Below are 230,686 nucleotides of genomic sequence, written 5' to 3' on the forward strand. Positions count from 1 at the left end.
TATATAAATATATATAATTTTTATTTATTGTTTGATTTATGTATAATAACTTCGACAAAGGGGGATTAGAAATGTCAAAAATAAAAAATAATGCTTTAGGAGTTATTCTATGTCTAGCTATTGCAATGCCAGCATACTATCTCGGTAAACAACTGCCATTGATTGGCGGTCCCGTATTTGCCATTTTAATGGGAATGATCATTACATTCTTAGTTAAAGATAAAAGCAAAGTTCAAAGTGGGATCACATATACTTCTAAAAAAATCTTACAATACGCCGTTATATTATTAGGATTTGGTATGAATTTAAGCGATATTGTAAAAACAGGAAGTTCATCTTTACCAATAATTATCTCAACGATTGCAACTTCTCTAGTCGTAGCCTATGTACTATGCAAAGTATTAAAAATGCCATCAAAGATTTCAACACTGATCGGGGTTGGTTCATCAATTTGTGGTGGTTCTGCAATCGCTGCAACCGCACCAGTTATCGAAGCTGACGATGAAGAAATCGCTCAAGCTATATCAGTAATCTTTTTATTCAATATTCTTGCCGCCTTAATTTTCCCAACTTTGGGCGGTATGCTAGGATTATCAAATGATGGTTTTGGACTTTTTGCTGGAAGTGCAGTCAATGATACATCCTCTGTTACCGCCACTGCAACTGCATGGGATGGTATTCATGGAAGTAATACCCTAGATCAAGCAACGATTGTTAAATTAACAAGAACACTAGCAATTATTCCAATTACCTTAGTATTAGCTTTTAAACGTACTCGCGATGCTGAAAAAAGTGAAAGTACTTTTAATCTCAAGAAAATTTTTCCTTTCTTTATCTTATTCTTTATCCTAGCTTCTGTTATTACAACAGTCTTCAACCTGCCTGGTAATATTACCGCACCAATTAAAGATCTTAGCAAATTTTTTATTGTTATGGCAATGGCAGCTATCGGATTAAATACAAATATTGTTAAACTTGTAAAAAGCGGTGCCAAACCAATTTTCATGGGATTTTGCTGTTGGGTGGCTATTACTGTGGTTTGTTTATCAATGCAAGCACTATTAGGTTTATTTTAAAATGACGAATATTCGTCATTTTTTATTTTTAAAACGCCAAGTTATTTACCTTTATCCATCTAGACAAGCAATATATGCGATTAATTTCAAACGCTCTGGATCAATTACTTCATTTCCATATGCTTCATAAAATAAATCACCATATTTATCATTACCTAGATTATAAGCAAGTGACCATCTTCCCCAAAACAAATCATAATGGCGATCACCTACTCCCGCACGTCCCATATCCAAAAAACCGCAAAAACGATAATCTTGGTCTAAAAAAATATTTGGCAAACAATAATCACCATGAATAACTGTATCTTCAACTAAAATATCCTTTTTAGCATTAATATAACTAAACACCTCGTCAAGTTCTAAGCAGCCAATACCTTGTGTCATTTGCTCATCTAAGTTGGCTTGTTGATAATTTAAAAATACACGTTTTAATATTTCTTCATTATGATTTATAGATATAGCTTCAGTAAATTTTGTATCATGGAACTTTCTTAACAGCTTTCCCAAAGTTACTGCTAATATCTCTGGATTAGAAATTAGTTTTGGGGCACAGCTGCACATACCTGACATTCTCTTAGTTAATAAATAATCTCGCTCACTACTGCTATATTCTAGCGCCGCTTGACTGTAATTATACTTACTAAAATATATTAATGCCCGATACTCTGCCTCTAATTCATGTTTTTTTCCAATTTTTAAATAATAATCTTGATAGCAGTAGGTTTTGGCACCAGATCTCCCACTTGTATCTAAAAATAGTTCGGGAGATTTTCTAAATAACTCTAGCAAACTCTTAATATCCATATAAAGATCACCTGCCTCTTTTAAAAATCATCTTTTTTTATTATTATATCAAGGTTATTAATTGTTTCAATTAATAAAAATAGAGTAACGTCATTAGTTGAATCCCTCTACTCATAACGTTAACTCTAAAATCTATTATTACGCTTTTATTTACTTTTAATGTCATCAATGATGATTCCATCTTCAATTGTAATGATGCGGTCTGCCTGATAATTCACTAATAAAAGCAGTTTTTTTATTTTTAATATCAAGCAATTCTAAAACCTCATCAATATTGTATTCCTTTGTCAAAGGTGAAATTCAAGAACAATTAGTACTTTATTCACAACTTATTCACATTTCTTAATAAAGCTATAACCTTTTTTATAATAATCATTTTTCTTATAAAATTCATGTGCTCGACGACGTTCAAGTCCGCTATTGACTGTGATGGCACTTACCTGTTTGCTCAGGGCGTATTGTTCACTATATGCAATTAAAGAACTTCCAATTTTTTGCCCTTGATATCTATGTTCTACTGCCAACGCAATAATTCTCATAATTTTCCCTTCAATTTCTAACCCCCAACCTAACATCAATCCAATTATCCCTACTACTCTGTAATCGATAATTGCAACATAAATTTGATAGTTTGTATCTTGAAGCATTTGATCAAGTCGCCAACAAAATTTATTAAATTCCAAGTTTTGGTATCCTAATTCATATTTAACTAATTGATACACGTCCTGATAATCAACTTCCTCTATTTTACGTATTAACATTTAATAATCTCCCTTCTTCCTACAGTTTAAACCCCCTTAAAATTTTAAGCAAACAAAAAGGCCACATGTTATTTACAATGTGACTTTTCTAACCATCGGTATGCCTCAATGATCCAACAATGAGGAAATAATAATAGATCGTGGTCAAACTGATATTTTATATACTGATAACAAGCTGCTTCTAAAGAATCATTTAATGCCATTTCAATATTCTTTTTAAACGGTGGTTCCCCAGGCTGATCCCAAGCTAGTTTATCAGCAATAAAAATAATCATATCTAATTTACTAGGATTAGATCTTAGTGTTGTATGTGATTCGATTGCCTTTAAAATTGATAAATTCCTAATTTGAAAATACTCATAAGCTATTAAAGCAGATATTTTTTGATGCAATAAAAATGGATATATCTTTTCTGCACTATCTAATTGCCATTGTAATTCATTAGCAATTTTCATCATATCTTGGGGAGTAATAACAGCACTAATATCATGTAATAAAGCTGCTAAAATACAGGCTCTAATATCTTCTTGATATTGCAAAGCTAATTTTTCTGCTGCCATAGCCACTCCAAGAACATGCTGATATGTTCTCTCCTTATTATTAAGCAAATAAAAATCTTTTATTTGTTCTTCAATAGTTTGATTCCTTAGTGGAGTTTGAATGTAATTTAAATCCATCATAGTTACCTTTCCATTTAATAGCCAATATTAATTAACAAGTTATATCTTCTAAAACTGTTTTTAATTGCCTTACTCCATTTGATTGAGACGTTATAATAGCTTGTAAAATTGTTTTTAATTCAGAACAAATTGGATATTCCAAAGTTGTTTTCGCCATTGCAATAGCACCTTCATGATGTGGAATCATTTCATTAATAAAATTTACATCAATGTCATTACTGCATGATGGCTCAGCCATTTTTGTGAACATAGTTCCTACGATAATATCAAGCCTATTTTGATAATCATACAACTGTTCTTGAGAATTTGTCTGATTTTGACAATCACATAAAATTCTCCGCATATTCTCAATACTTCTTGTTTGTTCTTTTATAATGTTAAAAGCAATATTTTGTAAAGCTTCATTCTTAGTGTATTTTAATAAATTACATGACATTAAAATTGCCGCACGATGATGCGGGATCATTTGAACCATAAAATTATAAGATATGCTGCACGACAATTCAACACTAGTCATTTTATTAATCATTTGATTTAAAATACAGTGATACTCATCTAAATAGGATTGAAGTTTTTGTTCATAACAATACAAATTTTCCATCTGCTCATCTCCTATTTATTTATATGCATCATGAGCATCAAATGTTCCTTTTATATAAAACAAAAAAAGCCCCAAACCATTGGTTTAGAGCCATTTTTAATCAATGGCGTCCACGAAGGGATTCGAACCCCTGACCGCACGCTTAGAAGGCGTGTGCTCTATCCAGCTGAGCTACGTAGACCTCTCTCTCTTGACTGCTCATATATAATAGCATATCTAAAAGAGATGTGCAAGCATTTTTTAACAAAATATTTGTTTAAATTTAACTTCTATTTTTCCCTGGTCAACTAGAATAATACAATAAGATTTTCCACTCCCACGACGAGGCAAAGTGGTTGAACCAGGATTAATTAAATAAAAACCCGTCACCTCATCACATTGAGGAACATGGGTATGTCCTGATAATAATACATCACAACCATGTCTCAGCAAATCATCTACCATCGCTTCTTCACGTTTATAATATCCATAACGATGCCCATGAGTAACTAAAAATCTTACTCCTTCAACTTCAAAAACAACTTCATCATCAAAAGGAGCCATCCAATCGTTGTTTCCACGAACACATATCCAGCCTTTTAACTGCTCTTCACGTGCTTCACTATCACCACAATGAACATAGTAATCGCCATCAGGTTCTAAACGTTGTACTTCATCGATCATCTTATGATAACCATGGCTATCGGACATTACTACTACTTTCTTCATATTTATCACCTGACATTATTATACACAATTAAGGTTCAAAGTTAAATTACATTTTAATTCGGTTGTCTACTTCACCATTTACATCTTGAACTGGGTCTATCTCTTGATTATCTACAAATAATGAAACTTTTTTAACATTTTCTAAATGACTAGCTGATTTAACGATTCGATTATACAAAGTATTATCAATCGATTCATTATCATTTAAAATATTAGCAGCTAAATGAATTGATAGTGTTCCATCTTGTAACGAACATTGATCAACTAATGATAATGGTTTATCATAATCCATTTCATTTAACATGATTGATACTTTTGTATCAATATCATTTTCATTTGTTTCAATTCGTTTAGTTACAGGAACATAATATTCTTTGTTATTGATAGTCTCTGTATTATAAACAACAACTGGTGTTGTTTTATAAATATAATTAGTGCTTGCTTCAAAATTATTGATACCCAACTGATTTGTAATACAGCTTGCTGGTACTGTACTATTCGGTAAAGTACTAATATCATTACCATCAATTTTTAAATTTACTTTTTCAATATCTCCGTTACAAAAAACATAAGAAAACATTTCAAAAATGTCAAGTGCTTCCTGATTACTGTTAACATACAAATTATCACTTAAATCAAAGGTTAATGATTTATCATTAATTGCCATGGCATTCACTTGCAGGTTCGAATCTAAGATAGGATGTAAACCTAAATACTCGTAATCATTAGATTTCATTACCTCAATCATATTACGATATTTTGTATCATCTTCAACTTCAGCACCAAAATCTACTTCAATTGGAACTAATGTGTTTTTATCGTCTCTAAATACAACTGTTTGATAATTTGCTGTCATCGTAGCAGTATTCTTTTTTTCATTCCTATTATTATCTTGTTTAATACAGAAAAAGCATACCATCAAACAAGCACAAATGATAATACCATTACGTAGTTTTCTTTTCATCCAATCACCTCAATATAATAATATGAAGTGATCCTCTTAAAAGACCAAATAAATATTATATATTTCTTATTTAATAAAAATACTTTCATCAAAAAAATTAGTCGGATTATAAAATCACGACTAACTATTTTATAATAATATGTTCAACAACCAAATCTGTATAATCAAAAAAACCTGTTGATGATTTTAAAAATTCATCAACTCTACCTGTTGTATAAATCTTAATAAATTTATTTTTATTAAGATTTAATAGATTATTTTTAATTAAAACATCTCGAACATTTTTACAAACAGCATCACTGCTGGAAATATATTCAATATCTGGTAAAATATCTTTTATTTGATTCTCTAAAATGGGATAGTGCGTACAACCTAAAATAATTGATTTAATCTTTCCTGCATAAGAATCCAAATACTCATGCAATACATCATAAATATCTTTTTTATCCATTCCAGCCTCCACTAAAGGAACTAACTTAGGTGTTGGCAACGTAAACACCTCAATTCCAGTCTGATAACAATCAATCGTATCTGGATACTTATGAGAATTAATCGTCGCTGCTGTTGCTATAACAAGAGTATTATCGACTCCGCGACTGATAAAATCTTCCACTGTTGCATCAATCACTCCAATGATCAAGACTTCCTTATAAACAGCTTGCAGTTCATTTAAGACCGTAGCACTAGTAGTATTACATGCCAAGACAATCAATTTGACATTTTCTTTAATAAAATACTCAACTATTTCACTTGCATAACTAAATAGTTGTTCTCGTGTTTTTTCACCATAAGGGCAATGATAATTATCACCAATATAAATAATATTTTCATTAGGCAGCAGGGTCCTGATAGAATTCAAGACCGTTAGACCGCCTACACCGGAATCAAATACCCCAATCGCTCTTTCCATAGTTACTCCTCGTTTGCGTTATATTCTTCTAAAGCTAAATTTTGAACATGTAATTTAGAAGCAATTTCTTTACCTACATACCTAAATGTTGTAGAGCTATATTCATGATTTGTCACATCAACTTTATCACTTGGATACCGCAGTATAAAACCATATTCATGGCAATGATTGATCAACCACTTATATATGTCAGTTTGATCAAAATCAGCAATACTTATTTCCCTTTTTTGAAGATTTATAGTGGTCCCAAGCTGATATTCGTTATAGCCCGGTAAGATCCCGCTACTACCTAAAGATGCCACATCATAGCTGATATAAGCCGCTGTTAAAACCATATCATTATATCCCTCATCATTAAGTGCCCGATACATCTCCATTAAACTATTATTTGCATCTTCTTGAAGATACATAGAATATTTGACTCGAGGTATTCCTCGTATCTCAACCTGATTTTTCGGTTCATAACCACCTATATATGTCTCGTTATTGACAACCAAAGCTAAATCACTTGGGTTATAAATTCGTTTGGCATTAGGCTGCAAATCATGATTAAAGAGCGATGCTAATGAACCCTTAGTAAAATTATTACTCAGCAATTTAACATTATCATATAATTTTTTACCTTCTAAACCATCAAACTCTTTCATAATTGATAAATAAGTATTAGTATCTGCAATGTATGTATAATCACCCTCATCATAAAGTGACCGTAACAATTGGTAATAATCAATATTATCGAAAGAAAAACCTTCTTGATTAATATAAGCATTGACTAAATCATTTTTTATTAGTGTATTGCATCTTGATAGTGCATTACTAGCAAAAGAAACTTCCAATTTACTTGCCAGCTGATTACCAACATTGATCAAATCACTATAGTTTGAATATTTATTTGTTCTATTTAACGCATTATAAAATTCATAATACTGTAATTTAAACTCCGGAAATTCTATATATTTAATAAACTGATCGACTGCAATCGCATTTTCCACTAAGTAATCTTGTTCTTCATCATCTAAATACATCTCTATTAAAGCGCGATTATCATTATTAATTCCATTAACCCGATAAAAGCGATCATACTTGCGGTTTATTGAAATAAAAGCAATCGTAAAACAAAGTGTTACAATTAAATATAAATGCCATCTTTTCAATTTCATAATATCACCTTGTTCCATTATATACCAACTAGTATTAAAAAACCATAATAAAAGGAACTAGATTATAGTTCTAATTCCTTAAATTTAATCAATTCAAAAACTGCTTGAATCCTTGAATCGACACCTAATTTTTGAATCACATTAGAAATATGATTACGAACTGTTTTTTCACTAATTCCTAACGTTTTAGCAATATCTCTCGTTGACTGATTCTTAATTAAAAGATTAAAAATTTCCTTTTCTCTAGGAGTCAGGATTATATTCATCTTTACGTTCACCTCATACTCTAATATATGAGAAAACTACTTTTCGGTGTCTGCTTTTAATACATTAAATAGATTTAATGCTACCTCATGTGGTAAAACACGTTCTAACTGTTCCAGTTGTGCTTCTTTTAGTTGTTTTACACTGCCAAACTCTTTAAGTAACATTTTTCTTCGCTTTGGTCCAATTCCTTCTACACTATCTAAAATAGATTGAAATAAAGATTTAGAACGAACATTTTTATGGAAACTGATTGCATAGCGATGAACTTCATCCTGCATTCTTGTCAGTAAGAAAAATAACTCACTTTTTCGATTTATTTCTACCACTTCACCACTACTATCTAACAAGACTGAAGTTGAATGTCTATCATCCTTTGCCAGACCACAGACCATAATATTAAGATTTAACGCATCAATGACTTCTTTTGCCACTTTAATTTGCCCTTTACCACCATCGACGATAATTAAATCCGGCTTTTCCAGCCCTTCCATTAAAACACGATAATAACGCCGATAAATTACCTCTTTCATACTGGCATAATCATCCGGTCCTTCAACTGTCTTGATCTTAAATTTACGATAATCTTTTTTTGATGGTGTTCCATCTTTAAAACAAACCATCCCTGCAACCGCATAAGCCCCCTGGATATTTGAGTTGTCAAATAATTCAATTCTTCGAGGCAATTGAATATTTAATATTTCTCCCAGCTGCTTGATTGCTCCAATTGTAGAAGCTTCATTTTTTTGAATCAATAAAAACTTCTTTTCTAGTTGTTCTTTAGCATTTTCATTTGCCATTGCTACTAAATTTGCTTTATTTCCTTTTTGGGGTTTGATAATTTTACAATTTACAATTTCTTTTAATAATTCAATATCTAGTTCTTGGGGCACCAGCAACTCTTTAGGCTCAGTATTTTCTTGATAAAACTGTACTAAAAATGAGATAATTTGTTCTTGATAGTCATCCTGTGCAGGAACTAGATTTAAATCACGAGCTAATAACTTTCCATTTCGCATAAAGAATAACTGCAAGCATAAATATCCTTTGTCACTATAATAACCTACAATATCACGATCAACTAAATCATTAAATTGCACATGTTGCTTACTTGTCACATGCTGAATATGAGTGATTAAATCACGGCATTCTTTAGCCAATTCATAATTTTGTACCTCACTGGCACTCATCATTTTATTTTGTAAATCATTAATGATTTCTTTCGTATCCCCTTGAATAAACTTCGTAATACTTGATGTCATTTCCTTATAAACTTCATCACTGACCTCTTGAATACATGGTGCAACACATTGATTCAAGGAATAATATAAACATGGTTTTTTAGGAATATGATTACATTTTCTCAATGGATAGAGCCGATTTAACAATTTAAATGTTTCACGAGCCGCTGTACCATCAGGAAACGGACCAAAATGTTTATGTTTTTTATCTTGAGCATTGCGAACAATTTTTAAACGTGGATGCTTTTCTTTAGTCAATTGTATATATGGATAATATTTATTGTCCATAAAAGAGATATTGTATTTAGGACTATAGTCTTTGATTAAATTTATCTCTAATAATAATGCCTCTTTTTCTGAATCCGTAACAATATAATCAAAATCAACAATTTCTTGAACTAACTTTGTTGTTTTATAATTATGTGCTCCAACAAAATATGAAGAAACACGATTTTTTAATTTTTTCGCTTTACCAACATATATAACTGTATTATCTTTATCTTTCATTAAATAACAGCCTGGCTGTAACGGTAAAAGCGAAAGTTTATCTTTAATCATCTGACGATTCATTATTCAAAATATACAAGGGTTGCCCCAAGTCCTCCTTCATTAGGCCCACCATCCCGGTAGCTAACAATATTCTTGTTTTTATCTAACATTTTACGAACTCCATTTCGTAATACTCCGGTTCCCATTCCATGAATAATCCGAACCATTGTATAATTATTAACAATTGCATCATCTAAAAATTTGTCAACGATTGCCATTGCTTCTTCATAACGTTTACCTATAATATTCAACTCATAGCTTTGATTTGTTGTTTTTCGCAAAGATTTTAGATTTGATTTAACTTTTTTAGGCTTCACTTTCTTAGAAATAAAGCTAACTTCCTCGGGCTTTGCATTTAATTTTAATCCACTCATATTAATAGTTAAAATTCCCTTTTTATTAATTGAAAGAATTTCCCCCTGACGATTAGCTGATAATACTTTGACTACGTCACCAACTTGATATTCATGGACTTCTTCATTAATAACTTTTTTTGGTTCATGTTTTAATAAATCAAGATTTCTCTTAGCATCAATGACAACATGTTGTTTTAAAACAGCTTGTTGTTTTAAATCTTCTACCACTAAATCAATTTCCTGCTTCGATTCCTCAAGTAGTTTATTAGCTTCCGCTTTTGCCTTTTCCATCATTTCATCTTTATGTTTTTCAAAACTGCTAATTAAGCGTTCATATTTATTCATCTTAACTTCTGTTTCGTTTGTTAAAGCTTCTAAACGATCTTTTTCAATTTGAACCTGAGCTAGTTCATTTTGCAGTTTTTCTAATAATTTATCTGTATCTGTCAGACTTTCTTCTTTGATTTGATAAGCCATATCAACAATTTCTTGATTAAGACCTAATCGCGATGAAATTTCGATCGCATAAGAATTCCCAACACTGCCCTCAATCAAGCGATAAGTTGGCTGCATCAGTTCTTGATCAAATTCTACTGCTGCTACTAAAATATAATCTTCATTTTTAGCAAATTCTTTTAAGCCTGAATAATGGGTTGAAGCTACAATCAAGGGATTGATTTGATGTAAATATCTTAAGATTGCTTCAGCAATACTTTGTCCTTCACGCGGATCTGTTCCAGAACCAATTTCATCTAGTAAAACTAATGATTTTTCAGTTACTTCATTTGTTATTTCAACTAATCTTTTCATATGGCTAGAAAAAGTTGACAATGATTGTTCAATTGATTGTTCATCACCGAGATCAACACAAATTTGATCAAACATTGGAACCGTTGCTTTAGTACAAGGCAAAGCCATAGCACACAGTGCCATCACACTTAATAACCCAGCCGTTTTTAAAACAACTGTTTTCCCTCCTGTATTCGATCCACTAATCAATAACATTCTCTTTGGTGCATTTAACACTATATCATTAGCTACAACATCATGTGGCTCAATTAAAGGATGTCTCGCTCTAATCAAGCTAAAATGCTGGTAGTCTTCAGCCACTTCTGGAACTATTCCATCTATTTTGACTCCATAAGCAGCCTTTGCGAAAATAACATCAATATCAATCATTAGTTCTTGGTCTTCATGTAGAACATCATAATGGTCTTTTACATTATTCGAAAGTACGGTTAAGATTCGATTTACTTCACGTCGTTCATCATCTTTAGCATGAACTAGCTGATTATTCATTTGAACAATTATATCAGGTTCAATAAACATTGTTTGTCCGCTTGATGAAACTGCATGGACAATTCCTTTAATTAAATTTTTATTGCCGGCTTTGACAGGCAAAACCAGATGATTATTTCTTGAAGAAATAGCTTCTTGACTTAAATAATCTTTATTAGCAACTTTTACTTGATCAATTTTTGTTCTAATATTAGATTCAATTGATAAAATTTGGCGTCTAATTCGTCTTAATTCCGAACTAGCACCATCTAAAACATTTCCACTACTATCAATACAGCGATTAATATCAGCTAATAATTGTTTAGGTAAAACTAGCGCATTGCATAATTGCAACAGCTCATTGTCTACCAATTCTTTTTCGCTCAAATAGCTTTGTACTTCTTTGACATTATTCAACAAATAAACAATTTGGACAAAATCTTCACCGAATAAAGTACCATCTTTTGTTGTTTTTAATAATAACGGTTCAATATCAATAAAATGACCGATTGGCATTTTCCCGTATTTAAAAATCAGTTTCATTGCTTGATCTAAATATTTTTGTTCCAGCTTCAAATCATCAGTATCTTTTAACGGCATTAACTCAGCTATCCTTGTTTTCCCTAATGAACTAACACAATAAGTACTGATTTTATTTTTAATTTGATTAAATTCTAATGTATCATATATATTTTTCATTCTATTCACTCACTATTATCTTATTTAAAATTTTTGTTTGATCAAATTTAGCTGAATCTAATTTTGATAATACATCAACAACCTCATTATATTGATCTTGATTTAACGAAATAGGCTCATTAACCCGATCGATTTCATCATAATATTTTATTAACGCTGATTCAAGGTCTTCCTGATTAATTAAACCATGTTTATAAGCACTGTTCAATGAAGCAGCAAGCGCAGCAACGTTTCGGGCATCAAAACTATCATAATTTATCCCATCATTAATAATATTAGTAAAAACATCAAACCCGTCTGATAATGCTTTCATTTCTTCAGTAACTGAAGGTACAAGCTCTAAAATTTTGCTTGCTACAACTGTTTTCTCAACATTCTCTTTTCCTCCTGGAATAATTGGTGTAATTACAAAAATTAAAGCTAAATAAATAATGATCGTTCCTTCAATTAAGCTAACTAACGCTCCTAAAAGATGATCAAGATGCTCAAAAATACTAATTGTATAGATTATATTTTTTAATATTGGTTTAATAAATTTACCAATAATTAATAAAATAACTTTTAAAGCAATAAATAAAATAATAAATATAATAAATCGATTTATTGTCTTACCAACAATTTCCCCAATCCCTTCAACTTTATATATTTGATATATTGCTGAAAGCGGTGAAGAAGCATATAGTGCTGCAAGCAACGATACTACTGTTGCCATCAAATCATATACTCGATATACAAAACCTTTAAAATAGCCAAAAATCAACATTAGCAATAGAATAAAAACAATAACTGTGTCGATTGCCATGGAATTTAGTGCAAAATTCATTAAAACACCTCAATTTCTTTTAATATACATTGTATCAAAACAAATTTGTACTGTCAAAAAGATTAGAAATATGATATACTAATTTAGTAGGACTAGGAGGACAAGTAATGAACATGAATGTAGTTAGAAATAATAGTTCAAAAAGAATCAACATTATTAATATGCATGCTTACGATAAACTTGTAGCTTTTAGCGACTCTAGTATGGCCGACAGTAGCAGTGCCTTAAACGACGCTAGTAAATATACTAATATTAGTCATATTGGATGTGACGAGACTGGATCTGGAGATTTCTTTGGACCATTATGCGTTGTTGCCTGTTATGTAGATGAGCGCGATTTTGACTGGTTAGTCAGTATCGGTGTTCGCGACCCTAAAGACATGGACAACAAAGAACTTGTTCGGGTTGCTAAAGAGATTAAAGATCGTCTTATATATAGCTTATTAATCCTTGATAACTCTCATTATAATGCAATGGCCAAAGCTGGAAATAACCTAGCTAATATTAAGGCAAAACTTTATAACCAAGCTGTTACTAATGTAATGCAAAAAGTAAGTATGCCAATTAAAAACAAACTAGTCAATCAGTTTGTTTCTCCCAAAACGTATTATAACTATTTAAAAAGTGAAGTGATCGTTGTTAAAGATCTAACCTTTGTCCAAAAAGGCGAAGAAAAATATTTAGCAATTATATGTTCAATGATTTTATCAAAATATGCATATTTACAATATTTTAGTAACATGTCACGAAGTCTTAAAATGAAGTTACCGCGCGGGAATAGTAATAGCGTTGATGCCATTGCTATTGAAGTAGCTAACAAATATGGCGCTAAGATGCTTAATAAAGTTACCAAAACAAACATGACTAACTTTAAACGCATTAAAGATTTGATCTAGGATAACATGGTTATCCTTTTTTATTATTCATTTTTTTAAAATAAATATACAAAAAGGTTGTCAAAACGACAACCTTATTTAACTTCAATCACAAAAGGCTCAACTTTAGTATATTTTACACCTGCTGCATCTAACATCCTTTTAGCCGCACGATCGCTGTCAGTCCCTTTATATTTATCATCTTCATAAACAATTTCACTAATACCACTTTGAATAATCGCCTTTACACACTCGTGACAAGGAAATAATGAAACATAAATACGACAACCTTTTAATTGTCCTGTACTATTTAAAATTGCATTTAATTCAGCATGAACGACATAAGGATATTTGGTCTCATACAAATCACCTTCACGCACTTCCCATGGAAATTCATTATCTTCACATCCCCATGGTAAACCATTATACCCCACCCCAACAATTTTATTTGCTTCATTTACAATACAAGCACCTACTTGGGTATTTGGATCCTTTGAACGAAAAGCTGATAATTTAGCAACTCCCATAAAATATTGGGTCCAATTAATTACTTTACTCATCTTTCAATTCCTCCTGTAACTCATCTAATTTAGCTTGGAAATAATCAGGTAATGGGCTTTCAAATTCCATATATTTTTGTGTGGTTGGATGAATAAAACCAAGTTTTTTTGCATGTAAAAACTGTCCGTGACTAAAATCATCCTTACGATACCCATATTTAGGATCTCCATAAACCGGATAGCCAATATAACTCATATGTACTCTAATTTGATGTGTCCTCCCTGTTTCTAATCGACACTCAATCAAACTCATAGCATTATAGCGCTTTAATACTGTAAAATTAGTAACTGCTTCTTTACTGTTTGTCCGTGTCACTGCCATACTTTGACGATCTTTAGGATTACGCCCAATTGGAGCATCGACTTTCCCATGTTCATGAGGAATAAGTCCATGCACTAATGCTACATATCGACGAACAACAGTATGATCCTTTAATTGTTTTGATAGTAAACGATGTGCATTATCATTTTTAGCGACCATCAAGAGACCACTTGTTTCCTTATCAATTCGATGAACGATTCCCGGCCGGTTAACACCATTGATTCCTGAAAGATCTTTACAATGAAATAATAATGCATTTACCAATGTTCCGTGCATTATTCCAGCCGATGGATGAACGATCATTCCTGTTGGCTTATCAACTACAATTACATCCTCATCTTCATAAACAATTTTTAAAGAAATATCTTCCGGTTCGATATCCAAATCCACATTATCTAAAATTGTGATTTCAATTTCATCATTTAATTTTGTTTTATAACTTGCTTTTTCCTTTTTTTGATTAACCAGCACTAATCCCTGATTGATCATATCTTGGATCTGCGTCCGTGATAACTCCTGTAACTGCATCGCAATAACTTTATCAAGCCGTAAATTATTATCCTCTTCAATTATTAAATTAATTTTTTCCATGAATGTACTCCTCAAAAACAATCTCAACAATTATCAATGCTACTCCAATCACAACTGCCATATCTGCAATATTAAAAATTGGGAAATTATAATTGAAAATAATTACATCGATAAAATCTCGGACATATCCTAAAAAGATTCGATCAACTAAGTTTCCAATCATTCCTCCAAAAGTCAACACTAGACCAAAACGTGTCAACACTTCCTCACTTTTTGTCTTTCTAAAAAATACGATCATCACAACTGCTGCAATAATAGCAACAACAATAAATAACCCTAATTTACCAGCAAACATCCCCCAGGCAACTCCAGTGTTATGAGCATAGGTAAAATAAAAGAAATTATTTATGATTTCATGAGACTGTCCTAATAACATTGATGATGATACTAAATGTTTTGTAAACAAGTCACCACCAACTACTAATATCAATGTAACTAAATATAATATTTTATTTTTTTTTGTTAAATTCATTATTTTTATCACCCACCGACATTATACAATAATCTAAAACTAACCACAAGAAAAAGCACCACTGCTCATTTAGTAAAAAATTAATAAACTTCTCAGCTTAAAATTACTGTTTCATTGATGATAGCAGTTTTAGCAATATTAACGACTTTGATTAAGTTTTTAAAACGTGTATTCCTGAAACTTAATAGGCCACTTACTACTCTTGATAATGATTAATGTGATTGGTGCCAAAGCTACTTGTAAATCTTCTTATATATATTTATCATTGACATTTCTTTTCATTATTAACATTTTAGTAATTTCTAAAGTTTGAATTATATTTTTAATAATGTTACTTGAGCTGTTTCAATTCTAAATTCAGGTTGCATCTTACTACAATTATCAATACTGGTTTCAATTACTTTTAGCACTTCAATGAAATAATTATTCATCTAGCTTTCTTTTACTATTTCTATTGGCGCAGTCAATTCAATATGATTACCTTCAGAATCAATTATTTCTACAACCCAATTAGTGCCTATTGGAGTTAATGGAAAACATAATTTATAAGAGCTGATTTTTGCTTTTAAAACTTCTTTATTAAGAAACTCAATACTAGGTAAACAATTACTGCCAAATATATGTTCTTCATTCATTTTTTTATAAGCAAATAAACCAAGACGGAAACCATTAATATCAAAAATACTATATATTTCATCTTTTTTTGTCACTCTTTGTTCAAAAAACTGTTCATAAAAACTAACTGCCCTATCCATATCATTGACACATAAATACATTGATTCAATCCTACAATTCACCATTTCATTTCTCCTCCCTTTAAAATAATGATCATTATTTTAAACTTTTACTGCTCCTAATCCCCTTGTTATATCACTCTAATTCTACCACTGTAAATACTAGATGTCACTTTATAAAAAAAGAACAAATTAAATTTGTCCTTTACAATAAAATATAAATGATGACTGCCAAAAAATGAAAAGCAGAGCCAATCATTACAAATATATGGAACAATTCGTGAAAACCAAATGTTTTAAACCAATTTGGCTTCTTCACAATATAGACGATTGCCCCAATTGTATAACTAATGCCACCACAGGCAATTAATCCCAAGCAACCAAGCGGAACCTTACTAAATGCGGGTAAATCAAAAATCAGTGCCCATCCCATTAATAAATAAAAAATAGTAGAAATAAATCTCGGTGCATTCATCCAAAATAATTTAATGATAATACCAACACAAGCAATTGCCCATATTACTGCCAAAAAATAAATACTATGCGGATACTCTAAATATGACAAACAAATAGGAGTATACGTACCAGCAATCAGTACATAAATCATCGAATGATCTAGTTTTCGTAAAATCAGCTTAATTTTATTATCTTCATTCGCGTTATAATAGTGATAAAGACAACTGGCACTATACAAGGCAATTGACGATAGTCCAAAAACAATAATTCCAATTATAGTTAAGTGATCTGACCCTTCAATAATAGCAATAATCATCATCATAACTAGTGTTGCCAATGATAAAACAGCACCAATAAAATGCGTTTCACTACTAACTGGATCCATCGCTTTTTTAAAAAATCTCATATCTCAGCCTCCTTAAGTAGTTTTGATAACTATATTATGTATTTATAATATCATTATTGTAAGATATGTCAACCATATCTTGAAACATTAACTCAAATATTATAAAATATCCATGAGGTGATTTTATGAATCAATTAGAATTATCAGAAATAATTGATAAAGTTGTAAATAAAAGCGATTTAACCACAAAAGATATTCCATCATTAGATCTATATATGGATCAGATTATGACTTTGTTTGATGACCATCTTCAAGACAATAAACGCTTTGTTGATGATAAATTACTTACCAAAACAATGATCAACAATTATTCTAAAGCCGGAGTAATTAAACCAGTAAAAGGAAAGAAATATACAAAAGAGCAAATCATTGGAATGCTTCTTGTTTATAACTTGAAAAACACGATTACTATTCAAGAGATAAAACAAGTTTTGGCTCCTGTTTATGCTAATGATGAATCGTTAGAAAATATTTATGATCAATTTATTGAAATAAAAAAGTTTCAAAGCGATCAATTAAAACCATTAGTATTGAAAACAGTTGAAAATTTTAATTTAGATATTGATAATGATAACCAAAGGTTGATTAGCATCATGGCTTTATCATCATTGTCTAATCAATTAACAAATATCGTTCAAGGGATCATTGATAACTATTATATTGAAAGTGAGTAACAAGGGGTTTTAGTTGACTAGACCTCTTGTTTTTCTTATAATTAACGTAATTTATTTAAGGAGAGACTACACATGAAAATTATTGATTTATTACACCGGCGACCAACTTTGTCGTTTGAAATCTTTCCCCCTAAAAATCACGATGGGGATATAAGCTCAATCTATCAAACAATTGATGAATTAGCAAAACTTAAACCTGACTTTATTTCAGTTACATATGGGGCTGGGGGGTCAACAACTGAAAACACGGTAGAAATTGCATCTAAAATCAAAAACGAATATAGTATTGAAGCAGTTGCACATTTAAGTTGTATTGATGCGACACCAGAACAGTTAATTCGCGTTCTAGATTCATTAAAAGCTAACAATATTGAAAATGTCTTAGCTTTACGTGGAGATTATCCAAGAGGATACGATCCGATGAAGGCTCCGCACTATTATAAATATGCTAGTGAATTAAATGATTTTATTAGTAAAAATTATCCTGATACTTTTTGTTTAAGTGGTGCATGTTATCCCGAGGTACACCAAGAAGCAGCGTCATTGGAAGAAGATTTAATCGCTTTAAAGAAAAAGGTTGATGCTGGAGCAGAATATTTAATTACACAAATTTTCTTTGATAACAACTATTATTATCGTTTGGTTAGAGAAGCTCGAATTAGAGGAATCAATGTTCCGATTATTGCAGGAATAATGCCTGCAACAAATTCAAAGTCGTTATTAAATATTGCTAAATTAAGTGGTTGTAATATTCCTTATAATTTATCAGCCTCAATTGAGCGTTTCAAAAGCAATCCTCAAGCAATGAAAGAAGTTGGGATGAACTATGCGACAAATCAAATTATTGATTTGATCACTAATGGAGTAGATGGAATTCATCTTTATACAATGAATAAACCGGAGACTGTACATGAAATTTTAAAACGAACTAGTAATATTTTAGCTGAGTTTAAAAATGATTAAAGAAAATGCTTTAAAATATTTGGGCTATTTAGATAATCAAGTAGATTCTAATACTGAAATTCTTTTAAATGAATGTCTTAAAGAATTAGAACAAGTAACACCCAAATTCATGTATCAAAGATACACCTTAACTCATCATCCCTTAACTATAAAAGAATTAAACTTAACGATTAACTATCCCGATTTAATTGATTTATTTGACAGTTGCGATAGAATCGTTATAATTGCCTGTACTTTGGGGTTACAGCTAGATCAACAGTTACGTTATTATTCAAAAATAAATTTAACGAAAATGACTGTGATGGATGCCTTAGCTAGTAGTTATATTGAAATTAAATGTGATGAATATGAAGCAAAGCAAAATTTTGGTAAACGGACCTTCCGTTTTTGTCCGGGATATGGTAATGTTCCACTCGAATTAAACAAAAATCTTGCTAACGCATTAAATTGCAGCAAACATATTGGTTTGACTGTTCAAGAAAGTAATCTGCTGCTACCGCAAAAATCAATGATCGGACTAATTGGTCTTGGAGATGAAAAATTGACTAAACATTGCTTTTCATGTGTTAATAAAGAAAATTGTATGTATCGGAAAAGAGGACAAAGATGTTACAAGAAAGATTAAAAAATGATATTTTGGTTTTTGATGGTGCGATGGGGACGCAACTTCAAGATGCTGGACTTAAAGCTGGTGATATTCCAGAATGTTTAAATATTACTGACCCCAAACTAATTCAAACAATTCACTTAAATTATTTAAATGCTGGTGCTGATTTTATTACGACTAATACTTTTGGGGCAAATCCTCTAAAAATGGCAGAGGCTCCATATTCTTATGAAGAAATAATCAATGCTGCAATTGATAATGCGACTATTGCTCGTAAGACAGCTGACCGTCAAAACGATAGTTATATTGTTTTAGATATTGGTCCCATTGGTCAGCTTCTTGAACCAATGGGTACTCTAACTTTTGATGAGGCATATGAAATTATTAAAAAACAAGTTATTATCGCTAAAGATAAAGTTGATGCTGTATTATTAGAAACAATGACTGATATTTATGAAGTAAAAGCTGGAATTTTAGCTGTTAAAGAAAATAGTGATCTTCCTGTATTTGTTACCATGACATATGAAAATAATCTGCGAACACTTTCCGGCTGTGATCCTTTAACTATGGTCAATGTCTTAGAAGGGTTAAATGTTGATGTTTTAGGCGTAAATTGTTCATTAGGACCAATTGAATTAACCCCCATCATTGACCAAATCTTAGCCGCAGCTACAATCCCTGTACTGCTCCAGCCAAATGCTGGCCTTCCTTGCCTTGTTGAAGGTAAAACCTGTTACAATATGGATAAAGAAACGTTTGTTCAAGAAAGCTTAAAACACGTAAAAAATGGGGTAGCAATTATCGGTGGATGTTGTGGTACAACACCCGACTTTATCGCTTCACTAAAAAATAATTTACCTGTTCGTAAGAAAATTACCCCAAAACGAGCCACTCGGGTTTCTAGCGGAACGAAAACTGTTGAATTTGGGCATCATGTTGTAGTTTGTGGGGAACGACTAAACCCTACCGGTAAAAAGAAATTAAAATTAGCATTAAAAGAAGAACGATATGATGAATTAGTTGTAGAAGCAATCAAACAAGATCAAGCTGGAGCCCATGTTCTTGACGTTAATGTTGGTCTTCCCGGTATTAATGAAGTTGCGACTATGAAACATGTGATCAAGTTACTTCAAGAGGTAATTTCTTTACCACTACAAATTGATAGTTCTGTTCCTGGAGCAATTGAACAAGCTTGCCGTTATTATAATGGTAAACCCTTGATTAATTCTGTAAATGGTAAAGATGAAACGATGGATGCAATTTTCCCAATCGTAAAAAAATACGGCGGGGTTGTCATTGGATTGACGTTAGATGAAAATGGTATTCCTCCTCTTGCTAAAGACCGCTATAAGATTGCTAAAAAAATAATAAATAAGGCAGCTTCTTATGGTATTACCAAAGAAAATATTATTATTGATTGTTTAGTTTTAACTGTTTCTGCTCAGCAAAAAGAAGTTATGGAAACGGTCAAAGCAGTTGCAATGGTCAAAGAATTAGGTGTTCATACTGTTTTAGGAGTAAGTAATGTCTCTTTTGGACTGCCAAATCGTCCTTTATTAAACAAAACTTTCTTAGCTATGGCTATGTCAGCTGGTCTAGATCTCCCAATCATTAATCCAATGGATCAAGAATTAATGGCTACAATCGATGCTTTTAACGTATTATACAACTATGATCATGATGCTGCAGTATATATTGAACGTCGTGCCAATCAAGAAACCATAACAAAAAAGGACACTTCAACATTTACTTTAAATGATATTGTTCTTCATGGTTTAAAAGATGAAGTTACTAATGCTACAAAAGAATTATTGAAAACAACACCTGGTTTAGAAATAATTAATAATATTCTCATTCCTGCTTTAGATACCGTTGGTAAACAGTATGAAAAAAATATAATCTTTTTACCTCAATTGATTCAATCTGCTGAAACATCAAAAATTGCTTTCGGGATAATTAAAGATACTTTTAAAGATACTGCTGCTACAAAAGGACCAATCATTATGGCAACAGTTCATGGAGATATTCATGATATTGGAAAAAATATTGTTAAAGTAGTATTGGAGAGCTATGGCTATAAGGTAATCGATTTAGGTAAAGATGTTCCACCAGAAACTGTTGTTGAAGCTTTCCATAAGCATCATCCTAAGGCAATCGGTTTAAGTGCATTAATGACTACCACCGTAGTTTCAATGGCAAAAACTATCGAACTATTAAAACAAATCGATAATATATGCCCTATTTTTGTAGGTGGTGCTGTTCTTACTGCTGATTATGCTAAAGAAATTAATGCTGATTATTATTCTAAAGATGCTATGGAAGCAGTAGAACTACTTAATAAGATAATAAAATAATCCATCTTAAGATGGATTATTTTTTCGTCTATCAAAAAATTTTACAAGTTCACAAATCACAGTAGTTGATAAACAAAGTCCTACACAAATTCCCCATTGAACAATGTTTAATGGTTGCAATTTAAAAATCGCACTTAATTCAGGAATTGCTAAAATAATCACTTGTAACAATAACCCTGCTGCTAATGCTCCCCATAAATAAGGATTATTAAATAGTGTTCGATTTAAAATCGAAGCACTACTTTTAACATTAAAAGAATGCACTAACTGACAACCACATAAAGTAATAAAAGCCATTGTCATCCCAACTGTATGATCTTGGTTATTGCCTATTGCATAAGCAATCAACGTTAGCGTTCCGATCATTAATCCTTGCCAAGCAATAGTAAAACCTAAACCATGCGAGAAAAATCCTTCATCTTTTTGGCGTGGTTTACGATGCATTACTGTTGGTTCAGTCGGTTCCATTCCTAATGCAAATGCTGGTAAACTATCAGTAATTAGATTCACCCATAACAAATGGATCGGTAACAATGGCACCCCAAAATTATGTGGTGTTAACAATGAGATCAACGAAGCTCCAAAAATTGTCAATACTTCACCTATATTACTTGATAATAAGAATTGAACATCTTTTTTGATATTATCAAAAATACCGCGACCTTCACGAATTGATGTAATAATTGTCGCAAAATTATCATCTGTCAAAATCATGCTTGCAGCACCTTTTGCAACATCAGTTCCAGTTATTCCCATCGCGCAACCAATATCCGCTGCTTTCAAAGCTGGTGAATCATTAACTCCATCACCGGTCATAGCTACTACTTTACCTTTGGATTTCCAAGCATTAACAATTCGTACTTTATGTTCTGGTGCAACTCGTGCATAAACAGAATACTCTTCAATATGCTCAGCTAGTTCTTGATCTGACATTTTTGCCAACTCACTTCCCATGATTGCTTTTTGACCAGATTCTAAAATTCCAAGACTTCGAGCAATTGCACTTGCGGTAATAACATGGTCACCGGTAATCATAATCGTTCTGACCCCAGCTGATTTAGCTTCTGCCACTGCCTGTTTAGCTTCTTCACGTGGGGGATCAATCATTCCAACCATCCCAATAAAAGTTAAATTATTTTCAATCATTTCACTGGTGAATTCTTGTGGTTCTTCATCCCAATATCTAATTCCTAAAGCTAAAACCCTCAGTGCTTCATTTGACATTGTTTCATTAACTACGCTAACCTCATCAATGTCTAAATTATTGCATCGCGCAAAAATAACATCAGGTCCCCCTTTAGTAATCGAAATAATCTTATCTTCATGTTTAACAAAAACTGTCATCATTTTACGCTCAGAATCAAAGGCCAGCTCATTAAATCGAGGATATAATTCGGCTAAACCATCTTTGGTAAATCCTTTTTCTAAACTAGCTTTAACAAGAGCAGTTTCCGTAGGATCACCAACTGCAACTTCCTTTCCTGCAACAGTAGAAATACTACCATCACTACACAAAGTAAAATAATTCAATAATTGATTAGTCTCTTCACTACAAGTTTCTAATAATTCAATTTTGCGATTATAAAGATATGTTTTTACAACTGTCATTTTATTTTGAGTCAAAGTCCCCGTCTTATCTGAGCATACTATTGAGGTACTACCTAATGTTTCAACTGCTGGTAAACTTTTAACAATTGCATTCTTTTTAACCATTCGCTGAACACTCAAGGCAAGAACTACAGTAACAACAGTTGCCAACCCTTCAGGAATTGCTGCAACTGCCAATGCAATTGATGTTTTAAAAGCCTCAAGAATTGAGAGACCTTCCAACAGTTCCATTCCAAAAACAACGATACAAATAATAATACAAATAACTCCTATTGTTCTTCCAATTTGATCCAATTGATCTTGAAGCGGTGTATTTTCACGCTTAGTCTGCTGAATCATCGTTGCAATCTTTCCAACTTCATTTTCTTCACCAGTCGTGGTAACAATTGCGATTCCCCGTCCATATGTAACATTACAAGAAGCATAAACCATATTATTTCGTTCTGCTAACGGGATCTCTTCTTTATCAAGAATCGAGCTGATTTTTTCGACAGGAACACTTTCACCAGTTAGTGCACTCTCATCAACTTTAAGGTTAAAACATTCCACTAATCGCCCATCACTTGCAATACAGTCACCCGCTTCAAGCACTAACAGATCCCCTGGTACGACTTGACTGGCATTGATCGTAATAATATTACCCTCACGAATAACCTTAGCTTTAGGACTCGCCATTTTTTGCAAAGCCTCTAGTGCTCTTTCTGCATTATTTTCCTGAACTAAGCCTAAAATCGCATTAACTACTACCACAAAAACAATGATTGCACTATCGATCCATTCAGTTGGTTCAACAATAATGCTGACAACTGCAGCAATAATTAAAATAATCGTTAACGCATCTTTGAACTGCAAAAAGAATCGAACTATAATAGATTGTTTTTTAGTCTGTTCTAATTCATTTGGACCATATTTTGCCAAATTCTCTGTGACTTGCTGTTCAGTTAAGCCACTTTTTAAATCAGTTGAAAATTCCTGGGCTAACTCTTTAATCTCACGATTGTAATACATAAATATCTCTCCTTTTTCTAAAACATTATGCAAAAAACGAGACTATATCGTATTTGCATACAATAAAAGTCTCGTTGTTTAATTACGATACGGATATAAAATAATATCGAGTTGACGGCATCGTAAACCTAATGGCTAACTACTCCCTTTTATATATACTTATTTTATCATTAAGCGTTTTAAAAAGCAACTAATACAATAATTCTTGATCATCAATATTATTCCCAATTTTCCATATTTAATCCTAATTAATGCATATTTCTGCCTCTCCAGCAATCATTAGAACGACTATTACCATTATTAATAACAATAATATTTATTTTTCGACGTTTTTTATATACTTCTAATTTTTCCATATTTGCAATTGCACTTAACCGTTTATGACCATCTTGACAATAAAATTTCCCTTGTTCTAAACTTACTTTTACCGGAAATGACAGTCCAATTCGAACAATCGAATCATACATTCCTTGAGTATACTCCTTTGTTTGAAAAAAAACCTCTGTTATATCTACCTGCTGGATCCTCATCAAATATTCTCCTCATTTAAACTAAAATCACGATAAGTTAAGTCCTCACGCTCCTTAAATCCTTGACTCTGCCAAAAATCATTACCTAGCTGATTGTCCGCAAAAACAACTAAAGCAGTCTTATTAATTCCCTCAGCTTTAACCGCTGACAAACATTCTTTTACTAGCTGCGTCGCAATTCCCTGACCACGATAATCACTTCGCACAGTTGTATGATAAATATAAGCACGGCGCCCATCATTACCAGCAAGGATCACCCCAACAATTTTATTACCATCACTCGCAATAAAGTTTGTTGTCGGATTGCGTTCAAGAAATTTAGCAATTCCACTACGACTATCATCAAGATTTCTCATTCCCATTCCTTTGGTATTCATCCAAAGCTCATACACATCGTCGTAATCTTTAATTGTCATTACTCGTACCACTATCATTACATTTTCTTCTCCCAAAATCCTTTGATTTTTAATTGAAAATTATTACTAAAATATTCTAGTTTATGAATGTCTTCTTCACTCATAGTTATTTTTAAAGCAGCCAAAGCACTATCAATATGCTTAACTTTCGTTACCCCAATAATTGGAACAGTATTTTTTGCCAGAGCATAAGCAATAGCAATTTCAGCAACACCGACATTATATTTTAATCCAATATTTTTCATTTCTAGAATCAATGGTTCAATCTGTTTTAAACGTTGCTTACTAAAAGCCCTGGCACGTCTTGTCCGTTTAGGAAAGGGATGATTATAATTGTAATATCCAGTTAATGCCCCTTGTTCTAAAACCATGTAAGCAAAAAAAGTAATTCCTTGTTCTTCACAATATTTCATAATCCCATTTTCTTCACTGTTACGATATAATAAACTAAAATGATTTTGAATTGCCGCTAATTTAAGACCTGCATTCTTTAAAATTAGCTCTACTTCTTTGATTTGTTTCAAATTATGATTTGAGATTCCACAATATCGAATTTTATTAGCCTTCATTAATGGAATAATTTCTTTAGCCCATTTAGTTACATTGGCAGGTCGATGAATCCAATAAATATCAGTATCTTCTCTTTTCAATCGACTCAGACTAGAATTAAGTGTCCAAGACATTGATTTACGCGGCAGCCAAGATGTCGGCATAAACTTAGTTGAAATAAGAATATCTTCACCGTTAGATAGATCCCCAATTATTTTTTCAGATGACCCTAAACTATAAACAGGCGCTGTATCAAAAAGCGTTAGCCCATTTTTTACTGCATAATGATATATGGGCTTTAATTCTTCAATTCCATGACTAACACCAAAAATAAATTTACTCCCAAATGGTCCTTTTCCCCAAGCCCAAGTGCCAATAGCAATTGGAGGAATAGTCAAATCTTGCATTTCTATCTGTTTCATTTTAACCTCCTTATGAGATAAAGGACGCTTAAAGCGTCCCCTGTTTAGTTATATATTTCATCACTTCTTCTTGATCACTAAAATGATGTTTCCCTGTTTTAGTAATCTGATAATCCTCATGTCCTTTTCCAAGAATCATTAAAATATCATTATGCTTTAATTGTTGCATCCCTTTAATAATTGCCTTTTGGCGATCAACTTCTATTTCAAAATTACTTCCAGAAAGTCCATTAGTAATATCATCTAAGATCATTTGAGGATCTTCACTGCGCGGATTATCACTTGTAAAAATTACATAATCACTATGTTCTAACGCCGCTTTTCCCATAATTGGACGTTTAGTTGCATCACGATCACCACCACAACCAATAATGGTAATAATACGACCATTTTTAAACTCTTCAGCACTTTTTAATACATTGATCACCGCATCGGGAGTATGAGCATAATCAACAAAAATACTATTTGTTCCATATTTAAGCAATTCCATTCTTCCTGCTGGTGCCTTTAATTTATCGTTTAAAGCAAGTATATCTTCGATTTTTACACCTAACTTGTTTACTAATAATAGAGCAATTAAATAATTATAAATATTATATCGCCCCACCATATTTAATCTAGCTTGATATTCATGATTTAAATATTCAAATTTAAATATTGTTCCTAAATGTGAAAAGCTCATTTCTAAAATTTTAACATCACTATCATGTTGACCAATAATGATATTATTGTTTGATTCTAAAACAAAATGCTGGTAATGTTCATCATCACCATTAATAATAGCAATCTTATCATTTCTAGTCTTAGTAAATAGAATCCTTTTAGCATTAGCATAATTTTCTAATGTTTTATGATAGTCCAGATGATCTTGAGTTAAATTTGTAAAAGCCACCTCATCAAATTCTAAACCATGAATCCGATCTTTATCAAGGGCATGAGAACTTACTTCCATGACAAAATACTCTACACCATTTTCCTTAGCTTCTAATAACATATTATAAAGCACATCGACATCAGGAGTAGTATTTACCATCGGCTTTTTCACATCACCATAATAAAATCCGATTGTTCCCATATAAGCAACATTCTTTTTCAACATTTTTAAAATCTGATAGGTCATTAAACAGGTTGTCGTTTTACCGTTAGTTCCTGTTAATCCAATTAATTTTATATCTTTAATCAATGGATAATAATTTTCATATAAATATGTTTTTAAATATTCACGAGTGCTTTCTACGATTATTGTTTCAACCTTGTAACTTCCATGTTCTGCAATAATTTTTGTCGCACCGTTGGCAATTGCTTGTTCAATATAATCATGTCCATCACGCGCTACGTTTGGGATGGCAATAAATGTATCACCTGGTTTAACTGCTCGTGAATCTGTTTTTAAAGCTACTTCCACTTTACTTCACCTCATTTAGTTCTATTATAGTATAAATAAGTCTTTGAAAAAAGAAAAAGGATAGAAAATTTACTTATTTTCTATCCTTATAACTACTTAGTCAATATATCCAACGCATTATTTATATAACTTTAGCGATTTCTAAGATATTTAATAAATTGAATAACTGGTAAATTTGCTAAAGCAAGACCATATACTATCATTAATTGTTCAATATTTAATGTTTGAACTTTAAACATTGATTGTAAAAGCGGCATTGTTAAAACAAGTGTAATTAAAATAAAGCCGACTAAAAATGCACCTTGCAAATATTTATTATTAAAAAATGATTTTTTAAATAATACTGGTGATTTAGATTTACAGTTATAACCATGGACTAGTCTTGAAAGACATAATGTTCCAAATGCCATTGTACTAGCAAGTAATGCACTTTCTTGATAACCGATCATAAATCCAACCATCGTCATTACAGCAATAACAAAACCTTCAATTCCAACACTTGCTAAAAATGGTTTTGTTAAAATAGATTCATTCATTGGCCGTGGTTTTTCTTTCATAACACCTGCATTATGAGGTTCTAGCCCTAGTGCAATCGCTGGCAAACTATCAGTCAATAAGTTAATAAATAACAAGTGTACTGGAGCAAACGGTACTGGCAGAGCCATTATCGAAGCATACAAAACTGCTAATATTCCACCAAAGTTACCTGATAATAAAAACTGAATTGCATCTTTGATATTAGCATAAACATTTCGCCCATTTTCAACCGCTTTAATGATTGTTGCAAAATTATCGTCAGTTAAGACCATTGCAGCTGCATCTTTAGAAACTTCACTTCCGGTAATTCCCATTGCCACTCCAATATCTGCTTGCTTTAAAGCTGGTGCATCGTTAACACCATCACCTGTCATCGCTACAATATTACCCTTTTCTTGCCAAGCACGAACGATCCTTATTTTATGTTCCGGTGAAACTCGCGCATAAACTCGCTTATCTTCAACATATGTTTTTAGTTCTTCATCACTTAAACCATCAATTTCACTACCTTCAACAGCTTGTGAAATATCTGTTAAGATTCCAATTCTTTTCGCAATCGCAGCTGCAGTAATCTTGTGATCTCCGGTAATCATAATTGGAGTGATTCCCGCTTGGAGACATTCTGTTACTGCTGGTGCACTTTCAACTCGTGGGGGATCCATCATCGAAATCAGACCTAAGAAAATCAAATCATTTTCATCATCATAATCTAAACTTTTTTCAGCAGTTAATTTTTTATAAGTTATCGCTAGAACACGTAATCCATTTTGTGAGAATTCCATATTCATCGCTAAAATATCTTCTCTATCTTGTGCCGTTATTGGTACGATTTGATTATTTTTACGAATATATTTAATCCGTTCGATCAAAACATCAACTGCCCCTTTTGTAATCATCGTGTACCCATCTTTTAATAAATGAAGGGTTGACATCATTTTTCGATCACTGTCAAAAGGAATTTCACTTAAACGTGGATATACTGCCCGAACACGACTTGCTGGTACTCCTAAATGAGCGCTTAAATTAATTAATGCCGTTTCTGTTGGATCTCCGATTTCTTGACCATCAACATTTGATGAATCATTACATAAGATACTTAAACGCATCAAATCTTTATGCAAAGGAATACTTGGATCAATCTCACTAGCATCAATTCGTTTTCCTTCAATATAGTAATCTTCAACAGTCATCTTGTTTTGGGTCAATGTTCCAGTTTTATCAGAGCAGATAATAGAAACACTGCCCAATCCCTCAACTGCTTGTAATTTACGAATAATTGCTCCTTCTCGAGCCATCTTTTGAGTTCCAAAAGATAAAACGATTGTTACAATTGAACTTAATGCCTCAGGAATTGCAGCAACAGCTAGTGCGACAGCAAACATAAAGGCATCTCCAACATTACCACCTTGAAGGATATTAATACCAAATAACAATGCACAGAAAACCATTATTATAATTGATAGTTTTTTTCCAAAATTATCCAGATTAACTTGAAGTGGTGTCTTCTTTTCAGAAGTAGATTTCAATAATTGTGCAATTTTTCCTACTTCAGTTTCCATTCCAATTCCTGTTACTAAAAAATTACCACGTCCATAGGTAACAAAACTCCCGGAATAAACCATATTTGTGCGATCACCTAAAGCAACTTCTCCAGTGATTAGATCAGAGCTTTTTTCAACGGCAACACTTTCACCAGTCAAAGCACTTTCATCCACCTTCATACTAGCATTTTCTAAAATACGTCCATCTGCAGGAATAAAATCACCGGCTTCTAAATAAACCTCATCACCGATCGTTACTTCTTTACTGGGAATTTCAATAACTTTTCCATCTCGTAAGACTTTAGCACTTGGTGAAGATAATTCTTTTAAACTATTTAATGATTGTTCTGCTTTGACTGTTTGAACAGTTCCCAAAATAGCATTAATCGTAATAACGATTAAAATAACCAGCGTACTTTCGATATCACCTAATACTCCAGAAATAATAGCTGCAAAAATTAGAATAATTACTAAAAAATCTTTAAATTGTTCTAAGAAAATTACAGGTATACTCTTTCCTTTAGTTTCAATTAACTCATTTAAACCATACTTTTCTTGGTTAGCTTTAACTTGTTCATTAGTTAGTGGCTTTAATGAACCATTTACTCTTTTGCGGACCTCCGTCTTGGCCTCATTGTAGTATTCTTTCATTCATTTTCTCCTTTTCTCAACACAATAAAAGCGAGCCCTTTATTGCATACTTAAAATGCAATAAAAGTCTCGCTATTTCATTACGTTCCGGATGATTTAAAACCATCGTATTGACGAAATCGTAAACACATTGTGTTAGCTACTCCCTTTTATTAACCATAATATTATCCTCTACTCATTCGAAAGTCAATCTTTTTGTCGATATAAAACAATCTTTAACGAATTCTTAACAATTTTAAGATTATAAGTTCCAGACGGATATGTTTCACCATCAATATTGACCTGCTGTCTTGTTTTTAATGTTAAATAAGGTAATTTTTGATGATAATAGAGCTTCCCTTGTTCAAGTTTGCCCGCTAATAGTAATGTTAAATAATAAGGTATGTATCGTTTGTGAAGACTTGAAACAAGATTAATATCAATCATTCCGTCATCAATTTGAGCTTCTTTACCGATTTTAAAACCACCTCCAAAATATTTTCCATTACAAAAAGCCCCGACGATTAAATTCCCTTCATAAAATTTTTTACCATCTTGGAATAAAGCGGTTGGAAACAAACAATACTGAGTTATTCGCCGAACTAATACACTGGCATATTGCAAAGAACGAGGAAGATATTTTATTTGACTATATTTATGAACATTATTTGCAATATCGCTATCAAAAGCACAGCATAAAACATTAATACAATAAATATCATTAGCTTTAATCAAATCAATTTCTGATGCCGCTAACGATAATGATTTCTTTAATAACTTTTCTGGATCATTTTCATCAGCAATCGTACGGACAAAATCATTTCCTGTTCCTGTTGGAATAACTACCAGTTCATTATCACTCCCCACAAGTCCCTGAACTATTTCATGAATCATTCCATCACCACCTACTGCGTAAATTCGGTAATTGCATCCACTATAACTTTTAGCTAAGAGAGTTGCATGGCGTGGATAATGTGTATATTTAATCTCATAACGATATCCCTGCATCACTTTAACGATCATCGCTTCAATATTCTTATTATTTTGATCAGGTTTAATAATAAATATATGTTTCATTCTCTCACCTACTTTAGTATATTCTAACAAATTTTGATAAAAAACGTCATAACTATTATCATCTTTTTTTAAATGTGATAACATATGCTAAAGGAGATTGCTATGAAGAAAATATTACTCATCACTGTTGTGACATCACTAATTGGAGTAACCGGCTGTTCTAATAAAACAATTGCTGAAGATAAAGCTAAAAAAATCGCATTGAATGACGCTGAAGTCAGTGAAGCAAATATTACTTTTACGATTCAAGGTAAAGATCAAAATGGATATCACTATTTGTTTGAAGATGATAATTACACTTATGAATATGAAATTGATATTCATGATGGAACAATTGAGAATAAAGAAATCTTAGTTAAAGAATTTTCTCCTCTCAATGATTATGATAAGATCATCAGTAGTGATGAAGCTAAAACAATTAGCTTAAATTATTTTAATTTCACTGAATCAGATATTAGTAACTTAAACATTGAGTTAGATAATGACAGTAGCAATATCTACTATAACATCAGTTTTACTAAAGATAAGCATCACTACTCCATCAATATTGAAGCTGTAAATGGGATTCCCACTAATGCTAAAACAACAAAAAGCTCTTAGATTTACTAAAGAGCTTTTTTATTCATATCATCATGATACATCCGATAACTAGCCAAACCATCCTGCTTAGCTTTGTATAAAGCAATATCGGCCTTCTTATAAAGATTATTGAATGTCGTACCATACAAAGGGATCATCACAAACCCAATCGATAATGGAGCCATAATTTGGTACTCCTCAATCAAATATGGTATTTTCATTTGTCTTGTGACATCTTCTAATTTCATTCGGATTGATATTTCATCGATATTGCGACATAGAATCATAAATTCATCGCCTCCGAGTCGACACAAGATATCATCATTTCTAAACATCTCTTTTAATCGTTTAGCAGTTTTAGTAATTATTTTATCACCAATAGCATGACCGTAATTATCATTAATTTCTTTAAAATCATTCATATCCAGCATCAATAATGCTCCGCACGTCATTTCGTTACTAAGCAAAATCTGATTGATTTCATTAATAGCTTTAGACCGATTATATAATCCTGTCAAACCATCATGTTCTGCTTTATTTTTCAAAGCCAATTCTTGCCGTTTTTGTTTATCAATATCAATGACATATAAATAGCAAAAAATATCTTTATTTTCCTGCAGATCAAAAATATGATAAGTTGCCTCCATCCAATAATACTCACCATCAACATATCGTTTATACACCACAGAATTAGTTGTAGTACCTTGTTGATAGCGAGTGAGAATTGCCTCTAATCCTAAGACTTCTTTAACTTTATCCTGATATTCTTTTTGAATAATCTTTTCAGTTATGCTATTGATATAGCTGCTATAACTGCTGTTTATAAAACTTAAATCATCCTCCTGTATATTAGTATTAATAATTCGATTTTGACTTAAATTAATTGACAACTCATAAAAAGATTTTTCTTGTAATGCTTCTAATGTTTTAGCATTTTCTAAATATTTTTGAAATGATGATTTCTCAAGAGTAACATCTTTAAAATAACCTACTAATTTCAAAGGACGGTCACCGTAATCATAAATAGTTTCTCCGACTACTTTGATCCAAATAATTTTACTATTAAGCGTAAGCGGTAATTCATAACTAAATTTATTCTGTACTGTTTGAGCAATCAGCTGTTCCCTTATTTTTTCTTTAGTTTGTTCATTCATTACTTCAATATTATTGATTTTATTTAAATAATTATCAATAATAATATCTTCATTCCTTGGAAGATCTAATATTTGATAAATAAAACTATCTCTCTCTAAATTCATTAAAATCAGCTGCTTTGTTTGATAATCATACTGCCAAATATTTAGATTTGCCATTTTTATAACGCGATCAAGAATTTGTGATGACAGCCAAATCTCCTCTTCTTTTTGTTTCATTGATGTTACATCATTTAATACACACAAATATGTTCGATAACCATTTTCAGTATTTAAATATTTTGTTTTGGAATCCATCCACAATGTTGTTTGTTCCAATTCAAATCGATAAATCGCATTGTAATCTTCTTTATTATCTACCGCTTTGATATAGTCATCTTTAATTGCTGCATAATCATTTTTATTGATCAATCCGCAGTTTCCACCTTTTTTCATTGCTTCGATACATGATTGTTTTGTATATCCATATTTTTCTAAAATACCGATTGAAATCATATTTATTTCTGGATTTTCAAAATTTGGAGGAGCATCTCTCAAACGAATTAAAAAGACTACGGTCATAGTATTATCAATAACTAACTGATTATTTTTTCGTGCATTTACTACCTCGGTAATATTAATAAAGTCACCATAAAAATATGGTCTTCCAGCCTTGTCTTCATAATAACTTGCAATCATTTGAATATAAGCAATACTCCCATTTTTATGTTGAACACGATAGATAACATCTAATGGTCTTTTTTCCCTATAGGCTGCCTCAAATGCTTCATTAACGTAATCAATATCACGTTTATCAATTAAATCATAGCTCCGCTTTGTCAGCTGACAATATTCTTCTTTACAATAACCTAACGATGTTGATAAATTACTGCTAAAAAATTCAATATGATTAGGTGTCATCATAAAAATATCTCCAGGCGAATTATTTACTACTGCCTCCAGATGATTTTTTAGTTCTACACGTTCGGTTATATTAATAACGATTCCACGCCAAATCAGGTTTCCTTGATGAGCAACAAGTTCTAATTGATTAGTTACCCACATATATCCTGTACTACTATTAATTCGATACATCAAATTAATCGATGTACTCTTACCTGTTAATTTATCAGTAATCTTATGACGATCATCAGGATGAATCAATTGTACTAATTGATTGTTATAGCTAGTAATAATTTCCACTTGGCTAAAACCAACAATATTTAAAAAACTTTCACTAAGATAGTCAAATTCTAATTGGCTGTTGTTTTTACAATGAAAATATCCACCTAACGTACATTCATTTAAAAATGAAAGTTGTTGTTTTTGTTTTATTAACTGTTGATTAATTTTTTCTAACTCGATTTTTGATGACATTGTTTCATTAATATCTACAATCGCGCAGATATAAGCTAATAGTCCGTCTTTAGCTTTAACGATTCGCCCTTTTTCTTGAACCCAAAGCCAAGTCTGATCTTTTTTCATAATTCGATATCGAACGGTATATTCAAATCCTTCATCTTCTTCTAATCCAATGGCTGCATATACTGTTTGATGATCTTCAGGATGAATAATGTTAATAATTTGCCCTTTACAAAAAAGATTAAACTCTTCCATTGTAGTAAGGTTAAGTAGACTCAACATTTCCCGATTAATAAAATAAATCGGCAATTCCTTGGTACGATAACATCCTAAAATTCCCGCAGGAACTACTTTTGAAAACATCGAAACTGCTGTTTGACTATCTTGATAATTTAAATAATCTTCTACAGCCGTATCTTCAGGAAAACCTAACAATTGATTGATTGTTTGTTTTGATGCTTTAAGCTCTTGTTCTTGCAAATTATTTTTTGTAACATCGTTCATAGCACCATAAAAAATCAGACTTTTATCTTGTTTTCGTAAGAAAAAAACTCTTAAACTTATCCATGAAACTTTTCCTTTTAATGAATAATAACGAATCGTAGCTTCACTACCACTTATTGGGTTTTGATAAGCTTGATCAAATAAACTAATAAATTCATTTTGATCATCCGGATGTACAAATTCAATTATTCTATCTCGAATATTTTCAAAATCCGCTGGATTAATTTTAGTAATATGATAAAAAATATCATTTACTTTAATTATCGATATTTTATCCTCTGAAACTTGATAAAAAGCAATCCCGCCTAAAATATTATTTAACATTGCTTCACTTGATATATCATTAATAAAAATATCTTGTAATCTAACTTGATCAACCTGCTTTAACATTATCCCTCGATAATCAACAAGGTCAGAATTACTGATAATAGCTTCAAATTCCTGAACTGATAAAGGAGGATAAAAATAATATCCTTGACCATAGATACAGCCTAATTCATTCAACAAATCAATTTGCTGTTTTGTCTCCACACCTTCTGCGATTACTCGTAAACCCATCAATTTAGCCATTTTTACAATTGCCTCTAAAATTCCAATCCCACGCCCAATACTGTCTTCACGTAATTCGAGAAATTTCATATCAATTTTTAAAATATCAACATTTACATCTTTAAGCATATTCAATGAAGAATAACCACTTCCAAAATCATCCATTAGTACAGTAAATCCAGCTAGTCTAAAATCATCTACCACTTTTGAAATAATTTCATAATCACTCGCATATGAGCTCTCAGTAATCTCAATTTCAATTAAATTTACAGGTAGTTTATATTCAGCTACGAGTTCTTTAAATGTTTTTACTACATCAATTGCATAAATATCTGTTCTAGAAACATTAACGGATACTGGTACACCTTGATTTCCTTGATCAAGCCAATTACTCAACAAACGGCAAGTTTCTTGCCAGACAAATAAATCCAAATTTACAATAAATCCATTTTTTTCTAAAATAAAAACAAAATCCCCTGGTGAAATTATTCCCTTGGTTGGATGATTCCATCGCACTAATGCTTCAACACCTACAATTTTTCCATTCAACATATTACATTTTGGTTGGAAATATACCATAAATTCATGGTTATAAAGGGCTTGTTGGGTATCCATTAAAATACTTTGGCTATATTCAAAATCTTGTCTTATATTGCTGTCATAGTAAGCAATTTGTTTTGTATAATTTTCTTTTATTGAACTTAAAGCGATTAAAGCCCGATCATACATTGCTGCAACGTATTCACCATCAATTACAATATAAATTCCAAATTTTGGAAAGAAACCTGGATTAACAGTTACTACTTTTATATGGGCGATTAAATCAGTCAATAATTTATCAATCAATGGTCGTTCATTTGGCATAATGACAACAAAATCATCACCACCAAAATATCCTGCTACTGTTTTAAATTCATTTTGTATCTTTTGTAATTCTAGGCCAATTTGCCCTAATATTTTATTTCCCATTTGACGACCATACCAGTCATTAAATAATTTAAAATGCTCAATATCTATCGCAATCAAACAATAGTTATCATTACCTCCTTCTTCTAATAAAAATCTTGCCGCTTTCAAAAAACTATGCTCATTTAATAAACCGGTTGTTTGATCATATTCCTTATAGTTTGTACTTTCAACATTTATCGGAGTTAATCCCCCATCTTGAAAAAGGCACATGTAAACAGTATCACTAAATTGTCCTTTACTTATTGCAATCAAAATACCATTGATCCAACTGTATTCACCATTATTTAAAAGTCTCCTAAACCTTCCCATAACTGGCTTAAAATCCCCATGATTATTTTTCATTTTATTAAATAACTGCAAAAAATCATTTTGATCATGTGGATGAATAATTTTCTGAGCGATTTCTCTGATTCGCTTACTAAAACTACCTGATAATGCTGGAATAATATATTTATCTTTACGATAAAATAAAATATTATAAGTATCTCTTGTAAGATTAATTTCTACTAATTCATCATATAATGCTGATTCTAATACAGGACTTACAGAATTAATATTTACTCTTTCAAGTGTATAAATATAGCTGGCTTGATCATTGATTATAAAGTCCTCTTTGATAACTTTAAAATCTGTCTTTTGAATTGTATGATAAGATACTTTATTTATCTCATTTATTACAGCATCCCCTAGTTTTGTTTTATAACCAATTTTTTCTTCATTAAATAAATTTTGATAAAAATCATTCATGTAGACTAGTTTATTATGACAATCAATGATACATACTGCTTTAGCACTAAGACTTACCATACATAATTACACCTACTTTCTCTTTATAACATTTAGGATATTTTACCATATTCTAAGTAATTAGTAGAGAAATTCTGTTAAATTCATCATCATTAGTTAATAATTCAACTGGTGATAAAATATGTTTTATCTATTTAATCTTTTTTTAGGTTTTATTTTTGTTTATCTTGATTTCAATAATATAGATAGCTGCTTGATTAAATATCTAACTATTTTTAATAATTTTCTTTACCTACTCGTTAAATCTGTAAATAAAACAGCTCTTCTAGCAAGTCTATTCACCTGCATTGCTGACTACTTTTTACTTTTCACTAATAATCAGCTTGCTGGAGTACTATGCTTTATCATTGTTCAAAGCAACTACATGAAGCTTTTAGATCAATATACTTTTTTTCCTTTTGTCACAATACTCTTATGGCCTGTTAATCCTCTTATTGCTTTAGCGTCAAATTATGCATTACTAAGTTTACACAATCTTTATTACAGTTTTAAATCACGATATCAATCAAAACATCAATATTATTTATTTATAGCAATTTTTCTTTTATTATGTTGTGATTTTTTTGTTGCACTTACTAATATCAATCTACCGGTCCCTGCTGTATTTAGAATTTTGATTTGGATTTTATACTTACCTAGTCAGTTATTCTTCAGTGCTAGTCAAATTATTTCAGAAAAATAGTTTTTTAATATTTATTTTTTAGAGTAATGATGATATAATCATCAAGTACTGTCCTCATAGTGAAATGGATATCACGTAACCCTCCGGAGGTTAAGTTGTAGGTTCGATTCCTACTGAGGATGCCATGAAGTCTATAAACCGCTTTCTAGAGCGGTTTTTATTTTATCCAAAATAATAAATATATTTTCAAATCTAGAAAAAAGACCCATTCAATAAATATCATACTATAACATAAAATTAAACAGACAAATATGATTTTGATAAGGAGAATATTATGAGAAGAAAAGATAGAGAGATTACAGATTTTAATGAAATCATTAACATTATTAAAAAATGTGATGTTTGTAGAATTGCCTTAAATGATAAAGATTTTCCCTATATTGTTCCACTCAACTTTGGATTGGATATCCAGGGAAAAGAAGTATATTTATATTTTCATTGTGCCATGGAAGGAAAAAAATTAGACTTGATTGCGAAAGATAACCGTGTAACATTTGAAATGGATTGTGATCACAATTTTATTCTTTATGAAGAAAGAATGAGCTGCACAATGGGATATGAAAGTGTTATTGGTCATGGTGTTATTGAAACTGTTCCCGACGAGAATAAATATGAATCATTAAAGATTCTAATGCGACAATATCATGCCGAAGATTTTAAATTTAATACCGATATGATGAGGGTTACAACTGTATTAAAAATGACAGTAATAGACATGGTTGGAAAAAGAAGAAATAATATACATTAAAATAATAGAAAAATATAGAATTCAAAAAGTATAAGTTAAAATAGTAAACTTATACTCTTTTACTTTGCTTGATAATAAATTTTCACCTATAAAAAAACTGAAAAGTTGTAGCATAGCTACAATCCTTCAGCTTTTAAAATACCATAAAATATATTAAAACAATAATTCCTAAAATGATTCGATACCAGCCAAATGCTTTGAAATCATGTTTTTTAATATAGCTCATTAAAAATTTGATCGTTAACATACTGACCACAAAAGCTACTAGCATTCCAATCACTAATAATAACAATTCTGCTGTTGTAAAAGCAAAACCAAATTTAACTAATTTCAATAAACTGGCTCCAAACATTACTGGAATTGCTAAAAAGAAAGTGAATTCTGCTGCAACAGTTCGACTAACTCCAATCAATAAAGCCCCAACGATCGTTGCTCCTGAGCGTGATGTACCAGGAAATACCGCAGCAATCAATTGAAAGATTCCAATGATCAAGGCTGTATTATAAGTAATTTCACTTAATGAATTGATTTTTGTTTCTTTACCTTTGTTGTAATTTTCAATGAAAATAAACAGAACCCCAAAAACAATCAATGCAATTGCAACTGTCAAAGGATTGTAAAACAACTCATTTAATTGATCATCAAACAAAAGACCTACTACAGCTGCTGGAAGGCATGCAAAAATAATTTTAAACCACATTGAAAAAGTATCCTTCTTTATTCTCCATCTATTTTTATAATCAAAAGGTATCAACTTTTTCCAATAAAGTACAACTACTGCCAAAATTGCTCCTAGCTGAATTACAACTAGAAACATTTCTAAAAAATCAGCACTAACATTTAATTTAATAAATTCATCAACTAGAATCATATGTCCAGTACTACTAATTGGTAGCCATTCAGTAATACCTTCAACAATTCCTAAAATAATAACTTTAATTAATTCAATAATTTCCATACTCTCCTCCACCAATTATACTAGTGCATTATAGCACTATCTTAACTAAATTACATTAAATATATTCTTAAGATTTTATTAATATGATAGAATATACGCAGAGGAAAAATGAAATGAAAAGAAATGTAAACATAATTGTCGTATTTAATCAAAATAAATCAAAAGTATTAATGTGTAAAAGAAAAAAAGCTCCTTTTAAAGGACTCTATAATTTTGTCGGAGGAAAAATCGAGCCAAATGAAGATCATCTTCAGGCAGCATATCGTGAATTAGCCGAGGAAACTAATATATCTAAAACAGATATTGAACTGATCCATTTTATGGATTTTACCTATTACCTTGATGATACTCTTCTAGAAACATATATTGGTACCCTTTCAACCAATGTTGATATTCACGGTGAAGAAAATCAGTTAGCCTGGATCAAGCTAACTGATGATTTTAAAGATCTTAATCGTTTTGCAGGAAATGGTAATATTTACCATATTCTCAAAGAAATATCACTAATGATGCCGTTCTAATGTATATCCTCGGCCACTAACTTCATCAACCGTTGCTACTACCATAAATGCAACAGGATCAATTAATTTAATCTGTTCTTTGATTTTGGTTAATTTAACCGGTGGAATAATTGTTAATAAGGTTTTAGTGTCAGTCTCATTAAAACCTTTTTGACTATATAAAGAAGTTACCCCAGCATCCGCTTCTTCAATAATCATTTTTTTGATCATTTCATGGCAGTCGCTAATTACTACTAATTGAACCATCTTAGAACCTTTTGTTAAAGTTTTATTCAACATAAATGATGTTACAAAAACAAGAACAATACTGTATAAGATTTTAGTTGGATTACTGAAGGTTGCTTGCATACATAAGATAATAAAATCAAATACGTTAACCATAATGAATACTGGAATTCCTAATTTTCTATTCAAGATAATCGCAATAATATCCATACCTCCAGATGATGCATCTGAACGGATCATTAATCCTACCCCAATTCCAACTAAGCAGCCTGCTAAAACGACTGCTAATAAAGTATCTTGACAATAATTATGGAAAATTGCATTGGTATTGAAAAATTCTAGCAAAACAGGAAAAGCAAATGTTGATATAAGTGTAGATAAAGCAAATTTTTTACCAATAAAAAATAATCCTAATAAAAATAATAAAACATTAATGATTCCTACGATAAGTGAAATATTTATCCCAGTATAATGATTAGTAACGATTCCTAGACCAGTTACTCCTCCAGAAATTAATTGATTTTCTAAAACCAGAGTACTTACCGCAAAAGCTACAAAAACATTTCCTAATATAATAGTTCCGATTCTTAATAATTTTCCTTTCATATTATCACCTCGGGGTATAAGATAGCATAATTATTTACCAAAGAATGTAACATATGCTACAATTAAGAAAAAAGGTGGAAAAAATATGAAAATAGCAGAAAATCTCTTTAATTACTTTAAAAATACAGGTACATTGATCAAATATCAGCCCAACGATATTATCTATATGCAAGAAGATTCAAGCAACAATCTTTATTTGATTTTAAAAGGACGTGTTCGTGTTTATTTAATTTCAAAAGACGGACAAGAAATCACTTTAGATATCATCGATAAAGGAAGAATCTTTGGCGAATCTTCATTTTTATTAAACACTTCAAGACCAGTTTGTGTTAGTGCTATTGATGAAGTTGAATTGATCTCTTGTAATCTTGAAAATTTGTATCCTGCCATTTTAGAATCAAAAGAACTAACTATAGCAATCATGCAGCTCTTATCTTCAACTAATGATCATCTTACTAACCAAGTAAAAAAAGCATATTTTTATAACCGCCATGAAAAAATTGCTGCTTTTTTATTAGAACAAAAGAAAAAGACTATCTCATACACACATGAAGAAATAGCCTCTTTAACAGGACTTAATCGCGTTACTGTTACTAAAATTCTCAATGATTTTTATCAAAAGGGCTGGATCGACCTAGCCTATCGTAAAATCATTATTGTTGACCATGATGAGTTAAGCAATTATCTAGATAAATAATCATATTTAAGCAATTGGCAATTTTCCGTTTGATAATAAAAAATATCATCGTTGCTCATCTCATTAAAATACGTATTAATTGCCCGACAAACAGCACCATGACACACTAATAAAACATTACTTTTGGTTGCCTGTTCTTTGATTTCACCAAGAAATTCATAGACCCGCTTGCATAATTCAATAAACGATTCACCATTAGGATACCGTATTGCTAAATTATGTTTATTAGCAATAAAACCAGGATCATCACGATGTACCCCCTCATAGATACCAAAATTAATTTCACTGATTCTCGGTTCAATAATCACTTCTAAACCTTCTACATTAGCATAGTCAGCAGTATCAATAGCACGTTGTAACGGTGATACATATAAAAAATCATATTTAATTGATTTTAATTGTCGACCCAATTCTTTGGCTTGTTCAATTCCATCTGTTGTCAAAGCGGCTGGACTAATTCCGCAAACTAAATTATTAACATTATAATTTGTCTGTCCGTGTCTCGTTACATAAAGACTCATTTCATTCACCTGCTTTACTTTTATCACTGTACTCACAATGATTTTTTCTTAACTAACGGTTATTCTACTACAAATAAGTCTCTTTATTCAACTAATTATAGTATATTCTTTTGATAAAACAAAAGAAAAGACAAGGCCCTTGCTTCCTTGTCTAAATCGCTAAAAAGTTTTTATTTTTTAAAAATCTACTTCGCTGTCATAATAGCAAGCTTTTAACAACTCAACCATTTCTTCTTGAGTTGGAATTCTTGGATTAGAACCTGTACAAGCATCTTCAATTGCTAGTGCTGCAATATTATCAACTCGTGCCAAGAATACATCTTCGCTAACAAAACCAGTATCTGCCGGTAATCCATCAGCTCCATAATGATTGATTGAATGTGGAATATTTAATTCATCATTCATTTTGCGTAAGTATGCAATTAATAAAGCTACTTTTTCATCATCACTATTTCCACCTAAATGCATATAATCAGCAATTACACCATAACGTTTTTTAGCTGTTTCATCTTTTGCATTAAAGGCAATAACTTTTGGCAAGTACATTGCATTTGCTGCCCCGTGAATAATGTGACCACCTTGATCAACAAAAGCTGCACCAGTTTTATGTGCCATTGAATGCACGATTCCTAATAGCGCATTAGAGAATGCTTGTCCTGCTAAACATTGGGCATCATGCATATCGTCACGAGCACCCATATCCCCATTGTATGATTTAACTAAATTAGCTTGAATCATTTCAATGGCATGAATCGCTAATGGATCAGTGTAATTACAATTCGCAGTTGAAACATATGCCTCAATCGCATGCGTCATCGCATCCATACCGGTATGCGCAACTAGCTTAAGTGGCATTGTTTCAGCTAAATCAGGATCAACAATTGCTACATCTGGTGTAATTTCAAAATCAGCAATTGGATATTTAATTCCTTTTTCATAATCTGTAATGATTGAGAATGCTGTTACTTCTGTAGCAGTTCCACTAGTTGATGGAATTGCACAAAAATGTGCTTTTTTTCTTAGTTTAGGAATACCAAAAACTTTACACATTTCTTCAAATGTAATTTCCGGATATTCATACTTAATCCACATTGCTTTAGCAGCATCGATTGGTGAACCACCACCCATAGCTACGATCCAATCAGGTTGGAACTCTTCCATGACTGCAGCACCTTTCATCACTGTTTCCACAGATGGATCAGGTTCAATCCCTTCAAATAGTTTTACTTGCATTCCAGCTTCTTCTAAATAAGCGATAGCACGATCAAGAAAACCATTTCTTTTCATACTTCCGCCACCGACACAAATAATCGCTTTTTTTCCTTCTAAAGATTTTAAAGCTTCTAACGAACCTTTTCCGTGATACAAATCTCTAGGTAATGTAAATCTTTGCATCAGACCACCTCCATAAATAAATTATAGCGCTTACATATTTAGTTATGAAGAGACAAAAAAGGAATAGCCCTATCCCTTTTTATGTATACCTAGATATTAATTTCTTTAATACTACACTTGATTGCTCTAATAAAGCCCTCATCTTCTTTCGACAAACGATATCCTTTTCTCGTAATCAACAGATCTTGATAACTCATTTTATTTTCTTGACACTCCTTAGTAACTAAATTAAAACGTCTTAAAACTTCTTGAGGAATCGGTGACACCCACATAAAAGTATGAGGTAGATGATTTAATAACTCAAATTGACTAGCCCGTTCATATACCGAAATTTCTTTTTTACTATGACGTGTTTCATCATTACGATTGGTTGCTACGATCGGTAATGATGGTAAAGCTGTATCCCCATGTGTAATTTCTATTTGGGTTTCTAGATCAGATAGATAAATAATCTCTTTAAATGATAACGGATTTTCATTTGAAAATAATAATTGATAATTAAATTGATATAGTTTTTCAAAATTTAGTTCCTTTGTTTCTAATAAATGGAGAAAATAACTCTCTTCATCAATAGGAAAGCGAATTATTCCAATATTTGCTTCTCCTTCATAAACATCCTTGATTGTATCAAAAGAATTCGTTTCGCGATAATTAACCTTAATATTTTTATCATGAAAATTAATCATCGATAAATAATTAGTAAACGCATTAGCGACATAACTAGCCCGCGGTACACATATATCTAAATGAACAGACTTATCATCATATCCTTGATACATGGCTTCCATCTCTTCTACCTGCATAATGATACTTTTAGCTCGTTCAATAAATTCAGCACCTTTTTTTGTTGGAATAACTCCTTTTGAAGTTCGTTCAAAAATAATTATCTGCATATTTTCTTCCAGATCTTTAATTGTTTTACTTAAATGCGGCTGATTCATATATAAATTGCTGGCAGCTTTACTAATTGAGCCGGCTTTTGCAACTTCAATCACGTATTTTAAATGTAATAGATTCATCCCAATATCTCCTTAGTGATTATTTTAACATAGAAAAGATAAATTGTGTTTATATTCTAGCATATTTATCAAATATATATTTTTTTATCTATCGCTATAACTTACAAATATATGGTACTTTTGACTTAATTGTATTTAAAGCGCTTTCAACTTATGTTATAATTAAATCAAATGATAAAAAAGAAAGAGGTGTAAAAATGAAAAAGTTGAAACAAGAATATTTGGATAAAATTGACGAAATCGTTGCTAAGCACAAAGATGAAAAAGGTCCAATGAAACTTATGCTTCACGAGATTCAAAACGAATTAGGCTATATTCCTTTTGAAGCAATGGAAAAAATTTCTGAAACAATTGGTGTTCCAGTATCTAAAGTATACGGTGTAGTCACTTTCTATTCTCAATTTACAACTGAACCTAAAGGTAAACATGTTATCGCCGTATGTTTAGGAACAGCTTGTTATGTCAATGGTTCCCAAACTATTCTAGACTTACTTTGTGAAATGACGGGATGCGAAGTAAATTCTACTAGTCCTGATGGACTATTTTCAATTGATGCAACACGCTGCGTTGGTGCCTGTGGTCTTGCGCCAGTTGTCAGTGTTGACGGAATTGTTTTTGGATGTACTAAACAATTAGAAGATTTAAAAATGCTTGTCTTAGATTATTTGAAAGAAGAAGCCCCATGTTAGTTAAAGAGATTGTCGATATACTAAAAGCGAAGGAAATATATATTGATGATCAAGCAATCTATCAAAAAGACTATAAAAAGGGCTTCTCTTCTGATTTAATGTCAGATGCTCTAGCATTATTGAAAAACGAAACCGAAGAAGTATTATTTATTACTGGTCTAGCCAACGTACAATCTTTAAGGACAGCAGAAGTTTTAGATATTGATACAATTTTATTTGTTAGAGGAAAGCCACTAGACATGACAATTGTTGATATGGCTAAAAATCTTCATATTAATCTCTTCCAAACTGATGAAACAATGTTTGAAGCTTGCGGCAAGCTATACGAGGCAGGAATGCGACGATGATTAAAACTTATCAAGTAGAAAAAGATAATTATCAAGATGCCGGGAAAGCATCAAGTGATATCAAAAGGACTCTAAAAGCCCTAGGAATTGACCGAAAAATTCTAAAAGCAGTAGCGATTGCTTGCTATGAAGCTGAGATCAATATTGCAATTCATTCCGATGGAGGAACAGTTACTTTTGAAATTGATGATGACGGTATTGTTCATTTAGCTTTTGATGACATTGGTCCTGGGATTGAAGATTTAAACCTTGCTCAAACACCCGGTTATTCAACGGCCTCACCCAAAGCACGGGAATTAGGTTTTGGTGCCGGAATGGGTCTTTACAACATGAAAAGTGTGGCTTCTACCTTTGAAATTACTTCTTCAAATGAGGGAACCCACATCAAGATGACATTTTAATGAAGCAAGTTATTAGTTATTTAGGCAGTGGTTGTAAAAACTGCATTAAATGTGTTAAATCATGTCCTATGGATGCCATTTCAATTGTCAATGAACAAGTAATTATCGATGAAGATAAGTGTATTAATTGCGACATTTGTATTCAGGCATGTGACCAGAAAGTATTAAGAATTAAAAATATCGATCTTGAAAGCACCTTAAAAAAACATGATTACAATATTGCATTGATTCCTACTGCAATCTTATCTGATTTAAAAACATATGATGAGATAAAAAATATTGCTCATGCAATCAAGGAGTTTGGATTTGATGAAGTAGTTCAATATAGTGATATTGAAGGACTTTTATATAAACAGGGTTTAAAAGATAGTAAAAATGGTGAAGAAGTAATGTTAACATCATTTTGCCCGACAATTAATAAACTGATTATTAATGATTACCCTACTTTGATCGATCATTTACTACCATATGATTATCCTGTTGAGATTGCTGCTAAAAAATTACGGCAAAAATACGCACAGAAAGATATTGCTATCTATTCTTTATGTGAGTGTGTTGGAAAATTAACACTTGCTAAACAACCTTTTGGTAATGAAGATTCAAATATCGATTATGCCTTAAGTGTTTCACAAATGTTTCCACGGATAAATCAATTTAAAAATGATTCACAAGAAGAACTTGAAATCAATGAATATGGAGTAAAAAGTATTGTTGGTGATCTTTATGGAGATAAAAGACTTTCAGCAATCAGTGTTGAAGGATTATCACAAATTAGAAAAGCCTTGGATTTAATTGAATTTGATCAACTAAAACATGTAGATTTAATGGCATTATTTGCTTGTTTCCAAGGATGTATCGGCGGCTATTATTTATGGTCTAATCCTTTTGAAGGCTGCTTTAATATTGAAAGCATGATCGATGATTGTAATGGTAATTTAGCTTCGTTAGATAAAAAAGATTATATCAAAGCACATGAAATAACAAGTGGTAATGAAAAGAATTTCAAAGAACGCTTAGCTTGGTTTAATAAAGTAAATGCTATTTTAGAAACTTTACCTCAATATGATTGTGGCAGCTGTGGATTCGCAAATTGTCGCGGTCTAGCTTCACGAATTGCTAGTGGTGAGGTTGATGATTCATTATGTCGAGTAAAAAGAAGGTGATGGTATGAATATCAAAGAAATACTTCAACTAGAAATCAAACAAATAAACAAAGCACCTTTGACTAATATTGTTGAAAATGTATATATTGGAGATTTGTTAAGTTTTGTTATGGCAAATGGTAAGGAAGGTGCTTTATGGTTGACTGTCCAAAAACATTTAAATGTTGTAGCAGTAGCTGAATTAAATGATTTTGCTGGAATTATCTTTGTCCAAAATAGTTTTCCGGATGGAGATACCATCGCTAAAGCTGACGAATTAGAAATTCCGTTATTTATTAGTCAGCTTGATGCTTATCATCTTTGTAAACAATTAATTTCTTTAGGTCTTTAAAATGTATTACGATCTGCATATTCATTCAGCTCTCTCTCCTTGTGGCGATGATACTATGACAATCAATAACATTTTTAATATGTCTTATATTAAAGGTCTGGAATTAATTGCAATTACTGATCATAATTCTTTAAAACAACAAAACTACTTAGAAGAAATCATCAATCATGAAATCTTAAAAGGCAAGATTGATTATATCCATGGTGTTGAATTACAGAGTAAAGAAGAGATTCATATTCTCGCCTACTTTTTAAAAGACACCGATTTAAAACCGATTCAAGCATGGATCGACAGTTATTTAATAAAAGTTCCAAATAATCCCGATTATTATGGCAATCAATATATCTTTAATGTCAATGATGAAATTATCGATCATGAAGACAATTTATTGATCAGTTCCCTTGATCTAGATATATATCAAATCATTGAGACAATCCATTCTTTTAATGGAATAGCTGTTTTAGCTCATGTATTAGCTAAAAAATTTGGAATCTATGAGATATATCAAGGAATTCCCGATGATTTAGCTTATGATGGTATTGAAGTTGGTAATTTAAGGGAATTAAAAGAACTAAAAAAAAGATGCCCTTCTGTGCGTTGTGAACATGTCTTTTATAACAGCGATGCTCATAATTTAGAAGCTATCAATGAACCAGTCAATCAAATTAATAAAGATGATTTTTATCAACTGTGGAGGAAAATATAATGCAGGAAATCGCAATGAATATTCTCGATATTGCTTATAACTCAATAAAAGCTCAGGCTAATTTGATCAAGATCATTATTCACGATAGCAGTAAATTAAATATTATTAATATCCAAATTATTGATAATGGCATTGGGATGGACAAAACAACTGTAAAAAATGTTATTGATCCATTCTATACAACAAGAACCACTAGAAAAGTCGGTCTTGGAGTCCCAATGTTTAAGGAAAACATTGAAGCTACTGGAGGAACCTTTAAAATCGAATCCGAAGTTGGAAAAGGTACTCATGTAACTGGTGAATTTATTAAAAATCATTTGGATACGCCACCAATGGGAAATATTGTTGAAACAATTATTACTTTGATTCAAGCTGATGAAAAAATTAATTATTTATTTAAATATACAAGTGATAAATTAGAATTTATTTTAGACACTCAAGAAATTAAAAAAATTCTTGAGGGTGTTCCAATTAATCAACCAGAGATAATTGTCTGGTTAAAAGAATATATAAAGGAGGGATTGCAACTATGAAATCCTTAGAAGATTTAAAAAAACTTCGTGATGCTGCTCAAAGCAACATGTCAATGCGAACAGATGAACAACAAAAATATCGGGTTGTCGTAGGAATGGCAACTTGCGGGATTGCAGCAGGAGCGCGTCCTGTTTTAAACACTTTAGTAGAAACTGTTGCCCAAGAAAAATTACCTGCAACAGTATTACAAACTGGATGTATTGGAATGTGCACTCTAGAACCAATCGTAGAAGTGTTTGATCGCGATGACAATAAAACAACATATGTATTAGTAAACCCTGCTAAAGCTAAAGAAATTGCTGAAAAACACTTAAAACATGATGAAATAATCGACGAGTATACTGTCGGACATTATAAGAAATAGGAGGTTGTAAGATGCCAACAAAAAGAACCCAAGTGTTAGTTTGTGCTGGAACTGGTTGTACAATCGGTAATTCAGGTGAGCTAATCACGGAATTCGAAAAAGAAATCAAAGCTCTTGGGCTTGAAAAAGAAGTTGAAGTTTTAAGAACTGGTTGTTTAGGATTATGTGGAGTTGGTCCAAATATTTCTATCTATCCAGATAATATCATTTATAAAACTGTTCAGGTTTCTGATGTTAAAGAAATCGTTATGGAACACTTCTATAAAGGTCGTCCAGTTCATCGTTTAATGTTAAATGAATCTGATGAAGAAACAAAAGAGATTCATGATATAAATGATACTAAATTCTATAATAAACAAAAAAGAATCGCCCTTCATAATTGTGGTGTAATTGACCCAGAAAACATTAATGAATATATCGGGAAAGATGGCTACTTTGCCTTAGCTAAAGTAGTTAGCGAAATGACTCCACAAGAAGTCGTAGATGTAATTAAAGCTAGTGGATTACGCGGCCGTGGAGGTGGTGGATTCCCTGCTGGAGTTAAATGGCAATTTGCTTTAAATGAACCCGGTAAAGAAAAATATGTTATTTGTAACGCTGATGAAGGTGATCCTGGAGCATTTATGGATCGTTCAATTCTTGAGGGAAATCCCCACAGTGTTATTGAAGCAATGGCTATTGCCGCTTATGCAATTGGTGCTAACCATGGATATATTTATATTCGAGCTGAATATCCTATTGCCGTAGAACGTTTAAATACAGCTTTAGAGCAAGCACGTGAGCTAGGACTAATCGGTAAAAATATTTTTGAGAGTGGTTTTGATTTTGATTTAGAACTACGTTTAGGAGCTGGAGCCTTCGTTTGTGGTGAAGAAACAGCTTTGATTCAATCAATTGAAGGTGAACGGGGAATGCCTAATCCGAAACCACCATTTCCTGCCCATAAAGGGGTCTGGGGAAAACCAACTATTATTAACAACGTTGAAACATATGCCAATATTGCTCAAATTATTCAACATGGTGCTGAATGGTTTAGGAGCATTGGTACTGAAACATCACCTGGTACAAAAGTATTTGCCCTTGGAGGAAAAATTGTTAATACTGGATTAGTTGAAGTTCCAATGGGAACTACTTTACGTGAAGTAATTTATGAAATTGGTGGTGGCTGCCCAAATCACAAACGCTTTAAAGCAGTTCAAACAGGTGGTCCATCAGGTGGCTGTTTGACTGAAGAACAACTAGATACACCAATTGGTTTTGATGAATTAGTAAAACTTGGCTCAATGATGGGATCAGGTGGAATGATCGTTCTCGACGAAGACAACTGTATGGTCGATGTAGCCCGCTTCTATATGGATTTTATTGTTGATGAATCATGTGGTAAATGCACTCCTTGCCGTGTAGGAACCAAACGAATGCTAGAATTGCTTGAACAAATTTGTGACGGTAAAGGAACAATGGAAACTTTAGATGAACTTGAATTACTAGCTTCAACAATTCAAGATACTGCTCTATGCGGCTTAGGTCAAACTGCTCCTAACCCTGTACTTTCTACGATCCATCAATTTAGAGACGAATATATTGCACATATCGTTGATAAAAAATGTCCTGCTGGGGTATGTAAAGAATTATTACAATATGAAATCGATGAAGATAAATGTCGTAAGTGTGGTCTTTGTGCTAAACAATGTCCAGTTGGAGCAATCAGTGGTGAACTTGGAAAAGTTCCATATGTTATCGATCAAGAAAAATGTATTAAATGTGGTCAATGTATTAAAGCATGCCACTTTAATGTAATTGAAAGAAAGTAGGTGTAAGGAATGTCGAAAATAAAAATGACTATCAACAACCGTGAGGTAGAGGCATATGAAGGCCAAACAGTCTTGGAAGCAGCCAAAAATAACGGAATCCATATCCCTACTTTATGTTATTTAAAAGATGTTACAGGAACAGGTGCTTGCCGTGTTTGCCAAGTTGAAATCGAAGGTGCAAAAACATTATGCGCTGCCTGTGTTTATCCTGTTAGAGAAGGACTAGTAGTTAAAACTAATTCTCAACGAGCTTTAGATGCAAGACGTCGAGTCGTAGAATTAATTGTTTCTAACCACTCTAAAGATTGTCTATCTTGTATCCGTAATACAAACTGCGAATTACAACGACTTTGTCAAGAATTAGGAGTCCGCGAAGATGCTTTTGCTGGCGAAAAAACAGCTCCTACCTTTGATGAAGTTTCGCCTGGAATCGTTCGTAATACTTCAAAGTGTGTCCTTTGCGGCCGCTGCGTTGAAACATGTGCTAAAACCCAAGGTTTAGGAATCCTAGGCTTTATGAATCGTGGTTTCAAAACTAAAGTTGGTCCAGTTTATGATAAGAGTATGAATGATGTCAACTGTATGCAATGTGGACAATGTATCAATGTTTGTCCAGTTGGAGCGTTACAAGAAAAAGAAGAAGTCCATAATGTTATTGCGGCTTTAAATGACGACAGTAAACATGTTGTAGTGCAAACTGCACCAGCAGTTAGAGCCAGTTTAGGCGAAGAATTTGGAATGCCAATAGGAACTAGAGTAACTGGTAAAATGGTCCATGCCTTAAAATTAATGGGCTTTGATAGAGTATATGACACAAATTTTGGTGCAGATTTGACCATAATGGAAGAAGGATACGAGTTTATCCATCGTATCAGCAATGATGGAGTTTTACCAATGATTACATCTTGTAGTCCTGGATGGGTAAACTATATTGAACACGAATATCCTGAATTATTAGATCATTTATCAAGTTGTAAATCACCACATATGATGCTAGGTTCAATGATTAAATCTTATTATGCAAAAGAAAATAACCTTGATCCAAAAGATATCTATGTTGTTTCTATTATGCCTTGTGTTGCTAAAAAAGGTGAAAAAGAACGTGAAGAAAACTTAACTGATGGTTTAAAAGATGTTGATGCGGTATTAACAACTAGAGAGTTAGGTAAATTAATTAAAATGTTTGGGATTAATTTCCGTGATTTAAAAGACGAAGATTTTGATCAAGACATGTTCGGTGAATACACAGGTGCCGGAGTTATCTTTGGTGCCAGTGGTGGTGTAATGGAAGCTGCCTTAAGAACTGTAACTGATGTTTTAACAAAAGAAGACTTAACTAATTTAGACTATCATGCAGTTCGTGGTGAAGAAGGAGTCAAAGAAGCTAGTTTAAAAATTGGTGATATGACAGTAAATGTTGCAGTTGCCCATAGTATGGTTCTAGCTAAACCTTTACTCGAAGAAATTAAAAACGGTACATCTAAATATCATTTCATTGAAATCATGGGATGTCCTGGCGGATGTGTTAACGGTGGTGGTCAATCATATGTTAATGCTTTAACTCGTAATAGCGGTTTTGACTGGAAACAAGCTCGTGCTAAAGCGTTGTATGATGAAGACTTAGCATTACCTGTTAGAAAATCCCATAAGAATTCACAAATTCAAAAATTATATGCTGATTTCTTAGGTGAACCAAACAGCGAAAAAGCACATCATTTATTACACACACATTATACAAGAAAAGAACGGTTTAAATAATTATCGTTAGGGGGGAATATATGAAGAAAATAATTAAATATTTATTATGTTTAATGATGATATTCACGATGATTGGGTGTTCAAATACAGAAACTAAAGATAAATCCAATACAGTTAAAATACTATGTCCTGCGGGAGCTCCGTCACTTGCCTTTGTCAGTGAGTATGAAAATATCAGTAAAAAAGGAAAAATAGATTTTGTTGATGGTAGCGATCAGCTTGTTGCTGAATTATCAAAAAATAGCAGTGATTACGATATTATTGTTGCCCCAATTAATTTAGGTGCTAAATTGATTGCTAGCGAACAAACCGATTATCGTATTCAAGGGGTTATTACCTGGGGTAATTTATACTATATTGGAACTAGTAACGAAGCATTAAATCAGACTGGCGAACTGGGTTTATTCGGTGAAGGTGCAGTTCCTCAAAAAATCGTTGATACTGTAAAAATTAATACTTCATTGACTCCTAAGTACTATCAATCAGCAACATTAGTACAACAACAATTATTATCGGGCAACATTCAAGTTGGAATGTTAGCTGAACCACTTGCAAGTGCAACGATTGCTAAAGCTAAACAAGCAGGAATTGAACTTTCAATTATTGCTGATTTACAAAAAGAATACGGTAAAGATGGTTATCCTCAAGCCGCTATCTTTGTTAAAGAAAATAACAACTATGATGAACTATTTGAAGCAATCGATCAGTTCACTAATAATGATTACAATGGATTAAAAGACTATCTAGAAAAAATTGGTATCGAGACATTGAGTTTGCCAAGTGTTGAAATTACAGTTAAATCTATCGATCGTCAAAATGTCCATTATAAAAAAGCTAGTGAATGTTCTGAGCAAATTAAAGACTTCTTAAAATTATTTAACATTGATTATAATAAAAATATGTTAAGTTCATGAGACGTAAAATAATTACTTTAATATTAATTATTGGTTTATGGCAAGGTTTTGCTTTATCAATTGATAAAGCAGTAATCTTGCCTTTACCACTTGTAGTCTTTAACCAAATGTTCAACCTAGCAACTAGTCAATCCTTCTATATCGCAATTGGAGCAACTTTATCACGTGTTGCTTTAAGTTTCTTTTTAGCTTTAATAGTTGGGACCATCTTAGGCGTTTTTAGTGGCTTGTTTAAAAGTGTTAATGAATACTTAGCTCCAATTTTCTCATTCTTACAAACTATCCCTCAAATTGCCTATATTTTAATTTTATTGGTATGGTTTAAAAGTCTGACTGCATTGATCATCATTGTTTTATTGATGATTTTGCCAGTATTTTATAATAATGCTGTTAACGGTATTAAAAACATAAGTAACGATTTAAATGATGTTACGATTCTCTATCACCATCCATTTAAATTTAATCTAATTCATGTTTATCTCCCTTTAATCAAAGGGTATATCGTCTCAGCCGTTGAAACAGCTCTACCACAAAGTTTAAAGGTCGGTGTGATGGCTGAAATTTTTGTTTCCTCAAATCAAGGAATTGGTAAACAGTTGTATTTTGCTAGAGCACAAATTGATATGGTCAGTATTTTTGCCTGGACCATCTGGATGGTTATTATTATTATGTTAATTACATATTTTACTAATAAAATAATTAATAAAGATAAAAAGTAAAGAAGTCAAGCGATTTGCCATAACTAGCGCTAATCACACTTCTTTACTTTTTATCATCTACAATTATCTGATCTTTTCCACAACGTTTTCCTTTATATAAACGATCATCAGCACACTTTATCATAGTATTTAAATGCTTTGCTTTCATCGTATCTGAAATTCCAAAAGTCATCGTTATCTTAATAACATTACCCTCATAAATGAAAGAGTGCTGCCTTAAGAGATTATTAAAACGTTCAATTACATAAGTAAGTTCTTCTTTATTTGTATTAAAACATAAGAAAACAAACTCTTCACCACCCCAACGACATATATCAATATCATCAGGTATCTTATCTTTCATCAAATTTGCTAAACTATGTAATACATAATCACCACATAAATGACCATAAGTATCGTTAATAATCTTATAATCATCAATGTCGCCTATTACAATATTACAATCTAAATTAGGAGATGAATTTAAACTATCAAATAGATAATGACGTGTTCTAAGTCCTGTTAACTGATCATTATCAGCTATTTCTTGTAAATTTTCATTTAATTTATCTATTGCTTTTGAAGAAACATCAGAAATAAAAACACTGTATATCATAACAATAAAACAACAAACTGCATTAAATATTGAAAGAGTTAAAATAATATTTTTATCGGAAATTATATATATTGGAGCATCTTGGGTTGAACTGATTATTCTAATAATAATATAAATAAACACTTCAATAATTGCACATAAATAAGCCCATCTTGAATTTTTAAATGGCCAAAAATATACTAGCGATACCATTGCTAATAAGTACAAGGGAAAACCACTTTCCCATCCAAGTGTAAAAACTGTAATTCCAACAAATGTGATAACCTCAAGATGTACCGATAATACTGCAGTTCGATAATAGCCTTTATTTATTATTACCAGCATGATTCCATAAAAAATAACACTAAACAGATTGTAAACTACTAAAAAATTAAAGTTTAATAAATAGAAAATACATAAATAGATTAGATGCATAATTAATGCTAAAGCTACAATTTGTAAATACACACTTCGTACATAGTTACTATGAGCAGCTTTCCCCTTTTCATTCATCTAATCACCTTCGTTCATCTCTATTATAGTAAATTTATACCATTTTTCATATATAAACTTAAAATAAAAAGGAACCTAATAATTTGGGTTCACTTCATATCTCTCATAGACGATATTCCTTTTTATTTTGTAGCTATTCTATAAGAACAGTTTAATGATTTCTTAAATATTTTTCTTTAATATATTCAATTGTTTCATCTAAATTAGAATTCGCCAAGCGTTCAAGCATATCTCTCAAGATTCTATCTGTATTTTCATTAATCACATAATAGTGATGCGTCTTATTATAATAATCAAGTGGTGCTTTAAAATTAAACTGAGTTCCTTGATAAACCATCGTTGCAGCAACACGGTCGCAAAACATTTCAACAACATAATTAATTGGCATTTCAATGGCGATAATTCCTTTGCTAGTAAAATCGATCCAATATTCCCAATGATGTTTATTACGTCCTTTGTGATGCAGCCAGGCACTGCTATAACCAATAGTATCACGTTCATTACTATTTGGTGATTTATAGCCCAAATAATATTTAGCACCTGTTACTAATTCAGTCCAAGAATATTTAGATAAATCATGTTTTAACCCTTGTTTATACAAACCAAATCTGAAACATAATTTCATTACATAAAATTTATGTTTTGTAATTGTTTTAAAATGCTTAAACAGTTTCATTTAATTCACTTTCTGCCTTTGAAATATCGTCACTAGTATCTTCACGATATCGTGTAGCAAATATATCCTCTTGTTCATCCACTTCAACAATGTCAGCTAGATCTGGTAATTCTTCAAGTGTTGTTAAACCAAAAGTATCCATGAACTCATCAGTTACACCATACAAAATAGGCATTCCCGGAGTATCCTCTCGCCCAACCTCTTTGATCAAGGCTTTAGCTACGAGCTTACGAATCATTGCATCGCATCCAACTCCACGAATATCTTCAACTCCAGCCCGTGTAATGGGCTGATTATAAGCAATAATTGCTAATGTCTCTAAAGCAGCATTCGATAAACTAGCACTGCTTTGTTCGACCATCTTTTGATAATAAATAAAGTAATCAGCATTAGTAGCTAATTTATAACGTCCGCCAAAATTAACTAGAACAATCCCCTTTAAAGCTTTATTCCCATAAATTTCTGTAAATTGATCCATTAATAGCGTTGCTTCTTTTTTACTTATTTCTAATACTCCGGCTACTTGTTTAATATCAACACCATCATCACCAGCTAGATACAACATACCCTCAATAATATCTAAATAATTATTTTGTTCCATTAAACTTTCCCCTCTACATATATTTCTTCAAATAACCCATCTTGAATAATCTCTACTTCTTTATCTTTAGCTAAAACTAATATTGAAATAAAAGTTACAATAAAATAGAAACGGTCATGACGGTCAAATAATTCCTCAAATTTAACTTTCTTATTTACTCTTGTTTTAAAATAATTTCGTATTTGAGCTGTTCTTTCATCAATTGAAATATCTTTTTTAGCAATATGTGTATCCAGTGGTTTCATCATTGCTTTTCGCTGAAACATTTTTTGCATTGCTTTCATTAAATCATAAACTTCTAATCCTTCAGGAATCATTGAACTAGTATCCACAACATACTCGTCCATTGACTCTGCCGGTTTAATAATAACTGTTTGACGCTGTTCATATTTATCACGAATTTCATCTAAAACATCTTTATAACGCTTATACTCGATTAGTCGTTTGATCAAAGCTTCACGAGGGTCTTCTTGATATTCATCATTAATTGTCACCTTTTCTTTAGGAATCAGCATCTTACTTTTCATTTCAATCAAATCTGCCGCCATCACTAAATACTCTGACATGATTTCTAATTTAGAAGGATCCATAGCATGAATATATTGCAAATATTGATCTGCAATCAAAGACAATTCTAATTTTTCTAAGTCCATTTCTTTTTCCTTGATCAAATGTAGTAATAAATCTAATGGACCTTGAAAATCTTCAATTATTACTTGATATTCCACTATCGATACCTCCTTCACTTCGATTACGCATTTGTTATTATAACATATATATTATTGCTTTAGAAGTATTCTTTTAGGACCGTAACAAACAAAAAACTATAGCGTTTAAATCACGTTATAGTCTATTATGAGCCTCTTTTCGTCTTGGGCTTACGAATAATAAAATTAAGCATTTCTTTGCCATCAAAAGGATATAGAGGATATAAATAAGATACCCCAAATGGTTTTAAAGATACTAAATAACCAATTAAGATCACATGATAAATGACAAAACCGATCCATCCTAAAAAACCAACAAAAATAATTAAAAATATTTTTAAATATTTATTAGTAAGCGATAGCTCATAGTTAGGGGTTGCAAAACCACCGACATCACCAATTGCACAGAATAATAAAATTTCTTCACTAAAAATTCCTAAATCAATTGCAAACTGTCCTAATAATACAGCGGCAATCATCCCCATCGCATTTGACAAAGAGGTAGGAGTATGAATCGTAGCAATCCGTAACAACTCAATCGCTAATTCAACAAGCAAGACTTGTCCTAAAAAGACTAGATCAATAGTCCCCTTACTTGTCAATAGTAGCCATAAAGGTACTAAATAAATAGAAATTAATACTGCACTACAACGAATTAATCGTATAAAAGTCCCAATGATTGGTGTTTGACGATGCTCCTCAACATGCTCCAATATTTCAAATAATGTGGTCGGCAGCATCATTACTGAAGACGATGTATCGCAAATAATAGCAATATGACCATGAAGGATATGCGTAGCTACTACATCCGGGCGTTCACTATATCGAACAAGTGGAAATGGATTATATCCTTGATCTAAGATCATCTCTTCAACGGCACGATCAGACATGACCAAATCTTCATTTTTAATTTCTTTTATACGTTGTAATACTGTTTCCAGCATAGTTTGATCAACTGTGCTATCTAAATAACATAAACAAACATCTAAGGGATTATTTTTCCCAATCGTCTGTTTATTCATAACTAGATCAATCGTACGAATTCGTCGGCGAATCAAACCCGCACAAGTCAGCATCGATTCATTAAAACCATCTTTAGAGCCTCTGACGCTTTTTTCTGTCTCGGGTTCTTCTACAGAACGACTAGGAAAGTGACGAGTATCTAAAACATAAGTTTTATTGCGATAACTAATCATTGCACAACCAGTTAACATTGAATACATGGCCTTTTGATAATCCGGTTCGTCTTTAACATCACCATTATTTAAGCAATCTTTTAATGTTTCACCACGATGGTTGGTAATCCCTTCAACTAAATAAGCAATTAGATCATCAGAGCAAAGACTAGAAACATAATTAATTGTAACTTTTTCATTTTCAAAATCAAGCGTTCGGGTATTTAAATCAAATGATGGATTGTTATTGATCATGATTTTGGCTTAGTACAAATTGCAACTAAAAAAGCAAATAAAATAGCACTACTAATACCCGCTGCGGTTAAATCAAAAATACCCATCGCTAATCCAAAAACGCCAAATTCTTTAGTTGCTGCAAGCGCTCCATGCATCAACGAATGACCAAAACTTGTGATTGGCAATAATGCTCCTGCATGAAATATTTCAACTAGTTTATCATAGATATGAAACAAATCTAAAAAAGCACCAATAACAACAAATAGACTCGTAATATGTCCAGGAGTTAATTTTGAATATTCATAAATCAACTGTGCAATTACACAGACAAAGCCACAAAAAATAAATGCTAATAGATAATTCATTATTCAACAACCTCCAAACTAAAGGCATGGGCAATACAAGGTATACTTTGTTTTTGATTAGTCATAACCGGTGACAATAATGCCCCTGTTGTAATCACTAAAACCCGCTTGTACTTATGTTTTAACATTTTCTGATAGATGTACCCAAATGCTACTAAAGCACTGCACGAAGGCCCACTCCCACCTTGATTAACATCTTGATCACTATCATATAATAGACAGCCGCAATCATCATACTCATTATAGGTAACACTATTTTCATTCATTAATTCCTTCATAATCGATTTCCCATAAGTTGATAAATCACCAGTAAGAATCAAATCATAATCAGTTCCTTGCCGGTTTAAATCTTTTAGATGATTAACTAATGTATCAAAGGCTGCTGGTGCCATTGCTCTTCCCATGTCATTAGGATCACTTTGGTTCATATCAATAACACGACCAATAGTTAATGCTTCTATTCTAACAGCGCTAGGATTATTATCAAGAATTACACTGACTGCACCTGTAGCTGTCGTTGTCATTGTTTCTTTACGTTGGACACCATATTCAATTGGATAACGAAATTGTCTTTCAGCAGTTGCATTATGGCTGCAAACAAAACAATTTGCATTATGAATACAATGATTTTCAATTAACATTGAGGCTGTATTAATAACTAGCCCCATTGTTGCACAAGCACCATACATCGCCATAAATGGTCTTTGAAAATCTTTAGCAGTGTAATTACTGGCAGTGACTTGATTATTTAAATCTCCACCTAAAAAGACATTAATGTCATCTTTTTTCAACTTTCCTTTTTTTAAAGCATGACTAATCGCATCTTGAAGCATTGCCATTTCTGCTAATTCATAAGATTTATGTCCAAAATGAAAATCAGGGTAGTGTCTATCAAAATATTGACCTAACGGTCCATTAAATTCGTCAATCCCGCACGTTGTTCCTGTTGCTCTAACATAAACATTATTCAACTGCATTGAACTACCAGATAAGACTGATGACATAACGAATACCTCCTAACACAAACGAAGCAACAATCCCAAAAGTAATGACTGTTCCTCCTAATTTAAACATATTAGCTCCTATACCTGTTACTAAACCTTCGCTTTTAGCTTCTAAGGCACTAGAAGTCATACTATTAGCAAATCCAGTAATTGGGATAAAAGTTCCAGCTCCTGCCTTTTTTCCAATTCGATCATATATTCCCAATCCTGTCAAAATAGCAGCAGCCAAAACAATCGTAATAATCATCATTGGTGTTGCTTCTTTTTCACTCACATCAAAAATATACATGTAAAACTCTAAAATGCCTTGACCGACAGCACCGATAATGCCACCATAAATAAATGCACTTAAACAATGCTTCCCCACTTGTTTTTGGGGTTTTAAATCTTCAGCAATTTCATTATACTGTGATGTATTCATATTATTCACCTCACAATATTTTTTCCATATTAAAAAAAATTAAACAAAAAAGAGTCAAAACTGACTCTTATAGGCGTTTTAACACTCTTAAAACACTATATCCTAAAATGATATCTACTGGAATCATGATACATTCTTTAATGACTCGGATAAATAACGATAATGTAAATGGAATTCCATACATAACTTGTAACCAATAAGGCGTTAACATAAATGTAATTACCATTTCAACTAATACTACCGAAATCAACCACAGATTAAACAAATGATATTCCTGATCATTTAATTTCTTTTTATAATAACGCATAACAGTAAACAAGACACTTATCATCACAATACAAACCACACTAATTATTATTTTAAAATTAAGTGTAATGTCTACAACATTCTTAGAAATAACTACTTGATCTAAACTAAATACATAAAAGCAAGCCCCTATTCCTAAAAAAATTAAAATTACTTGGATTGCCTTTTCTAAATAATTCATATAATTTTCTTTAATCGTGGCAACTACAATGGATGGAATCAAACATTGTAATACCGCACTCAAAGTAAATCCTAAAAAAGGAAATCCCGTTGGTGTCACAATTAATCCAACTAAATCAACAGCAAGACCAATTATATAACAATATCCTGGTGCAAGTATTATCCCTGCTAAAAGCATTGGGATTACTTCAATTGAGATTTTTAGACTCTCAAAACCAAACAAAGGTATCATAATCGATAACCTTTTTAAAATAGCGGCTAAAACAATAAATAAAGCTGCTAATGTGAGTGATTTAGTATCACTCTTAATTGGAAATTTCCAAAATACAAAAATTCCAATTAAAACTAAAATAATTCCGCAAATAATTTGAATCATAACTTGATTGCTACTTATTTACAATCTTTCCTGCTTCAACCTCATTTCTAGTCCACAGGCGTTAATTCCGATCACTGACCGTACATGCGATTGCTACTAAAAAGTAGACTCCCCCTTTTTCTAAATTATATACAAGATTGTATACAATGGAAATAATACTACAAATTAGCAGACACTTCAACATATTTAATTATTCATCAACAAAGCCTAAGTACTCCTTTTTACAAATTACAAGCATATCATCACGTTTTATCCGTGTTTTACCATCAGGGATAATCATTTTATTATCACGTTTAATTAAGACTACTAAAAACTTATTACGAGGATTGATCATCGCTAGAGTACAATCGATCCAATGATGATGCTCTTCAATGTATTCCTCATCTAAATAAATATCATTTCCTTCGTAACCTGGTGCACACATAATCAATAGATCACCTTTTAAAACCCTTGTTGTCCCTTTAGGTAAGATCATCTGATTATCGCGAATAATTGTAGCAACTAACATATTAGTCGGCATTACAATATCAATTAATGTTTGATTTATCCATGGATGATCATCACTCAAATAAACTCGAATTAATTCAAATGAGCTATCATCACTATAATCATTAAATGTTTTCATTGTATCATTTTGATCATCTTCCACTTTGAGCCATTTTGCTACTAAAGGCAATAGACTCCCTTGAAATGTTATTGAAAGTAAAGCAACGAAAAAGACAATATGAAAAATGTCATTATTCGTATATGCAGGTGATACCACTGTCATGATTGCAAAAACAATCGAAGCCGCACCTCTTAAACCACACCAGGAAATAAACAATTGTTGTTTAAACGGTACTCTAAACGGCGTTAAACAGATAAATACCGTTAACGGACGCGCAACAAAAGTTAAAAATAGTGTAATTAGGATAGCAGAGCCTATTATATCGGGAATTTGTGACGGGAAAGACAATAAACCTAGTAAGAAAAACAACAAGATCTGCATCATATGAGAAATACTGTCAAAAAAATGAACTAGTGAAACTTTCTTTTTTAAACGACTATTTCCTAATATTATTCCAAATAGATAAACACTTAAAAAACCATTTCCATTCAGTGCTACTGGTAATGCATATGCTAACAATGCTAGAGCAGCTACAAAAATCGATTTTAAGCCAACTTCATTTAATTGAATCTTATCTAAATAATTTTTTGCTAAAAGACCAATTACTACACCACTAATAATCCCGAATATTATCTGACTAAAAATAAGCATATAAATATTAGTTTTCCCGCTTGATAAAAGGGTCAAAATAATAATTGTCAGCATATATGCTGTAGGATCATTACTTCCACTTTCCATTTCAAGCAATGGAGCAATACCTGCTTTTAGATTTAAACGCTTCATTCTTAAAATACTAAATACTGAAGCCGCATCAGTTGAAGCCGTTACTGCTCCAATCAGCATCCCTTCAATTAAACTAGTGTGCAATACCCAATAACAAAATAAACCAACAAAGCCACAAGTTAAAATAACGCCAAGTGTCGACATTATCGTTGCTCTAATAAGTACCGGTTTAGCACTATTAAAATTCAAACAAAAACCACCATAAAACATAATATAAATTAATGCAAATGTACAAATTTGCTCACTTATAATAAAATCATCAAAGCTGATTTTAAACAAGCCATCACTTCCAAATACCATTCCCAACAAAATAAAAATCAATAAAGTTGGTACTCCAAATTTAGATGAAAGCCTTGTTGCAAGAATACACACAATTACTACTACTGCAATCAATAATAAAAATAACGTCATGTCATTCCTCCTATCTTTGTATTATTATATCATATCTAATTAAAAATAATAAATAAAACTCATTATGAAATTTTTTTAGCAAAAAAAGAATCAGTATTACCTGATTCTAACTTCTATCAATTATATATTCCCTTACCTTAGAGATGAAATATAACGATCCCGTTACAAATACTGTCCCCTCATGAGTAAAAGCCTTATCAATCGCTGTTTTAAAATTTGGCTCAATTTTAACATCAAAGCCATTTGCTAATGTCTTAGCATCACTAGCTCGAACATGTTCAAATTCACAAATAGTTATATCTTTAGTTAATTCTAACAATTTTTCAATCATATGTTTATAATCTTTATCCCGTAAAGCACTAAAGATTATTTTTATATTGTCATATTTTTTAGCACATTCATAGAAAGCATCAATTCCTTCTTTATTATGAGCACCATCTATAATAATCAAAGGTTCAATATTAATTATTTCAAATCTACCAGCCCAGCGAGCATTATACATTCCCTGAAGTAAATCATCATCACTAAAATCAACAAATTGATGTTCTTTTAAATATATCAGTGCTTCTAGTGCTAAAGCACTATTATTAATCTGATATAAAGCCGGTGTATCAAGAATAATATCATAATCACGATAATGATAACTAACATTATTCCCATCAATAATTTTAGTTATTGGTTTTAAAGTTATAAGCTCACTATGATGTTTTAAACAAACATCTCTAAATACAGCCAAACATTCTTCCTTTGTTTCCCCGGTTAAGTAATCAATTCCTTCTTTAACAATTCCAGCTTTATTTAAAGCAATACTTTGATAATCATGACCTAAATAATCAACGTGATCTAAACCAATATTAGTATTGATTGCTAATTTAGGCATAATGATATTCGTTGCATCCAATAAACCGCCTAATCCTACTTCAAATAACGCAAAATCGACATTCTGCTCAATAAAATACATAATTGCAATAAATACTTCAATTTCAAACATTGAGATTTCATATTTTAACCATAGTTCCACATATCGATTTGCATATCTAACCATTGTTTCTTCATCAATGAACTGGTCATTGATACGAATAATATCTAATCTTGAGTATAGTGCTGGTGAGGTAAATGTTGCAATCCTATATCCCGCCTGTTTTAAAACTTCTTTAATATAATTAGTAGTTGAACCCTTTCCATTTGTCCCACCAATATGAACACAGTCAAGAAATAACTGAGGATTTCCTATATCTTCCATATAATGTTTAAAATTATTAAGGCTGTATACCCGATCTTTTTGACTATTTATAAAATTAACTACCTCATCATAAGTATTAAAACGTTTATTGACTACCCTTTGTTTAAGCATTGGATAATATAATATACCATTTTTCTTAGTTAGATCACCGACCATTTTAAAACCTAAGTTTAAATAAAATCCTTTAGCCCCAATTCCAGAATTAACTTCAAGATCAGCTAAAGCCAAATTATCAATCAACTCAAATAATTTTGTTCCAATCCCATTTCCCTGATAATCATTATCAACAAATAATAAACTTAGATGTTTTCCCTGAGTAAGTGTAATAATCCCAATTATTTTTTTATTCTCTAAACATATATAAGTCAAATTTTGTTTATTACGATAAAATGTATCACAATTTACTTGATTAAAACTATTAATTCCCTCTTGATCAAAGTCTTTATAAATATCTTTTTTAGCTACTCGTGCAACTAATTCAATTGCTTCTTTTATTTCATTTTCTTTTAATATTCTATATTCCATATTCTCCACCTTAGAACATTATAGAATAAAAGAAGTGGCTAAGCCACTTCTTTTTTTAGAATTTTTCAAATTGATCAATATTTAAAACAAATACGGTTGCCCCACCAACTAAAACATCAACCATAATTGGTGTAAAGAATTCTCCCATCTCTGTTGGAGGAACAGTAGGTTCTTTTTCTACCCGTTTCTTTGAATGTGCTTTGATAATAGAAATACAGTCTTCTACTTTATCATCATTAGTTCCAACAAAAAATGTTGTATTTCCTTTTTTCAAAAATCCCCCAGTAGTAGATAATTTAGTTACGAAGTATCCGCCTTCAGTAAGAGCTCCTTGAACCGATGAGCTGTCATCTGAATTAACAATTGCGATTATAAGTTTCATATTAACTCCTCCTTATACTTCTTATACATATATTATACTACGATTTTTCAAAAGATAGTACAAATATAATAATTAAAGTATTTCATTATGTTGAATAGGTAAGAAGATAGATTCATATTCATTTAAAACATAAGAATCTGTCATCATTGATAAATAGTCAGCAACTATTAATGCTGGATCATTTTTACTATATGCCGGAGCCATCTTATTAACAAATGCTTTTATTTTACAATCATGATTATTAGGATCAGTTAATTCATCATAATAAACATGATATAACTGATTAATCATTCGGACTAATTTTGTATTTTCTTTTACTAGCACCGGATGTTGATGAACCCGATTGGATAAAAAATTCAATAAAGTTTTCAAAGCACTAAACACTTCATTAGAAAAGCGAAGATATGGCTTTCCATAACTATGAATAACAATATCTCCAATCAATCGATTTATCATTGATTTATTATCAAAACCTAAAATATCAGTTACCTCTTTAGGAAGATCAGACTGTTTAATGATTCCTACTTTAATTGCGTCTTCAATATCTTTACCAATATATGAGATAACATCTGACACCCGAACAACACAGCCTTCTAATGTCATTGGACGAATAATTAAGCTAGTATTCTTTTGGTGCCAACAATCTTCATATTCCTGCCAAAATTGCGCAATAGTTTTATCATAATCCGGCATATATTTTTTCGATAACATTTCACCGTTATGACACAGAATCGCATCTAACACTTGTAAAGAGACATTATAACCGATTCCATCGCGTTCAATAAAAAGAATATTCCGTACACTATTAGCATTATGGGCAAAATATCCAAATCCCTTTATCTGCAGAATTTTATCAAGAGCTTTTTCTCCAACATGTCCATATGGTGCATGGCCTAGATCATGTCCTAAAGCCGCCGCTTCAATCAAATCTTGATTTAAAGCAAGACCACGACCAATCTGACGAGCAATCCGACTCACCCATTGGACATGAATAGAACGCTTTGAAATATGAGCATTATTAAAAAAAGATAATGCTTGAGTTTTATCAACATATCGCTGATATGATTTACAATATAAAATTCGATCAATGTCTTCTTCAAACGGCCATCGGATATCAAATTCTTCACGATTTCTAATCGTCTGTTTTACTTTTATACAATCACGATTTTTAGTGGCATAGATAGAAAGCTGATCATCGGCCTCTTTAGTCATTCGTAATGCATTTTTTATGACTATTTCTTCTTTTTTCATTGGAACACCTCTCTATATTCTACACGATTTTTTCTTATTTATGCTACTTTCGCCAAAGTGATGGTGAAAACAAAAGCAGCATTGGGAAAAGTTCTAAACGTCCTGCCAGCATGTCGAAAGTTAAAACTATTTTAGAAACATCTGGCAACGAACCAAAATTACTTACTGGTCCAACAACATCTAAACCAGGACCGATATTATTTAAACAAGAAGCAATAGCTGAAAAAGCACTTTTAAAATCAAGATTAAGAAATGTTAAAATCAATAACGATAGAGCAAATATCGTAATATATACGACTAAATATGCATGAATCGTTCTGATTACATTATCTTCAACCGGTTGATTTTCAAATTCAACTGCACGAACGCTATGGGGATGTAATAATTTATGCAGTTCATTTCTTGCATTTTTAAAATAAATTACAATTCTTGATACCTTGATTCCACCACCAGTTGAGCCTGAACAAGCACCAACAAACATCAATGATAATAATATTACTTGTGAAAATACTGGCCATTGCCCATAGTCAGCAGTTACAAATCCTGTCGTCGTTATGATTGACCCAACCTGGAAACTTGAATAACGGAATGCAGATAAGATTGAATCATATAATGGTAAAATATTAATCGTAATTAAAGCTATTGCAGCAACAATTATAATCAAATACCAGCGCAATTCTTCGCTTTTTAATACTTCCTTGATTCGCCCTAAAATGAAGAAATAAATCAAGTTAAAATTAATTCCAAATAAGATCATAAAAACAGTTATCACACCATCAATATAAGCACTATCATAAGCAGCGATACTTGCGTTTTTAATTCCAAACCCTCCTGTACCAGCGGTTCCAAAAGCATTCAAAATGCAATCAAATAACGGCATTCCGCCAAATAGTAAAAGAATTATTTCAATAACCGTCATAATTGCATAAATCACATATAAGATTCGTGCAGTTAATCGTACTTTAGAAACCAATTTTCCAACCACCGGTCCAGGAACCTCAGCTCGTAAAATATGTAATGAACGTCCTGAAGCAATCGGGATAAATGCGATTACAAACACAAGAATCCCCATTCCTCCAACCCAATGTGTAAAGCTTCGCCAAAATAAACTTGTATGGCTTAATGCCTCCACATTGGATAAAATCGAAGATCCGGTTGTTGTAAAACCCGATACAGTTTCAAACACCGCATCTACATATGAAGGTATCTCACCAGTTAAACAAAACGGAATGGCCCCTAATAATGATATCAATAACCAGCTCAATGCTACGATAGCAAAACCCTCACGAGCATAAATATTCTTTTTACGAGGAGCTTTTCTTGAAATTAGAATTCCTAAAGCCAGCATTATTATGCCAAGTATCGCATAATAAACCCCCTCTGTTTCTTGATAAATCAACGAGACAATTACTGGCATGAACATTAATAAACCGGTAATTGTTAATAACTTACCGATTGTAAAAACAATCATTTTTTTATTCATCCTGCTTATCTCCTTATAATATCATTTAGACTTTTCATTGTCTCACCACGAGAAATAATGACTAAATGATCCCCTAATTCAATCGTCGTATCCCCCTTAGGTACAATTGTTTCATTTTCTCGGGAAATAGCAGCAACTAACACATGATTCTTTAAATTCAAATCATTTAACGTCATTCCTAAAAAAGTTATTTTAGGTGTAGCGATAAATTCACTAGCTTCCACTTCACCATCTACAATCTTATATAAAGTTTTAACACTTGAATCATCATCTTTATTCATTTTTGCTCGAACATAACGAATTATTTGACCAGCAATAATTTTCTTTGGAGCTACGATACTATCAACCTTTAGACTATCCGCAAGACCTGTAAAACTCATCCGAGTAACTTTAGCAATAGTCTTTTTATGATAAATATTTTTAGCATACAAAGATAAAATTAAATTTTCTTCATCTAACCCTGTCAATGCTAAAAAAGCATCTGTTGTCTCTAAACCTTCTTCTAATAATACCTCTTCATCACTTCCATCTGCATTAATAACAGTAACAAACGGTAATTTTTTAGCAAGCACACGACAATGTTCAATATCCTTTTCAATGATTTTTACTTTTATTCCTTGAACCCCTAACTGTTTAGCTAAATAATAAGCAATCTTTCCTCCACCAACAATTAAAACATTTTTTATCCTATTTGTAACAATGCCAATATCTAAACAAAATCTTGATAAGTCTCGATGTGATCCTGTAATAAATAAATGATCACCTGGTTTAATAATATAATTACCATCTGGTATAATTACTTCTTCATTGTGACTTACAGCACATACTAAAATATTAGTCTTAGTAATACTATGTAATTGACTTAGCGGAATATCACGTAAATAACTATCTTCTTCTACATAAAATTCTGCCAATTCAACTTTTCCACGAGCAAAGGTATCAACCTTTACCGCCGAAGGAAATGATAATGATCTTCTAATCTCATTTGCTGCTTCTAATTCAGGATTAATAATCATTGAAAAACCTAACTGATTACGCATAAAATCACGTTGTTTAGAATAATCGGGATTTCTTACTCGAGCAATTGTATGGCGAGTCCCCATTTGTTTTGCCATTAATCCAGCTAAGATATTTAATTCATCCGATGCAGTAACACAAATAATCAAATTTGCTGTAGTTGCCCCTGCCTCCATCAAGATATCATAAGAACCACCATTACCTACAACTCCAATGACATCATATAAGTTTACTACATCTTCTATTTTTTGTGCATCCTGGTCAATCACAATAATATCATGATCCTCGTTGGACATATGCTTAATTAAAGTTTTTCCAACCTTACCAGCACCCAAAATTATAACATTCATAAAGAATAGCCTCCCTTGATAATAACCAAATTGTAGTCCATTTTCCTATATTTCTCAATAGGAATTCGGCAAATACATAAGAAGTTTACCAAATTGAAACATTTTTACAAGGACTTAATAAGTTCTTATAAGATTAACAATTTTTATATCATTTAATTTTAAAATAGATTTCTCATTTTCATTAACTATGATTCATTAGTATAAATTTAAATAACTTAGCCTATATTAGCCTTCGTAAACCATTTATAACAAAATAAAAAAGGACTAAATAAACTAAATCCTATAGATGACACTCCTCTTTATTTTGTGTCTTTTCTATAGGATTTAGTTTAAAAAGTGTCCTTATTTAGTCATATAATCGAATCTTTCCAGTTCTTTAGTCTTACCAATTACCAAGAAATGATCCCCATTTTGGATCACATATTCTGGAGCAACATCTAGAGAAAGATGATCTTCATCACCATGTTTGATTCCAATAATATTCATATTATAAACACGACGAATATTTAAATCAATAAAATTCTTTCCTACCCAATCAAGTGGTGCTTTAATTTCAACTACTGAATAATCTTCATCAAGTTCAACTAAGTCAACAATACTTTTTCTCAATAAACTCTTAGCTACTTTAAGTCCCATATCTTTTTCAGCACGAATAACTTTATTAGCCCCTACCTTTTCAAGAATTTTCATAAATTGTTTATTTTTAGCCTTGGCAATAACATATGGAACACCCAATTCTTTTAAATTCATAGTTGCTAAAACAGCTTCTTCCAAATGTGTTCCGATTGCAACAATAGCAACATCAATATCCTCAATACCGATAGCTCGCAGCTCTTCTTGATCAGTAACATTCGCTACAACTGCTTTCGTTACTTCATCAGCTACCCGCTCAACACATGATTCATCTTGATCAACAGCAATAACCTCACAGCCATATTCTGCCAATGTTGTTGCGACTGTTGAACCGAAAATTCCTAATCCTAATACTGCATATTGTTTACTATTCATCTTTATACCCTCTTTTTATCCTAATAAGATATTCCCATCAGGATACCTTACCTCTTTTTTACTTGCTTGCATATATGATTTTCTTGCAAAAGAAATCATCATTGTAATTGGTCCGATTCGACCAATATACATCAACATAATTATTACAATTTTACCGAAAACACTTAAATACGGTGTTAGTGAAGCACTTAATCCTACCGTTGCTCCTGCAGAAACAACCTCAAAACAAATATCAATAAATGGTGCCTGTTCGGTAATACTCAAAGCAAATATACTTAAAAATACAATTGCTAATGCCATAGAAATAATCGCAAATGAACGCACAATTAAACGTTTAGGAATTCTTCTTGAAAAAGCTGTTACTTCTTTGCGTCCATGATAAATATTGTATACTTCTAATACACCTATTGCAAACGTTACTGTTTTGATTCCTCCAGCAGTACCTGCAGGTGAACCACCAATAAACATCAATACACACATCATCAACTTCGTTGAAGGATGTAAACTTGCCATGTCAACTGAAGCAAACCCAGCCGTTCTAAGAGTTGCTGATTGAAAAAAAGAAATCTGTATTTGATCAAATAGAGGTAGTCCTCCAATTGTTTTGATATTATTAAATTCACACAAATAAAATAAAACAGCTCCTGCTAATAACAATACTACTGTTGCAATAATAACCAGTTTTGTATGTAATGAAAAACTTTTAAATAAATGTTTTTTACTAAATTTCGACCGTTTTCCATACTCTTTTTTTATACAATGAGCAACATCAAACCAAACAACAAATCCAAGACCACCCATTATAATCAAACCTGGAATAACCAAATTGATAATCAGATTATTTTGATATCCAATCAATGAGTTAGCTCCTAGCACATCAAATCCAGCATTACAAAATGCTGAAATCGAGTGAAAGATTGAATAATAAATTCCTTTCACGATTCCAAAATCAGGAATAAATACAAATGCTAGAATGATTGCACCTAACCCTTCAACAATAAATGTATATTTAATTACATTTTTTACAAACTTAGGCAGATCATTTAACGATGGCTGATTTAAAGCTTCTTGTAAAACCAACTTATTTGTAAGAGATATTTTCTTTTTGACCATTATTAATAATAAATTTAAAAAAGTCAAAAAACCTAACCCACCAATTTGAATTAAAATAATAATAACGATTTGTCCTAATATATTGAACTGTTCACTTGTTACTACAGGTACTAATCCTGTTACACAAGTTGCTGAAGTAGCAATAAATAAATTATTTAAATATGCTGTCGGTGTTGTATTATTACAAATTGGCAGCATTAACAAAACTGAACCAATTAAGATAACTGCTAAAAAGCTAATGGCAATCTGTCTTGTTGGTCGCATAGGATGGTGCTCATGATGCATCTTTAAAGTCGAGACCTTCATTTTTTATCCTCCTAAAAGAACAAGTGGTCAATTAATATTTTTGCGCCCATCACAATTAATATTAATCCACCGGCTAATTCTGCTTTACTCTTATATTTTTCACCAAATACATTACCAACTTTGACCCCAATTACACAAATAATAAAGGTAATAATTCCAATCATGCTTACTGAAAGCAATAATGACACATTAAAGAACGCAAAAGTAATGCCAACAGCTAGGGCATCTATGCTGGTAGCAATTGACAACATGATCAAATCCCCTAATCTCAAACTATCATCTTGACATTCATCATCATCACTTGATAATGCTTCTTTAATCATATTCGCCCCGATTAAAGCTAATAAGATAAAAGCAATCCAGTGATCAATAGCTGCAATCTTATTGGCAAATGTTGTTCCTAAAACATAACCTAATGCCGGCATTAAAGCTTGAAACACCCCGAAAAAAGCAGCAATGATAATAGCTTTTTTATAGTTCATTCTTCGCATTGCTAAACCTTTACAGATTGAAACTGCAAAAGCATCCATTGCTAAGCCCACTCCAATGAGGGCTATTTCTATTATTGACATTCCTTATCTATTCCCCTTTTAAAATAAATTCACTACATTTTAAACCATCTATTGCACTAGACATAATTCCACCAGCATACCCAGCGCCTTCACCAATCGGCATGATTCCCTTAATATTACTTTGAAAATTTTCATCACGATATAAGCGTACTGGTGCTGAACTTCTAGATTCAACTCCTGAAAGCATTGCTTTTTCTGTAAACCCTGTAAATTTATGATTCATTAATTGTAATCCTTCTTTTAAAGCAAGATTGACCTCATTACTAAATATTTGACTTAATTTAGCATATCTCACATTTGGTTGAACACTGCAGCTTACTTCTTCCATTTTTAAATCCAGAGTATCATTTAAATAATCTTCAACCCTCATGACTGGCACACTATAATCTTTACCACCTAATTCAAAAGCTTTTTGTTCTAATTCTCGTTGATAGGTAATACCAGCTAATGGATGCGAACTAGCAAAATCTTCAGGTCCCACAGTAACCAGAACTGCACTATTAGCATTTGCTTCATCACGAGCTTGATTACTCATTCCATTAACAACGATTCCACCAGCCTCACTACTTGAGTTTATAACTTTACCTCCCGGACACATACAAAAAGTATATACTCCACGACCATTACTAGTTTTGACCGCTAATTTATAATCAGCAGCTTTTAAACTTGGATGATTCGCATATTTACCATATTGATGCTCATTTATGAATGACTGCAAGTGTTCAATTCGAAGTCCTACCGCAAATGATTTTTGCTCCATTTTTATTCCTTTTTGATATAGCATTTCATAAGTGTCTCGAGCACTATGACCAATTGCTAGAACTAATTTATCTAATTCCATCGTAGTTTTAATATTATTTTTTTCAACAACAATGTTTACTAGCTGATCATCTGCTAAATTAACATCAACTAATTTTGTCTCAAATAACACTTCACCACCATTAGCAATAATCGTCTCACGCATACTTTTAACAACCTTAATTAAATAATCAGTCCCTACATGTGGCTTATTTACATATAAAATATCACTTTCAGCACCATGCTTAACAAAGGTTTCAAGAATAAATTTTTTTCGTTTATCCTTAACCCCAGTTGTTAATTTGCCATCACTAAAAGTTCCTGCTCCCCCTTCCCCAAATTGAACATTACTATCAGGACTTAATTTCCCTGTTTTAAAAAAGTTATCGATATCTTCTTTCCTCTGTTCAACCGCATTGCCACGTTCAATCAATGTTACCTTTTGATGAGCCCGCGCCAAATTATAAGCGCAAAAAAGTCCAGCGGGACCACTGCCTACTACTACAATATGCTCGTCAGTTGATTTTAAAACCGGATAGTCATAAGCAACTACTTTTGATAAGTTTAATTTAGGATATTTTTTTATCATTAAATCTTCATTCTCGACAGTAAAATTAAAACTACAAACAAAGTGAACTTTGTTTTTTCTTCTTGCATCAACAGCCTGTTTAACTAGTTTAACGTCAAATATTTTATTTTTAGAAATATTTAATTGTTGTGAGATTATTTTTCGATAATCTGCCAGTTCCAAAGGAACTTTTACATTATTTATTAATAACATTTTTTTACCTGCTTATTCATTATTGTTTTAGCGATATGATGGCCTGAAGCAAAAGCAAAATGTAAATTATATCCGCCACAATCACCATCAACATCTAAAAGCTCCCCAGCCAAATATATTCCAGGGTATTTAATCACTTCCAAATTTTCATCTATTTCATCCAAACTAACCCCACCACTCATAACTTGAGCTTTACTGTAATCATATGTATCGATAATTTTAAAGCGGATATCTTTTAAATTATCAATATCTTTTAATATTTTAGCTAATTTATCATTGAAGATTCCTTCTAAATAATAATGACCAAATCTATCATGCCGCTCTTTTAAAAATCGTTCTAATTCTTGGCTAGTATATTCCTCCATTAGATCTAAACTAATCTCTTTATTTCCGCAATAACGTGATAATAATCGTGATAACTGCATAATACATATTCCTGATAACCCATTATCACTAAATAACACTTCACCATTTTGACTTTCAATTAATTTTCCATCTACTAATAAACTCGCTTTACATTTAGTTCGAACGCCTTTTAAGCTTCGGTAGGCTGGTTTGGTTTTTATTTGAACTAGACTAGGATACAACTTTGTCACCTTTAAATCAAGCAATTTAACCAAATCATAACTATTTTTGCCTGATAATAAAGAAGCAGGTGAGCCTGTTGCAATAACAATATTATTACAAAAGTATTCACCTTTATTAGTTTTAACTATATACCCATCCTTTTTAACGATAATATTTTTAGCCTGACACTCTTCAATTAAAGCAACTTGATCAAAATTATTCATTAAAGCATTTTTTACGGTTAAACTTTGATTAGAACGCGGATAAAGAAGTGTTCCCACCTGTCGAGTCATTACTCCAATTTGGTTAAAATATTTTCTTGCATCAAAGGCATGAATAATCCTCTTAATCTTGGATTCATCAGTATTGTAAAAATACATATCTAAATTAGTATTAGATAAATTACAGCGACCATTACCACTAGCTAAAATTTTTCGTCCTGCCTTATTTGATTGTTCAAGAATAATTACATTATGATTACTTTTAGCTAGTTCATGACCACAAATCAGTCCACTAGCTCCAGCTCCAATAATTACTGTTGTTTCCATACATTGCTCCTTTTAATGCCTAGATTATAGCATACTCGCTATTTATTTAAAACTAATCTTAATGTTTTTAGCAGAGTTCTTTTGAATTAGAAAAGGATGAACTACTATTTTATTCCATGAAACCTTTTTGATTATTTTAAAACAACTGCTTTTTATCTATTAAACTCTGCTTTTTCCTCATAAAATCAGAATATTTATCTCATTTAAAACGCCCCTTGATAATATTAATCGATAAGTGTATAATTTAAAAGAATTTATCACTTTAAGGAGGAGTTATTTATGGGTAGAGCACATGAGGTGCGCAAAGTTGCAATGGCAAAAACAGCAGCAAAAAAAGCTAAATTGTACTCACGTTATGGTAAAGAGATTTACTTAGCTGCAAAAGCAGGTGGACCTGAACCAGATGGTAACTTAGCATTACGTCGTTTAATTGAAAAAGCTAAAAAAGAACAAGTACCCGCTGATGTTATTAAAAGAGCAATTGATAAAGTAAAAAGTGGTGTTACTGAAAATTATGAAGAAAAAGTATTTGAAGGGTATGCTAATGGTGGAGCTACTTTAATCGTTAAATGTCTAACTGATAATATTAATCGTACTATTTCATCAGTACGTCCTGCTTTTACAAAGTCAAAAGCAAAATTAGGAAATGAAGGATCTGTTTCATATTTATATGACGTTATCAGCGTCGTTGCTTTTAAAGGACTAGATGAAGAAACTGTTTTAGATGCTTTAGTCATGGCTGAAGTTGATGCTCAAGATATTGTTAGTGAAGAAGATGGAACTATCAAAATTATTGGTGAACCAACTGATTTATATAAAATCAAAGAGGCAATTGAAGGTATTAAATCTGATATTGAATTTGAAATAGATGAAATTCAGACTTTACCACAAGACACTGTTGAACTTGAAGGTGAAGATATGGAATTATTTGAACGTTTAATGAATAATCTTAATGATTGTGATGATGTTGATCAAATTTATCATAATGTTGCAAATTACGACGAGGGAGAATAATTCTCCCTTTTTTTACAAGGAGGTATTTTATGCAAGTAACTTATATTTATAACAGTGGGTTTTTAGTTGAATTGGATAAGCATATTTTACTATTCGATTATTATCAAGGAACAATTCCCCCGCTTAATCAAAATAAACCATTATATGTCTTTGTCTCTCATTTTCATCATGACCACTACAATCCTGCAATTTATCAAATCAACCATCCTAAAATCACTTATATTATCGACCGAAAAATCAATAATACTGGAATTAAAGTTCGCCCTAGCGAAATATATGAAATTGATGATTTGTATATTCAAACCCTATTATCAACAGATGCAGGTGTAGCTTTTGTTGTAAAGGTTGAAAATAAACAAATTTATCATGCTGGTGATTTACACTGGTGGCACTGGATTGGTGAACCTGAGGCTGACAACAAATATCAAGCTGGAACTTTTAAAAAAGAAATTAGTAAAATTAAAGATATTCATTTTGATTTAATGATGATTCCTCTAGACCCTCGTCTTGAAGAAAGTAGCTGGTGGGGTATGGAGCATATTTTAAAAAATATTAAAACAAAATATGTTTTGCCAATGCATTTTACTGATAATCCTAAAATGATGCTTAAATATCTCAATCACGAACCTTTGAAACAGTATAATAATATTTTAAAGATAAATAATGAAGGGGAAATATTTATTATTGGTGATAACAATGATGATTAGACCTTATTTACATAATGCTAAATACTATGAAACCGATCAAATGGGAATTATTCATCACTCTAACTATATTCGCTGGTTTGAAGAAGCAAGAATCGATTATATGAACCAAATTGGTTTAACATATAAAAAAATGGAAGAAGAAGGTATCATTTCTCCTGTTTTATCAATTAATTGTAATTATCAAAAAATGATGTATTTTGATGACCTTGCTATAATTGAAGTTAAAATAACTAAATATACTGGTGTCCGCTTCGCCTGTGAATATAAGATATATAATCAAAAACATACACTTTGTACTACTGGCAACTCTAATCATTGTTTTACTGATCGGAGTGGACGACCAATTAATTTAAAAAAAATCAAACCAGATTTTGATCGACTTTTTAAAAAAATTATTGAATAACAAAAAATATATCCTTAATGGATATATTTTTTATTAGCTCGCTAATACTAGTATATATTGATTTATGACATAGGGATAATTATAGAACAAATCATTTCAGTATTAACACCCAAATTGCTAATTCCCAGAAACATCTCAATATTTCATTTCCCATAATATCTTCTATATTACCTATCTATAATAACTCTTTAAACAAGATTAAGCAAATAAATATACAAAAAAATACAGTCTATTTTTTAGGAATAATTTCAATCCAATAATCATCAGGATCATTAATAAAATATAATCCCATTGCCTTATTTTCAAAACATATACATCCCATTTCCTTATGTAACTGATAAGCTTGATCAAAATCATCTACTTCAAAACAAATATGACTTTCATTTTCACCTAATTCATAAGCTTGCGGATGATCCCTTAACCAAGTTAACTCAATTTGAAAATTACTTAAACCATCACCAAGATAAGTTAAAATAAAACTACCATCATTAGCTTCTTTAGTTCTTTCGACTTTTAAACCTAAAGCCTTTTGGTAAAAAGCAACACTTTTATTGATATCTGTAATATTAATATTACAATGTATACACTTAAATTTCATCTTTCTCTCCTAATAATTAATAAACCGTTTTATAATCATTATCTTCAATATCTAATTTACCAAAGTATTTTTCAAAATCAACACCAACAAAGTTAGATAGATCCTTCATCTCTAATACTGTCTTGACATCAACGTCAATTCCATTTTCCATGCGATCTTTTGTAGCCTCAACTTCTTTTTCACCATGAGTATATATACGCGGTTGTCCTTCAGCTTTTGGAGCATCCCTTAATTCTTGCAGGAACGTTGAAAAATGTGTCTCAATATCTTCTGGGTTTCCAAATATTTTAGGATCAATAGCAATAAATCCATGACATGTTCCCCCAATGCCATTTGTATGTGTATGATTCGAAGTCAGTCCTTGTGATAAAATAGAACAGAAAATCTCACAGAACATTCCATAACCATATCCTTTATGGCTTCCTAATTGTTCCGTTGAACCACCTAAAGGCATAATCCCACCACCGATTTTATTAGCAATGTTGTCTAAAACATCTGGTGCATCTATAGAAGGATTACCATCTTTATCTAGTGCCCATCCATTTGGTAATTCTTTTTCAGCTTTTCGATACATTTCTAACTTACCACGAGTAACTACTGTAGTAGAAGCATCAAAAAAGAATGGATATGGTTTAGCTGGCATTGCTAAAGCAATAGGATTAGATCCTAGCATTGCTTTACGGGCAAAAGTAGGAACCATAATAGCTTCTGAGTTAGTAAATGACATCCCCATTAATCCCTCGTCACAAGCCATTTTTGCATAATAACCAGCAATTCCATAATGATTAGAATTTCTTACCGTTACAATTGCCATCCCTACTGTTTTAGCTTTTTCAATACATTTTTCCATTGCAAATTTACTAATCAATTGGCCCATTCCAGCATGACCATCAATCACTGCCGAAACAGGGGTTTCAAAAACAATCTCAGGTTTTGCATCAACCTTAATCATGCCTTTTTCAATCCCTTTGTGATACCGTGAAAGCCGCTGCATACCATGTGACTCAATTCCATATACGTCTGACAATAATAATACATCTGTGATTGTTTTGCTTTCATCACTTGTAAAACCGAATTTTTCAAATGCTTCATTACAAAAAGCATTTAATGTTTCAAATTTAAATTTCAAATGTGCCATAATTTACCTCACTTAATCGTTATCGTCAACATTCTATCACAAAGTTCCCATTTAGTCATTATTTCCGCCAATGATTTATTACATTATTGTTCAAAAAAAGTAGATCACTGATCTACTTCATATAGGCGGTATTTATCAAAATATATTAATAAGATATTCATAATAACTTCAATTGGCCAATAAACAAGAATAAAGACACTTAATCCAACCAATAAATCAAATTGCAGTACTGAAACCATATATACTGCTGGAAGTATTGCAACAATGATAGGAATGAACCCCATTCCCGAAGGAAACTGGATTTGCATCAACGTTCCACACTCAGGACATCTTTGTCTTGCTTTATAGGCAAAAGAAGCTGCTTTAAATTCATGATTACAGTTCGAACAATACATTATAATGTACAGATCATAACTGTCATTGTACCATCATATTCTACGGCATCTTGATCAGCACAAACTACAAAGTTATCGCCCATTTTTACACTATTCCCATTAATAACACCATTACCTTTAATAACAGTGACTAATTGGAATGGTTTATCATTAACAATCGTATTTTTACCAGTCATTTCGTATTTATTAACTGTAAAAAATTCACTTGATACCAACTTCGTCCTCGTTCCATTTTCAATTGCTGTTTCAACCATACTATCCGCCGCAAGTGGAACATATGGAACTGTTGCAACATCAATCGATTGTTGTACATGCAATTGACGTTCATTTCCTTGAGCATCTTTACGATGATAATCATAAACACGATATGTAATATCTGAAGATTGTTGTGCTTCATAAATTAATGAACCACTGCAAATAGCATGAATCGTACCTGAAGGAATATAGAAGAAGTCTCCTTCTTTGATATCAAATTTATTTAACAGATTGTCGTAGTCATCATTTTCAATCGCTTTTACTAACTCTTCTTTAGTCTTAGCATGGTGTCCCATTACCATTTTTGTTCCTTCATCGGTATTTAGAACATACCAGCATTCTGTTTTACCTAAAGAATTTTCATGAGCTTTAGCGTATTCATCATTTGGATGAACTTGAACAGATAAATCGTTACAAGCATCAATAATTTTTACCAATAATGGAAATTGGTCACCTTCAATATTAGCAAATAACTCTCGATGTTCATCCCATAAACTAGATAATGTCTTTCCAGCAAATTCTCCATCACTAATAGTGCAATCTCCATTTTTGTGAGCTGAGATTGCCCAACACTCACCAGTATTGTCACTAGGAATATCATAGCCATAAACATCTCTTAATTTATGACCTCCCCAAATCATTTCTTTAAAAACTGGATTAATTTTTAATACGTGTCCCATTTTTTTACCTTCTTTCTATGTATTTTAAAAATTCATCAATATTATCATCATTGAATACTATTATGCCATGTTTTTCTAGTAGTTGGCAAGTAATACCATCACCATTTATAATGGTATGACTAAACGTCCCATCATATATATAGTTTTTTCCACAACTAGGACTTTTTGCCTTTAACAAAACTACATCAACATCATGTTCTTGTAATATTTCTAAACTCTTTTGTGCTCCTAATCGATATTCCTTAGTCCAATCAACACCATTAATATCAACTACTTTTCCATCTCTTATCTCACAAGGAGAACGAGGAATACTCAATCCCCCTAACACTTCAGGACAAATCATTATTGCTTCATTTCGCATAACCATCTCTTTGACTAATTTAATTAATTTATCATCACCACTATAAGTGCATTTGCATCCTGCTAGACAACTACTTACACCAATCATTTATAGCCTCTTTAATTTCATTGGCATGATCAACAACAAGATCTGCACCATTTTCAAGCAGCTCCTGACGTCCTCTAAATCCCCATGATACGCCTATTGATCTAACCTTCGTATTTTTTGCAGTTAAAATATCAACGTCACTATCGCCTATATAGACGACTTCGTTTTTACGCACATCAAAAAGATTAATAACTAGATTTGTTAAACAGGGATCCGGCTTTTTAGGATGTCTAATACTACTACCGAAAATATATTTAAAACATCCTGGAAATAAAGTCTTAACAATTTTAACTGCATGGTCTTGCGGTTTATTAGTCACAACAGCCAAATTATATCCTTGATCAGCCAAAGTATTAATTAATTTTGTGATTCCAGGATATGGTTTGGTATTTTCTAAACAAATTTCACCATAAATTTCATCAAAACGTTTCTTTACAGCTGTAATATCCCCCTGATGATCAGCAGGTAAAGCCCGCTCAAGCAATTTTAATACACCATTTCCAACAAAATAACGATATTCATCAAGGGTATGCGTAGGATATCCTTTTTCTGTTAAAATAACATTAACAGTATTTGCAAGATCAACTAAAGAATCTATCAATGTACCATCTAAGTCAAATATAATTGTATTTATCATCTTATCACTCCATTATTTACGACAGTATTATAACACATATTTTACTTGTATGCGCACTTTGTTGTGGTATAATTTAGAATTGAGGAGTGAAAGGATGAAAGAAAAAAGTAGTGTATTTATGACATTAGGTACAGCTGTTGGATTAACGATCGCAGTTATTATTTTTGTTATTGGCTTTGTTAATAAAGAAACAAGTTCATGGAGCGCACTCTGGTTTATCGTATTTGCATTTATTGGACGTGTAATTGGATATGGCTTAGATCGAATTGTCGATAAAAACAATCAAAAAAAGCATGGTTAATATTTAAGGATTCGCTTAAGAATCCTTTTTTCGTTCTACCATAGCCATTTTTAATGTGATCGTTTTTAATTTTTCTTTATAACTTGCTTCTGCAGCATTAAATGCATCTAAAATCATCGCCTGCTTTTGATCCATGATTTCTTTTAATTCATTAACAAAAACACGTTCTACTAGTCCCGTTGCTTTTGCAAACGGCTCTTTACCCTCGATAGCCTCAAAAATATCCAGCAAAGTAATCTTATCAGGTTTCCGGCTTAAGCATACACCACCTTTTTTCCCTGCTTCAGATGTAATCAGCCCAGCTACAACTAATTGCCTAATAATTTTTTTTAAATAAGAATCAGAAACACCTAAACTATCAGAGATATTATAACTTTTTAAAGGTTTTTCATCATTGCTATGGGCGATAATTATTAATAAACAAATTGCTTGTTCGACACTATTTTTTACTTTCATTACTTCATTTCCCCTTTACTATATATTGTAACATTATTCGAGATTAATAATCTAGAAAATATTTTTTATAAATTGATTGACAAACTTATAGTAGATGATTAAAATATGCTTTATTAATAGATAAACTTTATCCATGGATAGATTATATCTATTAATATATTAAATTTCAAGATAAAACTATAATTTAATGGAAAGGAGAAAAAATGATAAAAAAAGAGTGGTCAGCATTTCGTAAAAATTGGTGGCTGAAAATAGTGGCCGTAGCCATCATTGCAATTCCAAGTATTTATGCGGGGGTATTCTTAGGGTCAATATGGGATCCGTATGGAAATACTAAAGAAATTCCCGTAGCGGTAGTTAATGAGGATAAAAAGGTTGAATATAATGATTCCACTTTAAATGTCGGTAAAGAGTTAGCAAAAAGTCTTCAAAACAATGATTCAATGGATTTTAAACTGGTTGACAGTAAAACTGCTGATCAAGGATTAAAAGACGGTGATTATTATATGGTAATTACTATTCCTAGTAATTTTTCTAAAAATGCAACGACATTATTAGATGCCCAACCACAAAAAATGATTTTAAACTATACTACTAATCCTGGCAGCAGTTACATTGCTTCTAAAATGGATGATTCAGCAATTGCTAAAATCAAAGCTGAAGTTTCTTCAACCGTAACTAAGACTTATGCTGAAACTATTTTCAATCAATTGGGAACAGTTGGAAGCGGCATGAGTGAGGCAGCTAATGGTTCTAATCAAATTAATGATGGGGCTAATCAGTTAATTAGTGGTAATAAAACTATTTCGGATAATCTTCAAGTATTAGCAACTAGTTCAATCACTTTTAAAGATGGGGCTTCTACCCTTACAAACGGGTTACAAGATTATACCGATGGTGTAGTAACTGTAAATAATGGTGTATATTCATTAAAGGATGGTATCAATTCTCTAAACAACGCTACTCCTGCATTATCAAGTGGAATAAATCAACTTGATAATGGAGCCACAGAACTTCAAACTGGAATAAGTCAATATACTGGCGGTGTTACTAGCGCTTATCAAGGTTCTCAAGCTTTAGTTAGCAATAATTCTACCTTAAGTAATGGTGTAGATACTCTCGCAGCCGGGGCAAGTCAATTAAAAGCTGGTAACCAGCAAATCAGTGATGGCTTAACACAAATGGCTTCACAAGTAAAAACATCTAGTATTTCTTTATCAAATTATACTACCTTAATCAATACACTTCAAAATAGTGGTAATGCAGACTATAAAAAGCTAGCACAAACAATTTTGGATACAGGTCTAAGTAAAGAAGAAGTTGAACAATACGGATTAACAAAGTTTGGTGTAACTGATGCTTTGCCTTCTTCATATCAATTGGTTCAGCAGATGAGTTCTAGTCTTAGTACGATGAATACAGCCTTAAATGGTGATACAACTACCCCAGGTCTAGCAACTGCTAGTAGAACTATACAAGCTGGTTTAAATAATCTTGATGCTTCAATTAGTGGTGGTGAATATACTAACACTGATGGTAGTAAAACTACTATTCCCACAGAGAAAAGTTTAAAAACTGGAATTAAAAGCTATCTTGCTGGAACAAGTCAAATCAATAGTGGCTTAGCTCAATTAAATGACAATTCAAGTTCTTTAGTAGATGGTGCCAATAAATTAAAAACTGGTACTTCTCAATTAGCTAGCCAAACACCAACTCTAACTAACGGTATCGGTGCCCTTGATCAAGGAGCAAAACAATTAGCTGATGGTACTAGTACTTTAGTAAGCAATAATCCAACTTTGCTCAGCGGTGCTGATCAGTTAGCTGATGGAGCTAATCAAATCAGTGACGGCGCTGGACAATTAGCAGCTGGATCAACTACTCTTGGAACTGGGTTAACCACCTTACAAGACGGCGCAAATACTTTAGCTACTTCACTTCATGATGGTGCAGAGCAGGTAAATAGTATTAACAGTAACGACAGCACATTTGATATGCTTGCTAGTCCTGTAGATACTTCTCATAAGGAAATTTCAACAGTTGAAAACAATGGTCATGGAATGGCTCCATATATGATGAGTGTAGGTTTATATGTAGCTTGTATGGCATTTACGTTGATGTATCCATTATTCAATGATGTTGAAAAAGCAGAAAGCGGCTTTAAATATTGGTTATCTAAAGCTTCAGTCTGGTTTACAGTATCTACAATTGCTTCAATTGTAATGATTGCATCATTGATGTTCTTCTGTGATTTTGCTCCGCAACAGTTACTAATGACTTTTATCTTTGCTGTAATTGTAGGAGCGGCTTCAATGGCATTAGTGACCTTGTTAAGTATTGTGTGTGGTAAAATTGGTGAATTTGTACTCTTAGTCTTCATGGTTATTAATTTGGGTGGTTCGGCCGGTACTTATCCACTAGAAACATCAAGTGCAATTTTTAAAGCAATTCATCCTTTTATGCCATTCACATATAGCGTTGATGGCTTCAGAAAAGTTATTAGTATGTCAAATGTTTCATTGAATACAGAAATAATTGTATTTGTAGGAATTATTATTATTTGCAGTTTATTAACCATTCTGGTTTATAATCATCGAATTAAAAAACCAACTCCATTAATTCCTCAAGCATTTGAAAATGTTAATGAATAAATAAAATCAATTTAGACAGTGTAGGATTCTATACTGTCTTTTGCTTTTAAAATACACTTTTTATCCCATTAAAATGACTTTTAATACCTTTGATTTTATAAACACATATTGGAACATAAAAACAGTACAATTTCTTGTACTGTTTTTATGTTCCACTCAAGTAAATGCATAAAAATTTAATTTCTCATCTTTTTTTCATTCTTAAAATCAGTATATAAATAATTACTAAAATAATCGCAAGACCATATGGAAACATAAAATCTTTAACTACTCCAAGGATGTAACTAAAAGTATCTTTTTCAATTTCTTTAGTAGTAGCATACTCTTCTTGATATAATAATTTGTCTTGATAATATACTTTTAAATCACCAACTTTTTCTCCCTTTTTAACAGGTGCTTCTAATTTTTTAAATGAGTATTTATATTCTAAATCATCTTTATTAAAATCATTTGGTAAAAAGGCACTAACGTCATTTAAATTTGTAATAGCTATTTTTTGTTCGTCCTTTGCTAAAGTTACATCTAACGTTCTTACTTTAGCACCCTTAGTTAAAATATTTTGTAATGAATAATGTTGCCCCACATAATTCATTATATCTAAAGTATCACTTACTGCAGCATGAGTTTTAACATCATTATTAACACTATGACCTACAATGGTAATAATTTCATTATCATTAACCCGATTTAAACTTGATAGACAACTCTTAGCCTCGTTTGTATACCCACTTTTACAACCAAGAATATCATCAACATTTATTTTTGCTCGTTTAGCATTATACATCGATTTATTAACCCATTGATGTAATCCATTTGAAGACGTTTTATAACGTTGAGCATATATATTTTTAAAATCTTCATTTTGAATTGCATATTGAACAATTAATGCCATATCATGAACTGTAGTATAATGATTTTCATCATGAATCCCGGTCGTATTTACAAAATGAGTATCTTTTAAATTTAATTTTTGTGCTAATTCATTCATTTTATCAACAAATGCCTCTTGACTTCCACATAAATTATTTGCTAGAGCTCTAGTTGCATCCGCCCCACTTGGTAAAATAGCGCCATATAATAAATCTTCATATGTAACTGTCTCTCCAACTTCAAAATTAGCTGAGGAAGCTCCAGTTTCCCATACAGTATCAATATCACTTTGTGTAATTACTGTTGTTTTCTTCATATCATCCATTAATTCTAAAGCAAGAATAACGGTCATTACCTTGGTCATACTCGCAGGATACATCCGTTCATCCATGTTCTTATTATATAAAACCAAACCACTTTTTGCATCAATTGCAACTGCATAATCACAAGTAAGCCCAATATCTTCACTATTTTCTAAAGCTCTTATCGGTGTTAGTGTTGCTATTAAGCATATTCCAACTAATAAAAACGATAATATTTTTTTACACATTCAATTCTTCCTCCCTGACATTACTTCGTTTTAAAAATGATAGTTTCGTTTCAGAAACAATAATTGCAACAAAAATGATAACAAATCCTGCAATAACTTTTAACGTAAGTACTTCTCCATATAATAGAACTGAAAATATTACACCAAATACAGACTCAAGACTTAATAAAATCGCTGCATTACACTCACTCACAAGATTTTGACCAATATTTTGACATAGTAATGTTAGCGCAGTAGCAAAAAAAACTAGATAGCCAATCTGCAAGATCACACTACTGTCAATTTGTTTTATCACTGTAATATCTTCAAATAATAATGAACCAAACAAAGCTAAGATCGCAGTCATTCCAAATTGTAGTGTGGTTAATTTAATAGGATGCATCTCTTGTGAATACTTTTTTATCGCCAAGATATGTAAGGCATAAAAAAATCCTCCACAAATAGTTAAAAGATCACCAGTATTCATTGTCAAATCACCATCTAAAGAAACTAAAGCAACTCCTGATACACAGAGTAAAGCTGCAACAAAGTTATAATTATCAGGTCGTTTATGATAGAATAACCAAACTAAAAAAGGTACAATTGCACAATAAATAGCAGTTAAAAATGCATTTTTCCCTGGGGTTGTCATTGTCAGACCTAATGTCTGTATCAAATAAGCCAAAAATAAACAGGTTCCTGTAATCGCACCCCCTTTTAAATCACGAATACAAGTATCTTTAATATATTTATAAAACATTATGATCATTACTAATGTTGCCAATGTAAACCGAACAAATAACAGGACATTAGGAGTTAAGAAATCCACTGCACTTTTCATAACAATAAATGAACTCCCCCAAATCAAGGCTGCTAATAACAACAAAAATGACCCTTTAAATTTATCACTTTTCATTTGAACCCTCCATACATACTTGTTTATTTTAACACTTTCGACCTATTTCAACAATATTTATTTAATAAAACCCCATTAAACAGCTACTTTTTCTATTTTAGTAATAACTATTGCAATAAAAAAAGTAATCTAAATCGAACAGTCATCCTTGGCTATCCAAGATCAGAGATGCAGTCCAATTTATATGATTACTTTTAGCTATACTTATTTAAACTTAGAGATTTTATCTATCCATTGATTACAGCATGACAACGAGGGCACAATTCGCCTTCCATTTCATCTTCATCAAAATAGTTCCAACATCGTGGACATTGATGACCTTCGAACTTTTCAACTTTGATATAAGCGCTATCAAATTCTTCTAACGAAGAATCTTTCACTAACTCAACTTTAGCAACAATAAATAATTGTTTTAAGTCAGCAAGCATTGAAGCCATTTCCTTAAATTCATCTTTTAATGAAATCGTCACTTTTGCTTCCATATTTGATTTTATAATTTTTTCATTTCTCAATCCTTCTAAAGCTTTCATGACATCTTTACGAAGCTCTAGGAAACGATCAAAATGAGCTTTTAATTGATCACTGTTAGGCATATTGATCATTTCAACATTAGGTTCTAAGAAAATTGAATCAGCCTTATTATCATCACAATGGAAATGATCATGTAATTCTTCAGCAGTAAATACTAGAACTGGTGAAATCAATTTCATCATTGCTTTAGCATGATAATATAAAACTGTTTGGACTTGTCTTCTACGAAGACTATCGGCTTTTTCAATATAAAGAATATCTTTAGTAAAGTCCATATAGAATGAGCTTAATAAATTAGTAAAATAATTTAAAATTAATTGATTTGCTTCAGCAAAATCATAATTATCATAAGCTTTATGATATCCTTTAATCAAGTCATTTAATTGAGCTAGCATATATTTATCAACATCAGCCAAAGCTTCAACTGCAACTAGATCAGCTTGTTTAAAATCATTTAAGTTTCCTAATACGAAACGCATTGTATTTCTAATTTTACGATAATTTTCAGAAATTTGTTTCATAATATCATTACTGATTCTTACATCTTGCTGGTAAGCTACTGAAGTTGCCCATAATCTTACAATATCAGCTCCATATTGGTTAACTAATTTAATTGGATCAACAGTATTACCTAATGATTTAGACATTTTATTGCCTTTGCCATCTAAAACAAATCCATGTGATAAAACTGTTTTGTATGGTGCACAACCATGAGCTGCTGTTCCAACAATCAGTGAAGAGTTAAACCAGCCACGGTATTGATCACTACCTTCAAAATATAAATCAACTGGATAACGATATCCCCGTTCAATCATACATCCAGTATGGCTGGAACCTGAGTCAAACCATACATCCATAATATCTTTTTCTTTTTTAAAGATACCATTTGGTGAATGTTCATTTATATATCCTTCTGGTAATAAATCTTTTTCATCACGTTCAAACCAAACATTTGAACCATATTTTCTAAATAAATTAGAAATATGTTTAAAAACTTCTTCTTCCATAATCGGTGTTCCATCTTCACAATAAATGATTGGAATCGGTACTCCCCAAGATCTTTGACGAGAAATACACCAGTCACCACGATCTTTAATCATATTATAAATACGAATATGTCCCCACTCATTTAACCAGTTAACTTTATCAATCTCACTTAATAATTTCTCTCTGATTTTATCAACTGAACAGAACCATTGATCAGTCGCTCTAAAAATAATTGGTTTTTTAGTACGCCAATCATGTGGATAACTATGTGTAATAAATTCAAGCTTTAATAAAACTCCTAATTCATCTAGTTTCATTGTAACTGTTTTATTTGCATCATCTACATATTGACCTTCTAGCCATTCACCACAGTCTTTCATCATACATCCATGTTCATCAACGTTACAATATGCTGGTAAACCATATTTTTGTCCGACGAAAAAGTCATCTGCTCCGAATCCTGGTGCTGTATGAACGCAACCAGTCCCCGCCTCAGCAGTAACATGATCACCTAAGATCACTAATGATTCACGATCATATAAAGGATGTTGACAAGTGATTAATTCTAACTCACTACCTTTAAAGTTTTTGATTACTTTATACTCAGTAATTTCAAATTTTTCCATTAATGAATCAACTAATTCATTTAGAACGATTAATTTTCCTTTAGTTGTTTCAATCAGTGCATAATCGTAACGCTCATTTAAACAAATTGCCAGGTTTGCAGGAATAGTCCAAGGTGTAGTTGTCCAAATAACAAAGCTAGTATCAGTATCTAAGATTCCTTTACCGTCTTTAACAGCAAATTTAACAAAAATAGTCGGACTCTTAATATCATGATATTCAATCTCAGCCTCTGCTAAAGCTGATTCACTTGATGGTGACCAATAGACAGGTTTTAACCCTTTAAAAATTAATCCATCCATTGCCATTTTTGCAAATACATCAATTTGATTAGCTTCAAACTCGGGCATTAAAGTCAAATATGGATGTTTATAATCAGCAAATGTCCCCATTCTGATTAATTGTTCCATTTGTTTATTTACTTGCTCATGAGCATATTCATCACATTTTTCTCTAAAAGCCGCTGTAGACATTTCTTTACGATTTACCCCTAATTTTTGAATCGCATTTTCAATTGGTAATCCATGCGTATCCCAACCAGGAATATATGGCGTATAGCGTCCCTCCATATTATTGTAACGACAGATAACATCTTTGATTACCTTATTTAACATATGTCCCATATGCATATTACCATTGGCATATGGTGGACCATCATGAAAAACAAAATCTTCTTTCCCTTTGTTTTGCTCAATTACTCTTTCGTACATGTTCTCTTTTTGCCAGCGTTCAACATACTTAGGTTCTTTTTTAGGAAGATTCCCACGCATTTCGAACTCAGTTTTTGGCATTAATAGTGTGTCCTTATAGTTCATTTCTTTTCCTCCAAATAAATTAAAAAACGTCCTTTCAAAATAAAAGGACGAATAATTCGCGGTACCACCTTAATTCGTATTTTCCAATACGCACTCAAACATCTTAACGCGATTAACGGCAACCCCTACTAATTTCAAGGTGCTACTCCAGAGTGATCCATTATAATAATAGTTACTGATTTTCACCATCCATCAGCTCTCTACAAACATCTTACTATAAACTGTCTCTTTCATCGTATTTAGTTATCTTCATCTTCTTCGTTAATAAGATTAAAGACTTCCGAATTATCGATTGAATCCAAAATATCTTGGGACATTTTTTGAACCGATGAACGGAATTTAATTGCCTGATCTTTAAAATCATTCATCTCACTAGATAAACTACGAACATAGTCCAATGATTCTTTTAAGATCATATTGGCATTGCGTTTAGCCTTATCAATCAATTCACTTGCTTCTTTTAAGGCTAGACGAGCAATTTCTTCATTAGTTTTTTCGGTAATATTGACACGATGCTGCAATAGCGAGTTTTGTTCTTTAACATGATCTAATTCATCTGTTAAACTAGCAACTTGCTGCTTTAGTGATGCTAACTCAGCTTGATAATCATCTATTTTACTATCAACTTGTTGAACACTATAGCCCCTAAATTGCTTTTTAAATTCACTCATCGTCTCACTCCCCTACTTATAAAAATACCCTTCAACGACATAATTATCCTGTTTAGTTCGTCGTTTAGTATCGACAAATTTAACTCTTCCATGACGTCTTAACGATATTATATCACTATTATTACACAAATAATTTATTTCTTCAACTTCTTTATGATTAACTTTTACAAAACCTGATTGAATATAACTGACAGCCTTGCTTCGAGGCACTCCATATAAAGTTGAAACAACTTTATCTAAACGAAATGAGGAGACAATAAAAGTTTTACTTATATATTGATGTTTAATTGTAATAATCTCTTCACTCTCTAAAATTTTAACTTTACTACGTTTAATTTTAATTAAGTTATTTTTTACATACTCATAGATTTTTGCATCCATGGCAACATAAAAATTATCCTCATACTCATAAATATCCCCAAATAATTCGCGTTTAACCCCTAAAGACATTAATGCTCCTAAAATATCTCGATGATTCAATGTACCAAATGGTTTTGCATAACTTATTTTAGCTAAAACTATTTCAAAATCTTCTTTTTCAATTTGATAAAATGATGGTGCAATAATCAAACGTTTCATTTCACTATCAACCATTCCACCATCTTCAATAACAATCAAATCATTTTGATTCCCTACAATGCTATAAACAATTGATTGATGATATGGATTTAAAAATTTAGTTAAAACAAGTCTTTGTTTATATAGAGCTTGATCTTTAAACTCTAATACCTTTTTAACAAAAACTTCTTCACCTTTAAAATGCTCTATCATAATTAAAAAGTATTAGCTAAGCTAATACTTATCTATTATTCTTCAGATTCATCTTCATCTAAATCAATTGTCCCAGAAACACCAATGTTTTTAGGAGTACATAAGAATATTCTAGGTCCAATTCTTTGGATGTCTCCTTCAATTGCAAAGATAACTCCGCTTAAAAAATCTACAACTCGTTTAGATTGTTCTTTTTGTAAACGATGCAAGTTAACAACAGCAGCTTTCTTTTGCTTTAAATGATTTGCAATATCTTGAGTTTCTGCAAATGCCCGTGGTTCAAATAAAATTAATTGGCTATCTTTATTTGCATTTAAAGCTTTGATTGCATCACTTGTTTTAGAAAACTTTGCTTGCTCAAATAAGCTTGTTTTAGGTTCTGTATCAATCTCTACATCTTCATATTCTTCAACTTCGTCACCGTCTTCGTCAAAAAACCATTTTTTTACTTTTTGTCCGTATCCCATGAAGTGGTCCTCCTTAATTTATTACTAGTATATTATAGCACAATAAATCCGTCCATAAAAGGATAATTACTCAACAAACTGCTGGTTATTTAAAAGATTTTATTAAAATAGTCAAATGCTTAAACATTTGACTATTATGGCTCAATCGATACAAGAATCACATCGCCACCAATGCTCACTACACATTCAATTGGAATAACAATACATGGTGCTTCTTTAAAAAAACATAATAGTTTAAAAAAGCTATATTTCTCTACTACAATTGCCTGTATACATTTACCGCACCAGTCAATTTCAATATCGCTGATAAAACCAATTTTGCAGCCATCAACGACATTGATCACGTCTTTAGACTGCAGTTTTACAAATCTCATCGAATCACCATTAATATATATGCTTATTTTAGATAATTATGTAAATTATCTAAAGCTTTTCTTTCGATTCTTGACACTTGAGCTTGGGAAATAAATAATTCCTTTGCAATCTCACTTTGGGACAACCCCTCAAAATATCTTTGTTTAATCACACGATGCTCTTTTTGATTTAATGATTTTAAAGCATCATATAAATCTATTGTTTCATTTGTTCTTGATACAACTGTTTTATCATCTGTAATCGAATCAATCATCTTTAAATTATTACCATCATCATTTTTAACTTCTTCTTGTAATGAAGAAACACTGTTTGTTGATAACAGCGCTTCAATAACAGCACTTGGCTCAACTTCCAGTTCATTAGCTAATTCATTTATCGTTGGTTCACGATTTAATTTTGTTATATAGCTATCTTTAACCTTTAAAACCTTATACGCTAAATCTCGAATTGAGCGAGAAATCTTGATTTGATGGTTATCACGAAGATAACGTTTCATCTCACCAATTATTAGAGGAACTGCATATGTTGAAAATTTCAAACCAAAACTAGTGTTAAAATTTTCAATTGCTTTAATCAGCCCAATCATTCCAACTTGAAATAAGTCATCCATGCTATCTTCACGACCATAAAAACGTCTTGCCATTGATAAAACTAACTTAGTATTATCGTTAACTAATCTGTCTTTTATCGCCTCGTTTTTAGTAGCTTGGTATTCGTCTATCAATTTATAAGTTTCATCGGTTGTAAGTCTTTTTTTCGGTTCTTGATAACCATTTATAATAACTTGATAATTACTCATATTTGCCTTCTTTCAACTCTATTTTTAGCAAATATGACAAATTTATACTTATTTTATTTCATTATAATTTAATTTATTACGTAATTTTTTGATTATTTTCTTTTCTAATCGTGAAATATATGACTGTGAAATTCCCATCATTTTAGCAACATCCTTTTGCGTCAACTCATCATAATTCATTAAACCATAACGAAACATCAAAATTTCCTTTTCACGTTTGGATAAATCCTTAAAAGCCTCATAAAACATTGCTTTTTGATCACTTTGTTCCAATTCATTTTTAACAATATCACTATCTGTTCCAATAATATCCGATAACAACAATTCATTTCCATCATAATCAATATTTAATGGTTCATCTAAAGATATCTCGTGACGCAATTTATTATTTTTTCTTAGAAACATCAAAATTTCATTTTCTATACACCGTGATGCATAAGTAGCTAACTTAATATTTTTATCAGGTTTAAAAGTATTGATTGCTTTAACTAAACCAATCGTTCCGATACTAATCAAATCTTCTATTCCACCATTTTGCGTCGTATCATAGCGTTTTGCAACATATACAACTAGCCTTAAATTATGCTCAATCAACAAATCTCGAGCATCATTATCACCAGCTCCCAACTTTTCTAAAGCTTCCTTTTCTTCAATACCTTTTAATGGTGGTGGTAAGATATCATGCCGTCCAATATAATAAAGATATTTAGTTTTATTTAATATTTTTAAAATAAATTTTATCATTATAAAATTCCTCCCATAAGTGATTTATTTAATAAACAATCATATTGTATCCCGGCAATCACCCCGACATAGATATCTTGTAATCTCTGATTATTAATTATAACCTGATCAACTTTGATTATTTCAATAATATCTTCACGTAAATCATTTAATTCTAAAACATCGATTACTTCATACTCATCAATAATTTTTTGATTAATTATGATTAAAGGAAAACCCTCATAGTAAACTTCATTACCACTATCAAGAAATCCTTTAATTGTATAACTATGTTGCTGGTAATCCAATTTCATTACATATAAATAGTCATCAATTCTTATTTTTCTTTTTAAATAAACAATAAACATAATCTGCATCAATACAACGAGCAAGCTAACAATAAATAAACCAATGCTACTAACATTTACTGGTGAAATTAAGATTCCATTATAAATAAATGCTTCTGGAATTATTGAACTAGCGAATAATAATAATGAAAAATAAACAAAAATAAAAATTGGATAATACAGAAATATTTGGCGTTGATATAGACATAAAAAAACAACTGCCCAGATCAATATAATTAACCAACTATAACTATCTAAGTATAATAGTAAAATTACTCCACTTAAGTAAAAGCTATGTTTAATAACCATTAGATACGACATTTCCTTACTAATTAAAATCGCCATCATTTCCAAAGCAACCAAAATAATTAAATAGTTTGTTAGATACGTCAGTTCAATATATACCTCCATCTTTTCACCCCTAACTATCATAGCGCTTATCTAAGCAAAAAAATGTCAAGAAAAGAAAAAAGGATCTTGCGATCCTAATATTTTAATTTGATTCTTTAATTGCTTTTAAAACAGCATTTCTAAAGCCATTTTCTTCTAAAGTTTCGACCCCTTTGATAGTGATCCCCCCAGGCGAACAAACTTGATCTTTTAAAATACCTGGATGTAACTGTGTTTCTTTTTGCATCATTCCAGCACCGATTAAAGTCTGACTAGCTAGTCTATAAGCAACATCTCTTGGTAAGCCTAAGCGTACCCCACCATCTGCCATTGCTTCAATAAACATATAAACAAACGCTGGTCCACAACCACTAATACTTCCTCCGGCTTTCATTTGATAACTTGGTAAAATTACTACTTCTCCAATGCTTGAAAACATCTCAACAGCATAATTTAGTTCATCTGCAGTTAGCGTATTTTCTTGTTCAAATAAAGTCATTCCATTCATTACCAAAGCTGGTGTATTGGGCATGATCGTCAAATGTCGTGTTGAATCCAATAACAATTCATTATACATTTCATTATCGTAACCAGCAACAATTGAAATAATTGCCTTATTATCTAATTCGTCTGTAATTTTAGCGACTACATCTTCAACAACATTTGGTTTAACTGCAATTATCACTATGTCAGCCATAGCAACTAATTCTTTTTCACTAGTACAAACATTTATTGAAAAATCAGTATGCATCTTTGTTAGTTTATCATTATCTATATCGAATGCATAAACATTTTCACCTTCAACAAAACCACTTTTAATAATCCCGCCAGCAATAGCACCGGCCATGTTTCCCATACCAATAAATCCTATTTTTTTCATCTAAATTATCCCCCTTTGCAAAATAAGCTAACCTTAGTTAGCTTATTAATTAAACTCTTCTATTTTTTATAAATGCTGGTGGAAAATCACCGTCATCATCGTCTTCTTCATCTTCAAAACGCGCTGATAAAGGTACAACATCTTCAACACTGCGTGTTTTTAAAACGTTTGGACGTGGTTCAAAATCATCATCGTTTTCCTCTTCAAAACCTGTTGCAATAACAGTGACGATAATATCATCATCTAAATTTTCATTGATTGCAATTCCTAAATATGTATTAATATCATCACCAACTTCTTGAGAAATCGTCTCAAGAGCAATATTTGCATCAAATAATGAAATATTTGGTCCACCAGTTACATTAATAATTGCATCTTTAGCACCCGCTACAGACACTTCTAATAATGGCGAAGAAATAGCACGTTTTGCAGCCTCTTTCGCTTTATCATCACCAGAAGACATCCCAATTCCAATTAAAGCATTACCGCGATTTTTCATAACCGCAGAAACATCAGCAAAGTCAAGATTAATAAAAGCAGGAATAGCAATTAAGTCAGTAATTGTTTGAACCCCTTGACGTAAAACATTATCAGCTTCTCTGAATGCTTCTTGCATTGGACGTCCACCGATCAATTGTAATAAACGATCGTTAGAAACGGTAATAATTGAATCGACGTTAGCACGTAATTCTTCAATCCCTGAGATTGCTTGTTTTTTTCTTTTCATTCCTTCAAAAGTAAATGGTTTTGTAATAACCCCAACTGTTAAAGCACCTAATTCACGAGCAATTTTAGCAAATACGGGAGCAGCCCCAGTACCTGTTCCACCACCCATACCAGCAGCGATAAAAACCATATCTGCACCTTCTAGCACTTGACGAATTTCTGCTTCTGATTCAAGAGCTGCTTTTTTTCCAATTTCAGGTTCTCCACCAGCTCCTAGACCTTTTGTTAAATCTCTACCTAATTCAATTTTATTAGTAACAGGAGAACGTTTTAATACTTGCAAATCAGTATTTGCAACATAAAATTCTACTCCAGCTACACCCTCTTCTACCATGCGGTTTACGGCATTATTACCACCACCACCAACACCAATTACTTTAATTCGTGCTACTTGTTCAAATCCTAATTCTTCACTCATGACAATATATCCTCTCTTTTTATATTAATCTTCACTAAAAAATGAATCTAATAGTTTTGACATTTTACTTCCTTGTTTTGAAGGCGCTGACTTTGTCAACCCTTTAAATCTAATTGCCATTGTATTTGTCACATCCGGCAATACTAATGAAGGTGTATAATCACCAACAACCTGTTTTCTTTCCATTAAGTAATAAACCATCCCAATTGCAGCTACTAATGACATATCACGAGTTCCAATCGTATCAGGACGATAGATTCGAACGGGACATTCTAAAACCTCTGTAGCAATAGTATCCAGCATTTCCAGCTCTCCACCACCACCAACGATTAAAGTTTCATATTTACTAATATCATCAATAACTGAAATCTTTTCTTTAATCTTATTCATTACTTCATAAGCTGTTTCATTTAATAAATCAGCCAAGTCCTGTTGTGTATAATCACGTTTTTGTTCATCAACAAAGGTTGTATGAATAATATCATTCTGACCTTGTGTTACATCTAATGAACCATATTTAATTTTATAAGCTTCTGCCTGATTCATTGATATCTGCATATTTTGGGCAATTTTACGAGTAAAATCATACCCTCCTACTTGGCAAACTGTCAAGTATTGTAAATATCCATCTTTATAAAATGAAACTGTCGAAGTCTTATAACCCATATCTATCAATAAAGCACCTTCTTGAAGATATACTGCATCAAAAGCCTCTTTTGCGCATGCAAACGCATTGATAGTAATATCAAGTACTTCCACACCGCATTTTTCAACTACCGAAATATATGGGTAAAGCAACTCTTTACTAGTAGTAATGACTAAAGAATCAACGATCAAATTTCTTGAAAGTTCCCCTAAAGGCGCCTCAACGGTTGCTCCTTTATCACTATGATAGCGAACTGGAATAATTGATACTACTTCTTCATCCTTAGAACGTTTAAATTTTGATGACAAACGCAATACTCTAACTATATCATCAGTAGATACTTTAGACCCAGCATCTGATAAACTAATGCTGCTGTCACTTTGATATAATTTAGCTTTTATGGTTGGAATTGTTAAAGCGACGCTCGTAATCTTAGATTCTAGAAAAGCCTCTGCTTCATCAATCAGTTTTCGTATATCTCTAATTAAGATACGATCATCTTCTATAATTCCCTTTTTCACTCCGTGACTAGGAATCGTTTTGACAAACAGTACATTGACATTAATGTTATTTACTTCAGCAACAAGAAACTTTAAGGTTGCACTACCGATGTCTAAAACAGCGTAAATATCTTTCATCACGTATCCCCTTTTCTTAGTATATATACAATATTAGCATAAAAACAGTTATTTTTAAACTCCTTTAAGCAATCCCGTAGAAAAAATTAATTATGAACATAAACATACTTCCCGACAAAATCATAATACTTATAATCTGGGAATTCTTCCATCTTTAAAGCATAATTATCGCCCTTTAATTGTACTGCCATATCATCATATCGCAAGTATAGAATTTTACCATCATCCATGATAAATTCACAACGTTTATCGTCAAGATTTTCAGGCGCATAATTAATATCTGAAATTTGATTAACTACTTGAGCGGGAATTTTTGCAAATTCCTTTGCAAAAGCTGCAAAGCGATCATAATCAAAACCATTTAATTTTGGACACCGTTGTACATATGTAGTTAATACTCCAGCCTCATCTTTAGTTACACGGCCAGTTTCATCAACAACATACAATATATTATCAATCGTACATTGACCAATCGGGTCAGCTTCAACTACTTTTATTTTAACATGACCAAATAAATCTTTTGTAACCTTGGCATCCTTAATTAGCGATGTTTTTTTAATGGCATTTTCAGCTGCATCCATACTTTTAAAGAAAGTATAATCCTGATGCAGTTTTATTTTTGAAGCGGTAATTATTTCTTCACTACTCACACGATTATTACCACTAACAGTTATTGTCTGTAAACGACTATAATCACTGACAAAAAAAGCAATAATCAATCCTATAACTAAAATTACAAAAATGACACGTCGACGCCTTTTTCGCTTCTTTGCCTTTTGTTTCTTTAAATAAGCAAGAACTTGATCGCGATCATAATCGTTATATATATTCTGTTGTTGCTTTCTTTTTGCCATACACTACTCCCAATTAATCAATCCAACCTCACGTCTTAACTTAACTCCAAATTTTTCATTTACTTTCTCTTGTACTAACATAATCAAATCATAAATATCTTTAGCACTGGCATAGCCATTATTTACAATAAAATTAGAATGTTTTGGCGAAACTTGAGCTCCTCCAATTTCATAGCCTCTTAAGCCACATTCATCAATATACTGCCAAGCTGGTTTATCTTGCGGATTTCTAAATACACTTCCGGCACTTGGCATATTCCAAGGTTGTGAAGACATTCTTCGTTCCTTACGTTTATCTAAAACAGCTTTAATCTCATCAGGACTTTTAGCAGTCAATTCAAACGTTACTTCCAAAACAATCAATTTTCGATTATCTTGACAAATTGAATGACGATAAGAAAAGTCCATCTGTTCATTATTAAAAGTAACAACTTCATGCTTTTCATTTAATAATGTGACCGTCTTTACTACACTTGCCAGGTCATACTTATATGCTCCAGCATTCATATATATTCCACCACCAATTGAGCCAGGAATCCCGCCCATAAATTCAAAACCGCTTAATCCAATTTTAGCAGCTTGATATGATAATGAAATCATTGGTACACCAGCTTGAGCAATCATCGTCGAACCATTGACCTTAATCTCATTAAAACATTCGTTGAGAGAAATAATTAAGCCCTCATATTCACGATCAGAGAATAATAAATTTGAACCCCGACCGATTACTAAATATTTAACCCGATGCTTACCACAATATTTAATTGTTTTAATCAGACTATCAACATCTTTAACTTTTAAATAAATACGCGCTGGTCCTCCGACTTTATAAGTGGTATGTTTATACATCGGCTCATCTTCAATCATCTCACCAACATCTAATTTTTCTAAATCTTCTTTAACTTGAGAAAATTTCATTCTATACTCCTACATTTCTTTAATTAATTTATAAATATCTCTACATGCATTTGGTTTACCAAGAGCCTTGGCACTTTTTTGCATACTCTCTTGAACAATTTTATTCTCTAAAATATAATCCACTTTTTCCACAAAATCTTTACTATTAAGATTTTCCTCTAAAATCATCATTGCTGCATTACGATCAGCTAATTCTCGAGCATTATACTCCTGATGATTAGCGGCAACATAAGGACTTGGAATTAAAATTGCTGGGATCCCTACCGCTGTAATTTCTGCCAGCGTAGAAGCACCAGCACGAGAAACAACCAAGGTTGTATTCTTTAATACTGATGGCATATCATCAATATACGGTACTAATTTAATATTCTTATTTAACTTTCCTAATTTTGTTTTCATCTCTTCAAAATAAGGCTTCCCAGTTACATAAAGCACTTGATAATTCTTTTGTTCAAAAGTCTTTAATGATTTTAACATCATTTCGTTAACAGATTTTGAACCCAATGATCCCATTACAATAGTCACTAAAGGAAGATTTTTATTTAGATGATATTTTTTAAAAATATCATCTGGTTTGATTGAGGCAATTACACTAGCACGTGGATTCCCTAATTTATAAGTTTTATCTTTGGGAAAATTCTCATATGCTTTATCATAACAACATACGATTTTATCAACATTTTTAATTAAAATTTTATTTGTTAAACCAATAATTGAATTTTGTTCATGAATCATTGTTTTATATCCTAAGCGATTAGCAGCTTCAACAACACTAGCACTAGGATAACCACCAAAACCAATGACAATATCCGGTTTGAATTTTTTAACTATTTTTTTCGCTGTAAAAATTGATTTAACAAAAATAGCAGCAGCAATCCCCTTTTTAATAGGATTTCCAACTAACCCGCGAACATTTAAACCAATATATTCATAGCCTTGTTGAGGTACTACTTCTGATTCAATACGATCCTTAGTTCCTACAAAAAGAAACTCACTATCTGGTTCTACTTCTTTTATATATTCAACTAAAGCTAAGGCAGGGTATAAGTGTCCACCTGTGCCCCCAGCTCCAACTATTACTTTCATCATCTCACCTCTAGACACTAGTATAACATTAATATGTTGATTTTGAAATATTTAATACAATTCCAATTGCAATAAGCGTAATCGTCAATGACGATCCTCCGTAAGACATTAACGGCAAAGTTACTCCCGTTACTGGAAATAAACCGACAACTACTCCAAGATTGATCAAAGTTTGAATTCCAATCATTGAAATAATTCCAATCATTAAAAAGCTGCCAAATAAATCTTTTACTTTAGTTGCTTGATTAAAGACAGTTACAAACATATAACCGTACATTCCAACTAATAAAACGCCCCCAATCAATCCAAATTCTTCTAAAAATATAGCAAAAATAAAATCTGTTTGTGGTTCCGGTAAATAAAAATGTTTTTGCACACTATTATTAAAGCCTACTCCTAAAATCCCCCCTGGTGCAATCGCATAAAGTGACTGAATAATTTGGAAACCACTTCCTAAGGGATCGGCAAAAGGGTTTAAAAAAGCTACGATACGTGCTAAACGATATGGAGCCGAAATAATCATAATAACGATTCCAATTACCCCTAAGATCCCTAACATAACAAAATATTTAAATGGAAATGGACTAACGATCAACATCACTACAATTGAACAAGCCATTACAACACCACTACCAAAATCAGGCTGAAGCATAATTAAACCAAACCCAAGTCCCAAAATCAATAACAACTTCAAACTAGCTTTTAGTTTCTTTAATTCATGATAATGATTGTTAATATAGTTTGCACTATAAATAATTATCGCAATTTTAAACAGCTCAGATGGCTGCAACGAAATAATACCTAAATTAAACCATGAGCGCGACCCCCCGCGAACTGCTCCAATCCCCGGAATCAAAACTAAAATCATCAAGATAAAAGACCCAATCAAAAGTTTATTTGCATTTTTTTGATAAATATGATAATCAATCTTTGAAAACACAAACATAGCAATTATACCAATAACAGCAAAAATTCCTTGTCGTTTAATGTAATATAAAGAATCATTAAATTTATATCCGGCCCAAATATTCGAGGCACTATATACCATCATCAACCCAATTATCACAATTATTAAAACTGTAACGACCACTCTTCTACGTTTCATATACTTACCTCCATTTTAAGTATATGAAAAAATATTTTAAGAAATGAAAAAAAGCTTATCATTCCTGATAAACTTTTTATTTAATCATAACCTTGATATTCCTTTTTAAATCATTTAACTGCTTATCATACGTTGCTTCTTTAGCTAATACCTTTGCTCTTTCAAAATAATCAATTCCTCCAAATCCTCTAAAATATACAATGGTATAACCATAATTACTCATTAATACTTCCAAATCTCCAACTTGTCGAGATTCATCAAAAACCCAATTTGCAATTTCAATAGTACTATCCCCTTTAGATATATTGTCATAATCTCCCTGATTGTTCTTATCATCTGCATATTTACTATTATATTCATGAAACTTATCAATCGATCTGTCAGTATTATTCATAAAATCTTGTAGCAAATTGTCTGCAAATTCTTTACATGTATTCATTTTTTCGGTTGTCAAATTATCAGTATCTGTTTCTCTAGCATCTAAATAAACTGTTGAAATACTAGCTTGTCGATAAACAGGCTGTTCTCTAGCCACCAGCATAACTACATCAATACTAGAATCCCCTTCAACTACTTTAACACTATTAATTGGTAATGCCTGATCAAATAATACGGATTGCAAATATTCAGGTAAATCTGATTTTCTTAAATCTTGACGTAGACTCAAATCATTATTTTGATAATAAATTTTTTTATCATCACTACTATAATCAACTGCCATCTGTTTAAAATCTGCCTCACTACGAATCTTTTGGGCAAACTCATCTGCTTTTGCTTTATCATCCTTAGCAAAAGCAAAATAGCGAATATTGATCGTATCAATATCATTTTTATTAGCTAGATAATATTGCTCCACCTCTTCATCAGTTGGTTCTTTTAATAAAACTGCTGCATATCGTGAGGCCAGATTAGATTCCTCATAATAACTGATTAAATTATCCTTTATTGCCTCTAAACCAAAGGTTGAATGGAGATAATCTTCAAAATCAATCTTATTTTCTTTACAATAACTTTCTAGTTCACCAAATGTTGAGCGAGCTTTCTTTTTATCATCAGCATTTATTTGATAACCAGCAGTTTTAGCACCTCTTACCAATGCCTCTACTTCTAAAATATCTTTCTTTGCCTGATCAGCAAAATAATATTCCCATGATTTGTCTGTATAACCAGTAACCGTACAATCTTGATTTTTTAAATCATTTATATCCTTTTCAATATTAAAATCAACTATACTTGCATAATCATCACTAAAAGCACTGTAATATTGGTTTAAATATTTAGTCAAAGCGCGACCATAGAAAAACTCAAATTTTGCTTTTGGCACCTCTTTATCATCTAGTTTCATTGTATGGCCAACTTTCAGATTTCCTAAATAATTATTTTCTGGTTCTTTGGAACAACCTATTATCAAAGCTGCCAGTACTAGCAAAATCATTAATTTTTTAAGTATTTTCATATGCTCACCTCAATTAATTATAGAGGTATGCTGAACCATACCTCTATATCATCTTTATCATTTTATTTTACTGCTTTTCTTTTTTTAGTTGTTACATATGCAGTTAATCCTGCCACTAGAGCAACGGCCCCAGCCAGCATTGTTGTGTTTAAATTAATTTCATCACCAGTTTTTACTGAAGTAGTAGGTTTATCAGGTGTTGGTGTAGGGGTAACTGTTGTTGTATCTGTAGTTGGACGGTCTGGATTATATGTTTGAACACGCTCATCATCAATAATTCCTGACCAGTTTAAACCATAGGCTACATCATAAGTATTTCCTTGTGTATCTTTATAACATACTAGATCACCAGCAACATCTTCTTTATTCGCTTCTACAGTATCCATATTTGCAGGAAATTGTAATGGTAATAATCCTTTTGGTTCAGATTTACCATTAATAATATCAAACACAGCACTATCACTTACAGAGAAGCCACATACGATTGCATCTACTTTGTCTTCAAATTCACTAACGATAACAGGACCATTAGCATTTAAAGCAACAACTACAGGAATATCTTTATTGACTGCTTTAGCTGCTTCTACAGCTTCTAAACAAGCTGTTAAATCGTATTCATTAGCAATTTTACTAGTTGCTCCATAATAAGATCTATTTTGTTGGGTACCATCACTATTTAAATCTCCAGCAATTGACACTTTTCTTACGTTTTCGCCATCAGCAGTATATGGGCGGTATTGCAATGATAATGGATAAAATTTTTGTTTACCATCTTCAACGATCATACCTGATTGATTAAATAAGCTTCCGTTATTTGGAGAACGCATTCCAACAATTACTTTATCAACATTTGATAAATCAGGTCGTACTACTTTATCATCAACTATTTCATCAGTTAAAACTGTTCCATAGATAGATTTAGCTGTCTCAATATTCATTGAATCTGACCAAGATGCAGGTGTATCACCAAAAACTCCTTTTTGTTCTGCAGTATATGTTTTAGGAATATAAACAGTCATATCTTTAGGATCTTTTGCTTGATCTTTAGCCGCTTTAATTGTGTTATCTTTATTCTTTAACATAACCACTGACTCTAACTGAGCTTGATATCCAGCGTCTTTTTTATCTTTACTTCCAGCTTCAGCTAATGATTCATCTAAATTCAAATAAGTATTTTCAAATAATCCTGGTTCCATTGTTAATTTCAATAAACGTTTAGCTGAAGTTGCAAAGCGAGTATTAGCAGCTTCTTCGCCATCACGATCAACCATTTGCTGCCATGACCAAACGATTGGCTTATTGTCATTATTACCACCAAACATGTCACCACCAGCATCTAAGATTGCTAAATGCCTTTCGTTATCAGTAGCATTTTCCATTCCCCAAGCCATTCCTAGACCACCTAGTGCTAATTGTTCAGGGGGCGTGCTAGTAACACCCCAGTCAGTACAAACTACACCGTCAAAGCCTAAATCATCTCTTAAAATACTCATTTTAGACTTACTATAAGCTGAACCAACTCTTTCGCCACCTAAAGCACTACCGTCAGCATTGATTCCAATTGAATAAGATGTCATCACTGCAGTTGCCGCTCCAGTTTTCCCTTTCAATTTTAAGCCACCTTGAGCAAAAGGAGTTAAATGTTCTTCAAAATTACCACCTGGATAAACTGCATATTTACCTGCACGGGTATGTGATTCACGACCACCTTCACCGGCTCCATCACCAGGGAAGTGTTTGATCATACAGTTAATTGAATCTTTTCCCCATCCTTGATCTTCTCCATTAACATATGTTGATTGTGAACCGTCTACATAAGCTTGAGCCATATCTGTAGATAGTTTAGTATTTTCACCAAAAGTTCCACCAACTCTTAACCAGCGTGGTTCTGTCGCTAAATCTATTTGAGGTCCTAAAGCTGTTACAATTCCTAATGCACGATATTCAGCTGAAGATGCCTTTGCAAAATTATACATATGTTCAGTATCAAAAGTTGCTGCCAATCCAATATTAGAAGGCCATTTAGAAATATCTGTAGCCCCACTAGAAACATTATCAGAATATAAATCTCCTGACCCTGCTGTTGAACGAGGATCAGAACTAAAATCAACAGGAACATTGAAATCAGATATTTCTACATACTCTTGCATCGCATTGACCCAACGTACTGAATCTTCCACATCATTTCCTGCTGCATCAGTAATATTTCTAACATAACTATTTGTTAAATAATCTTTTTGTGAATCTGTTAATCCTGCAGCACTATTTCCTTCATGGCTACTAAATAACATTAATCCAGCAATCTTTGCGATCCCATCTTCACCTTCAGCAACCAATGCATCAGCAAGATCTTGTGCTCTTGTTTCAGCATCAAGATACCATCTTTCATAATCATCGATTTCTCCATTTAAGTTCATATCTTTGAAAGCATATTCCTTACCATCGATATTTTCGCTTAACAACGCCGTTTTACCAGCTTCTTTAGCTTTTTCATCAAAAGCTTTTGAATAAGTCAAAGTTGGAGCTGCTTCACCTTTATAATCAGGATTAGTTACTACCATAATATCAATATCGTAGTCACTAAATTGAGCGTTTTCTCCGCTTCCTTCTGTTTTCGCAGCCTGATATTTTGCTTCCACAACAGAATATTTTGATAATTCTACTGCATTTAATGCAATCGGTGTTGCACTTCCGATAATACAGCCGGCAGCTGATAAAGCAGCCAATGTTTTTGTAAGTTTTTTCTTCTTACTCATCTTCGATTTTCCTCCTCGTTTAAATTCCCTATGCTTCTAGTATAAACGAGAAGTCGATGAAAGCGTTTACTTAATCATCGACAAAACACAAATAAAGTTTAACCTTTTTTGTTTTCGTGAAAAAAAGTATTTTTTCTTAGACCAAATTTATAAAAAAAATAAATCTATTTATAAAATTCTTAAATTATTTAATATCTATAAAAATAATAAGTAATCATTTTATAAATTAAATCAGCAATTGCTAAACGAATAAAATATTCATTAAATGAAAAAGGTATTGTTAGTGTTGTAACATTATCATAATTTTGAACTGACTTTTGACCAATAAAAATAACTTTACAATTAGTTTGCATAATTCTTTCTAATCCATATACCGGTTCAATAGTTTCCTTTTCAATAAACCCATCAAATGAATGAACTCCGTTAGTAATAATTATTAAACTTTCTTGATCAATCAAAGCTAACTGTTCCTCAAAATCCTTTTTATTTAAAGATTTAGGAAAAATCAATTCCTTATGATATAACCCCAATAATTCTTGAAAATCATAAAACAGCGGTAATTCTCGAGGTTCTCCAAAGACAAAGATATTATTTGCTTCATTAATTTGTTTAGCGAATATTTTTATTTTTTGAAATGTAACAATTTTTTGTACTTCACTAAAATATTCATCGTTTAGTCGAACATACTCATTTAAATTATCTTTTGAAAACATTAAGTTTGCATTCATCTTTAAGCGATCCAAGCGAATCTTTTCATCGAGACATTCTTCTTGAAAATCACTGCAAAAGACTTTCCAAGAATCATATCCTAAATAACGGCAAAATTTTAAAACAGATGTTTTTGAAATCAAGGTATCTTCAACAACTTTGCTAATTGATAATCGATTGATCGTATCACAATTAGCTAATAAATATTTTGCTAACGAATAATGAATATTTTCATTTTGATTGTAATTGATTAATTGATGTAATTTAATTAAGATTGATCCCACTATTATTTCCCTCGACAATACTTTAAATTATACTCAATATAAATTAAATCTAAGATCAATATCGTATAATAATCAAAATCAACAAAACTATTTTTATTAGTCGTTGGAATGTAGAGATAATGATTGATGTATTGAAGTGAGCTATACCGATTACTGCAGCTAATAACTGCTTTCTTGCCAGCATTATTACAAATTAAATTAAACTTGGACTTACATTCACCAACATATCTTCCAGAAGCAGTTAAAATAATCGCTAGATCGTCCTCATTCATTGGCTCTAAATAATCACTTTCACTTTGAAAATCACTATAAACTGTTTTACCAATACTGATCATATTTATTTGGAAATCAACTGCCAATGATAATGGATATACTGCCCCAAATAAATAAATTCTACTACTTTGATTAATTATTTCAACTAGTGCATTGATCTCTTTTTTTAAATTATTTTTAAATTCTAAACTATCATTTTTAGCAATATAACATAAATGATCATAGATACTTTCTATATCAATATTACTAAAACGACTTTCAATTTGCTGTTCTTTAACTTTTTTTGTTTTAACTAAAAAGCTTTGAAAATTATTCCAAGAATGAAAACCAAAATATTCACAAAATCTCGTTACACTAGCTCTCGAAACATAACATTCATCCATAATATCTTTAAGCGTAATATTTTGGCAATAACTATAATTTTTAATAATATACCGGGCTATTTCGTAAATCACATCTTTTTTTACACATGAATTGATATAGACTATCAATCTGCTGAGTAATGTATTCATGCCTTCCTCCTTTATAAAATAATATTTATCTATAAACAGGTAGCACTGAAACGACATTAAGATAACTTACGATTACCCATAAGCTTGCAATTTTTAATGTTACCATGCATATACATATAATTTTATTATATAATGGGAAATTTTCAAATAGAAAGTTTTTCATAAATTAAAAAAGACACTTTCGACAATAAAATAAACCTTTAAGCTATATTCCTTAAAGGTTCACTTTACAAAGCATCTTCTATAATTTATTAACAATATTTTTAAATACTCGACCACGTTCTTCATATCCAGAAAATTCATCAAAACTGCTGGTTGATGGCGAAAGTAAAATAATATCGCCAGCTTTTGCTTTCTCGATTGCCAGCAAAGTCGCTGCTTCTAAATTCTCAACAGAACTACTGTTTGCAACATGCATATCATTTTTAAATCGCTCTCCAGCAGCACCAAATGTCACCAGATGACTGATTTTATTACCATAAGTAGCCATTTCGGTTAAATCTAACCCTTTATCAAAACCACCCATCAATAAAATTACTGGTTGTTCAAAAGCTTTTAAAGCAATGATCGTAGCGTCAGTATTAGTTGCTTTTGAATCATTATAGATTTTAACTCCATTAATTTCTCTAACAAACTCAATTCGATGTTCAACACCAATAAATGAGGCAATTTCTCGATTGATGACTGTTACTGGTACATCACATTTTTTAGCAATGCAGATAGCTGTCATAATATTTTGAATGTTATGGCGTCCTACAACTTTAATATCCGCTAAGTTAATAATTAATTCATCTCGATAATAGATTGCCTGTTCTTTGATCATACAGTCAGCTTCATGTATCAATGACATTGTGACTTGATTACATGGAACTGGATATTTTTCCAAATACTCCATTACTGTTTTATCATCAAGATTAACCACAAAATAATCATCAAGATCAGTATTCTTATAAATATTTGTTTTAGAAGCATAATACTCATCCAATGAGGCCATATAATCTAAATGATCGGGTGTTAAATTGATGATCGTTGAGACATAAGGCTTAAATCGTTCAATATCTAATAACTGAAAGTTACTCATTTCAATTACTACATAATGATTTTCTTCATTAAGAAGATCATTATCTAAAACAACATCACATAGTGGTGTTCCCACATTACCTGCTAAATGAACATGTTGATATTGTCCCTTTAATATTTTATCAATTAAAGTAACTGTTGTTGTTTTACCATTAGTACCAGTTACTCCAATATAATGTTGTTTTTTAGCAACTTGAAAAGCTAATTCAATTTCCGTATATACAGGAATCTTTCTTTCCTTAAGTCTTAAAATAAATGGCTTATGATAATTAATTCCAGGGTTCTTAATTACAAAGTCAAAATCACATTCAAATAATTCAGTTGGGTGTGACCCTGTTACCATTTCAATTCCCATATCAAGATATTGTTGATATTCTGGAATATCCTTAATTTCTTTAGCTTCATTAACCGTAATCGTTGCATTTAATTTATGAAGCAATCTAATCGCAGCCTTACCACTTTTAGCAAGTCCAATCACTAATACCTTTTTTCCAGTAAACATATTCTATAGCACCCCAATTACAATTGATAAGATTCCACAGATGAAACCAATGAACCAGAATGAAATAGTTACTTGTTGTTCACTCCAGCCCAACATTTCAAAGTGATGATGGATCGGTGCCATCTTAAATACTCGTTTTCCTCGAGTTTTAAATGAGACTACTTGAATAATAACCGATAAAGTTTCCATTAAAAAGACTCCACCAACTAAAATAAGTAATAACTCTTGTTTTGTAAGTATCGCTAAAATAGCCAAGAAACCACCTAGACCAAGCGAACCTACATCACCCATAAATATCTTAGCAGGATGATAATTAAACATCATGAAACCAAGTAAAGCCCCTACCATTGCAGTTGCATAACTTGCAAGAGTATAATCTTTTGTCATGATAGAAAAGATTATAAATGGTGCAATCGCAACCATTGAAAGACCAGTTGCTAATCCATCTAAACCATCAGATAAATTTACACCGTTACTTTCCCCTGCAAACATTACTAAGATTAATGCTGGATATAAATAACCCATATCAATATTAATATCTAATAATGGAATTGTAATTACTGATGTAAAATCAGGAATAAAGTTCATTGCAAAGAAATAACAAATAATTGCTAACGCGATCTGAGCTAATAATTTAGCTAGTGGCGGTAATCCCTTATTACTATGTTTAACAATGATCAAAGCATCATCCACAAATCCAATTGCACTATATCCAACTAAAACAATTGTTGCTAAAATCAGCTCCGGATCAAGTAAATTATTAAAATTAACAATAAAAGCACCAAGAATTGCGGCAATCACAAAAACGATTCCACCCATTGTTGGTGTACCATTTTTTGACTTATGTGATTCAAGTCCTTCTTCACGTTCAACTTGACCAAATTTCATCTTATGTAGGAATGGAATTACTTTAGGCATTGCTAGAACAACAAGAATAAAGCCAATTCCAAAAGCAATTATTAGTTTTAAGAAGTTTTCCATCTATATGTCCCCTTTTTTATAAAATTCGTCTTTACTATATCATATTATCGTTTAATAGGCAAAATAAAAGGGACAAGAGTCCCAATTATTAAATTGTTTTACCCACTAATTCCTAGATCCTTCATTAATTCAAGGGCCCGTTTAATAACTGCGTCCTCATCTTCTCCATCAGCAATAATTTCAATTTTTGCTTTTGTTGGAATACCCAGAGATAGAACCCCCATCAATGATTTCATGTTGACAGTTTTAGATGCGTAGACTAACTTAATATCACTGTTGAACATCTTCATAGTATCAACTAGTTCGGTTGCTGGAGTCGCATAAAGACCAACTGGATCAGTTACGGTAACGTCGATTCTTTTTACCATATTGCTTACCTCCTTAATTACTTATATTATAACATTGTTACCTAGTTATTGCATCTAATATAATTATCTTTTTTCAATTTGAATTACGTATGGAGCAGATAACTTATTCATCATTTTAAACAACGCTACATTATAACTTATATGATCTAAACTGGCGACATATTCCTCAATTAACAAACTTTCTTTTTTTCCCTCATCATGACCAATGTAAACAACTAAAAACAATTCTCCTTTTCGATTCAAATATTCAACTGCTTTTTTTATTGCTTGCAAAGAACTGTCCGCCATAGTTGTAATTTGATGATCTCCATTGGGGAGATAACCGAGATTAAAAATTCCTACATCAAAGTTTTTTACATAGCAATCAAAATTTTCATGAGAAGCTAAAATCAAATTTACATTATCAGTATCTTCTATCAACTTCTTTGTATTATTTAAAGCTTCCTGCTGAATATCAAAACTATAAACTTGTTTAGCCACTTTACTTAAAAATAAAGTATCATGACCATTCCCCATTGTAAAATCAATTGCAATTTGGTAGTCTTTTCTCTTAATTCGATTATGCACATATTCAATCATCGTTTCCATATTTTCCTATACTCCTGTTACATTTTGTGTAATCTATTACAATCGTTTTTATTTTAACACATTTAGCTAAAAAAATTTGTACCAACCTATTTTTTTGGTTATAATGAGACTGTAAAAATAAGGAGGATTAAATTATATGGCTTTAAGTAAAGATTTTTTATGGGGTGGCGCTTTAGCTGCTCATCAATTTGAAGGTGGGGTTTTAAATACCTCAAAAGGATATAGTGTTGCTGATGTGATGACTGCCGGAGCACATGGTGTTCCTCGCCGTATTACTGATCAAATCATGGAAAATGAATATTATCCAAACCATGTTGGAATTGACTTCTATTCTCATTACAAGGAAGATATTGCTTTATTTGCGGAAATGGGATTTAAATGCTTTAGAACATCTATCGCATGGACTCGTATTTTCCCTAATGGTGATGAAACAGAACCCAATGAAGAAGGATTACAATTCTATGATGATGTTTTTGATGAATTATTAAAATATGGAATTGAGCCAGTTATCACATTATCTCATTTTGAGATGCCTTATCATTTAGCAAAAGAATATGGTGGTTTTATGAATCGTAAAACTATTGATTTCTTTGTTAAATTTGCTGAAGTATGTTTTAAAAGATATAAAGATAAAGTTAAATATTGGATGACTTTTAATGAAATTAATAATCAAATGAATTTTAAAAATGATATTTTTGGCTGGACTAATAGTGGTGCTCATTTTGGAGATTATGATAATCCTGAAGAAGCAATGTATATTTGCGGTCATCATACTTTATTAGCAAGTGCATTAGCAGTAAAAATTGGTAAACAAATCAATCCTAACTTTTTGATTGGAAATATGATTGCAATGGTTCCAATTTATCCATTTTCATGTCGTCCTGCTGATATGGTATTATCAAATCAGATGATGCATGATCGCTGGTTCTTCTGTGACGTTCAATGTCGCGGTCATTACCCTGCATATGCTTTAAAAATGTTTGAACGCAAAGGCTTTAATATTAACATTACAGAAGAAGATAAGAAAATTCTTGCTGAAGGAACTGTAGATTATATAGGATTTAGTTATTATATGACTAATACTGTAGATTCAACTGCACATCAAGATGTTTCTAAAGCAACTGATGGTTCAAGTGAGCATTCTGTTAAAAATCCATTTATTAAAGAATCTGACTGGGGCTGGGCAATTGATCCAGAAGGATTAAGATATGCATTGAATATTTTTTATGAAAGATATGAAAAACCATTATTTATCGTCGAAAATGGTTTTGGTGCCATTGACGTTAAAGAAGCTGATGGTTCTTGCCATGATGACTATCGCATCAACTATTTAAAAGCTCATATTAAAGAAATGAAAAAAGCTGTTGAACTTGACGGGATTGATTTAATTGGTTATACCCCTTGGGGATGTATTGACTGTGTTTCATTTACTACTGGTGAAATGAAAAAACGTTATGGTTTTATCTATGTTGATCGTGATAATGAAGGTAATGGTACTTTAGAAAGAAGTAAAAAAGATTCTTTCGAATGGTATAAAAAAGTAATTGCTTCAAATGGAGAAAATCTAGACTAAAAACAATAAGATAAAAGTTACTTTTCTAATATAGTAATCATGTTTATAATATCTTAAGCTGAATTGCTCATTACAGAACATTATTTCTGCAACAAAGTATATTATGGCATGTTTTAACACTTATTAATAAGAAAATATTTTTATTCTTTTAAAATTGATACCGGACTGTTGTAATAACAGTCTTTTTCTACGTCTATTGCTCCTCTTAATCAAAACATCCTGTTACTAGCAAACTGTTTTTCTAATCTAAAAAGGCGACTTCTAAAGATTTAAATGTCGTTCCTTCTACTTATCGATGTATCTATTAGTCCACCTTTCTTTTTTTAAACCATACATAATCCCAATCAAATCAGCTAAAAACCAGCCAATTGGAATTGCCCACCAAATCGCCAAAGTTCCAAATAATGGTGCTAAAAGATATGCTAAAACAACACGTGTCCCTAGCGAAATAACAGTTAAAACTACAGAAATTCCTGGTTTACCAACCCCACGATAATAACCATACAATAAAAATAAACATCCAATTCCTAAATAACAAGCACCTTCAATTCTTAGATACTGAGCCCCTTGATAGATAATTTCAGACTTTGAAGATTCTATGAAGATCAGCATTAGCTTATCAGCAAAGATAAAGACTAAGGCAGAAATAAAAATACAAAAGATAGAAGCCATTACAACTGCTACTTTAAATCCTTTATGTATTCGTTCTTCTAATCCTGCTCCTTTATTTTGAGCAATATAGGTTGAAAAAGCATTACCAAAATCTTGAACTGGCATATAAGCAAATGAATCAATCTTTACAGCAGCAGCAAAAGCTGACATCGTTACTAAACCAAAACTATTTACTAACCCTTGAATCATTAAAATCCCAAAATTCATTACTGATTGCTGGATACAAGTTAATAATGAGTACGCTTTGATTTTCTCAAATATTTCACGTTCAAAATGCCAATGTTTTCGTTGCGGTAACAATTCTTTTTGACTTAGAAAGACATAAAGCATGATACCAATAGCACTAAAAGCTTGGGCAATCAATGTCGCAACAGCAGCTCCAGCTACCCCCATTGCAACTTCTGCCACTAAATAAATATCTAATCCAATATTTATAATTGATGCTAATGCTAGAAAGATCAATGGGATTTTAGAATTTCCCAAAGCTCTTAATAGCGAGGAAAAATAATTGTAAATAAAAGTAAAAACTAGACCTAGAAAAATTATAAACAAATATTGATGGGTATCCGTAAAAATATCCCTAGGAATATTCATAAAATTTAAAATTAGATCAATTGCTAAAAGACAAACTATTTCTAATCCAATTGAAAAAATGCCGATTCCTACAAAAGAGACAAAAAAAGATGTTTTCATTTTATCTAATTGTTTAGCCCCATAGAACATCGAAAATAAAATTCCACTCCCCATGCAAAGACCTAAGATAATGGAAGTTAAAAAAGTCATAATCGTAAAAGATGAGCCAACTGCTGCCAGAGCATCAGTTCCGATATAATGTCCAACAATAAAAGTATCAGCTACATTATAAAGCTGCTGTAAAAGATTTCCTAAGATCATTGGAATTGAAAATTTAATTAATGCCCTGGTAATATTTCCTTCTGTTAATTTCCCTATCATAAAATCACCCCATTACTTACATAATAAATATATCATCCAATAAAGTCAATTAAAGAAAATTATGTAAGATATTTATCATTCTTATCATTATTTCCGTTATCTTTATTGATTTCGTAGTATAATATATTTATAAATAAGGAGGTCGATATAGATGACATTTAATAAAGATTTTTTATGGGGTGGTGCAATTGCAGCACATCAAGCTGAAGGAGCTTGGCAAGAAGGTGGAAAAGGAATTAGTTGCTCTGATGTCGAAACAGCAGGGAATAATGTAACTGGTGCGCCAAGACGCTTAACTGATGGCGTCATCGAAGGAGAAGATTATCCAAATCATGTTGGGGTGGATTTCTACCATCGCTATAAGGAAGATATTGCTTTATTCGCTGAAATGGGATTCAAAGCATTTAGAACTTCTATTGCCTGGACACGAATTTTTCCTCGGGGTGATGAAGAAACACCTAACGAAGAGGGTTTACAATTTTATGATGATTTATTTGATGAATGTCATAAATATGGAATTGAGCCAATTATAACATTATCGCACTTCGAAATGCCTTGGACGCTTGCAAAAGAGTACGGTGGTTTTAGAAATCGTGAAGCAATCGACATGTTCGTTAAATTTGCCAAAGTATGCTTTGAAAGATACCAGCATAAAGTTAAATACTGGATGACTTTTAATGAAATCAATAATCAAGCTGATGTTTCTCAGCACAACTTAATCCAAGAAGGAGCTGTACTTTTAAAAAAAGATGATGATGCAGAATATTTAATGTATTTATCTGCTCACCATGAATTAGTCGCTTCTGCTTTAGCTGTTAAAGCCGCTCATGAGATCAATCCTGATTTACAAGTTGGATGTATGATTGGGATGAATGCTGTTTACCCTGCATCACCTAATCCAACTGATGTAATGAACGCTTTAGGAGCAATGCATCAAAAATACTGGTATGTTGAAGTCCATGCCCGTGGTCACTACCCAAATCATATATTGAAAAAATTCGAAAGAAAAGGTTATGATTTTATTACTGAAGAAGATAAAAAGATTTTATCTCAAGGTAAAGTGGACTATATTGGATTCTCATATTACATGAGTTTTGCTTCAAAATATCAAGGACGTAATGAAAAAACATATGATTATTTCAGTGAGGACTTTGTTCGAAATACTCATCTAAAAGCTTCAGACTGGGGTTGGCAAATCGATCCACTAGGATTACGCTGGTGCCTAAACTGGTTCCATGACCGTTTTGAGTTACCAATGATGATTGTTGAAAATGGTTTTGGTGCTTATGACAAAGTAGAAGCAGACGGAACAATCGATGATCAGTATCGTATCGACTATTTAGCAGCACATATCGAAGCTATGAGGGATGCAGTTGACTATGATGGAGTAGAATTATTAGGTTATACAATGTGGTCACCGATCGACATTGTCTCTGCTTCTACTGGTGAATATGATAAACGCTATGGATTTATCTATGTGAATTACAATAATAATCATGAAGGAGATTTTTCAAGATGTAAGAAAAAATCTTTTGACTGGTATAAGAAAGTCATTGCCACAAATGGTGAAGATTTAAGTGAATAAATGTAAAACGGTATGGACAGTCATACCGTTTTATTATGCAACTATTTTTAACATTCAAGGCAACTTTGATTGATAGACAATAATTGATTTTAACGTATAATCCTAAATATAGGAGGTATGAAAAATATGCTTAGTACGAATCTCGTTTGGCTTAGAAAACATTATCAATATACTCAAGAAGAAATTGCACAGCAAGTTGGTGTATCACGTCAATCTGTAGCAAAATGGGAAAGCGGTGAATCATTGCCTGATATTGACAGCTGTATGGCATTGGCAAAAATATACAATGTAACAATTGATAATTTAATCAATCATGATGAAGATGATGCTGGAATCGTAATTCCTCCCAAAGGAAAACATTTTTTTGGAGCAGTTACTGTTGGTGAACGTGGACAAATCGTAATTCCTCAAGAAGCACGTCGAATCTTTAAAATTTCCGCTGGTGATAAAATTTTGATCCTTGGTGATGAAGAACGTGGTCTAGCTATTGTCCATCAGCGTGATGTTATTAACTTTGTTAGTGAATTAGGAGTACCCAAAAATGAAAAGGACTGATTATCATGGAAATGATTGAAATTAAAAATTTAACAAAAAAATATAATGATAAACTTGCTGTTGATAATTTAAATCTATCAATCAAACAAGGAAAATTACTAGCTCTATTGGGAGTAAATGGAGCCGGTAAAACTACTACACTCAAAATGTTATCGGGTTTGATTCAACCAACAAGCGGTGATGCTAGAATCAATAACTATAGCATTGTTAATGAAAGCCTCTTTGTTAAAGAGCTTATCGCCGTTTCACCCCAAGAAACTGCAATCGCACCGAATTTAACCGTTAGAGAAAATTTGGAATTAATGGCGGAAATCCATGGTTTTAAAAAAACTTTAATCAATAACAAAGTCATCGAAATGATTACCGCTTTTAATTTGAAAGATGTTGCTGCTAAAAAAAGTAAAAAACTATCGGGTGGTTATCAACGGCGCTTAAGTATTGCTATGGCCCTAATTAGTGAGCCACAAATTTTATTTTTAGATGAGCCAACACTAGGACTTGATATTTTAGCCAGAGAACAATTATGGCGCACAATAAAAGCACTAAAAGGTAAGATTACTATCATTTTAACTACCCATTATCTCGAAGAAGCCGAAGCTTTATCAGATTATGTTTGTATTATGAAAGATGGTAAAATCAAAGCCCTGGGAACCACAAATGAACTAATTAAATTCGCCAAGACAACCAGCTTTGAAGATGCCTTTATAAAACTTGCAACAGGAGGAACTGAAAATGAGAACATGGGCCTTTGCTAAAAGAACCACAAAAGAAATTTTACGTGACCCTATTAATATTATTTTTGGTTTAGGTTTTCCAATCGTTATCTTGTTACTATTGACAACAATCCAAAAAAATATTCCAGCCACTCCTTTTTCACTAAAACAATTAACACCAGGAATTGCAGTATTTGGCTTGTCCTTCTTATCATTATTTTCAGCTACATTGATCTCTCGTGATCGAATGTCATCATTATTAGCACGATTATTTACTACTCCTATGACAGCTAAAGATTATATTTTGGGATATACTTTACCATTAATACCAATGGCCTTGATACAGACTTTACTTTGCTATCTAGCAGCATTTTATCTAGGTTTAAAAATAACACCTGATGTCATTATTGCCATCTTATGTACAATCCCCATTTCAATTATTTTTATTACAATCGGCTTATTTTGTGGCACTATTTTTAATGATAGACAAGTCGGAGGAATCTGTGGTGCCTTATTAACTAATCTTACCGCGTGGCTAAGTGGGACATGGTTTAGTTTAGATTTAATTGGAGGCTTGTTTAAAGATATTGCGTATTGTTTTCCTTTTGTCCATGCTGTAGATATGGCACGAGATGGCTTAAATGCGAATTATCACGCAATGCCTAATAATTTATTCTGGGTTTTAAGCTACGCTGGACTCCTCTTAATTGCAGCTGTTTCATTATTTAAATATAAAATGAAACATAATTAAAAAACTCTTTTTGAGTTTTTTGCTTTCTATTAATATATTATAACGATTTTATTTCTTTCCAAAAACTAATTAATTTCGTCAAAGAATAACTCGCATTAGCTGGTGAACTTGATGGTAACTTAGTAACAGGAAGATCAATAATTTCATCGAAATAGCGATGATACAATCTATCTGCTAAGTTCCCATTTGTATAAATATGCGTAATTTGACTTTGATCAATGATTTTCTTTAGATCATTGACTTCAACATTTGTAATACTACTATCACTCGAACCTTTGATTTCACAACTAGCAATTACATCCCACACAGCTATATGTTGATTTATTAAAAATTCTTTCTTTTCAATAATAGTCTCTGGTAATTCAGTATTATAAATATTTGCAAGAATTTTCCAAAAACGATTCTGCGGATGATGATAAAAAAAGTTGGCCTCCCGCGATTTTACTGATGGAAAAGAACCTAAAATTAATATTTTAGAACTTTTATTATATACAGGTTCAATTAAATGATATTCTCTCATAATTCCCTCCCTTTAAATCAATAATAACATTGTTCCTGCAACGATCAAAATCAATCCCGCCACAGCCTTTTTTGACAAAGACTCTTTTAAAACAAAATACGAAAAGATAATTGTGACGATGATACTCAGTTTATCGATTGGAACCACAATACTAGCCTCCCCTAATTGCAACGCTTTATAATAACAGATCCATGATAAACCTGTTGTAATTCCAGAAGAAAATAAAAAAAGCCAATTCTTTTTTGTAATTTCTTTAATTGTATGATAACTTCGCTGATAAAAAACAATCCCCCAAGCCATAATCAATACTACCGCTGTACGAATAAAAGTTCCCAGATTACTATCAATATTAAGCATTGCAATCTTAGCAATTATAGCCGTCAAAGAAGCAAATAAAGCTGAAGCCAAGGCAAATAATAGCCAATGGTTATTTGTCACTTTATTTACAACCTGCTTTTTTTCAATCATCATATAAGTTCCTAAAGACATAATTATCATAGAAATTATTTTAAGCATAGTAATTTTTTCGTCAAAGAAAATAAATGCTAACAGCATCGTTAAAATTGTACTACTTTTATCAATTGGTGTAACTTTGTTAACATCTCCTAATTGTAGTGCCTTAAAATAACATAACCATGATAATCCAGTTGCAATTCCAGAAAAACATAAAACCAATACTGTATTACTATCAATATATTTTAATTGTTCCTGGGTTCCAGCAAATAAGACCATTATCCATGAAAAAATTAAAACAATTATTGTCCTTAATGCTGTTGCTAAAGAAGAATCAACATTCTTCAAACCAATTTTTGCAAGAACTGCAGTAACCCCAGCAAATAAAGCTGATAGACAAGCTAATCCAATCCACACCCTAAGTTTCCCCCTATACTTATTATATTTATATTTTACCGCAATTAACAAAAAAGAAAAGTGAAACAAACTGTTTCACTCATATTATTCAATTCGTAACATTCGGTATCCAACTCCAACATGGGTCTGAATATATTTAGGATGCGTAGGATCTAATTCTATTTTTTTACGAAGCGTAGCCATAAATACTCTTAATGAGGCAACATCACTCTCTAAAGTACTCCCCCAAATTTCTTTAGTAATATATGTATGTGTTAATACTTTGCCAACATTTCTTGAGAGAAGGCACAGCAACTTATATTCAATCGGTGTTAAATGCAGTTCTTGCTGATCTAAATATGCACATCCGCCAGCGTAATCAATTTTTAGATCACCATTAACAAAATCACTACTTTCTATATTTTGACTTTGATTATAATTAAGCCGTCTTAAAATAACACGTAATCTTGCTAAAAGTTCCTCAACTGAAAAAGGTTTGGTCAAATAATCATCAGCCCCAGCATCAAGAGCCTCAATTTTATCACGATCTTCACTTCGAGCACTAATAACGATTATTGGCATATTTGTCCAAGTACGTACTTTTTTTATAATTTCAACCCCATCTAAATCAGGCAGCCCAAGATCCAACAGCATTATATCCGGTTTTTGTGAAGCAGTTTCAATAATTGCTTGTTTTCCCGTTTGTGAAGTATGATATTTATAATCATGAGTTTCTAAAGTTGTAGCAATCAAATTTCTAACTGCGTTATCATCTTCTACAACTAATACAAATGGCTTATTCATGTATTTCAACCTCCTTAATCGGCAATGTAAAACTAAAAATCGTTCCGTGAGGAATATTGTCCTTAACTGCAATATTACCACCATGCGCTACAATAATAGCTTTACACAAAGCTAACCCTAAACCAAGTCCGCGACGTCCGTCAATAACCTCATGCTTTACAGTATAAAACATTTCAAAAAGTTTTTCTTTGTCCTTATCACTGATTCCTGCTCCATCATCAGCAATTTGAATTTCTACAAAATCTTTATGCTTAAAGGTTTCAATACTAATCATTGAACCTTTTGGTGTATATTTAATTGCATTGTCAACAATATTTATAATTACTTGAATTATTAAGCCAGCATCTATTTTTGCTAAAATAAATTCATCATTAGCCTTTACCTCAATACGGTGTTCATCCTTTTTATGACTAATATGATTCAATGCCTCATTTATAACTTCCTCAATAAGTTCTGTTTCTAAATGCAGATTCATTTTGCCATCTTCAATTCTTGTAACTGAAAGAAGATTTTCAACCAGATTAATCAACCATAATGAATCATCGTAGATTACTTCGTATAACTGCATTTTTTTATTTTCATCTAAGCTGCCGCTATTATTTATCAGTACACTTGCATTACCAGAAATACTAGTTAATGGTGTTCGTAAATCATGCGAAATTGAACGTAATAAATTTGCACGCAACCGCTCATTTTTAGCTTCAATTGCAGCTTCTTCTTTCTTTTGGTTAAAAAACTCTTTTTCTAGAGCTAAAGCACATTCACCAACGATTGATAGTACTAAATTATTTTCAAAAGCATCAAGAATAACATCTTCTAAAATTATTACTACTACACCATAAATATCATTAGTACTAGCAAGCGGTAAATAGTAATTCTTAGCTTGATATGTTTTATTATTCTGGTAGACCCAGTGAACATTAGTTTCAATCTCATCACAATCATGAACAGTCATATTATTATGATGAAAGACTTCATGTAAAATCGTATCATTTTCAGTAATTTGATAAATCATCACTGATTTATTTAATAATTTAACAATTTGTTTAGCTGCCGTTTCTTTAATTCCTGCAATACTTTTTTCTTTTTGCAAAAGACGATTTGTCTCTAATAGAACTTTTGTACGATATGCATGTTGAGCAGACTGTTTTGCCTGCTGTTTTATCCTTATTGCTAAAGTACTCGTAATAAAAGCGGCTATCAGCATAATTGCAAAGGTTACAGGATAACCAGAACCATAGGCTGCTAAAGTAAAACGTGGATTAGTAAACATAAAGTTAAAAATTAAAACACTTAAAATCGATGATACAAGACTATAAATACGGTTAGATGTAGTTATAGCAGTAATTAAAACACTTAAAATATAAACTGTAATTGTATTTGCTTCACTAAAACCTAAATGATGGAATAATATCCCTATCAGGGTTGCTATCAACAGAATAAATATTGAAATAGCTAAATCTTTACCCTTAACAACAAAATTAAAATCTCTTTGCTTTGATTTATCTTTCCCCGTATTTTGATGATAGACAATATTAATATCCAAATCTTTTAGTAAATTTAATAATTTCTTATCTAGCCTTGAACTAAATAAATGTTTCCTGTCCTTTTGACTATGTCCAAAAAACACTTTAGTTACTTTAGCATTTTTGCAAAATTCATTAATTTGATAAGCAATATCTAAACCAAAAGCTGTTTCGATATTAGCACCTAACTTTCTAGCCAAATTAGTATTATATTGGAGTCTTTCGCGATCATCCTTACTAATTTTTGAATTATCTGGTGTTTCAACATATAAAGCAGTAAAAATTGCTTTATTTTCATGTGCTACAGCAGCAGCCATTTTAATCACATCAGGATTAGAAGTAGATGAAGAAAGACATAGTAGAATATGTTCTTGTTGATTAATCATAATATAACCTCACTCGGCTTATATTATAACACAATTTTGCTAACGCGTAATTTCTTTAATTGATTTTGCAGTGCCCATAACAATCAATGTTTCATCAGCGGCAAATACATGATTTGTTGGTGGCAAAGGAAAAATTCTCCCATTCTTTTTAGTAGCTAAGATACTAACATGGTATCTCGTCCTAACTGCCTTTTCGATAATTGTTTTATTCAACCAGCTCTCTGGAATCTTAATTTCATAAATCGCAATATCAGGTGTTAATTCTAAATAATCAAAAACATTTTTTGCTCCATATTTAATTGCTATTTTTTCAGCAATTTCCCGTTCTGCATAAACAACATGATCAGCTCCATTGCGAAGTAATAATTTACGGTGAACATCACGACTCGCTCTGGCAATTATATATTCAGCCCCAAAATCTTTTAATAGTACAGTGATTTCTAAAGCCGTTTGAAAATTATCGCCAACTGCAACTACACAAATATCAAAATTATTAACTCCTAAAGATTTAATAAAATCTTCATTAGTCGCATCACCGATTTGAATTTCATTAACAATATTAACCGCCCAATCAGCTCTTGTTTCATCTTTTTCAATTGCTAAAACAGCATTTCCTTCTTCAATAAATTTTCTTGACAAATGACGTCCAAAACGTCCTAAGCCGATTACTAATACAGATTTCATAGTTCCTCCATCATCCTATTTGAATTTTTTCAGCTGGTGCTTTTGCTAATGGCGTCACCCTATTCGAAGCAAAAGCAAGCAGGAACGTAATTGAACCAACTCGTCCAAAGAGCATTAATAAGGCCAATAGACACTGTGAAATAACGCCAAGTTGTGAAGTTATTCCAATCGTCAATCCAACAGTTGCTATAGCTGAAACACATTCAAATAATACCGTTATATAAGAAATATTTTCAAGCTGACATATAATCAATGAAACAATCAAAGTCAACACTAAATATGCCATTAAAACACAACTTGCCATTTTTACTATTTCATCACTAATTCGCCGTTTAAAAACTTCAACACCTTTCTTTTGTTTAAACATACTTATAATGTTAACTAGCATTACTGCAATAGTTGTTGTTTTGATTCCCCCAGCAGTTGAACCTGAAGAACCACCTACAAACATTAATATAATTATGATTAATTGTGTTGTTTCTCTAATCTTCGATAAATCAACTGTATTAAATCCTGCTGTACGAGCAGTTACAGATTGAAATAACGAACTTAAAATAGTTGCATTCCCCTGCTCACAAAAATAAATAAATAGTGCTCCTCCGAATATTAAAATTATTGTGGTTGTAATAACTATTTTAGTATGTAATCGCATTTTAGAAAAATGTCCACGATTATCAATAATATCTTTCCAAACCAAAAAACCTAGACCCCCAATAATGATTAAGAGCATAATAATCATATTCAGATACCAATTATCTTGAAAAGAAACTAGCGAACTATATGGTTCAAAATTACCCATTAAATCAAATCCTGCATTACAAAACGCTGAAATACTATGAAAAATTGAGAACCACAAACCTTTAACCAATCCTAATTTTGGACAAAAAATAAATGAAAGAAAAAAAGCCCCTAACGCTTCAATAAAAAAAGTCGCCAAGATAATAAATTTTGTCATTTTTACAATTCCCCCAACATGTGGAGAAGAAATTGAATTCTGCATGATTGAACGACTAATAATTCCTATCTTCTTTTTAGCTAATGTTAAAGCATAAATACAAAAAGTCATAAAACCAATACCACCAATTTGAATCAATAAAATAATTATAAACTGGCCAAACCAGCTCCAATGACTATATGTATCTACCCGAATCAAGCCTGTCACACAAGTTGCTGAAGTGGCAGTAAAAAAAGAAGTCATTATTGAAACTTCCTGGTTTTCTTTCAACGAGATTGGGAGACTCAAGAGAATCGTCCCCATTAAAATAATAATACAAAAACCATAGAAAATAATCTTCATTGGCGTAAGACCATGCAATAATTTCTCAGTTAGTTTTTCTTTGATAGGACATCGCTCCCTTTACCTATACTTTATCTTATAAGTTCACTATACTAAACTATTCATAAATATAAAATAAAGATTTCCTCAATAGTATTAAGATTGTATAAAGATAGAAATTATCTTTATACAATCTTAATCTTATTAGTGAATATCTTACGTCATTTTTATACTATTTTTGGTATTTTATCTATAGAGGTGGTAGTATGGAAACAGTTGGACTATTAATTTTAATGATTATTATTTTAGGCGGGGCTATTTATTAACCGGTTCGTTAGACACCTTATTAGATCATTTGACTATTAAAGACAATCATTCAAATAAACCCTTATCAAAATAATACTTTTTTAAGTTAATTTAAACTAAATTTAACAGCAATCCGATAGATTGCTGTTTTTTAGTTTTATTTTATACTATAAATCAAATTCATTTTTTTAAACGAACTATTATTAACAGTCTAAACTAATTAAAATTTCAATAATTTAATCCCTTCTAATTATCCTTTTATAATTCCTTAATCAGTGTCTGGATGTAATTAAATAATGGTTGATGCGCACGATCACCATGTTCTTTAATTAAATTAACAATTGCACTGCCAACAATTACACCATCAGCAATATTTCCAAAATGCTTCACTTGTGCTGGACTATTAATGCCGAATCCTACCGCTACTGGTGTATCAGTAACCGTTTTAATTGATTCAACAATTCCTTCAATATCTGTAACAATATTGCTTCGCATACCTGTAACTCCCATTGAAGAAACTAAATAAATAAAACCTTTTGCCTGGGCTGCTATTTCAAGTGTTCGCTCTTTTGATGTTGGAGCAATCATAGAGATTAAATCAACATCATATTTATAACAAATATCACTAACTTCCTTACTTTCTTCATACGGGCAATCAGGAATGATGATCCCATCAACTCCGGTTTCTTGACATTTTTTAAAAAATTCATCATATCCATAGTGGAAAACTGGATTTAAATAAGTCATCAAACAAAGCGGAATATTCGAATGTTTACGAACCTCAGCTACAATTTCAAAAACCTGATCGGTTGTCATTCCTTTCGATAATGCTCGTATATTAGCTTCCTGAATCACCGGTCCTTCAGCAATTGGATCACTAAAAGGAATTCCAATTTCAATCAATGATGCTCCTGCTTTTTCCATTTCTAAGATATATTCAACTGTCATTTTTTGATAAGGATCTCCAGCAGTTAAAAATCCAATAAAAGCTTTTTTATTATTAAAGGCTTCACTAATTCTACTCATGAATATCCACCCCCTGATATCTAGCAATTGCAGCTACATCTTTATCACCACGGCCGGATAAACAAATAATAACAATATCTTCTTTATCCATTGATGGTACAATTTTACGAGCATGTGCTACAGCATGAGCACTCTCAATTGCACAAATAATCCCCTCTGTACGAGCTAAGTATTCAAAAGCAGCCACTGCTTCATCATCACTAACTGGTACATACTGAGCTCGACCAATATCATGTAGATTAGCATGTTCAGGCCCTATTCCAGGATAATCTAGACCTGCTGAAATTGAATAAACAGGAGCGATTTGTCCATATTCATCTTGACAAAAATATGATTTCATTCCATGGAAAACCCCTAATGATCCAGTATTGATCGTAGCTGCAGTTAAAGCAGTATCAACTCCTTTACCAGCAGCCTCACAGCCAATCAACTGAACTTCCTGATCATTAATAAAATTATAGAACATCCCCATTGCATTACTTCCACCACCAACACAAGCCATAACAGCTGTTGGTAACTTTCCTTCATCTTCTAAGATTTGTTCACGTGCTTCCTTAGAAATAATACTTTGAAAATCCCGAACAATCATCGGAAATGGATGTGGTCCCATTACTGAGCCTAATACATATAAAGTATCATCAACTCTTTTTGTCCACTCACGCATTGTTTCATTAACAGCATCTTTTAATGTCATTGTTCCACTTGTTACACTATGAACTGTTGCACCCAACAACTCCATTCGATACACATTTAGAGCCTGACGATCAGTATCTTCTTTGCCCATAAAAATTTCGCACTCTAAACCTAGTAAAGCGGCAGCCGTAGCTGTTGCAACTCCATGCTGACCAGCCCCAGTTTCAGCAATAACACGAGTTTTCCCCATCTTTTTTGCCATCAAAACTTGACCTAAAACATTATTGATTTTATGAGATCCCGTATGATTTAAATCTTCACGTTTTAAATATACTTTCGCACCACCTAAATCTTCTGTCATTTTTTTAGCATAATATAACAACGATGGGCGCCCTGCGTATTCTTTCAATAATTTTTCTAACTCTCGATTAAACTCAGGATCATTTTTATAAAATTCATATGCTTTTTCAACATTATGGATTTCATTCATTAATGTTTCTGGAATATATTGACCCCCATGTATTCCATATCTACCTGTTTCCATTTTTTGTTCTCCTTACTATTTCTATAATTTTATTACGATCTTTGATTCCGTTAGTTTCTACCCCACTACTAACATCTATTCCATAATCAGCTTTACTCATTGCCTCATCTAAATTATCTAAATCAATTCCTCCCGCTAGAAAAAATGGTTTATCTAAATCTTTGATTAGTGACCAGTCAAATGACTTACCGCTACCGCTTATTTTACTATCCAGTAAATAATAATCGCATTCATAATCCAGGTTATTAAGATCATCCTTTTCAATCACCTTGATGGCTTTAATAATCGGCATCTGCACTGACTGTTTTAACTGCTTAATATAAGCATTATCCTCATGACCGTGAAGTTGAATAAGATCAATGATCCCCATTTTAACAATAGCAGTAATTTCACTAATTTGTTCGTCAACAAATACCCCAACAGCCTTTATATTTGAATCAAGTTTATTTTTTAATTTTTCTGCTTGATGAATATCTACTTGCCTTTTACTTTTAGCAAAGACAAATCCAACATAATCAGGTTTTGCCTCATTTACATAATCTATATCTTCTACTTGAAATAAGCCACAAATTTTAATTTGCATTATCCGGTTTACGTAATCCTTGTAAGATTTCAAAAGTCTTACGTTTATCATGAGATCGCATTAAAGTTTCTCCAACTAATACAGCATCAACATTATTTTCTTCTAACGTTTTTATATCATCATATGTCTTAATCCCACTTTCAGAAACAAAAATAATATTTTCTGGTACCATCGAACGTAATTCAATACTGTTATTTAGATCAACTTCAAAATTTCTCAAATCACGGTTATTAACACCAATGATCTTAGCACCAACACGCAATGCCTTCTTTACCTGCATTGAACTATGGGCTTCAACCAAAGCACTCATCCCTAAACGCTCTGCTAAATTCAAACAGCGCATTAGCGTTATTTCATCAAGAATACTGCAAATTAGTAATACGGCATCTGCACCTAATAGTTTAGCTTCATAAATCATATATTCATCTACAACAAAATCTTTTCTAAGTACTGGTATTTTGACTATTTTAGCAATTTCAGCTAAAAAGTCATCATCACCTTTAAAAAAGTCGGGCTCTGTAACTACTGAAATTGCAGCTGCACCAATATCTTCATATTCCTTTGCAATACTTTTATAATCAAAATTTGGAGCAATCACTCCTTTTGACGGTGAAGCCCGTTTAATCTCCATAATATAAGAAATTCCAGCTCTTCTTAAAGCTCGTTCAAAAGGATAATCTTTATTAATTGGCTTATCAAAAGCCAATTTAGCTAATTTTTCAATGGAATTACGTTTTTTGTTTTCTGCTACTCTTTCCAAAGTTCTTTCTACAATATCATCAATAATCATTTTAAAACTCCTTCTACATGTTAGTTTTGTTAATGAACTCCTCTAGTTTAGCTAATGCTTTACCATCATCAATCAATCTAGCAGCTAATTCGATTCCTTCCTGCATTGTTTTTGTACGACCGGCAATATAAATAGCAGCTCCCGCATTCAACAACACAGCATCACGTTTAGGTCCTTTGACACCACTTAAAATATCCCTTGTAATTTTAGCATTATCTTTAGGGGTACCACCTACTAATTCTTCTTTGCAGCAGCGTGTTAATCCAAACTGTTCTGGAGTTATTGTATAACGAGTATAAGTACCATCTTTAACTTCGCATACACTTGTTGGGGCTGATAATGATATTTCATCTAAACTATCTTGTCCATATACTACCATGGCACGTTTAACTCCTAAATTAGTTAACACTTCTGCCAATGGTTCGACTAATGCCTCTTCATATACACCCATTACCTGCATATTAGCACCTGCCGGATTAGTCAAAGGCCCTAAAATATTAAACACTGTCCTAATTCCTAATTCCCGTCTTACTGGAGCCACATATTTCATTGCAATATGATAATTTTGAGCAAACAAGAAGCAAATATTAATGTCATTTAATATTGTAGCACTTTTTTCAGGAGTTACATCAATTTTTACTCCCAAAGCTTCTAAAACATCAGCAGCACCACATTTAGAGCTAGCTGCCCGGTTCCCATGTTTAGCCACTTTTACACCACTTGCTGCAATAACAAGAGAAGATGTCGTAGAAATATTAAATGAGTTTGAACCATCTCCACCAGTACCAACAATCTCCAAAACATCTTTATCATTTAGTAGTTTGATACAGTGTTCTCGCATTCCTGCCGCACTACCAGTGATCTCGTCAATTGTCTCTCCTTTTAAACTTAAGGCTGTCAAATAACTGCTCATTTGAACATCACTGGCTTCACCATTCATAATTTCATTCATACAGCTACGTGCCTCACCGGCAGTTAGATCAACCTTCTTCGATAATTTTAAAATCGCTTCTTTAATCATTTTCTTTTACCCCCAAAAAGTTTTCTATCATTTTTTTACCATCATCAGTTAAAATTGATTCAGGATGAAATTGTAACCCATATACTGGATAATCAATATGCTTAACTGCCATTACTTCACCATCTTCACTCAGTGCAATGGCTTTCAAGACCTTAGCTAAAGTTTCCCGTTTAACCGCCAACGAATGATAACGTGCGACTTTAGTTTGCTGTTTCAACCCTTGAAAAATTAAATCATCAGTCATTTTGATAATCGAACTTTTGCCATGCATCAATTCTTTAGCATAAGTAATTGTACTACCAAAGGCTTCACAAATTGCTTGATGCCCTAAACATACGCCTAAGATAGGTTTTTTATTATAAAAATATTTAATTATTTCCTCAATATTTCCCGCCTCACTAGGTTTTCCAGGTCCTGGCGATATTACGATCGTATTAGGATCTATTTTTTCAATTTCATCAACAGTCATCTCATCATTACGAATTACTTTAATATTTGGATCAATTGAACCAATCAACTGATAAAGGTTATAAGCAAAACTATCATAATTATCAACTAGTAAAATCATCAGTCAATTCCTCCATTTGCTGTATTTAGGGCGCTAATTACAGCTTGTGCCTTATTCAAACATTCTTGATATTCAATTTCTGGAACACTATCATAAACAATCCCCGCACCACTACGGACATATACTTTTTCATTCTTTTTATACACTAAGCGAATTGCAATACAAGTATCAAGATTACCAGTAAAGTCTATATAACCAATAGCCCCACCATAAATTCCGCGACGATTATTTTCTAGTTCGTTAATAATTTGACAAGCCCTTATTTTAGGGGCACCTGATAAAGTTCCTGCCGGTAATAATGCATCGATTGCATCAATCGCATCTTTATTTTCAAGAATCACCCCTGAGACAGTTGAACCAATGTGCATAACATGTGAAAATCTTAATATCTCCTGATACTTTTCAACTTTAACCGTGCCAAATTTAGAAATTCTACCAATATCATTTCTCCCCAAGTCAACCAGCATATTATGCTCTGCTAATTCCTTTTGATCAGATAATAAAGATACTTCAAAATTTACATCTTCATTTTCATTCATTCCTCGGGGTCGTGTTCCTGCTAAAGGATAAGTATAAAGATTTTTATCTTCTAACTTAACCAAAGTCTCTGGTGAAGCCCCTGCAAATTCTTGATCATCGCTAAAAAAATAAAACATATATGGAGAGGGATTGGTCGTTCGTAAAACACGATAAGTATCAAAAAGACTCCCTGTTACTTCAGCCTCTAAACAATTTGATAAAACTACTTGAAATATATCTCCTTCTTTAATATACTTTTTAGCACGTTCTACCATGTTACAATATTCATTTTGTTCAAATAATGCTTTGAAATCACTTTTTAGCCTTAATGGCTCAATTTTAGCTTTAACACCACTAATAATTAAAGCTTGCATTTTTTCTAATTTTACCAATGCCTCATGATAACTTTTTTCCAAATCATCAACTGCAACATTAGCTATCAAAACAATTTTTTGCTTATAATTGTCAAAACAAATAACTTGGTCAAATAACATCAAATCGACATCATTAAACCCCTCTTTATCATCACTTTTCAAATTTAAAACCGGCTCACTATATTTAAAATAATCATATGCAAAATATCCTACCAGTCCGCCAGTAAATGTTGGCAACCCTGCTATCTTAGGACTTTGATATTGTTTCAAAAGCTTTTTTAAATAATCTTTAGGGTGAGTTACCATGAACTCCTTTCCATCGACATTCATTAAATTATTTAAACATGTAATTTCACTTTTAGGATCATATCCCATAAAGGTATAACGGCTCCAGCGTTTTGTATCATCAACACTTTCAAGCATATAACAATGCTTACTATGTTTTTTTAAAATTCGCATCACTTCAATTGGGGTGATACTATCACCATACATTTCCTTGCAGACAGGAACTAAGTTGTAGTCTCCTGTTTTAATAATTTCCTTAATCTGTTCTAATGTTGGATAATACATCGCTAATTTCCTCCTTTGTAAATAAAAAACCGTCCCGACAGAAAATAATTTTCTGTCAAGGACGGATATATATTCCGCGGTGCCACCTTGGTTCACGATACAATCGTGCTCTTAGTAGATGCTATCACATCTATGACTACTGACGTAAGTCTAACGTCAAAGAATACTCGGCTAACGCTTTTCACTTTGCCCTCAGTGGTCCATTTAATAGGCTGCGTTCTACTTGATTCCACCATCCAAGCTCTCTATAAGTGCACGATCTATTTTTATCTCCACTTCATCGGTTTTCTTGGCTATATGATATACCGATATTTTTCTACTGTCAATAAAATATCATGATTTTATCGAATGTTTTTATTATAGTACATTTTTTTATTAATAAAAAATCCTATTACATAAAATAAAAAAAGACTGATTTAATCAAAATAAAAAATCATTTTTCATTGAAAGCCCTTTCATTTTTGGATAAAATATGCTAATATAATGGTGAGGAAAGGATTAGTAGAAAGGAGTTGATAATATGAATGAGATGTATGTAATTTCAGTGTTAATGCTTTATACATTGATTATTTTAATCAATACATTGTTAAATACATATCGTCTGTTAACAACAACTGAGATGGTTGAAGAAAAAGAATTTATTTATCCTAAATCTTCAATCTATCATAGGGTTCATACTTATGTAGCTCCAATGATCCTAAGAATTAATATGAAAAAGGATTACGTACTAAATAAGAAACGTAGACCCCCAATTATATTAATGGCTCACTAAGGTTGAGTCTAATATGAAAAAATAGTTAATAGAGTTTAATTAATTTCAGATATAAATTTAACAAATATGAAAACAAGTGAGAATTAGTATCTCACTTGTTTTTTTATATATTCTAAAAAATCTTCAATATGATAATTAACAATTAATTCCTTTGGAAACTCTACTTCTTTTAAGAGTTCCTCGATCTGATCATAATTTTTTATATCAAAATGAATATGTGCATCACTACCTAAAATAATTTTAACTCGATGTTGTTTGCATAATTGTAGCATCTTAAGTGTATTTTCACGTGAATTTAGACGAGATGGACTACGTAAAGCATTATTATTCACTTCCAACAAAGTATGATACTTTTTAGCTGCTAAAACTACTTTCTCATAATCAAGTGGGCACTTACCATCATCTGGGTGAACGATTACACTAATATGAGGATTTTTAATTGTTTCGATCACTGCCCGTGTATTTTCTTCAATTGTTCCCGCCTCATAACAATGTAAATGAATTCCTGCCATGCAGTAATCAACATAATCATATAAATCTTCTGTAATACTAAGTCTTCCTTGATGATCCAAAATATTAATTTCAATCCCTAACAATAATTTAATTCCCTCTATCTCCCGAGGAATTACATCTAGATTTTTGAAGTAAATTGGAGCACATGTTCCTGGAATTCCCTGGTCATGCTCTACTATTCCTAATAATTTTATATCCTTTTCTTTCGCCCCAGCTACCATTTCACTAAGTGATGAATAAGCATGCCCGCTTGCTATTGTATGTGTATGTACATCTAATTCAATATTCTCCATTTTTATCCCTCCAATGGCTATATCATAGCCTATTTGGTGGCTAAAAACATCTTTTTTTCTATTTTAGTAATGATAAATTTCCTGTTAGTTTATTAATTCGTGTCCTTGTACCATATAGACAAATCCCAAAATATTTAAGCGAAGCTTCACTAGCCAGCTTCATTTTATCAATATATTCTGAATAATCACGACAACTTTGAGCAAGGTCACAAAAATCAATAACTAATACCTCATTAGGATAATAATTAGCCTGTTTTAGTAGTTCTCTGATTAAAAACTCATCACCCTTCAAAACTGGAATTGAAATCGTTACTATTCCACGATGTATATGTTCTTTCATATCATATACATCAGTCCCAACGATTTCCCCTTCTAACTTGCCTAAAGCAGTTCCTAAGATAGCAGTTGTATTAGCAATTAATCCTAGTGGCAAATTTTTATCAACTATCATAACACATTTTCTATCCATTCTTTTGTACCTCGCGTTTTTGAGATAAAAATAATCCAATCAAAGTCAGTACTGTCCCGATGAAAGCCATTAAAGTAATTTGTTCATGTAAAACAATGATTGAAGTCACTACTGTAACTACTGGTACAATGTATATGTAGATACTCGTCTTTACAGCACCTAATATTTTTACTGCCATATTCCAAGTTACAAAACATAAAGCGGATGCACCTAATCCTAAAAATAAGATATTTCCTAAATAAATTGGATTACTAAAACGTCCTAAATCCAATTTAAATCCTAAAGGTATCAATGTCAAAAACATAAATGTTACCCCATACATAAAAGTTCTTCTTGTGACCTGAATCGTACTATAACCATAATCACTAATTCGTTTAGTTAAAATTGAATAAACAGCCCAGACCAAAGCAGCCAGTAATGCTAATATATCTCCCAATGGATTCAGCTTAAAATTACTGCTGCCATTAAAACTAATAAGCATAATCCCCACCATTGCAGCCATAAAACCAATTATAAAATTTTGATTCAATGTCTCTTCTTTCAAAATAAAGTGTGATAAGATTGCCGTAAAAAACGGTGCAATTGAGATTATCACTCCGATATTTGAAGCCATCGAATATGTTAGTGCAATATTTTCTAATAAATAATACAAAGTAACTCCACAAAGTCCCGTTAGAGCAAATGTCAACTCTTGCTTCTTCGTCGTTTTTCTTAGTCTTTTGGGATAAATCAAAATTAAAATAAATAAACCTATCAAGAAACGAAAAAATAATATTTCTATCGGTTTAAAATCAGTTAATAAAATTTTAGTTGAAATAAATGTTGTTCCCCAAATAAAAATTGTTAATAATGCAGCCAAATGTCCTGAAAAATCCTTATTCATCCTCTTTCCCCTTAAAAATATTTTGATACTGTTTCGGTGTCAAGCCGATTAAGCTCTTAAAAAAACGAGTAAAATGACTTTGATCACTAAATCCCGAAAGCATTGCTGCCTCAAGTGGACTAAGACCCTGTTCAAGTAGCTCTTTGGCATGATTAACACGTATTGTTTCAAGATATTGATAGGGAGTTATCCCAAAAGAACGTGCAAAATTACGAATTAGAGTATACTTATTCATCTGTGCTAATTCACTTAATGAATCTAAAGAAATTTGATTGATAAAATTATCATCTAAATGCTTTTTTACTAATTTGATCGGCTCACTAAATCGACTTTTTAATAGCGGCTGGTTATTAGTATATTCTTTAACCAGCTGTTCTATCAAAATATAAAATAATTCTTCTTTCAAAAACTCCGTTTCTTTCTTCATCACACTTTGATGCAATGTGCGTAAAGATTCGACCATCTCACTTTGAAAAGCAACTGGTTTTTCAAAATTTGGTAAATAGCTACATCCTATAACCTCTTTTACTGCTCGCACCATAACATCTGCATCAATATTTAAACAACGATAATCAAGCGGTTGACCGTCGCGACTTTCACAAGTGTGATTATCACGAGGATTTAATAACAGCATATCCCCTGGCTCCATATCATATTCATCCCCACGACAAGACAAATGGCGATTGCCCTTTTCAACAAAACCAACTACATAACAGTCATGAAAATGATTAGGGAATTTTTGCATTATTCCAACAAACTGATATGCTTCAATTTGTAATTGTTCATCATATACGATCGTTCTAGTTTCCACCACCTGTATCCCTCCTTGAATGCTACTATATCACAAGTTTTAAAATATTGCTTGAATGATATTGACATAAATAAAAAAGGGAGCTAGACTCCCTGCATCAATTCTTGAGTATTTTGTTTTAATGCTTCAATAAAAATTTGACCTAAATAGCTGCGCGCTGTATCATTTCGAACAATGTATCCAATCTTGATCGTTTCATCAACAGCAAGCGGAATCGCAATAATATTTTTACCATTCAATTCTTCGCTAATAATCCCTGTTGAAATAGTATACCCATCTAAACCAATCAATAGATTAAACAAAGTTGCTCGATCACTGACTTTGATTATTTTTTGATGTACTAAAGTGCTTAAAATTTCCTCAGAAAAATAAAATGAATTATATTGTCCTTGTTCAAAGGATAAATAAGGAAATGGTTCAATATCTTCAAGAGTCACAATATCTTTTTGAGCTAATGGATTTGTATTACTAACAAAAATATGTGGTTTAGCAATAAAAAGCTGATTAAAAATAAGATTGTTTTCTTTTAACAATTTATTAATAACTTTTTGATTAAAATCATTTATATAAAGAATTCCAATTTCACTTTTAAGAGTTTTAACATCTTCAATTATTTCATATGTGCGAGTTTCCCTAATTGTAAATTCATATTCGTTATCGCTATATTTTTTTACTAAATCAACAAAAGCATTAACAGCAAAAGAATAATGCTGAGTTGAAATATTAAAGCGCTTTTTAGTACTTTTTGTTTCTAAATATCGATTTTCTAAAAGTTCTGCTTGTTCAAGAACCTGACGCGCATATCCTAAAAATTCCAATCCTTCATCACTTATTATGATACCCTTATTAGTTCGTGAGAAAATGATAATTTTCATCTCTTTCTCTAATTCTTTAATTGCATTAGATAAACTAGGCTGTGAAATAAATAATTCTTTAGCTGCTTCACTAATTGAGCCTTTTTGAGCTACCGTAATCACATAGCGTAATTGTTGTAATGTCATTTTCTTCACTTCCTTTGGCCTTATTCTAACACTATTTACTCAGTTATTGAAGTTTGGTACGAATATTTTTAGTTGCTTCGACCATATTTTTTAAACTAGCTAAAGTTTCTGGATAAGCTCGGGTCTTTAAGCCACAATCTGGATTGATCCATAATTTGCTGGCAGACAATTTTTCAAGCATCGAAGTTAAAACTCTTTCTAATTCTTCAACACTAGGAATTCTTGGAGAATGAATATCATAGACTCCTGGCCCGATCTCAGTTTTAAAATTAACTCTATTTAAAGTATCGATCAATGTTAGATCAGAACGTGAAGCTTCAAAAGAAATAACATCACTATCCATATCTTCAATTGCTTGAATAATATCATCAAATTCACTGTAACACATATGGCTATGAATTTGTGTATCTGCTTGAACACTACTATGAACTAAGCGATATGCTGGAATTGCCCAATCAAGATATTCACTTTGCCAATCCCTTTTTCGTAATGGCAATTTTTCTCTCAGTGCTGCTTCATCAATTTGAATAATTTTAATGCCATGATCTTCAAGATCTAAAACCTCGTCTTTGATTGCAAGTGCCAGTTGTAAAGTTGTTTCTGCCAAAGAAATATCAATCCGCGGAAATGACCAGTTTAACATTGTTACTGGACCGGTCAACATTCCTTTAACAGGTTTTTTAGTTAGAGCTTGTGTATATACTGCATAATCTACTGTTAGCGGGCGCACTCGAGAAATATCACCCCAAATAACTGGCGGTTTAACACAACGAGTACCATATGATTGTACCCAGCCATTCTCAGTAAATAAATATCCATCTAGATTCTCACCAAAATATTCAACCATATCATTTCTTTCAAATTCTCCATGTACTAAAACATCTAAGTCTATTTCTTCTTGATACTTGATCCATTCTTTAATCATCTGATGATTAAATTCCGCATATGTCTGTTCATCAATGTCACCATTACGATAAGCTCGGCGATTAGCTCTTACTTCTTTGGTTTGAGGAAATGAACCAATTGTTGTAGTTGGTAAAATTGGTAATTTAAATTTTTCTTTTTGAATTTGGCGACGTACTTCAAATTCCGGTAGGCGAATAAAGTCTTCTTTTTTCAGTGCTGCAATTCGTGCTTGGACTGCTTCATTAGTACGATTATTTGGCTCTTTAAAGAATGCTAAATTATCAACATAATAACTATGTCCTTTTCCAATTCGCATAATTACCTTTAATTGAAATAATTCTTTTAATTTTTCTTGTGCAAAAGAAAAATTATTTTTATATATTTGCTCTAAATTCCTTTCATTTTCAATCGTATAAGGGACATGAATCAAGGAACATGATGTATTTAAAACTATTTTATTGACATTATTTTTTATTTTTTCAATTAAAGAAACTGTTTTTTCATATTCATTCTTCCAAATATTTTTACCATTAACTACTCCTGCAAATAAGATTTTATTTTGATCAAAACCGTAACGATCTAATAAAGTTAAATTTTCCTTACCTTCAATAAAATCTAATCCAATTCCATCAAAATCTAAATTTAAAACTGTTTGATAACAGTCACGAATATCTCCAAAATATGTCTGTAATAAAATTTTTACTGACCCTTTATTATCTAAAATTTTAGTATATATTTCTTTAAACAAGATAATATCTTTATCACTTAAATCAAAAACTAGTGCTGGTTCATCAACCTCAATCCATGAAGCACCTAAATTCCTCAATTTCTTAATAACCTCTAAATACCCATTTATAAGATCATCAAGAATATCTTGATAAGTTAGTGTCCCTGTAAAACGTAATAATTTCATTAAAGTATATGGTCCAACAATGACTGGTTTGGTCTTAATCCCTAAATCAAGTGCTTCTTGAAACTCATCAAAAATCTTAGTTCCATTTAAGCTAATTTCAACTTGATCATCAACTTCCGGTACTAAATAATGATAATTAGTATTAAACCATTTTTTCATTGCTAAAGCTTTAACATCTCCATTTTCCCCTTGATAGCCTCGTGCCATTGCAAAATATTGATCTAATGAATTCAATTGTAATTCTTGATATCGTTTAGGAATGATATTTAGTAAATAGGCTGTATCTAAAACATTATCATAAAATGAAAAATCGTTTGAAGAAATATAATCTATTTTTTGGTTATCTTGTTCAACCCAATGTTCTTTTCTTAAATTTTGGGCAATTTGTAATAACTCACTTTGTTCAATCTGCCCCTTTAAATACCGCTCTGTAGCAAATTTTAATTCTCGATTTGATCCAATTCTTGGATATCCAATAACTGCTGTTTTCATTATTTTCCCCACACTTCTTCAGCAATTTCTTTGACTAATGCAATTTTAGCCCACTGCTGATCTTCAGTTAAATTATTTCCTTCTTCAGTTGATGCAAAGCCACATTGGGTACTTAAGCATAATTGATCTAAAGCTACAAACTGACTAGCTTCGTTAATTCTTGCTTTTATCATTTCCTTATCTTCCAATTCTGAAAATTTTGATGTAATTAATCCTAAAACAACTACTTGATCTTTAATAAATCTAAGTGGTGTAAAATCCCCTGAACGATCACTATCATACTCTAAGAAAAACTCATCTACCTTACAGCTACCAAATAATTCCTTAGCAACTGGTTCATACCCCCCTGATGAAAACCAAGTTGATCTGAAGTTACCACGACAAATATGAATTGTTATATTCATATCATCTGGCTTATTAACAATCGATAAGTTAATTAAATATACATATTTTTTGACCAGTGCTCCTACATCAATCCCACAATTAGCATATTCCTCCCGTTTTTCTTTTGAACAAAATTCTCCCCATGAAGTATCATCAAGCTGTAAATACCGACATCCTCGATCATAAAAAGCCTGAATAATCTTTTGATAAGCCATAGCTAAATCTACAATCAATTGTTCATCATCCTGATATCTTGCAATTGGCTGATATTCTTTTGTTCTAACGCAGGCAATTAAATGTAGCATCGTTGGTGCTGGAATCGTCATTTTTGCTGTTACACCATTTTCAATGATTGAATTTAAATATTCGAAATGTTCTAAAAATTCATGATCTTCAAAATCAATTTTATCAATAATTTTTAAAGTCGCCGCCTTGGGCTGAACCCCTTTAAAATCAACTGACCATTTTTCAGCTTCAATTTTTTTAACACCTGTTAAACCTGCCAAAAAATCAAGATGCCAATAACTCCGACGAAATTCACCATCACTTACAGCTTTTAAACCAGCTGCCTCTTCTTTTTTTACTAATTTTAAAATCTCTTCATTTTCAATTTTTTTTAATTCATTTTTACTAATTAAATTATTATTGAAATTCTCACGAGCATGTTTTAAACGCTCGCTTCTTAAAAAACTTCCAACTATATCATATCGATACGGTATTTTATTCATGTTATCACACTCCTTGTGTACATAGGATAACAAATCTTTTTATTATTGAAAAATACTTAAAACATAGGGTTATATATAGTTTAAAACTATATATAAAAAAGATTAGTTTATTCACTAATCTTAATTGATATTTCAGTAAAATACTCATCAATACTATTGATTGCAAATTCATTGAGACCTCTTTCAAAAGCATATCCTATTAATTTCAAGTTTTCCTTTTTTGCAAAGTTTAACATACTACGATATAATACAGCTATTTTATCCCAATCCCCTTTAACATAACCACATAAATATTTTCCTTTAGATTGTAATAAAACGTTTTTGCCATATCGTTTGTTTTGAAGGGAAATAAACAGACCATCGTAATGTTCAAAATCATTATTTTTAATTTTATCAATACTAATATAACTGCCACACCCTACTTTATATTGTTCTATATTCCAAGCCTGCTGCAAATATTCTAAAATTTCTTTAACATCATATTGAATAAAAGGCTCATTTGAAACTAATAAATATTCATCTTGGCGCTCAACGATTTCGATTTCAAAATCAGTAACTCGTGAACTCTTCAACAATTGATTCTTTTTTATCTCTAATACCTTTTTTGTTTGTTTTAAACGACGAATATCTTGTTCTATTTTTAGTATTTTATCATCAGCAATATTTACAAAATCATTAACATTAGGATTATTTAGATAACTTTTAATTTCGCTGATACTCATATCTAACTGCTTTAGCATTAGAATATTTTCTAATTCAATACTTTGAAAATAATCGTAATATCGATAATTATTTTCACCTTTAAATTTTGGTTTAAATAAATCAATTTCATCATAGTAATGTAGCGTTCGCTTATTAATTTTATGTAATTTAGCAAATTGTGCAGTAGTTAGTTTTAATGATTCATTTTTTAACATTATGTTCCTCCTTGACTTTACAGTAACTGTAGACTTTATGATAATTATATATTAAATAAAGGAGAATAGTATGAAAAATCAAATTATTTTTAGACCAATTATTAAAAAAGACTATTTAGCAATTGAAAAAATTATTCGTGAAGCATGGCACTATGATGAGTTTTGTACTTCCAAAATAGCTAAATTACTATCAAAAATTTTCTTAAGCAGCTGTTTAAGCAATCAAACTTTTACGCTTGTTGCCTTGCTAAAGGAACAGCCTATTGGCATTATTATGGGAAAAAATATCAAAACACATAAATGTCCCTTTAAATATAGGGTTAAACAAGGATTCAATATTTTTAATCTCTTAATAAGAAAAGAGGGACGAAAAACAGCTAAAATATTTAAGGCTGTCAATAATATTGATAAAGTTTTGTTACAACAAACTAATCAAGACTATCAAGGCGAGCTATCTTTCTTTGCAATTGATGCACAGTATCGGGGATTAGGTCTTGGAAAAGAATTATTTAATCTACTGATTAGTTATATGCAAGAACAACAAATCAATAGATTTTATTTATACACTGATACAAGCTGTAATTATCATTTCTATGAGCATCTAGGGATGATGCGCCGAGTTGAACAAACTCACTGTTTTAAAATCAACAATGAAAAAAACGTAATGCATTTTTTTATTTATGACTACTTGTGCAAAAAAACAGTTTCTACTGAAACTGTTTAATCGAGTTTATTTAGATTTTCTTCATCCAAAGACTTTTTAATCTTATAAATATATTGCCAGCTTCCTAATCCCATAAAGATTAATCCAAGGACTATATCTCTAACTACAATAGCAAAGATTTCACTGAATGAAAGGAAGTAAGGAATATATGAAAATGCAGTAAAAATACTTTGTAATTGCATCAGATCTTTAATTTTTAGCCCTAAGCTGATTGATTCTGCAAAAAACAGTACCAAAACGCTACAAATAATTGAAATTATTAATCCTTTTTTAGAAATTTTACCAGCCATTCGCTGATAACCATTTATCGCTAAAAAAACAATTAAATAACCTAAGAATGCGACGATAAAACCGATTTGATACACCAATGCCCAAAGCACACCACCAATTAGAGCACCAGCCACAGCACCAATGATTCCTCGGCTACTGTCCTCAACGATTTCTTCAGCTTGGGTACTGATTGCATCTCTACAGTCATCACACATATTCATCAATTGACCATGATACTCATAGAATGAAGTTGGTTTATTAATATGACAAGTTCCACAACTTGGAAGGAAGCCCAGATCTCTTAACTTTAAAGTAATTCGATTTAAAATCTCATATACTTCATGTAATTCCTCACTTCGCAAAGCACTTAAGGTAATTGTTCCATTACTATAATTAATAGTTTTAATGTTTGTTAATATTGTTCTTAAATTATTAAAATATTCATCTAGAGCAGTTCGATCTTCCCCAATAGTATCGATTGTAATAATTAGGTCATTGTTAGCACTCCCAAACATCACTACTACTGGATAATCATTAAACATTCCATATACATTATTACGTGTATCAAGTTTCAAATTATTTAATAAAGCAAACTCTTCAATATCATTACTACTTACATTATTGTTACTGTTAACTACACCATAAAATTCATTCTCGTTTTCTAAAAAGAATTTATTAAATGTTAATGTCATATATGGCAATAACCAAATAAATAATATTCCCAGTGTTACTGTACTTAATAAAATCCAGCCATAAAAACTAAAAAATAAGACAAAACATTTCATTTTCTTTCCTTGCATCATTTTCCAGCTTGTTGTAATTGCTTCAAAAATTGATAAACTAGGATAATTTGCTAAAAGATAAGGTGTCATTGATAACCCTAATCCCAAAATAATTCCTGGAACAACAAATGCCAATGTTCCTAAAACACAAATAAGTCCAACAGCCAGAACACCAAATCCCTGTTTAAAATATTGCCCTATAGGTGCTCTCAATTCATTAAGATCAGCAATATCCTCCTGCACAATTTTTTTGATATAACGATATATATTGACTGAAAAACCAATTACTAAAAAATATAAAGCAAATACTCCCACTGTCACAGCTAGATCCATAAAAGTAAAAGTATCATAATAACTGCTTCCCCCAATGTCGATCATTACTGAAAATAGTAATAAAGCAATAAAAGAAAGTCCTAGTGAAGCCGCAAATATAGCTAAAAAACCTTTCCAAATATTCCATTTATTCGATCGTGTTTTTTCTTTAGCCCATAATTTAATTCCTACTCTGTCCATCTTTATCTTCTCCCTCTTACAAATTTACTAATAGCCTATATATTCCGGCAATTTTGTGTACCGATTAATAACACATGCACTTATTTGAGCTGGTGTTAGAAATAGACTTTTTGATAAATCACTATTTCTAATATCCATCTTTCTTACATCACTTCCTAAAAAATTAACACCACATAAATCACAATTAGACAAATTTGCCCCAATTAAAAAGGCCCCCTTAAAATCTTGTCCACGTAAATCTTTTTCATGTAAATCACAACCCATAAAATCAGCACGATTCAGTACTGTTTTTCTAGCTTGCAATGGTTTAATTTGAATATCTTTATTCATTTGACAATAGACTTCCTGTAATAAAGGATTTACTAATTGCCGATACTTATTTAAGTCAAGTGCAAGGATTTCTTCGGCATCTAAATAAGTTAATGATTCAATCATCTGATAATATGTTTCGAGCTGTTCATTTAATCGTTGACTTTGTACAAAATTTTTACCAACATATAAATACCATAAAATTTCATGCAGCTGTACCATAACTTCAAATACTTCAAATAGAAGCTGGTCATCTTCTTTGAACAGGGCTGTCTTTTGTCCCGCTCCAAGACAATCGTAGTTTATACAACCATAATAATTTACAATTTCTAGCTGGTCATGTATTTTGCAACGATAATCTGCTAATAAATTTTTACAATTTCTTTTTGCTGGTTTATCATAAGGAAAACCATCACTTTTAAAAAAGAATAGTGCTCGACAACAAAATCCTCTACAACCACAACAGTCTGTTTTCAAACCAGATAACTTATTCATAATATCCTCCAAAATAAAAGATGAAGATCCTATCTTCACCTTTTATTATACATGATTATTACAAACTATTCACTAACTCTTTTTATATCACTATTATCAAAAATATTACGATTGATTGCTTTATTTTGATGTGCCACAATTGTTGTACAAACAGCATCACCTGTAATGTTAACTGCTGTTCGTGTCATATCTAAAATACGGTCAATTCCCATGATCATCCCAATCGCTTCCACTGGCAACCCAACTGAATTAAATACCATCGTTAAAGTAACTAATCCAACACTTGGAATTCCCGCTGTCCCAATTGAAGCTAATGTAGCTGTTCCAATTACGGTTATGTAATCTGTTAGATCTAGATTGATTCCAAAGGCTTGTGCCGCAAAGACGACTGCCACTCCCTGCATGATTGCCGTACCATCCATATTGATCGTAGCCCCTAAAGGAATTGTAAATGAGGAAATTCTCTTTGAAACTCCCATTTTTTTAGCTAACGTATCTATTGATAAAGGGATGGTCGCATTTGAAGTGGCAGTTGAAAAAGCAAAAGCCATAACCGGAAAAAAGTTTTTAATAAATTTAATCGGGTTTAATCCCGTAAATAATTTGAGTAAGCCTAAATATACAAATAAACACTGAACCGCCAATGCTATCAAGACAGCAATCATATACTTACCTAATGGTAAAAAAGCACCAAATCCTATTCCCGCAAAAGTCCTTGCAATTAAACAAAATACTCCTAATGGTGCAATTGCCATAATCATCATAGTCATCTCCATCATAATATCATTAAACTGACTGAAAAAGTTACCAACCACTTCAGCACGTTCACCTAACTTAGCTAAAATAACGCCAACTAATAAAGCAAAAACAATAATTTGAAGCATATTGCCATTTGATAATGCACTAATTGGATTATCTGGAATAATGTTTAAAAGTGTTTCAACAAGTGTTGTAGATTCTGTTGTCCCTACATTTGCAGCAGTTGATTGAACAGCTGACATATCTAATCCAAGTCCAGGATTTATCAAATTACCAATCAATAAAGCTACTGTGATTGCTAACGCTGTTGTAAAAAGATAAAAAACAATCGTTCTAACGCCTACTGAACCAAGTTTTTTTGTATCTCCGATTGCCATGCTTCCACATACCAAAGAACAAAAAACTAACGGCACTACAAGCATCTTCATCAATTTAATAAAGCCTTGTCCAATCACATATAAAATACCATCAATAACAATATCATCCCGAACTGAACCAGCGGGTAAGTTAAATAGTATTATTCCTAAAATTGCCCCCGCTATCAAGGCAATAAATATTTTTGTAGTTAAACCAATTTTTTTCTTCGCTTTCTTTAATGCCATCCTAATCCTCCTTGATTTCTTTTATATATTCTTGTAACGACTCTTGCCAAGTTGGCATTTGATACCCATTGACTAAACGTAAAATAAAATTATCTAGTACGACATATGATGGACGAACCACCTCATCAGCCATCTCTTTTGTTGAAACTGGCGTAATCATCACATGACTATTAATTTGTTTACTGATTTCTTTAGCAAACTCATAACGACTACACACACCTTTACAAGTAATATGATATGTTCCGTATTCACTAGTTTCCATTAAATATAGAATTGCTCGAGCAAGATCTTTAGCACTAGTTGGTGACCCAAATTGATCATTTGCAACATTTAAAAAATCTTCTTTTTTACTTTTAGCTATAAACTCATTAACAAAATTTGTACCATTTTGTCCATAAATCCAATTACTTCGAATAATAAAATGTTTATGCGTAAATTCTTTAACATAGTCTTCTCCTGCTTTTTTTGAACAGCCATACACTGTTTTCGGTTTCGCCACATCAAACTCGTTATATGGTGTATCACTTTTACCATCAAAAACATCATCAGTTGAAATTTGAACTACTTTAGCTCCAATTTTTCGAGCTACAATACACAAATTTCGTGGTCCTAAAGCATTGACCCGAAAAGCTTGATCACGATTCCTTTCACACTTATAAACATCGGTAATCGCAGCACAATTAATGATAATATCCGGTCGATTGATTTCTCCAAAACTAATCACATCATCTGTATTAGTAATATCTAATTCATCTTGATCTGTATTTAAAACTTCTATTTCTAATGGTTCAATTACTTCATTAATTGCTGTTCCGATTTGGCCATTGGAACCAACAACCCATACTTTTAACATAATTTTCCTCCTCTTTTCATAATAAAAGCGCTGAATGTATCAACGCTAATCTTTTTTTATTATAGCAATGAAATTTTATACTGTCAAATTTACCTCATCTTTTAAAATTGAGTAAAAGAAATCATCATGAACAATCTCTTGATAACCGGTTACCCCCATACGAAGACAACCTTCATACTGAAATCCTAGTTTTTCTAACAACCTTGCAGAAGCAGTATTTTCTTTAAACACTCGAGCACTAATAATATCAATCTCTTGCTCAAACAATTTTATAATAATAGCTTGCAGAGCTTCATACATATAGCCATTACGATAATACCTACAGTCTAAATAATATGATAAACTGAGAGCATTTACACGATATCTTAAACGATCAGGATTTATAAACACAGCACCAATAACATTATTAGAATTTTTTAGTTCTATGCAATACATCATATCATGTTCCCTCTCAATATCTCTAATCATCTCAGCAAATTCATATTTCGTCATCGCATTAAACTTTAACGTTGCCATATCATTATGAATCTTTAAAAGAGTTTGAGCATCATTATTATCGGGACTTCTTAAAATCAACCGTTCTGTTATTATTGTTTCCATTATTTTCTCCCTTATCCAAATAACTCATTATTATATACTCATATTGTACCACGACAAATAAAAAAAGATGATAATTAATCATCTTATAACCAATTTCCAAACAATTCAAAGCCACAATTAATAAAATTAAACTTAGCAACTTTTTTATTCTTTTTATAAACTAATAAAACAGCTAAAGCATTAAGACTTTCTTCAACATAACCATTCATCTTTCCTGATTGTGGTGATTTTAATTCAAAACGATGTCCTGCTTTTATTTTCAAATAAAATGTATGAGGATGTTGACTAATAATTAAATAATGATATCCTTCCCGCGTAAACATATCTTTTACTCTTGCTCCATAATAAGTTGCTACTCGAATTTGTTGATCATCTACTAATAAGTTCATGATCAATCCTTGAAAACTACACGCTAATAGTGGAATCTTAGCAATTGATAAAAATAAACTTGCCTCTTTTTCTTTACAGCTATTTGATTGTAACCATAAATAATCTTGTGGAAATGAACGTCCCCAGTCCTTTTCAATATAGCCATCACCAATTATCTGAAATTTCTGATTATTTACTTTTAAGCTCCCAGTAATATGATGTCGCAGACTTATTATTGCATGATTACATTCTAAAAATGGTAAATAATGAAAAGGTCCCATAATCGTTGGAGCATAACATGTTGTTTCTAGTTTAGTATACTGACTATTTTTCAAGTTTCCTTGAATATCAACTAGCCCATTATCAAGATCCAAAATAATTTGTTCTTTAGTAAAAAAATTATTTTTAATTCTAATGTAAAAGGGATCTTTTCCCCACTGGAAATCATCTAAACTATATTCAATCATCTGACTTTGGTTTGTATATGTATCCAAAGTTTGAATAAATGCACAAGATTTTTCAATTGTCTTACTAATCCCGACAATAATTGCTAAAGAAATTTTACAATCAACAATTTTGAAATACCATCCTTCAAACAAGCGCTGGTCACTGTCTTTAAGATGTAAATTAAGTTCTGTATTTTCTATTTTCATTTTCTCACCTACTAGCAAGTATATGAAAAAGCTGATAATTTATACATTACCTTCTTTAAGATTTTTGAATCTCTACCTTATTTTTTAATTGATATTTGACTTTGAGAATTTGGATAATCACCATTAATAATGTCGGCACAATAATCAAACCTATTACACCCATAACTTTCATTCCTAAATACATCCCAACTAATGAAAGAACTGGAGTTACTCCAAGATTTTTAGCAATCAATTTTGGTTCCAAAATATTTTTTGTTATTACAATAATCATATAGATAACAAGTAATGCTCCTGCAAGATATATTTTATTTGTCAGAGCACTGATTATGATCCATGGAATCATGATCATATCTAATCCTAAAACCGGCATAAAATCAAAAATTGCTATTATGCAAGCCAGCATTATACTATGATTAATCCCTATTATTTTAAATCCTAGCCATAATTCTCCAAACGTAATGATCATAATTATAAAATAAGCTTTAAATAAATTACTTAATACTTCTTTAATTGTATCTATTATAAGTGCCACCATTTCATATCGTTTAACTACCAGTCTTTCAATTCTAGAATAATCTAGAAGAATAAATAATGAAGTAATAACAACAAATATTAAATCAAATAAAATACTTGGTATTTTCATAATAAAAGCAATTAAACCAGTAATAAAGCCAGTAGAAATACTTTCAACTATGCTCATTGATCCACTGTAAATAACATCTAAGTACTTTGTTGCATCAATTATATAATGGTTTTGACTAAATAACTGATATAAATTTTCAAGATAATTAGGCAATAACTCTAATACCGTGTATATTTGAATTACAGCAAATATAATCATGGCAATAATTACACCAATAAAAAGAAGATAATTAAATACAATCAAACATTTTGAAAGAAAAATATTTTCAATCTTTAATAATTTAATTTCTTTAGCTAATAGCGGCTGCAGTACCAAAACAATCAAGCAACTAAAAAAAAGCGGAATCAGCCAGTTTATTAACACATATGTAGCTATTACAATCATAATTATTATCATCAAATAATAACTATATTTAATTAATTTTTCTTTCATCTAATCACCAATACAGTATATGTTTAAAACAAAAAAGAATTCCTTTAGGAATTCTAATTATTTACACTATGGTGTACGACAAAAGAACTATCATCTATTCCTTTAAATACGTAACCTTTATTTTGGTAATATTGAATTACAGGCCCAATTGCTTTTAAAGAATTCTCTTTTCCATTAGCATCATGAAACAATAACATAATATTTTTCTCAGTCGATGCTGTAGCATTTTTAATCAATTGTTTTACTGATAATTGTCCCGAGCCATCTTCACTATCCTCATTCCAATCGTAATATTGATAACCGCGATTTACTACTTCTTTAGTCAATTTACTCATAATCTTATGACAGTATTTCTTAGAAACCTGATTACTACTGCCACCAGGAAAACGAATATATTTAGGCACACTTCCAATTTGACTATATACAAGATCTTCAATTTTTTTTAAATCTGAAAAATATGCTGATGACGAGTTATATATTTGATCATATTCATGAATATAAGTGTGTAATCCAATCGTATGACCTTGGTCATGAGCTTTTTTTATTAAATCATAATAATTTTCATTGGTTCCTGTTACAAAAAAAGTTGCTTTAGCATCGTAAACCGCTAAAATATCTAAAACCTTTTGGGTGTTCATCGATGGACCATCATCAAATGTTAAATATACTACCTTCTCATCACTAGGCTCAAAACTTCCTATTGTCTTATTTTCAACAACGCTAACAATACATGTTTCTTTTGTCATATTCCCAGAACGATCTTTAGCAAAATATACAATTTGATAATCACCTACTTTAGAAATGTCCAAATTAGAACTATCAATTGTTAAAGTTGGATTATCATCTTGATTGTCTTTAACACTGACACTTGATAGAAGATCAATATCACTATCTTTTAAAACACTTAAATTACGAATTCCTAATATTTCTGGCGGAGTCGTATCTTTAGGTAACACATGCACGAGTGTTTTTTTGGTTACACAGTTACTGTTAGCCCGACATATCGATACTTCAACTTCGTAATCCCCTACATGATCAAATTGATAATCTTTTTTGAATTTAACTGTTGTCCGAGAATTATCATAAATATCTTTTACTACATCCCGAGCAGTTATCTTCATTCCAAGATCAACAGTAACTTCCTGTACTTCAACATTTGGCTTTAAAGTATCCTGAAGTTCAATCGTAATCGTAGTTTTGATGTTATTATAAATATACGTAATCGGATATTTACCGACTTTACTAAAATCAATCTTACTAGTATCTACATTAACGTCACTAATTGAGCCGCCAATAACTTTTTGAATATTAGCCTGAGGATCGAATTTATTAGATATTTCAATGACAGGATGATAGTTGTATAAAACGATTTGATTAGTTGGTTTAATTGATAATATTATCAAGGTAATAACTAGAACTAAAATAATTAGAAGTAGTTTATACTTTTTCACTTTGATCCCCTCATCAAACCATATTCACCCTTATAAAAAAAAGAACTGCTCCGTGAGGATAAACAAAAAAATCTTAGTATCGTGGTACATCCCTCGTCAAGCAGACACGGGATGTACCATTTATCTAAGATTTATTCTTCTTCTAATTGTTTTAATTCATCTTCACCAGTAATATATTTAAGAATTGCCGTAGCTGCTTCTTGAGGACCTTTATGTTCGTTTCCTTTAATTCCTAAACGTGTTCTTAATTGTCCTACTTTAACCCCTTGTTTAAACATTCTATTGAAATAATCAACTAAAATAACTTCAGTTTGTTCTTCACGTTGTACTGGTCCAAATGGATTAGCAAAATAGCTGCCTACTAAACCGTATTCAGTAGTAGTTCCTTTAGCCATACGATTTCCTGCTCTAAATACATCTAAAGCACTATTTACATCATCAAAGAAACTTAATGATTCGCCACCCTCTTCATAGTTATTTGCATATAGGAAGAAGTCAACATCATGATGCGCAACAACATCTTTATAATCAGTGATTGGTATTACGATTCGCGCATTTACTTTATCTGGATTCATAAAAACAGAACGGTCTAATTCTTTAAAACTATACCCTGCATCTAAATCATCAAGTCGTACAAATGCTCCAATTTCTGTACCAGAAGTTTTAACTTTACCTTCTTCGTCTAATAATAGAACACCCATATCATCATATACAGTTACTAAATCACGGATATAAGCTGCTCCAAATACTTTAATTTGTTCAATTGTTTCTGATTTACCAGCGCCACTGTCACCCATAACTACTATATTTTTAACTTCACCAGAATGTAACGTAATTTTAACCATCGCTCCATGGATAGGTAATTGACGTTGATTGATCTTACGAACATTGTGTAAAGTTAACATCATTTTTTTCATATAACCAAAGTAATCAAAATCATCACTTGCTGATAATAATGCTACCATCATATCATTTTCATCATCTTGATAGAAACTTTGATTCATCTTACCATCTTCATAACCGTATACATAGATGATATCTGGTTTACGATTACGATATTCTTCTTCACTTGCTAATTCAAATAAGTTACATAAAGCAACCCCTTGAGCCATAAATGCTACATTGAAATATACAAATGCTAATAAATCTCCAACTTTAGCTGGATAACAGAACCATTGTTCAGAATCAAATTTCAAATCTTCGATTGGATTATGTTTTGTTTCTGGGAATACCCCATCACGTTTATTCCGCTTAGAATAAGTAATGAATGGTGGATGAATAATTACGGTTTCAATAAATGGAATATCATCTAAATTACGATATTCATAAGGTAAGAATGAACGCATATTTGTTACTCTTAAACCTGCATTAACCCCCGCAGTAATTTGACGGTATACATGATGACGATATCCCAAAGCTGTTTCTTCAATAGTACGGTATACTGATAAAACTAATTCTTCAAACTTAGCTTGAGCATCTCCGAACTGAACATTTTGATATCCTCTACTTGTATTTTCATTATATACAACACTATAACGTTGTAATTTTCTCCAGAAAAGATATACTTCCTCAATTACTTTTACAAATTCATCACGATCTCTAAAATATCCTGATAAATGTGGATATGAAGATAGAACTTCTTCAACAGACATCACTAATAACAATTTAAAAATTGTTCTTAAATCACTAACAATTTCCACACTCTCACTTTTTACTTCTCTTAAATAAGTATAAGTAGTATTTTCTTTTCTTTTTCCTTCGTGAACGAATCCTTTTAAAACTCGTGCAAAAGATTCACTTTCGATTAATTGACAACGAGATTGGCAATATTCTTCAGAAAAGTTTAAGATCGCGTTCCCGCGAGTAATTTTAAATTTATAACTCATTTTACCACCCTTTCTTTCTTCAACAAGCTACTTCCCCCACTTATTGATTTTTGTCATTTTAACACAAAAGGCACATTGTATACAATACTTATTATAAAAAAAGTTAATTTTCTTTCTAAAATAAAAAAGGTCGTTAAGACCTAATTAATTTAAAAGAAAGGAACTGTAAAGAAAACTTTGCCAATCACATCTTCATCAAAATCAAAATAACCTAATCGTCGTGAATCAAGACTATTATTACGATTATCGCCCATAACAAAAACTTTACCTTCAGGGATATCGATCGACATATCTTCATTATTAGTCATAACCCCATTAATGTAGTCTTCTTCTAGTAATTTACCATTTAAATAAACTTGATTATCTTTAATATCAATATGATCGCCACCAATTCCAATTACACGTTTAATAATATAAGTTTCCTTTTTAGCAGCATCAACATAATCAACAACAATAATATCATTACGTTTTGGTTCTTTATTTTTATAAAATACCTTATCAACTAAAACAATGTTACCCTCATGATAAGTTGGTATCATCGACGTTCCATAAACCCTAGATATTTGAACAAAATATAATATACCATATGTAACTATTAAAGTAATTACAATAACCTTTAAGTATTCCAATAAAATACTCTTTTTGCTTTGTATAGCCTCTTCCATTTTATCACCTGAAGTCATTATAACACTTTTTGTTGTTCAATCAAGTAACTATGTTATTTTACGATAATTTAATTTTAAAAAAAAAGTAAGTTTAGCTATTTTGCTAAAACTTACTTTTAAATAATAATTTTATTAAGAGAACGGAACCGTAAAGAAAACCTTACCAACTACATCTTCTTTGAAATCAAAATAACCCAAACGCCGCGAATCAAGACTATTATTACGATTATCGCCCATAACAAAAACTTTACCTTCAGGAATATTGATCGACATATCCTCATTATTAGCCATAACCCCATTGACATAGTTTTCATCAAGTTTTTTGCCATTTAGATATACTATATTATCTTTAATTTCAACATGATCTCCACCAATAGCTATAACTCGTTTGATAATATGCTTCTCTTTTTGATTTGCATCTTTATAATCAACAATTACGATATCATTTCGCTGAGGACTACTATTTTTATACAATACCTTGTCTACCAAAACAATGTTTCCCTCTTTAAATGTAGGGACCATTGAAGTCATTTGAACTCTTGATATTTGAATAAAATACAATACTCCATATGTAATCACTAAAGTGAGCACAATTACTTTTAAATATTCTAATAAAATACTTTTTTTACTTTGTGTAGCCTCTTTCATTTTTATCACCTATGAACATCATAACATTTATTACTGTTCATTTAAATGACTACGTAATTTTGCAATAATTTTCTTTTCTAATCTTGATACTTGAACTTGGGAAATATTTAAACGCTGAGCGACTCGCTCTTGATTAAAATCAAGCTGATAACGCATATAAAGAATTAACTTCTCTTTTTCATCAAGTTTATCAATTTCCATCTCTAATGCAATTTTTTCAAACCACATCTTATTATGTTTATTTTCAATTCGTTCCTCCATTGAAATAGAAGAACCGTCCTTTTCATAAATTGGTTCACTTAATGAGGTTGGATAATAAGATGAGTCAATTGCCTCAACAACATCTTGAACATCAACATCTAAATAAGCTGCAATTTGTTCAACTGTTGGATCTTGACCGGTTTGATTAGTTAGTAATTCACGAGCTTTATTTATTTTTAAATTAAGTTCTTTTAAAGAGCGACTCACTTTAATTGTCCCATCATCTCTAAAATAACGTTTGATTTCACCCATGATGATTGGTACTGCATATGTAGAGAATTGTACCCCATAGTTAGTATCAAAGTTATTAACAGCTTTCATCAAACCAATACATCCAATTTGAAAAAGATCTTCTTTATCATAATAATTATTTTTGAAACGATGGACTATTGACCAAACTAGTCCAAGATTTTGACTGACAACTAATTCTTTAGCACGATCATCCCCGCGATGTGCTTGTTCAATCAGTTCAATAGTATTACTTTTAGCCAAGGTTAGAGTCTTTCAATTGTTTCTTAATAGTTAGTTTAGTTCCTAAATCCGGTGTTGAATGTATTTCTAAATTATCGCAAAGGGCTTCTATAATGGTTAACCCCATCCCCGCATGTTCTAATTCTTTTAATGAGGTATACATAGGTATTTTTGCTTCATCAATATCTTCAATTCCTTTTCCATAATCTTGGATAATGATTTTAATTTGACGATTGTCTTCTATTGTTACTTTAATAATTACCTTACATTCAGGATTATTTTGATAACCATGGATAATGGCATTACTAACCCCTTCACTAATGATTGTTTTTATTTCAACTAATTCATCGATTGTAGGATTTAATGAGGTAATAAATGATGCAACGCTAGTTCGCGCAAAGGGCTCATTTTCAATTCTAGCGTTAAAACTTAACTCCATCTGGTTCATTATCCTTTTACCTCCTCTACATATTCCATCAAATCAAACATTCCTGATAATTCAAAAACTTTATAAGATGTTTTTGATAAATTTGCTAAATATAATTGGCGATCATCTAATTTCAATTGATTATAACGTCCTAAAACTAATCCAATGCCTGAACTATCAATAAAATTAGTATGTAAAAAATCAAAATAGACAGGTCCATTGCCCTTATCTAAAATACTATTTAGTAAGCTGCGATATTTAACAACATTACTGCAGCTAAGTTCGCCATAAAAATAGACGATAACTTTATCATCTAATATCTTGTATTCAATCTTATTTTCCATTATTTCATCTCCTCGTTTGTATCTTACATCTTTTAAAATAATGATGAAATGGTTTCGACAAAACTAGAAGAAAGCATACAAAAAAAGTAGTCATAAACAAATTTCATAACTACTAGATGTATTTTTATCAAACTTGGACATATTAATTAGGGAGGCGATAAAATTGATGAAAAAATTACTAATAACCCTACTGGTAGTATGCTTACTACCAATCTCTAGAGTTCAAGCATTGGACAATGATGTTACTCCTAATGCAAAGTCTGCAATCTTGATTGAGGCAAATTCACGGCAAATTCTCTACGATAAAAATGCTGAAGAAAAGCTTTATCCTGCTTCAACAACTAAGATCATGACAATGATTTTAATGTTTGAGGCCCTACGAAATAAAAAAATATCATTTGATGATGAAATTACTACTTCAAAATATGCAGCTAGTATGGGCGGAAGTCAAGTTTACTTGGAAGTTGGTGAAAGTTTATCTTTAAAAGATATGTTTAAATCAATTGCTATCGCTAGTGCTAATGATGCTAGTGTGGCAGTAGCTGAACATATTGCTGGAAGTATTAATAAGTTTGTAGAGATGATGAATGATAAGGCTAAAAAATTAGGTTTAAAGAATACTCATTTTAAAAATGCAACCGGTCTACATGATCCCGATCACTACACTTGTGCTCATGATTTAGCAATAATGGCTGCCTATCTAATTGAAATCGGCGGTGAAGACTTATTTGCTGTAACGTCATTGTATGATAGTTATATTCGTGAAGATACGAAACAAAGCTTTTGGCTAGTCAATACTAATAAATTGTTAAAGTTATATAATGGTGTTGATGGTCTAAAAACTGGATATACAAAAGAAGCTGGTTATTGCTTAGTTACCACTGCACAGCGTGATGGTCAAAGAATTATTGGTGTCCTAATGAAAGAAACAGCTCCAAAAACAAGAAATGAAGAAATGTGTAGTTTACTGGATTATGGTTTTAATAATTATAAGCAAGTTACCATTTTTAAAAAAGATACTTTAATTGAACAGCATCTAGTTGATAAAATGGATAACCTGACTATTGATGTCAAATGTAAGAAAGATATAGTATATACTAAAGCAAAAAGCGCTGATGCTAAAGTTTCTACTAAAGTAAACTATAAAGAAAATTTCTTACCGGTTAAACAAGGTGATGTTATTGGCACATTAGATGTCATTGTTGATGGCAAAACAATTGCTACCTATGATGTTTATAGTGACACTAATGCTTCTAAATCAACATATCTATCAAAAACAATTAAAACATTAAAATATTTATTTTAAAACGGATTAAAATCCGTTTTTTATATACACAAAAACAGGCCTTAGCCCATTTCTTAAAAATCTCTTAATTTATCTAAACCGTGATATGCTTTAGGAATTTTTAATACTGTACAATATTTTTCATCTATACAAATTTCATCATCATCCATATAAGCAATAAAACTACGTTTAACAATTTCCCCGTTAATAACATAATAATTAAAAAATGATTTAACTTTTTTTATTTTTCTAATGTAATAATCACTATATGTATATTCATCGAAATTTCTTAATGATCTAAAAAAACTTGTTTTTTGACGATAAATCAATTTACCTGCTTTTTCTTTGATAAAAGACTGACTTATTTTATTAATTTGATACAACATCATTATAACTACAATAATTATAAATATAAATATTCCTCTTATTTTTATTGACGCAATTACCAAGATGCTTAAGCCAAACAATTCTGGAATAATGAAATACCGAAGATACTTTATTATTGAAAATTTGTATAATAAATCTAATTTAGACATATCACTCCAATTATCCATATTCTTTACCAATGACATTGTTATCACTCCTTATTTTTATTCCATTATATCTTTATCAAAGAGGATTAAAAGTCACTTTTAGTAAAGTTGATATTAAGTTTTTATATGATTTATAATTTAATTATTTTAGTATTATACTTATAAATATATCCATAAGTTCAATAATAAAATAATATTCCCCACTATTTTGATCCCTCCTTTCGTAAACAATGTTTTATTTACATTGTCTACTTTAGAGGGATCATATCATTTTTTAGTGGGGAATTTCATATAATAGCTATTTATTTAAACTATGTATTTTTCTTAAAATAATTAACAATAGTAAGGCACTAATTCCTGCCAATGCTATCAAAGTATTTAAATCTACGTTATCACCGGTTGGGGTTCCCTTATCTACAGGTTTAACAGGTAGGGCGGTTTTAGCGTTGACCGTTAAAGTACCAGTAACAATTTCTAAATTATAATTATTGGCCCCTTCGACTTTACCATTGATTACATATTTTCCTGCTTTTTCACCTGGTTCTCTAGTTAACTCAACAGTAAATATATCTCCATTAACCAATCCTATAATATTATAAGTAAATTCTGGATCAATTTCTCCTTCAACCTTCATTTTATCATCGATTATTAGCTGCACTTTTTTACTAGCTATAGTATATGTACCATCCGTAAATGTTACATCATAGTTTTCATTACTTGCATCACCAGTAATCTTATATTCACCTACATCATTTCCCGATTCACGTTCTAAAGTGATTCCTAAATCCGCCAATGTATCACCATAAGCTAAAGTACTATCCACTGCTAGTGAAAATGTTAATACTTTTTCATCATCACCATATGTCGTATTAATGTTATCAATATTAATATTTATAGCTTTAGGTGTAATTGTATGCTTTCCTTTTACAACTACTACTTCTTTGTAGTTTTTAGCTACATCTTCATTGATAATTGCCTTTATTTTATGATTCCCTACATTTTCATTGTTATCTGTAACACAAACAATCGATGATACTAATGTATCAATATCGCGTGCTACTACACCCTCTAAAGAATATGAATATTTGTATTCTTCACCATAATTATTATTTATATCATTAACAGTTACAATTGCTTTATCAGCCTTTTTAATAACTAAAGAAGCTACTTTCGGTATTGCCGCATAATGTGTATCATCACCACTATATGACGCTACAACACGATATCGACCAGCTGCAGTTGGGGGGATAGTACTATTATAACTATTATCAACACCTTTATATACTAATTTAGCATCAATAAAAGCGTTACCCGATTTATCATAAACTTTTCCAATTAATGATTTTGATGTACCATCATATGTTTCCACATTTAAATAATTATCAAACTTAATTTGTACTGTTTCTTTTCTAATTGTATATACACGAGTAATTGGTTTTACTGCATAATTACTCCCTAAAGTATATACTGTTTCAGTATATACACCTGGTTCTAAAATTGGTTTTGTATTAGTGTGATACTTACCATCACTAGAAAAACCTGTATATAGTGTTCTAACTTGAATCCCATCAACAACAGTACCTTCTTTATTGTACAATTTACCACCAAAATTGAAATTGTATCTATCACTGTATACTATGCTGCCTTTAATCTCTTACTTTTTCCAAGGAGCGTCGCTCTTTATAATTATCACTGCCCTTTTCTGTTCGATATAATCTAGTCATTCGATAAATCAATCTTGTTATCCCTAAAAACATGGTAATCAATAAAAAATATATAAAATAGCAACTTAGCGGTAAACTTTTATCGGCCATTTCAAATAAAAAAAACATTAGCAATACTATCAATTACTGCAGCGCTAAGAATATTTTTAAGCTCATTAATTGAAGCAAATTGCCATAAACTACGGTAAAGTTTAAAAAGATAAAAAATCACCAACGAGATAAAAATCTCCAGTCCCATTAAATTCTTTAATATATTAAAATAATAGCTTGGAATCTCTCCATTAAACCTAAGAAATAGCGCTAAAAAACTTGCTAGAATAATGCAAATTAAATCAATTAAAATTAAAATAATTCTTCTTACACTAAACTTTCTCATTGCCCCTCCTTAATAATAGTAATAATTATTGTATTTATCCTTTTCAACTTCTACTTGACTTAATACTGTTCCAAGGATATTGACATTATTCTTTTGTAAGATTTCGATTGAAGCCTTAGCATCTTTACGACCAGTTAGTTGTGATGAGCAAACAAAAACCGTTCCATCAACCACATTACCAATCGGAATAGCATCACTAACTAACATAACTGGTGGACAATCAATAACTATAAAATCATACAGCTTCATCAGCTCATTAATAAACTCTTCAAAGATATCACTACTAATTAACTCACTAGGATTTGGTACCTTGATGCCAGCAGTTAGTACTGATAACTTTCCCTCAAATGATTCATCTTCAATAAATTGAAAATATTTTGAACTAATTTTTTTAGTTTCACCATATTCGATCAAAGCGTTAGTTAATCCTCGTAAGTTCGATAGTTTTAAATAATGATGTTGGATCGGTCTTCTTAAATCAGCATCAATCAATAAGACATTTGCATATTTCGTTGCATATATCATCGCTAAGTTTAAAGCCGTAGTGCTCTTTCCTTCATTACTAATTGAAGATGTGATATTAATTGCTTTAACATTTTTTCCTACTGCTGAATATTCAATATTAGTCCTAATGTTACGATATACTTCTTGATAATCAACATGATTATTTTTGTTACTTTTATCAATAATTTTATGTGTACTTTTTACGGCCTTTTTTCTCTTTCTTCCTAACATTTTCTCTCTCCTTTGAAAACTATTCACCAGTCATCATACAGCTTTAATAAATTGGCAGTTCTACCAGCTGTTAAACATATGACCAGGGAAGTAAATTAGACTATCACAAAATAATTTTGATTTATTTTACAGAGACAAGATGTGTTGTTTCTATATTTTCTAGTACTATTCATGAAAATCTAATTATATATATTTATCACTAGAACAAATAAACTATCATACTTGGTATTTTAAACATTCAACTAATCTGTGATAATAACATAAGCCAAAAAATATCACAGCAATTCATACTAAGTATTATTTTATTTTCTAGAACTGCCCTAACAAAAAAAAGCTCTGGGCATCATTGCCTAGAGCTTTGCTAATACATATCATTTTACATCTATCAAATCTAGAATATATCGATATAGATATATTCATTCAATCATTCATCTATATACAAATACTAGCCGTATTAGCATATTACAAATTACTTATAGTAACGCGACATAGCGACGATTACCACGATTAATCATTTTTAAATATTTACAGTTTTACTAACTTGAACTTGTTCATTAACTTGAACATGTGAATCTTTCTTTATTTCTGGTGTCTTTCTTCTCTTTGGAGTAATACCATATTGGTAAGTTGGCACAAGTTCCTTAATCAATGAACGAATATCATCTGTTTCTCCATATGCAGCTTCTTTTAAATTTATTAATCTTTCAACAAATGTATCCTCATTCATCTCAATCGGTTTTCCAATGTGAATCATATGATTAGGAGTATCTTGAAGCCCCTCCTCTTCCATAAGTAATTCTTCATATAACTTTTCTCCTGGTCTTAATCCAGTATACTCGATTTTTATATCAACATCCGGTTCATAACCAGATAATTTAATTAAATTTTTTGCCATATCAGCTATTCTTACTGGCTCACCCATATCTAAAATAAAAATTTCACCACCCTTAGCATAGGCACCTGCTTGAAGAACTAACGATACTGCTTCAGGGATTGTCATAAAATAACGAATTATATCAGGATGAGTTACTGTTACAGGTCCACCTTCTTTAATTTGTCTTTTAAATATTGGAATTACCGAGCCATTCGAACCTAGAACATTGCCAAATCTTACAGCAACGTATTCAGTTTGTGATCTTTTATTGTAAGTTTGAACAATCATTTCACATAACCTTTTTGTAGCACCCATCACATTAGTTGGATTGACTGCTTTATCAGTCGAAATCAAAATAAATTTTTGTGCATTATATTTATCTGCAGCTCGAGCAACATTTAATGTTCCAAAAACATTATTTTTTATTGCCTCATTCGGCGAATCTTCCATCAAAGGAACGTGTTTATGTGCAGCCGCATGATAAACAATATCAGGATGATAAATCTCAAATAATTTATTGACCTTGACTTCATTTCTTACAGAAGCAATTAAAGTCTCTAAATTAAGTTCTGGATAATTATGCTTTAATTCTAATTGAATATCATAAGCATTATTTTCATAAATATCTACAATTATTAATTGTTTTGGTTTATTTGCAGCAATTTGACGGCATAATTCACTACCGATTGATCCGCCCCCACCTGTTACCATAACAACTTTATCGGTTACATAGCCCATAATATCAGCTAAATTAACTTTTATTGGATCACGTCCTAATAAATCTTGAATCTCAACCTCTTTTAAATCAGAAATATGAACATCTTCATTAATAAACTGATATATTCCAGGCAACTTTTTTAACTTACATTTTGTTTCTTTACATATATTAAAGATATCGATTAAATCTCTTTTACTTGCTGAAGGCATCGCTACCATAATTTCTTCTATCTTATATTTATTTACAGCTTCAATGATCTTATCACGACCACCATATATTGAAACCCCATGAATTGTTCGATTCCATTTACTTGGCTCATCATCAATAAAACAAATAACTTCTTTATAGATACTCTTTGAACCTAAAATCTCCTTATAAACTTTTTCCCCAGCAACTCCGGCACCAATAATCATTACTTTTTCTAAAGGTCGTTGCTCTTTTCTTCCCCTTATATTATGACGCGCCGCATATAACCTAATAAAACGATAAATAAATCGACTTCCCCCAACCATCAATACTAATAATAAAAAGTAAATAAAATAACAACTTCTTGGTAATGGATTTCCAGTCAATTCACATATTAAGATATTTGCTATGGCACTCATAATCGACGCAAATATAATATTTTTTAGTTCAATTATCGATGCAAACTGCCATAAACTATGATATAGACGAAAAGTAATAAAGATTGCTAATCCAATTAATATCATTGAACCAATCAATATATTTACTCTATGTAGATACTGAGACTCAATAGGTCCATTGAATCTCAATAATAAAGATCCATATGCAGCAATTATAATGCTAATAACATCAAAACTAACTAAAAATATTCGTCTAATATTCAGTTGCGTCTTTTCTCCCAATCTTTTCATTCTGTTCTATCTCCCTTCTAGAAACTCAGAAAAGTAACTACTTATCATTTCTCGATTTTCTAAAATCATTTAACATTCTATTTTTAAGCATGATAAAAGATTCTATCAAATATACAAGGCAATTATGATTAATTTAAGACAATAAATCAAGTGATTTTCCATATTTTCTCTATTTTATTACAATTACCGACAATATCCATCATAAATTTAATCTTATTTTCATTCTTTTTTTTAAATTTATAAAATAACAACTCTGTCACACATTCTATTTTAACATTTTTCTACAATAAATATTAATTTTTATTGGTAATTTCTTGCATTTTATCCGCTTATAAAGGATAATACGTTTTGGAATAGTTTTATTCAATATATTAATAATGGGAGGACTTATGGATAAAAATGAATTAAATGATGAAGTTGAAATCGACTTATCACAATTATTGAAATTACTGAAAAAGAATATTCGCTTGATTATTATCTTAGCCTTAGTCGGAATAATTATTGCAGCTTCTGCAACTACCTTTCTAATAAGTAAAAAATACCAGTCACAAGGAAGTGTATTATTAAAAGCTGATGTAGTTAATGGATCATTAGACTCAACTCAAGTTAATACAAATAAAATGATGGTAAATAACTATGTTAAATTATTACAAGGTAATAACATTCAAGATCAAGTTGCTAAAAACTTAAATATTACTTCTGCCGAAGTACGCAGTTCATTAAGTATTACAAATACTACTGATACACAAATTATTGAAATTTCTTCAACAACTGTTGATCCTGGACTTTCTAAAAGAATCGTTGATGAAACAATTAGTGTTTTTACAACTTTAATCCAAGAAAAGCTAGATGTGACAAATGTTACGATCGTTGATCAGCCTGAAGTAAATCCTAATCCGGTTTCACCAAGCATGGTTAAAAATGTTATTATTGGGGCAGTAGCCGGTATCGTTATTAGTTTGGGGTATTTATTACTTACATACCTATTAGATACTAAAATTAAAAACGGTGAACAAGCTGAACAATATCTAGGGGTCCCTCTATTGGGAATCGTCCCTTTCTTTGAGGAATAACCATGGCATTTATTGATATACATAGTCATTATGCTTGGAATGTTGATGATGGTATCGAAACTCGAGAAGATGCACAGGCAGCATTAAAAAAAGCTCAAATTCAAAATATTACTAAAATTGTAGCAACTCCTCATCTTACTCCAGGAACAACTACAGCAAAAGAGTTTGAACAAATTAAAGAACGGATTGAGGAATTAAAAAAGCTTGCCAAAGAATATCAAATTGAAATCTATCCAGGTTGTGAAGTTATGCTTAATGGAGACTATCTAGAACTATTAGATAATCATCAATATTTAACTATTAACAATGGACCGTATTTACTTGTTGAATTTAATGTTACTCAAAAATTACCCGAAGATTATGATGATCGTCTATATGAATATGGAATAAAGCAAAAAATTGTTATCGCTCATGTAGAACGTTATTTTCATCATAGTATTGATTTAAATCTAATTCAAGAGTGGATTGATCGTGGCTATATTATTCAAGTTAACAGCACTAGTTTATTAGGAATCCATGGTAGTATGATTCAAGAAAACGCATACCAGCTATTAGATAATGGTATGGTTCATGTAATCGCTAATGATGTTCATCGCCCTAATGGTAAACGTAGTGTTAATCTCCAAGAGACATATGAAGTTTTAGCAAAAAAATATCAAGCTGAGGATTTAACTAGACTCATGTATGATAACCCTCTAGCCATTATCAATGGACATGCGCCTGAATTAATAAAAGTTCGTAAAATATCTAAATTACCTTGGTTTAAAAGGAGAAAATAAATGTTTAAAAAGAATAAAAAACAGAGTGAAAAAGACACATATCTGATTACTTCGCCAGATAAAAAGCATGGGAAAATCGATTTTAAAGAAGTATACCGCCACATTAGAACAAACATCGAATATTCTACTGTTGGTAAAAATGTTAAAGCAATCAACGTGACATCTTCAATTCCTAGTGAATCAAAAAGTACTACATCATTAAACTTAGCGATGATATATGCAACGAAATATGCAAATGTCTTATTGATTGATGCTGATTTAAGAAAAGCTACCCAGCATCGTTATTTAAAACTATCGAACTCACGAGGATTAACTAACGCTTTGATCGAATATGGTGAAACTAAAAAAATTAGTTCAAAATGTTTCCAATTCATTGAAGATGAATCGTTTGTAGGAAAATTATCAGTTTTAACTTCTGGGGTCAAAGTACCAAACCCTAGTGAATTATTAAGTAGTCAAATCTTCGAAGACTTTATTAATGAATTAAAAGGATTATACGATTTTATTATCATTGATTGTCCTCCAATTATGTTAGTTAGTGATGCTATTCCGATTGGTAATGTGGTTGATGGAACAATCTTTGTTTGCTCATCACAACTAACTGGTCGTAAAGATGCTAAGGCTTCAATCGAAATCTTACAAAAGAATAATGTCAATATCCTTGGAACAGTATTAACTCAAGTAGAGCAAGATGGCTCTAGCAATGGATATTACTACTATTACTAACAATGAAAAATAAAAAAAACAGTATTTTTCTTATTGTTGTTCCAATTCTTTGTATTTTAATAGTAGCATTATTTGCCTATGATCGTTACCAAACCAACCAGTTAGCAAAAAAATTCAAGCAAGATAATCAAACTGTCGATACTTCTAAAAACAATAATCAAACATCGTTAGAAAACAAATTACCAACTATCTATTGCGTTGGTGATAGTACAACGATTGGAACTAGCAAAAATACCAGTTATCCCAAATATTTAGAAAATAGCATTAATACAACTATTACTACTTTTGGAGATGACTCTATTAACAGTCTTGCTTTAGCAATTAAATTTGGCGTTAGTGAAATCTATGTTAATAACTTTACGATTCCTGCAAAAAGTGAAGAAACTACAATTACCTTATTAGATAAAAATGGTCAGGCCGTAAATGCTATTTTAACAAGTAAGACCAATATTGATAAATGTACAATCAATAACATTGAAGGTTCCATCAATTATGATACAGCTAATAATCGTTTAGTTTTCAAACGTTCAAAAGCTGGTGAAAGTAGTAAAATCAATACTTTAACTAAAATAGAAGTAACAAAACCTGAAATTAATAAGGATAACATCTTAATATTATTTACTGGTTCTTATGAAGAAAGTGTTCAAGGAAGCTTAGCTGAATATCAAAAACAAATTATTAGTGCATTTAACACTGATAAATATATTGTTGTATCATTAACTCAAGATGATCGTGATGCTACAAATAATTTATTGAAGACAACACATGGTGATCATTATTTAGATTTTAAAAGTTATTTATTAACAAGCGGTTTAAAAGATGCAGGAATTACAGAAACTGCTCAAGATAAAACAAATCTAGCTAATAAAAATACTCCGTCTAGTCTTTTAGATGACAAGATAAATGGAAATAGCAAATATAATGAATTATTAGCAAAACAGCTTACTGATAAAATGACTAAATTAGGTTATCTAAAATAAATAAACTAGTTTAACACTTTAATTTTTAATAAAATTAAAGTGTTTTTTTATAGTTAACAGTAATTAACTTAAAAAAAATATAAAAGATATTATTATATCATAAATAAATTGTTTTTTATATATCAAATTTTTAATATTTTTTGTATTTTTTATCATTGTCACAAAATTATCTCAAATTTAAATAACTAAATTTAACTAATTACTTGTTATTATGCCAAAAAAGATATATTATATATGTGTATATTTGTGTATCTTTCGCAAATATTCTAAAACTAAAAAGGAGGGGACAAGATGAAGAAACTTTTAAGTTCTTTAATGGTAGCTTGCTTAATGTTTGTTGCAACTATCTCAACTGTTGGTGCTGTTGGTTCTATCACTGCTGATGAACAAAAAATCATCGATGCTTTAGAAGCTGGTGTTACAGTTGATGGAGTTAAAGTTAATCTAAAAGCTGCTGATATTAATGCTGCTAAAAATTACTTAACTAACAATGATGTTACAGCTGCTCAAGTGACTACTATTTTGAACAACATTGAAGGAGCTAAATCTTATATGCAAACTAATCATATTAAAGATATCGCTTCTATCAAAGGTGCTCATGCCACTGCAATTTTAGGTTTCGCTCAAGCTGCAGCTGATGTACTTGGGTTAACTATTAAAGTTGGTGCTGATGGTACTGTCACTGTTTACAAAGGTAGCGAAGTTGTTTATTCAACTACAAACGTTATCAAAAAGACTGGTTATGATTTCACTCAAACTGCTGTAATGGCAGCTGGACTTGTAGCTGTATTATTCGGTGCAGGATATTACGCTAAGAGAAAACAACTTTTAGTTAAATAATCGTGCGATTAAAACATAAGCAAAAAAAGATAATGGCACTAGTATTAGTGCCATTATCTTTTACCATTATCTGCTACCTAGTATTATTTTTAATAATTAGTCCAATTATTGAACCAGTCATGTCTATTTACAGTCTTGTTGCTAGTGAACATGCACCAAATTTAAATGATAACAGCAACAAAGATCTATATAAAAATAAACTAGTTAGTTCTGCTACTATTAAAGCTTCAGAAGTAGTAATGCCTTCTTATGGTGACCTATTTGGTAAAATAACCATTGATTCTGTCAACAAGACAATTAACCTATACTATGGTGATGGTAATGATCAGCTTCGTAAAGGCGCTGGATTATTCAACGGTTCATTTTTACCAGGATTTAACCGTACTTCATTAATTGCCGGTCACTCATTGCCTTACTTTGAATGTTTAGGTGATGTCAATGTTGGAGATATTATTAAAATATCTACCCATTATGGTGATTTTGAATATAAAATAACAGATACTAAAATTGGTAAAGCTACTGATGAATCAAATTACGATCTTGCCCAAAGCGAGAAAGAACAATTGATCTTATATACATGTTATCCATTCGAATTGATTGGTTACAAAGCTGACCGTTTATTTGTTTATGCAGATAAAATAAGTGGTCCAACGATCTTGGAGGGACAATAACATGGCAAGAAAAAAATCAAGTAGTCGAACTACATTATCGTATATTTTATCATTATTAATTGCAATCTTTCTAAGTATCTTAGTAGTTCTAACAGTAACTCGTTTTACTGTTATGTCTCCAGGTTTCTTAATTTCTAAAATGGATGGAGCTGATTTTTATAAACAATCAGTTGTATCATTAAATGAAGAGATCCAGCAAGAAACACAGTCAACAGGATTTCCTATAGAAATGTTTGAAAACTATGTTGATGAAGATACTGCTAAAACAGCAATGGAAAAATACATTAATAATGCCTTTGATGGTGGTGAAACCACTATTAACACAACTGAATTTGAAACAAAACTTACCCAGGATATAGATAACTATTTAACAACTAATAATATTATTATTAATAGTGAATCACAAGAAGCAATTAGCGTACTGAAAAGTAACTTGATTGATTTATACAAAAGCTATTTATCATTCCCTTATCTAGCCCTTGTTATTGATGTTATAAATACATATGATGGAATCTTTTTAATTGCGGCAGCAGCTTTAGTTGTTTTAATCGGATTAGCAAGTTTCTTATTATATCGCCTATATAGTCATTATCAAGGTAGAAGACGCTATTTCTCATATGCCCTATCGGCTTCTGGTTTAATGTGTTTCGCTTTACCATTCTTTATCTATATTGGTAAATTTATTGATAAAATCAGTTTATCACCTGCATATTTCTATAATTTCTTTACAAGTACCTTAAACTCTTACATGTTGACATTTGTAATCGTTGGTTTAGTAATGATTGTTTTAGCAAATATTGTAGCGTATATAAAATTTGAACGAAAATAATGCGCTTGTAATTAATACAAGCGTTTTATTTTGCTTATAAAGAAAAAAGGCTCTAACTTAAATTATAGGCCTTTTAACTGTTATGTGTAATTATCAAATATTTGTTCAGCGGTCTTAATTAAAGCTTTTGAAAAAGCCAGCTCAAATACTTCATAATCAAATGAACTTCGTGTAATTCGATTAAACAGTCGATAAAAATCATCATGATTGCTGATAAAATAAGGAATTCCTGCATCAATACCCAAATACTCACAATACTTAAGATAATTATTGGTGTCAATGTTTCCACCTTTTTCAAATCGATAGACAGTACTCTTACTGATTTTCAACACTTTAACAATTTCTTTTTGGGGAATCTGCTTTGTTTTTCTAATTCTTTTTAACACTTTCCCTAATGTCAAGATAAACCTCTTTTACATTACCCCAATTTAAATTAAACCTAATCGCTGCAGACACTTAAAGATTCCATCATCATCAGGCTCTTCAAATGTATCATCCGCAATTGCTTTCAACTTATCAGGAGCTAAATACGATACTACTCCATAAGCTGCCTCGCTAATCATTTGAAAATCATTCATACTGTCACCAAAAGCAATCGTATCTTTCATATCTCCACCTAGATATGCAACTGCTCGTTTCATTGCATCACCTTTAGTACAATTTTTTAAAATAATTTCACCATTAATAAAATCGTCTGTTTCCTTAGAAAAAATAACGATATTAAAAAACTCACTTAAATACTTTACACAGTCATAAAATGCCAACTTATCTTCTGCAATAAAACATACTTTTGTTACTTTCGTTTGCAAAATGTTAAATTCACTGATTGGTAAACGTACTTCTTCATTTCTACGCTCTTCTAAAAAACGTGCTAATTCAAGATTTCCTTCAAGAATATTTGCTTGCTTCTTTTCAAAAAAATCTTGGACACCTGGTGTTTGATACAAAGCATCTTTAGTTTCTAAGCTAAATAAAATTTTAGCATTAGTAAATAAAAGCATTACTTCTGATAAAACATACTGGTTAATAAAATTCTCAAAGATGTATTTACCATCAATACTAACAAAACCACCGGCTGAAGAAATTATTCCGTCAAATCCAATATCCCGTATCGATTTCATTATCGACACCGGAGCACGTCCCGTACATAAAAATGTTTTATGACCATTTGCCCGTGCTTTCTTTATTCCTTCTTCAGTATTCTTAGTTACTCGTTTACTTGGACCAATTAAAGTTCCATCAATGTCAAAAAATAAATATTTACCCATCTTTATCCTCCGTTATGACTATATTATACAAGGATTTCATCAATTAGTATCGGTTTTTCAACAAAAAAATCAACAATTTTATAAGCTCCATATAATTCGTTAATTAATTCATCGCTTACTTCATTATTTGCATGGATATAAGCTAATACTTCTCCCACCTTACATTGATCTCCAACTTTTTTATTTAAGATAATCCCTACGCTATGGTCAATAACATCATCCTTAGTCTGACGACCACCGCCTAATTTCATTGAAACTATTCCTAATGTTTTAGCTTCAAGAGTTTGAATATACCCAGCTTGCTTAGCTTTAACCTCAATAATTAGTTTAGCTTTAGTAAACAACTCAGGATTACCAATATACTCATCATTTCCATGTTGATATTTAACCATTTCTTTAAATTTATCTAATGCTTGACCAGTATCAATTACTCGCTTAAGCATTTTTAAAGCGGACTCTTCATTTTTGCATTTTTTGGCCTGTACTAACATATGACTGCCAGCTTCAAGACAAAGATTTAAAAGATCCTCAGGACCACTTCCATTTAATGTATCAATCGCCTCAATTACCTCTAAAGAATTCCCGATTGCTTTTCCTAGCGGTTGATTCATGTTTGAAATAGCTGCTCGAGTATCTTTACCTAGATGTTGTCCAATTTCAATCATTGTTTGTGCCAAGCGCTTAGCTTCCTCTTTAGTTTGCATAAAAGCACCTTCCCCATATTTTACATCTAATAAAATAGTATCGCTGCCAGACGCTAATTTTTTTGACATGATCGATGAAGCAATCAAAGGGATACAATCAACAGTTGCAGTTACATCACGCAGTGCATACATTTTTTGATCAGCCGGTACTAGTGTAGCACTTTGTCCAATAATCGCGATACCGATTTCATTAACTTGTTTAATAAAATCATCTTTACTTATTTGAATTTGCAAACCCGGAATCGACTCTAATTTATCTAATGTTCCCCCTGTATGACCTAAACCACGCCCCGACATCTTAGCAACTTTAACCCCACAAGCTGCAACCATTGGTCCTAAAACTAAAGATGTTTTATCTCCAACACCACCTGTTGAATGTTTATCAACCTTTACACCTGCAATTTCACTTAGATCAATTATTTCCCCACTATGAAGCATTTCATCAGTTAAGATAGCCGTTTCATGTTTAGACAGCCCATTAAAACATATTGCCATTAAAAAAGCACTCATCTGATAATCTGGAATATTGCCATCATTATATCCTTTAATAATAAAATGGATTTGTTCTTTTGTTAACTCATGATTATTTTTCTTTAATTCAATTAAATCAACCATTCTCATACTTACACAACCTCCGTAGTTATATTGTACTACAAACAAAACAAAATATTAATCTAAACAATAATAAATAAAAGACTTAGAATTACTCTAAATCTTCTAAAACAACAGCTGTTCCCATTAAAACCGGTTTATTTGAATCACGCAAATCAAAGCAAACCCCCAATACAGCATTGGCACCTAATTTTTCAGCAGCTTTAGCTAAATTTTCTTGAGCTTTGACAATATATTCTTCCACTCCCATTGTTACTCGAAAAGCTCGTATAGCATCATCATAGCCGACTACTATGCCTAAGTCTTTAACTACTTTTTTATTAGGATAACTGCTTAAAGTTGAAATAATCATTTCTATTTCCTCCTTTGTATCTTCTCTAATTATATCTTTTAATTTATAAAAAAAGCAACCATTAGGCTGCTTATTCGAATTTACTATCAACTTCAAAAATATTATTTCCATTCAAATAATCTTTAACTAACATTCGCTTCTTTCCAGCTAGCTGTAATTCTGTAATTAAATATATTCCTTCACCAGTTTTAACCCCAATTGCATCTTTAAAGATCTTAACGATTGTTCCATTTTCTTGATGAGCGTGGTGCTTAAGGGCATTTTCACATACATGAATTTTACCGGCCCAGATCTTTACAACTTTACCTTGATAAGTGGTATAAGCACCTGGCCATGGATTCATTCCACGTACTTGATTATATACTCGAAGAGCACTCTTACTAAAATCTATTTTTTCTTGTTCATGACTAATTGTTGGTGAATATGTAACTAAACTTTCATCTTGGGCAATTGACTCATTTGTACCAGCAAGTACGCTCGGTAAGGTTTCTAGTAACAACTCTGCTCCAGCAATACTCAAACGCTCATATAATTCTCCCGTTGTTTCCTCTGCTCCAATTGGCACTTCGACTTGAGAAATAATATTTCCAGCATCCATTTTTTTGACCATATACATGATCGTTACCCCTGTAACTTCTTCACCCTCCATGATTGCATAATGTACTGGCGCGCCACCACGATATTTAGGTAATAATGAAGCATGAACATTGATACAACCTATTTTAGGAGCATTTAAAACTGCTTCTGGAACAATTTGTCCATAAGCTGCAGTAATAATTAAATCCGGCTCTAAGGCTATGATTTCCTGATATTCTTCCTTAATTTTTAAAGGCTGATAAACTGGTATCCCAGAAGCCAAAGCAACTTCTTTAACTTCAGGCATTGTTAACACCTTTTTACGACCAACAAAACGATCGGGCTGAGTTACTACAGCAACAACATTATAATTATTTTCCAACAATTTTTCTAAAACCTGTTTAGAAAAACTTGCTGTTCCCATAAATATTATTTTTGCATCTTTCATAATATACACCATCACTTTCTTACTATAAAAGTGTACTAATAATATTGGAAATAATCAATACTAATGTTTCAATAACTTTAATACAAACTTCACTAATCTGTTTAACTACTAATGATAATGTATTTTCTTCATTATCATTAGTAGTTCCATAATCGGTAGTAATTGGTTTTTGTTCTTTAACATCCTCTTCAAACTGAGTAATATTCTTGTCAAATACAGCTTTTTGGATTCCGTAGTCTCCAAATAAACCATTAATCATAAATAACAATAATCCAACTAAACAAAGATCAATTAAAAAATTTTTCATCCTAAATATTCTCCAATCGCTTTAGCAATAATTTCTACTGTCGCTTGAACTTCTTCTTTAGTATTACTTTGAGCGCCAACCTCTATTAGAACCATATTGTCACTAATTCCTTGATTATAGTGAGATTTTTTCACATAAACACCACGGCTGATTTTTGGAACTGTTGCATTAGCTAAATCTGACAGTTTTTGTGAAAGCTGATTAACCGCATCAAATTTACCACTGCTTTTACCTACAACAAACATGATTTTAGCATATGATTTTCCATCATGGCTAATGGTTGACAGCTCTTTAGAAATCGAATCGCGATGAAAATCAATAATTAAGTCATAACCACCACTAAGCTTTAAACTCTCTTCAAGATACATTTTAGATACCGTATATGATTTATTATAAGCTATTTTATGAACCGCTTTATAGCCTTCAAAATCATTTCCTTCAACATCGCACTGGTATCCTTTATTATTTAAACAATCTTTTAAATAATTAGCTCCTTCTACGACATTAAAACCATCATATTCTTCACCCTGGTGAGTATTATAAATATGAATCTTTTTATCTTTCGTGGGAACAAAACTAGTGTTGGTTGGATTGGTTGCCACTGGAGTAGTTGGATTATTTTGTTCATTATTAATTGCATTAATAACTTGGGCATTTGATCCGCTTACTTTAGTTGGAAGATAAACAATTAAACCTACAATAACCGCCAATTTCAATAAAATTAAAAACGTATTTTTAAGTCTCATCTGCATCACCTACTATACTATACAATACAATAGTATGCATGAATTGTAGGATTTAGTACCTTAACGCATTAATACTTTTACTTATTATTTTTGACATAATTTCACACTGTTCATCAATTTGCTTATCACTTAATACAAAATTACAATCAATCGGATTCAATATTTCATTAAATAACAGCTCTAATTCACTATCATCCAATTTTCCTAATTGTCCTAACATCATTTCTTTTTGCTGTTCATTTAAGCTCCCATGATAACGTTCACGCTTTCCTACTTTTAATTTACTTATTGGATTTAAACTATCACCAAAGTAATCTAGCGTATAATTTAAGACATCACTTACTAAACTGCTTGCATAAATAACAGTTGGTATACCAATTGCAATTACCTTAGCACCCACAGTCTCCTCGTTGATTGCCTGACGATAATTACCTATCCCACTACCAGGATTTATCCCTACATCGTTAATTTGGATTACATGAGCTAATTTATGATAATTTTTAGCACAGAGGGCATCTACAACGATTACAAGATCAATATCCTCTTTATCCACTAACGCTTTTACAATCGCTCCAGTTTCCATCCCTGTTTGCACCATCACCCCAGGAGCAATACCTAAAATATCATAATAGTGATTAATTAATTTGTCTTCATCATCAAGAAAATGAGTAATCCGCACATCCCTTAAAGTTCGTGGGCCAATCGCATCATTAGTTAAATATTGATTACCTAACCCTACCATCAAAATCTTAGGATAATCAATCTTATCAATTAATGGCTTTAAATTATTTACAACTTCCTTAATAATAGCAGTTTGTTCCAAATAGTCTTTAAAACTTATTTCGATATAAGTTCCAATCCCCTGATTAATACTTTGATGAGCCTGAAGGATCGAAACTTTTTCAACCTTAACACCATCATTAACATACTCTTCCTTTTGATAATGCTTACCAACTTCTAGTTGCTCTAGCGATTCGGTTGCTAAATCACTACGTATATTACTAAAATTCATCCTATCACCTATTATAAATATCACCAATTATGGAAATTTAATACATATTTGTCCAATAATATCGTATCAATTCAAAAAAAAGTTGCATTTATTGGATTATTTTTATATAATGTAAAAGCAAGAAATGAAGCGAGGTGAAAGATCATGGCAAATATGAAACAACAAATTAAACGGTATAAAAATGATAACCAAAAAAGAGCAAAAAATACTTCATATAAATCAGCATTAAAAACTGCAATCAAAAAAGTATTAGCTGAAGTTGAAGCTGGAAATAAAGATGAAGCAGTAAAAGCTTATAACGAAGTAGCTTCTAAATTAGATGCTTCTGTAGTTAAAGGAATTCATCATAGAAACTATGCTAGCAGACAAAAATCTAGATTAGCTAAATTAGTAAACTCTATCTAATGATAGGGTTTTTATTTTAAAGGAGAAAATTGTATGGAGAGAAAAGATATTGATATTAAAGATACATGGGACTTAAGTACTATCTATAATAGCCATGAAGCTTTCTATCAGGATTTAGAAAAAACTAAATCTTTAATTAATGATCTAATTACTTTCAAAGGTAAAATTTGTAATAGTATTGATAGCTTTTATAATTTTTTAACAACAAAAGATACGGTTGAACGATTAATGAATAAATTATATTGCTATGCTCATTTAAATTGTGATGTCGAACCAAAAAATCAGGAATATCAAACTATGATGGCCACTATAATGGGAGTTTTAGAAGCTTCGTCAGTACAAATATCATTTGTCGATAATGAAATCATTGAGGCTAAAGATAAAGTACTGGAATATTTAAAAGATCCAAAATTAGAAAAATATACTTACAAGATTAATTCATTATTATCATATGAAGCACATATTCTGCCCAAAGAACAAGAAGAATTATTAGCTAAAGTGGAAAGTATTGCTGATACTTCTAGTCAAGTATTCAATGCTCTTCGTCTTGAATATGAAGATGTTGAAGAAGATGGAAAGTTGAAAACATTAAATAATGCTACTTTAAACCAATTCCTAAAGAATAAAGATGAAAAAGTACGTAAACAAGCATATACTAATTTCTTTAAAGAGTATCAGCGCTATGAAAATGTCTTTGCTCAAACATTGGCCGGGGTAATGAAAAAGGATGCTTTTTATGCCGATGTACGTAAATTCAATAGTGCTCTTGAAGCTAGCGTTTTTGATGATGATGTTCCTAGTGAATTATTTTTTAAAGTTTTAGAAAGTGCAAACGTCAAATATCGACACTTATTTCATCGCTATAACCGACTAAAAAAAGAGCTTCTAAAGAAAGATGTTATTTATAATTATGATTTAAATATTCCACTAGTATCTTCAATCAACAAAAAGTATACGATTGATCAGTGTTTTGAAATTATTAATGAATGTCTTAGACCATTTGGTCAAGATTATTTGGACATTATTAATAAAGCTCGAAATGAACGCTGGATTGATTATTATCCTACACCAGGTAAACGAATTGGTGCTTATTCTAGTGGCAGTTATGACACTAATCCTTTTATCTTAATGAATTTTATTGGTGACTATAATTCTCTTTCTACTATGATCCATGAACTTGGTCATAGTGTTCATAGTTATTTATCTAATCATCATCAAGATGCAGTTAACGCTAATTATCGTATTTTTGTTGCTGAAGTTGCTTCAACTGTTAATGAAACGTTACTGATTAATTATATGATCAAAAATGCTAAAAATGATCAAGAAAAAGCATACTTTATTTATGAACAATTAGAAAACTGTGTTGGTTTGATTTTTAGACAGCCAATGTTTGCTGATTTTGAATATAAATTGCACACGATGGCAGAAAATAATGAACCATTATCATCAAAAGTTATTACTGATCTATATGCACGACTTAACCAAGAATATTATGGAAAAGATGTAACTATGGATGAACTAGTTGGCTGGTCATGTTATTATGTACCACATTTCTATTATGATTATTATGTATATAAATATACGTTAGGTATGACCGTTGCCTTAGCCATAGTTAATCGTATTTTAAAAGGTAATCAGCAGCAAGTAACTGACTACTTAAATTTCTTGAAATCTGGAGGCAGCAAAGCACCTGTTGAGCTTTTAAAACAAGCGGGTGTTGATCCTTTAGATGATCAAATTTATGAAGATGCATTTAAATATTTTGAAGAACTATTAAATCAATTTGAAACAATTAAAAAAAATGCTTAGAGAATCAATTATGATTCTTTAAGCATTTTTACTTTTTTGCTTCTTTCTTTTTCGGAAGCACCAAACTTAATAACAAAGATACAACAAATACACCTGCAACAGCATTACCATTAAATATATCTCCCACTACTGGTGGAAAAGCTGCAAAAAAATTACCCGAAGTTTGAGTTAATCCTACCCCAATACAAAAAGCTAATGAAACAATGATCATTGTGCGCTCATCAAACTCATTTTCTTTAAGCATTTTGATTCCTTCATACATGATTGAACCAAACATCATCACTGTACATCCACCTAAAACTGCTTGTGGTAAGGAATTAAAGAATGCTCCTAACGGTGGAAATAGGGATGCTAAAATTAAAATCAATGCCCCTACTAAAATGGTAAAACGATTAATAACTTTTGTCATCGTAACTAATCCCACATTTTGGCTGAAAGATGTTAAAGGAATACAACCAAAACACCCTGAAATTGCGCTAGAAAGGCCATCAACAGCAAGTGAACCTTGTAGTTCCTCCATCTTAATATCACGTTCTAAAGCACCGGTACACACTGCTGTAGTCGCTCCTGTTGTTTCTGCAGCAGATACCAAAAATACGATTGCAATAGTGAAGAATGCTCCTAAATCAAAAACTGGTGTATGACTCGTAAAAAAAACTAACTTGGGAATACTAAAAAAACCTACTTCTTGTATTGTTTTTGTTATTCCTGAAAAATCCACCATCGGAGCAATATTTGCGACCGTAAAAATAACAGATAGTAAATATCCAAAAATAAGTCCCACTAAAATATTTAAATTTTTATAAACACCTTTCAGTAAATAACGTGATACTAAACAGACAACTAAAGTGAATGTACCAACTAATAAATGATACCATGACCCAAAATCAGCGGCACCATTTCCACCGCCCCATGAATCCATTCCAACTGATAAAAGTGAAAGTCCAATTGCAATTACTACACAAGCTGATACAACTGGAGTTAAAAAACGTTTCCAGTATTTTGCACTCAATCCGACAATTCCCTCAAAGATCCCACCTAAGATGACCGCTCCGATCATCCCTTCATATCCTAAGTCTGGGTTCGTACAAATTACTAATAAACTTCCTAAAAAAGTGAAACTAACACCCATAACAACAGGTAATTTCGAACCAATCTTCCAAACTGGATAAAGTTGCATGCAGGTTCCAATCCCAGCTACAAACATTGCACATTGCAGCAATTGCGTGATCTCAGCTGAAGTTAAATGTTCTCCTGTTCCTCTTACAAGTGCTGCACCACATACAATCAATACAGGTGCTAAATTCGAAACAAACATCGCTAAAACATGCTGCAACCCAAAAGGAATTGCTTTTTTTAAAGGAACTCTTCCATTTAGCTTGTAAATATTTTCTGTACTTACAGATGTAACCTTTTCTTCTTTACTATTTTCCATCATAATGACCCCTATTTTCTTTTATCTTCTTGAAGTTATAACTGCTATCTATCCAAACAATAATAACTATAAAAAACGATAGAATTTTACCATAAAAATAGACAAATATCTACTCCTTAGTAAGCCTTTTCTTTAATAAAGCCATATAATAGAACATTTATTTTTATTAATAAGGAAGGATATGTTATAATTCTAACGAGGTGAAATTCATGAAGAGAAATGAAACAAGAACTATCAAAGTGGGAAACCTTACTATTGGTGGTAATAACGAAGTAATTATCCAGTCAATGACAAATACTAAAACTAAAAACATTGAAGCAACTGTGAAACAAATAAATGCTCTAGCTGCAACTGGCTGTCAATTAGTGCGACTTGCAGTTTTAAATAATGATGACGCTCTAGCTATTAAAGAAATAAAAAAACATGTTAGTATTCCGCTAGTCGCTGATATTCATTTTGATTATCGTTTAGCATTACAGGCAATTGAATCAGGAATTGATAAAATTAGAATCAACCCTGGTAATATCGGTTCTCCAGAAAAGGTTGAAATGGTTGTAAATGCCTGTAAGAAACATCACGTTCCAATTCGAATCGGAGTCAATAGTGGTTCTTTAGAAAAAGATATTTTAGCTAAATATGGCAAACCTACTGCTGAGGGAATGATTGAAAGTGCGAAAAAGCATGTTGAAATATTAGAAAGCCTAGGTTTCTATGATATCTGTATTTCTTTAAAATCATCAAACACCTTACTTACGATTGCTGCATATCGACTAGCAAGTGAAACTTTTGATTACCCTTTACATATTGGTGTTACAGAAGCCGGTACAAAGCTTGGTGGAACAATTAAATCTAGTTTAGGGATTGGCACGATTCTATATCAAGGAATTGGTAATACAATTCGAGTTTCTTTAAGCGATAGTCCCTTAGAAGAAATCAAAGTAGCAAAAATACTTTTGAAAGAATTAGAGCTAATTGATAATGTCCCAACTCTTGTTTCTTGTCCAACCTGTGGAAGAATTCAGTATGATCTGATTCCCGTAGCCCAAGAAATTGAAGATTTTTTAAATACCATCAACGCTAATATTACCGTAGCTATTATGGGTTGTGCTGTAAATGGTCCCGGTGAAGCTAAACATGCTGATATCGGAATCGCTGGTGGTTTTAAAGAAGGTCTTCTGATCAAAAAAGGTGAGATCATTCGCAAGGTAAAACAAGAAGATATGGTTGAAGAATTAAAAAAAGAAATTTTATTAATGATTAAGTAGTACATTTTAGTACTACTTTTTTACTTTATGCATATAATTGAAAAAAAGGAGGAAACATGATGAGTAACACTAGTTACAATGAATTATTTAATTTAGATTTTAAGATGTTTAAGAAGCTTGTATATGAGCAGGATATTGATATTGACGAAGAGCAATTATTACTAATTTATAATTTAATTCAAAATAATCGCTATGCACTGATCGATAGCCATTATAATGAAGTTCTCTACAATTATATAAGTGAAAAGACAAGTATCTCTACTTGCCTTAAAATTAAAAGTTTTTTATCCAATTGTCCCCATTACTTTAATCTAGGATTAAAAGTTTGAGTTCTAAACATCTCAATTTCTTCCTTATATGGAGCAATTTTTTCAATATATGGTGTTTCTAAAATCTTAGGAACACTTTTTAATTTATCATGATGAACGATCATATTCAATGTATCAAATCCAATATGACCATATCCAATATTTTCATGACGATCTTTACTTGCTCCACACTCATTTTTAGAATCATTTACATGAACAACCAATAACCGTTCCAAACCAATTTTTTGATCAAATTCTGTTAAAATATCATCAAACTTAGTTAAATCAAATCCAGCATCATGAAGATGACAAGTATCCATGCAGACCCCTAAACATTCATTATTATCAACATTTTCAATAATATATTGCAATTCATCGAAAGTTCGACCACATTCACTTCCTTTACCAGCCATTGTCTCTAAAGCAATTTTAACATTACCACAATCTTTTGTTGCCTCATTCAATCCTTCAACGATTCTTTCCAAACCAATCTGACTCCCAGCTCCTACATGGGCACCTGGATGTAAAACTAATCGTGTTGCTCCTATCGCTTTACAACGTTCTATTTCTTGCTTTAAAAAGCTGACTGCTAATTCAAAAGTCTCAGGTTTTGTTGTATTAGCTAGATTGATAATATACGGTGCATGCACAACAACATTATCAATTTCAATTCCATTTTCTTTCATTAATTCTTTTGCTTCTTCAATGCGTAATTGATCAATAGGCTTACGGGCAGTATTTTGGGGAGCTCCAGTGTAAAACATGAAAGTATTAGCCCCGTATGATAATGCCTCTTTGACTGAACCTAATAACATCTCTTTTCCTGACATTGAAACATGACTACCAATAATCATTAATTCTCTTCTCCATTCCTCTTAGCCGCTTGAGCTGCACGAGCTCTTTCTTTCTTTTGTCGGCGAATATCATTTTGAATCATTGCTCGTTTTTGTTTACGAACAACTTGCTCAACTTCTCTTTTACGTTTCTTTTTATAACCAGGTTTTACCTTTTTTGGTTTACGAATAATACTTTGAACTTTCTTTTCTAATTCGGTTTGTTGTTTAGGACGTTTATTTCTTTTTAAACGATCACCCAAATCAACAAATTGACCATTTTTAATCGTCATATTTTTAAAAAGAATTCCTTTACGTTCAAGAACTTTTAAATTTGCTTCATCGGTTGTATCATACATGCTGTAACATATTCCAGTATAATTTCCACGGCCGCAACGACCACTACGATGAATATAAAAATCCGGTTCTTTAGGAAATTCCATATTAATAACATGCGATACTCCATCAATATCAATTCCACGAGCCGCAATATCCGTTGCAACAATAAATTGATATTCATTGTTTTGAATTCGCCGCATCATTTGCTTACGTTCACGAGGTTCTAGATCACCATGAATCTCTCCCACTTTAAATCCGTCTTCTCGTAATTTTTTAGTCGTACTGGCAACATCACTACGAGTATTAGCAAAAATAATACATACATAAGGATCAATCGACTCAATAATCTTTTTTAATACCTCATAACGGTTTTTATGCTTAGTTGCAATTAGAATATGTTCCACATTTTCAGTAGTTACTTTATCATCATCAATCTCTACTAATACTGGTGATTTCATATATTTTTTTAAAAACGGTCTTAACATCTGCGGAATCGTTGCAGAAAAGACCATCATCCTTAAATCATCACGCATCTTCCCGGCTACAGCATCAATATCTTCCAAATATCCAAATTCAAGCGTCATATCAGCTTCATCAACAATAAAAGTTGAAGCAGTTGTAATTTTTAAAGCTTGTTCATCTAAAGATAAATCTTTAATTCTTCCCGGTGTCCCAATAACAACATGTGGTTGAACTGCTAGTTTATTAACGGTCTTTTGACGATCATTTCCTCCAACGATCAAAGATACTTTGATCTCACTATTATATTTAGTAAATAATTTAGCATTGTTATAGATTTGGGTTGCTAATTCCCGTGTCGGGGCTGTAATTACAGCTTGAACACTATTATTCTTAGGATCGATGCGATCCATTACCGGTAACAAAAAGGCATGAGTTTTTCCTGTACCTGTTTGTGAAATACCAATAATATCACTATTTTTATACACTAAAGGAATTACTTGTTCTTGAATTGAAGTTGGTTTTTGAAAACCTAATTCTTCAATTGTTTGTAAACAAAATTCCTGCATTTTAAATTTTGTAAATGTACTCATTTTGTACTCCTTTCTTTGATAAATTCAACTAATTTTAACATAACCAAAATAAAAAGCAAATAAAATAAACCTATTCTTTAAATAGATTTAGTATGTTCTATTCTAAGTCCTCAAAGTTAGTTTTAAAGACCTAAATCCCACTTAAAAACAAATAAAATAGTTAAACAACAATAGTTTACCCAAACAATTTTTATCTAGCTATTGCCCTTTGCAAAAATAACCTCTAACTCCAAGCAAAATAACAAGTATTCAATATCACAATTATTAATTATTTGCATACATTATTAATAAAGGAGGGATAAAAATGAACCCATTCTATGATGAAAATTTTTACTACAATAATTTCAATCCCCAAATGAATCCCATGAATCAAGGGTTTCCTGTTAATAGAAAACTAAAAACCCGCGCCAATTTACAAAAAACATTACATTATGCCTCTAAAACTGTTTATACCATTAATCAAGTAATTCCTCTAGTCTATCAAATCCGCCCTATTATCAACAATACTAAAAATGCTTTTAGAGTCATTCAAGCAGTTAATCATATTAACGATATTGACTTTGATGAGGTTGAACAAAATATTACTCCTATCGATCAAGAGAAAAAAGAAACAAAAGAAGAATCAGATGACGTAAAGTTTGAAAATATGGTACAATAACCACGAGGTGATTTAATGAAAGTATATCCAATTACACCCAGAGGATATTGTAAAGGGGTTGTTCGTGCAATCGAATTAGCTAAAAAACAAGCCCATCAAGATGATGTTTATATTCTAGGCATGATTGTCCATAACCAATATATTGTTGATGCTTTAAATAATTTAGGTGTCAAAACGATTGATAAAAAAGGTGCTTCGCGTGAAGAATTATTAGATCAGGTTTCCCAGGGAACGGTTATCATTACTGCTCATGGAGCTAGTCATAATGTTATAAAAAAGGCTCATTCAAAAAATATTCAAGTAATCAATGCTACTTGCCCCGATGTTATTAAGACTCATGACTTAATTAAAAATTATTTAAATCAAGGGATTGAAATTCTTTATATTGGCAAAGCTGGTCATCCGGAATCAGAGGGAGCATTATCAATTGATCCTGCTCATATCCATCTGATTGAAAATAAAACCGATTTTGAAAATCTTGATCCTAATTTAAACTATGTCATTACAAATCAAACGACAATGTCTTTATATGATGTTTATGATTTATGTGAATATGCTAAAACAAAACTAAATAATTTAATTGTTGCTAAAGAAACATGTCAAGCAACAACTGTACGTCAAGAAGCTATTGCAAAAATTAATGATGAAGTTGATGTCATTTTTATCGTTGGTGATCCTCATTCGAACAATACTAAAAAATTAGCTAGTATCGCACATGAAAAAGCTAATAAGGACACTTATATGATTGAAAGTGTTAATGATATTGATATATCTATGTTAAAGGAAAAACATGCTGCAGCTGTTAGCTCAGGGGCATCTACACCAACATACTTGACAAATCAAGTAATTGAATATTTACGTCAATTTGATTATCAAAATGTTTCTACTCATCCTAAACCTAAAATTGATTTAGCTAAAATTATTTAAAAAGCTTAATTTTCTCTCGAAAATTAAGCTTTTATTCATCTGGCAGCCAATTAACTCTTCGATAATAAATTAACAATCCAATTGCACAAATTGCCCAAGTAACAGGCCATCCTGCAAAAACAAAAGCTAGATTATGCGTTAATGGAACGGTAATCATTAAATAGATTTGTCTTAAAATAACAAAACTTCCTACCATAAAATACATTGGTACTTTAGAAAGCCCTGCTCCACGCAATGTACCGTTAAGAATTTGAACAATCGGTAAAATAATATAGCATGGTGCAAAAACATTGATCATTGTCACCCCTGCAGCAATTACGGCTTTATCATTAGTGAAGATTCCAACTAACTCACTACCAAATAATCCCATTGTAATCGAACCAGCTAAGATTACAATTGAACACATTAACCAGGCTGCTTTTACTCCTTGACGGACACGTTGATATTGTTTTGCCCCCATATTTTGACCCACAAAAGTTGTGATTGCCATATTAAAACTTTGCAACGGTAATTGCAAAAATCCATCAATTCTGATCGTTGATGAATATCCAGCCATTGCTGCAGTTCCAAAACTGTTAATATACGATTGTACTATAACATTTGAAAAAGATGTTAAACTTTGCTGAAATGCTGCAGGAAAGCCTACTTGTACGATTTTTCTAACAATATGTTTGTCAAATGAAATCTCATTAATTTGCACTCGATAATCTTCTTTTGTGTGAATCAACTGGTACATTACCATTACCGCACTAATTGCCTGAGCAATTACTGTTGCGATTCCAACTCCAGCGATTCCCCAATTAAAACTACAAACAAATAAAAAATCTAAAGCGATGTTAACAACACTGGCAACGATCAAATAAATTAAAGGTCGTTTTGAATCACCGATTGCTCTTAAAATTCCTGAACCCATATTATAAACAAGGCCAAAAGAAATACCACAAAAATAAATCATCAAATACATCGATGAATGAGGTAAAACTTCTTGTGGTACTCCAATAGCCTTTAAAAGCGGTTGGGTACACAATAGCCCTACAACCGTAAAAACAACACATAAAACTCCTGTAAGAGCCAGTGATGAATGGACAGCACGCTGCATTTTTTCAATCCGTCGTGCCCCAAAATATTGGGAAATTACAACTCCAGCCCCCGTTGCCAGTCCCATAAAAAAGCCTACAAGCATATTAATTACTGGGGTAGAAGCTCCTACAGCAGCTAATGCATTACTGTTAACATAGTTGCCAACTACATAAGAATCGACTGTGTTGTATAATTGCTGAAATAAATTACCAATCAATAATGGAATTGAAAACCATAAAATTGATTTATAAATACTCCCCTTAATTAAATCCGTACTTTGATCTGCCATAAATCTCCCTCGCTTTAACATGAAAATGATACACCTTATTAACCAGCATTACAAGAATTGCTTAAACAATTCTTGTTCAAAATATGAAAATCAATTATATCTAAATATCACGATGTTATAATTTATACATGGAGAAATTATATGGAAAAAAAGATTATATTTTTTGATGTTGATGGCACACTCGTAAGTGATACCGGCGGGATTGAACATGTACCTGAATCTGCCAAAAGAGCAATTGCTTTAACTAGAGCTAAAGGAAATTTAGTATACTTATGTACTGGGCGCAGCAAGGCTGAAATCTATGATTTCATTCTTGAATGTGGAATTGACGGAGTAATTGGAGCTGGCGGTGGCTATATTGAAATAGGAAATCAAATGCTCTATCATAAAAAAGTGACAAATAAAGCAGTTAATCATATGGTTGACTATTTTGATACTAATAATTTTGATTACTATGTTGAAAGTAATGGCGGTTTATTTGCAAGCAAAAATCTAGTTAAAAGACTTGAAAGAATTATATATGGTGATTATGAAAATGATCCTCAGGCCAAAGCTCGCTATGAAAAAAAGACAGCCATTTTATTAACGCTCTAATTGAAGGTCAAGAGATGCGTCGTGATGACATTAATAAAGCCTGCTTTTTAGAAAATCCGAATATTCCATTTAATAATATTATTAAAGAATTTGATCGAGAATTCAATGTAATCCATTGTACTGTTCCTGCTTTTGGTGATAACAGTGGCGAATTATCAGTCCCAAACATCCACAAAGCTAATGCTATTGAAACATTAATCAACTACCTAGGAATTGAACGTAAAAATACTTATGCATTTGGTGATGGAATGAATGACAAAGAAATGCTTGAATATGTTAATATTGGAATCGCCGTCGGCAATGCTAAAGAAGGTTTAAAAGCAGTTGCTGATGAAATAACTGACAATATAGATAATAACGGTATTTACAATTCTATGAAAAAGCATAATTTGATTTAAACATATAATTGAAATATAATATTATTAATTAAGACTGTATTGCCGTAAAGGAATCGAATCATTGGGTTCCTTTCTTTTTTTATAGTTGATTGATTTTTAGAACATAAAACTATTTTTATTAAATAAAATAAGAGTAAAATTTGAACATATTGTACAAATTTCTAATTCATATAATCGATATCATCACTTAAGTGCCTAACTAGGTTCCCTAAGACCATATCCTAATAAAATTATCCTCAATATCAATATTTTAAACAGTTATTTTAATACAACTAAAAACACACATCCCATTATATGCTTACATCAATAGCTCCAATTATGTTGTAGCATAAAAGTCAAAAACCAAGATACCTACTTTATGTAAATATCTTGGCTATAATTACTTACATTCAACTTTATGACATGCATCAAAATACTTTTTAATAATATGAATAATAATCCTGACTATTCGCTTCTTTTACAGTAATCCCAAGATTACTCAATAAACTAGCAAGTCGCTTTTCCATAATTACTTCAAGATGATGAGGAACATCGATTAAGACAATATCATGATCCAATGCATATTTAGCATGACGATGTTTACTATCACCCGTTATATATGCATCCACTCGACCAGCTAGCTGTTCAAGATCATCGGCCCCACTACCACCACAAATAGCAATTGTTTTAATCTCTACTTCTTTACCAGCAAGACGTACTGGTACATTAAAAGTATCTTTAACTTTCTTAACTAACTCGCTAGTCATACAAGGCTGATTTAAAAGTGCCATTTTCCCCACTTGAAATTCATCATAACAGCTAACATCATGAACACCTAAAGCATTAATAAGCCAATCATTCATCGAAATACCATCTTTGCCTCGATCAAGACAAGTATGTAGGCTATAAACAAGAATATTGTTTTTTATTGCCATTTCAATAAACTTTCCATGATGATTATGGAAATCAAGATTCATTATTTCTTCTAGCAAAAATGGATGGTGTGTAACTAACATTTGACAATTTTGATCAATTGCCTTTTGAAGACTTTCTATATCAGCATTTAATGCAACCATTATACTTGTTACTTGTTGATTACAGTCACCTACTTGAATTCCACATTTATCCCACGACATTTGTAAGTTAAGTGGAAAGATTGATTCCAAATAATTAATTATTTTAACGGCATTCATGGAGCACCTCTTCAATCATTTTCATTTTATCAGCAATTTCATGATAACGCGGATGATCATGTGGTAATGTATTTTGAATCTTTTCATAAACTTGATACTGTTTTTGCCATTTTTCTTTAAACAATGGAGTTTGATTGTTGATTAAAATTGGTCCAAACTCTTCATCCTTACGATTATATGTAATTGCTTTATTCTGTCTCGCTGTAACTACCATCACCTCATATATATGCCCAGCATCCTTAACCATCTGTTCATCAATGATGATCCAATCATTAGCAAATAAATATTTACGTAAATGATCATTATTGGCATTAGCTTGTAAAAACATCAGTTTAACATTTCTTAAATACTCACGATGCTCTTCAAGAATCTCACTAATTAAATAAGATCCCATTCCAGCAATACTGATCATATCCACTTCACGATCAAGAATTGGGTTCAGCCCGTTTCCCAATAGTGCAAAAACTTTATCTTCTAATCCATATTGTTTGATTGTCTCTTTTGCGGAATCTAATGGTCCCTGTGCTACATCACAAGCGTAAGCACAAGTTATAATCTTATTTTTAACTAAGTAGCATGGCAAATAGCCATGATCACTTCCAATATCTGCTAAAACACTTCCTTGTTTATATTTACTAATTACATCAGCAATTAGCTGTAATCTTTTTGATAGTTTCATTTTAACGATCTAAGAAGTCTTTTAATCTTTTTGAACGTGAAGGATGTTTTAATTTACGAAGTGCCTTAGCTTCGATTTGACGAATTCTTTCCCGGGTTACACTAAATTCTTTCCCTACTTCTTCAAGCGTTCTAGTTCTTCCATCATCTAAACCAAATCTTAAGCGTAATACTTTTTCTTCACGATCAGTTAATTCTAATAAGACTTCATTCAATTCATCTTTTAGAAGTTCATTAGCAGCATAATCATCTGGCGACATTGCACCTTCATCTTCGATAAAATCTCCTAAATGAGAATCATCTTCTTCACCTATTGGTGTTTCCAAAGATACTGGTTCTAAAGAAATTTTTTGTATTTCACGAACTTTTTCTGGTGTCATTCCATCCATTTTTTCAGCAATTTCTTCGGCACTAGGCTCACGCCCTAATTCTTGAATCAATTGACGCTGAATTCTTGTCAATTTATTAATTGTTTCTACCATATGTACAGGAATACGAATTGTTCTAGCTTGGTCAGCAATAGCTCTTGTAATAGCTTGACGAATCCACCATGTTGCATAAGTTGAAAATTTAAATCCCTTAGTATAATCAAATTTCTCGACTGCTTTGATTAAACCCATGTTACCTTCTTGAATCAAATCTAAAAATAACATTCCTCTTCCAACATATCTTTTAGCAATCGATACAACTAAACGTAAGTTAGCAGCAGCGAGTTCCTTTTTTGCATCTTCATCTCCTTCTAAAATCTTTTTAGCAAGGTCTATCTCCTCATCATGAGTAAGCAGTTCAACGCGTCCAATCTCTTTTAAATACATTTTAACTGGATCATTGATCTTGACATTACTTCCTAATTGATTTTGATCTAATTCCGCATCAGCATCAGCAACTTGATACATATGAATCGTATCACCTGTCATCATATCGAAATCACCAGCAAAATCTAAATCTGGAGTATCACCATCTAATCCTAAATCATCATCTAGTCCTAAATCATCATCTAATTCAGCAGGTACACCAGCTAATAATACTTCGTCTTCTACATCTAAATCATCTAATCCATCATCAGAAATAACAATATCATTATTTCCAATAAATTCTAATAGTTCCTCTGCAAGATCATCATTTAAATCATATGTAGATAAATAATTATCAATTTGATCTTGTGTTAATACACCATCTTCTTTTTTAGCATCATTTAAAACAATTTGCTTTAAATCATCAAATGATACTGCAGTTACATTTTTCTTTTTTTTCATATATTACTCCTTGTCTTTTAATGCTATGATTTCTTTTAATATTTGCGCCTTTTGTTTAGGATCAAAAGTATCTGCCAATGCTTTTGTTAATTCTTCTTTTTTTACCATTACAGTTTTTTCTTTAATTGTTTCAATATAATCATCAATGGCTTTAGTATCTTTTAACTTAGGTAATCCTAATTGCGATATCTCAATTATATTTTGAACCAAGTTTTCATCTTCAATACTACTGATTAAATCAGCAACCTCTAATACAACTTCTTGACGATAATAATCAATAATATAAGAAGCAATGATTCGATAAATATCATTAAACATAAAACCTGCTTTTGCCTCATACATCATTGCGACATTTTTATCATTCATCATATAGTATAATAAATCACGTTCCGCTCTTATATATTTATCCAATAATCGCTGATTTTGAAATTTTGGTATTTTAGGTGGCTCTGCTGTCTCAATTCTTACAGCTGTATTTTGATTAATTAACTGGTCAATAATGTTTCTTGAAAAACCTGATTTTTTTTCTAATTGCTGGATATAATGATCTTGATCAATAATATCATCTAATCTACTGATTTCTCTGGCAATTGTTTCTAAATAAGATTTACGATCTTCATAATTATCCATGTTTGTCATTTCATAATAATAATTCATCTTAAAATCTAATGAAGATAATGGTCTTTTTATTACAGCGTTTAATTCTTCTATACCACGCTTATCCAAAATTTCATCAGGATCCAAATTATCTGGTAAATCAACTACCTTAACGATGAAACCAGCACTCAATAATATATCAATGCTTTTAATTGTAGCATTTCTCCCAGCCTGATCACCATCTAAACATAAATATACGGTTTTACTTAAACGTTTTAATAAATTTAAATGCCCATGTGTCAAGGCGGTTCCCATAATTGCTACTGCATTTTTTATTCCAGCCTTGTATAATGCAATAACATCCATAAATCCTTCAGTAATAATGATATAACCCGCTTGTCGTGCTTCTTCGCCAACGCGGTGATAATTATATAAAGTATCACCCTTAATAAAAATTGATGACTCGGGCGAATTCATATACTTAGATTCATTTTGGCTTTGTTTATAGATTCGACCGCTAAACCCAACGACACGACCACTAGCATCATGTAGTGGAAACATGATCCTGTCTGTAAAACGATCATATCCATTTGAAGCTTCAATAATCAAACCAGACTCAAACATTGAAACCTTATTAAAATTCATTTTTTCAAACGCCTTTAATAGTACATGATTATTAGGGGCGTATCCAATTTCAAAGGTTTCAATAATTTCATCCGTAATTTTACGATTATTTAAATATTCTTTAGCTTGAATCGCTAACTTAGTATTCAAGTAATGATTATAAATTTTATTGGCTTCATCATGCATACGATACAGTGGTTCTAACTTTTGATCGACCGGCTTAACTCGACTCTCTAAATTATATTTACTTATATCAACGTTACCAATATTAGCAACCATCTTGACGGCTTCAATATATGGTATTTTCAAATAATCCTTTAAAAAAGTAAAAACATTTCCCCCATGATGACAGACAAAACACATAAATATTTGTCGTTCTGGTGAAATTGACATCGATGGATGGCTGTCATCATGGAAAGGACATATCGCTACATAATTACGGCCTTTTTTTTCTAAGGGAAGATACGTGCCAATGACATCAACAATATCAACACTTTGCCTAATTTCATTAATTTTCTCTGATGATAGTCTCGGCATTAATGTTCCTCCTTATTAGAATGTGATCTTTTTACTAATATAATCAACTAATTGATTAATTGGTAAACGAATTTGTTCCATTGTGTCACGGTCACGTACAGTTACTGTCTCGTCTTCCATTGTATCAAAATCAACAGTTACACAGTAAGGTGTTCCAATTGCATCTTGACGTCGATAACGTTTTCCAATTTGTCCAGCAACATCATATTCACAATTAAAATATTTTGCTAACTGACCATAAATTTCAGTTGCTTTATCACTTTGTTTTTTGGTTAATGGCAAGATAGCAACTTTAAACGGTGCCACACTTGGATGTAATTTCATTACAACTCTAGTTTCACCATCTTCTAAAATTTCTTCCTCATAACTATCACAAAGTACTGATAAGAAAAGACGATCAGCACCTACCGAAGGTTCAATAACATAAGGAATATATTTTTCATTAGTTGTTGGATCTAAATATTCTAAAGATTTTTTAGAATGATTTTGATGTTGGGTTAAATCGTAATTAGTTCGATCAGCAATTCCCCATAATTCACCCCAACCAAATGGGAAATTATATTCAACATCACAAGTGGCTTTAGAATAGAAGGAAAGTTCCTCTTTTTCATGATCTCTAAATCTTAAATTTTCTTCTTTTAATCCTAAATCAAATAAAAACTTTTGACAATATGATTTCCAATAATCAAACCACTCTAAATCAGTATCTGGTTTACAGAAAAATTCTAATTCCATTTGTTCAAATTCACGCATTCTAAAAATGAAGTTTCCTGGTGTAATTTCATTTCTAAAAGCTTTCCCGATTTGACCAATTCCAAATGGCACTTTTTTACGTGATGTTCTTTGAATGTTTTTAAAGTTAACAAAGATACCTTGAGCTGTTTCTGGTCTTAAATAAACCACATCTTTTGCATCTTCGACTACACCCATTTGAGTTTCGAACATTAATTTGAATTGTCTTACATCAGTGAAGTTGCTTTTCCCACAATTAGGACAAACAATATTGTGATCCTTGATATATTTTACTGTCTCTTCACTAGACCATCCTTCACTATGAACACTCGGATCATAAGCTTCGATTAATTTATCCGCACGATGACGGGTCTTACATTCCTTACAATCAATCAAAGGGTCAGAGAATCCACCAACATGTCCACTCGCTTCCCATACCCGCGGATTCATAAAAATAGCTGAATCTAATCCTACATTATATGGTGATTCTTGAATAAAACGTTTCCACCACAATTGTTTAATATTGTTTTTCATTTCAACACCTAAAGGACCATAATCCCATGTGTTTGCTAAGCCATCATAGATTTCAGAACCCTGATATACAAATCCTGAAGTTTTTGCATGACTTACTAATTTATCCATATCTTTGCTTGCCATAATTTACTCCTTATATTCATGTTATTTTAGATATATAAACAATGAATGACTTGAACACAGTCAAGTCAAATAAAGGCAATAATTTGTTTAATATCTATTTTTTCGTGCACATATAAAATACCCTTATAGTAGTTATTTGTCAACCAACTATAAGGGTATCAAACAAAGGTTCGCTGATTCAACCAATCAAGTACATCTTTATACACTTCAAGACGCTGTTGATCGTGTAATAAATCATGATGACTACGATCATAGAGCGATAAAGTAATATCTTTAACTCCTTGATGACTAAGCGCTTCATATAACCATTTAGGCCCTACGCCAAATTTGCCAAAAGGATCCTTAGCACCAGAAATTATCAAAACTGATAAATATTCAGGTATTTTTTTTATGTTTTGGATAGTAGAAACTTTTTTTATTAAGCCAAACACTTCTTCATAAGCGTTATTAGTATATGTAAAATCAGTAAACGGATCTTGCTGGTACTGTTCTAACTCTCGAGCATCACCAGTAACATAAGTTGCATTTTTAGTACGAGAAATTAATTGATTGATAACATTTTTACGAACCGTTTTGGAACGATGCATATGTCCTTTAAGCATTGCATCCCCCTTAATAATTAGTTTTCCAATCAATGCAAAATGAGGTTTGCCACAGGTTCCCATTAATATAGCACCTTGGATAAAGTCCCCATATTGTGCCATATATTGTCGTAATACTAATGAACCAAGTTGATTGCCAATCATAAAATATGGTAAATCTGGATACCGAGATGCCATAATATTTCGCAAGCGATGCATATCTTCAACTAATGTCTTTGTTGCATCACCAATCCCAAAATAACCCTGCTCATAATTATATAATGAAGTCCCATGACCCGGAAAATCACTAACAACGACAACAAAACCATCGTGAGCTAAATATTCAGCAAACCGTTCATAGCGCCCTGAATGCTCTCCCATTGCATGATGAATCTGGATAATAGCCTTATAGCGAATCATTACAGTCGGTAAATATATATCAAAATTGACATGTGTTGCCGTTGCTGATGTAAATTTTTCACTATATTTCATAGCTAATTTCTCCTTTTCTTTTGATAGTTATTTTTAGCCTGATAAGAGCGCTGATTATTATTGCGACGAGGTCGAATTAAACAATTCTTCCCAAACCCAATTAAATCTTTTCGGTTTGCCTGCACTAAAGCTTCATACACTAAATCATAATTCTTTGGATTACGATATTGTATCAATGCCCTTTGCATTGCTTTCTCTTTTGCCGTCTTTGGAACGTATACTTCAGACATATCACGAGGATCTAAACCAGTATAATACATTGTCGTAGATAAAGTTCCAGGAGTCGGATAAAAATCTTGAACCTGTTCTGGCTGATGATGAATATCCCGTAAATATTCTGCTAATTCAATCGCATCATCAAGTGTACACCCAGGATGTGATGACATTAGATACGGAACTAAAAATTGTTTTTTGTTGTATTCTTCATTTAATTGATAATATTTATCAACAAATTTCTCATATAGTCCTCTCCGAGGTTTTCCCATCTTATCTAATACCTGATCACTAATATGTTCCGGAGCTACTTTTAACTGACCACTAATATGATTTTGAACTAACTCCTTAAAAAAAGTATCATCTTTATCATACATTAGATAATCATATCTAATTCCTGAACGAACAAAAACCTTTTTTACGTTTGGTAATACTCTTAGTTTCCTCAATAATTCTAAATAATCCTGATGACTTACTTCTAGATTATTACAAGCTTTAGGCCATAAACACTGTTTAGTCGGACATGCACCATGTTTATTTTGCTTCGAACAAGCAGGCCCTCTAAAGTTTGCAGTAGGTCCTCCAACATCATGAATATATCCTTTAAATTCAGGATCCCAAACCATTTTGCTAGCTTCACTAATAATTGATTCATGCGAACGCGCTTGAACAATTCTTCCCTGATGAAAAGCCAATGCACAAAAGTTACAAGAACCAAAGCATCCTCGATTACTAATTAAAGAAAACTTAACCTCATCAATTGCAGGAACATGCTGCTTATAACTAGGATGACTATCACGGTTATAATCATATGAATAAGCACGATCAAACTCTCTTTGCTTCAACGGACGATTAGGCCTATTTTGAACAACATACCATCCTTGATACGGTTCTACTAAAGTTTTTGCATTAAAATGATCAGTATTTAAATACTGAATATGAAAAGATTTTGCATAAGCTTTTTTATTATTACAAATTTCCTCATAGCTTGGCAACATAACTGGCTCGTGAGCATCATCGAGATTTTTCGTTTTAAAAACAGTTCCATCTAAATAAGTTAAATATTTTATTTCCAAGCCGTTATCAAGTGCTTCAGCTACTTCAATAATGCTATTTTCACCCATTCCATACAATAATAAATCTGCATTAGCATCAATAATTATCGATTTACGTACTTTGTTGTCCCAATAATCATAATGTCCTAAACGTCTTAAACTAGCCTCAATCCCACCAATAATAATATTAGCATCTTTATAAGCTTGGCGTGCCATTTGACTATACACGATTACAGCGCGATCTGGTCTTTTAAAGCCTTCACTTCCGGGTGTATATAAATCTTTATGACGACGTTTTTTAGCTACTGTATAATGATTAACCATTGAGTCAATATTTCCTGATGAAATCAAAAAACCTAATCGTGGTTTGCCAAATTGTCTAAATTCTTCAACATTATGCCAATCCGGCTGTGCTAAAAAACATACTTTAAACCCGTGACTCTCTAAAGTTCGGCAAATTATTGCTGCACCAAATGAAGGATGATCAACATAAGCATCCCCACATATATATACAAAATCTGGTTGTTGCCAACCCCTTGCTTCCATTTCTTCTCGATTTATTGGTAAAAATTCACTCATGATCATTCCTCTTTCTTTATTTACATATTATATACACAATTTTACAAAAAATAAATAAAATCGACAAAAGTTGATAAAGTTTTGTCGATTATTTCTATAGATTATTGAATTGACGAATAAACTTACGACTTTGAAACGTAATCCCCGTAAATTCATCAATATAAGCCTCCATAATAGGCATCAATTCATCGATTATATTTTCTTCTAGATGAAGCATATCAATATTTTCTAATTGCCATTTATTAATATAGCGAAAACCTTTTAAAACATCAACTGTTAATTTTTGATCATACATTCCAATACATTCTTGACAGACAAATCCACCACTATGAATTGAAACTCCAGAAATATGATCAAGGCGCCCACAACTGACACATTGATCAACTTCTAAACTTGAACCTGTTTTTTCCATAATAAAGGCATTAAATAATAAATAGACCAATTTAGGATTATATCCGGTCTGTAATGAACGTAATGCTAATAACAGCGTATTATATATAGTCTCATCAGGATCATTATCCTTAGTAAATTTATAAACAAACTCACAAAAATAACTTGCATAAGCTTCTAATTCAATATCCTCTTTAATATAGCGAAAATATTCAACTGGAGCGCCTTTGATCAAATTTGATAAACCACTTCTAGGAATAAAAGTAAATTCTGACAAAGTGATAGTTTGACAAGAAGGGGCATTTTTACTTTTTAACTTCTTTACCCCTTTCGCTATTAATGCCAATTTGCCATAATCATGAGTATAGATCCATAGCAGCATATCATTTTCTTTATAAGGCTTATTTTTTAAAACTAGTCCAGTAATATTTTCTTCACCATTAATAATCATCTTCGTTATATCCAAATTCTTTTAAATATTTTTGTTTGTTGCGCCAATTATTTTCAACCTTAACAAACAACTCTAAATGAACTGGTACTTGTAAAAAACGTTTCATCTCGCGTTGAGCATTCTGGCGAATCTTTTTGATCATCGTCCCTTGTTTACCTACAATAATTCCCTTCTGACTTTTACGATCACAAACAATTGTTGCAATAATTTCTACACCCGCTTCATCTTCCAGCATTCTTTCTATCACAATTGCAACACTATGTGGTACTTCTTCTTTAGTAAAATAAAGAATTTTTTCACGAATAAATTCAGCCATTACAAAACGCTCTGGGTGATCTGTTAAATGATCTTGAGGATAATACATATTCCCTTCTGGCAAATATGCTTTTACCGTTTTAAGTAATAAATCAATATTATCATTAGTAGTTGCACTAATTGGAATAATTTCTTTAAAATCAAATAATTCCTGCCACTCCTGTAATTTTTTAATCAGCTCTTCTTTTGAAACAGTATCAATTTTACTTAATACTAAAAACACCGGCCCATCGGCTTCCTTTAAGCGCTCAATAATAAATTTATCTCCACGTCCAATTTTTTCATTAGCCGGTGCTAAAAATAAAACTAGGTCAACGCCAAAAATGCTATTTAAAGCGGTTGTATTCATAAATGTTCCCAAACGATCTTGCGGTTTATGAATACCTGGTGTATCCATAAAAATTATTTGGGCTTCATCATCGGTATGAATTCCTTGAATTGTATTTCTAGTTGTTTGAGCAACATCAGACATGATAGCTAATTTTGTCTCTAAAATACTATTTAATAGTGTCGATTTTCCAACATTAGGACGACCAACGATACTTACAAATCCTGATTTGAACATGTTAAACTTTCTCCTATAAATGCCCGCGGCAATAATTCTTTCATTGTTGTTATTTCATAACTTTCACGATTAGCCAAAATCACTGGACAATCTTGTGGTAATAGTTCCATCAATACTTGGCGACATGCTCCACATGGTGAAACAATCTCATCACTACCTGCCACAATTGCCAGCTGTTTGATATCAGCTTTACCATAGCCATTGCTATACGCACCATAAACAGCATTACGTTCTGCGCACATAGTTGAACCAAACGCTGCATTTTCAATATTAGTCCCTAAAAAGTAATTTCCATCTCTCATCTCAATACATGCCCCTACTTTGAATTTTGAGTATGGACTATAAGAATTTTTCGCTGCTTCAAAAGCCTTTTCAATTATTGTTTTTACATCCATAAAACCACTTCTACTCAACTTAAATCATGATATTGAGTATTTATCCTTTCTAAGTCTATAAATTAGCAATAAACTACTTATCGTCTTGTGATATTTAAAGCATCTAAAATTGATTTTTGCATTGCAATCATCTGTATTTCGTCTTCTTCTATCATGTGATCAAACCCTAAAAGATGTAATAATCCATGGGTAAATAAAAAACACATTTCACGCTTTAAATCATGACCATATTCTTCAGCTTGGACTTTAGCATGATCAACAGAAATAAAAATATCTCCGATACTTCTTGGCATCCCTGGGACATAAAACTGCTCATTATCTTCTAATGCAAAACTAATTACATCTGTGGCCCGATCTATTTTACGATATTCTTTATTTATTTCGTGAATTTTAGAATCATCTACCAAGATGCATGATAATTCTAAATCTTCTTCAATTCCCAATTGTTTTGCAGCTTCATTGATTATTGAACGATAATCATCAGTATAATCTTCATTAAAACCAGCTGCTTCATTTATCAATGCAAAATCGATTTCCATACAATTACCTCATTTACTTATATATTTTTCCATCTCTAATTATAGCACAGTCAAATAATTCATTCACTAATTTTGTTTGATGCGCTACGATTATCATAATCGTATTTGGCAAATTATCATGTATGTAGCTTATAATTTTCTTAGCTTTATAATCATCTATATTGCACAATGCTTCATCCAAAATAAGAACTTCTGGTTTTTTTATGATAGCTCTGATAAGCATTACTATCTGGGCTTGACCTGACGATAAAGGCTGACCATCTGTTTCAATAATCAAATCAAGACGGTCAAGATAGTAATTTAACCCAAATATCTTTAACAATTTTTCCATCAGTTCCTCCTCTTTACTATTCAAAATCAAGTTAAATCGCAATGATTCATGATAAAAAACAGGTTTTCGATCTAAATAAATAATCTTTCGATACAAAGAATTAGTATCAATATTCATTAAATCGATCCCATTAATATAAATATGCCCCTTTAATAACTCATCATACTTCATCAGTAATTTAAGTAAGGTTGATTTTCCCACCCCAGTATCACCTTTTAACCATAATGAACGTTCAATCTGAAGATCCAAATGTTGAAGAATCGGCTTACTATAACCGTAACTATAGCTAATATGATCAAAACTAATCTTACTGATTCGCCCCCTTATTTTTTGCTTTTTTTCACTTCTATTAGGAATAATCTCTTTATAACGCTCATATAAAATTAAAATTTCATCTTTCTTAATAATAAAAGCAATAACATTAAACATTGGTTCAATCATATACGATACCAGCATATAGAAAAAGATAATATCACCAACACTAATACTTCCTTTTTTATAATGAAAACTAGCCAATAATACAACGCCAAAAGATAATAATTGAATTAATGTTTCACTAATAAAATTCAACTTATTTAATTCACTGTCCCGTTGATAAAGGCTATAATTATATTCCTCAAATAAATAATTAAGCTTTTCTTTAATAAATTTTTTCAAAAAAAACTGATGGCTATTATAAATATTTTTCAAATACTCAAGATGTCCTTGATTCATTATTTCTTGGTTTACAACAATTTGTTTATTTAAACCATTAACTATTTTAAGCCATTTAATTGTAACGATAGTAATAATACTTAAAAAAGCTATTACAACCAAAGCTAAATTCATTGAAAATAGTATTAAGGCACTTAACAAACCAATAATTAAAATTAAATCAACAAATAGGGCCATATAAAAATGAATAAAAAAATCACTTAGCTGAAACAAATTTTGAACTTTTGTAAGAAGAACTCCTTCTTGATTTCGATAATAATAACTAAAGGGAAGATACAGCATATTTACGACACTTTTATTTACATATTCTTGATTTAAATATCGCTGAATTTCTATTTCCAATTGTTTCCTTTGAAAATTGATCATGATTCTAATCCCACTTATTATCATAAAAACACCTGTAAAAATTAAAATCATAATATAATTCATCCCATTGATTTGATCTACTAACCCTTGGAAATAATATGATCCTAAAACACTACAGCAAGAAATCAAAATAGCTTTAGCAACAAGTCTGATAATATAACAGTAATTATTTTTTAAATGAAGTATTATGAAACTAATAAAACTTTGTTCCTGATGTCGACTAGAAACTCTGTATCTTCCAACATGATGAATGCAGATACAAATTCCTGTATAATCTTTTTCAATCGACTCTTTTGTTCTTTTGGTTAACCCATGGGCAGGATCACCAATTAATAAGTATTTTTTTGTTGCCCGATATAACACCACATAATGTGTTAGTTCACCATTTAAAAGATGAATTATACAAGGTGATTTTGTCTCCTTTAGTAATGTATTTAAATCACTTTGATAAGCTTTAGCATCTAAATGATACGATTCAAAACATTTGATTATTCCATAAACACTAATTCCCTCATTAGTCACTTTACAACGTTCTTTGATTTCTTTGATTTCAATATCTAAATGATAATATTTTAAAATCATTTTAATGCAGTATGCTCCACAACTATAATTATTATCTTGTTTGTATATTGGGTATTTAAACATAATAAAAAACCTCCTATTATCATTTACTAACTAAGGAGGAAAATTACTTCTTTTTTATTGAAGTTTTAAGATATCTTCATCATCTATATGCATTTTTGCTACTGCAATCGCTGCATAACTATAATCTATACTAACTCGTTCATATTTATCCTGGGCTAAAAAATCCTTCTTAATGCGATTAATCGCTTTTACTACTCCATTTTCATCACAATCAAGCAAAATCAAAAATTGTTTCATACTATATTTACAAACAATATCACCTAATCTTAATGAATTTAAAATAACTTTTTCTAAAATATTGGATGTTTCTTCTAAAACAAGATTATAAATTTCTAAATTATTTTTAATATAATTTTTAGGTGTAATAGTCAATACTGCTAACGTCTTTTTAGTTCTATTACGAATTGATTTTCGTGCTTCCAAACGATATGACTTTTTAAAAAAATCATAATCGCAACTATATGCACCTCTCGTCTTTGTTTCAATCAAGTCATCTTGAATAGAAAAAATATTTCTTTCTTCAGCATTATTGACATTATAATTTAAATAATACTTCATTTTCCTAATCGTTGCATTTCCCAAATCATCTTTTAAAGCGGAAGTGACTTTATTATAGTGTTCTTTAGCTAAAGTTATCTTATCTTGTTTAACTAATGCAAGAACTAAAATAGCATTAATGTTCTCATCAAGATAATTATCAGCTAAATTTTTCATACAAATTTCTTCAATAATTCCATACTCTTCCTTTTTTAAATAAAATTCAATCAAGAATCGTGATACATTTAAAAATTGTGAGTTCAAAAAACCTCTAATAATCGATAACTTTTCCACATTTTCTATCATTGGCAAAAATTCACCACTATATCGATAATAAGCTTTCATATAATATTTAGCTCTTATTTCCTCATCATGAATCTCATTTCGTCCTAAACGATGATACAAGGTAAAGTCATCTACATCAAAAATCATCTCTATTTCAGGATTCCAATAATATGTTCCTTGTGAAGATAAAATATAATCATACTCACCTAAATTATTTTTTAAAATGGTTCTCAAACGATAAATCAAAGCCTTTAACGCATTAGCTGGATTATTTGATTCACCTGAAGCAAACATTAATTCTTGTAAATCATTAGAACTTAATTTACGACGATGATGATAAATAATATAAGCTAATAATTTAGCCAACTTGGGTGAATTAATTATATTAAAATCTAGCCAATGATCTTCATCCAATTTAATCACATAGGCATTAAAAAAATCAACCTTAAGTTTCACTAAATCACCCCCACTAATAATATTATAATTAATAATTTCTAAAATTATCAAAATTAACATAAATAACATAATTTTATTATTTATTTTTTAACCCGCAAACTCTTCTTAACATTATAACAATCACCCTAATATATGTCCATTAAATTAAACTATGTTTCTTAGTAATAATTAAATGTAAAAAGCAATCCAATTAAGAATTGCTTTTACTAAGGATAGGAATGATCAAATTATTTATGCCTGTTGAGCCTTTTTCTTTTTGATTACAAAAGCAATGATTCCAGCGATTATTGCAACAGTTGCAAAACCTCCACCGATTACATAAGCAGTATTATTACTAGTTGACTTATCACCCTTTGCCAATGGTGTTTCATTTTCATCAACTACTTCAGTTTGTGGTTCCTCATATGGAACGATTTGTCCATCTTGATCTACTGTTGTAACTGTTCCATCTGGATTAGTAATCATTGGATTACCAGTTCCACCATCGATTGTAAAATTAGTTCCTCCTGGAGTAGTAGCAGCCAAATCCGTCCCAGTTTCACCAGGAATAAATTCTATTTCATTTTGTGTATCATTAACATCACGATAAACCATTACATAGTTTCTTCTTGTTGAATAAAAATCATGTGAATAACTAGTTGCTTGTCCGCTCATTAATACATACGTTGTTCCATTAGCCTCATATTGTGCAGGAACTTCAATATTTAGTTCTTGACCAACATTGGCTTCTAATTTAGTTGTGTATAATGTATCTTCTCCTACATATGTGTTTGAAACATTCATATATGTTACAGATACTTCATATTTATCAACTTCTAAACCTTTTTCATTAAAATAAACATTGTATTCTGTAGTTTCCTCACCAAATTTATGAGTAATTGTACTTTCTTGATTTGGACTTAAAACATAAGTCTTACCATCAATTTCAACAGTTGTGTCAACTTCAATTGTTTTTGTTTTTCCAGGATCAATTGTATATTGATGAATTTGTAAATCTTCTCCAGTTGCTAAATCAACATAATTTACTTGAATTGGTTGTGGTGTATTTTCATCAGTAATAACTTGTTTATATTCTACTTGGTATGTTTTTGTTGCATCACCAAAAGTATGAGTGATTTTAGCTCCATCAACTACCTCGTATTGTTTTCCACCCTTCATAAATGTTTTAGATGGTGTATGATCAACAGTCTTATCTTTTTCTACTAACAATTTTTTCGTTAAAATTGCACTACCAGTAGCCTTATCTACATATTGAATATAGATATTATATGGCTTACTAGCTACATCATCTTGAACTTGATAGCGAACAATTGATCTCATTTGACCTTGTGCATAAGTTTGACTTACTGTTGCTTTTTGCCCAGCAATTCTTTTATAAGTTCTACCATTGATTGTTGAAACGAACGTTTCTGGTGTATTAACAGAACCACCATTAGCTTCTGTTACTTGATAAGAAAGTATCTTATGCTCAACACCATCTTGATCAATCAAAGCAACTGTACTAGTATATGGTGTTTGTGCTCTTTTTGTATACTTAAAATCAATTGAACGTGTTCCATAAGGAACAGATATATAGTTATTACCATTAATATCATAAACACTGCTTCCAAGTGTGATCGTACTTGGTGCAGTATAGGTTCCATTATTGTTATAAGTACAAGTTACTGTTTTAGCACTCATTAATTCTGTCCCATCAACTGTACTAAATGTTACATTAATATAGTATTGATTTAAACTAGCAATTTCTTGAACGGCCGCAGCATCTTGTGCTAATACTGTCAAATGTGAACTACCATTTACAGCAGGTACTTCAATTCGCTTAGTTTCACCTCTTGCAATACTAACACCGTTAGTCTCACCTGTTCCAGTTGCCTCCCATGCAAATGTAGTTGCTTCTCCATTGTTTTTTACTGTGAAAACTCTAGTATCAGGATTGTTAGAAACAGCTGTCCCTAACATTAAATTTGAAGCAGCTTCAGCATTGATCATCACTCCTGTAACTGGCATAACAATCATCGCTAGAACCACTAATAATCTGAATAATTTCTTTTTCATAGGTCATTCCCCCTTTAAATCTTTCAATCCATTTCCTTTTTACACACTTATAATAGCATTCGAGTATCACACTCTTATCACAAAAAACAATAAAATTAGCAAATAGTCAAAAAACTTTAATTTATCATACAAAGAGGCAGGTTTTAATCTGCCTCTTTATAAATTAGCTAGATTTTCTCAGCTTTTTTAGCTTTTCTTTTTTTATTTGATACAAAGTATACTGCTCCTAAAGCCAATATTGAACTAAATCCTAAGACAACATATCCATTTATATCAGAACTATCACCAGTTGCAGTGCTGCCTGTTTTAGTTAATTTTGTATCTGTTGGGTCATATACTCCACAATCCCATGTCATATCATATCCATCTTGATCTAAATAGAATGAACGGGTATAATACCAAACTCCATCTTCGCTATAAATACCATCACTATCTTCAGCACTATCTTCACCTTGAGTAGACAATGTAACTTTGTATTTTGATGGAATTTCAAATTTAACTCGATAATATCCTTCTGATAGCTCATTGAAAATATAATATCCTTGGCTATTTGTATAAGTTGTACCTACTTCTTGCCAATCATTTTCATCAGCAATATTACCTGTTAAATTAGTTTCTAAAATAACTTTAATACCTTCAATACCTGTTCCATTTTCATCTTGAATGCCATTGACATTTGTATCATACCAAACATAATCACCCACAGAACCTTTTGATTGAACGATTCCAGCATCCCATGTTAAATCTACTGTATTATATGCTAAATCAATAGTTTGAGTTGGGAAACCAAGTCCTGGTACATATTCATTTAAAGCATTAGAATCTAGTTCTGGATCATCCCCAGCATATGGAACTGTCAATTTTGTAGTAAGTGGTAAATCAAAGATTACACGATATTCAATACCAGTATAAGTTGAACCCTTTAAGTTATCAAAACGATATCTACCATCTTGATCAGTTATTGTATTTGCAATTGATGTCCATACTTCTTCACCTTTTTGTCTAGCAAACAAATATACTGGTACATCCGGCATCACGATATCTGTTTCATCTTGAAGACCATCAGCATTAACATCTTTGAAAACATAGTCTCCTAAACTGCTATACAATCTTGCACCACCATCAACATTATCAACTCTTGTATTGACAGGAATATTAATAACTCCTGTATATCCCGACATCCTATTCTCATTAGTCTCAATATGATAAGCCACATCACTATCAAGCGTATCATCATCACCAACATCTGCTTCAATAACCTTATATCCTTCAGGATATGTGAATTTAACAACATATGTTCCAGAATCTAAATAATCAAATAAATAGCTTCCATCTTCACCAACTACAGTAGATGCGACTAATTCTGTTGGGATATTATTTTCAATTCCAAATTCTTCATCAACCCGATATAATTCAACAATCGTACCAGGTAATTTGATATCAACATCTTTACCATCACTATCTTGATAATTTTGAATATCAGAATAATCACGATCTTCAAATGCAACACCAGATATTGCACTATAAACTGTTAACCCAGCATCAATTGTCATATCACTTGTATGATAAGCTAAATCAATTACTTCACTACGAGCAATTAAAGTATTCTTATTTTCATCAGTAATAGTTGGATTAGAATCAATTGCACTATCTGTTGTTCCACCATTTTTAGTAAAGTAGAAACGTTCCGCGTGTCCACCACCCATTGTTGGTTTAACACCACGAATATCAAATTCAACAACATAACTTCCATCTTCTAAATCAGTAAATAAATAGTAACCATTTTCATCAGTTCTAGTAGTTTTTTCTGGAGTACCACTAACCTCACCATTAGTTACTGTATAAAGATTTACAATCACATCTTTTACACCAGTTTCTTCTGGATCTTGAATACCATTTTTATTTTCATCAAACCAGACAAAATCTCCTAGAGATCCTAATGCAACGTATCCTGCATCTAATGTTAAATTAGTTTCTCCTACTAAGCTGCCATCAGCTTGTTTAGTTGCGGTCAAAGTAAATAATTCTGTCTTACAATAATCATCCTTATTAAGATCATTTCCAATATTAGAATCAGCTTCAATTTGTGGTTTTCCATCAACATCTTGAGCGTATCTTTGAGTTGGCTCATATTTATATAAAGACTCATCTTCTGGAATAGCAAATTCAACTTGATACTGATAATACTTGTTACCAACATAATCATTTGGATTAGTTGATGATGAATCCGTCTTACCATCTTTTAAAACATTACAATCTTGATTTGTAAATTCATATTTACCACTGGCATCAGTCAAAGTTGTTTCTGAATCTAATTCTTTAGTTACTTTTCCTTCATTTTGATTAATCGTTGTAACAAATTTATGCAATGTTACATTTAAACCTTGAACCGGTAAATCATTGCTATCTTGTAAACCATCACGGTTCATATCATAGAATGCATAATCACCGATTGTTCCTTTAGGTAATGCAATTTCAGCTTTAACTTCAAGATTTTCAACAATATCACTGTCATTTACAGTATCTAGACCAGTACGTTTAACTGCAACTAAAGCAGAGTTAGACATTAACTTACCAGATACTTTCTCTAAATCTGAAGTACTGTACTCAGGAGCAGACATGTTGACATGCAATTCAATTGACTGATTAGGTTCTAATGGCGCATTAGAGAAATCAAATTCAACAGCAATAGCACTAACTAGTCTTAAATCAATATCATTTGATGCTTCTATCCATTGATGAGCGCCGCTTGTCCAATCATCATCATCCATATTACCATATACAATTGGCAATTCTTCTGAAGCAGTTTTACTTGTACGGGCATCTTGTTTCCATTCATCCCATTTAGTATCTTCACTTTCACCAACACAATAGTAGACTTTATAAGAAACACCTGGTGTTAAACAATCTACATAATTTAAAATTGGTGATTTATCAAGATTTGTAACCCTTGCAGTATAGTTATCATTTGTACGATTAACTAACGAGTCACCTTCAAATGGTAAAATATCTACAACACGCGCCTTACTAACAGCACGATCTGATTTTTCACCATTTTTAAATACAATCTTATAATCCAAATCTTCGCCAGGAGCTGTTTTAGCAATCTGATTATTATTTAAATAATCATCATCATAAATACCTTTAACTTGTTTATAGATTGATAAATAATTTTGTTCATTGATTTTAATGATTCCGTTACTATTTGGATACTTTAATCCATCACCGGTTTCATCTGGTTTATTAGTAATTTCATCTAGCACACTGTCAGCAACAAGTGTATTGTAACTAGAACCTGTAGCGGATTCGACAGTAAAACTATTTCCATAAGGATTTTCAGCTGACAAAGCAATAATTTTTCCACTAGTAAAGTATGCTGGTGCCCATAATGTTGTGCTAGTATCATTAATTGAACTAGTTCCTTTATAACTAATCTGTATCTTCATTCCAGGTTTAAATTTAAAATCTTCACCTAAATCAATTGTTATCTTCTTAGTTTTTGATGTCGTTTCAACTAATTGATTATTTTCAACAACACGAGCAGGAACATCATTAGTATAAGTAACAGTATATTCATCTGGTTCTAATGCTTTACCTGAGGTATCTCCATCATGTTCAAATACTATTACTTGGAACCTAGTTTGTAAATCTCCTATACTATAACTATTATTATTTAGTGACATACCGATAGGTAAATCAAAACTAATAATTGGTTGTTCAATAATTTCATTTTCCTTAGTTGATTCATTTTTAACAGTAATTACACTTTCAATAGTTTCACCTGGCTTATAAGTTTTATCCTTCTCACCAGAAACAATTCCTAGTGAAACTCGAGGAGTTACTGATTCTTTTAAAGGATAATATAGATTTACTATATCTGAAACTTTTGTATACTGCGCATTTTGATCATTACCTTCATTATCTTTAAGTGTATAGTTATATGTTACACTTGTTTGGTTTGAAACTCTTCTAACTTCATGAACAGTCGCATCTGAAGGACGTTTATTAAATGTCACATTCACATCAATTCCTGTAGCATTAAAATTCTCTGCAATTAAGTCCTTGCTAACAACATTTGTATATACTACTTTGATTTTTAATGCATTTAAACCTTCTAAACTAATTCCTTGACTATTCGTTGAGACATCAGCAACTAAACTATTATTAGTCATCCATTCATCACTACCAGCTGTTTGATAGTATACTCGAGCTTGAATCTTATTACCATTTTTATCAGTTGCACTATGAACTGTTACAGTATTAACTACATAAGGTGCATCTGGCATATATTCAACCGAATTACCATTAGCATCATAATAATACATTTTAATTAAACTATCTTCCACTTCAACACTTCTTACTGGTACATCATTTTTAGCTTGAGCATATTCTCTCAATAAGAATGTTTCTGTATCCGCAGCATCTAATAATGGTGTTTCAACAGTCTTTGCAGTTAATAAAGTGTTATTATCACCATCAATATACTTTATGATCTTACCATCAATATCCATAATATCAGATTGCTTTTTATTCTTAAATTCAAGATAGTTTTTACTCTGTTCTGATAAAATAACTGTTTCATCTTGGACTGGATATACTTTTACAGATTGTTCGATGTCATGATACTTGTCATCAAGAGTATAACCATCAGGCGCTTTAATTTCTGTAACTACATAAGTTGTACCTTCTTTATTAGCTGGCAGTAATTCTGTTTTAGCTATTCCATCTTCATTTGTAGTAATAATAATTGGTACAAAACCACTATCGTTAGGATTAGTTATTTTAAATACTGCCCCTGCTAAGTTTTCATTAGCATCACTTGTCTTTTTAACAACTATTTTACCCATATTAGAATGGTTGATTATTTTACCATCTGTATTTGGTAAGTATTCTTTTACTGTACTTTGTCCTGATTCAACAGTAACAGGATACACAATAGTATCAAGTTCAAAACCGTCTAAAGTCGCAACTTCTTTTACATAATAATTTCCAGCAGGAACATCAGTCCATATAATTTTACCATCTTTACCAGTAGTTTTTACTGTTTGAACTAAGTCACCAGATTCTTGGTACAATCCAAATTCAACACCTTCTAAGACTTTATTTCCCACATTTGAATAGTTACTGCGATCATCATATTTAGTAATAACCACTTTACCAAGGGCTTGATTAACCACTGTATTTGCATCTTTAGAAGTAACTGTTGTCACTTTGCCGGCTTCAATCGTAAATTCAATTGGCTGCATAATCTCGAAATTGTCTGGCGCAGTGATTTCTACTAACTGATATTTACCAGTTTCAATTACCGAAGATTCAAATTTACCATCTGTATTTTCTATCGTAAATGAATCCAAATAATTCTCATAATCTCCATCTGTATTCTTTTTCATCAATTGGAAAGTAGCTCCACTTAAACCTTTTCCTTCAGGATCAGTTTTAGTAAATGTAAACTTACCAGCTGTTGTCGTATTAATAATAGGACCATGATTTTGAGCATCATCTGTTTTTCCAGCTTCGGTATAAACAATATTTTGTTCTCCTTCAGTTACCTCAACAGCATATACATCATTCATAACTGTTTCATCATAACCATCAGGAACCTTCGTTTCAACAAATAAATATTTTCCTTTTTCTAAATTATCAAAGATGACAATTCCTAAAGTATCACTATTTTTTACTATTCCATTAACCTTTTCATCATCTTGCAGTTTACTATCACCATTTACATCTTTATATAAAGTAAATTCAGCTCCAGCTAATGGGAAACGTGTAGTCTTACTATCATTTGCTCCATAAATAGACCATTCTGATATCTTTTCGATTTTAATACTTCCTAAAGGTTCATTTTCAACTTCAATAGTTGTTACTTCTCCATTAGTTTTGGTTGTAACTTTAATTCGATTAGAATCTTTGATTACATAACCATTTGGTGATATATCTTCTTGTAAATAATAAGTAGTGTTCGGGCGTAAATTATCAAAAACAATTCCTTTATCTTTTTGATACGTTGCAGTAGCAACTAAATTCCCATCCGTTTGAGCATCATATAAACTAAATGTTGTACCGTCTAACTTATCAATTTCTTTTCCAGTATGACTATCTTTTTTAATTACTTTAAGTGATTGTTTCATCATATTAGTAATTTCAATTTTTCCATCAGTACCAGTAACTTTTAGAGCCTCTACTGTGTAAGGACCATAAAGAGTATCATTTAAGAAATAATCGTTATTAGTAGATTTTTCTTTTAGTGTATATTCCCCAGCCGGTAATAATTTTGTTCTAGCAACACCATTTTTATTTGTTTTAATTGTATCGACTAAGATTCCGGATTCATTAAACACTTCAAAAACAACATCAGCTAATTTCTTTGTTTTATCATAATGATCAACTTTCGTAATTTCTAATTTGCCATAAGATGAAGTATTACTGATAACATTATCGGCTTTACCTGATTCATTACCATTTTCGTCAACTTTGACAATCTCTTTTGTAATATCTCCAGGTGTAATGGTAAACTTACCAAGATATGCATAATCCGCAAAACCATTATTTTTATTTGTAGTACCTACAGTAGTTTCTTGTAAGATATAATCACCTGCTTCTAACCACTTTTTACTAGTAACATCAGTTCCATTAACTTTGAACTGAAGCTTACCATTAGATTGTGATACTGCTGTTCCAACTAAATTAGTAGACGATAAATCTAGGGTACCGTCAGCTAATTTAACTGATTTATATACATTAAAGTTTACTCCACTTAAAGCAACCGGATTAGTTAGACCATTAGCATCTAGATAGGTTCCTTGTTTTGTTAATTCAACACTACCCTTTGGTACATTTGTTACAACCAATGGCTTCTTGACAGCATCTGAAACCGTAGTATAAACGCTACCATCTAAACCAGTAACTTTATCTGCTTCGATTGTAAATTCACGTGGTGTTGGATTCAATACATACCCATCAGTGCTAATCAAACTTTCAACCAGCACATAATTTCCAGGTTTCAAATAGTCTGTCAATACAGCATTTTGATTACCATTTGTCGTGATAGTTGAAATTGGTGTATCTTTACTATAATCATGTCCAGCCTCGTCATTTTTAGCATAAATATTGAATGTCGCTTTTATATAAGTATTTGAATTAGTACTAGACACCTTATTCAATGCTAATTTACCATAATTACTAGTATTAACAATCACATTAGAAGCATCTGCTTGATCTGAATAGAGATCCGTATTATCGGTATCAAAACCTAAATTAACTAAATATTTAGTAGTATCTGGTGCAACGACATGCTCTGGTAATGAAGTTATATCTTCTTCAACTACATATAATCCAGCTGGAGAAGGAGCTGTCATAAAGCTGCCTGTTTTCCCTGAAGAAATAGTACCAGTTGTATAAGTTACTTCTTCTCCCGTTTTAATATACCACTTATCACCTATTTTAAATGCATCAGCAACGCTTTCATTCGATTCTACAACTGGATATACTTTGAAATTAATTCCTGTTAATGCTGATTGTTCACCTGCAAATTTTAAAACTTTACTAACCCAGATCTGACGATATTTATAATTTATAAATGTAACCGTTTCATTAGTATCAGCATCCTTTAAAAAATACACCTTACCATTGACTTCAACAGTCACTTTACGAATATCTGTGTTTTTATTATAGCCAGCTGGCTGTTTTAATTCAGTAACATAATAAGTTTGAGTAGAATCAATATTTTCAAACTTGAAGTACTTATCAGTAGATACAGCTGTACTTACCAAATCATATTCTGCCCATTTTTCTGAATCAGCAATTACCTCATCTATTTCAGTTTGACTTAACTTATTCAATCTATCTGCACCAGTTTCAGTACTAAACAATCCCATGGTAGCACCAGCAAGTAATTTTTCTGCCTCATCGTATTTATAACCGATTGGATTAGTCAATAAATAGTTCTGTACTTCGATTTCGCTAATATGTTGTGCTTTGATTTCACCAACATACCACCATTCGTGGATTATTCCATAATAGTCTGGAGCTCTTACTTCTTGTAATACTACTTCTTTACCTGGATCAAGGAAAACTGAATAACCAACCCCAGGATCTTTTGAGGATTTACCATTTGCATCATATAAAACAGCTGTTCCCGAAATAATCTTTGTTGAAATCCCACTATCACTTACAGTATATTTTTTACCATCATTAGCAGTAATTGTTTGGCTTCCATTGCTATCAACGTAATAAATTTTAAACTCTGCTCCATCTAATAGAACTGTCTTATCTTCATTTGTTTTAGTTAATTTTATTTTTCCTTTTTTAGGTGTGTTTTCAAATGTAACATGCGTTGTTTTACCAGCCTCAAGTTCAACTACTTTTGGTGGTTGTTGTTCATAATCATTTTGCTGCTCAGCAGTTAAATTTTCTTCAACAATATAGAATCCCGGCTCTAATCCTGAAACCGTCTTCTCTACAACATCACTTTCAATCGTTGCTAAAGCATTACCATCTTTAACATACCATTTATCATCTTTACTAATTGCGCCATCTTCATCTGATGATACTTCTTTTGCTTTATAGACACTAAATTTTATTCCTGCTAGCGGTTCACTAACATCTTTATTATCCTTATCTAACCATTTAGCTGTTTTAACTAAACCAAGGCTGCTGTATGGCACATTTTCAATTGGATTTTCAACATAAACTTTATTTGTTTTACCTTCAACAATCTCAAATTCATGTGGAGTTGGATCAATTGTATAGTTTCCAACCACAGCTTTTTCAATTAATACATATTTCCCCGGTGCTAAGAATTCACTAGTAACCACATTACCATCAGCTTTTGTCGTAAGTACATACACTGGATCACCAGTATAATTTCCTGTTTCATTCCATTTATAAACATTAAATGTCGCTGCTACTCCAGTATCACTGTCAACTGAGCTGACCTTTTTAACTGCCACCTTACCTTTGATCAAACGGTTGACTACATCAACATTTGATACTAATTTATCATCAGTATTTGAGCCAGGCTTTACAGTTACGACCTTTGCATTACCACCTTCAACTTCAAATTCTGATTTAACATTTTTTTCAACAACCCAATATTCTCCAGCATCTACTATTTTTGAAGTAGCGATACCATCATTATTAGTTGTAACTGTTAAAAGCGTCTTATTAGTATCAGCAATTTTACGGTCCTCATCAATATTCGTACTTAACTTAGGAAAATATTCAAACGTTATATTTCCCGCTGGTTTAGCGATAGTTTCATCAATATTAAATGAAGTCTTTGTAATTGTAAACTTACCTTTAGGAACATTTGCAACAATCTCTTTGCTCTCATAAACTAATGAATTATTTGTATCATTAACTTGTGGTGCGGTAAATGAATATTCAGTCGTATTTAATGTATATCCATCCGGTGCTTTGGTTTCAACGTAATAATATGTTGCTCCAGGTGTTAATCCAGTAAAGATTACATACCCTTGACCATTAGATTCAATTCCTTCATCAATTACCTTTTTATCAGCATCTAATAATTTAAATTCCGCTTTATATAAGCCAGTATTATGATCTAAAGATGACACTTTTCTAATCATATATCCAACTAACGGATCGTTAGAAACAGTTTTACTAGTTTCTTTATTATTTTCAATCTTAAAATCAATATTTTTCGTATTAACAGCATAGCCAGTTAACTTCGAAGTTTCCTTTAAGTAGTATTCACCAGCTTCTAAAAACTTAGTTTTAGCTTTACCATCACTATCTGTTTTAATTGTATCAACTTTAGTATCATCATCTTTACGGTAAACATCAAATGTTACATTGGCAAGTGGCTCCTTTGTTTTAGAATCTATTTTAGTCACTTCTAAATATCCTAATGTAGTTGATTCATTCATGATCTCTTTAGTAGCTGTTTTTCCAGATTGAATTTCGACTGTAATTACATCTGTTAATTGATTATAGCCACTAGGCGCTTCAAATTCTTTTAAATAATATGTTCCAGCAGCTAACTCAACTTTATTAGAATTTGAACTACTTGAAACCGAATTGTTAGATTCAATTACAATTGGATTACCCGCATCATCTTTTACAAGGCTATCATCTGTAACATTTTTATTTGTATAAACATGGAATTTAGCTCCAGCTAAATTAACCGTAATAGTTGGATAATCTTTTAATGATCCTTTTTTCAAGATTTGTAAATATCCTAATTCTTCATTTTTTACTGTAACTTCATTTAATGTTTGCGTTTTTAATTCTGTCACATAATAATTTTCATCAAGTTTATAATGATTAGGTGCTTTAGTTTCTTGATATACATAAAAACCTTTAACTAAAGCTTTTGATTCCTCATTACCATTTAAAGTAAAACTGTCCACACTACTGAAATCTTCAGACTCAATAGCTATATTAGCGGTTTCTTTAGATTCAAAAGGCCCATAAACAGTAAACTCAGCACCATTTAATTTTTTTGTTTCTGTCAATGCATCAACTTTATTAATAATTAATTTACCTTTGTTCGAACTATTTACAACATATGGCACCCCAGTATTGTGATCTTGTAACATTAAAGATGGATAGTTTACTTTATTTGCTTCAACTTTAACGTCCCATTTATAAACATCCGGTTTATCATATTCTGCACTTGAAAAATCTTCCTCAACAGTATAATCACCTGCAATAATTCCTTCAAATAAGACTAATCCTTTATCATTTGAAACAGTTTCATATTTATCTCCAGTTACTTTATTGGTCAAAATAAATTTTACTCCCACAAGCGGTCCATGCTGGCTATTCGTTGCACTTGTTCCCACTTTATTAAATGCAACATAACCAAATCCTTGAGCAGTTGTAAGATTATTTATTTCTAATTTTCCATTTTCAATTTTCTTACCATCCAAATAAACTACAGCTTTATTATTTTCATTTTTAACTTCAATTTTATAAATCGTTTCACCATTAGCACTATCAACACCATCTCCAATAAATGGTAAATTGCCAACAGTTTCTTTCAAATAATATGTTCCTTCAGAAATTTTAGCAAAATTTACTTTACCATCCTTATCAATAACTTTGCTATTGCCAACTGTGTTACCATCAATATCAGTCGCAGCATTTTGACACGCTTCATCAGTATACAGTCCAAACGCTATACGTGAATCAGTATTTTGATAATAACAATCTTGTTTTTCTTGATCAAAAATAAATTTATTATCACCAACAATACTGTTGTCACCATTAACAGTAACATATTTGGTAATATCCAAATTTGTTGTTGGCGCATTTTCATCTACCCAGCCAACATTTACAGGAGCATTAGCACTTACATACTTAGGCGTATTTTCTCCCAAAGGAAGATATTTCAACTCAACCTTATTATCCAAAATAAACGGAATATCATCTTTTTCATTTGGTAAGACACGATAAGCATCTTTGCTATAATTCGCATTAATCGTATAAGTAGTTAGCATTGCAGCACCATCTGGTACATAATTAGTATCATCCGGGTTGCTTTCGTAAGTACTTATATAATAAATTTTAATTGCTTTTACAGTACCATTTTCATTTAAAACTAATTCATAATCTTTATCAGCACCTTCTTCTAGTACTTTATCTCCCACTTTGATAGAGATATTAGCAGCTCCCCCATCTTCACGTCCTGCTGGAGCAACCGGTAAAGTATCCACTAATTCAAATGTCGTACAGTTAAGCCGACCATAATTATTACCTAAATCCGTAAGATTACTACCTGGAGCGGCAGTTACTTTGTAATCGACACTATAATAGTCTTTCCCATCTATTGATTTAATCGTGTAATTATTACCATCTGCTTGCTGAATAACATTTTTCCCTACAGTCCATTCTTGACTGGCTTTTGCGGTAACTGAAGCATCAGGTACAGAGACTGGGTTAATTGTATAACTTCCATTTTCATTAACCATAGAACCTGTCATTTTCATATCAACAAACTTAGCAGTTGTGCCATTCTTAGTTGTCATATTCTTAAAATGCATTTTTAAATATAACGTACCTGATTGTCCAGCCGCCAATTCTTTACTTTTAATTGATAGAATATTTTTCCCTAGTGATGTTCTTTGTTCAATTGAATCAAAACCAGTATTACTAATATCTGTTGTTTCATCGAACTCAATATCGTTTGGCAACGTGATACTCAACGTACACTCAGTATACTTGGAAGCATCTGTACTTGCTGAAACAGCATAATAAATTGCCAAAAAGAATGAATCTCCTGAATCAGCTTGTGAAACATCAACATCCTGTCCATTGACTTTTTCTACGATTCGTGAGTTAAATGTAATGTTCGCATCAGCATTACCATCAACCGCATTAATTATGGTTCCATTTGACATCACCCCAATTAACATAGCCAATACTAACGATAAAATTCCAAACTGTTTAACCATTTTGGTTTTCTTGAGTTTTTTCATTAAATTACCCATTCTCTAATTCTCCCCCTTTTATTTATCTGATTTTCTTCAAATCATTTGTTAAAATAATCTCATCGTGTTTCTTCTTTTCATTATAACGATTAGTAATGCGATCAACCGCTATTTTTGCGCCATCTAAATCCGGTGAGGCAAGAATCAATGAATATTGTGTCATATTAAACTTTGAATAAACATCATTTTTTCTCAAACTATTTGAAATCACTTCTCTTAAAATATCTGCTTCTTGGCGAATCGCCTTTTCGTCTAAACAACCACTTGTATCAACGATCGTAAGTAAAGTTAAAATTCGTGCTTTCATCGAACGTCTTGCTGAACGAACATTGATTTGATAAATATTTTTAAAAACGTCAAAATCACAATAAAATGTATTATCATTGTTATCATCAACTGTTAGACTCTTTTCCAATTCTTCAACATCAATTTGTGTCGCAGGAGAAGTATCTAGAATCATTTCATAAATTTCTTTCAGTCGCTGTGACACTTCAATTCCATATTTACTATAGTAATAATCTACGATTTGACGATAAAATGATAATGCAAGATCTGTTTTACCTGTCTTATAATAAGCATAAAGCTTCATTTCATATAATCGTGTATCCATTATTTTTTGACTGTTTTGGTGATTACAAATTTGTAAAACCTGTTCATATAAGTTATTGTTAGCTAAAATCGTTAAAGTTTTTAAAATTGCCTCTAAACAATTACGTTCTAACAAATTATTTATTTCTAAGATCCAGTCATTATAATTAAACTCTGGTAAAACCTCTCCATGATATTTGTTGATCATTTCTAAACAGCGTTCATGCTTGCGGTAAGGATCATCTTCCTGTTCAACACGACGACAAAGTTTCAACATCTCCTCATAATCAACTCGACATTCAACTTCAGGATTCCAATAATAACTTCGTCCCTTAGATTTAATACAATCAACTTCTTTAAAAAACTGTTTCATTTCCTTTCGAGCTCGATAAATCAGATTTCTTAATGCTCCTTCCGGTTTATCAGCATTTCCATCTGGCCAAAGAAAATCAATCAGTTGTGGATTAGTTATATTAGCATTTCGATTAAGAATTAAATATACAATCAACAACTCAACTTGGGCACTTCGTTTCTTTTCTTGAGGAAATTCATTTTCCCCATCAGTGATATGCAGTCTACCTAAGGTCTTGATTTTTAATACTAATTTTTTATCCATAAAAATCACTCCCTTGTTTACATGTTTCAACATCATAATTATACTATATTCCAATTATGATATTTTCTTATTCAAAAAAATAAATCGTCTTTTTTCAAGACTTTAAATAAAATATAACCGTTTTGTAACCAAAATAATATATAATTAAAATTTTCTTTCAATCAAATTCGGATTTGATGCATACATGACTGCTGTCTCTTTTGTAATCTTATTTTGTTTATATAAATCAACGATCGCATCATCCATAGTAACCATACCAATTTGGCGATTAGTAGATATAGCATTATCAATTTGGTGCGTTTTACCATCACGAATCAATGTTCTAATTGCTTGATTACAAATCATGATTTCAAATACGGGTATCATTTTACCATCAATACCTGGTACTAATTGTTGGGAGATGACTGCATTAAGTACCATTGCCAGCTGAACTCGAATTTGCTGCTGCTGTGAAGGAGGAAACACATCAATCATTCGATCAATCGTATTAGCAGCACCAACTGTATGCAAACTTGAAAAAACCAAATGCCCCGTCTCAGCTGCCGTAACTGCAATATCAATAGTTTCTAAGTCACGCATTTCACCAACTAAAATAACTTCTGGCGCCTCCCGTAAAGCTGCTCTTAACGCAGAAACATAGTCATGGGTATCGTGATAAACTTCTCGTTGTGAAACGATACTTTTGTCATGACTATGCAAATATTCAATAGGATCTTCAATTGTAATAATGTGTGTATTTCGATTACGATTGATCTGATCAATAATACAGGCTAATGTCGTAGATTTACCGCTTCCTGCCGGGCCGGTTACTAAGACCATTCCTTTCTTTTGATTAGCTAGGTCAGTAATTACTTTTGGAATATGCATTACTTCAGGATCAGGAAGTTGAAAACTAACAACACGTAATACTGCGGCACAAGAGTTTCTTTGACGATAAGCATTGACCCGAAACCGCCCTACATTAGGAATAGAAAAAGAAAAATCATCATCGCCACTTCTCATAAATTCTTCAATTCCAGCGTTATTAGCAATTTCATAAATATCACGAATCATCCGCTCAGTATCATGTGGTGTCAAACGTTCATCGCTATATTTTGAAATTCTCCCATCTATCTTAATAGCACAAGGCGAACCTGCAACAATAAAGATATCAGAAGCCCCTTTAGTTACTACTTCTTCTAATAATTTTTTTATTTCCATTTTATTCCTCCAGATTAATTGTTTTTAAACTAATTATTTTGAGACTATCATTTTCTTGCACAAATGACAGCTGTAAAACTTGAGAATCATTTATTTTATCTTCAAGCATATATAAATCATCTTCTTTTTGATACTCGATTTGAAGATTTTCTAAACTATATTCTAAATTTTGACTATCTAATTGATAATATTTGGTTAACAGCCGTGACTCACTTTCGTAATATTGACTAGTAATATTAGCTTGGCGAACGCTTGACTCATAATAAGAATTAGCTCGCAAATATGATAATATTGCCAGTACACACATAACTAAAATCACAAAAATCATAAAAATTGATGGCGCCCCAATTCCCAAACGCATTGAAGTATGTTTCTTATTCATCGTGATTACCTCCTAATACAAAAGGCAATTCACTGATAACTTCGTTTTTATTCTTTATCATTATTTTTCCTTGAGTAATCATATCTCTATCTATTTCAATAAAAATATTATCTTTTTGATAATGATTCTCATCGATTTTTTCTACTTCCAATAATTGTTCTAAATCAGCCTGCGGATAAGCTTGCATTCTTTCAATCATACTTTGCGCCTCAATTAATGCATTTTGCAAATTAGTCCCTTGTACTTGTTTATTTTTAGCTTGCACTATAAATGAGGCACATACTGTTGTTGAAGCAGCAAAAAAGAGGATAACTATGATTAATTCCATTAAAAACGAAAATGACTGTACTTTTGATTTCATACTTTCCTCCTATCCATGTAAATAAATTGAAATACTTTTGCTAACTTGATCACGTGTAACTGTAAATTTAAATAAACGGTCTTTTTGTTCTATTTTAAAATCATCTAATGCAAATAACTTACTACCCTCTTGTAACCCCGCATGATAGTCATTACTTGTATATAATTCCTTGAGATAACCATCTTGACAATAAATATAAGTAACCGTCTTAGCAGTTTTAATTTCTAAACATTGCGTATTATCTATTTCAACAATTTTAGTCGAATCGTCACTATCATTTGCTTTTAACTTCGTGTTTAAATAAGCCAAAGGCACAATTAAATCATCTTCTTGTTGACACGTATCATTAATAACTTGATATCCTTTTATTTCATAAGTAACAATAAAGAAAGACCCAATTACAAAAAGCAAGAACAATGACAGCGAAAATAATACATGTATATTACGATGTTTATTCATAGTTCTTCTCCTTTTTAAATACCTTGATTCGTGGTTGTAAATTATCTCCTTCATAATAATAAATAACCTGATAATCTTCATCATTTAAAAGCAACCCATAATTTTCCTTCAAATACTCAATATCTTTAGGATATTTGCCTTCAATACTATAACATTTTAAACTAAGTTGATTAATTGTATCACTAACCCGTTTTAGATCCTCATTTGATGAATATGTTGAAGTAGAATTGAAAGCATAAATGCTTACCATGATTATAACTATCAGTAAGATTATCTTTAACATATTTTTCATAAATAACCTCCTATAAAGAGGACATGATACTAATTAATGGCAACATTACCGACATCAAGACTATTCCCACTACTAAAGATAACAAAGTTACAATCGTTGGTTCTATGATATTTAAAAATTGGTCTATCGCACGACTAACTTCTTCTTGAAAACTATTTGATAATTGTTTCATGATTATATCAACCTGTCCAGTTTTAAAACCGACCTGAATCATATTTAACTGCATTCCTTGATAAATTTGATATTTTTTGATAACTTCAACGAAACTATCACCATTTATGAGATCTTCATTGCATTTTTCTAAATTAGCCCTAAGCTGTTTATCATCAACTAATTTTGGTACAAACTTCATTGCCTCTTGTAAATCATAACCACTAGAAATAAACAATGACAAAGCATAAGTAATTTGAGCTTTATTTAATGCTCTTGACAATTTCCTTGTTAAAAAAGATTTCTGCACTACGTTTGACAAGACATTTACATGGGTAACGCGCTGATATAAATATCCAGCAATAATTACTATCACCAGCACTAACAAGACCGCAAAACATATCAATGAAAAAATTTGACCAAATTCCATAAAACTATTAGCATACGATGATAAATCACTGCCTAGTCCATTTAAAACATCTTTAAAAATTGGTAATACTTTAAATACAATGATTCCTACAACCACCACCATCATAATAATTAAAATGATTGGATAAGTTAAAGCCTGTTTCAGTTTATTTGTTATATCATCAATTCGAGCATAATATTCACTTAATGATTGCATAACATCATCTAAATTACCGCTCGTTTCACCCACTTTGACTAAATTAACCATATAGTCATCAAAAGCTTTAGTTAGATCGATTGCTTCACTAAAACTTACTTGTTCATCTAAATATTTAGCAACTTCTTGAAGAACCCCTTTAATGTTTTTATCATCCATTTCTTCATATACCATCGTAACCCCTTGATTAAGACTAAATCCCGATTCTAAGATCATTGCCATCTGGTTACAAAACATATATTTTTCACTCATCGTCAATTTCATCGTTTTTCTCCTTAATAACGTGCTGTTTCAACGTATTTTCCCTCATAATCATACTTAGTGCTTGCGAAAGTCGGATCCATAATCGTCCATGTATCTTTATCCATAAAAATATCCGGATTGACCCAACCCTGCCCTTTAACATAAACTTCTAACCAAGAATGATATTCATCTTTATCAGTCCCCCCACAAATCAGTCGGGCTGGAATATGATTGATTCTTAACATTGCCGTCATCATTGAAGCATAATCAAAACATATGCCCTTTTTATTGTTAATTATTTCATCTAAATTTGGAATCAAATACTGCTGTTTTGCTAAAGCTACTTTATCATCGTCATAGTTTATATAATTAGCCACAAATTCATAGACTTTTTTTATTCGTTTTAAATCATTATCTTCATCCTTCACTTCATCAATAGCTAACGTCGTAATCGCATCACCCGGTTTATAATTAACCAAGATATTAGGATATAAAAAGGGGAGCAGTTCGTTATCTAAAATAACATCAACTTCCACACTTTTTTTAATTGCATATTGGGTACCCTCAATATTTTCTAAAATTTTAATCAAATATTTTCCATTTCCCAACTGGAGTGGATAACTCACTCCTTGTTCATCCGTTAAATCATAATTTAGTTTTTGTTCATCTTTACTAATTTGAATTTTTATTCGTTTACTAACACCTGGTTTTAAAAAGGCCATTACATATCCTTGATTAGTATTAGAATAATCAACCTTCGCTACATCACTATCTAAAACCAGTGCCCCTGATGCTTCAGGATAAAGAATCTCATCAACTGTATAACTTTTTGATGTTGGATAATCACTTGGGTATTCTTGATTACTGTTATTATCACTTGAACATCCAGTAAGAAGACATGATAATACAGTGACTACCACTAGTATTCGCTTGTACATTACCATTATCCTCCTTAATTTTAATTATACACCGAAATATCTGGGATTGAAAAGAAAAAGGCAAAAAGAAAAACTCTCTCTACCTTAACTAATTCCTATATAATATAAACCAATCTGTATGATTCCAGCTATTACCATCACTGTAATCGGGTTCATTTTCTGTTTCCTTAATAAAACCAGAGCAACTATAAATATGGCTACAGAACCAAATTTCAAATTTGCAAAGTTTACTGTATCTCCAAAAAAACAGCTAACAATAATCAATAGTCCTGAAACTGCAATCAGCGACACTACAGCCGGACGAATATATTTTAAAATATTTTGAATAATTGACATTTGCTGATATTTTAAATAAATATAAGCAATCAGCGATACAATAATACATGAAGGTAAAATGCATCCCAATGTCGCTACTATAGCCCCATAAAAACTATCTATCTTTAATCCAACAAATGTTGCCGCATTAATTGCAATCGGTCCAGGTGTCATCTGGGATATCGTTATTAAATCTGTTAACTCATTCATCGTCAACCAATGATATAAATCAACTACTTGATGCTGAATCAGCGGTAAAGCAGCATATCCTCCTCCAAAACTAAATGCACCAATTTGAAGAAAACTGGAAAACAAAGTTAAAAGTTTCATTGTCTTTCCCTCCATCTGCTTACCATATTTTGTATAATTCCAATAAATCCACAACTTAAGATTACGTAAATAACATTTACATTAAAAAGATATGTTGCAATAAAAGCACATACCATAATTATAATTGGTAAGATTTCTTTTTCTTTAACAACCCCTACTGCCATATCATAAGCAACTGAAGCAATTACTGCCCCAACTCCAGCCTGCATTCCAGAAAGCATTAAGGCAATTATCTCATTGCTTTTAAAAATTTCATAAAACACTGACACTAATGATAAAATTACAAACGGTGGCAAAATCGTCGCTAAAATAGAAACTATCGCACCTTTGATTCCCGCTAATTTAAAACCAACTACAATTGCACCATTTACCGCAATTGCCCCTGGGGCAGATTGGGCAATGGCAATCAAGTCAAGCATTTCTTTTTCATCGATCCAGTTGAACTCATCAACATATTTTTTCTTCATCAATGTCACAATTACATAGCCACCGCCAAATGTAAAAGCACTTAAATAAAGATTTGTTACAAAAAGCTTCAACAACATTCCTTTTTTCATCATATCACCTTCCCTATAGTATAGTGCTAAATTATGATGATGTAAAACAAAAGATAACATTACTATTGCAATGTTATCTTAAACAATTCCTTTTTTCTATCTTTTAAAAGTAAAGATTAACTATTAATTTCATCAATAACTTCAGTAAATATACTAATCATCTCATCAACATCTTTTTCTTCAATGATGAATGGCGGCAACATTCTAATTACATTTGTTCCCGCAGTAATCAACACTAGACCTTTATCGAGAGCTTTTTGAATATATGGTTTGACTGGATGATCAAATTCTAAGCCAAGCATTAGTCCTAAACCGCGACGTTCCTTAATAAAATCATATTTTTCAACTAGTTCATCTAATTTAGTAATCAAATATTCACTGACATCTTGAACATGATCAAGCATTTGCGTTTCTTCTAAAATCTTAAAGACTGTCTTACAAGCTTTTCCAGCCATAGGGTTACCACCATAAGTAGATCCATGATCACCAGGTTTTAAAGCATCTCCGATTTTTTTATTTGCTACAAACGCTCCCATTGGGAAACCAGCCCCAATTCCTTTAGCTAGACAAACAATATCAGGCATGATTCCATATTGGAAATATGTCATGATCGTTCCTGTTCGTCCCATCCCACATTGAACTTCATCAAGAATCATTACAATCTCATGCTTATCACATAATTGTCGAATTCCCTTCATAAATTCTTGGGTGCAAACATGGATCCCCCCTTCCCCTTGAACAGGTTCTAAAATAATCGCAGCTGTTCTTGGGGTGATTAACTTAGCCACTGAATCCAAATCATTAATATCGCCATATTTTACACCCGTAATTAATGGTCCAAATGCAGTTTGATATGCAGGAGTTCCTGTTAATGTAACCGCTCCTGTAGAACGGCCATGAAAAGAATGATTCAAACTAATAATTTCACTATCAGCCTTTCCATGTTTTTCATAATAATATTTACGCGCTAACTTCAACGCCCCTTCGGTCGCTTCTGTCCCACTATTAGTAAAAAATACTTGATCAAGTTGTGTTGCTTTAATTACCGCTTCAGCAGCCTCAATTGTTTCAACACTATTAAAATAATTTGATATGTGCATTAAACGGTGCATCTGTTGACACATTGCATCTGTATACAGCTGATAATCATAGCCAAATGAATTAACACCTATTCCAGAATAAAAATCCAAATACTTTTTACCGTTTGTATCATATAAATAAACTCCATTACCGTGATCAAAAGTAACATCAAATCTACCATAAGCTTTCATAAAAGCATTATTAGCTCTATCAAAATAATCCATTTTTAGTCCCCCAATTTAATCTTATCTGCTAGACGATAATATAATTCTACTGCCTGCATCAAGACTTCTTCATCAAAATTAAATGTTTCTGTGTGTAAACCGCTAAAATATTTTGGTGTTTTAGTTCCTACATAAAAGAATATTCCTGGTACCTCTTTTTGATAGAAAGAAAAATCTTCAGCTAACATTAACGGCTCTTTTAATTCCTCATAATTCTCATCAGTTAATCTAACAAATTGCCGATATAGATCATAATCATTTAAAACCGGTGGATACATTGGCGGGCAACTAAATTCAATGGTACAGCCATAAGTTTGCTCCATCCCTTGATTAATTGCCTCCATCGTATCTGTAATTTTTTTAAAAACTGTCTCGCTGTAAGTTCTAACTGTTCCTTTAAAAGTTGTTTGATCAGCAACGATATTTCGCACAGTTCCCCCCTGAATTTCTCCAATATTAATTACGCAGCTTTCAACAGGTGCTATTACTCGAGAAATAATACTTTGATATTGACAAATTATTTGACTAGCAATCATGATTGAATCAATTCCTAAATGATATAACCCTGCATGAGCACTTTTGCCAGTTATTGTCACATCAAGTTCACCATTTTGAGCCATCAATGGTCCCGGTCGACAAGCAATCTTTCCTGCTTCGATTGTCGGCATTAAATGTAAACCAAATATTGCTCTTACATTATACTGCTTTAAAATCCCAGCTTCAACAATTAACTTTGCACCACCTGGTGATTCTTCTGCCGGCTGAAATATCAATAAGATATTATGCTTCCACTTTAAAGGCTGCTCTTTTAGTTTTTTAGCTAATCCAAGTAAAGCAGCCATATGACCATCATGACCACATGCGTGCATATAACCATTATGACATGATGTAAAACTACAATTAGTTTGTTCGGATATTTTCAATGCATCCATATCACTACGAAAAGCCAAGGTTTTATCTTGATGATTATCAAGATAAACAAGAACCCCTGTATCCAAGATTGAAATTGGTTCATATCCCATCTTAGTTAATTCATCTTTAAGATATTTTGAAGTCTTAAATTCTTGTAAACCTAGCTCAGGGATTTGATGTAATTCCTGACGCCATCTTTTAATTTCATTTAAAGCGTCCATAACTGATCTCCTAAATTTTTCTTAAATCATCCATTAACTGAGTTTTACCTTCAGTTGTTTCATCTTTTTGTTCTTTAATAATTCGAGCTGGATTTCCAACTACCACAGCCCCTGCCGGAACATCACTTGTAACAATCGAACCAGCACCAACAACTGCACCTTTACCAATGTGTACTCCTTCAATAACTACAGCATTAGCTCCAATCAATACATCATCTTCTAATATTACTGGTGAAGCACTAGGTGGTTCAATAACTCCAGCTAAAACTGCTCCAGCACCAACATGACAACGTTTCCCAACTTCTACACGACCACCTAAAACAGCTCCCATATCGATCATAGTTCCTTCACCAATCTTGACTCCAATATTTATAACTGCACCCATCATAATTACAGCATTATCGCCAATCGTTACATGTTCGCGAATAAAACATCCAGGTTCAATACGAGCATTAATATTAGTCATATCTAACATTGGAATTGCACTATTACGACGATCTTGTTCTAAATAAGAATCAACAATAACCTCTTTATTTACCTCCATATAAGCTTTAATAGCCTCTAAATCACCAATACATACTTTACTATCTTCTCCACCAAACATTTTAAATTCAGTTGCTTCTGGTAAGTTTTTCCCTTTTAAATAAACTTTTACCGGTGTTTGTTTTTTTGCATCACCAATATATTTAATTATCTCTTCTGCACTATTTAACATATCTATCTCCTTTTCTATATCTCTATTGTTCCATTAAAAACATTTGCTGCAGGTCCAGACATCATGATCGTTTCATCTACATATTCAATTTCCAAACAACCACCTAATAATTCCACTGTTACCTTACTATCCGTATAATGATTTAAATAGCATGCATACATAACTGCACAAGCACCAGTACCACAAGCCATAGTTTCACCCGAACCGCGTTCCCAAACACGCATCTTAACATAACTTTTGTTAATGATTTGAACAAATTCAGTATTAACAGATGCAGGAAACAATTGATGGTGCTCAAATTTAGGACCTATTGTTTTTAAATCCAAAGTATCTAAATCAGAAACAAAAGTCACAGTATGAGGATTCCCCATTGAAATAGTAGTTAAACGATATTCTCGCCCACCAATTTCTACCGGTTCATCAATCATTTTCTCTTTAGCATATGTACAAGGAATATCTTGACAAGTTAGGACGGGTTTGCCCATATTAACCTTTGCTCCAATACACTCATCGCCATCAAATAATAATTCTACTGTTCGTAATCCTGATTTAGTTTCAATTTTCAATACATGTTTATCACTCAATTTATGATCATAGATAAATTTAGCAAAACAGCGGATTCCATTTCCACACATCATTGCTTCACTTCCATCTAGATTAAACATTCGCATTTTAAAATCATACTGATCCGATGGTAAAATCACGATCATTCCATCACTTCCAATACCGAAATGACGATCACTTATTTTCATGATAAATTCTTTATCCATGGGAATCTCCTGATTTATTCCATCAAAGTAAATATAATCGTTACCAATGCCTTCCATTTTTGTAAAATGCAGCTGCATAATTCCCCTCCTTTTCATGTATTTACAAGATTTTATCAAATTGACTAATATTTTTCAATTCCAAGATTATATTTATTTAAAAAAGAACCTTTGCACATTTTAAAGGTTCTCTTCAGCCAATATTTCCATTACTTTCAAATACGCTCCATCAGCTTCAACCGGCTGACAAATTGTCCCATATTGATATAGTTCAGGAGCCGCATTTTCCATCACATAAGGATGCCCCACCATATTAAAAATTTCCACATCATTAAATCCATCACCAAAAAAATATGTGTTTTCTGTTTCAATTTCTAAGCGTGTTAAAATTGCCTTTAGCCCACTTGCTTTAGAATGGTACTTATTTCTAATTTCAATCAGATCATAATCATCCTCAAAAGCTAAATTAAAACAGCCAAATTGTTCAATAATCTCATTTTGTTTTTTCTTTTGACAATGAATATATAATTTAAATACCTGATCATCATATTTTTCATAATTAATTTTGTTCATATCAAAGTTAGCTTTTTTTAGAAATGGTGCAATTACCCCATCTTTTTGTAAATAAGCCCCATCTTTAAACAATAAACCATACTCTAAAGTTAATGATCGTGCTAATGAAATAGTTCGTTCAACATCACCATGATCTAAAGGCTCTTTAATAATCTCTTCACCATTTAAAATAACATGCGCTCCATCACTTAAAAGATATCCATCAAATTCAAATCCTCGAAGAGGTACTGTGATCAAAGGTAACAATCGTCCTGAAGCAATCATTACTAAAAAACCATGTTCGCGTAATTTTTGAAAAGCTTCAAACATTTGTTTAGTTGGCTTATCGATTCCCTGGCGCCAGTCAATTAATGTTCCATCCATGTCAAATAAAATTAATTTTTTCTTTTTCATTTTATCACCAGCGTCATTATAACAGTTATCTTCTCAATAAGGAATTAACATTTGTCATATTATTTCATGTTAAATATTAATAAATCAAACATATATTATAATGGTGATAGTATGAGATACATGTTTAAACGAGTTAATCGCGTATTAACTATTATTCTTTCAACTCTTATTTTCATGATAATTTGTTATTGGTGGTAATAGTGCATATTTAATGCTAGTAAAAATAGAAACCGTTATAATGATATTGAGGTGATAACCATGGAAGACATTAATAACGTTGCAGTTGAAGTTAAAAACGGTGAAATGGACGAAGAAGAAATAATTGCTTATATCAAATACTTAGAAAAAAAGTTTCCTGATGAAACACTTAAATCATTATCAATTAAAATTGACGGTGATGAGGTTGATTTAGATTATACTTTTTATCCTTTGGGTTTTGAAAGAATCCGTCGAATCACTGGATATTTAGTAGGTACTTTAGATCGGTTCAATGATGCTAAAGCTGCTGAAGAAAAAGATCGGGTCAAACATGCATAAAAAAGCAGCTCAAATCGAGCTGCTTTTTTAATCTAATTCTAAGCCACCAGTGTATAACTGATAATAAGTTCCTTTTTCTTTAATCAATTTATCATGGTCACCACGTTCAATGATCCTTCCTTGATCAAGTACCATGATGGCATCAGAATTTTTAATTGTTGATAAACGATGAGCAATAACAAAAACTGTTCGTCCTTCCATCAGTTTATCCATTCCACTTTGAACAATACTTTCTGTTCTCGTATCAATACTTGATGTTGCTTCATCTAAGATCAATACCGGTGGATTAGCAACCGCAGCCCGAGCAATAGCTAGCAGCTGACATTGTCCTTGTGATAAACTTGAACCATCACCACTCAAAATAGTTTGATACCCATGTTCTAAATGCATAATAAATTCATGAGCATTGGCTAGTTTTGCAGCTTCTATACACTCCTCATCAGTAGCATCAAGTTTACCATAACGAATATTATCCATTACTGTACCAGTAAATAAATGTGTATCTTGCAAAACGATTCCTAACGATCTTCTCAAATCTGCCTTTTTAATTAATTTAATATCAATTCCATCATAAGTTATTGAACCTTTTTGAATATCATAAAAACGGTTGATCAAATTCGTAATAGTTGTTTTACCAGCTCCTGTAGCTCCAACAAAAGCAAGCTTTTCACCAGGTTTAGCAAATAAATTCATATCATACAAAATTGTCTTATTTTCATTATATCCAAATGTAACATCATGAAAACGAACATCACCAGCTAAACGGACATATTCGATTGAACCGTCTGGTCGCTTATGCTCCCAAGCCCAAAGTCCAGTACGTTCTTTAACTGGAGATAATGTACCATCAGCATTTTCTTTAGCATTAACTAAAGAAACATGACCAAGATCATCTTCAACCTCTTCATCCATTAATGCAAAGATTCTTTCTGCACCTGCCAATGCCATCAACACCATATTTATTTGTTGAGAAATTTGTCCAATTGGCTGATTAAAAGAGCGGTTTAATTGTAGAAAGGCAGCTAATGTCCCTACCGTTAAATCCATATAGCCATTAATCGCAAGAACACCACCTACAACCGCAACTAACACATAACTTACGTATCCTAAGTTTCCAATTAACGGCATTAAAATATTAGCATATTTATTTGCTTGATATGCACTTTCAAATAATTCTTCATTGACTTTATCAAAATCAAATTTAGCTTCTTCTTCATGAGTGAAGACTTTAACAACTTTTTGTCCTTCCATCATTTCTTCAATAAAACCATTAACTTTACCTAAATTAGTTTGTTGAGCAAAGAAATACCGCCCACTACGATTAGTTACATGTTTAGAAACTAATAACATTACACAAACCATCAAAACACTAATTATCGTCATTGGAATAGACATTACAATCATTGAAACAAGAACACAAACGATCGTTGTTGCTGAAACAATAACCTGAGGTACACTTTGCGAAATCATCTGTCTTAAAGTATCAGTATCATTAGTATAGATTGACATGATATCCCCATGGTTATGAGTATCAAAATAACGAATCGGTAATTTTTCCATATGTTCAAACATCGTATCACGAATTTCTTTTAACGATCCCTGAGTCACTTTAATTAAGAGCTTATTATAACTAAAAGTAGCAATTACTCCTACTGCATAAATTGCAATCATTTTCAAAATCGCATTCGTTAACGGTCCAAAATCAGGATTTGCCATATTAATATATGGTGTAATATAATCATCGATTAAGCTTTTGATAAAGATTGTTCCCATAACACTAGCAATACTACTAACAATGATTAATAACAATATTGCAAAGCAGGTCTTTTTATGTCTTTTAACAACAAATTTAAACAATCTTTTCATTGTTTTTCCCCGACTATTACTCACTTAAAGTTCCTCCCTTCTTTTGTGTTTCATAAATTTCTTTATAAATTGCACTAGACTCCAATAGTTCATCATTAGTACCCATAGCACTGATCTGACCATCATCTAAAACAATGATTAAATCAGCATCTTCAACTGAACTAATTCTTTGAGCAATAATTAATTTTGTTGTTCCAGGGATAACTTTTTTAAACGCACTACGAATCAATGCATCTGTTTTAGTATCAACTGCACTAGTTGAATCATCTAAAATTAAAATTTTGGGTTTCTTTAGCAATGCACGAGCAATACACAATCTTTGCTTTTGCCCTCCAGAAACATTAGTTCCGCCTTGTTCTATATAGGTATCATATTTATCTGGGAAACGTTGAATAAACTCATCTGCCTGAGCTAATTTACAAGCCTCCACAATTTCTTCATCACTAGCTTCTTTATTACCCCAGCGTAAGTTTTCTTTAATTGTTCCAGAAAACAAAACATTTTTTTGTAATACCATTGCAACTTCATTTCGCAATGTTTCCAAATCGTATTTTCTAACATCTTTACCGCCAACTAAAACTTCTCCTTTAGTTACATCATATAACCGTGGAATAAGCTGAACAAAAGTTGATTTAGCACTACCGGTTCCACCAATAATCCCGATTGTTTGTCCAGATTTAATATGAACATTGATATCACGTAAATTAATTTCTTCTTGATCATCAAAATATGAGAAATTAACATTATTAAAATCAATTGAACCATCTTTAATTTCATAATCAGGCTCAGCAGGATTATGCAGCGTTGATTTTTCATTGATTACTTCACTAATACGTTGGGCTGAAGCAATTGACATAACTACCATGACAAATACCATTGAAAACATCATTAAACTCATTAAAATCATCATTACATAGGTAAATAAACTAGTTAATTCTCCAGTAGTAAGATTTCCCCCGACAATTAAGTGTGCTCCAAACCAAGAAATTCCAATAATACATCCATATACAGTTAACTGCATTAGCGGCATATTAAAAACTAAATAGTTTTCTGCCTTTACAAATAGTTTATAAATCAAAGTTGATGTCTTTTTAAATTTCTCGTCTTCATGTTCTTCACGAACATAAGCTTTAACAACCCGAATTCCATTAACATTTTCTTGAACTGAAGCGTTTAAATCATCATATGTGTTGAATACTCTTTTAAAATACGGATGAGCTCTAGTCATAAAGAAAACTAAAAGAACTCCTAAAAAGATAATTGCCACTAAAAAAACCATAGCAATCTGAGCATTGATCGTAAAAGCCATGATCATGGCACTAACCATCATCAATGGGGCACGGATACAAGCTCTTATTAACATTTGAAAAGCATTTTGGACATTAGTAACATCCGTCATCATTCTTGTAACCAATCCAGCAGTTGAATATTTAT

218 protein-coding genes, 2 tRNA genes and 2 other annotated features (1 of these 222 running past the window's edge) are annotated in these 230,686 nt (G+C 31.6%); of the genes, 52 read left to right on the top strand and 168 right to left on the bottom strand.

Annotated features, from left to right (window positions below):
• Positions 1-71: 71 nt before the first annotated feature.
• Positions 72-1,076, top strand: coding sequence for a YeiH family protein (locus tag EYR00_RS09515; protein WP_008791477.1), 1,005 nt, complete (start codon positions 72-74; stop codon positions 1,074-1,076).
• A gap of 51 nt (positions 1,077-1,127) precedes the next feature.
• Here the strand turns inward: EYR00_RS09515 and EYR00_RS09520 are convergent, their stop codons facing one another.
• From EYR00_RS09520 to EYR00_RS09580, 13 genes are all read right to left on the bottom strand, one after another.
• Positions 1,128-1,880 carry an aminoglycoside phosphotransferase APH(3') gene (locus EYR00_RS09520; protein WP_003536669.1) on the bottom strand — a complete coding sequence of 251 codons (753 nt, stop codon included), beginning with the start codon at positions 1,878-1,880 and terminating at the stop codon, positions 1,128-1,130.
• Between the two features lie 329 nt (positions 1,881-2,209).
• Positions 2,210-2,641, bottom strand: coding sequence for a GNAT family N-acetyltransferase (locus EYR00_RS09525; protein ID WP_003536668.1), 432 nt, complete (start codon positions 2,639-2,641; stop codon positions 2,210-2,212).
• Between the two features lie 68 nt (positions 2,642-2,709).
• Positions 2,710-3,318: a bis(5'-nucleosyl)-tetraphosphatase (symmetrical) YqeK gene (gene yqeK / locus EYR00_RS09530; protein ID WP_009008993.1), complete on the bottom strand. Its 609-nt coding sequence runs from the start codon at positions 3,316-3,318 to the stop codon at positions 2,710-2,712.
• Between the two features lie 34 nt (positions 3,319-3,352).
• Positions 3,353-3,922 (bottom strand): DUF305 domain-containing protein, encoded by a 570-nt coding sequence (locus EYR00_RS09535; protein WP_003536666.1) that lies wholly within the window; start codon positions 3,920-3,922, stop codon positions 3,353-3,355.
• A gap of 104 nt (positions 3,923-4,026) precedes the next feature.
• Positions 4,027-4,103: transfer RNA gene (locus EYR00_RS09540), tRNA-Arg, on the bottom strand.
• A gap of 59 nt (positions 4,104-4,162) precedes the next feature.
• On the bottom strand, positions 4,163-4,630 hold the full coding sequence (locus EYR00_RS09545) for a metallophosphoesterase family protein (protein WP_003536665.1): 468 nt from the start codon (positions 4,628-4,630) through the stop codon (positions 4,163-4,165).
• A 46-nt stretch (positions 4,631-4,676) separates the two neighbouring features.
• A complete protein-coding gene (locus EYR00_RS09550; RefSeq protein WP_003536664.1) occupies positions 4,677-5,594 on the bottom strand; it encodes a GerMN domain-containing protein in 918 nt (305 codons plus the stop codon).
• A gap of 124 nt (positions 5,595-5,718) precedes the next feature.
• Complete coding sequence (gene murI / locus EYR00_RS09555) at positions 5,719-6,504, bottom strand: glutamate racemase (protein ID WP_003536663.1); 786 nt, start codon at positions 6,502-6,504, stop codon at positions 5,719-5,721.
• Between the two features lie 2 nt (positions 6,505-6,506).
• A complete protein-coding gene (locus tag EYR00_RS09560; RefSeq protein WP_009008991.1) occupies positions 6,507-7,664 on the bottom strand; it encodes a M15 family metallopeptidase in 1,158 nt (385 codons plus the stop codon).
• Between the two features lie 62 nt (positions 7,665-7,726).
• Positions 7,727-7,930: a helix-turn-helix domain-containing protein gene (locus EYR00_RS09565; protein WP_003536661.1), complete on the bottom strand. Its 204-nt coding sequence runs from the start codon at positions 7,928-7,930 to the stop codon at positions 7,727-7,729.
• A gap of 36 nt (positions 7,931-7,966) precedes the next feature.
• Positions 7,967-9,739, bottom strand: a complete 1,773-nt coding sequence (uvrC, locus tag EYR00_RS09570) for an excinuclease ABC subunit UvrC (RefSeq protein WP_003536660.1) — start codon at positions 9,737-9,739, stop codon at positions 7,967-7,969.
• Entirely contained in the window at positions 9,739-12,051 is a 2,313-nt protein-coding gene (locus EYR00_RS09575) for an endonuclease MutS2 (protein WP_003536659.1), read from the bottom strand. The genes uvrC and EYR00_RS09575 overlap by 1 nt, the downstream gene beginning before the upstream one ends.
• Position 12,052: 1 nt before the next feature.
• Positions 12,053-12,874 carry a CvpA family protein gene (locus tag EYR00_RS09580; RefSeq protein ID WP_003536657.1) on the bottom strand — a complete coding sequence of 274 codons (822 nt, stop codon included), beginning with the start codon at positions 12,872-12,874 and terminating at the stop codon, positions 12,053-12,055.
• Between the two features lie 107 nt (positions 12,875-12,981).
• On the opposite strand from EYR00_RS09580, the gene rnhC reads away from it, so the two are divergent.
• Positions 12,982-13,770: a ribonuclease HIII gene (gene rnhC, locus EYR00_RS09585; RefSeq protein ID WP_008791471.1), complete on the top strand. Its 789-nt coding sequence runs from the start codon at positions 12,982-12,984 to the stop codon at positions 13,768-13,770.
• A 74-nt stretch (positions 13,771-13,844) separates the two neighbouring features.
• Here the strand turns inward: rnhC and EYR00_RS09590 are convergent, their stop codons facing one another.
• The 5 genes from EYR00_RS09590 to trhA all read right to left on the bottom strand — a co-directional run bounded on the left by EYR00_RS09590 (position 13,845) and on the right by trhA (position 17,290).
• A complete protein-coding gene (locus EYR00_RS09590) occupies positions 13,845-14,309 on the bottom strand; it encodes a deoxycytidylate deaminase (protein ID WP_003536653.1) in 465 nt (154 codons plus the stop codon).
• On the bottom strand, positions 14,302-15,222 hold the full coding sequence (locus tag EYR00_RS09595) for an RluA family pseudouridine synthase (protein ID WP_003536651.1): 921 nt from the start codon (positions 15,220-15,222) through the stop codon (positions 14,302-14,304). The genes EYR00_RS09590 and EYR00_RS09595 overlap by 8 nt, the downstream gene beginning before the upstream one ends.
• Entirely contained in the window at positions 15,209-15,694 is a 486-nt protein-coding gene (gene lspA / locus EYR00_RS09600; protein ID WP_003536649.1) for a signal peptidase II, read from the bottom strand. Before lspA ends, EYR00_RS09595 begins: the two co-directional genes overlap by 14 nt.
• Before the next feature lie 431 nt (positions 15,695-16,125).
• Positions 16,126-16,494, bottom strand: a complete 369-nt coding sequence (locus tag EYR00_RS09605; RefSeq protein ID WP_008791469.1) for a VOC family protein — start codon at positions 16,492-16,494, stop codon at positions 16,126-16,128.
• Positions 16,495-16,633: 139 nt separating this feature from the next.
• A complete protein-coding gene (gene trhA, locus EYR00_RS09610; protein ID WP_003536645.1) occupies positions 16,634-17,290 on the bottom strand; it encodes a PAQR family membrane homeostasis protein TrhA in 657 nt (218 codons plus the stop codon).
• Between the two features lie 125 nt (positions 17,291-17,415).
• On the opposite strand from trhA, the gene EYR00_RS09615 reads away from it, so the two are divergent.
• From EYR00_RS09615 to EYR00_RS09630, 4 genes are all read left to right on the top strand, one after another.
• Positions 17,416-17,964 carry a DUF1836 domain-containing protein gene (locus tag EYR00_RS09615; RefSeq protein ID WP_003536643.1) on the top strand — a complete coding sequence of 183 codons (549 nt, stop codon included), beginning with the start codon at positions 17,416-17,418 and terminating at the stop codon, positions 17,962-17,964.
• A gap of 72 nt (positions 17,965-18,036) precedes the next feature.
• Entirely contained in the window at positions 18,037-18,927 is an 891-nt protein-coding gene (metF, locus tag EYR00_RS09620) for a methylenetetrahydrofolate reductase [NAD(P)H] (RefSeq protein WP_003536641.1), read from the top strand.
• On the top strand, positions 18,920-19,552 hold the full coding sequence (locus EYR00_RS09625) for a hypothetical protein (protein WP_003536638.1): 633 nt from the start codon (positions 18,920-18,922) through the stop codon (positions 19,550-19,552). The genes metF and EYR00_RS09625 overlap by 8 nt, the downstream gene beginning before the upstream one ends.
• Positions 19,534-21,888 (top strand): homocysteine S-methyltransferase family protein, encoded by a 2,355-nt coding sequence (locus tag EYR00_RS09630; protein WP_003536636.1) that lies wholly within the window; start codon positions 19,534-19,536, stop codon positions 21,886-21,888. Before EYR00_RS09625 ends, EYR00_RS09630 begins: the two co-directional genes overlap by 19 nt.
• Positions 21,889-21,894: 6 nt before the next feature.
• On the opposite strand, the gene EYR00_RS09635 is transcribed toward EYR00_RS09630, so the two are convergent.
• From EYR00_RS09635 to EYR00_RS09665, 7 genes are all read right to left on the bottom strand, one after another.
• The gene (locus tag EYR00_RS09635; RefSeq protein WP_008791465.1) at positions 21,895-24,504 is read right to left on the bottom strand and encodes a cation-translocating P-type ATPase; all 2,610 of its coding nucleotides are present in this window, start codon (positions 24,502-24,504) and stop codon (positions 21,895-21,897) included.
• 248 nt (positions 24,505-24,752) lie between these two features.
• A complete protein-coding gene (locus EYR00_RS09640; RefSeq protein ID WP_003536633.1) occupies positions 24,753-25,034 on the bottom strand; it encodes a hypothetical protein in 282 nt (93 codons plus the stop codon).
• Positions 25,034-25,468: a GNAT family N-acetyltransferase gene (locus EYR00_RS09645; RefSeq protein WP_008791463.1), complete on the bottom strand. Its 435-nt coding sequence runs from the start codon at positions 25,466-25,468 to the stop codon at positions 25,034-25,036. The genes EYR00_RS09640 and EYR00_RS09645 overlap by 1 nt, the downstream gene beginning before the upstream one ends.
• The gene (locus EYR00_RS09650) at positions 25,468-26,421 is read right to left on the bottom strand and encodes an aldo/keto reductase (RefSeq protein ID WP_003536631.1); all 954 of its coding nucleotides are present in this window, start codon (positions 26,419-26,421) and stop codon (positions 25,468-25,470) included. The genes EYR00_RS09645 and EYR00_RS09650 overlap by 1 nt, the downstream gene beginning before the upstream one ends.
• 28 nt (positions 26,422-26,449) lie before the next feature.
• Positions 26,450-27,826, bottom strand: coding sequence for a UDP-N-acetylmuramoyl-L-alanyl-D-glutamate--2,6-diaminopimelate ligase (locus tag EYR00_RS09655; RefSeq protein WP_003536630.1), 1,377 nt, complete (start codon positions 27,824-27,826; stop codon positions 26,450-26,452).
• A gap of 131 nt (positions 27,827-27,957) precedes the next feature.
• Positions 27,958-30,555 carry a cation-translocating P-type ATPase gene (locus EYR00_RS09660; RefSeq protein WP_003536629.1) on the bottom strand — a complete coding sequence of 866 codons (2,598 nt, stop codon included), beginning with the start codon at positions 30,553-30,555 and terminating at the stop codon, positions 27,958-27,960.
• A 186-nt stretch (positions 30,556-30,741) separates the two neighbouring features.
• Positions 30,742-31,611: a diacylglycerol/lipid kinase family protein gene (locus tag EYR00_RS09665; RefSeq protein ID WP_224209014.1), complete on the bottom strand. Its 870-nt coding sequence runs from the start codon at positions 31,609-31,611 to the stop codon at positions 30,742-30,744.
• Between the two features lie 102 nt (positions 31,612-31,713).
• Between EYR00_RS09665 and EYR00_RS09670 the strand changes: the two genes are divergently transcribed.
• Positions 31,714-32,211, top strand: coding sequence for a PepSY domain-containing protein (locus tag EYR00_RS09670; RefSeq protein WP_008791461.1), 498 nt, complete (start codon positions 31,714-31,716; stop codon positions 32,209-32,211).
• Between the two features lie 5 nt (positions 32,212-32,216).
• Here EYR00_RS09670 and EYR00_RS09675 read toward each other — a convergent pair whose 3' ends face one another.
• The gene (locus EYR00_RS09675; protein ID WP_003536626.1) at positions 32,217-37,514 is read right to left on the bottom strand and encodes an EAL domain-containing protein; all 5,298 of its coding nucleotides are present in this window, start codon (positions 37,512-37,514) and stop codon (positions 32,217-32,219) included.
• A 732-nt stretch (positions 37,515-38,246) separates the two neighbouring features.
• On the opposite strand from EYR00_RS09675, the gene EYR00_RS09680 reads away from it, so the two are divergent.
• Together EYR00_RS09680 and EYR00_RS09685 are read left to right on the top strand one after the other, a co-directional pair.
• Positions 38,247-38,321: transfer RNA gene (locus tag EYR00_RS09680), tRNA-Arg, on the top strand.
• A 149-nt stretch (positions 38,322-38,470) separates the two neighbouring features.
• Positions 38,471-38,944, top strand: a complete 474-nt coding sequence (locus EYR00_RS09685) for a pyridoxamine 5'-phosphate oxidase family protein (RefSeq protein ID WP_003536622.1) — start codon at positions 38,471-38,473, stop codon at positions 38,942-38,944.
• 133 nt (positions 38,945-39,077) lie between these two features.
• Here the strand turns inward: EYR00_RS09685 and EYR00_RS09690 are convergent, their stop codons facing one another.
• Positions 39,078-39,902: an undecaprenyl-diphosphate phosphatase gene (locus EYR00_RS09690; RefSeq protein WP_008791445.1), complete on the bottom strand. Its 825-nt coding sequence runs from the start codon at positions 39,900-39,902 to the stop codon at positions 39,078-39,080.
• 113 nt (positions 39,903-40,015) lie between these two features.
• On the opposite strand from EYR00_RS09690, the gene EYR00_RS09695 reads away from it, so the two are divergent.
• Positions 40,016-40,423 carry an NUDIX hydrolase gene (locus tag EYR00_RS09695; protein WP_008791444.1) on the top strand — a complete coding sequence of 136 codons (408 nt, stop codon included), beginning with the start codon at positions 40,016-40,018 and terminating at the stop codon, positions 40,421-40,423.
• Here the strand turns inward: EYR00_RS09695 and EYR00_RS09700 are convergent.
• Entirely contained in the window at positions 40,406-41,254 is an 849-nt protein-coding gene (locus EYR00_RS09700) for a YitT family protein (protein ID WP_003536617.1), read from the bottom strand. The two genes, EYR00_RS09695 and EYR00_RS09700, sit on opposite strands and share 18 nt — an antisense overlap.
• Before the next feature lie 85 nt (positions 41,255-41,339).
• Between EYR00_RS09700 and EYR00_RS09705 the strand changes: the two genes are divergently transcribed.
• A complete protein-coding gene (locus EYR00_RS09705; protein WP_003536616.1) occupies positions 41,340-41,951 on the top strand; it encodes a Crp/Fnr family transcriptional regulator in 612 nt (203 codons plus the stop codon).
• Here the strand turns inward: EYR00_RS09705 and EYR00_RS09710 are convergent.
• The 3 genes from EYR00_RS09710 to EYR00_RS09720 form a co-directional block, all read right to left on the bottom strand.
• Positions 41,936-42,472: a histidine phosphatase family protein gene (locus EYR00_RS09710; protein ID WP_040434204.1), complete on the bottom strand. Its 537-nt coding sequence runs from the start codon at positions 42,470-42,472 to the stop codon at positions 41,936-41,938. The genes EYR00_RS09705 and EYR00_RS09710 overlap by 16 nt on opposite strands.
• A gap of 177 nt (positions 42,473-42,649) precedes the next feature.
• Positions 42,650-43,867: an iron-containing alcohol dehydrogenase gene (locus EYR00_RS09715; RefSeq protein ID WP_003536614.1), complete on the bottom strand. Its 1,218-nt coding sequence runs from the start codon at positions 43,865-43,867 to the stop codon at positions 42,650-42,652.
• An 89-nt stretch (positions 43,868-43,956) separates the two neighbouring features.
• Positions 43,957-44,886 carry a LysR family transcriptional regulator gene (locus tag EYR00_RS09720; protein ID WP_003536613.1) on the bottom strand — a complete coding sequence of 310 codons (930 nt, stop codon included), beginning with the start codon at positions 44,884-44,886 and terminating at the stop codon, positions 43,957-43,959.
• A 197-nt stretch (positions 44,887-45,083) separates the two neighbouring features.
• Between EYR00_RS09720 and EYR00_RS09725 the strand changes: the two genes are divergently transcribed.
• From EYR00_RS09725 to EYR00_RS09780, 12 genes are read left to right on the top strand one after another with little or no spacing between them, the layout of a single operon-like run.
• Positions 45,084-45,575 (top strand): NADH-quinone oxidoreductase subunit NuoE family protein, encoded by a 492-nt coding sequence (locus EYR00_RS09725; RefSeq protein WP_008791440.1) that lies wholly within the window; start codon positions 45,084-45,086, stop codon positions 45,573-45,575.
• The gene (locus tag EYR00_RS09730; protein WP_003536611.1) at positions 45,569-45,922 is read left to right on the top strand and encodes a hypothetical protein; all 354 of its coding nucleotides are present in this window, start codon (positions 45,569-45,571) and stop codon (positions 45,920-45,922) included. The genes EYR00_RS09725 and EYR00_RS09730 overlap by 7 nt, the downstream gene beginning before the upstream one ends.
• Positions 45,919-46,323, top strand: a complete 405-nt coding sequence (locus tag EYR00_RS09735) for an ATP-binding protein (protein ID WP_003536610.1) — start codon at positions 45,919-45,921, stop codon at positions 46,321-46,323. The genes EYR00_RS09730 and EYR00_RS09735 overlap by 4 nt, the downstream gene beginning before the upstream one ends.
• Positions 46,323-47,486: a [Fe-Fe] hydrogenase large subunit C-terminal domain-containing protein gene (locus tag EYR00_RS09740; RefSeq protein WP_003536609.1), complete on the top strand. Its 1,164-nt coding sequence runs from the start codon at positions 46,323-46,325 to the stop codon at positions 47,484-47,486. The genes EYR00_RS09735 and EYR00_RS09740 overlap by 1 nt, the downstream gene beginning before the upstream one ends.
• Before the next feature lie 4 nt (positions 47,487-47,490).
• A complete protein-coding gene (locus EYR00_RS09745; RefSeq protein ID WP_003536608.1) occupies positions 47,491-47,817 on the top strand; it encodes a hypothetical protein in 327 nt (108 codons plus the stop codon).
• A gap of 1 nt (position 47,818) precedes the next feature.
• Positions 47,819-48,523, top strand: coding sequence for a PHP domain-containing protein (locus EYR00_RS09750; protein WP_003536607.1), 705 nt, complete (start codon positions 47,819-47,821; stop codon positions 48,521-48,523).
• Positions 48,523-49,056 carry an ATP-binding protein gene (locus tag EYR00_RS09755; RefSeq protein WP_008791439.1) on the top strand — a complete coding sequence of 178 codons (534 nt, stop codon included), beginning with the start codon at positions 48,523-48,525 and terminating at the stop codon, positions 49,054-49,056. Before EYR00_RS09750 ends, EYR00_RS09755 begins: the two co-directional genes overlap by 1 nt.
• Positions 49,053-49,421, top strand: a complete 369-nt coding sequence (locus EYR00_RS09760) for a (2Fe-2S) ferredoxin domain-containing protein (protein WP_003536605.1) — start codon at positions 49,053-49,055, stop codon at positions 49,419-49,421. The genes EYR00_RS09755 and EYR00_RS09760 overlap by 4 nt, the downstream gene beginning before the upstream one ends.
• An 11-nt stretch (positions 49,422-49,432) precedes the next feature.
• Positions 49,433-51,232: an NADH-quinone oxidoreductase subunit NuoF gene (locus tag EYR00_RS09765; RefSeq protein WP_003536604.1), complete on the top strand. Its 1,800-nt coding sequence runs from the start codon at positions 49,433-49,435 to the stop codon at positions 51,230-51,232.
• A 9-nt stretch (positions 51,233-51,241) separates the two neighbouring features.
• Positions 51,242-52,990: an NADH-dependent [FeFe] hydrogenase, group A6 gene (locus EYR00_RS09770; protein ID WP_003536603.1), complete on the top strand. Its 1,749-nt coding sequence runs from the start codon at positions 51,242-51,244 to the stop codon at positions 52,988-52,990.
• Positions 52,991-53,010: 20 nt separating this feature from the next.
• Positions 53,011-53,904, top strand: coding sequence for a hypothetical protein (locus EYR00_RS09775; RefSeq protein ID WP_003536602.1), 894 nt, complete (start codon positions 53,011-53,013; stop codon positions 53,902-53,904).
• Positions 53,901-54,623, top strand: coding sequence for an ABC transporter permease (locus EYR00_RS09780; protein ID WP_003536601.1), 723 nt, complete (start codon positions 53,901-53,903; stop codon positions 54,621-54,623). The genes EYR00_RS09775 and EYR00_RS09780 overlap by 4 nt, the downstream gene beginning before the upstream one ends.
• 43 nt (positions 54,624-54,666) lie before the next feature.
• On the opposite strand, the gene EYR00_RS09785 is transcribed toward EYR00_RS09780, so the two are convergent.
• The 20 genes from EYR00_RS09785 to EYR00_RS09880 all read right to left on the bottom strand — a co-directional run bounded on the left by EYR00_RS09785 (position 54,667) and on the right by EYR00_RS09880 (position 75,503).
• Positions 54,667-55,710, bottom strand: coding sequence for a GGDEF domain-containing protein (locus EYR00_RS09785; protein ID WP_003536600.1), 1,044 nt, complete (start codon positions 55,708-55,710; stop codon positions 54,667-54,669).
• Between the two features lie 151 nt (positions 55,711-55,861).
• Positions 55,862-56,386: a DUF5662 family protein gene (locus EYR00_RS09790; RefSeq protein ID WP_003536599.1), complete on the bottom strand. Its 525-nt coding sequence runs from the start codon at positions 56,384-56,386 to the stop codon at positions 55,862-55,864.
• Positions 56,373-56,987: an SMC-Scp complex subunit ScpB gene (gene scpB / locus EYR00_RS09795; protein ID WP_003536598.1), complete on the bottom strand. Its 615-nt coding sequence runs from the start codon at positions 56,985-56,987 to the stop codon at positions 56,373-56,375. Before scpB ends, EYR00_RS09790 begins: the two co-directional genes overlap by 14 nt.
• Positions 56,987-57,715, bottom strand: coding sequence for a segregation and condensation protein A (locus tag EYR00_RS09800; protein WP_003536597.1), 729 nt, complete (start codon positions 57,713-57,715; stop codon positions 56,987-56,989). Before EYR00_RS09800 ends, scpB begins: the two co-directional genes overlap by 1 nt.
• A 125-nt stretch (positions 57,716-57,840) precedes the next feature.
• A complete protein-coding gene (locus tag EYR00_RS09805) occupies positions 57,841-59,124 on the bottom strand; it encodes a spore germination protein (RefSeq protein WP_003536596.1) in 1,284 nt (427 codons plus the stop codon).
• On the bottom strand, positions 59,121-59,471 hold the full coding sequence (gene spoVAE / locus EYR00_RS09810) for a stage V sporulation protein AE (protein WP_003536595.1): 351 nt from the start codon (positions 59,469-59,471) through the stop codon (positions 59,121-59,123). Before spoVAE ends, EYR00_RS09805 begins: the two co-directional genes overlap by 4 nt.
• The gene (locus EYR00_RS09815) at positions 59,471-60,475 is read right to left on the bottom strand and encodes a stage V sporulation protein AD (RefSeq protein ID WP_008791436.1); all 1,005 of its coding nucleotides are present in this window, start codon (positions 60,473-60,475) and stop codon (positions 59,471-59,473) included. Before EYR00_RS09815 ends, spoVAE begins: the two co-directional genes overlap by 1 nt.
• Positions 60,453-60,896, bottom strand: a complete 444-nt coding sequence (spoVAC, locus tag EYR00_RS09820) for a stage V sporulation protein AC (RefSeq protein WP_003536593.1) — start codon at positions 60,894-60,896, stop codon at positions 60,453-60,455. The genes EYR00_RS09815 and spoVAC overlap by 23 nt, the downstream gene beginning before the upstream one ends.
• A 67-nt stretch (positions 60,897-60,963) precedes the next feature.
• Entirely contained in the window at positions 60,964-61,758 is a 795-nt protein-coding gene (locus EYR00_RS09825) for a folate family ECF transporter S component (RefSeq protein WP_003536592.1), read from the bottom strand.
• 190 nt (positions 61,759-61,948) lie between these two features.
• Positions 61,949-63,559 carry a potassium/proton antiporter gene (locus EYR00_RS09830; protein WP_003536591.1) on the bottom strand — a complete coding sequence of 537 codons (1,611 nt, stop codon included), beginning with the start codon at positions 63,557-63,559 and terminating at the stop codon, positions 61,949-61,951.
• Between the two features lie 106 nt (positions 63,560-63,665).
• Positions 63,666-65,327 carry a GNAT family N-acetyltransferase gene (locus tag EYR00_RS09835; RefSeq protein WP_003536590.1) on the bottom strand — a complete coding sequence of 554 codons (1,662 nt, stop codon included), beginning with the start codon at positions 65,325-65,327 and terminating at the stop codon, positions 63,666-63,668.
• A gap of 55 nt (positions 65,328-65,382) precedes the next feature.
• Complete coding sequence (locus tag EYR00_RS09840; protein ID WP_003536589.1) at positions 65,383-65,709, bottom strand: cyclic-di-AMP receptor; 327 nt, start codon at positions 65,707-65,709, stop codon at positions 65,383-65,385.
• A 72-nt stretch (positions 65,710-65,781) separates the two neighbouring features.
• Positions 65,782-66,960 carry a deoxyguanosinetriphosphate triphosphohydrolase family protein gene (locus EYR00_RS09845; protein WP_003536588.1) on the bottom strand — a complete coding sequence of 393 codons (1,179 nt, stop codon included), beginning with the start codon at positions 66,958-66,960 and terminating at the stop codon, positions 65,782-65,784.
• Between the two features lie 43 nt (positions 66,961-67,003).
• A complete protein-coding gene (locus EYR00_RS09850; RefSeq protein ID WP_003536587.1) occupies positions 67,004-68,443 on the bottom strand; it encodes a TrkH family potassium uptake protein in 1,440 nt (479 codons plus the stop codon).
• A 5-nt stretch (positions 68,444-68,448) separates the two neighbouring features.
• Positions 68,449-69,810: a Trk system potassium transporter TrkA gene (trkA, locus tag EYR00_RS09855; protein WP_003536586.1), complete on the bottom strand. Its 1,362-nt coding sequence runs from the start codon at positions 69,808-69,810 to the stop codon at positions 68,449-68,451.
• Between the two features lie 342 nt (positions 69,811-70,152).
• Positions 70,153-70,818, bottom strand: a complete 666-nt coding sequence (locus tag EYR00_RS09860; protein ID WP_003536585.1) for a potassium channel family protein — start codon at positions 70,816-70,818, stop codon at positions 70,153-70,155.
• Between the two features lie 15 nt (positions 70,819-70,833).
• Positions 70,834-72,237: a TrkH family potassium uptake protein gene (locus tag EYR00_RS09865; RefSeq protein WP_003536584.1), complete on the bottom strand. Its 1,404-nt coding sequence runs from the start codon at positions 72,235-72,237 to the stop codon at positions 70,834-70,836.
• 11 nt (positions 72,238-72,248) lie between these two features.
• Complete coding sequence (locus EYR00_RS09870; RefSeq protein WP_003536583.1) at positions 72,249-72,809, bottom strand: manganese efflux pump MntP; 561 nt, start codon at positions 72,807-72,809, stop codon at positions 72,249-72,251.
• A gap of 7 nt (positions 72,810-72,816) precedes the next feature.
• A complete protein-coding gene (locus EYR00_RS09875) occupies positions 72,817-74,388 on the bottom strand; it encodes an NAD(P)/FAD-dependent oxidoreductase (protein WP_003536582.1) in 1,572 nt (523 codons plus the stop codon).
• The gene (locus EYR00_RS09880; protein ID WP_003536581.1) at positions 74,379-75,503 is read right to left on the bottom strand and encodes an aminoacetone oxidase family FAD-binding enzyme; all 1,125 of its coding nucleotides are present in this window, start codon (positions 75,501-75,503) and stop codon (positions 74,379-74,381) included. Before EYR00_RS09880 ends, EYR00_RS09875 begins: the two co-directional genes overlap by 10 nt.
• 279 nt (positions 75,504-75,782) lie before the next feature.
• Between EYR00_RS09880 and EYR00_RS09885 the strand changes: the two genes are divergently transcribed.
• The 3 genes from EYR00_RS09885 to EYR00_RS09895 are packed head-to-tail and all read left to right on the top strand — an operon-like array spanning position 75,783 to position 77,627.
• Complete coding sequence (locus EYR00_RS09885; protein ID WP_003536580.1) at positions 75,783-76,517, top strand: YebC/PmpR family DNA-binding transcriptional regulator; 735 nt, start codon at positions 75,783-75,785, stop codon at positions 76,515-76,517.
• A gap of 29 nt (positions 76,518-76,546) precedes the next feature.
• Complete coding sequence (locus EYR00_RS09890; protein WP_003536579.1) at positions 76,547-77,224, top strand: MBL fold metallo-hydrolase; 678 nt, start codon at positions 76,547-76,549, stop codon at positions 77,222-77,224.
• Positions 77,214-77,627: an acyl-CoA thioesterase gene (locus EYR00_RS09895; RefSeq protein WP_003536578.1), complete on the top strand. Its 414-nt coding sequence runs from the start codon at positions 77,214-77,216 to the stop codon at positions 77,625-77,627. Before EYR00_RS09890 ends, EYR00_RS09895 begins: the two co-directional genes overlap by 11 nt.
• Before the next feature lie 229 nt (positions 77,628-77,856).
• On the opposite strand, the gene EYR00_RS09900 is transcribed toward EYR00_RS09895, so the two are convergent.
• From EYR00_RS09900 to EYR00_RS09925, 6 genes are all read right to left on the bottom strand, one after another.
• Positions 77,857-78,225 (bottom strand): VOC family protein, encoded by a 369-nt coding sequence (locus EYR00_RS09900; protein WP_003536577.1) that lies wholly within the window; start codon positions 78,223-78,225, stop codon positions 77,857-77,859.
• Positions 78,226-78,241: 16 nt separating this feature from the next.
• On the bottom strand, positions 78,242-79,363 hold the full coding sequence (locus tag EYR00_RS09905) for an Ldh family oxidoreductase (protein ID WP_003536576.1): 1,122 nt from the start codon (positions 79,361-79,363) through the stop codon (positions 78,242-78,244).
• A 104-nt stretch (positions 79,364-79,467) separates the two neighbouring features.
• A complete protein-coding gene (locus EYR00_RS09910) occupies positions 79,468-79,758 on the bottom strand; it encodes a hypothetical protein (RefSeq protein ID WP_003536575.1) in 291 nt (96 codons plus the stop codon).
• The gene (locus tag EYR00_RS09915; RefSeq protein WP_003536574.1) at positions 79,758-80,693 is read right to left on the bottom strand and encodes a type I phosphomannose isomerase catalytic subunit; all 936 of its coding nucleotides are present in this window, start codon (positions 80,691-80,693) and stop codon (positions 79,758-79,760) included. Before EYR00_RS09915 ends, EYR00_RS09910 begins: the two co-directional genes overlap by 1 nt.
• A gap of 4 nt (positions 80,694-80,697) precedes the next feature.
• Complete coding sequence (locus EYR00_RS09920) at positions 80,698-81,141, bottom strand: 2-thiouracil desulfurase family protein (protein ID WP_003536573.1); 444 nt, start codon at positions 81,139-81,141, stop codon at positions 80,698-80,700.
• Complete coding sequence (locus tag EYR00_RS09925) at positions 81,125-81,778, bottom strand: HAD family hydrolase (protein WP_003536572.1); 654 nt, start codon at positions 81,776-81,778, stop codon at positions 81,125-81,127. The genes EYR00_RS09920 and EYR00_RS09925 overlap by 17 nt, the downstream gene beginning before the upstream one ends.
• Before the next feature lie 94 nt (positions 81,779-81,872).
• Between EYR00_RS09925 and EYR00_RS09930 the strand changes: the two genes are divergently transcribed.
• On the top strand, positions 81,873-82,079 hold the full coding sequence (locus EYR00_RS09930; protein WP_003536571.1) for a DUF2273 domain-containing protein: 207 nt from the start codon (positions 81,873-81,875) through the stop codon (positions 82,077-82,079).
• 15 nt (positions 82,080-82,094) lie between these two features.
• Here the strand turns inward: EYR00_RS09930 and EYR00_RS09935 are convergent, their stop codons facing one another.
• Positions 82,095-82,535, bottom strand: a complete 441-nt coding sequence (locus EYR00_RS09935; protein ID WP_003536570.1) for an RrF2 family transcriptional regulator — start codon at positions 82,533-82,535, stop codon at positions 82,095-82,097.
• A 203-nt stretch (positions 82,536-82,738) separates the two neighbouring features.
• Here EYR00_RS09935 and EYR00_RS09940 point away from each other — a divergent pair, with 203 nt between their 5' ends.
• Positions 82,739-85,186 carry a YhgE/Pip domain-containing protein gene (locus EYR00_RS09940; RefSeq protein ID WP_003536569.1) on the top strand — a complete coding sequence of 816 codons (2,448 nt, stop codon included), beginning with the start codon at positions 82,739-82,741 and terminating at the stop codon, positions 85,184-85,186.
• A 184-nt stretch (positions 85,187-85,370) separates the two neighbouring features.
• Here EYR00_RS09940 and EYR00_RS09945 read toward each other — a convergent pair whose 3' ends face one another.
• From EYR00_RS09945 to mnmM, 25 genes are all read right to left on the bottom strand, one after another.
• Positions 85,371-86,606, bottom strand: a complete 1,236-nt coding sequence (locus tag EYR00_RS09945) for a D-alanyl-D-alanine carboxypeptidase family protein (RefSeq protein WP_003536568.1) — start codon at positions 86,604-86,606, stop codon at positions 85,371-85,373.
• Positions 86,599-87,501: a DMT family transporter gene (locus EYR00_RS09950; RefSeq protein ID WP_003536567.1), complete on the bottom strand. Its 903-nt coding sequence runs from the start codon at positions 87,499-87,501 to the stop codon at positions 86,599-86,601. Before EYR00_RS09950 ends, EYR00_RS09945 begins: the two co-directional genes overlap by 8 nt.
• A gap of 227 nt (positions 87,502-87,728) precedes the next feature.
• Complete coding sequence (gene ileS, locus EYR00_RS09955; protein WP_022007778.1) at positions 87,729-90,458, bottom strand: isoleucine--tRNA ligase; 2,730 nt, start codon at positions 90,456-90,458, stop codon at positions 87,729-87,731.
• A gap of 40 nt (positions 90,459-90,498) precedes the next feature.
• Positions 90,499-90,701: a binding site (T-box leader), on the bottom strand.
• On the bottom strand, positions 90,698-91,129 hold the full coding sequence (locus EYR00_RS09960) for a DivIVA domain-containing protein (RefSeq protein WP_003536565.1): 432 nt from the start codon (positions 91,127-91,129) through the stop codon (positions 90,698-90,700). Its footprint overlaps the feature before it by 4 nt.
• 12 nt (positions 91,130-91,141) lie before the next feature.
• Positions 91,142-91,900, bottom strand: a complete 759-nt coding sequence (locus EYR00_RS09965; RefSeq protein WP_003536564.1) for a YlmH family RNA-binding protein — start codon at positions 91,898-91,900, stop codon at positions 91,142-91,144.
• Between the two features lie 35 nt (positions 91,901-91,935).
• Positions 91,936-92,367 carry a cell division protein SepF gene (locus tag EYR00_RS09970; RefSeq protein WP_003536563.1) on the bottom strand — a complete coding sequence of 144 codons (432 nt, stop codon included), beginning with the start codon at positions 92,365-92,367 and terminating at the stop codon, positions 91,936-91,938.
• Between the two features lie 134 nt (positions 92,368-92,501).
• Positions 92,502-92,741 carry a YlmC/YmxH family sporulation protein gene (locus EYR00_RS09975; protein ID WP_003536562.1) on the bottom strand — a complete coding sequence of 80 codons (240 nt, stop codon included), beginning with the start codon at positions 92,739-92,741 and terminating at the stop codon, positions 92,502-92,504.
• A 23-nt stretch (positions 92,742-92,764) separates the two neighbouring features.
• On the bottom strand, positions 92,765-93,541 hold the full coding sequence (locus EYR00_RS09980; RefSeq protein ID WP_003536561.1) for a SigB/SigF/SigG family RNA polymerase sigma factor: 777 nt from the start codon (positions 93,539-93,541) through the stop codon (positions 92,765-92,767).
• Positions 93,542-93,589: 48 nt separating this feature from the next.
• The gene (gene sigE / locus EYR00_RS09985) at positions 93,590-94,285 is read right to left on the bottom strand and encodes an RNA polymerase sporulation sigma factor SigE (RefSeq protein ID WP_003536560.1); all 696 of its coding nucleotides are present in this window, start codon (positions 94,283-94,285) and stop codon (positions 93,590-93,592) included.
• Positions 94,285-95,022 (bottom strand): sigma-E processing peptidase SpoIIGA, encoded by a 738-nt coding sequence (locus tag EYR00_RS09990; RefSeq protein WP_022007776.1) that lies wholly within the window; start codon positions 95,020-95,022, stop codon positions 94,285-94,287. Before EYR00_RS09990 ends, sigE begins: the two co-directional genes overlap by 1 nt.
• A gap of 82 nt (positions 95,023-95,104) precedes the next feature.
• Positions 95,105-95,881, bottom strand: a complete 777-nt coding sequence (gene proC, locus EYR00_RS09995) for a pyrroline-5-carboxylate reductase (protein ID WP_003536558.1) — start codon at positions 95,879-95,881, stop codon at positions 95,105-95,107.
• 49 nt (positions 95,882-95,930) lie between these two features.
• Positions 95,931-97,025 (bottom strand): cell division protein FtsZ, encoded by a 1,095-nt coding sequence (ftsZ, locus tag EYR00_RS10000; protein ID WP_003536557.1) that lies wholly within the window; start codon positions 97,023-97,025, stop codon positions 95,931-95,933.
• A 24-nt stretch (positions 97,026-97,049) separates the two neighbouring features.
• A complete protein-coding gene (gene ftsA / locus EYR00_RS10005; RefSeq protein WP_003536556.1) occupies positions 97,050-98,309 on the bottom strand; it encodes a cell division protein FtsA in 1,260 nt (419 codons plus the stop codon).
• Positions 98,310-98,395: 86 nt separating this feature from the next.
• Positions 98,396-99,163: a cell division protein FtsQ/DivIB gene (locus EYR00_RS10010; RefSeq protein ID WP_003536555.1), complete on the bottom strand. Its 768-nt coding sequence runs from the start codon at positions 99,161-99,163 to the stop codon at positions 98,396-98,398.
• A gap of 3 nt (positions 99,164-99,166) precedes the next feature.
• The gene (murB, locus tag EYR00_RS10015) at positions 99,167-100,081 is read right to left on the bottom strand and encodes a UDP-N-acetylmuramate dehydrogenase (RefSeq protein WP_003536554.1); all 915 of its coding nucleotides are present in this window, start codon (positions 100,079-100,081) and stop codon (positions 99,167-99,169) included.
• A gap of 9 nt (positions 100,082-100,090) precedes the next feature.
• The gene (murG, locus tag EYR00_RS10020; RefSeq protein ID WP_003536553.1) at positions 100,091-101,167 is read right to left on the bottom strand and encodes an undecaprenyldiphospho-muramoylpentapeptide beta-N-acetylglucosaminyltransferase; all 1,077 of its coding nucleotides are present in this window, start codon (positions 101,165-101,167) and stop codon (positions 100,091-100,093) included.
• A gap of 28 nt (positions 101,168-101,195) precedes the next feature.
• Complete coding sequence (gene ftsW / locus EYR00_RS10025) at positions 101,196-102,272, bottom strand: putative lipid II flippase FtsW (RefSeq protein ID WP_003536552.1); 1,077 nt, start codon at positions 102,270-102,272, stop codon at positions 101,196-101,198.
• Positions 102,273-102,348: 76 nt separating this feature from the next.
• On the bottom strand, positions 102,349-103,728 hold the full coding sequence (locus EYR00_RS10030) for a peptidylprolyl isomerase (protein WP_003536551.1): 1,380 nt from the start codon (positions 103,726-103,728) through the stop codon (positions 102,349-102,351).
• A gap of 62 nt (positions 103,729-103,790) precedes the next feature.
• Positions 103,791-106,484, bottom strand: a complete 2,694-nt coding sequence (locus EYR00_RS10035) for a glycoside hydrolase family 3 N-terminal domain-containing protein (RefSeq protein ID WP_003536550.1) — start codon at positions 106,482-106,484, stop codon at positions 103,791-103,793.
• Between the two features lie 188 nt (positions 106,485-106,672).
• Positions 106,673-107,476, bottom strand: a complete 804-nt coding sequence (locus EYR00_RS10040) for a MurR/RpiR family transcriptional regulator (protein ID WP_003536549.1) — start codon at positions 107,474-107,476, stop codon at positions 106,673-106,675.
• Between the two features lie 2 nt (positions 107,477-107,478).
• Positions 107,479-108,261, bottom strand: coding sequence for a MurR/RpiR family transcriptional regulator (locus tag EYR00_RS10045; RefSeq protein ID WP_009008950.1), 783 nt, complete (start codon positions 108,259-108,261; stop codon positions 107,479-107,481).
• Positions 108,262-108,502: 241 nt separating this feature from the next.
• On the bottom strand, positions 108,503-109,843 hold the full coding sequence (gene murD / locus EYR00_RS10050; protein ID WP_003536547.1) for a UDP-N-acetylmuramoyl-L-alanine--D-glutamate ligase: 1,341 nt from the start codon (positions 109,841-109,843) through the stop codon (positions 108,503-108,505).
• Between the two features lie 3 nt (positions 109,844-109,846).
• Positions 109,847-110,824, bottom strand: a complete 978-nt coding sequence (mraY, locus tag EYR00_RS10055) for a phospho-N-acetylmuramoyl-pentapeptide-transferase (RefSeq protein ID WP_003536546.1) — start codon at positions 110,822-110,824, stop codon at positions 109,847-109,849.
• 98 nt (positions 110,825-110,922) lie between these two features.
• Positions 110,923-111,192, bottom strand: a complete 270-nt coding sequence (locus EYR00_RS10060; protein ID WP_003536545.1) for an HPr family phosphocarrier protein — start codon at positions 111,190-111,192, stop codon at positions 110,923-110,925.
• Positions 111,193-111,255: 63 nt separating this feature from the next.
• Positions 111,256-111,780 carry a tRNA 5-(aminomethyl)-2-thiouridylate-methyltransferase MnmM gene (gene mnmM, locus EYR00_RS10065; protein WP_003536544.1) on the bottom strand — a complete coding sequence of 175 codons (525 nt, stop codon included), beginning with the start codon at positions 111,778-111,780 and terminating at the stop codon, positions 111,256-111,258.
• A gap of 136 nt (positions 111,781-111,916) precedes the next feature.
• Here mnmM and EYR00_RS10070 point away from each other — a divergent pair, with 136 nt between their 5' ends.
• The gene (locus EYR00_RS10070; protein WP_003536543.1) at positions 111,917-113,353 is read left to right on the top strand and encodes a 6-phospho-beta-glucosidase; all 1,437 of its coding nucleotides are present in this window, start codon (positions 111,917-111,919) and stop codon (positions 113,351-113,353) included.
• A gap of 285 nt (positions 113,354-113,638) precedes the next feature.
• Here EYR00_RS10070 and EYR00_RS10075 read toward each other — a convergent pair whose 3' ends face one another.
• The gene (locus EYR00_RS10075; protein ID WP_003536542.1) at positions 113,639-114,979 is read right to left on the bottom strand and encodes an MATE family efflux transporter; all 1,341 of its coding nucleotides are present in this window, start codon (positions 114,977-114,979) and stop codon (positions 113,639-113,641) included.
• Between the two features lie 151 nt (positions 114,980-115,130).
• Here EYR00_RS10075 and EYR00_RS10080 point away from each other — a divergent pair, with 151 nt between their 5' ends.
• The 4 genes from EYR00_RS10080 (at position 115,131) to EYR00_RS10095 (ending at position 118,583) form a co-directional block, all read left to right on the top strand.
• Entirely contained in the window at positions 115,131-116,564 is a 1,434-nt protein-coding gene (locus tag EYR00_RS10080; RefSeq protein ID WP_003536541.1) for a 6-phospho-beta-glucosidase, read from the top strand.
• Positions 116,565-116,690: 126 nt separating this feature from the next.
• Complete coding sequence (locus tag EYR00_RS10085; RefSeq protein WP_008791413.1) at positions 116,691-117,119, top strand: helix-turn-helix transcriptional regulator; 429 nt, start codon at positions 116,691-116,693, stop codon at positions 117,117-117,119.
• A 5-nt stretch (positions 117,120-117,124) separates the two neighbouring features.
• Positions 117,125-117,874, top strand: a complete 750-nt coding sequence (locus EYR00_RS10090; protein WP_003536539.1) for an ABC transporter ATP-binding protein — start codon at positions 117,125-117,127, stop codon at positions 117,872-117,874.
• Entirely contained in the window at positions 117,852-118,583 is a 732-nt protein-coding gene (locus tag EYR00_RS10095; RefSeq protein ID WP_003536538.1) for an ABC transporter permease, read from the top strand. The genes EYR00_RS10090 and EYR00_RS10095 overlap by 23 nt, the downstream gene beginning before the upstream one ends.
• 37 nt (positions 118,584-118,620) lie before the next feature.
• Here EYR00_RS10095 and EYR00_RS10100 read toward each other — a convergent pair whose 3' ends face one another.
• The 13 genes from EYR00_RS10100 to EYR00_RS10160 form a co-directional block, all read right to left on the bottom strand.
• Positions 118,621-119,103, bottom strand: a complete 483-nt coding sequence (locus tag EYR00_RS10100) for a DNA-deoxyinosine glycosylase (protein WP_003536537.1) — start codon at positions 119,101-119,103, stop codon at positions 118,621-118,623.
• A gap of 12 nt (positions 119,104-119,115) precedes the next feature.
• Positions 119,116-119,973: an EamA family transporter gene (locus EYR00_RS10105; protein ID WP_008791411.1), complete on the bottom strand. Its 858-nt coding sequence runs from the start codon at positions 119,971-119,973 to the stop codon at positions 119,116-119,118.
• A gap of 84 nt (positions 119,974-120,057) precedes the next feature.
• Positions 120,058-120,756, bottom strand: coding sequence for a response regulator (locus EYR00_RS10110; protein ID WP_003536534.1), 699 nt, complete (start codon positions 120,754-120,756; stop codon positions 120,058-120,060).
• Positions 120,749-122,668, bottom strand: coding sequence for an ATP-binding protein (locus tag EYR00_RS10115; protein WP_003536532.1), 1,920 nt, complete (start codon positions 122,666-122,668; stop codon positions 120,749-120,751). Before EYR00_RS10115 ends, EYR00_RS10110 begins: the two co-directional genes overlap by 8 nt.
• 39 nt (positions 122,669-122,707) lie before the next feature.
• Complete coding sequence (locus EYR00_RS10120; RefSeq protein ID WP_003536530.1) at positions 122,708-123,352, bottom strand: potassium channel family protein; 645 nt, start codon at positions 123,350-123,352, stop codon at positions 122,708-122,710.
• Positions 123,353-123,362: 10 nt separating this feature from the next.
• Positions 123,363-124,649 (bottom strand): TrkH family potassium uptake protein, encoded by a 1,287-nt coding sequence (locus EYR00_RS10125; protein WP_226825652.1) that lies wholly within the window; start codon positions 124,647-124,649, stop codon positions 123,363-123,365.
• A gap of 543 nt (positions 124,650-125,192) precedes the next feature.
• Complete coding sequence (gene trpA, locus EYR00_RS10130; protein WP_003536523.1) at positions 125,193-125,960, bottom strand: tryptophan synthase subunit alpha; 768 nt, start codon at positions 125,958-125,960, stop codon at positions 125,193-125,195.
• Complete coding sequence (gene trpB / locus EYR00_RS10135) at positions 125,953-127,137, bottom strand: tryptophan synthase subunit beta (RefSeq protein ID WP_003536521.1); 1,185 nt, start codon at positions 127,135-127,137, stop codon at positions 125,953-125,955. Before trpB ends, trpA begins: the two co-directional genes overlap by 8 nt.
• Positions 127,124-127,720 (bottom strand): phosphoribosylanthranilate isomerase, encoded by a 597-nt coding sequence (locus tag EYR00_RS10140; RefSeq protein ID WP_003536520.1) that lies wholly within the window; start codon positions 127,718-127,720, stop codon positions 127,124-127,126. Before EYR00_RS10140 ends, trpB begins: the two co-directional genes overlap by 14 nt.
• The gene (gene trpC / locus EYR00_RS10145) at positions 127,710-128,510 is read right to left on the bottom strand and encodes an indole-3-glycerol phosphate synthase TrpC (RefSeq protein ID WP_003536518.1); all 801 of its coding nucleotides are present in this window, start codon (positions 128,508-128,510) and stop codon (positions 127,710-127,712) included. Before trpC ends, EYR00_RS10140 begins: the two co-directional genes overlap by 11 nt.
• Positions 128,511-128,523: 13 nt before the next feature.
• Positions 128,524-129,531, bottom strand: a complete 1,008-nt coding sequence (gene trpD, locus EYR00_RS10150; RefSeq protein ID WP_003536516.1) for an anthranilate phosphoribosyltransferase — start codon at positions 129,529-129,531, stop codon at positions 128,524-128,526.
• Positions 129,524-130,099: an anthranilate synthase component II gene (locus EYR00_RS10155; RefSeq protein ID WP_003536515.1), complete on the bottom strand. Its 576-nt coding sequence runs from the start codon at positions 130,097-130,099 to the stop codon at positions 129,524-129,526. Before EYR00_RS10155 ends, trpD begins: the two co-directional genes overlap by 8 nt.
• Positions 130,099-131,562, bottom strand: a complete 1,464-nt coding sequence (locus EYR00_RS10160) for an anthranilate synthase component I (protein WP_008791408.1) — start codon at positions 131,560-131,562, stop codon at positions 130,099-130,101. Before EYR00_RS10160 ends, EYR00_RS10155 begins: the two co-directional genes overlap by 1 nt.
• Positions 131,563-131,616: 54 nt before the next feature.
• Positions 131,617-131,852, bottom strand: a binding site (T-box leader).
• Between the two features lie 230 nt (positions 131,853-132,082).
• Here EYR00_RS10160 and EYR00_RS10165 point away from each other — a divergent pair.
• The gene (locus EYR00_RS10165) at positions 132,083-132,334 is read left to right on the top strand and encodes a hypothetical protein (protein ID WP_003536511.1); all 252 of its coding nucleotides are present in this window, start codon (positions 132,083-132,085) and stop codon (positions 132,332-132,334) included.
• 83 nt (positions 132,335-132,417) lie between these two features.
• On the opposite strand, the gene EYR00_RS10170 is transcribed toward EYR00_RS10165, so the two are convergent.
• The 8 genes from EYR00_RS10170 to EYR00_RS10205 all read right to left on the bottom strand — a co-directional run bounded on the left by EYR00_RS10170 (position 132,418) and on the right by EYR00_RS10205 (position 140,644).
• Positions 132,418-133,140, bottom strand: a complete 723-nt coding sequence (locus tag EYR00_RS10170; protein WP_003536509.1) for a phosphatase — start codon at positions 133,138-133,140, stop codon at positions 132,418-132,420.
• A gap of 58 nt (positions 133,141-133,198) precedes the next feature.
• The gene (locus tag EYR00_RS10175; protein ID WP_003536507.1) at positions 133,199-133,609 is read right to left on the bottom strand and encodes a DUF2000 domain-containing protein; all 411 of its coding nucleotides are present in this window, start codon (positions 133,607-133,609) and stop codon (positions 133,199-133,201) included.
• Positions 133,602-134,492 carry a DMT family transporter gene (locus EYR00_RS10180; protein WP_003536506.1) on the bottom strand — a complete coding sequence of 297 codons (891 nt, stop codon included), beginning with the start codon at positions 134,490-134,492 and terminating at the stop codon, positions 133,602-133,604. Before EYR00_RS10180 ends, EYR00_RS10175 begins: the two co-directional genes overlap by 8 nt.
• On the bottom strand, positions 134,485-135,306 hold the full coding sequence (locus EYR00_RS10185; protein ID WP_003536504.1) for a helix-turn-helix domain-containing protein: 822 nt from the start codon (positions 135,304-135,306) through the stop codon (positions 134,485-134,487). Before EYR00_RS10185 ends, EYR00_RS10180 begins: the two co-directional genes overlap by 8 nt.
• Positions 135,307-135,386: 80 nt before the next feature.
• A complete protein-coding gene (locus tag EYR00_RS10190; RefSeq protein ID WP_003536502.1) occupies positions 135,387-136,304 on the bottom strand; it encodes a LysR family transcriptional regulator in 918 nt (305 codons plus the stop codon).
• Between the two features lie 43 nt (positions 136,305-136,347).
• Complete coding sequence (gene metE, locus EYR00_RS10195) at positions 136,348-138,615, bottom strand: 5-methyltetrahydropteroyltriglutamate--homocysteine S-methyltransferase (protein WP_003536500.1); 2,268 nt, start codon at positions 138,613-138,615, stop codon at positions 136,348-136,350.
• The gene (locus tag EYR00_RS10200; protein ID WP_003536499.1) at positions 138,615-139,727 is read right to left on the bottom strand and encodes a 5-methyltetrahydropteroyltriglutamate--homocysteine S-methyltransferase; all 1,113 of its coding nucleotides are present in this window, start codon (positions 139,725-139,727) and stop codon (positions 138,615-138,617) included. The genes metE and EYR00_RS10200 overlap by 1 nt, the downstream gene beginning before the upstream one ends.
• A 107-nt stretch (positions 139,728-139,834) precedes the next feature.
• Positions 139,835-140,644, bottom strand: coding sequence for a MerR family transcriptional regulator (locus EYR00_RS10205; protein ID WP_003536497.1), 810 nt, complete (start codon positions 140,642-140,644; stop codon positions 139,835-139,837).
• Between the two features lie 70 nt (positions 140,645-140,714).
• Here EYR00_RS10205 and EYR00_RS10210 point away from each other — a divergent pair, with 70 nt between their 5' ends.
• The gene (locus EYR00_RS10210; RefSeq protein ID WP_003536495.1) at positions 140,715-141,368 is read left to right on the top strand and encodes a GNAT family N-acetyltransferase; all 654 of its coding nucleotides are present in this window, start codon (positions 140,715-140,717) and stop codon (positions 141,366-141,368) included.
• Here EYR00_RS10210 and EYR00_RS10215 read toward each other — a convergent pair.
• The 14 genes from EYR00_RS10215 to EYR00_RS10280 form a co-directional block, all read right to left on the bottom strand.
• A complete protein-coding gene (locus EYR00_RS10215; protein WP_003536493.1) occupies positions 141,365-142,933 on the bottom strand; it encodes a DUF975 family protein in 1,569 nt (522 codons plus the stop codon). The two genes, EYR00_RS10210 and EYR00_RS10215, sit on opposite strands and share 4 nt — an antisense overlap.
• A 27-nt stretch (positions 142,934-142,960) precedes the next feature.
• Complete coding sequence (locus EYR00_RS10220; protein WP_008791402.1) at positions 142,961-143,737, bottom strand: pentapeptide repeat-containing protein; 777 nt, start codon at positions 143,735-143,737, stop codon at positions 142,961-142,963.
• 65 nt (positions 143,738-143,802) lie between these two features.
• Positions 143,803-145,098, bottom strand: a complete 1,296-nt coding sequence (locus EYR00_RS10225) for a dicarboxylate/amino acid:cation symporter (RefSeq protein ID WP_003536489.1) — start codon at positions 145,096-145,098, stop codon at positions 143,803-143,805.
• Position 145,099: 1 nt separating this feature from the next.
• A complete protein-coding gene (rfbD, locus tag EYR00_RS10230) occupies positions 145,100-145,951 on the bottom strand; it encodes a dTDP-4-dehydrorhamnose reductase (protein WP_003536487.1) in 852 nt (283 codons plus the stop codon).
• Positions 145,952-146,026: 75 nt separating this feature from the next.
• Positions 146,027-146,551, bottom strand: a complete 525-nt coding sequence (locus EYR00_RS10235; protein WP_003536486.1) for a GNAT family N-acetyltransferase — start codon at positions 146,549-146,551, stop codon at positions 146,027-146,029.
• An 83-nt stretch (positions 146,552-146,634) separates the two neighbouring features.
• On the bottom strand, positions 146,635-147,573 hold the full coding sequence (locus EYR00_RS10240; RefSeq protein WP_009300040.1) for a tocopherol cyclase family protein: 939 nt from the start codon (positions 147,571-147,573) through the stop codon (positions 146,635-146,637).
• A 55-nt stretch (positions 147,574-147,628) separates the two neighbouring features.
• Positions 147,629-148,648 (bottom strand): AI-2E family transporter, encoded by a 1,020-nt coding sequence (locus tag EYR00_RS10245; protein ID WP_003536484.1) that lies wholly within the window; start codon positions 148,646-148,648, stop codon positions 147,629-147,631.
• Positions 148,649-148,701: 53 nt separating this feature from the next.
• Positions 148,702-150,099, bottom strand: coding sequence for a polysaccharide deacetylase family protein (locus EYR00_RS10250; RefSeq protein WP_003536483.1), 1,398 nt, complete (start codon positions 150,097-150,099; stop codon positions 148,702-148,704).
• Between the two features lie 131 nt (positions 150,100-150,230).
• A complete protein-coding gene (locus EYR00_RS10255) occupies positions 150,231-151,985 on the bottom strand; it encodes a hypothetical protein (RefSeq protein WP_003536482.1) in 1,755 nt (584 codons plus the stop codon).
• A gap of 149 nt (positions 151,986-152,134) precedes the next feature.
• On the bottom strand, positions 152,135-152,650 hold the full coding sequence (lepB, locus tag EYR00_RS10260; protein ID WP_008791398.1) for a signal peptidase I: 516 nt from the start codon (positions 152,648-152,650) through the stop codon (positions 152,135-152,137).
• A 132-nt stretch (positions 152,651-152,782) separates the two neighbouring features.
• A complete protein-coding gene (gene lepB, locus EYR00_RS10265) occupies positions 152,783-153,298 on the bottom strand; it encodes a signal peptidase I (RefSeq protein ID WP_003536480.1) in 516 nt (171 codons plus the stop codon).
• Between the two features lie 30 nt (positions 153,299-153,328).
• Complete coding sequence (locus tag EYR00_RS10270) at positions 153,329-154,051, bottom strand: SigB/SigF/SigG family RNA polymerase sigma factor (protein ID WP_003536479.1); 723 nt, start codon at positions 154,049-154,051, stop codon at positions 153,329-153,331.
• The gene (gene spoIIAB, locus EYR00_RS10275; RefSeq protein WP_003536477.1) at positions 154,044-154,478 is read right to left on the bottom strand and encodes an anti-sigma F factor; all 435 of its coding nucleotides are present in this window, start codon (positions 154,476-154,478) and stop codon (positions 154,044-154,046) included. Before spoIIAB ends, EYR00_RS10270 begins: the two co-directional genes overlap by 8 nt.
• Positions 154,478-154,801 carry an STAS domain-containing protein gene (locus tag EYR00_RS10280; RefSeq protein ID WP_003536476.1) on the bottom strand — a complete coding sequence of 108 codons (324 nt, stop codon included), beginning with the start codon at positions 154,799-154,801 and terminating at the stop codon, positions 154,478-154,480. Before EYR00_RS10280 ends, spoIIAB begins: the two co-directional genes overlap by 1 nt.
• Before the next feature lie 166 nt (positions 154,802-154,967).
• Between EYR00_RS10280 and EYR00_RS10285 the strand changes: the two genes are divergently transcribed.
• Entirely contained in the window at positions 154,968-156,107 is a 1,140-nt protein-coding gene (locus EYR00_RS10285; RefSeq protein WP_003536474.1) for a D-alanyl-D-alanine carboxypeptidase family protein, read from the top strand.
• A 53-nt stretch (positions 156,108-156,160) separates the two neighbouring features.
• Here EYR00_RS10285 and EYR00_RS10290 read toward each other — a convergent pair whose 3' ends face one another.
• The 5 genes from EYR00_RS10290 to EYR00_RS10310 all read right to left on the bottom strand — a co-directional run bounded on the left by EYR00_RS10290 (position 156,161) and on the right by EYR00_RS10310 (position 161,921).
• Positions 156,161-156,658, bottom strand: a complete 498-nt coding sequence (locus EYR00_RS10290) for a hypothetical protein (protein WP_003536471.1) — start codon at positions 156,656-156,658, stop codon at positions 156,161-156,163.
• A gap of 259 nt (positions 156,659-156,917) precedes the next feature.
• A complete protein-coding gene (locus EYR00_RS10295) occupies positions 156,918-158,216 on the bottom strand; it encodes an MBG domain-containing protein (protein WP_003536468.1) in 1,299 nt (432 codons plus the stop codon).
• 218 nt (positions 158,217-158,434) lie between these two features.
• Positions 158,435-158,719, bottom strand: a complete 285-nt coding sequence (locus EYR00_RS10300) for a hypothetical protein (RefSeq protein ID WP_003536459.1) — start codon at positions 158,717-158,719, stop codon at positions 158,435-158,437.
• A 9-nt stretch (positions 158,720-158,728) separates the two neighbouring features.
• The gene (locus tag EYR00_RS10305; RefSeq protein WP_003536458.1) at positions 158,729-159,454 is read right to left on the bottom strand and encodes a CpsD/CapB family tyrosine-protein kinase; all 726 of its coding nucleotides are present in this window, start codon (positions 159,452-159,454) and stop codon (positions 158,729-158,731) included.
• 517 nt (positions 159,455-159,971) lie between these two features.
• A complete protein-coding gene (locus tag EYR00_RS10310; RefSeq protein ID WP_003536457.1) occupies positions 159,972-161,921 on the bottom strand; it encodes a polysaccharide biosynthesis protein in 1,950 nt (649 codons plus the stop codon).
• A 389-nt stretch (positions 161,922-162,310) separates the two neighbouring features.
• Between EYR00_RS10310 and EYR00_RS10315 the strand changes: the two genes are divergently transcribed.
• The 7 genes from EYR00_RS10315 (at position 162,311) to EYR00_RS10345 (ending at position 167,819) form a co-directional block, all read left to right on the top strand.
• The gene (locus EYR00_RS10315) at positions 162,311-162,994 is read left to right on the top strand and encodes a YveK family protein (protein WP_008791393.1); all 684 of its coding nucleotides are present in this window, start codon (positions 162,311-162,313) and stop codon (positions 162,992-162,994) included.
• Between the two features lie 2 nt (positions 162,995-162,996).
• The gene (locus tag EYR00_RS10320; RefSeq protein ID WP_003536455.1) at positions 162,997-163,773 is read left to right on the top strand and encodes a tyrosine-protein phosphatase; all 777 of its coding nucleotides are present in this window, start codon (positions 162,997-162,999) and stop codon (positions 163,771-163,773) included.
• On the top strand, positions 163,774-164,499 hold the full coding sequence (locus EYR00_RS10325; RefSeq protein ID WP_003536454.1) for a CpsD/CapB family tyrosine-protein kinase: 726 nt from the start codon (positions 163,774-163,776) through the stop codon (positions 164,497-164,499).
• 2 nt (positions 164,500-164,501) lie between these two features.
• Entirely contained in the window at positions 164,502-165,479 is a 978-nt protein-coding gene (locus EYR00_RS10330; protein ID WP_003536453.1) for a hypothetical protein, read from the top strand.
• A gap of 291 nt (positions 165,480-165,770) precedes the next feature.
• Positions 165,771-166,319, top strand: a complete 549-nt coding sequence (locus tag EYR00_RS10335) for an LPXTG cell wall anchor domain-containing protein (RefSeq protein ID WP_003536450.1) — start codon at positions 165,771-165,773, stop codon at positions 166,317-166,319.
• A 32-nt stretch (positions 166,320-166,351) separates the two neighbouring features.
• Positions 166,352-166,990, top strand: coding sequence for a class D sortase (locus tag EYR00_RS10340; RefSeq protein WP_008791392.1), 639 nt, complete (start codon positions 166,352-166,354; stop codon positions 166,988-166,990).
• A 1-nt stretch (position 166,991) separates the two neighbouring features.
• Positions 166,992-167,819, top strand: coding sequence for a hypothetical protein (locus EYR00_RS10345; RefSeq protein WP_003536435.1), 828 nt, complete (start codon positions 166,992-166,994; stop codon positions 167,817-167,819).
• An 80-nt stretch (positions 167,820-167,899) separates the two neighbouring features.
• Here EYR00_RS10345 and EYR00_RS10350 read toward each other — a convergent pair whose 3' ends face one another.
• From EYR00_RS10350 to gpr, 8 genes are all read right to left on the bottom strand, one after another.
• Positions 167,900-168,220 carry a helix-turn-helix domain-containing protein gene (locus EYR00_RS10350; RefSeq protein ID WP_008791390.1) on the bottom strand — a complete coding sequence of 107 codons (321 nt, stop codon included), beginning with the start codon at positions 168,218-168,220 and terminating at the stop codon, positions 167,900-167,902.
• 27 nt (positions 168,221-168,247) lie between these two features.
• Positions 168,248-169,087 (bottom strand): Cof-type HAD-IIB family hydrolase, encoded by an 840-nt coding sequence (locus tag EYR00_RS10355; protein WP_003536433.1) that lies wholly within the window; start codon positions 169,085-169,087, stop codon positions 168,248-168,250.
• A 23-nt stretch (positions 169,088-169,110) separates the two neighbouring features.
• Entirely contained in the window at positions 169,111-170,412 is a 1,302-nt protein-coding gene (locus EYR00_RS10360) for a pyrimidine-nucleoside phosphorylase (protein ID WP_003536432.1), read from the bottom strand.
• 82 nt (positions 170,413-170,494) lie between these two features.
• Positions 170,495-170,755: a heavy metal-binding domain-containing protein gene (locus EYR00_RS10365; protein WP_009300032.1), complete on the bottom strand. Its 261-nt coding sequence runs from the start codon at positions 170,753-170,755 to the stop codon at positions 170,495-170,497.
• A 70-nt stretch (positions 170,756-170,825) separates the two neighbouring features.
• Complete coding sequence (fmt, locus tag EYR00_RS10370) at positions 170,826-171,779, bottom strand: methionyl-tRNA formyltransferase (RefSeq protein ID WP_003536430.1); 954 nt, start codon at positions 171,777-171,779, stop codon at positions 170,826-170,828.
• Between the two features lie 22 nt (positions 171,780-171,801).
• Entirely contained in the window at positions 171,802-172,086 is a 285-nt protein-coding gene (locus tag EYR00_RS10375; protein WP_003536429.1) for a hypothetical protein, read from the bottom strand.
• Complete coding sequence (gene spoIIP / locus EYR00_RS10380; RefSeq protein WP_008791386.1) at positions 172,083-172,832, bottom strand: stage II sporulation protein P; 750 nt, start codon at positions 172,830-172,832, stop codon at positions 172,083-172,085. Before spoIIP ends, EYR00_RS10375 begins: the two co-directional genes overlap by 4 nt.
• 52 nt (positions 172,833-172,884) lie before the next feature.
• Positions 172,885-173,844: a GPR endopeptidase gene (gene gpr / locus EYR00_RS10385; RefSeq protein WP_009300030.1), complete on the bottom strand. Its 960-nt coding sequence runs from the start codon at positions 173,842-173,844 to the stop codon at positions 172,885-172,887.
• Between the two features lie 144 nt (positions 173,845-173,988).
• Here gpr and rpsT point away from each other — a divergent pair, with 144 nt between their 5' ends.
• Both rpsT and pepF read left to right on the top strand, forming a co-directional pair.
• Entirely contained in the window at positions 173,989-174,249 is a 261-nt protein-coding gene (gene rpsT / locus EYR00_RS10390) for a 30S ribosomal protein S20 (protein ID WP_003536425.1), read from the top strand.
• A 33-nt stretch (positions 174,250-174,282) separates the two neighbouring features.
• On the top strand, positions 174,283-176,058 hold the full coding sequence (gene pepF / locus EYR00_RS10395) for an oligoendopeptidase F (protein ID WP_003536423.1): 1,776 nt from the start codon (positions 174,283-174,285) through the stop codon (positions 176,056-176,058).
• Between the two features lie 28 nt (positions 176,059-176,086).
• Here pepF and EYR00_RS10400 read toward each other — a convergent pair whose 3' ends face one another.
• Positions 176,087-177,493 (bottom strand): uracil-xanthine permease family protein, encoded by a 1,407-nt coding sequence (locus tag EYR00_RS10400; RefSeq protein WP_009300029.1) that lies wholly within the window; start codon positions 177,491-177,493, stop codon positions 176,087-176,089.
• A 209-nt stretch (positions 177,494-177,702) separates the two neighbouring features.
• On the opposite strand from EYR00_RS10400, the gene ispG reads away from it, so the two are divergent.
• Together ispG and EYR00_RS10410 are read left to right on the top strand one after the other, a co-directional pair.
• Positions 177,703-178,758: a flavodoxin-dependent (E)-4-hydroxy-3-methylbut-2-enyl-diphosphate synthase gene (gene ispG, locus EYR00_RS10405; protein WP_003536420.1), complete on the top strand. Its 1,056-nt coding sequence runs from the start codon at positions 177,703-177,705 to the stop codon at positions 178,756-178,758.
• Positions 178,759-178,817: 59 nt separating this feature from the next.
• Positions 178,818-179,087 (top strand): hypothetical protein, encoded by a 270-nt coding sequence (locus EYR00_RS10410; RefSeq protein ID WP_008791383.1) that lies wholly within the window; start codon positions 178,818-178,820, stop codon positions 179,085-179,087.
• On the opposite strand, the gene EYR00_RS10415 is transcribed toward EYR00_RS10410, so the two are convergent.
• Positions 179,060-179,920: a deoxyribonuclease IV gene (locus tag EYR00_RS10415; RefSeq protein WP_003536418.1), complete on the bottom strand. Its 861-nt coding sequence runs from the start codon at positions 179,918-179,920 to the stop codon at positions 179,060-179,062. The two genes, EYR00_RS10410 and EYR00_RS10415, sit on opposite strands and share 28 nt — an antisense overlap.
• On the bottom strand, positions 179,920-181,290 hold the full coding sequence (locus EYR00_RS10420; RefSeq protein WP_003536417.1) for a DEAD/DEAH box helicase: 1,371 nt from the start codon (positions 181,288-181,290) through the stop codon (positions 179,920-179,922). The genes EYR00_RS10415 and EYR00_RS10420 overlap by 1 nt, the downstream gene beginning before the upstream one ends.
• 304 nt (positions 181,291-181,594) lie before the next feature.
• Between EYR00_RS10420 and EYR00_RS10425 the strand changes: the two genes are divergently transcribed.
• Both EYR00_RS10425 and EYR00_RS10430 read left to right on the top strand, forming a co-directional pair.
• Positions 181,595-181,948, top strand: a complete 354-nt coding sequence (locus EYR00_RS10425) for a hypothetical protein (protein ID WP_003536416.1) — start codon at positions 181,595-181,597, stop codon at positions 181,946-181,948.
• Between the two features lie 15 nt (positions 181,949-181,963).
• Entirely contained in the window at positions 181,964-182,875 is a 912-nt protein-coding gene (locus EYR00_RS10430; RefSeq protein ID WP_003536415.1) for a 4-hydroxy-3-methylbut-2-enyl diphosphate reductase, read from the top strand.
• A 31-nt stretch (positions 182,876-182,906) separates the two neighbouring features.
• Here EYR00_RS10430 and EYR00_RS10435 read toward each other — a convergent pair whose 3' ends face one another.
• Positions 182,907-184,244, bottom strand: coding sequence for an MATE family efflux transporter (locus EYR00_RS10435; RefSeq protein ID WP_009009202.1), 1,338 nt, complete (start codon positions 184,242-184,244; stop codon positions 182,907-182,909).
• Between the two features lie 141 nt (positions 184,245-184,385).
• On the opposite strand from EYR00_RS10435, the gene EYR00_RS16115 reads away from it, so the two are divergent.
• Both EYR00_RS16115 and EYR00_RS16120 read left to right on the top strand, forming a co-directional pair.
• The gene (locus tag EYR00_RS16115; RefSeq protein ID WP_003536413.1) at positions 184,386-184,838 is read left to right on the top strand and encodes an HAD hydrolase family protein; all 453 of its coding nucleotides are present in this window, start codon (positions 184,386-184,388) and stop codon (positions 184,836-184,838) included.
• A gap of 14 nt (positions 184,839-184,852) precedes the next feature.
• A complete protein-coding gene (locus EYR00_RS16120) occupies positions 184,853-185,236 on the top strand; it encodes an HAD hydrolase family protein (protein WP_003536412.1) in 384 nt (127 codons plus the stop codon).
• A gap of 419 nt (positions 185,237-185,655) precedes the next feature.
• Here the strand turns inward: EYR00_RS16120 and EYR00_RS10445 are convergent, their stop codons facing one another.
• The 30 genes from EYR00_RS10445 to EYR00_RS10590 all read right to left on the bottom strand — a co-directional run bounded on the left by EYR00_RS10445 (position 185,656) and on the right by EYR00_RS10590 (position 226,849).
• Entirely contained in the window at positions 185,656-186,408 is a 753-nt protein-coding gene (locus EYR00_RS10445; protein ID WP_003536411.1) for a Nif3-like dinuclear metal center hexameric protein, read from the bottom strand.
• A complete protein-coding gene (locus EYR00_RS10450; protein WP_003536410.1) occupies positions 186,395-187,087 on the bottom strand; it encodes a tRNA (adenine(22)-N(1))-methyltransferase in 693 nt (230 codons plus the stop codon). Before EYR00_RS10450 ends, EYR00_RS10445 begins: the two co-directional genes overlap by 14 nt.
• Position 187,088: 1 nt before the next feature.
• Positions 187,089-188,342, bottom strand: coding sequence for an RNA polymerase sigma factor RpoD (gene rpoD / locus EYR00_RS10455; protein WP_003536408.1), 1,254 nt, complete (start codon positions 188,340-188,342; stop codon positions 187,089-187,091).
• 3 nt (positions 188,343-188,345) lie between these two features.
• Positions 188,346-190,100 (bottom strand): DNA primase, encoded by a 1,755-nt coding sequence (gene dnaG, locus EYR00_RS10460; RefSeq protein WP_003536407.1) that lies wholly within the window; start codon positions 190,098-190,100, stop codon positions 188,346-188,348.
• 15 nt (positions 190,101-190,115) lie between these two features.
• Positions 190,116-191,489, bottom strand: a complete 1,374-nt coding sequence (locus tag EYR00_RS10465; protein WP_003536405.1) for a glycine--tRNA ligase — start codon at positions 191,487-191,489, stop codon at positions 190,116-190,118.
• 158 nt (positions 191,490-191,647) lie between these two features.
• A complete protein-coding gene (locus tag EYR00_RS10470; protein ID WP_003536403.1) occupies positions 191,648-192,562 on the bottom strand; it encodes an alpha/beta fold hydrolase in 915 nt (304 codons plus the stop codon).
• 2 nt (positions 192,563-192,564) lie between these two features.
• Positions 192,565-194,409 carry a YgiQ family radical SAM protein gene (locus EYR00_RS10475; RefSeq protein WP_003536395.1) on the bottom strand — a complete coding sequence of 615 codons (1,845 nt, stop codon included), beginning with the start codon at positions 194,407-194,409 and terminating at the stop codon, positions 192,565-192,567.
• A 94-nt stretch (positions 194,410-194,503) separates the two neighbouring features.
• On the bottom strand, positions 194,504-195,250 hold the full coding sequence (recO, locus tag EYR00_RS10480) for a DNA repair protein RecO (protein WP_003536393.1): 747 nt from the start codon (positions 195,248-195,250) through the stop codon (positions 194,504-194,506).
• The gene (gene era, locus EYR00_RS10485) at positions 195,240-196,130 is read right to left on the bottom strand and encodes a GTPase Era (RefSeq protein WP_003536391.1); all 891 of its coding nucleotides are present in this window, start codon (positions 196,128-196,130) and stop codon (positions 195,240-195,242) included. Before era ends, recO begins: the two co-directional genes overlap by 11 nt.
• Complete coding sequence (gene cdd / locus EYR00_RS10490; RefSeq protein ID WP_003536389.1) at positions 196,109-196,525, bottom strand: cytidine deaminase; 417 nt, start codon at positions 196,523-196,525, stop codon at positions 196,109-196,111. Before cdd ends, era begins: the two co-directional genes overlap by 22 nt.
• A 77-nt stretch (positions 196,526-196,602) precedes the next feature.
• Positions 196,603-197,064, bottom strand: coding sequence for an rRNA maturation RNase YbeY (gene ybeY / locus EYR00_RS10495; RefSeq protein ID WP_003536388.1), 462 nt, complete (start codon positions 197,062-197,064; stop codon positions 196,603-196,605).
• A 13-nt stretch (positions 197,065-197,077) separates the two neighbouring features.
• Positions 197,078-199,120 carry a cysteine peptidase family C39 domain-containing protein gene (locus tag EYR00_RS10500; RefSeq protein ID WP_003536385.1) on the bottom strand — a complete coding sequence of 681 codons (2,043 nt, stop codon included), beginning with the start codon at positions 199,118-199,120 and terminating at the stop codon, positions 197,078-197,080.
• Positions 199,121-199,174: 54 nt separating this feature from the next.
• Positions 199,175-200,398, bottom strand: a complete 1,224-nt coding sequence (locus EYR00_RS10505; protein ID WP_224209015.1) for an AfsR/SARP family transcriptional regulator — start codon at positions 200,396-200,398, stop codon at positions 199,175-199,177.
• A gap of 231 nt (positions 200,399-200,629) precedes the next feature.
• Positions 200,630-202,453: a hypothetical protein gene (locus EYR00_RS10510; protein WP_003536381.1), complete on the bottom strand. Its 1,824-nt coding sequence runs from the start codon at positions 202,451-202,453 to the stop codon at positions 200,630-200,632.
• A 167-nt stretch (positions 202,454-202,620) separates the two neighbouring features.
• A complete protein-coding gene (locus tag EYR00_RS10515; protein WP_003536380.1) occupies positions 202,621-214,908 on the bottom strand; it encodes a SpaA isopeptide-forming pilin-related protein in 12,288 nt (4,095 codons plus the stop codon).
• A 22-nt stretch (positions 214,909-214,930) separates the two neighbouring features.
• Complete coding sequence (locus EYR00_RS10520; RefSeq protein WP_008791375.1) at positions 214,931-216,112, bottom strand: AfsR/SARP family transcriptional regulator; 1,182 nt, start codon at positions 216,110-216,112, stop codon at positions 214,931-214,933.
• A 144-nt stretch (positions 216,113-216,256) separates the two neighbouring features.
• Positions 216,257-217,312: a type IV pilus twitching motility protein PilT gene (locus EYR00_RS10525; protein ID WP_003536378.1), complete on the bottom strand. Its 1,056-nt coding sequence runs from the start codon at positions 217,310-217,312 to the stop codon at positions 216,257-216,259.
• Between the two features lies 1 nt (position 217,313).
• A complete protein-coding gene (locus tag EYR00_RS10530; RefSeq protein WP_003536377.1) occupies positions 217,314-217,694 on the bottom strand; it encodes a hypothetical protein in 381 nt (126 codons plus the stop codon).
• Positions 217,687-218,055: a type IV pilus modification PilV family protein gene (locus EYR00_RS10535; protein WP_003536376.1), complete on the bottom strand. Its 369-nt coding sequence runs from the start codon at positions 218,053-218,055 to the stop codon at positions 217,687-217,689. The genes EYR00_RS10530 and EYR00_RS10535 overlap by 8 nt, the downstream gene beginning before the upstream one ends.
• Positions 218,056-218,064: 9 nt before the next feature.
• On the bottom strand, positions 218,065-218,514 hold the full coding sequence (locus EYR00_RS10540) for a DUF4860 domain-containing protein (RefSeq protein WP_003536375.1): 450 nt from the start codon (positions 218,512-218,514) through the stop codon (positions 218,065-218,067).
• A complete protein-coding gene (locus tag EYR00_RS10545; protein WP_003536374.1) occupies positions 218,507-218,806 on the bottom strand; it encodes a hypothetical protein in 300 nt (99 codons plus the stop codon). The genes EYR00_RS10540 and EYR00_RS10545 overlap by 8 nt, the downstream gene beginning before the upstream one ends.
• Positions 218,807-218,816: 10 nt before the next feature.
• A complete protein-coding gene (locus EYR00_RS10550; RefSeq protein WP_003536373.1) occupies positions 218,817-219,845 on the bottom strand; it encodes a type II secretion system F family protein in 1,029 nt (342 codons plus the stop codon).
• 11 nt (positions 219,846-219,856) lie between these two features.
• Positions 219,857-220,762, bottom strand: coding sequence for a transglutaminase-like domain-containing protein (locus EYR00_RS10555; RefSeq protein ID WP_008791371.1), 906 nt, complete (start codon positions 220,760-220,762; stop codon positions 219,857-219,859).
• An 84-nt stretch (positions 220,763-220,846) separates the two neighbouring features.
• The gene (locus tag EYR00_RS10560) at positions 220,847-221,407 is read right to left on the bottom strand and encodes a chromate transporter (RefSeq protein ID WP_040434199.1); all 561 of its coding nucleotides are present in this window, start codon (positions 221,405-221,407) and stop codon (positions 220,847-220,849) included.
• Positions 221,404-221,967: a chromate transporter gene (locus tag EYR00_RS10565; protein ID WP_009009190.1), complete on the bottom strand. Its 564-nt coding sequence runs from the start codon at positions 221,965-221,967 to the stop codon at positions 221,404-221,406. Before EYR00_RS10565 ends, EYR00_RS10560 begins: the two co-directional genes overlap by 4 nt.
• A gap of 113 nt (positions 221,968-222,080) precedes the next feature.
• Positions 222,081-223,268, bottom strand: a complete 1,188-nt coding sequence (locus EYR00_RS10570) for an aspartate aminotransferase family protein (RefSeq protein WP_003536362.1) — start codon at positions 223,266-223,268, stop codon at positions 222,081-222,083.
• A gap of 2 nt (positions 223,269-223,270) precedes the next feature.
• A complete protein-coding gene (locus EYR00_RS10575; RefSeq protein ID WP_003536360.1) occupies positions 223,271-224,401 on the bottom strand; it encodes a M20 metallopeptidase family protein in 1,131 nt (376 codons plus the stop codon).
• Between the two features lie 10 nt (positions 224,402-224,411).
• The gene (gene dapD / locus EYR00_RS10580; RefSeq protein WP_003536358.1) at positions 224,412-225,116 is read right to left on the bottom strand and encodes a 2,3,4,5-tetrahydropyridine-2,6-dicarboxylate N-acetyltransferase; all 705 of its coding nucleotides are present in this window, start codon (positions 225,114-225,116) and stop codon (positions 224,412-224,414) included.
• Between the two features lie 14 nt (positions 225,117-225,130).
• Entirely contained in the window at positions 225,131-225,964 is an 834-nt protein-coding gene (gene dapF, locus EYR00_RS10585) for a diaminopimelate epimerase (protein WP_008791368.1), read from the bottom strand.
• Positions 225,965-226,063: 99 nt separating this feature from the next.
• Positions 226,064-226,849: an HAD family hydrolase gene (locus EYR00_RS10590; RefSeq protein ID WP_003536353.1), complete on the bottom strand. Its 786-nt coding sequence runs from the start codon at positions 226,847-226,849 to the stop codon at positions 226,064-226,066.
• A gap of 258 nt (positions 226,850-227,107) precedes the next feature.
• Here EYR00_RS10590 and nrdD point away from each other — a divergent pair, with 258 nt between their 5' ends.
• The gene (gene nrdD / locus EYR00_RS16160) at positions 227,108-227,386 is read left to right on the top strand and encodes an anaerobic ribonucleoside-triphosphate reductase (RefSeq protein WP_003536351.1); all 279 of its coding nucleotides are present in this window, start codon (positions 227,108-227,110) and stop codon (positions 227,384-227,386) included.
• Positions 227,387-227,413: 27 nt separating this feature from the next.
• Here nrdD and EYR00_RS10600 read toward each other — a convergent pair whose 3' ends face one another.
• Together EYR00_RS10600 and EYR00_RS10605 are read right to left on the bottom strand one after the other, a co-directional pair.
• Positions 227,414-229,276 (bottom strand): ABC transporter ATP-binding protein, encoded by a 1,863-nt coding sequence (locus EYR00_RS10600; RefSeq protein WP_003536348.1) that lies wholly within the window; start codon positions 229,274-229,276, stop codon positions 227,414-227,416.
• On the bottom strand, positions 229,269-230,686 hold the 3' portion of the coding sequence (locus tag EYR00_RS10605) for an ABC transporter ATP-binding protein (protein WP_003536346.1). 316 nt of this gene lie beyond the right edge of the window; 1,418 of the gene's 1,734 nt are visible here — the last part of the coding sequence; the start codon falls outside the window, past its right edge; it ends in the stop codon at positions 229,269-229,271. The genes EYR00_RS10600 and EYR00_RS10605 overlap by 8 nt, the downstream gene beginning before the upstream one ends.

It is taken from the genome of Thomasclavelia ramosa DSM 1402, assembly GCF_014131695.1.
Lineage (GTDB): Bacteria > Bacillota_I > Bacilli_A > Erysipelotrichales > Coprobacillaceae > Thomasclavelia > Thomasclavelia ramosa.

What these genes read in the sequence shown, in the direction of transcription:
- EYR00_RS09515 (WP_008791477.1), top strand. Translation starts at nt 72, where the DNA reads ATGTCAAAAATAAAAAATAATGCTTTAGGAGTTATTCTATGTCTAGCT.
- EYR00_RS09520 (WP_003536669.1), bottom strand. Translation starts at nt 1,880, where the DNA reads ATGGATATTAAGAGTTTGCTAGAGTTATTTAGAAAATCTCCCGAACTA.
- EYR00_RS09525 (WP_003536668.1), bottom strand. Translation starts at nt 2,641, where the DNA reads ATGTTAATACGTAAAATAGAGGAAGTTGATTATCAGGACGTGTATCAA.
- yqeK (WP_009008993.1), bottom strand. Translation starts at nt 3,318, where the DNA reads ATGGATTTAAATTACATTCAAACTCCACTAAGGAATCAAACTATTGAA.
- EYR00_RS09535 (WP_003536666.1), bottom strand. Translation starts at nt 3,922, where the DNA reads ATGGAAAATTTGTATTGTTATGAACAAAAACTTCAATCCTATTTAGAT.
- EYR00_RS09545 (WP_003536665.1), bottom strand. Translation starts at nt 4,630, where the DNA reads ATGAAGAAAGTAGTAGTAATGTCCGATAGCCATGGTTATCATAAGATG.
- EYR00_RS09550 (WP_003536664.1), bottom strand. Translation starts at nt 5,594, where the DNA reads ATGAAAAGAAAACTACGTAATGGTATTATCATTTGTGCTTGTTTGATG.
- murI (WP_003536663.1), bottom strand. Translation starts at nt 6,504, where the DNA reads ATGGAAAGAGCGATTGGGGTATTTGATTCCGGTGTAGGCGGTCTAACG.
- EYR00_RS09560 (WP_009008991.1), bottom strand. Translation starts at nt 7,664, where the DNA reads ATGAAATTGAAAAGATGGCATTTATATTTAATTGTAACACTTTGTTTT.
- EYR00_RS09565 (WP_003536661.1), bottom strand. Translation starts at nt 7,930, where the DNA reads ATGAATATAATCCTGACTCCTAGAGAAAAGGAAATTTTTAATCTTTTA.
- uvrC (WP_003536660.1), bottom strand. Translation starts at nt 9,739, where the DNA reads ATGAATCGTCAGATGATTAAAGATAAACTTTCGCTTTTACCGTTACAG.
- EYR00_RS09575 (WP_003536659.1), bottom strand. Translation starts at nt 12,051, where the DNA reads ATGAAAAATATATATGATACATTAGAATTTAATCAAATTAAAAATAAA.
- EYR00_RS09580 (WP_003536657.1), bottom strand. Translation starts at nt 12,874, where the DNA reads ATGAATTTTGCACTAAATTCCATGGCAATCGACACAGTTATTGTTTTT.
- rnhC (WP_008791471.1), top strand. Translation starts at nt 12,982, where the DNA reads ATGAACATGAATGTAGTTAGAAATAATAGTTCAAAAAGAATCAACATT.
- EYR00_RS09590 (WP_003536653.1), bottom strand. Translation starts at nt 14,309, where the DNA reads ATGAGTAAAGTAATTAATTGGACCCAATATTTTATGGGAGTTGCTAAA.
- EYR00_RS09595 (WP_003536651.1), bottom strand. Translation starts at nt 15,222, where the DNA reads ATGGAAAAAATTAATTTAATAATTGAAGAGGATAATAATTTACGGCTT.
- lspA (WP_003536649.1), bottom strand. Translation starts at nt 15,694, where the DNA reads ATGAATTTAACAAAAAAAAATAAAATATTATATTTAGTTACATTGATA.
- EYR00_RS09605 (WP_008791469.1), bottom strand. Translation starts at nt 16,494, where the DNA reads ATGGTGAATTGTAGGATTGAATCAATGTATTTATGTGTCAATGATATG.
- trhA (WP_003536645.1), bottom strand. Translation starts at nt 17,290, where the DNA reads ATGAGATTTTTTAAAAAAGCGATGGATCCAGTTAGTAGTGAAACGCAT.
- EYR00_RS09615 (WP_003536643.1), top strand. Translation starts at nt 17,416, where the DNA reads ATGAATCAATTAGAATTATCAGAAATAATTGATAAAGTTGTAAATAAA.
- metF (WP_003536641.1), top strand. Translation starts at nt 18,037, where the DNA reads ATGAAAATTATTGATTTATTACACCGGCGACCAACTTTGTCGTTTGAA.
- EYR00_RS09625 (WP_003536638.1), top strand. Translation starts at nt 18,920, where the DNA reads ATGATTAAAGAAAATGCTTTAAAATATTTGGGCTATTTAGATAATCAA.
- EYR00_RS09630 (WP_003536636.1), top strand. Translation starts at nt 19,534, where the DNA reads ATGTTACAAGAAAGATTAAAAAATGATATTTTGGTTTTTGATGGTGCG.
- EYR00_RS09635 (WP_008791465.1), bottom strand. Translation starts at nt 24,504, where the DNA reads ATGTATTACAATCGTGAGATTAAAGAGTTAGCCCAGGAATTTTCAACT.
- EYR00_RS09640 (WP_003536633.1), bottom strand. Translation starts at nt 25,034, where the DNA reads ATGAGGATCCAGCAGGTAGATATAACAGAGGTTTTTTTTCAAACAAAG.
- EYR00_RS09645 (WP_008791463.1), bottom strand. Translation starts at nt 25,468, where the DNA reads ATGATAGTGGTACGAGTAATGACAATTAAAGATTACGACGATGTGTAT.
- EYR00_RS09650 (WP_003536631.1), bottom strand. Translation starts at nt 26,421, where the DNA reads ATGAAACAGATAGAAATGCAAGATTTGACTATTCCTCCAATTGCTATT.
- EYR00_RS09660 (WP_003536629.1), bottom strand. Translation starts at nt 30,555, where the DNA reads ATGAAAGAATACTACAATGAGGCCAAGACGGAGGTCCGCAAAAGAGTA.
- EYR00_RS09665 (WP_224209014.1), bottom strand. Translation starts at nt 31,611, where the DNA reads ATGAAACATATATTTATTATTAAACCTGATCAAAATAATAAGAATATT.
- EYR00_RS09670 (WP_008791461.1), top strand. Translation starts at nt 31,714, where the DNA reads ATGAAGAAAATATTACTCATCACTGTTGTGACATCACTAATTGGAGTA.
- EYR00_RS09675 (WP_003536626.1), bottom strand. Translation starts at nt 37,514, where the DNA reads ATGGTAAGTCTTAGTGCTAAAGCAGTATGTATCATTGATTGTCATAAT.
- EYR00_RS09685 (WP_003536622.1), top strand. Translation starts at nt 38,471, where the DNA reads ATGAGAAGAAAAGATAGAGAGATTACAGATTTTAATGAAATCATTAAC.
- EYR00_RS09690 (WP_008791445.1), bottom strand. Translation starts at nt 39,902, where the DNA reads ATGGAAATTATTGAATTAATTAAAGTTATTATTTTAGGAATTGTTGAA.
- EYR00_RS09695 (WP_008791444.1), top strand. Translation starts at nt 40,016, where the DNA reads ATGAAAAGAAATGTAAACATAATTGTCGTATTTAATCAAAATAAATCA.
- EYR00_RS09700 (WP_003536617.1), bottom strand. Translation starts at nt 41,254, where the DNA reads ATGAAAGGAAAATTATTAAGAATCGGAACTATTATATTAGGAAATGTT.
- EYR00_RS09705 (WP_003536616.1), top strand. Translation starts at nt 41,340, where the DNA reads ATGAAAATAGCAGAAAATCTCTTTAATTACTTTAAAAATACAGGTACA.
- EYR00_RS09710 (WP_040434204.1), bottom strand. Translation starts at nt 42,472, where the DNA reads ATGAGTCTTTATGTAACGAGACACGGACAGACAAATTATAATGTTAAT.
- EYR00_RS09715 (WP_003536614.1), bottom strand. Translation starts at nt 43,867, where the DNA reads ATGCAAAGATTTACATTACCTAGAGATTTGTATCACGGAAAAGGTTCG.
- EYR00_RS09720 (WP_003536613.1), bottom strand. Translation starts at nt 44,886, where the DNA reads ATGAATCTATTACATTTAAAATACGTGATTGAAGTTGCAAAAGCCGGC.
- EYR00_RS09725 (WP_008791440.1), top strand. Translation starts at nt 45,084, where the DNA reads ATGAAAAAGTTGAAACAAGAATATTTGGATAAAATTGACGAAATCGTT.
- EYR00_RS09730 (WP_003536611.1), top strand. Translation starts at nt 45,569, where the DNA reads ATGTTAGTTAAAGAGATTGTCGATATACTAAAAGCGAAGGAAATATAT.
- EYR00_RS09735 (WP_003536610.1), top strand. Translation starts at nt 45,919, where the DNA reads ATGATTAAAACTTATCAAGTAGAAAAAGATAATTATCAAGATGCCGGG.
- EYR00_RS09740 (WP_003536609.1), top strand. Translation starts at nt 46,323, where the DNA reads ATGAAGCAAGTTATTAGTTATTTAGGCAGTGGTTGTAAAAACTGCATT.
- EYR00_RS09745 (WP_003536608.1), top strand. Translation starts at nt 47,491, where the DNA reads ATGAATATCAAAGAAATACTTCAACTAGAAATCAAACAAATAAACAAA.
- EYR00_RS09750 (WP_003536607.1), top strand. Translation starts at nt 47,819, where the DNA reads ATGTATTACGATCTGCATATTCATTCAGCTCTCTCTCCTTGTGGCGAT.
- EYR00_RS09755 (WP_008791439.1), top strand. Translation starts at nt 48,523, where the DNA reads ATGCAGGAAATCGCAATGAATATTCTCGATATTGCTTATAACTCAATA.
- EYR00_RS09760 (WP_003536605.1), top strand. Translation starts at nt 49,053, where the DNA reads ATGAAATCCTTAGAAGATTTAAAAAAACTTCGTGATGCTGCTCAAAGC.
- EYR00_RS09765 (WP_003536604.1), top strand. Translation starts at nt 49,433, where the DNA reads ATGCCAACAAAAAGAACCCAAGTGTTAGTTTGTGCTGGAACTGGTTGT.
- EYR00_RS09770 (WP_003536603.1), top strand. Translation starts at nt 51,242, where the DNA reads ATGTCGAAAATAAAAATGACTATCAACAACCGTGAGGTAGAGGCATAT.
- EYR00_RS09775 (WP_003536602.1), top strand. Translation starts at nt 53,011, where the DNA reads ATGAAGAAAATAATTAAATATTTATTATGTTTAATGATGATATTCACG.
- EYR00_RS09780 (WP_003536601.1), top strand. Translation starts at nt 53,901, where the DNA reads ATGAGACGTAAAATAATTACTTTAATATTAATTATTGGTTTATGGCAA.
- EYR00_RS09785 (WP_003536600.1), bottom strand. Translation starts at nt 55,710, where the DNA reads ATGAATGAAAAGGGGAAAGCTGCTCATAGTAACTATGTACGAAGTGTG.
- EYR00_RS09790 (WP_003536599.1), bottom strand. Translation starts at nt 56,386, where the DNA reads ATGAAACTGTTTAAGCATTTTAAAACAATTACAAAACATAAATTTTAT.
- scpB (WP_003536598.1), bottom strand. Translation starts at nt 56,987, where the DNA reads ATGGAACAAAATAATTATTTAGATATTATTGAGGGTATGTTGTATCTA.
- EYR00_RS09805 (WP_003536596.1), bottom strand. Translation starts at nt 59,124, where the DNA reads ATGATCAATAACAATCCATCATTTGATTTAAATACCCGAACGCTTGAT.
- spoVAE (WP_003536595.1), bottom strand. Translation starts at nt 59,471, where the DNA reads ATGAATTATCTATTAGCATTTATTTTTTGTGGCTTTGTCTGTGTAATT.
- EYR00_RS09815 (WP_008791436.1), bottom strand. Translation starts at nt 60,475, where the DNA reads ATGTCATCAGTCTTATCTGGTAGTTCAATGCAGTTGAATAATGTTTAT.
- spoVAC (WP_003536593.1), bottom strand. Translation starts at nt 60,896, where the DNA reads ATGAATACATCACAGTATAATGAAATTGCTGAAGATTTAAAACCCCAA.
- EYR00_RS09825 (WP_003536592.1), bottom strand. Translation starts at nt 61,758, where the DNA reads ATGATTCAAATTATTTGCGGAATTATTTTAGTTTTAATTGGAATTTTT.
- EYR00_RS09830 (WP_003536591.1), bottom strand. Translation starts at nt 63,559, where the DNA reads ATGACGTTATTTTTATTATTGATTGCAGTAGTAGTAATTGTGTGTATT.
- EYR00_RS09835 (WP_003536590.1), bottom strand. Translation starts at nt 65,327, where the DNA reads ATGGAATATAGAATATTAAAAGAAAATGAAATAAAAGAAGCAATTGAA.
- EYR00_RS09840 (WP_003536589.1), bottom strand. Translation starts at nt 65,709, where the DNA reads ATGAAACTTATAATCGCAATTGTTAATTCAGATGACAGCTCATCGGTT.
- EYR00_RS09845 (WP_003536588.1), bottom strand. Translation starts at nt 66,960, where the DNA reads ATGAAAAAAGAAGAAATAGTCATAAAAAATGCATTACGAATGACTAAA.
- EYR00_RS09850 (WP_003536587.1), bottom strand. Translation starts at nt 68,443, where the DNA reads ATGAATAAAAAAATGATTGTTTTTACAATCGGTAAGTTATTAACAATT.
- trkA (WP_003536586.1), bottom strand. Translation starts at nt 69,810, where the DNA reads ATGAATGTTATAATTTTGGGTGCTGGTAAGGTTGGAAAAACTTTAATT.
- EYR00_RS09860 (WP_003536585.1), bottom strand. Translation starts at nt 70,818, where the DNA reads ATGAATAGTAAACAATATGCAGTATTAGGATTAGGAATTTTCGGTTCA.
- EYR00_RS09865 (WP_003536584.1), bottom strand. Translation starts at nt 72,237, where the DNA reads ATGAAGGTCTCGACTTTAAAGATGCATCATGAGCACCATCCTATGCGA.
- EYR00_RS09870 (WP_003536583.1), bottom strand. Translation starts at nt 72,809, where the DNA reads ATGTCAATAATAGAAATAGCCCTCATTGGAGTGGGCTTAGCAATGGAT.
- EYR00_RS09875 (WP_003536582.1), bottom strand. Translation starts at nt 74,388, where the DNA reads ATGTTATTAATAAATAATGTAAAAGTTCCTTTGGAACTGGCAGATTAT.
- EYR00_RS09880 (WP_003536581.1), bottom strand. Translation starts at nt 75,503, where the DNA reads ATGGAAACAACAGTAATTATTGGAGCTGGAGCTAGTGGACTGATTTGT.
- EYR00_RS09885 (WP_003536580.1), top strand. Translation starts at nt 75,783, where the DNA reads ATGGGTAGAGCACATGAGGTGCGCAAAGTTGCAATGGCAAAAACAGCA.
- EYR00_RS09890 (WP_003536579.1), top strand. Translation starts at nt 76,547, where the DNA reads ATGCAAGTAACTTATATTTATAACAGTGGGTTTTTAGTTGAATTGGAT.
- EYR00_RS09895 (WP_003536578.1), top strand. Translation starts at nt 77,214, where the DNA reads ATGATGATTAGACCTTATTTACATAATGCTAAATACTATGAAACCGAT.
- EYR00_RS09900 (WP_003536577.1), bottom strand. Translation starts at nt 78,225, where the DNA reads ATGAAATTTAAGTGTATACATTGTAATATTAATATTACAGATATCAAT.
- EYR00_RS09905 (WP_003536576.1), bottom strand. Translation starts at nt 79,363, where the DNA reads ATGGCACATTTGAAATTTAAATTTGAAACATTAAATGCTTTTTGTAAT.
- EYR00_RS09910 (WP_003536575.1), bottom strand. Translation starts at nt 79,758, where the DNA reads ATGTATTGTTCGAACTGTAATCATGAATTTAAAGCAGCTTCTTTTGCC.
- EYR00_RS09915 (WP_003536574.1), bottom strand. Translation starts at nt 80,693, where the DNA reads ATGGGACACGTATTAAAAATTAATCCAGTTTTTAAAGAAATGATTTGG.
- EYR00_RS09920 (WP_003536573.1), bottom strand. Translation starts at nt 81,141, where the DNA reads ATGATTGGTGTAAGTAGTTGTCTAGCAGGATGCAAATGCACTTATAGT.
- EYR00_RS09925 (WP_003536572.1), bottom strand. Translation starts at nt 81,778, where the DNA reads ATGATAAATACAATTATATTTGACTTAGATGGTACATTGATAGATTCT.
- EYR00_RS09930 (WP_003536571.1), top strand. Translation starts at nt 81,873, where the DNA reads ATGAAAGAAAAAAGTAGTGTATTTATGACATTAGGTACAGCTGTTGGA.
- EYR00_RS09935 (WP_003536570.1), bottom strand. Translation starts at nt 82,535, where the DNA reads ATGAAAGTAAAAAATAGTGTCGAACAAGCAATTTGTTTATTAATAATT.
- EYR00_RS09940 (WP_003536569.1), top strand. Translation starts at nt 82,739, where the DNA reads ATGATAAAAAAAGAGTGGTCAGCATTTCGTAAAAATTGGTGGCTGAAA.
- EYR00_RS09945 (WP_003536568.1), bottom strand. Translation starts at nt 86,606, where the DNA reads ATGTGTAAAAAAATATTATCGTTTTTATTAGTTGGAATATGCTTAATA.
- EYR00_RS09950 (WP_003536567.1), bottom strand. Translation starts at nt 87,501, where the DNA reads ATGAAAAGTGATAAATTTAAAGGGTCATTTTTGTTGTTATTAGCAGCC.
- ileS (WP_022007778.1), bottom strand. Translation starts at nt 90,458, where the DNA reads ATGAACTATAAGGACACACTATTAATGCCAAAAACTGAGTTCGAAATG.
- EYR00_RS09960 (WP_003536565.1), bottom strand. Translation starts at nt 91,129, where the DNA reads ATGAGTGAATTTAAAAAGCAATTTAGGGGCTATAGTGTTCAACAAGTT.
- EYR00_RS09965 (WP_003536564.1), bottom strand. Translation starts at nt 91,900, where the DNA reads ATGATAGAGCATTTTAAAGGTGAAGAAGTTTTTGTTAAAAAGGTATTA.
- EYR00_RS09970 (WP_003536563.1), bottom strand. Translation starts at nt 92,367, where the DNA reads ATGGGATACGGACAAAAAGTAAAAAAATGGTTTTTTGACGAAGACGGT.
- EYR00_RS09975 (WP_003536562.1), bottom strand. Translation starts at nt 92,741, where the DNA reads ATGAGATTTGTAAAACTGCAGTCTAAAGACGTGATCAATGTCGTTGAT.
- EYR00_RS09980 (WP_003536561.1), bottom strand. Translation starts at nt 93,541, where the DNA reads ATGAGTAATTATCAAGTTATTATAAATGGTTATCAAGAACCGAAAAAA.
- sigE (WP_003536560.1), bottom strand. Translation starts at nt 94,285, where the DNA reads ATGATAAAATTTATTTTAAAAATATTAAATAAAACTAAATATCTTTAT.
- EYR00_RS09990 (WP_022007776.1), bottom strand. Translation starts at nt 95,022, where the DNA reads ATGGAGGTATATATTGAACTGACGTATCTAACAAACTATTTAATTATT.
- proC (WP_003536558.1), bottom strand. Translation starts at nt 95,881, where the DNA reads ATGAAAAAAATAGGATTTATTGGTATGGGAAACATGGCCGGTGCTATT.
- ftsZ (WP_003536557.1), bottom strand. Translation starts at nt 97,025, where the DNA reads ATGAGTGAAGAATTAGGATTTGAACAAGTAGCACGAATTAAAGTAATT.
- ftsA (WP_003536556.1), bottom strand. Translation starts at nt 98,309, where the DNA reads ATGAAAGATATTTACGCTGTTTTAGACATCGGTAGTGCAACCTTAAAG.
- EYR00_RS10010 (WP_003536555.1), bottom strand. Translation starts at nt 99,163, where the DNA reads ATGGCAAAAAGAAAGCAACAACAGAATATATATAACGATTATGATCGC.
- murB (WP_003536554.1), bottom strand. Translation starts at nt 100,081, where the DNA reads ATGAAATTTTCTCAAGTTAAAGAAGATTTAGAAAAATTAGATGTTGGT.
- murG (WP_003536553.1), bottom strand. Translation starts at nt 101,167, where the DNA reads ATGAAAGTAATAGTTGGAGCTGGGGGCACAGGTGGACACTTATACCCT.
- ftsW (WP_003536552.1), bottom strand. Translation starts at nt 102,272, where the DNA reads ATGAAACGTAGAAGAGTGGTCGTTACAGTTTTAATAATTGTGATAATT.
- EYR00_RS10030 (WP_003536551.1), bottom strand. Translation starts at nt 103,728, where the DNA reads ATGAAAATACTTAAAAAATTAATGATTTTGCTAGTACTGGCAGCTTTG.
- EYR00_RS10035 (WP_003536550.1), bottom strand. Translation starts at nt 106,484, where the DNA reads ATGAGTAAGAAGAAAAAACTTACAAAAACATTGGCTGCTTTATCAGCT.
- EYR00_RS10045 (WP_009008950.1), bottom strand. Translation starts at nt 108,261, where the DNA reads ATGAATACATTACTCAGCAGATTGATAGTCTATATCAATTCATGTGTA.
- murD (WP_003536547.1), bottom strand. Translation starts at nt 109,843, where the DNA reads ATGTTTACTGGAAAAAAGGTATTAGTGATTGGACTTGCTAAAAGTGGT.
- mraY (WP_003536546.1), bottom strand. Translation starts at nt 110,824, where the DNA reads ATGGAAAACTTCTTAAAACTAATAATTGCTTTTGGAATTGGCTTTATT.
- EYR00_RS10060 (WP_003536545.1), bottom strand. Translation starts at nt 111,192, where the DNA reads ATGGTAAAAAGAATCGACGTTACCGTAACTGATCCAGTTGGTCTTTAT.
- mnmM (WP_003536544.1), bottom strand. Translation starts at nt 111,780, where the DNA reads ATGGAAACGATGATTGAATATGTGCATAATCGAATTAAGAGAAAAGAC.
- EYR00_RS10070 (WP_003536543.1), top strand. Translation starts at nt 111,917, where the DNA reads ATGGCTTTAAGTAAAGATTTTTTATGGGGTGGCGCTTTAGCTGCTCAT.
- EYR00_RS10075 (WP_003536542.1), bottom strand. Translation starts at nt 114,979, where the DNA reads ATGATAGGGAAATTAACAGAAGGAAATATTACCAGGGCATTAATTAAA.
- EYR00_RS10080 (WP_003536541.1), top strand. Translation starts at nt 115,131, where the DNA reads ATGACATTTAATAAAGATTTTTTATGGGGTGGTGCAATTGCAGCACAT.
- EYR00_RS10085 (WP_008791413.1), top strand. Translation starts at nt 116,691, where the DNA reads ATGCTTAGTACGAATCTCGTTTGGCTTAGAAAACATTATCAATATACT.
- EYR00_RS10090 (WP_003536539.1), top strand. Translation starts at nt 117,125, where the DNA reads ATGGAAATGATTGAAATTAAAAATTTAACAAAAAAATATAATGATAAA.
- EYR00_RS10095 (WP_003536538.1), top strand. Translation starts at nt 117,852, where the DNA reads ATGAGAACATGGGCCTTTGCTAAAAGAACCACAAAAGAAATTTTACGT.
- EYR00_RS10100 (WP_003536537.1), bottom strand. Translation starts at nt 119,103, where the DNA reads ATGAGAGAATATCATTTAATTGAACCTGTATATAATAAAAGTTCTAAA.
- EYR00_RS10110 (WP_003536534.1), bottom strand. Translation starts at nt 120,756, where the DNA reads ATGAATAAGCCATTTGTATTAGTTGTAGAAGATGATAACGCAGTTAGA.
- EYR00_RS10115 (WP_003536532.1), bottom strand. Translation starts at nt 122,668, where the DNA reads ATGATTAATCAACAAGAACATATTCTACTATGTCTTTCTTCATCTACT.
- EYR00_RS10120 (WP_003536530.1), bottom strand. Translation starts at nt 123,352, where the DNA reads ATGAAATCTGTATTAGTAATCGGCTTAGGACGTTTTGGACGTCATTTG.
- EYR00_RS10125 (WP_226825652.1), bottom strand. Translation starts at nt 124,649, where the DNA reads ATGAAGATTATTTTCTATGGTTTTTGTATTATTATTTTAATGGGGACG.
- trpA (WP_003536523.1), bottom strand. Translation starts at nt 125,960, where the DNA reads ATGAGTAGAATTAGTGAAGCCTTTAATAATAAAAAAGCTTTTATTGGA.
- trpB (WP_003536521.1), bottom strand. Translation starts at nt 127,137, where the DNA reads ATGGAAACAGGTAGATATGGAATACATGGGGGTCAATATATTCCAGAA.
- EYR00_RS10140 (WP_003536520.1), bottom strand. Translation starts at nt 127,720, where the DNA reads ATGCAAATTAAAATTTGTGGCTTATTTCAAGTAGAAGATATAGATTAT.
- trpC (WP_003536518.1), bottom strand. Translation starts at nt 128,510, where the DNA reads ATGATTATTGATGATATTGTAGAAAGAACTTTGGAAAGAGTAGCAGAA.
- trpD (WP_003536516.1), bottom strand. Translation starts at nt 129,531, where the DNA reads ATGATTAAAGAAGCGATTTTAAAATTATCGAAGAAGGTTGATCTAACT.
- EYR00_RS10155 (WP_003536515.1), bottom strand. Translation starts at nt 130,099, where the DNA reads ATGATTTTACTAGTTGATAATTATGATAGTTTTGCTTATAACCTTTAT.
- EYR00_RS10160 (WP_008791408.1), bottom strand. Translation starts at nt 131,562, where the DNA reads ATGTATTATCCAACATTAGAACAGATTAAGGAAATTATTAAAACAGGA.
- EYR00_RS10165 (WP_003536511.1), top strand. Translation starts at nt 132,083, where the DNA reads ATGAATGAGATGTATGTAATTTCAGTGTTAATGCTTTATACATTGATT.
- EYR00_RS10170 (WP_003536509.1), bottom strand. Translation starts at nt 133,140, where the DNA reads ATGGAGAATATTGAATTAGATGTACATACACATACAATAGCAAGCGGG.
- EYR00_RS10175 (WP_003536507.1), bottom strand. Translation starts at nt 133,609, where the DNA reads ATGGATAGAAAATGTGTTATGATAGTTGATAAAAATTTGCCACTAGGA.
- EYR00_RS10180 (WP_003536506.1), bottom strand. Translation starts at nt 134,492, where the DNA reads ATGAATAAGGATTTTTCAGGACATTTGGCTGCATTATTAACAATTTTT.
- EYR00_RS10190 (WP_003536502.1), bottom strand. Translation starts at nt 136,304, where the DNA reads ATGACATTACAACAATTACGCTATGTGATTACGGTAGCTCAAAAAGGC.
- metE (WP_003536500.1), bottom strand. Translation starts at nt 138,615, where the DNA reads ATGAAAACAGCAGTTATTGGATATCCAAGAATTGGATCAAATCGAGAA.
- EYR00_RS10200 (WP_003536499.1), bottom strand. Translation starts at nt 139,727, where the DNA reads ATGAATAAAATACCGTATCGATATGATATAGTTGGAAGTTTTTTAAGA.
- EYR00_RS10205 (WP_003536497.1), bottom strand. Translation starts at nt 140,644, where the DNA reads ATGTTAAAAAATGAATCATTAAAACTAACTACTGCACAATTTGCTAAA.
- EYR00_RS10210 (WP_003536495.1), top strand. Translation starts at nt 140,715, where the DNA reads ATGAAAAATCAAATTATTTTTAGACCAATTATTAAAAAAGACTATTTA.
- EYR00_RS10215 (WP_003536493.1), bottom strand. Translation starts at nt 142,933, where the DNA reads ATGGACAGAGTAGGAATTAAATTATGGGCTAAAGAAAAAACACGATCG.
- EYR00_RS10220 (WP_008791402.1), bottom strand. Translation starts at nt 143,737, where the DNA reads ATGAATAAGTTATCTGGTTTGAAAACAGACTGTTGTGGTTGTAGAGGA.
- EYR00_RS10225 (WP_003536489.1), bottom strand. Translation starts at nt 145,098, where the DNA reads ATGGCATTAAAGAAAGCGAAGAAAAAAATTGGTTTAACTACAAAAATA.
- rfbD (WP_003536487.1), bottom strand. Translation starts at nt 145,951, where the DNA reads ATGTTAAAAGTATGGGTTGTTGGTTCCAATGGCCAAATCGGAACAGCA.
- EYR00_RS10235 (WP_003536486.1), bottom strand. Translation starts at nt 146,551, where the DNA reads ATGGAAACAATAATAACAGAACGGTTGATTTTAAGAAGTCCCGATAAT.
- EYR00_RS10240 (WP_009300040.1), bottom strand. Translation starts at nt 147,573, where the DNA reads ATGAAAATAGAAAATACAGAACTTAATTTACATCTTAAAGACAGTGAC.
- EYR00_RS10245 (WP_003536484.1), bottom strand. Translation starts at nt 148,648, where the DNA reads ATGAAAGAAAAATTAATTAAATATAGTTATTATTTGATGATAATAATT.
- EYR00_RS10255 (WP_003536482.1), bottom strand. Translation starts at nt 151,985, where the DNA reads ATGAGTTATAAATTTAAAATTACTCGCGGGAACGCGATCTTAAACTTT.
- lepB (WP_008791398.1), bottom strand. Translation starts at nt 152,650, where the DNA reads ATGGAAGAGGCTATACAAAGCAAAAAGAGTATTTTATTGGAATACTTA.
- lepB (WP_003536480.1), bottom strand. Translation starts at nt 153,298, where the DNA reads ATGAAAGAGGCTACACAAAGTAAAAAAAGTATTTTATTAGAATATTTA.
- spoIIAB (WP_003536477.1), bottom strand. Translation starts at nt 154,478, where the DNA reads ATGAACCAGATGGAGTTAAGTTTTAACGCTAGAATTGAAAATGAGCCC.
- EYR00_RS10280 (WP_003536476.1), bottom strand. Translation starts at nt 154,801, where the DNA reads ATGGAAAATAAGATTGAATACAAGATATTAGATGATAAAGTTATCGTC.
- EYR00_RS10285 (WP_003536474.1), top strand. Translation starts at nt 154,968, where the DNA reads ATGAAAAAATTACTAATAACCCTACTGGTAGTATGCTTACTACCAATC.
- EYR00_RS10290 (WP_003536471.1), bottom strand. Translation starts at nt 156,658, where the DNA reads ATGTCATTGGTAAAGAATATGGATAATTGGAGTGATATGTCTAAATTA.
- EYR00_RS10300 (WP_003536459.1), bottom strand. Translation starts at nt 158,719, where the DNA reads ATGAGAAAGTTTAGTGTAAGAAGAATTATTTTAATTTTAATTGATTTA.
- EYR00_RS10305 (WP_003536458.1), bottom strand. Translation starts at nt 159,454, where the DNA reads ATGTTAGGAAGAAAGAGAAAAAAGGCCGTAAAAAGTACACATAAAATT.
- EYR00_RS10310 (WP_003536457.1), bottom strand. Translation starts at nt 161,921, where the DNA reads ATGAAAAGATTGGGAGAAAAGACGCAACTGAATATTAGACGAATATTT.
- EYR00_RS10315 (WP_008791393.1), top strand. Translation starts at nt 162,311, where the DNA reads ATGGATAAAAATGAATTAAATGATGAAGTTGAAATCGACTTATCACAA.
- EYR00_RS10320 (WP_003536455.1), top strand. Translation starts at nt 162,997, where the DNA reads ATGGCATTTATTGATATACATAGTCATTATGCTTGGAATGTTGATGAT.
- EYR00_RS10325 (WP_003536454.1), top strand. Translation starts at nt 163,774, where the DNA reads ATGTTTAAAAAGAATAAAAAACAGAGTGAAAAAGACACATATCTGATT.
- EYR00_RS10330 (WP_003536453.1), top strand. Translation starts at nt 164,502, where the DNA reads ATGAAAAATAAAAAAAACAGTATTTTTCTTATTGTTGTTCCAATTCTT.
- EYR00_RS10335 (WP_003536450.1), top strand. Translation starts at nt 165,771, where the DNA reads ATGAAGAAACTTTTAAGTTCTTTAATGGTAGCTTGCTTAATGTTTGTT.
- EYR00_RS10340 (WP_008791392.1), top strand. Translation starts at nt 166,352, where the DNA reads ATGGCACTAGTATTAGTGCCATTATCTTTTACCATTATCTGCTACCTA.
- EYR00_RS10345 (WP_003536435.1), top strand. Translation starts at nt 166,992, where the DNA reads ATGGCAAGAAAAAAATCAAGTAGTCGAACTACATTATCGTATATTTTA.
- EYR00_RS10355 (WP_003536433.1), bottom strand. Translation starts at nt 169,087, where the DNA reads ATGGGTAAATATTTATTTTTTGACATTGATGGAACTTTAATTGGTCCA.
- EYR00_RS10360 (WP_003536432.1), bottom strand. Translation starts at nt 170,412, where the DNA reads ATGAGAATGGTTGATTTAATTGAATTAAAGAAAAATAATCATGAGTTA.
- EYR00_RS10365 (WP_009300032.1), bottom strand. Translation starts at nt 170,755, where the DNA reads ATGATTATTTCAACTTTAAGCAGTTATCCTAATAAAAAAGTAGTTAAA.
- fmt (WP_003536430.1), bottom strand. Translation starts at nt 171,779, where the DNA reads ATGAAAGATGCAAAAATAATATTTATGGGAACAGCAAGTTTTTCTAAA.
- EYR00_RS10375 (WP_003536429.1), bottom strand. Translation starts at nt 172,086, where the DNA reads ATGAAAAATTTTTTAATTGATCTTTGTTTAGTTGGATTATTGTTATTT.
- spoIIP (WP_008791386.1), bottom strand. Translation starts at nt 172,832, where the DNA reads ATGAGACTTAAAAATACGTTTTTAATTTTATTGAAATTGGCGGTTATT.
- gpr (WP_009300030.1), bottom strand. Translation starts at nt 173,844, where the DNA reads ATGAATTTTAGTAATATACGTAGTGATTTAGCAACCGAATCGCTAGAG.
- rpsT (WP_003536425.1), top strand. Translation starts at nt 173,989, where the DNA reads ATGGCAAATATGAAACAACAAATTAAACGGTATAAAAATGATAACCAA.
- pepF (WP_003536423.1), top strand. Translation starts at nt 174,283, where the DNA reads ATGGAGAGAAAAGATATTGATATTAAAGATACATGGGACTTAAGTACT.
- EYR00_RS10400 (WP_009300029.1), bottom strand. Translation starts at nt 177,493, where the DNA reads ATGGAAAATAGTAAAGAAGAAAAGGTTACATCTGTAAGTACAGAAAAT.
- ispG (WP_003536420.1), top strand. Translation starts at nt 177,703, where the DNA reads ATGAAGAGAAATGAAACAAGAACTATCAAAGTGGGAAACCTTACTATT.
- EYR00_RS10410 (WP_008791383.1), top strand. Translation starts at nt 178,818, where the DNA reads ATGAGTAACACTAGTTACAATGAATTATTTAATTTAGATTTTAAGATG.
- EYR00_RS10415 (WP_003536418.1), bottom strand. Translation starts at nt 179,920, where the DNA reads ATGATTATTGGTAGTCATGTTTCAATGTCAGGAAAAGAGATGTTATTA.
- EYR00_RS10420 (WP_003536417.1), bottom strand. Translation starts at nt 181,290, where the DNA reads ATGAGTACATTTACAAAATTTAAAATGCAGGAATTTTGTTTACAAACA.
- EYR00_RS10425 (WP_003536416.1), top strand. Translation starts at nt 181,595, where the DNA reads ATGAACCCATTCTATGATGAAAATTTTTACTACAATAATTTCAATCCC.
- EYR00_RS10430 (WP_003536415.1), top strand. Translation starts at nt 181,964, where the DNA reads ATGAAAGTATATCCAATTACACCCAGAGGATATTGTAAAGGGGTTGTT.
- EYR00_RS10435 (WP_009009202.1), bottom strand. Translation starts at nt 184,244, where the DNA reads ATGGCAGATCAAAGTACGGATTTAATTAAGGGGAGTATTTATAAATCA.
- EYR00_RS16115 (WP_003536413.1), top strand. Translation starts at nt 184,386, where the DNA reads ATGGAAAAAAAGATTATATTTTTTGATGTTGATGGCACACTCGTAAGT.
- EYR00_RS16120 (WP_003536412.1), top strand. Translation starts at nt 184,853, where the DNA reads ATGCGTCGTGATGACATTAATAAAGCCTGCTTTTTAGAAAATCCGAAT.
- EYR00_RS10445 (WP_003536411.1), bottom strand. Translation starts at nt 186,408, where the DNA reads ATGAATGCCGTTAAAATAATTAATTATTTGGAATCAATCTTTCCACTT.
- EYR00_RS10450 (WP_003536410.1), bottom strand. Translation starts at nt 187,087, where the DNA reads ATGAAACTATCAAAAAGATTACAGCTAATTGCTGATGTAATTAGTAAA.
- rpoD (WP_003536408.1), bottom strand. Translation starts at nt 188,342, where the DNA reads ATGAAAAAAAAGAAAAATGTAACTGCAGTATCATTTGATGATTTAAAG.
- dnaG (WP_003536407.1), bottom strand. Translation starts at nt 190,100, where the DNA reads ATGCCGAGACTATCATCAGAGAAAATTAATGAAATTAGGCAAAGTGTT.
- EYR00_RS10465 (WP_003536405.1), bottom strand. Translation starts at nt 191,489, where the DNA reads ATGGCAAGCAAAGATATGGATAAATTAGTAAGTCATGCAAAAACTTCA.
- EYR00_RS10470 (WP_003536403.1), bottom strand. Translation starts at nt 192,562, where the DNA reads ATGAAATATAGTGAAAAATTTACATCAGCAACGGCAACACATGTCAAT.
- EYR00_RS10475 (WP_003536395.1), bottom strand. Translation starts at nt 194,409, where the DNA reads ATGAGTGAATTTTTACCAATAAATCGAGAAGAAATGGAAGCAAGGGGT.
- recO (WP_003536393.1), bottom strand. Translation starts at nt 195,250, where the DNA reads ATGATTATTAATGGTGAAGAAAATATTACTGGACTAGTTTTAAAAAAT.
- era (WP_003536391.1), bottom strand. Translation starts at nt 196,130, where the DNA reads ATGTTCAAATCAGGATTTGTAAGTATCGTTGGTCGTCCTAATGTTGGA.
- cdd (WP_003536389.1), bottom strand. Translation starts at nt 196,525, where the DNA reads ATGGATGTAAAAACAATAATTGAAAAGGCTTTTGAAGCAGCGAAAAAT.
- ybeY (WP_003536388.1), bottom strand. Translation starts at nt 197,064, where the DNA reads ATGGAAATCGATTTTGCATTGATAAATGAAGCAGCTGGTTTTAATGAA.
- EYR00_RS10500 (WP_003536385.1), bottom strand. Translation starts at nt 199,120, where the DNA reads ATGTTTAAATACCCAATATACAAACAAGATAATAATTATAGTTGTGGA.
- EYR00_RS10510 (WP_003536381.1), bottom strand. Translation starts at nt 202,453, where the DNA reads ATGAAAAAGAAATTATTCAGATTATTAGTGGTTCTAGCGATGATTGTT.
- EYR00_RS10515 (WP_003536380.1), bottom strand. Translation starts at nt 214,908, where the DNA reads ATGGGTAATTTAATGAAAAAACTCAAGAAAACCAAAATGGTTAAACAG.
- EYR00_RS10520 (WP_008791375.1), bottom strand. Translation starts at nt 216,112, where the DNA reads ATGGATAAAAAATTAGTATTAAAAATCAAGACCTTAGGTAGACTGCAT.
- EYR00_RS10525 (WP_003536378.1), bottom strand. Translation starts at nt 217,312, where the DNA reads ATGGAAATAAAAAAATTATTAGAAGAAGTAGTAACTAAAGGGGCTTCT.
- EYR00_RS10530 (WP_003536377.1), bottom strand. Translation starts at nt 217,694, where the DNA reads ATGAATAAGAAACATACTTCAATGCGTTTGGGAATTGGGGCGCCATCA.
- EYR00_RS10535 (WP_003536376.1), bottom strand. Translation starts at nt 218,055, where the DNA reads ATGAAATCAAAAGTACAGTCATTTTCGTTTTTAATGGAATTAATCATA.
- EYR00_RS10540 (WP_003536375.1), bottom strand. Translation starts at nt 218,514, where the DNA reads ATGAATAAACATCGTAATATACATGTATTATTTTCGCTGTCATTGTTC.
- EYR00_RS10545 (WP_003536374.1), bottom strand. Translation starts at nt 218,806, where the DNA reads ATGAAAAATATGTTAAAGATAATCTTACTGATAGTTATAATCATGGTA.
- EYR00_RS10550 (WP_003536373.1), bottom strand. Translation starts at nt 219,845, where the DNA reads ATGAAATTGACGATGAGTGAAAAATATATGTTTTGTAACCAGATGGCA.
- EYR00_RS10555 (WP_008791371.1), bottom strand. Translation starts at nt 220,762, where the DNA reads ATGTACAAGCGAATACTAGTGGTAGTCACTGTATTATCATGTCTTCTT.
- EYR00_RS10560 (WP_040434199.1), bottom strand. Translation starts at nt 221,407, where the DNA reads ATGAAACTTTTAACTTTGTTTTCCAGTTTTCTTCAAATTGGTGCATTT.
- EYR00_RS10565 (WP_009009190.1), bottom strand. Translation starts at nt 221,967, where the DNA reads ATGATGAAAAAAGGAATGTTGTTGAAGCTTTTTGTAACAAATCTTTAT.
- EYR00_RS10570 (WP_003536362.1), bottom strand. Translation starts at nt 223,268, where the DNA reads ATGGATTATTTTGATAGAGCTAATAATGCTTTTATGAAAGCTTATGGT.
- EYR00_RS10575 (WP_003536360.1), bottom strand. Translation starts at nt 224,401, where the DNA reads ATGGACGCTTTAAATGAAATTAAAAGATGGCGTCAGGAATTACATCAA.
- dapD (WP_003536358.1), bottom strand. Translation starts at nt 225,116, where the DNA reads ATGTTAAATAGTGCAGAAGAGATAATTAAATATATTGGTGATGCAAAA.
- dapF (WP_008791368.1), bottom strand. Translation starts at nt 225,964, where the DNA reads ATGCAGCTGCATTTTACAAAAATGGAAGGCATTGGTAACGATTATATT.
- EYR00_RS10590 (WP_003536353.1), bottom strand. Translation starts at nt 226,849, where the DNA reads ATGAAAAAGAAAAAATTAATTTTATTTGACATGGATGGAACATTAATT.
- nrdD (WP_003536351.1), top strand. Translation starts at nt 227,108, where the DNA reads ATGGAAGACATTAATAACGTTGCAGTTGAAGTTAAAAACGGTGAAATG.